The sequence below is a fragment of the Shewanella submarina genome, assembly GCF_042646185.1.
Lineage (GTDB): Bacteria > Pseudomonadota > Gammaproteobacteria > Enterobacterales > Shewanellaceae > Shewanella > Shewanella corallii.
In genome coordinates this window covers 287,328-518,013 of sequence record NZ_JBHRTD010000018.1, presented here as the reverse complement: position 1 = coordinate 518,013, position 230,686 = coordinate 287,328, and the positions used below count along the sequence as shown (strand labels likewise).

178 protein-coding genes, 1 tRNA gene and 3 riboswitches (1 of these 182 running past the window's edge) are annotated in these 230,686 nt (G+C 51.0%); of the genes, 86 read left to right on the top strand and 93 right to left on the bottom strand.

The genetic code is table 11. The features are described from left to right. Positions 1-276 precede the first annotated feature (276 nt). Together rlmC and ACFOE0_RS19235 are read right to left on the bottom strand one after the other, a co-directional pair. On the bottom strand, positions 277-1,425 hold the full coding sequence (gene rlmC / locus ACFOE0_RS19240; RefSeq protein WP_248934216.1) for a 23S rRNA (uracil(747)-C(5))-methyltransferase RlmC: 1,149 nt from the start codon (positions 1,423-1,425) through the stop codon (positions 277-279). Between the two features lie 113 nt (positions 1,426-1,538). After that, positions 1,539-2,714 carry an FAD-dependent oxidoreductase gene (locus ACFOE0_RS19235; RefSeq protein WP_248934215.1) on the bottom strand — a complete coding sequence of 392 codons (1,176 nt, stop codon included), beginning with the start codon at positions 2,712-2,714 and terminating at the stop codon, positions 1,539-1,541. 408 nt (positions 2,715-3,122) lie between these two features. Between ACFOE0_RS19235 and ACFOE0_RS19230 the strand changes: the two genes are divergently transcribed. The 3 genes from ACFOE0_RS19230 to ACFOE0_RS19220 all read left to right on the top strand — a co-directional run bounded on the left by ACFOE0_RS19230 (position 3,123) and on the right by ACFOE0_RS19220 (position 5,363). Then, the gene (locus ACFOE0_RS19230) at positions 3,123-3,536 is read left to right on the top strand and encodes a hypothetical protein (RefSeq protein ID WP_248934214.1); all 414 of its coding nucleotides are present in this window, start codon (positions 3,123-3,125) and stop codon (positions 3,534-3,536) included. Positions 3,537-3,701: 165 nt separating this feature from the next. Further along, the gene (locus ACFOE0_RS19225) at positions 3,702-5,090 is read left to right on the top strand and encodes a cytochrome C biosynthesis protein (RefSeq protein WP_248934213.1); all 1,389 of its coding nucleotides are present in this window, start codon (positions 3,702-3,704) and stop codon (positions 5,088-5,090) included. Positions 5,091-5,168: 78 nt separating this feature from the next. Continuing rightward, complete coding sequence (locus ACFOE0_RS19220) at positions 5,169-5,363, top strand: cytoplasmic protein (RefSeq protein WP_248934212.1); 195 nt, start codon at positions 5,169-5,171, stop codon at positions 5,361-5,363. 57 nt (positions 5,364-5,420) lie between these two features. Here ACFOE0_RS19220 and ACFOE0_RS19215 read toward each other — a convergent pair whose 3' ends face one another. After that, positions 5,421-6,389 (bottom strand): glucosaminidase domain-containing protein, encoded by a 969-nt coding sequence (locus ACFOE0_RS19215; RefSeq protein ID WP_248934211.1) that lies wholly within the window; start codon positions 6,387-6,389, stop codon positions 5,421-5,423. Between the two features lie 152 nt (positions 6,390-6,541). Between ACFOE0_RS19215 and ACFOE0_RS19210 the strand changes: the two genes are divergently transcribed. The 3 genes from ACFOE0_RS19210 (at position 6,542) to ACFOE0_RS19200 (ending at position 8,065) form a co-directional block, all read left to right on the top strand. Beyond that, positions 6,542-7,135 (top strand): MliC family protein, encoded by a 594-nt coding sequence (locus tag ACFOE0_RS19210; protein WP_248934210.1) that lies wholly within the window; start codon positions 6,542-6,544, stop codon positions 7,133-7,135. A gap of 175 nt (positions 7,136-7,310) precedes the next feature. After that, positions 7,311-7,688, top strand: coding sequence for a hypothetical protein (locus ACFOE0_RS19205; RefSeq protein WP_248934209.1), 378 nt, complete (start codon positions 7,311-7,313; stop codon positions 7,686-7,688). A 131-nt stretch (positions 7,689-7,819) separates the two neighbouring features. Next, complete coding sequence (locus ACFOE0_RS19200; protein WP_248934208.1) at positions 7,820-8,065, top strand: hypothetical protein; 246 nt, start codon at positions 7,820-7,822, stop codon at positions 8,063-8,065. A gap of 5 nt (positions 8,066-8,070) precedes the next feature. Here ACFOE0_RS19200 and ACFOE0_RS19195 read toward each other — a convergent pair whose 3' ends face one another. The 4 genes from ACFOE0_RS19195 to ahpC all read right to left on the bottom strand — a co-directional run bounded on the left by ACFOE0_RS19195 (position 8,071) and on the right by ahpC (position 13,296). Then, on the bottom strand, positions 8,071-9,633 hold the full coding sequence (locus ACFOE0_RS19195; RefSeq protein WP_248934207.1) for an amidohydrolase family protein: 1,563 nt from the start codon (positions 9,631-9,633) through the stop codon (positions 8,071-8,073). Positions 9,634-9,699: 66 nt separating this feature from the next. Further along, entirely contained in the window at positions 9,700-10,776 is a 1,077-nt protein-coding gene (locus ACFOE0_RS19190; protein ID WP_248934754.1) for an AraC family transcriptional regulator, read from the bottom strand. 209 nt (positions 10,777-10,985) lie between these two features. Further along, entirely contained in the window at positions 10,986-12,551 is a 1,566-nt protein-coding gene (ahpF, locus tag ACFOE0_RS19185) for an alkyl hydroperoxide reductase subunit F (RefSeq protein WP_248934206.1), read from the bottom strand. 175 nt (positions 12,552-12,726) lie between these two features. Continuing rightward, on the bottom strand, positions 12,727-13,296 hold the full coding sequence (ahpC, locus tag ACFOE0_RS19180; protein WP_248934205.1) for an alkyl hydroperoxide reductase subunit C: 570 nt from the start codon (positions 13,294-13,296) through the stop codon (positions 12,727-12,729). Positions 13,297-13,557: 261 nt separating this feature from the next. Between ahpC and ACFOE0_RS19175 the strand changes: the two genes are divergently transcribed. After that, on the top strand, positions 13,558-13,986 hold the full coding sequence (locus ACFOE0_RS19175) for a DUF6985 domain-containing protein (protein WP_248934204.1): 429 nt from the start codon (positions 13,558-13,560) through the stop codon (positions 13,984-13,986). Between the two features lie 58 nt (positions 13,987-14,044). Here the strand turns inward: ACFOE0_RS19175 and ACFOE0_RS19170 are convergent, their stop codons facing one another. Continuing rightward, positions 14,045-15,562 carry a leucyl aminopeptidase gene (locus ACFOE0_RS19170; protein WP_248934203.1) on the bottom strand — a complete coding sequence of 506 codons (1,518 nt, stop codon included), beginning with the start codon at positions 15,560-15,562 and terminating at the stop codon, positions 14,045-14,047. 285 nt (positions 15,563-15,847) lie between these two features. On the opposite strand from ACFOE0_RS19170, the gene ACFOE0_RS19165 reads away from it, so the two are divergent. Beyond that, positions 15,848-16,978 (top strand): S8 family serine peptidase, encoded by a 1,131-nt coding sequence (locus ACFOE0_RS19165; RefSeq protein WP_248934202.1) that lies wholly within the window; start codon positions 15,848-15,850, stop codon positions 16,976-16,978. Positions 16,979-17,028: 50 nt separating this feature from the next. On the opposite strand, the gene ACFOE0_RS19160 is transcribed toward ACFOE0_RS19165, so the two are convergent. Further along, on the bottom strand, positions 17,029-18,231 hold the full coding sequence (locus ACFOE0_RS19160; protein WP_248934201.1) for an iron-containing alcohol dehydrogenase: 1,203 nt from the start codon (positions 18,229-18,231) through the stop codon (positions 17,029-17,031). A 113-nt stretch (positions 18,232-18,344) separates the two neighbouring features. On the opposite strand from ACFOE0_RS19160, the gene ACFOE0_RS19155 reads away from it, so the two are divergent. Continuing rightward, positions 18,345-19,307: an AraC family transcriptional regulator gene (locus ACFOE0_RS19155; protein ID WP_248934200.1), complete on the top strand. Its 963-nt coding sequence runs from the start codon at positions 18,345-18,347 to the stop codon at positions 19,305-19,307. Positions 19,308-19,332: 25 nt separating this feature from the next. On the opposite strand, the gene ACFOE0_RS19150 is transcribed toward ACFOE0_RS19155, so the two are convergent. From ACFOE0_RS19150 to ACFOE0_RS19135, 4 genes are all read right to left on the bottom strand, one after another. Next, positions 19,333-20,874 (bottom strand): DUF1254 domain-containing protein, encoded by a 1,542-nt coding sequence (locus ACFOE0_RS19150; protein ID WP_248934199.1) that lies wholly within the window; start codon positions 20,872-20,874, stop codon positions 19,333-19,335. Between the two features lie 32 nt (positions 20,875-20,906). Beyond that, the gene (locus ACFOE0_RS19145; protein WP_248934198.1) at positions 20,907-22,928 is read right to left on the bottom strand and encodes an alkyl/aryl-sulfatase; all 2,022 of its coding nucleotides are present in this window, start codon (positions 22,926-22,928) and stop codon (positions 20,907-20,909) included. A gap of 60 nt (positions 22,929-22,988) precedes the next feature. Next, the gene (locus ACFOE0_RS19140; protein WP_248934197.1) at positions 22,989-25,388 is read right to left on the bottom strand and encodes a TonB-dependent receptor; all 2,400 of its coding nucleotides are present in this window, start codon (positions 25,386-25,388) and stop codon (positions 22,989-22,991) included. A 168-nt stretch (positions 25,389-25,556) separates the two neighbouring features. Then, positions 25,557-26,300, bottom strand: a complete 744-nt coding sequence (locus ACFOE0_RS19135) for a spermidine synthase (RefSeq protein WP_248934196.1) — start codon at positions 26,298-26,300, stop codon at positions 25,557-25,559. 294 nt (positions 26,301-26,594) lie between these two features. On the opposite strand from ACFOE0_RS19135, the gene ACFOE0_RS19130 reads away from it, so the two are divergent. Next, entirely contained in the window at positions 26,595-27,116 is a 522-nt protein-coding gene (locus ACFOE0_RS19130) for a DUF3332 domain-containing protein (protein ID WP_115138089.1), read from the top strand. A gap of 64 nt (positions 27,117-27,180) precedes the next feature. Here the strand turns inward: ACFOE0_RS19130 and ACFOE0_RS19125 are convergent, their stop codons facing one another. The 3 genes from ACFOE0_RS19125 to fccA form a co-directional block, all read right to left on the bottom strand. Then, positions 27,181-27,918 (bottom strand): dienelactone hydrolase family protein, encoded by a 738-nt coding sequence (locus ACFOE0_RS19125; protein ID WP_248934195.1) that lies wholly within the window; start codon positions 27,916-27,918, stop codon positions 27,181-27,183. Between the two features lie 83 nt (positions 27,919-28,001). Then, positions 28,002-28,991: a 2-hydroxyacid dehydrogenase gene (locus tag ACFOE0_RS19120; protein ID WP_248934194.1), complete on the bottom strand. Its 990-nt coding sequence runs from the start codon at positions 28,989-28,991 to the stop codon at positions 28,002-28,004. A 195-nt stretch (positions 28,992-29,186) separates the two neighbouring features. After that, entirely contained in the window at positions 29,187-30,971 is a 1,785-nt protein-coding gene (gene fccA / locus ACFOE0_RS19115; protein ID WP_248934193.1) for a fumarate reductase flavoprotein subunit FccA, read from the bottom strand. Positions 30,972-31,317: 346 nt separating this feature from the next. On the opposite strand from fccA, the gene ACFOE0_RS19110 reads away from it, so the two are divergent. The 7 genes from ACFOE0_RS19110 to ACFOE0_RS19080 all read left to right on the top strand — a co-directional run bounded on the left by ACFOE0_RS19110 (position 31,318) and on the right by ACFOE0_RS19080 (position 42,100). Then, a complete protein-coding gene (locus ACFOE0_RS19110) occupies positions 31,318-31,728 on the top strand; it encodes a hypothetical protein (protein ID WP_248934192.1) in 411 nt (136 codons plus the stop codon). Beyond that, complete coding sequence (locus ACFOE0_RS19105) at positions 31,725-32,225, top strand: class I SAM-dependent methyltransferase (protein ID WP_248934191.1); 501 nt, start codon at positions 31,725-31,727, stop codon at positions 32,223-32,225. The genes ACFOE0_RS19110 and ACFOE0_RS19105 overlap by 4 nt, the downstream gene beginning before the upstream one ends. A 24-nt stretch (positions 32,226-32,249) precedes the next feature. Next, positions 32,250-32,537 carry a hypothetical protein gene (locus ACFOE0_RS19100; protein ID WP_248934190.1) on the top strand — a complete coding sequence of 96 codons (288 nt, stop codon included), beginning with the start codon at positions 32,250-32,252 and terminating at the stop codon, positions 32,535-32,537. 114 nt (positions 32,538-32,651) lie between these two features. After that, complete coding sequence (gene rluA / locus ACFOE0_RS19095; RefSeq protein ID WP_248934189.1) at positions 32,652-33,329, top strand: bifunctional tRNA pseudouridine(32) synthase/23S rRNA pseudouridine(746) synthase RluA; 678 nt, start codon at positions 32,652-32,654, stop codon at positions 33,327-33,329. 121 nt (positions 33,330-33,450) lie between these two features. Next, complete coding sequence (gene asnC, locus ACFOE0_RS19090) at positions 33,451-33,912, top strand: transcriptional regulator AsnC (protein WP_115138097.1); 462 nt, start codon at positions 33,451-33,453, stop codon at positions 33,910-33,912. Between the two features lie 382 nt (positions 33,913-34,294). After that, positions 34,295-38,083 (top strand): S8 family serine peptidase, encoded by a 3,789-nt coding sequence (locus ACFOE0_RS19085; protein ID WP_248934188.1) that lies wholly within the window; start codon positions 34,295-34,297, stop codon positions 38,081-38,083. 165 nt (positions 38,084-38,248) lie between these two features. Then, positions 38,249-42,100 (top strand): S8 family serine peptidase, encoded by a 3,852-nt coding sequence (locus ACFOE0_RS19080; protein WP_248934187.1) that lies wholly within the window; start codon positions 38,249-38,251, stop codon positions 42,098-42,100. Between the two features lie 93 nt (positions 42,101-42,193). Here the strand turns inward: ACFOE0_RS19080 and ACFOE0_RS19075 are convergent, their stop codons facing one another. The 3 genes from ACFOE0_RS19075 to ACFOE0_RS19065 all read right to left on the bottom strand — a co-directional run bounded on the left by ACFOE0_RS19075 (position 42,194) and on the right by ACFOE0_RS19065 (position 45,515). Further along, positions 42,194-43,306 carry a succinylglutamate desuccinylase/aspartoacylase family protein gene (locus ACFOE0_RS19075; protein WP_248934186.1) on the bottom strand — a complete coding sequence of 371 codons (1,113 nt, stop codon included), beginning with the start codon at positions 43,304-43,306 and terminating at the stop codon, positions 42,194-42,196. Then, positions 43,303-44,658, bottom strand: a complete 1,356-nt coding sequence (gene lysC, locus ACFOE0_RS19070; RefSeq protein ID WP_248934185.1) for a lysine-sensitive aspartokinase 3 — start codon at positions 44,656-44,658, stop codon at positions 43,303-43,305. The genes ACFOE0_RS19075 and lysC overlap by 4 nt, the downstream gene beginning before the upstream one ends. Positions 44,659-44,790: 132 nt before the next feature. Then, a riboswitch (Lysine riboswitch) is annotated at positions 44,791-44,967 on the bottom strand. Between the two features lie 116 nt (positions 44,968-45,083). Further along, complete coding sequence (locus tag ACFOE0_RS19065; protein WP_248934184.1) at positions 45,084-45,515, bottom strand: DUF3293 domain-containing protein; 432 nt, start codon at positions 45,513-45,515, stop codon at positions 45,084-45,086. A gap of 584 nt (positions 45,516-46,099) precedes the next feature. On the opposite strand from ACFOE0_RS19065, the gene arcA reads away from it, so the two are divergent. Then, a complete protein-coding gene (gene arcA, locus ACFOE0_RS19060) occupies positions 46,100-46,816 on the top strand; it encodes a two-component system response regulator ArcA (RefSeq protein ID WP_115138103.1) in 717 nt (238 codons plus the stop codon). A 335-nt stretch (positions 46,817-47,151) separates the two neighbouring features. Here arcA and ACFOE0_RS19055 read toward each other — a convergent pair whose 3' ends face one another. Continuing rightward, entirely contained in the window at positions 47,152-49,425 is a 2,274-nt protein-coding gene (locus tag ACFOE0_RS19055; protein ID WP_248934183.1) for a S9 family peptidase, read from the bottom strand. A 174-nt stretch (positions 49,426-49,599) separates the two neighbouring features. Between ACFOE0_RS19055 and ACFOE0_RS19050 the strand changes: the two genes are divergently transcribed. Beyond that, positions 49,600-50,592: a class 1 fructose-bisphosphatase gene (locus tag ACFOE0_RS19050; RefSeq protein ID WP_248934182.1), complete on the top strand. Its 993-nt coding sequence runs from the start codon at positions 49,600-49,602 to the stop codon at positions 50,590-50,592. Positions 50,593-50,634: 42 nt separating this feature from the next. Here ACFOE0_RS19050 and ACFOE0_RS19045 read toward each other — a convergent pair whose 3' ends face one another. The 7 genes from ACFOE0_RS19045 to ACFOE0_RS19015 form a co-directional block, all read right to left on the bottom strand. Then, positions 50,635-51,717: a rhomboid family intramembrane serine protease gene (locus ACFOE0_RS19045; RefSeq protein ID WP_248934181.1), complete on the bottom strand. Its 1,083-nt coding sequence runs from the start codon at positions 51,715-51,717 to the stop codon at positions 50,635-50,637. A gap of 18 nt (positions 51,718-51,735) precedes the next feature. Beyond that, positions 51,736-52,323 carry a hypothetical protein gene (locus ACFOE0_RS19040; protein WP_248934180.1) on the bottom strand — a complete coding sequence of 196 codons (588 nt, stop codon included), beginning with the start codon at positions 52,321-52,323 and terminating at the stop codon, positions 51,736-51,738. Positions 52,324-52,538: 215 nt separating this feature from the next. Further along, positions 52,539-53,798, bottom strand: coding sequence for a dicarboxylate/amino acid:cation symporter (locus ACFOE0_RS19035; RefSeq protein WP_248934179.1), 1,260 nt, complete (start codon positions 53,796-53,798; stop codon positions 52,539-52,541). Between the two features lie 493 nt (positions 53,799-54,291). Next, entirely contained in the window at positions 54,292-55,512 is a 1,221-nt protein-coding gene (locus ACFOE0_RS19030) for a phosphoenolpyruvate carboxylase (protein ID WP_248934178.1), read from the bottom strand. Beyond that, positions 55,509-56,162, bottom strand: coding sequence for a condensin complex protein MksE (locus ACFOE0_RS19025; protein ID WP_248934177.1), 654 nt, complete (start codon positions 56,160-56,162; stop codon positions 55,509-55,511). The genes ACFOE0_RS19030 and ACFOE0_RS19025 overlap by 4 nt, the downstream gene beginning before the upstream one ends. Further along, positions 56,163-59,834, bottom strand: a complete 3,672-nt coding sequence (locus tag ACFOE0_RS19020; protein ID WP_248934176.1) for an ATP-binding protein — start codon at positions 59,832-59,834, stop codon at positions 56,163-56,165. It lies immediately after the preceding gene. A gap of 208 nt (positions 59,835-60,042) precedes the next feature. Beyond that, positions 60,043-60,747: a DUF3581 domain-containing protein gene (locus ACFOE0_RS19015; RefSeq protein WP_248934175.1), complete on the bottom strand. Its 705-nt coding sequence runs from the start codon at positions 60,745-60,747 to the stop codon at positions 60,043-60,045. Between the two features lie 373 nt (positions 60,748-61,120). On the opposite strand from ACFOE0_RS19015, the gene ACFOE0_RS19010 reads away from it, so the two are divergent. From ACFOE0_RS19010 to ACFOE0_RS18995, 4 genes are all read left to right on the top strand, one after another. Further along, entirely contained in the window at positions 61,121-63,307 is a 2,187-nt protein-coding gene (locus ACFOE0_RS19010) for a TonB-dependent receptor family protein (protein ID WP_248934174.1), read from the top strand. Between the two features lie 195 nt (positions 63,308-63,502). Next, complete coding sequence (locus tag ACFOE0_RS19005; RefSeq protein ID WP_248934173.1) at positions 63,503-64,909, top strand: EAL domain-containing protein; 1,407 nt, start codon at positions 63,503-63,505, stop codon at positions 64,907-64,909. Between the two features lie 329 nt (positions 64,910-65,238). Next, positions 65,239-66,747, top strand: a complete 1,509-nt coding sequence (locus ACFOE0_RS19000) for an EAL domain-containing protein (protein ID WP_248934172.1) — start codon at positions 65,239-65,241, stop codon at positions 66,745-66,747. Continuing rightward, positions 66,744-67,280 (top strand): DUF6942 family protein, encoded by a 537-nt coding sequence (locus ACFOE0_RS18995; RefSeq protein ID WP_248934171.1) that lies wholly within the window; start codon positions 66,744-66,746, stop codon positions 67,278-67,280. The genes ACFOE0_RS19000 and ACFOE0_RS18995 overlap by 4 nt, the downstream gene beginning before the upstream one ends. A 66-nt stretch (positions 67,281-67,346) precedes the next feature. Here ACFOE0_RS18995 and mrcB read toward each other — a convergent pair whose 3' ends face one another. The 3 genes from mrcB to ACFOE0_RS18980 form a co-directional block, all read right to left on the bottom strand. Next, positions 67,347-69,704 carry a penicillin-binding protein 1B gene (gene mrcB / locus ACFOE0_RS18990; protein ID WP_248934170.1) on the bottom strand — a complete coding sequence of 786 codons (2,358 nt, stop codon included), beginning with the start codon at positions 69,702-69,704 and terminating at the stop codon, positions 67,347-67,349. A 36-nt stretch (positions 69,705-69,740) separates the two neighbouring features. Continuing rightward, positions 69,741-72,254 (bottom strand): ATP-dependent helicase HrpB, encoded by a 2,514-nt coding sequence (hrpB, locus tag ACFOE0_RS18985; RefSeq protein WP_248934169.1) that lies wholly within the window; start codon positions 72,252-72,254, stop codon positions 69,741-69,743. A 75-nt stretch (positions 72,255-72,329) separates the two neighbouring features. Next, the gene (locus ACFOE0_RS18980) at positions 72,330-74,522 is read right to left on the bottom strand and encodes a putative bifunctional diguanylate cyclase/phosphodiesterase (RefSeq protein ID WP_248934168.1); all 2,193 of its coding nucleotides are present in this window, start codon (positions 74,520-74,522) and stop codon (positions 72,330-72,332) included. An 86-nt stretch (positions 74,523-74,608) separates the two neighbouring features. Here ACFOE0_RS18980 and thpR point away from each other — a divergent pair, with 86 nt between their 5' ends. Beyond that, entirely contained in the window at positions 74,609-75,121 is a 513-nt protein-coding gene (gene thpR / locus ACFOE0_RS18975; protein ID WP_248934167.1) for an RNA 2',3'-cyclic phosphodiesterase, read from the top strand. On the opposite strand, the gene ACFOE0_RS18970 is transcribed toward thpR, so the two are convergent. Together ACFOE0_RS18970 and pepB are read right to left on the bottom strand one after the other, a co-directional pair. Further along, complete coding sequence (locus ACFOE0_RS18970; RefSeq protein WP_248934166.1) at positions 75,093-75,587, bottom strand: GNAT family N-acetyltransferase; 495 nt, start codon at positions 75,585-75,587, stop codon at positions 75,093-75,095. The genes thpR and ACFOE0_RS18970 overlap by 29 nt on opposite strands. Positions 75,588-75,661: 74 nt before the next feature. Then, positions 75,662-76,939 (bottom strand): aminopeptidase PepB, encoded by a 1,278-nt coding sequence (gene pepB / locus ACFOE0_RS18965; protein ID WP_248934165.1) that lies wholly within the window; start codon positions 76,937-76,939, stop codon positions 75,662-75,664. 134 nt (positions 76,940-77,073) lie between these two features. Here pepB and sfsA point away from each other — a divergent pair, with 134 nt between their 5' ends. From sfsA to ACFOE0_RS18925, 8 genes are all read left to right on the top strand, one after another. Further along, on the top strand, positions 77,074-77,778 hold the full coding sequence (gene sfsA, locus ACFOE0_RS18960) for a DNA/RNA nuclease SfsA (RefSeq protein ID WP_248934164.1): 705 nt from the start codon (positions 77,074-77,076) through the stop codon (positions 77,776-77,778). Positions 77,779-77,939: 161 nt separating this feature from the next. Continuing rightward, entirely contained in the window at positions 77,940-78,383 is a 444-nt protein-coding gene (gene dksA / locus ACFOE0_RS18955; protein WP_115139041.1) for an RNA polymerase-binding protein DksA, read from the top strand. Positions 78,384-78,437: 54 nt separating this feature from the next. Then, complete coding sequence (gene gluQRS / locus ACFOE0_RS18950; RefSeq protein ID WP_248934753.1) at positions 78,438-79,319, top strand: tRNA glutamyl-Q(34) synthetase GluQRS; 882 nt, start codon at positions 78,438-78,440, stop codon at positions 79,317-79,319. A 68-nt stretch (positions 79,320-79,387) separates the two neighbouring features. Further along, positions 79,388-80,836: a polynucleotide adenylyltransferase PcnB gene (gene pcnB, locus ACFOE0_RS18945; protein ID WP_380712789.1), complete on the top strand. Its 1,449-nt coding sequence runs from the start codon at positions 79,388-79,390 to the stop codon at positions 80,834-80,836. After that, positions 80,836-81,312 (top strand): 2-amino-4-hydroxy-6-hydroxymethyldihydropteridine diphosphokinase, encoded by a 477-nt coding sequence (gene folK / locus ACFOE0_RS18940; RefSeq protein ID WP_248934163.1) that lies wholly within the window; start codon positions 80,836-80,838, stop codon positions 81,310-81,312. Before pcnB ends, folK begins: the two co-directional genes overlap by 1 nt. Before the next feature lie 103 nt (positions 81,313-81,415). Continuing rightward, entirely contained in the window at positions 81,416-82,210 is a 795-nt protein-coding gene (gene panB, locus ACFOE0_RS18935; RefSeq protein WP_248934162.1) for a 3-methyl-2-oxobutanoate hydroxymethyltransferase, read from the top strand. A 9-nt stretch (positions 82,211-82,219) separates the two neighbouring features. Beyond that, positions 82,220-83,065 carry a pantoate--beta-alanine ligase gene (gene panC / locus ACFOE0_RS18930; protein ID WP_248934161.1) on the top strand — a complete coding sequence of 282 codons (846 nt, stop codon included), beginning with the start codon at positions 82,220-82,222 and terminating at the stop codon, positions 83,063-83,065. Between the two features lie 226 nt (positions 83,066-83,291). After that, positions 83,292-83,804, top strand: coding sequence for a DUF4124 domain-containing protein (locus ACFOE0_RS18925; RefSeq protein ID WP_380712552.1), 513 nt, complete (start codon positions 83,292-83,294; stop codon positions 83,802-83,804). A gap of 66 nt (positions 83,805-83,870) precedes the next feature. On the opposite strand, the gene ACFOE0_RS18920 is transcribed toward ACFOE0_RS18925, so the two are convergent. The 6 genes from ACFOE0_RS18920 to ACFOE0_RS18895 form a co-directional block, all read right to left on the bottom strand. Further along, complete coding sequence (locus ACFOE0_RS18920) at positions 83,871-84,641, bottom strand: ABC transporter permease (protein WP_248934751.1); 771 nt, start codon at positions 84,639-84,641, stop codon at positions 83,871-83,873. A 2-nt stretch (positions 84,642-84,643) separates the two neighbouring features. Next, positions 84,644-85,579, bottom strand: coding sequence for an ABC transporter ATP-binding protein (locus ACFOE0_RS18915; RefSeq protein ID WP_248934159.1), 936 nt, complete (start codon positions 85,577-85,579; stop codon positions 84,644-84,646). A 78-nt stretch (positions 85,580-85,657) separates the two neighbouring features. Further along, entirely contained in the window at positions 85,658-86,188 is a 531-nt protein-coding gene (hpt, locus tag ACFOE0_RS18910; protein WP_248934158.1) for a hypoxanthine phosphoribosyltransferase, read from the bottom strand. Positions 86,189-86,195: 7 nt separating this feature from the next. Next, positions 86,196-86,864 (bottom strand): flavin prenyltransferase UbiX, encoded by a 669-nt coding sequence (locus tag ACFOE0_RS18905; protein ID WP_248934157.1) that lies wholly within the window; start codon positions 86,862-86,864, stop codon positions 86,196-86,198. After that, entirely contained in the window at positions 86,864-88,234 is a 1,371-nt protein-coding gene (mpl, locus tag ACFOE0_RS18900; protein ID WP_248934156.1) for a UDP-N-acetylmuramate:L-alanyl-gamma-D-glutamyl-meso-diaminopimelate ligase, read from the bottom strand. Before mpl ends, ACFOE0_RS18905 begins: the two co-directional genes overlap by 1 nt. Before the next feature lie 107 nt (positions 88,235-88,341). Beyond that, a complete protein-coding gene (locus ACFOE0_RS18895) occupies positions 88,342-90,198 on the bottom strand; it encodes a hypothetical protein (protein ID WP_248934155.1) in 1,857 nt (618 codons plus the stop codon). 820 nt (positions 90,199-91,018) lie between these two features. Here ACFOE0_RS18895 and ACFOE0_RS18890 point away from each other — a divergent pair. Beyond that, positions 91,019-91,366, top strand: a complete 348-nt coding sequence (locus ACFOE0_RS18890; RefSeq protein WP_248934154.1) for a hypothetical protein — start codon at positions 91,019-91,021, stop codon at positions 91,364-91,366. Between the two features lie 35 nt (positions 91,367-91,401). On the opposite strand, the gene ACFOE0_RS18885 is transcribed toward ACFOE0_RS18890, so the two are convergent. After that, positions 91,402-92,679: an O-acetylhomoserine aminocarboxypropyltransferase/cysteine synthase family protein gene (locus ACFOE0_RS18885; RefSeq protein ID WP_248934153.1), complete on the bottom strand. Its 1,278-nt coding sequence runs from the start codon at positions 92,677-92,679 to the stop codon at positions 91,402-91,404. A 290-nt stretch (positions 92,680-92,969) separates the two neighbouring features. Here ACFOE0_RS18885 and ACFOE0_RS18880 point away from each other — a divergent pair, with 290 nt between their 5' ends. The 4 genes from ACFOE0_RS18880 (at position 92,970) to ACFOE0_RS18865 (ending at position 96,719) form a co-directional block, all read left to right on the top strand. Continuing rightward, positions 92,970-94,220 carry a serine hydrolase domain-containing protein gene (locus tag ACFOE0_RS18880; protein WP_248934152.1) on the top strand — a complete coding sequence of 417 codons (1,251 nt, stop codon included), beginning with the start codon at positions 92,970-92,972 and terminating at the stop codon, positions 94,218-94,220. 32 nt (positions 94,221-94,252) lie between these two features. Then, positions 94,253-94,945, top strand: a complete 693-nt coding sequence (locus ACFOE0_RS18875; protein WP_248934151.1) for a response regulator transcription factor — start codon at positions 94,253-94,255, stop codon at positions 94,943-94,945. An 8-nt stretch (positions 94,946-94,953) separates the two neighbouring features. Next, on the top strand, positions 94,954-96,186 hold the full coding sequence (locus tag ACFOE0_RS18870) for a sensor histidine kinase (RefSeq protein ID WP_248934150.1): 1,233 nt from the start codon (positions 94,954-94,956) through the stop codon (positions 96,184-96,186). An 89-nt stretch (positions 96,187-96,275) separates the two neighbouring features. Further along, entirely contained in the window at positions 96,276-96,719 is a 444-nt protein-coding gene (locus tag ACFOE0_RS18865) for a hypothetical protein (protein WP_248934149.1), read from the top strand. A gap of 1,766 nt (positions 96,720-98,485) precedes the next feature. On the opposite strand, the gene ACFOE0_RS18860 is transcribed toward ACFOE0_RS18865, so the two are convergent. Beyond that, positions 98,486-99,370: a YjjW family glycine radical enzyme activase gene (locus tag ACFOE0_RS18860; RefSeq protein ID WP_248934148.1), complete on the bottom strand. Its 885-nt coding sequence runs from the start codon at positions 99,368-99,370 to the stop codon at positions 98,486-98,488. 54 nt (positions 99,371-99,424) lie between these two features. Next, positions 99,425-100,969 (bottom strand): YjjI family glycine radical enzyme, encoded by a 1,545-nt coding sequence (locus ACFOE0_RS18855; RefSeq protein ID WP_248934147.1) that lies wholly within the window; start codon positions 100,967-100,969, stop codon positions 99,425-99,427. Positions 100,970-101,206: 237 nt separating this feature from the next. Here ACFOE0_RS18855 and ACFOE0_RS18850 point away from each other — a divergent pair, with 237 nt between their 5' ends. From ACFOE0_RS18850 to ACFOE0_RS18830, 5 genes are all read left to right on the top strand, one after another. Then, the gene (locus tag ACFOE0_RS18850; RefSeq protein WP_248934146.1) at positions 101,207-102,136 is read left to right on the top strand and encodes a LysR family transcriptional regulator; all 930 of its coding nucleotides are present in this window, start codon (positions 101,207-101,209) and stop codon (positions 102,134-102,136) included. Between the two features lie 330 nt (positions 102,137-102,466). Then, entirely contained in the window at positions 102,467-103,804 is a 1,338-nt protein-coding gene (locus ACFOE0_RS18845; RefSeq protein ID WP_248934145.1) for a Na+/H+ antiporter NhaC family protein, read from the top strand. A 46-nt stretch (positions 103,805-103,850) separates the two neighbouring features. Further along, on the top strand, positions 103,851-104,519 hold the full coding sequence (locus ACFOE0_RS18840) for a hypothetical protein (RefSeq protein ID WP_248934144.1): 669 nt from the start codon (positions 103,851-103,853) through the stop codon (positions 104,517-104,519). Positions 104,520-104,615: 96 nt separating this feature from the next. Then, positions 104,616-105,326 carry a hypothetical protein gene (locus ACFOE0_RS18835; protein WP_248934143.1) on the top strand — a complete coding sequence of 237 codons (711 nt, stop codon included), beginning with the start codon at positions 104,616-104,618 and terminating at the stop codon, positions 105,324-105,326. 1 nt (position 105,327) lies between these two features. Further along, positions 105,328-106,041 carry an RNA pseudouridine synthase gene (locus tag ACFOE0_RS18830; RefSeq protein WP_248934142.1) on the top strand — a complete coding sequence of 238 codons (714 nt, stop codon included), beginning with the start codon at positions 105,328-105,330 and terminating at the stop codon, positions 106,039-106,041. Positions 106,042-106,057: 16 nt separating this feature from the next. On the opposite strand, the gene ACFOE0_RS18825 is transcribed toward ACFOE0_RS18830, so the two are convergent. The 3 genes from ACFOE0_RS18825 to ACFOE0_RS18815 form a co-directional block, all read right to left on the bottom strand. Then, positions 106,058-108,214 (bottom strand): S46 family peptidase, encoded by a 2,157-nt coding sequence (locus ACFOE0_RS18825; protein ID WP_248934141.1) that lies wholly within the window; start codon positions 108,212-108,214, stop codon positions 106,058-106,060. Positions 108,215-108,656: 442 nt separating this feature from the next. Next, the gene (locus tag ACFOE0_RS18820) at positions 108,657-109,844 is read right to left on the bottom strand and encodes an aromatic amino acid transport family protein (RefSeq protein WP_248934139.1); all 1,188 of its coding nucleotides are present in this window, start codon (positions 109,842-109,844) and stop codon (positions 108,657-108,659) included. Between the two features lie 398 nt (positions 109,845-110,242). After that, positions 110,243-111,430 (bottom strand): amino acid permease, encoded by a 1,188-nt coding sequence (locus ACFOE0_RS18815; protein ID WP_248934138.1) that lies wholly within the window; start codon positions 111,428-111,430, stop codon positions 110,243-110,245. 714 nt (positions 111,431-112,144) lie between these two features. Between ACFOE0_RS18815 and ACFOE0_RS18810 the strand changes: the two genes are divergently transcribed. Further along, positions 112,145-112,702 (top strand): TMEM165/GDT1 family protein, encoded by a 558-nt coding sequence (locus ACFOE0_RS18810; protein WP_248934137.1) that lies wholly within the window; start codon positions 112,145-112,147, stop codon positions 112,700-112,702. Positions 112,703-112,922: 220 nt separating this feature from the next. Here ACFOE0_RS18810 and ACFOE0_RS18805 read toward each other — a convergent pair whose 3' ends face one another. The 5 genes from ACFOE0_RS18805 to ACFOE0_RS18785 form a co-directional block, all read right to left on the bottom strand. Next, on the bottom strand, positions 112,923-113,369 hold the full coding sequence (locus tag ACFOE0_RS18805; RefSeq protein ID WP_248934136.1) for a PaaI family thioesterase: 447 nt from the start codon (positions 113,367-113,369) through the stop codon (positions 112,923-112,925). A 311-nt stretch (positions 113,370-113,680) separates the two neighbouring features. Then, a complete protein-coding gene (gene deoD, locus ACFOE0_RS18800; protein WP_115137261.1) occupies positions 113,681-114,391 on the bottom strand; it encodes a purine-nucleoside phosphorylase in 711 nt (236 codons plus the stop codon). Positions 114,392-114,395: 4 nt separating this feature from the next. Continuing rightward, positions 114,396-115,622, bottom strand: a complete 1,227-nt coding sequence (locus ACFOE0_RS18795; protein WP_248934135.1) for a NupC/NupG family nucleoside CNT transporter — start codon at positions 115,620-115,622, stop codon at positions 114,396-114,398. Between the two features lie 455 nt (positions 115,623-116,077). After that, positions 116,078-116,518, bottom strand: a complete 441-nt coding sequence (locus ACFOE0_RS18790; RefSeq protein ID WP_248934134.1) for a hypothetical protein — start codon at positions 116,516-116,518, stop codon at positions 116,078-116,080. A gap of 168 nt (positions 116,519-116,686) precedes the next feature. Further along, complete coding sequence (locus ACFOE0_RS18785) at positions 116,687-119,200, bottom strand: S8 family serine peptidase (RefSeq protein ID WP_248934133.1); 2,514 nt, start codon at positions 119,198-119,200, stop codon at positions 116,687-116,689. Positions 119,201-119,646: 446 nt separating this feature from the next. Here ACFOE0_RS18785 and ACFOE0_RS18780 point away from each other — a divergent pair, with 446 nt between their 5' ends. Together ACFOE0_RS18780 and ACFOE0_RS18775 are read left to right on the top strand one after the other, a co-directional pair. Continuing rightward, complete coding sequence (locus tag ACFOE0_RS18780) at positions 119,647-120,078, top strand: curlin (RefSeq protein ID WP_248934132.1); 432 nt, start codon at positions 119,647-119,649, stop codon at positions 120,076-120,078. 29 nt (positions 120,079-120,107) lie between these two features. Beyond that, positions 120,108-121,661: a curlin gene (locus tag ACFOE0_RS18775; RefSeq protein WP_248934131.1), complete on the top strand. Its 1,554-nt coding sequence runs from the start codon at positions 120,108-120,110 to the stop codon at positions 121,659-121,661. Between the two features lie 435 nt (positions 121,662-122,096). Here the strand turns inward: ACFOE0_RS18775 and ACFOE0_RS18770 are convergent, their stop codons facing one another. Then, a complete protein-coding gene (locus tag ACFOE0_RS18770; protein WP_115137267.1) occupies positions 122,097-122,762 on the bottom strand; it encodes a helix-turn-helix transcriptional regulator in 666 nt (221 codons plus the stop codon). 841 nt (positions 122,763-123,603) lie between these two features. Between ACFOE0_RS18770 and serA the strand changes: the two genes are divergently transcribed. Further along, the gene (gene serA / locus ACFOE0_RS18765; protein ID WP_248934130.1) at positions 123,604-124,833 is read left to right on the top strand and encodes a phosphoglycerate dehydrogenase; all 1,230 of its coding nucleotides are present in this window, start codon (positions 123,604-123,606) and stop codon (positions 124,831-124,833) included. 173 nt (positions 124,834-125,006) lie between these two features. Continuing rightward, on the top strand, positions 125,007-125,975 hold the full coding sequence (gene ygfZ / locus ACFOE0_RS18760) for a tRNA-modifying protein YgfZ (protein WP_248934129.1): 969 nt from the start codon (positions 125,007-125,009) through the stop codon (positions 125,973-125,975). Between the two features lie 99 nt (positions 125,976-126,074). Here ygfZ and ACFOE0_RS18755 read toward each other — a convergent pair whose 3' ends face one another. From ACFOE0_RS18755 to ACFOE0_RS18745, 3 genes are all read right to left on the bottom strand, one after another. After that, complete coding sequence (locus tag ACFOE0_RS18755; RefSeq protein ID WP_248934128.1) at positions 126,075-127,091, bottom strand: response regulator; 1,017 nt, start codon at positions 127,089-127,091, stop codon at positions 126,075-126,077. Between the two features lie 18 nt (positions 127,092-127,109). Next, positions 127,110-132,341, bottom strand: a complete 5,232-nt coding sequence (locus tag ACFOE0_RS18750) for a PAS domain S-box protein (protein ID WP_248934127.1) — start codon at positions 132,339-132,341, stop codon at positions 127,110-127,112. Positions 132,342-132,429: 88 nt separating this feature from the next. Then, positions 132,430-133,779: an alanine/glycine:cation symporter family protein gene (locus tag ACFOE0_RS18745; RefSeq protein WP_248934126.1), complete on the bottom strand. Its 1,350-nt coding sequence runs from the start codon at positions 133,777-133,779 to the stop codon at positions 132,430-132,432. Between the two features lie 109 nt (positions 133,780-133,888). Then, a riboswitch (glycine riboswitch) is annotated at positions 133,889-134,003 on the bottom strand. 25 nt (positions 134,004-134,028) lie between these two features. Beyond that, positions 134,029-134,145: riboswitch (glycine riboswitch) on the bottom strand. A 198-nt stretch (positions 134,146-134,343) separates the two neighbouring features. Between ACFOE0_RS18745 and ACFOE0_RS18740 the strand changes: the two genes are divergently transcribed. The 8 genes from ACFOE0_RS18740 to ACFOE0_RS18705 all read left to right on the top strand — a co-directional run bounded on the left by ACFOE0_RS18740 (position 134,344) and on the right by ACFOE0_RS18705 (position 143,680). Continuing rightward, complete coding sequence (locus ACFOE0_RS18740) at positions 134,344-135,036, top strand: ABC transporter ATP-binding protein (RefSeq protein ID WP_248934125.1); 693 nt, start codon at positions 134,344-134,346, stop codon at positions 135,034-135,036. A gap of 1 nt (position 135,037) precedes the next feature. Further along, positions 135,038-137,566, top strand: a complete 2,529-nt coding sequence (locus tag ACFOE0_RS18735; protein ID WP_248934124.1) for an ABC transporter permease — start codon at positions 135,038-135,040, stop codon at positions 137,564-137,566. An 85-nt stretch (positions 137,567-137,651) separates the two neighbouring features. Continuing rightward, positions 137,652-138,800, top strand: coding sequence for a lipocalin-like domain-containing protein (locus tag ACFOE0_RS18730; protein ID WP_248934123.1), 1,149 nt, complete (start codon positions 137,652-137,654; stop codon positions 138,798-138,800). Between the two features lie 80 nt (positions 138,801-138,880). Beyond that, positions 138,881-140,107: a sensor domain-containing diguanylate cyclase gene (locus tag ACFOE0_RS18725; RefSeq protein ID WP_248934122.1), complete on the top strand. Its 1,227-nt coding sequence runs from the start codon at positions 138,881-138,883 to the stop codon at positions 140,105-140,107. A gap of 181 nt (positions 140,108-140,288) precedes the next feature. Then, a complete protein-coding gene (pnuC, locus tag ACFOE0_RS18720) occupies positions 140,289-141,020 on the top strand; it encodes a nicotinamide riboside transporter PnuC (RefSeq protein WP_248934121.1) in 732 nt (243 codons plus the stop codon). Beyond that, a complete protein-coding gene (locus ACFOE0_RS18715; RefSeq protein ID WP_248934120.1) occupies positions 141,017-141,748 on the top strand; it encodes a nucleoside phosphorylase in 732 nt (243 codons plus the stop codon). The genes pnuC and ACFOE0_RS18715 overlap by 4 nt, the downstream gene beginning before the upstream one ends. A 29-nt stretch (positions 141,749-141,777) precedes the next feature. Continuing rightward, positions 141,778-142,455, top strand: coding sequence for a Crp/Fnr family transcriptional regulator (locus ACFOE0_RS18710; protein ID WP_248934119.1), 678 nt, complete (start codon positions 141,778-141,780; stop codon positions 142,453-142,455). Between the two features lie 70 nt (positions 142,456-142,525). Continuing rightward, on the top strand, positions 142,526-143,680 hold the full coding sequence (locus ACFOE0_RS18705) for a S41 family peptidase (RefSeq protein ID WP_248934118.1): 1,155 nt from the start codon (positions 142,526-142,528) through the stop codon (positions 143,678-143,680). A 7-nt stretch (positions 143,681-143,687) separates the two neighbouring features. Here the strand turns inward: ACFOE0_RS18705 and ACFOE0_RS18700 are convergent, their stop codons facing one another. Beyond that, positions 143,688-144,587 carry a LysR substrate-binding domain-containing protein gene (locus ACFOE0_RS18700; RefSeq protein WP_248934117.1) on the bottom strand — a complete coding sequence of 300 codons (900 nt, stop codon included), beginning with the start codon at positions 144,585-144,587 and terminating at the stop codon, positions 143,688-143,690. 335 nt (positions 144,588-144,922) lie between these two features. Between ACFOE0_RS18700 and xapA the strand changes: the two genes are divergently transcribed. Continuing rightward, the gene (xapA, locus tag ACFOE0_RS18695) at positions 144,923-145,747 is read left to right on the top strand and encodes a xanthosine phosphorylase (RefSeq protein WP_248934116.1); all 825 of its coding nucleotides are present in this window, start codon (positions 144,923-144,925) and stop codon (positions 145,745-145,747) included. Positions 145,748-145,756: 9 nt separating this feature from the next. Further along, positions 145,757-147,013 (top strand): NupC/NupG family nucleoside CNT transporter, encoded by a 1,257-nt coding sequence (locus ACFOE0_RS18690; RefSeq protein WP_248934115.1) that lies wholly within the window; start codon positions 145,757-145,759, stop codon positions 147,011-147,013. Between the two features lie 41 nt (positions 147,014-147,054). Here ACFOE0_RS18690 and ACFOE0_RS18685 read toward each other — a convergent pair whose 3' ends face one another. Next, positions 147,055-148,443 (bottom strand): MATE family efflux transporter, encoded by a 1,389-nt coding sequence (locus ACFOE0_RS18685; protein ID WP_248934114.1) that lies wholly within the window; start codon positions 148,441-148,443, stop codon positions 147,055-147,057. Positions 148,444-148,559: 116 nt separating this feature from the next. Here ACFOE0_RS18685 and ACFOE0_RS18680 point away from each other — a divergent pair, with 116 nt between their 5' ends. Both ACFOE0_RS18680 and ACFOE0_RS18675 read left to right on the top strand, forming a co-directional pair. Then, the gene (locus ACFOE0_RS18680; RefSeq protein WP_248934113.1) at positions 148,560-149,435 is read left to right on the top strand and encodes a LysR family transcriptional regulator; all 876 of its coding nucleotides are present in this window, start codon (positions 148,560-148,562) and stop codon (positions 149,433-149,435) included. A gap of 98 nt (positions 149,436-149,533) precedes the next feature. Continuing rightward, positions 149,534-150,046 carry a type II secretion system protein gene (locus ACFOE0_RS18675; protein WP_283106302.1) on the top strand — a complete coding sequence of 171 codons (513 nt, stop codon included), beginning with the start codon at positions 149,534-149,536 and terminating at the stop codon, positions 150,044-150,046. Between the two features lie 32 nt (positions 150,047-150,078). On the opposite strand, the gene ACFOE0_RS18670 is transcribed toward ACFOE0_RS18675, so the two are convergent. From ACFOE0_RS18670 to ACFOE0_RS18620, 11 genes are all read right to left on the bottom strand, one after another. Continuing rightward, positions 150,079-150,819, bottom strand: coding sequence for a hypothetical protein (locus ACFOE0_RS18670; protein ID WP_248934112.1), 741 nt, complete (start codon positions 150,817-150,819; stop codon positions 150,079-150,081). Positions 150,820-150,830: 11 nt separating this feature from the next. Beyond that, on the bottom strand, positions 150,831-152,180 hold the full coding sequence (locus ACFOE0_RS18665) for a MipA/OmpV family protein (protein ID WP_248934111.1): 1,350 nt from the start codon (positions 152,178-152,180) through the stop codon (positions 150,831-150,833). A 109-nt stretch (positions 152,181-152,289) separates the two neighbouring features. Beyond that, the gene (locus ACFOE0_RS18660) at positions 152,290-153,312 is read right to left on the bottom strand and encodes a substrate-binding domain-containing protein (RefSeq protein WP_248934110.1); all 1,023 of its coding nucleotides are present in this window, start codon (positions 153,310-153,312) and stop codon (positions 152,290-152,292) included. A 72-nt stretch (positions 153,313-153,384) separates the two neighbouring features. Further along, the gene (gene rbsK, locus ACFOE0_RS18655; protein WP_248934109.1) at positions 153,385-154,332 is read right to left on the bottom strand and encodes a ribokinase; all 948 of its coding nucleotides are present in this window, start codon (positions 154,330-154,332) and stop codon (positions 153,385-153,387) included. A 102-nt stretch (positions 154,333-154,434) separates the two neighbouring features. After that, on the bottom strand, positions 154,435-155,445 hold the full coding sequence (locus ACFOE0_RS18650) for an aldose 1-epimerase family protein (RefSeq protein WP_248934108.1): 1,011 nt from the start codon (positions 155,443-155,445) through the stop codon (positions 154,435-154,437). Positions 155,446-155,517: 72 nt separating this feature from the next. Next, positions 155,518-156,852, bottom strand: coding sequence for an L-fucose:H+ symporter permease (gene fucP, locus ACFOE0_RS18645; RefSeq protein WP_248934107.1), 1,335 nt, complete (start codon positions 156,850-156,852; stop codon positions 155,518-155,520). Positions 156,853-156,880: 28 nt separating this feature from the next. After that, positions 156,881-157,300 (bottom strand): D-ribose pyranase, encoded by a 420-nt coding sequence (gene rbsD, locus ACFOE0_RS18640; RefSeq protein WP_248934106.1) that lies wholly within the window; start codon positions 157,298-157,300, stop codon positions 156,881-156,883. A gap of 399 nt (positions 157,301-157,699) precedes the next feature. Further along, on the bottom strand, positions 157,700-159,043 hold the full coding sequence (gene brnQ, locus ACFOE0_RS18635; RefSeq protein WP_248934105.1) for a branched-chain amino acid transport system II carrier protein: 1,344 nt from the start codon (positions 159,041-159,043) through the stop codon (positions 157,700-157,702). A gap of 330 nt (positions 159,044-159,373) precedes the next feature. After that, a complete protein-coding gene (locus tag ACFOE0_RS18630; RefSeq protein ID WP_248934104.1) occupies positions 159,374-160,486 on the bottom strand; it encodes a TDT family transporter in 1,113 nt (370 codons plus the stop codon). A 200-nt stretch (positions 160,487-160,686) separates the two neighbouring features. Further along, entirely contained in the window at positions 160,687-161,391 is a 705-nt protein-coding gene (locus ACFOE0_RS18625) for a class I SAM-dependent methyltransferase (protein ID WP_248934103.1), read from the bottom strand. A 247-nt stretch (positions 161,392-161,638) separates the two neighbouring features. Next, a complete protein-coding gene (locus ACFOE0_RS18620; RefSeq protein ID WP_248934102.1) occupies positions 161,639-162,154 on the bottom strand; it encodes a DUF2087 domain-containing protein in 516 nt (171 codons plus the stop codon). 397 nt (positions 162,155-162,551) lie between these two features. Here ACFOE0_RS18620 and ACFOE0_RS18615 point away from each other — a divergent pair, with 397 nt between their 5' ends. The 6 genes from ACFOE0_RS18615 (at position 162,552) to ACFOE0_RS18590 (ending at position 168,625) form a co-directional block, all read left to right on the top strand. Next, a complete protein-coding gene (locus tag ACFOE0_RS18615) occupies positions 162,552-163,520 on the top strand; it encodes an MBL fold metallo-hydrolase (protein WP_248934101.1) in 969 nt (322 codons plus the stop codon). A gap of 277 nt (positions 163,521-163,797) precedes the next feature. Beyond that, positions 163,798-164,049 carry a chaperone NapD gene (locus tag ACFOE0_RS18610; protein ID WP_248934100.1) on the top strand — a complete coding sequence of 84 codons (252 nt, stop codon included), beginning with the start codon at positions 163,798-163,800 and terminating at the stop codon, positions 164,047-164,049. A 7-nt stretch (positions 164,050-164,056) separates the two neighbouring features. Then, entirely contained in the window at positions 164,057-166,540 is a 2,484-nt protein-coding gene (gene napA / locus ACFOE0_RS18605; RefSeq protein WP_248934099.1) for a nitrate reductase catalytic subunit NapA, read from the top strand. A gap of 14 nt (positions 166,541-166,554) precedes the next feature. Next, the gene (napG, locus tag ACFOE0_RS18600) at positions 166,555-167,298 is read left to right on the top strand and encodes a ferredoxin-type protein NapG (protein ID WP_248934098.1); all 744 of its coding nucleotides are present in this window, start codon (positions 166,555-166,557) and stop codon (positions 167,296-167,298) included. Next, entirely contained in the window at positions 167,295-168,173 is an 879-nt protein-coding gene (napH, locus tag ACFOE0_RS18595; protein ID WP_248934097.1) for a quinol dehydrogenase ferredoxin subunit NapH, read from the top strand. Before napG ends, napH begins: the two co-directional genes overlap by 4 nt. Positions 168,174-168,205: 32 nt before the next feature. Further along, positions 168,206-168,625 carry a nitrate reductase cytochrome c-type subunit gene (locus tag ACFOE0_RS18590; protein ID WP_248934750.1) on the top strand — a complete coding sequence of 140 codons (420 nt, stop codon included), beginning with the start codon at positions 168,206-168,208 and terminating at the stop codon, positions 168,623-168,625. An 80-nt stretch (positions 168,626-168,705) separates the two neighbouring features. On the opposite strand, the gene ACFOE0_RS18585 is transcribed toward ACFOE0_RS18590, so the two are convergent. After that, on the bottom strand, positions 168,706-168,954 hold the full coding sequence (locus tag ACFOE0_RS18585; protein ID WP_248934096.1) for a hypothetical protein: 249 nt from the start codon (positions 168,952-168,954) through the stop codon (positions 168,706-168,708). Positions 168,955-169,455: 501 nt separating this feature from the next. Between ACFOE0_RS18585 and ACFOE0_RS18580 the strand changes: the two genes are divergently transcribed. Continuing rightward, positions 169,456-170,349 (top strand): LysR family transcriptional regulator, encoded by an 894-nt coding sequence (locus tag ACFOE0_RS18580; protein ID WP_248934095.1) that lies wholly within the window; start codon positions 169,456-169,458, stop codon positions 170,347-170,349. A 45-nt stretch (positions 170,350-170,394) separates the two neighbouring features. On the opposite strand, the gene ACFOE0_RS18575 is transcribed toward ACFOE0_RS18580, so the two are convergent. The 11 genes from ACFOE0_RS18575 to ACFOE0_RS18525 form a co-directional block, all read right to left on the bottom strand. Beyond that, positions 170,395-172,218 carry a S8 family serine peptidase gene (locus ACFOE0_RS18575; RefSeq protein WP_248934094.1) on the bottom strand — a complete coding sequence of 608 codons (1,824 nt, stop codon included), beginning with the start codon at positions 172,216-172,218 and terminating at the stop codon, positions 170,395-170,397. Positions 172,219-172,311: 93 nt separating this feature from the next. After that, a complete protein-coding gene (locus ACFOE0_RS18570; RefSeq protein ID WP_248934093.1) occupies positions 172,312-174,759 on the bottom strand; it encodes a hypothetical protein in 2,448 nt (815 codons plus the stop codon). Continuing rightward, the gene (locus ACFOE0_RS18565) at positions 174,759-175,379 is read right to left on the bottom strand and encodes a hypothetical protein (RefSeq protein ID WP_248934092.1); all 621 of its coding nucleotides are present in this window, start codon (positions 175,377-175,379) and stop codon (positions 174,759-174,761) included. Before ACFOE0_RS18565 ends, ACFOE0_RS18570 begins: the two co-directional genes overlap by 1 nt. Positions 175,380-175,713: 334 nt before the next feature. Next, positions 175,714-176,361: a response regulator gene (locus tag ACFOE0_RS18560; RefSeq protein WP_248934091.1), complete on the bottom strand. Its 648-nt coding sequence runs from the start codon at positions 176,359-176,361 to the stop codon at positions 175,714-175,716. After that, positions 176,351-179,488: a ligand-binding sensor domain-containing protein gene (locus tag ACFOE0_RS18555; RefSeq protein WP_248934090.1), complete on the bottom strand. Its 3,138-nt coding sequence runs from the start codon at positions 179,486-179,488 to the stop codon at positions 176,351-176,353. The genes ACFOE0_RS18560 and ACFOE0_RS18555 overlap by 11 nt, the downstream gene beginning before the upstream one ends. A gap of 150 nt (positions 179,489-179,638) precedes the next feature. Next, positions 179,639-181,732 carry an elongation factor G gene (gene fusA / locus ACFOE0_RS18550; RefSeq protein ID WP_248934089.1) on the bottom strand — a complete coding sequence of 698 codons (2,094 nt, stop codon included), beginning with the start codon at positions 181,730-181,732 and terminating at the stop codon, positions 179,639-179,641. A 369-nt stretch (positions 181,733-182,101) separates the two neighbouring features. Beyond that, positions 182,102-182,983 (bottom strand): universal stress protein, encoded by an 882-nt coding sequence (locus ACFOE0_RS18545; protein ID WP_248934088.1) that lies wholly within the window; start codon positions 182,981-182,983, stop codon positions 182,102-182,104. Between the two features lie 114 nt (positions 182,984-183,097). Next, a complete protein-coding gene (locus tag ACFOE0_RS18540; protein ID WP_248934087.1) occupies positions 183,098-184,687 on the bottom strand; it encodes a diguanylate cyclase domain-containing protein in 1,590 nt (529 codons plus the stop codon). Next, positions 184,677-185,072 (bottom strand): hypothetical protein, encoded by a 396-nt coding sequence (locus tag ACFOE0_RS18535; RefSeq protein WP_248934086.1) that lies wholly within the window; start codon positions 185,070-185,072, stop codon positions 184,677-184,679. The genes ACFOE0_RS18540 and ACFOE0_RS18535 overlap by 11 nt, the downstream gene beginning before the upstream one ends. A gap of 32 nt (positions 185,073-185,104) precedes the next feature. Further along, complete coding sequence (locus ACFOE0_RS18530; RefSeq protein WP_248934085.1) at positions 185,105-186,355, bottom strand: hypothetical protein; 1,251 nt, start codon at positions 186,353-186,355, stop codon at positions 185,105-185,107. 174 nt (positions 186,356-186,529) lie between these two features. Beyond that, positions 186,530-191,083: an ATP-binding protein gene (locus tag ACFOE0_RS18525; RefSeq protein ID WP_248934084.1), complete on the bottom strand. Its 4,554-nt coding sequence runs from the start codon at positions 191,081-191,083 to the stop codon at positions 186,530-186,532. 120 nt (positions 191,084-191,203) lie between these two features. On the opposite strand from ACFOE0_RS18525, the gene ACFOE0_RS18520 reads away from it, so the two are divergent. Continuing rightward, complete coding sequence (locus ACFOE0_RS18520; RefSeq protein ID WP_115137309.1) at positions 191,204-192,115, top strand: LysR family transcriptional regulator; 912 nt, start codon at positions 191,204-191,206, stop codon at positions 192,113-192,115. Between the two features lie 85 nt (positions 192,116-192,200). Here the strand turns inward: ACFOE0_RS18520 and ACFOE0_RS18515 are convergent, their stop codons facing one another. The 6 genes from ACFOE0_RS18515 to ACFOE0_RS18490 form a co-directional block, all read right to left on the bottom strand. Continuing rightward, on the bottom strand, positions 192,201-193,535 hold the full coding sequence (locus ACFOE0_RS18515) for a transporter (RefSeq protein WP_248934083.1): 1,335 nt from the start codon (positions 193,533-193,535) through the stop codon (positions 192,201-192,203). 111 nt (positions 193,536-193,646) lie between these two features. Continuing rightward, on the bottom strand, positions 193,647-194,327 hold the full coding sequence (locus ACFOE0_RS18510; RefSeq protein ID WP_248934082.1) for a hypothetical protein: 681 nt from the start codon (positions 194,325-194,327) through the stop codon (positions 193,647-193,649). Positions 194,328-194,368: 41 nt separating this feature from the next. Beyond that, positions 194,369-195,073, bottom strand: coding sequence for a C39 family peptidase (locus ACFOE0_RS18505; protein WP_248934081.1), 705 nt, complete (start codon positions 195,071-195,073; stop codon positions 194,369-194,371). Positions 195,074-195,103: 30 nt separating this feature from the next. Next, positions 195,104-196,192, bottom strand: a complete 1,089-nt coding sequence (locus ACFOE0_RS18500; RefSeq protein ID WP_248934080.1) for a hypothetical protein — start codon at positions 196,190-196,192, stop codon at positions 195,104-195,106. A 51-nt stretch (positions 196,193-196,243) separates the two neighbouring features. Continuing rightward, entirely contained in the window at positions 196,244-196,804 is a 561-nt protein-coding gene (locus tag ACFOE0_RS18495; RefSeq protein ID WP_248934079.1) for a hypothetical protein, read from the bottom strand. Positions 196,805-197,152: 348 nt separating this feature from the next. After that, positions 197,153-198,460 carry a sigma-54 dependent transcriptional regulator gene (locus ACFOE0_RS18490; RefSeq protein ID WP_248934078.1) on the bottom strand — a complete coding sequence of 436 codons (1,308 nt, stop codon included), beginning with the start codon at positions 198,458-198,460 and terminating at the stop codon, positions 197,153-197,155. A gap of 377 nt (positions 198,461-198,837) precedes the next feature. On the opposite strand from ACFOE0_RS18490, the gene ACFOE0_RS18485 reads away from it, so the two are divergent. From ACFOE0_RS18485 to ACFOE0_RS18460, 6 genes are all read left to right on the top strand, one after another. Then, entirely contained in the window at positions 198,838-199,980 is a 1,143-nt protein-coding gene (locus ACFOE0_RS18485; protein WP_248934077.1) for a pyroglutamyl-peptidase I family protein, read from the top strand. A 53-nt stretch (positions 199,981-200,033) separates the two neighbouring features. Then, on the top strand, positions 200,034-200,588 hold the full coding sequence (locus tag ACFOE0_RS18480; RefSeq protein WP_248934076.1) for a SprT family zinc-dependent metalloprotease: 555 nt from the start codon (positions 200,034-200,036) through the stop codon (positions 200,586-200,588). A gap of 78 nt (positions 200,589-200,666) precedes the next feature. Continuing rightward, entirely contained in the window at positions 200,667-201,410 is a 744-nt protein-coding gene (locus tag ACFOE0_RS18475) for an endonuclease (protein WP_380712516.1), read from the top strand. 13 nt (positions 201,411-201,423) lie between these two features. Then, positions 201,424-202,155 carry a 16S rRNA (uracil(1498)-N(3))-methyltransferase gene (gene rsmE, locus ACFOE0_RS18470; protein ID WP_115137319.1) on the top strand — a complete coding sequence of 244 codons (732 nt, stop codon included), beginning with the start codon at positions 201,424-201,426 and terminating at the stop codon, positions 202,153-202,155. Between the two features lie 52 nt (positions 202,156-202,207). After that, positions 202,208-203,158 carry a glutathione synthase gene (gene gshB, locus ACFOE0_RS18465; RefSeq protein WP_248934075.1) on the top strand — a complete coding sequence of 317 codons (951 nt, stop codon included), beginning with the start codon at positions 202,208-202,210 and terminating at the stop codon, positions 203,156-203,158. A 23-nt stretch (positions 203,159-203,181) separates the two neighbouring features. After that, the gene (locus tag ACFOE0_RS18460; protein ID WP_248934074.1) at positions 203,182-204,492 is read left to right on the top strand and encodes an alkaline phosphatase; all 1,311 of its coding nucleotides are present in this window, start codon (positions 203,182-203,184) and stop codon (positions 204,490-204,492) included. Positions 204,493-204,566: 74 nt separating this feature from the next. On the opposite strand, the gene ACFOE0_RS18455 is transcribed toward ACFOE0_RS18460, so the two are convergent. From ACFOE0_RS18455 to ACFOE0_RS18445, 3 genes are read right to left on the bottom strand one after another with little or no spacing between them, the layout of a single operon-like run. After that, entirely contained in the window at positions 204,567-207,035 is a 2,469-nt protein-coding gene (locus ACFOE0_RS18455) for a putative bifunctional diguanylate cyclase/phosphodiesterase (RefSeq protein WP_248934073.1), read from the bottom strand. A 4-nt stretch (positions 207,036-207,039) separates the two neighbouring features. Continuing rightward, a complete protein-coding gene (locus tag ACFOE0_RS18450) occupies positions 207,040-208,200 on the bottom strand; it encodes a hypothetical protein (RefSeq protein WP_248934072.1) in 1,161 nt (386 codons plus the stop codon). Further along, positions 208,187-208,570, bottom strand: a complete 384-nt coding sequence (locus tag ACFOE0_RS18445; RefSeq protein WP_248934071.1) for a hypothetical protein — start codon at positions 208,568-208,570, stop codon at positions 208,187-208,189. The genes ACFOE0_RS18450 and ACFOE0_RS18445 overlap by 14 nt, the downstream gene beginning before the upstream one ends. Positions 208,571-208,797: 227 nt before the next feature. On the opposite strand from ACFOE0_RS18445, the gene ACFOE0_RS18440 reads away from it, so the two are divergent. From ACFOE0_RS18440 to ACFOE0_RS18415, 6 genes are all read left to right on the top strand, one after another. After that, entirely contained in the window at positions 208,798-209,823 is a 1,026-nt protein-coding gene (locus ACFOE0_RS18440; protein WP_248934070.1) for a methyltransferase, read from the top strand. 137 nt (positions 209,824-209,960) lie between these two features. Further along, positions 209,961-211,625 carry a FapA family protein gene (locus ACFOE0_RS18435; protein WP_248934069.1) on the top strand — a complete coding sequence of 555 codons (1,665 nt, stop codon included), beginning with the start codon at positions 209,961-209,963 and terminating at the stop codon, positions 211,623-211,625. A gap of 105 nt (positions 211,626-211,730) precedes the next feature. Continuing rightward, complete coding sequence (locus ACFOE0_RS18430; RefSeq protein WP_248934748.1) at positions 211,731-212,774, top strand: site-2 protease family protein; 1,044 nt, start codon at positions 211,731-211,733, stop codon at positions 212,772-212,774. 360 nt (positions 212,775-213,134) lie between these two features. After that, positions 213,135-214,172, top strand: coding sequence for an efflux RND transporter periplasmic adaptor subunit (locus tag ACFOE0_RS18425; protein WP_248934068.1), 1,038 nt, complete (start codon positions 213,135-213,137; stop codon positions 214,170-214,172). Further along, positions 214,169-215,260, top strand: coding sequence for an efflux RND transporter periplasmic adaptor subunit (locus ACFOE0_RS18420; RefSeq protein WP_248934067.1), 1,092 nt, complete (start codon positions 214,169-214,171; stop codon positions 215,258-215,260). Before ACFOE0_RS18425 ends, ACFOE0_RS18420 begins: the two co-directional genes overlap by 4 nt. A 1-nt stretch (position 215,261) precedes the next feature. Beyond that, complete coding sequence (locus ACFOE0_RS18415) at positions 215,262-218,324, top strand: efflux RND transporter permease subunit (RefSeq protein WP_283106301.1); 3,063 nt, start codon at positions 215,262-215,264, stop codon at positions 218,322-218,324. Positions 218,325-218,694: 370 nt separating this feature from the next. On the opposite strand, the gene ACFOE0_RS18410 is transcribed toward ACFOE0_RS18415, so the two are convergent. Then, positions 218,695-218,781: transfer RNA gene (locus ACFOE0_RS18410), tRNA-Leu, on the bottom strand. Between the two features lie 340 nt (positions 218,782-219,121). Between ACFOE0_RS18410 and ACFOE0_RS18405 the strand changes: the two genes are divergently transcribed. After that, a complete protein-coding gene (locus ACFOE0_RS18405; protein WP_248934065.1) occupies positions 219,122-219,256 on the top strand; it encodes a DUF3149 domain-containing protein in 135 nt (44 codons plus the stop codon). A 62-nt stretch (positions 219,257-219,318) separates the two neighbouring features. Here ACFOE0_RS18405 and ACFOE0_RS18400 read toward each other — a convergent pair whose 3' ends face one another. Further along, positions 219,319-219,930, bottom strand: coding sequence for a superinfection exclusion B family protein (locus tag ACFOE0_RS18400; RefSeq protein WP_115137333.1), 612 nt, complete (start codon positions 219,928-219,930; stop codon positions 219,319-219,321). Between the two features lie 156 nt (positions 219,931-220,086). Here ACFOE0_RS18400 and ACFOE0_RS18395 point away from each other — a divergent pair, with 156 nt between their 5' ends. Beyond that, entirely contained in the window at positions 220,087-221,607 is a 1,521-nt protein-coding gene (locus ACFOE0_RS18395; RefSeq protein ID WP_248934064.1) for a sensor histidine kinase, read from the top strand. Positions 221,608-221,710: 103 nt separating this feature from the next. Here the strand turns inward: ACFOE0_RS18395 and tcdA are convergent, their stop codons facing one another. Continuing rightward, positions 221,711-222,517, bottom strand: a complete 807-nt coding sequence (gene tcdA, locus ACFOE0_RS18390) for a tRNA cyclic N6-threonylcarbamoyladenosine(37) synthase TcdA (RefSeq protein WP_248934747.1) — start codon at positions 222,515-222,517, stop codon at positions 221,711-221,713. A 504-nt stretch (positions 222,518-223,021) separates the two neighbouring features. Here tcdA and ACFOE0_RS18385 point away from each other — a divergent pair. Beyond that, complete coding sequence (locus ACFOE0_RS18385; RefSeq protein WP_115137335.1) at positions 223,022-224,050, top strand: porin; 1,029 nt, start codon at positions 223,022-223,024, stop codon at positions 224,048-224,050. A 74-nt stretch (positions 224,051-224,124) separates the two neighbouring features. Here the strand turns inward: ACFOE0_RS18385 and ACFOE0_RS18380 are convergent, their stop codons facing one another. Both ACFOE0_RS18380 and ACFOE0_RS18375 read right to left on the bottom strand, forming a co-directional pair. Beyond that, positions 224,125-224,781, bottom strand: coding sequence for a thiopurine S-methyltransferase (locus ACFOE0_RS18380; RefSeq protein ID WP_248934063.1), 657 nt, complete (start codon positions 224,779-224,781; stop codon positions 224,125-224,127). 70 nt (positions 224,782-224,851) lie between these two features. After that, the gene (locus ACFOE0_RS18375; protein ID WP_115137337.1) at positions 224,852-225,196 is read right to left on the bottom strand and encodes a hypothetical protein; all 345 of its coding nucleotides are present in this window, start codon (positions 225,194-225,196) and stop codon (positions 224,852-224,854) included. A gap of 249 nt (positions 225,197-225,445) precedes the next feature. On the opposite strand from ACFOE0_RS18375, the gene ACFOE0_RS18370 reads away from it, so the two are divergent. Next, positions 225,446-227,248, top strand: coding sequence for a serine/threonine protein kinase (locus tag ACFOE0_RS18370; RefSeq protein ID WP_248934746.1), 1,803 nt, complete (start codon positions 225,446-225,448; stop codon positions 227,246-227,248). Between the two features lie 54 nt (positions 227,249-227,302). Here ACFOE0_RS18370 and ACFOE0_RS18365 read toward each other — a convergent pair whose 3' ends face one another. Beyond that, complete coding sequence (locus ACFOE0_RS18365) at positions 227,303-227,875, bottom strand: FxsA family protein (RefSeq protein WP_248934062.1); 573 nt, start codon at positions 227,873-227,875, stop codon at positions 227,303-227,305. 232 nt (positions 227,876-228,107) lie between these two features. Between ACFOE0_RS18365 and cutA the strand changes: the two genes are divergently transcribed. The 3 genes from cutA to ACFOE0_RS18350 form a co-directional block, all read left to right on the top strand. Next, complete coding sequence (gene cutA, locus ACFOE0_RS18360; RefSeq protein WP_115137340.1) at positions 228,108-228,437, top strand: divalent-cation tolerance protein CutA; 330 nt, start codon at positions 228,108-228,110, stop codon at positions 228,435-228,437. Continuing rightward, on the top strand, positions 228,434-230,269 hold the full coding sequence (locus ACFOE0_RS18355) for a protein-disulfide reductase DsbD (RefSeq protein WP_248934061.1): 1,836 nt from the start codon (positions 228,434-228,436) through the stop codon (positions 230,267-230,269). The genes cutA and ACFOE0_RS18355 overlap by 4 nt, the downstream gene beginning before the upstream one ends. 229 nt (positions 230,270-230,498) lie before the next feature. Next, positions 230,499-230,686 carry the 5' portion of a cation:proton antiporter family protein gene (locus tag ACFOE0_RS18350; protein WP_248934060.1) on the top strand. 1,438 nt of this gene lie beyond the right edge of the window, so only the first 188 of its 1,626 coding nucleotides appear in the window; its start codon is at positions 230,499-230,501; its stop codon lies beyond the right edge, outside the window.

The window sequence follows — 230,686 nt, the reverse complement described above, 5'->3', positions numbered from 1 at the left end:
TAACCAGGCTCACCGCGGCTTAAAAAGAAGCCAGTAGTTATTATCAATGCTCCTGCACCTAAATCACCTCGAAGGGAGTTCTCAACGTTCAATGCAAGACGTGTTTTCGAAGACTCTTTCATTTAAAGCCCTGCCCGGGCGCTACGGCGAAGGGGATTCTTAGCCGCCAATCCCGCCTTTACTAAAACGTTTATGGGCGGAGACTATGGGCGCTTAGAACAAGGAAGCCACTCGACGACAGTAGCAGCGCTACGGCGAGAGTGGCTGACGCCGTTATCAGCGTTCAGAGTCCCGCCTTAACAAAAGAACGAGAACTTCAGCGTGTTCAGTGTGGGGAAACATATCGAAAAGTTGCACTCGCTTAATCTCATACCCCTCAATCTGCTTGAGATCCTTCGCCAGCGTCACCGGATTGCAACTGGAATACACTATCGCCCTGGGCGCAAATGCTGACAGCGACTGACACAACAGCTCGCCAATACCACGGCGGGGTGGATTCACAATAATCACATCCGGTACTTCAGTGGCATCCAGCCCCTGGGCAAAGCCGGTTGAATCCAGCGCACTGAAACTCAGATTATCCAACCCCAAGGCTTCGGCGGAGAGTTTGGCGCAGGCAATGGCCTCGGCTTCAATCTCAATACCTGTGACATCCACCTCTTTGGAAGCACAGTGCAGGCCAAAGCCGCCAACACCACAAAACAGATCCCAGACTCTGGAAGGCTTAAGCTCTGCGACCCAGTCTCTGGCGGTGCGATAAAGCCCAGCCGCTACCACAGGATTGGTCTGGAAAAAGCTCTTGGGGCGGATAAATAAGGGCACGCCATTGAACACCTCTTCAAGGCGGGTCGCCTCTGTCAGGAAAATCTCTTCATCCCCTTCCAGCCGCGCCATATGCACGGGCTGAATATTGACAGATACCACCTTGATTTGTGGCCAGTCTGCCAACAGCTGCGGCAAGGTACGTTCGATACGCTCAATGGCATTGTGGCTGCGCAGTACAAAGCGCAGCAGGTATTCACCTGAGTGCTGTGCCCGGGTCAGCAGAATAAACTTAAGCTCGCCTTTGGACTTATCAATCCGGTAAGGCGGAATACCGGCCTGTTGAACAAACTTCTCCAGCCGATGCAACAGCGCCTGCATATCTTGCGGATACAGAGGGCAATCACACAGAGAGACAGGTGAACCATCCGGACCGACAATTCCCAGTACAGGCTCATGAGCAGCGCCCATCACCACCATCTTGGCTTTATTTCGAAATGCTGATTCATGCCCACTGACCGGGGATAGAAACTGCTCCACATTCAATCCCTCAAGCAAAGTAGCCAGCTGGGATGATTTGTTGGTCAGTTGCTGCTCAACAGGCTGTTCCAGCCAGTTACAGGAGCGGCATTTACCCTGGGAAAAGTAGCTGCATGTCAGCATGAAAAATCTCGTATCCGGAGTTTGATAACGGTTATTGCCCGAAACTTGCCAGGCAAAAGGGGCGCTAGTCTATCCATTTTTCACGGCCGGATCATCTGTTGGGGCTAATCTGTTTAAGTGAGCGCCAGCTCATTGACATCGGCAATGGCTTGTCGCTCTCCCAGTCGACGGCGCACGATCGCCAGCACCTGATCTGATGTCACCCTGTATTCCGTCAGCTTACCGCCATAAACAGTAATAACCCCGGGATGAGAGCCGGGATCATGAATAATGGTTTCCCGACTGCGGCCAAAAGCACTGCCATTGGCTTTGGGCAACACTCTGACACCGCAAAAACGCTGCAAGATACGCTCTGTCAGTTCAGACTCCTGCCAGGCAGGGAAATAGTGTTGGTAGATAGCCAACAGATAGTCCTGTTCCTGCTCCGTCATTTGCGGTTTTTGCGGCTCAGTTCGCAGTAACGTCTCTGTGGTGCCCAGCAGGGTTTTGCCCTCCCAGGGGATCACAAATACCACTCGTTCGTCCAGATGAGACTCAAGGTACAACACCCCCTGGGGAGGCGGTACATCCAACAGCAGGTGACTCCCCTGCACCCAATCTATAGGTAAGCCCACCAGCTTGGGGGAGACACTGTCCAGCAGCGCATTCACCCAGGGACCACAGGCATTAATCACCATACCGACTCTGAGTTCTCTACTCTTCCCTTCACTATCCCGTCCTTCTACCTGACACACCCTCGCACCCTGATAAATGGATTCACAGCGAATGCCTTCGCAAACCTCGGCCCCAAGAGCTTCGGCACTGGCAGCCACAGCTTGAGTCAATCTCTGGTCATGGGTTCTGGCATCCCAATACTGGAATACATGCTTTAGATTGGTCTGCTCCAGGCCTTCAAGAGAGGACCATTGGGATCTGGGCAGTCGTTGAAATCGGCCATGGGGTTCAAGCTCCGCCAACATGGCGTACAAGCCAAGCCCAGCGGCTATGGTCATGGCCCCACGGCGACTGTCCTTGTATACGGGAATATAGAATGGCACGGCCTCCACCAATCCTGGGGCCAGTTTCAGCAATTGTTTGCGTTGTGCAAGGCAGCTTTTGACCAGGGATACCTGACCGGACTCCAGATAGCGCAAACCGCCGTGGATCAGCTTACTGGAATTAGCCGATGTCTCTCCCCCCAGCTCTCCACGCTCCCACAGCACTACACTGTATCCCGCTGCTGCTGCAGCCTGAGCAATGCCCGCTCCAACAATGCCACCACCTACAACCAATACATCGGTTTGCTTCATCAAATGGCCTCCAGCCACAGTTCCTTGTTATTAAAGATGAGGATTAAATATAAAAGTGGCAAGGTGCGCAGATTTTTTAATCCTGTTAACGACCGCAGATTTACAGACCTGATAAACCTCGCTTTCCTCCGGGAATTGGTTGTTACCGTCATTAAGCAATCCAATGAAAAGAAAGAATAAAACCCTAAAAAACACTCGGATTAAATGAGAAAATAAAACCACAAAAAGCGTCAAAACCAGAGGCAGGCGTCAAACTTTCGCCATCTTTAGCAACAGTATTAAACCTTGTTTTTCAACAAATTAGCAACACGGCCATGAAGGTTTGCAAAGGCACTTAAGATGCCTTAAATTGTGGTCAGCAAAAAGCAGATAATCTACTACTAAAGGTTGACACAGGAAGCGTCGTACATGACCAAAATTACTACCCTGTTGCTGCTCAGCCTGCTTGCCGCTCCTGCAGTGGCATCATGCCCCGGAAGCAGTATGCTGGGTGAGGTTGAGTTTGATCGCAACAGCTCCTACTTTAACTCCAATGGCAAAGCCGCACTGGATAAGCTTCTGGATGACAGTGAAAGCTTGACCGATGGTTATCTGTTGCTGGAATTCAGCTTCAATAAACAGATCAGTGACAAGAAGCTGCGTGAGTACAATATGTGGTTGGCTCAGCGCCGTGTCGACAGAGTAAAAACCTATTTGACCAAGAAGCAGCTTACCTATCCCATGGTTACCCGCATTCTTACCGCCGGTGATGAAGACCGAGTGGTCAAACTCTCCTTTTGTGAACATGAGCCTGTGATGTTGGCCGACGGCAAATCAGAATAATCTGCTGCCCGGTCACCCAAAACAGCATTAACCACTTAAATGAATCCAGGGTTTCCCGGTAGATATTGACCGGGTTAACACTTCTCCAACTTATCCCCCGCCTCCAAGAACAAACCCGATACTATGAAATCAAATCAGTAGCTTATTGATTTGGAGAAACAAAGTATGTGGTCCTCACTGAAATGGATTTTTGCGCTTTGGGTGCTTGCCGTCGGCCTGGTGTCTGCCCCAAATTCTTACGGAGCAGATGAACTCTGGTATACCCCCAAGGCCTCGACCAGTGCTCCGGATGTCAAACTCTACTTCTTCTGGTCTAAAACCTGCCCCCATTGTGCCAAAGCACACCCCTTTATCGATCGCCTCGCTGAAAAGTATCCCTGGGTTGACCTTAATGCTCAACTGGTAAGCGAACCCGGTGTCATTGAGCACTGGCAACAGATAGCCAAAGCCACCAACACCCAAACCACCTCAGTACCCTTTGTGGCAATATGTGGCCAGAGTATCGTGGGCTATACCAGTGACGAAGTAACAGGGGTATTTATCGAGCAGAAGCTCAGGGAGTGCTACAGCAAACAGGGCGGGGAACTCGACCCAAACCAGGCACTGGAAGCCCCGGTGACATTGGACTCACCACTGTTTGGTACCTGTGATAAAAATGCCGCTCCCGGCACCTGTGACTCAGGTATTGACTCGGCCCCAACCAGCAAGGTGCAGCCGGTGGAAATTCCTCTGGTAGGCACAGTTGCCCCGGAGCAACTGTCACTGCCCCTGCTTACTCTGGTGTTGGCAGGAGTCGATGCCTTTAACCCTTGCGCCTTCTTTGTACTCCTGTTCCTGCTGTCCATTATGGTCAATGCCAAGAGCCGCAGCCGCATGTTGTTGGTGGGCGGTATCTTTGTATTCTTCTCCGGACTTATCTACTTCGTGTTTATGACAGCCTGGCTCAACCTGTTCCAACTACTGGGTGCAGGTGGTGATGGCGGCACCATTATCCTGATAGCAGGCCTGGTAGCCTTGGTGGCCGGAGCTATCAATATCAAGGAGTTCTTCTTCCACCGGGGCAAGGTAACCCTGTCCATGTCCACCGAGAATCGCACCGGACTGATTAAACGTATGGGCAAGCTATCCAGTGCCAGCTCACTGGGCGCCATGATTGTCGGCTCTACTGTACTGGCGATTCTGGCCAATAGTTATGAGCTGCTGTGTACCGCAGGCTTCCCTATGATCTATACCAGTGTGCTGTCTATGCATGATCTCACTACTGCCGAGCGTTATGCTTATCTGGCGATGTACAACATAGTGTATGTGATCCCACTGGCCACTATAGTCATCATCTTTGCCGCGACGCTTGGCAAACGTAAGCTGACCGAAAAAGAGGGAGAAGGCCTTAAACTGATGTCGGGCACCATGATGACAGGCATGGGTGCACTGCTGGTCATGGACCCAACATCCATGCAGAACCCGGTTTTGGCTATCGGTTTGATCCTGGGGTCAATTCTGGTTACTGCCATTATTATTTACGGCCGACGCATGCTGAGAAAGCGGGCAAAATGAGCAAAGAGTTCTAAACTTTATACTCAGGGTGCCGATAATCAGTTAGCGGCACACCGCCGCAAATGAAAGGAATGCACTATGACGCCAGTCAGCAACACAGGCTTCAACAATGCGATGACTCATATAGGCAAGGTTGCCGAAATGACCAAGAATCAGCAGCAGGTTGAAGGCCAGATCGTGATGGATTTGATCAGTGCCGCCAGTGCACCGGCTAAGCCTCAGGCGCCACAGCCTGTGGGCAATATAGGCCACAATATCAATACCACCGCCTGAGAGGGTATTGACCCGCAAAAACACCGGCAATTGCCGGTGTTTTTTTGTATTGAGGCTTCAGCGAGAAAACGTCAGAGTGGTTGGCGTGTCGTCTGTCAGTGTCGCCCCACCAAACGCATCCAATTGATGATGAGTAATCAGGCTTTGCAGGTTTTCCACGTAGGCATCCCCCCGGGTGGAGTAATGCTCCAAAGAGGGCACCAACTCATATCCGGTTAGCCTGTGCTCCCGCTTCAATGTCTGTCTGAGCTGCCAAAGGCCTTGATATGCCTTTGCCGTGTTCAGATTGAACATATAAGCCGCCGTCCCCTCGAACATTGAATCAAACGCCGCCACTTTGACATGCCCGCCCGGCGTAGTCAGGTAATGGCTGCTGCCTTTGGGGTTGTGCTCGCCATAAAGCGCATTACCGGCAATGGCGAAATGACTGGTGCCCCAGCCGCTTTCATCAATACCCTGGGCCAGTACCATCCCCACCGGAATCACATCCAGCTGCATCAGCAATTGATTCAAATTATCCGGGGTCAATTGGGGGGCGATGCTGTAATGGGTCAACAGCTCCTGCAACCATTCATTTTCAGCGGCAGTGCGCTGAGATACAGGTATCTTCACCAATACCTCAAGCTGCTGACGAACGCGGGTAATTTGTTGGTTTACCGCCAGTACATTGGGCAGCAGCAAGCGAATAAATTCGCTGATTTTCTCCGCCACCGGTTGGTTATTTAAATCTTCCGGCAGATTCAGGCCATAGAGTGGCGGAACGCCCGCCCCCTGTTTTACCGAATCCAACTTGTAACCCTGGGCATCGAACATCTCACCAATCGCTTTGGCACCAGCAAGCGACTTGTGTCTGGCATCTACAAAAGGTCGCTCTTCCTGCTCAGGCAGCTGTGGCAATCCATCGGCGGCGACAAAGCATGATGAAAACAAGATCAGCGAAAAGCTCAGCGACAACCGCTTTAACCATAAACAGATTCTGGACTGAGAAACCCGGCCATTAATAAAATCTTGTGCGCAAACAGGCATGATATTTCCTTAAAGCAACAGCTTAGTTGTCATAACATCCTCCCCACAGAGGCAAATGACAAATCATTTTTAATGAAAATTCCTGCATACTTGATTGCGCCCGCCGCCAATTTTTCTTAGCGTAAAAGTCTCCAACCTTTCGGATATCTCCTATGCGTAGTCAACTTATCTGTGCTCTGCCCCTGGCATTGTTTTTACCATTCTCGGTTAATGCCGCCCCTTCCTACGACTGCAGCAAAGCCAGCGGTGAAGTAGAGCAAACCATATGTCAGGAACCAGAGCTCCAGCGACTGGACAACAAACTGCATGATGCCTATCAGGCAGCGCTAAAACAGGTTTCCGGTGAAGAGAAACGCCTGCTCAGGGCATTTCAGCGTGGCTGGATTAAAGGACGCAATGATTGCTGGAAAAGCGACAAGCTGGGCCAGTGTGTCGAAGACAACTACAAAACCCGCATCACTGAACTTGAGATCCAGGCTGGTAAGGTCAAAGCTCCTGAGCCTGTCACCTTTCAGTGTAAGACCCAAAACCTGATGGTGTACTTCTATAACGACACAGAAGTGCCCGTGGCTGTGATTAACGAATTGAACCAGAGTACACCGGATAAGCAGATTTTTGCCTTTATCAGCCGCAGTGCTTCAGGCGCCAAATATGAGGCTCAAAACCTCACCTTCTGGACCAAGGGCGATGAGGCAACACTGATCCGTTACGGCCAGCCTGACGAAATCTGTACTCAACAGAAATAGCCAGCCAAAATGAAAGCACAGAGGCGACCAGGTTAGGTCGCCTCTGTGCTTTCAGCTTACGTTCATCTCGACAATGGCCTAATTGCCGGCAGATTCGCACACAGCCGTAATTAAAGGCACTGCGGTTTACAGCCATGACTTGTCTGCAAGCATGGTGTTATACACGAGGTGAAAAATGAAATTGGGTATCACATTCAGCATGGCATTGTTGCTGATAACCGGGTTTGGCAGCTTTGATGCCCACGCCAGTCGCTGGGAAGTTCGTCAGGAGATCCGTGAGGGTATACGTGAAGTTAACCGGGAGAAACGCGAAGCCGCCCGGGAAGTGCTCAACTGTAAAACCCGTCACTGTGTTCGACGCGAGATCCGAGAAGGTCACCGTGAAGTGGCCAGAGAAAAGCGCGAAGCTCGTCGCGAGATTAAGCGCGCCATTCGCAACAACCGGCACCATGGCCACCACCATCATAATAGTGACCGCAATGACTTTGTCACTGGCGCATTAATCGGTGGAGCAATAGTCGGAACCGCTGTGGCTATCGCCAATAATGACTAAGTTGGGCTCCGCCCCAATGCAAGGCAGACATCAGTCTGCCTTTTTCATGAATGGGCCGTTGCTGGAACAGACCACTGCAGCAGCCGAAATTATATGCAACAATGGGGCACGCTAATTTACCGTATTGAGATATGAAAGGACTGATACTCTCCCTATTGCCACTCATGCTTCTTAGTGGCTGTGCCCAAATTGCCTGCAACCACAGATCAGACAAAGGTGGTCCCTACGACAACCCCTGGTTGTCTGAGCAGGAGTGCGAACGTCAGGTGAGTCAGGCCCTGGACAAAAACCGAAAAGGCAAGCGCAGTGCCGAAGACATAGCCACTCAGGAAGCGCTGGATGCTTCACTGAAAGAGGCTTTGAAAAAATCACACTGACAGGCTCAAAGATAGTGGCCGATATCCATCTCTCTGCTGCGATTATTGGCCTCTTTAACCGACTGCAACATAGCGTCAAGTTGCTTGCGCTGAAGATAGCGTCCATTGACGATAACCGCCTCAATACTCCTGGTATTACCCATCTGCACCAAAGGGTTTTTGTTGAGTAGCACCAGATCGGCTCGCTTCCCTTCTTCAATATACCCGGCGTTGGAGTTCATCAGATCGGCAGGATGACTGGTGGCACTTTTCAGTACTTCGGGGATACTCATACCGGCCTGATTGAGAGATTGCAGTTCATCGTGGAGTGAAAAACCGGGAACGACCAGATCGGCGTTGGAGTCCGTTGCCGCCAGCAGGACAACCCCATTGGCGATCATGGCCTTCAGCAACAGGTGATGAGCATCTTTACGGGCTTGCCAAAAGTCCATCAAGAGTTCATTTTCCTCAACAGAATCAGCATCATCACGGCGAAAGCGATTACGCTCTGGCAACCAGCCAAAACCGGCATATTGATTACCTTCAACAATCCCCGGATTAGCGTATTCGAGCCGTACCTCGCCAAGCAGGTTCTCAAGGTCGTCAAACTGGCGCTCGATGCTTTCCATAAACCAAAGTACGCTGTGAACAGCAATCTGATTACCGGCAAGATCTTTGGCAATCCTGTCACTTCGCTCAGCAGCGAAATCACGAAATGCATCAGTTCCCTGTTGTCGCACAGAGCCAAAGTCACGCAGCAGGAGTTTGACCAACTCCTCTATATGGGCAATCTCCTGCTGTCCGGTACTGCTCAACTCATCGAGGTCCATATCTACAGGTAAATGCCCCAGTGTTGGTATGCCTGCAATACCCGCCTCAGCGTTGATTGCCCGATAAGTCTCCACATTCAGATCATATAACTTGATGGCGTCATAACCCTTACGATCCAGTTCCCATACTACTTCCCTTGCAGTCTCAGGGTCATATACATTGCGGCTGAAGCGGGTGAAATCCCGATAAAGACCAAGCCAGAATCCGTCAGTGTCCAATTGCGGAGAAGCCACGTACATTCTGGGGCCAAGACGTCCTGCGCCTATCTCATCCCTCAACGCCAGATGTTTTTCGGAGCCGGCCAACTCTCTGATATGGGTAACACCATTGGCCAGATACAGCAGCAGGTCGTTTTCACTGTGCATCACATGAGCATGTGAATCGACCAAACCTGGAATAAGAAACTTGCCCGCTCCGTCAACTTCGAACAGTTTTTTGGGTGCAACTATGTCATCCCCGATAGCAGCAATTTTCCCATCCTCTATCAACACATCAGTTGCTGGCAGCATTTGCTCACCATTCGGCGAAAGTATGCTGACATTGCGGATCAACAAGGGGCCATCTGTTGGCATGAACTGACTGGAGTCGACCAACTGAGTATCTGCACCATAAAGCTTTTTGATGTCACCGTGAGCCGAGTAGATAAACAGGACGACCAGGGTTAGTGACACGGCACCCAGCCAGAGTCCTCCTTTCATGATCCATTGAACCCAGCGTCTTGATTTACCTTTGGTTGTTGATTGTTGCTGTGCACTCATTTAGTTGGTCCTTGCGGTTGTTATTAGGGCCATTAAATGAATCGTGCCGCCTGCTGGCGTCCAGATTTATAAATCAGGACTATTTAAAGCACGTCGATACTGGCTGGGCGTCACCCCTGTCATCTTTTTAAATATCGCGTTGAATGCACTCTTGGAGGAGAAACCCGCATCGAGGGCCAGATTGAGGATATTATCCTCAGGATGAAGCTTCAGGCTGGCGCATACTTTGTCCACCCGATAGCCATTGATAAAGGTATGAAAGTTCTGCCCCTCATGCCTGTTCAAAGCCTCAGAAACAAGATGTGGCGACGCACCAATATGGCTCGCCAGCGCTGCCAGTGTCAGCCCACTGTCCAGATAAAGTTGTTTGGATTGCATCTGTTCCCGAATTTCAGCGATCAAGGCTCGCCCCGTATCCGAATCCATCGCTGAGGGCCCTGTTTTGTCCACTTCATCCGGCGGTGTTCTGCCTGGCTCCTCAGTCGGTTTAGACTCGACTACAGAAAAAAGTGACGGATTCCGCCATTGAGCAAACCCTATAAAATAGATGAGTGCGACAATTATAAGGTCTGCCAGAAGCACCAGGAGCTGACTGCCTGAGCCGTAATTGAGTACAGCTTTTAGGGACCATATTGCAAAGTTGAACCCCATCAGGGTAATCAGCCAATTGAATATGTTGGGATTAAAGGAAGCCAACTGTTCGCTCGCCTGACGGCGGTAACGCAATAGAAACCTTAACGTCAGCGCCGAATAGAAAAACGCCTGAGAAAACACAATTAACTGGCTAAGCCTGTATTTCCAGATGAGTGGCTCAGCAGAGCCTCCCGGACTAACCAAGGCAAGCATCTGATTTCCATCAAATAAGGTGTCAAAGTTAATTAAATAACAGGCCAACAAAGGGAGGAAATGCACGCTGTCAGCCAGAGATAAGGGCATGCTGGAGACAGTCGTACGGATATAGAGGTATGAGAGTGCGCCGTAACAGGCTGGAAGATAGAAAACCGGCCCAATTAGCCAGCCAACCCCAAAGATATGGCGCTCTTGAACAATAAAAGGCAGCAGGAAAGAGATGGCTAATCCCAGGCACAGCCCCCCCAATATTCGACTGCCACGATTCACTCTTGAGTCGAACACCAACAGCACAAACAAGATAAAGCCCTGCAAGCTACCAATTACAAAAATATAGTCCCGCAGTTCCTGCATCCCAATGCCTGCCCGGTTGAAAGTTAATGAAAAGTAAACACACTTCCGTCTTAAGCTCAAGCTGGGTGATGATAAGCATCGCTGTCGGCAGCTTACCTGCAAACAAAAACGCCTGCATTCAGCAGGCGTTTTTTCAATTCAATTCAGGGTTAAGCAGCAACCTCTGTGACTTCCTCTTCGCTGTTGCGGATGAGGTAATCAAAGGCGCCCAGCGATGCGGTAGCGCCGCTGCCCATGGCGATGATGATCTGCTTATAGGCAGAGTTGGTTACATCGCCTGCGGCAAACACGCCTGGCAGAGAAGTTTGACCCTGACCATCGACAATAATTTCACCGCGTGGTGTCAGCTCAATGGTGTCTTTTAACCACTCAGAGTTAGGTACCAGACCAATCTGAACGAAGATACCTGCCAGCTCAACATGGTGGCTATCGCCGGTTGCGCGGTCAGTATAGTTCAGACCGGTCACCTGCTTGCCATTGCCCAGCACTTCAGTGGTCATCGCCTGAGTAATAATGGTGATATTACCCATAGAGTTGGCTTTACGTTGCAGCACTTCGTCGGCGCGCAGCTTGCTGTCAAACTCAAGAACAGTCACATGCTCAACGATATTGGCCAGATCGATAGCCGCTTCAATGCCTGAGTTACCACCACCGATAACTGCCACCTCCTTGCCCTTGAACAGCGGGCCGTCACAGTGAGGGCAGTAAGCTACACCTTTACCACGGTACTCCTGCTCACCCGGTACGTTCATTTCGCGCCAGCGGGCTCCGGTCGCCAGCAGCACAGTTCGACTCTTCAGTACCGCGCCGTTTGCCAACTCGACTTCAAACAAGCCATTCTTACGCAGTGCCACAGCCTTGTTGTTGTCCATCACGTCCACATCATAGTCGCGAACGTGAGCTTCCAGATTGGCGACCAACTTTGGACCTTCAGTAGACTTCACCGAGATAAAGTTCTCGATACCAACAGTTTCACTCACCTGACCACCAAATTTGTCAGCCAGTACGCCGGTTCGCAGACCTTTACGGGCAGCATAAATCGCAGCTGATGCACCTGCTGGCCCACCGCCAACCACCAGCACCTCAAAGGCTTCTTTCTCAGCCAGCGCCTCTGCCTGACGAGCCTCAGCACCTGTATCCAGACGGTTGAGGACCTCTGCCAGTGAGATACGTCCCTGGGAGAACAGCTCACCATTCAGGTAAACAGAAGGTACCGCCATGATGTTGCGTTCAGTCACTTCTTGTTGGAACAGAGCACCATCAATCATCACATTGGTGATATTCGGGTTGATGGCCGCCATCATGTTCAGCGCCTGAACAACATCAGGACAGTTCTGACAGCTCAGAGAAACATAGGTTTCGAACTTATACTCACCGGGCAGATCACGAATCTGCGCGATTTGCTCTTCAGTCAGTTTAATTGGATGACCACCAGTGTGCAGCAATGCCAGCACCAGAGAGGTAAATTCATGGCCCATTGGCAGACCTGCGAAGCTGATGCTGGTGCCGCGTACACCGGTAACCTTCATGGAAGGAGTACGCTCGCCTGACTCACTTTTTACAGATACCAGATCCGACAGAGAAGCGATGTCCTCAGCCAGGTGCACAAGTTCCTGTGCTTTTGGGCTGGCATCTGCAGAAACGATGAGCTCAACCGGGCTCTTGAGGTTTTGCAGATAGGTTTGCAGTTGATTCTTTAAGTTCGCATCCAACATGATGACTCCCGATAATTTCTGGTATTTCTAAAAAATGCTCTGCTAATGCTAAATTGCAGAGACAAAATGGCCCGGGCATTCGGGTGAAAGCCCGGGCCATCCGCTGATGAGGACACAGAGCAGAGATGGAGGAACTTACTCTGTGTCTTACATCATCCTGTCACGTTCAGGCAGATTAGATCTTGCCTACCAGGTCCAGAGATGGAGCCAGAGTTTCTTCACCTGGCTGCCACTTGGCTGGGCAAACTTCACCATCGTGAGTTGCAACATATTGGGCAGCCTGTACTTTGCGAACCAGTTCGCTTGCGCTGCGGCCAATACCCAGGTCGTGGATTTCAGCAACTTTAATCTGACCTTCCGGGTTGATTACGAAGGTACCGCGCAGTGCCAGACCTTCTTCCTCAATCATCACGCCGAAGTTACGGCTGATGGCACCGGTTGGGTCACCGATCATTGGGAAGTTGATTTTGTTAATGGTGTCAGAAGTGTCGTGCCATGCTTTGTGAGTGAAGTGGGTGTCAGTGGATACTGAGTAAACTTCAACGCCCATGGACTGCAGCTTCTCGTAGTGGTCAGCCATGTCACCCAGTTCAGTTGGGCAAACAAAAGTGAAATCAGCAGGGTAGAACATTACTACAGACCACTTACCCAGCAGATTCTGCTCAGATACGGAGATGAATTCACCGTTGTGGAAAGCTGTAGCGTTGAAAGGCTTGATTTCGGTGTTGATGATAGACTGTGCCATATCTTTAAAGCTCCATTAATCGTTGAATCTTTGAGAATTCTTAAGTAGGGGAAGGTGTCATTGCCCCGTCGTTGAGATGCATATTACGGGCACAGTTCGATTAAGGAAAGAAGATAAAACCTATAGGTCTAATCGGTTTTTGCAATGAATCAAAATAGCATCAGTGAAAAATCGATTAGTGGCTGACGACTTTATAAACTGATAGCAGTTTTACTGTCAGGAAAGACCTCCGGATTGACCAGGTCAGCCCCAAGAACAAACATGATTCATATATTTGAACAACTGACATTCAGAGGTTTTGGCTGGCGCACCATGATGTTCAGTGAGCTGATGGCTGCTGAAGTCCATCTGATAGTAGAGGGAAGCGCAGATAAGCCGCCTCAAGACTGGCAAAGGCGAACTCTGGATAAATTCATTTCTCTGCAGCGCCGACTGGAAATCCCCGTTTACCGGGCAATTCACGCATATTATCTGGATACAATAAAAGAGCGTCAGGTTGGTGAGCCAATGGACATAGAGCAACTGAAGCAACAACTTATCCCTACCGGAATCATCATCAATGATCTATCTGAGGATGATGAAGAGATAGGTTTGTTGTTTGAGTGCAGCTGGGATCCAGAGCATGGTCTGGGAGTGCGCTTGGCACGCTGGCAAATAGATGAAGTGGGTGGTCAGGATATATGTTGGTGAAGGGACACCTGACTCTAACAAAAAGCCCCTGAACTCAGGGGCTTTCGAAATCAGACTGTTACTTCTGCTCTTCTGTCAGCCAGTAACTCAGCAGTCGCACACCGTGACCGGTTGCCCCCACAGGCGCCACGCCTGTGCCGGATGAAGTCAGCGCGTCACCGGCGATATCCAGGTGCGCCCAACGGCTATCGCCGACGAATTCCTTCAGGAACATAGCCGCAACAGATGCCCCCGCAGTGCTGCCGGTATTCTTCAAATCGGCAATATCAGACTTAAGCTCGTCCCCATAGGCTTTGGCCAGCGGCAGACGCCACAGTTTTTCGCCCACTCGCTCACCGGCAAAAGTCAGCTCATTCACCATTTGAGCGTCATCACTGAACAGGCCGGTAAACTCACGACCCAGTGCACGTACCTTGGAACCGGTCAGTGTCGCTACATCGACAATCATTTGTGGCTGATAATACTCACGGGCATACCAGAGACCATCAGCCAGGATCAGGCGACCTTCTGCATCTGTGTTGGTCACTTCAACCGTTTTGCCCTCGGCAGTTCTAACCACGTCTCCAGGACGCTGCGCCTTGGAGGAAACCATATTTTCCGCCAATGGCATTACCGCAACCACATTCACAGGGGCTTTTTGCATCGCCATGGCTTTGACCGTGCCCAGCACAGTCGCGGCACCTGCCATATCAGACTTCATACGGACGATAGAGGTACCTGTGGCCTTGATGTTGTAACCCCCTGAGTCGAAGGTAATGCCCTTGCCTACCAATGCGATAGGGGCATCATCACTGCCTTGCCACTGAGCGACGACCAACATAGGTTCGCGCTCGCTGCCCTTACCTACACCAACCAAAGCGCCCATATTCAGGTCTTCCAGATCATCCATATCCAGCACTTTGACTTTAACACCCAGCTTTTTCAGCTTTTTCGCTTCTTCGGCGAAACTGCCCGGGTACAGATCTTCCGGCGTCATATTGGTCATATCACGGGCCAGGAACACACCGGCTTCAACGGCTTGCAACTGCTTGTGCAGAGCTTGGGCACCATTGGCATCATCCGCTACCAGGTGGAAGTGCTTCGGTTCAGCATCGGACGCTTTGTAATGGGTAAAACGATAGCTTTTCAGTTCAATACCGTGGGCGAATTGCGCCGCAAATTCATGGCTGTCAGCGATCCCCTGGGTCAATACACCAACCTGCTGTTTGGGCAAGCTGTTCAGTTTAGTCGCCAGCTTTCCGCCCAGCGTGTTGATTTCTCCCTCAGTCAGGGCATCGTCACCCAGACCAATCACCACCAATCGACCAGCCTCTATCCCATTAGGAGCCAGTACTTCCAGCATTTGTCCCTGAGCCCCCTTGAACTGAGCAGCCTCGGCAGCACGTTTAATCTGGTTTTTGGTATCGGTTGGCAGGCTGGCAGCGCTGTACAGCTCGCCATCCTGCTGTTGGAACAGCACCAACGTCTTGGGTTCCTGATTCAGTTCTGAGCCAAAACTGAAGGTTTCGGCGATGGCTGGGGCAGCGGTCAAACAGGAGGCGGCCAACAGGCTCAGGGTAAAAGGTATCTTGTTCATAGCGGGCACTCTTTTGTTTTTTTAATTTGTGTTCTTATGCTTTTTGGGGCCGCAGGATAACAAAAAGTGTGACATGAATTAAGAAATTAATAGAGTAATTAACAATGAGTTACATTTAACCCCCGAATTTTTGCCTGGCTGAAATCAAACTTAAGCATGAGAAAAATTCAAGTACTCCCTTGCAATCATTTTTCAGACCGCTTAGGGTGTTGATACAACTTGTTACAACCTTGTAACAGCAGTAGTTTGTGATACCCACGTATATAAGATAAGGGACTACAAACAATGAAGAAATTGACTCTTTCCGTTGCCATTTCCATGGCTATTTCCCCTCTTGCTATGGCTGATAAGCCAACTTTTAACGGTGCAGCTCTCGATATGGAAGTTGCCAACACCTGTATCGTTCGTTTCTCCGATGACATGTCAAAATTCGATGTAGAAGGTAAGGCCCGAGGCATGGTTGCCCGCGCCAATGCTCAGGCAAAGCACCTTTACAAGAACACCATCAAAGGGATGGCGGTTAACATGAGCTGTGACAAGGCAAAAGCTGCCTTTGGCGGCGAAGCTGACATCATGCACTTCTCTCCCGATGGTAAGGTATTCGCCTCAAAAGGTAAGCCTGGTGGCGGTGGTGGCTCTGGCCCACAGCAAACGCCATGGAGCGTAACTCGCGTAGGTGGCCCGGTGGATGGCTCTGGTTACACTGCCTGGGTACTGGATACTGGTATCGACCTGGATCATGCTGACCTGAATGTTGACAGCAGCCGTGGTTTCTCTGCATTCACCAAAGGCAGAAACGCCGGTATGGATGACGGTAACGGCCACGGCACTCACGTTGCCGGTACTATTGCCGCACTGAACAACAACAGCGATGTCGTCGGCGTTGCAGCCGGTGCAACCGTTGTACCAGTCAAGGTTCTGGACTCCCGGGGTTCAGGTAGCTGGTCTGGTGTGATTGCCGGTGTTGACCATGTGGCAGCCAACGCCAATCGTGGTGACTGTGCCAACATGAGTCTGGGTGGAGGCTTCAATCAGGATCTGAACGATGCAGTCGCCAATGCCGCTCAGCAGTCTGGCGTATTCTTTGTGGTTGCGGCGGGTAACGAAAGCCAGCATGCAGGCAATGTTTCGCCAGCGAGTACTGAACACCCTAATGTGTTTACCATCTCAGCCACTGATTCCAGCGACCGCTTTGCCAGCTTCTCCAACTATGGCAACCCACCGGTTGATTACGCTGCGCCAGGTGTAAGCATTCTGTCTCTGCGTGCAGGTGGCGGTACCACAACTATGTCCGGCACCTCCATGGCTTCTCCTGCTGCCTGCGCCGTACTCATGATGACCAATGGCAACCCATCCACTGATGGCCGCGCCAGCAATGATCCGGACGGCAATGCCGACCCAATCATTCATCTGTAATTTGTCTGTGAAGACATACTAAAAACGCCCGGCTATTGCCGGGCGTTTTGTTATGCCAACTTCCGCAAGACTGAGTAACAGTCCTCCTCTTGCATATACCTGGGCACTGCATAGAGCATATGAGACTCAGCAAAAGCGCGCTCAGTGATCACTCTGAAATCCCGCTCTGTCAGTTGTTCACACTTACCGGGCAATCCCAAAGACTCCCGCAACTGCTCCAGTTTGTCGATAAATTCACGCGCCAACTCCAAATCACTTTGTCCTGGCTCGCCAAGACCACAATGTCTTGCCAGCTCTGCCAGTCTGGATGCGCAATTGGGCAGGGAAAACCTGAGCACATGAGGCAAGACCATAGCGTTGGCGACACCATGGGGCACATGGTAAAAAGCCCCCAATTGATGGGCAATACCATGGGTATAGCCCAGTCCTGATTTGGTGAAAGCGATTCCGGCATAACAGGAGGCCATCGCCATGGCTTCGCGGGCACCCAAATCACCGGGCGTGCTCATACAAACAGGCAAATTATGCCAAATCAGTCTGGCGGCACTCAGGGCATATCTGTCGGTTGAAGATGTGGCATTGGTTGAGATATAAGCCTCTACCGCGTGGGTCAGCGCATCATAGCCTGAAGCTGCGGTCACAGCAGGCGGCAACCCAGTCATCAATTCAGGGTCAAGCGCTGCCGCTTCCGGTAGCAGTACCGGATCGGCAACAGGCAACTTTTTCCCTGTTCCGGCCACAGTCACCACAGCCGCTATAGTGACCTCAGAGCCAGTCCCCGCCGTAGTCGGCACCAGAAAAAGTGGCGCCCCCTTACGGCGAATCCTCAAAAGCCCTGAGCACTTGTTTACCGGCTTATTCAAAAAGGGCAGCACAGCTATCATCTTGGCCGCATCCATGGGAGAACCGCCGCCAACCCCGAGTACCGCATCACACCCCAGAGATTTAAAGCGCTCTGCTCCCCGGGTTATCTGCTCGTCAGTGGGATCCGGTGTCACCTCATCAAACACGGAAACCCGTACGCCAGCCTGCTCCAGCATCTGCACCATAGGCTGATACAGGCCAATCTCTGTCAGTGCTTTGTCTGTCACCAGCAGTACATGGTTAAAACCGCCACGACCAACAAACGCCGTCAATTGACGGGAGGCACCGGGGCCGGAATAGATGGCGGGCATCTGCATGGGCAGAACATAAGAAGCCAGCTTTATCGCCTTAACTACCAGCCACCAAAACCCTGTTTTCAGCCTGAACATATGTCCTCACTTATGCATTTATGGTATACCCAATGCACTGTCACAAAATTAACAAAAACATGACAACACTCATCCCGAAAACTCCTTCAACCATAGGAACCTGGGCGCTTTTAATGGCCAGGTCGATCGCAAGCTATGGAGTCGATGCAGCCGCTGTCTTCCGGCAGGCTGGACTCAACCTTGAAGACGCTCAACGGGACAGTGAAACCCGATTCCCGGTTCGTCAGATGGCAGAGGTCTGGCAATTGGCGGTTGAGCAAACCGGTGATCCCTGCATCGCTCTGACCCTGACCCGCTATTTTCAGCCCTCCACATACAGCGCTCCCGGGATTGCCATGGTTTCCAGCCGTAATGTGCTGGAGGGACTGCAGCGCTGTATTCGCTATTTCCGCCACACCACGGATGTGGCCGATATAGATATACGTGACAATGGAGACTTGCTGTCACTCGCCATCAGCATTCCGCCGGAGAACCAGCCCTGTGCACCGGAGGCGATTGAGGCCTACAGTGCCACCGCCATCAAACTGTTCAGGCTGATGGTCGACGAGGAGTTCAGCCCTCAATCGGTCAGCTTTTCCCACCCTGCTCCGGCAGATAAAGTCACTGCATTCAGCGAGTTCTTCGGCTGCCCGGTCACCTTTGATGCCACAGAGACGCTATTGACCTTTGAGCGCAGCGCCCTGCTGAAACCCCATATGTTTGCCAACCCTGCGCTGGCGGCCTCTCTGGATGAGTGGATTACCGAGCGTCTGGCCAGTTTTACCGAAAGCCATTTCGCCACCCGGGTCCAGAAGTACCTGCTTGACCATATGCTTTTCGATCAACCCGATGCCGAGATGACCGCCGCTCATCTGAATATGAGTGTGCGAACCATGCAGCGACATTTGAAGAAAGAAGGGGTCAGCTTCAACCAGCTGCTCAACGACTGTCGTCACCATCTGGCTATTAAACTGGTGGCGGAAAAGAAGCTGCCCCTGACCGAAATCGCCCTGATGTTGGGCTTTGCCGATCAAAGCAGTTTCACCCGGGCCTTCCGTCAATGGACAGGTGTGTCCCCCAAGCAATACAGTGCCTGAGCCCCTTACCGGGGCCCATCTGCAATTACTGTTTAACCGGTACTACGCCAGGCAGGAATCCCTCTACCGTATCCCAGCTGCGTACATCTTCTGTAGGCAGATATACACGCATATTAAGACGGAAAATGCCCTGCTCAGGAGTCGGTAGCCAGTTGGACTCGAGCCCTTCAGGCGCAGTGCTTTGCAGGTAGAGAGTCAGCGAGCCATCCTCGTTGTACTTAAGACCTTCAGTGCTCTTGCGAATGGCATATCTGTCGATAGGGTTGTCTACCAGCTGATAGTCATCACCGTAGAGGGTAATGGACCAGAATCCACCATCGAAAGAGGTTGGGATCTGCCCCTTTTCAAAGTGCAACACATACTTGTTTTCCCCTCCTAACAGAGAGGCATTGTTGATATCTGAGTAAGTGTGAAAGTAGACAGCTTCTTCCGGCGAATGCACAAACAACCCCTGCACAGCTCCCTCGGCGCGGGCCAGATAGTCAGTGCCGTAGTCGCCGCCCACAAAATCCACATTCCACTTGTTTTCCGACTGGGTACCGCGGAACTTCACCTTCCACTTAATGATGTCGATACCGGCTTTCATGGCACGGGCAAGCCCCCGCCTGGTGGGTTCATCCAGTTTTGCCGGATCAAATGCCTGAGTGTCACTCAGACCTATGAGTTTGAAGCTGTTGAGGATGGCGCGGTTTTCCCCTACCGGAGGGTTTTCCATCAGCAATTGCGACAGATAGGAATAAAACGCCAGTTCACCCTTTTTCAGACGGGTTTCAGGCAGATTCAGCACAGGCGCAGGTAGCTTTTCGCGCTCGGCCTTGCTCAAACCAAATTGAGACAATGGCATGGCATCAAACTTCTGTTGCAGCTTGCGTACCTGAGCCACCTCACCCGGGTTGTTGGAGTAGGAGGCAATTCGCAGTGCCACAATGGCAGAGTCATTGGGCATGCGCATCTCTACCACACCATCCGGTAATTCACCCTGCCAGTCAGGCCCAACCAGGGCGAAATAACCGCCCTTGCCTTCAGTGGTACGGGTGCCGATATAGTGCTGGTTCACCATATAAGCATCAGCCACCTGAATCGAGAAGTACCTTTCTTCAATATCCGGCACCTTCATAATGTAAGGTTCATCCGCCAGATTGGCGTAAAGGCCTGAGTAAACCGTATCCGGGTTTGGGGTATAGGGCATTTTTGATTTGGCGGTAGCCAAACCTGAGTAATGTCCCCACTCGCCGGGGCCGGCACAGGGACAGGTGTCTTTGATGCGCTCCAGAACCACAGGATTCATACGCAGATCCCGCTGCACATCCATCATCACCATGGGAATGGCAAACATAAATGCCTGAATACCTGTGGCGTAGGCCCACTCCTCTTTGGCCTTGGCATCGGCTTCTTTAATCAGCCCCTGAAACTCATGGTTGTTCACCTTGAACATATTAAGAATCGGATGCCCCTTGGCTGCCATAGCCTGTTGTTGAGGAGCCTTCTGTTCAGCCAGTGCCACAGGGGCTGAGAAGGCCAGGCCGGCGGCCACGGCAGTCGCAAGCAGAGATTTTGTTATTGTCATTGGATTAATCCTTTATCTTCTGTTCCGATCCCTCAGGGAGTGACCAGGTTGAATTTGCCATCCGGCTGTTCGAACAACAATAGAAAGTCAATTAATGTCAGAGGGTTACCTTGTACATCCAGGTTGTCAGAAAAGAGCGTCTGCTGAATACCCAACTGTCCGGTCAACATATCCACCAGCAGGGGTCGGGTCAGTACCACGCCGACATCTGAGCTGGCATCAGCATCCACGGCCTTAAAGTGCATTACCGCGTTCTCAATCCACAGCAGGTAGTGCTGATCCAGATCGCTGAAAGAGATCCTGACTTTAGTAGTGACCTCATCGGCCTCTTCAGCCTTTAGCCTGACCGCCAGCGACTGAAAGAACTTATCTACCGAGGTTTGGGCCAGTACATCACGCATAGTGTTAAGGTCGACCCCTTTATCCGGCATTCCCCCAGCCAGTTCCTGAGCCGCCACCAGATAGGAGTTGCGCCAAGAGCCTGCCTCCGCCTGATAACCCAACTGGGTATAAGCCTTTGCCAGTAAAGCTTTGGCATCTTTGTTATCGGCATCTGCAAATACCAGATGATTCAGCAGCTCTGCCGCCCAACGATACTCGCCCTCATCAATAGCCGCCTTTGCTGCGGTTATTACTCCCTCGGCACCACCCATCAGACGCACATATTTGGACGCCGACTGCTCAGCAGACAAGGGATCAAGGTTGGCCGGGTTGCCGTCATACCAGCCCAGATAGAATTGATACACAGCTTTGGCATTGTGTTTCAGAGAGCCATGGTACCCCCGGGTAGACCAGTTCTGAGCCAGTGACGGTGGCAGCTCAATACGCTCAGCGATCTCCTCGGCATTGAGTCCCATATTGAACCAACGTACCGTTTGGTCATGCACAAACCGATAGATATCCCGCTGCTTGGTCAGGAAGTCCTGGATCTCCCCCTGTCCCCACAAGGGCCAATGATGACTGGCGAAGTAAACATCTGCACCGGCAAACAGTTGGCGCGCCTCTTCGATATAGTGGCTCCAGCGCACAGCATCCCGGGCCTTGGCTCCCCTCAGGGTGTAGATGTTATGCATATTGCGGGATACCAGCTCGGAACCGCAGAAAGCATTAAACTGAGGCAGATAGAAGGTGAACTCAGAGGGAGACTCGGTTTCCGGCGTCATCTGAAACTCTATCTCGATACCATCGACGGTCACTGTTTCACCGGTTTCAGTAATCACCCTGTTTGGTGGCAGAATGCCAAAGCTTCCCATCACTGGACCCTTACCCAATCCGCTGCCTATATACCCATCCGGCGCCACCGGCAAATGGGAGCCATACATGAGTCCGGCTCGGCGTCCCATGGCAATACCGGCGATAATATTTTCACTGGTAGCCTCTTCCATAAACCCTTCCGGGGCTATGACAGCCACTTCACCGGTCAGCACCTGTTCGAGACTGGCCACCGCCAGTGCGCCACCAAAGTGGTCGATATGAGCATGGGTGAAGATGATCGCCTTGATAGGCTTGCGCTCCAGATGAGAGAAAGCGAACTCCAGCGCCTTTTGGGCAGACTCCTTTGATGTCAGAGGATCGACTACTATCCAACCCGACTCCCCTTCAATCAAAGTCATATTGGCCAGATCAAATCCACGCAGTTGATAGATACCCGGTACCACCTCAAACAGACCACGGATATTGTTCAGCTGCGCCTGACGCCAAAGACTTGGGTTGGCCGTTTGGGCAGATTCAGCACCGTTTAGAAAGTCAAAAGACTCTGCCGACCAGATCTTCTGCCCATCCCGATAGATATCTATCTCTTTGGCCTCAGCTATCAGACCTTTTCTGGCCAGCTCAAAGTCCCGGGTGTTATCGAACGGCAGACTTTCCCTGACCTTTTGATGTGCATCCAAAGTTGCCACTGAGGCCTGCAGTGAATCTGCATCCGGTTTTTCCTGAGCCTGACCACACCCCACCAGCAGGGCGACAGCGCAACCCAAAGTCACAGCGCTGCGAAAGGAGTGAAAACTGCCGGCCCTGGGAGGCTTCTTACTGATGTTCAACGATTTATCCATGACTTACCTCTTTGGCTGCTTTCCCTGCAGCACTGCCATCCTGATGATTGAATCTCTTAACTAGTAAAAGTAGTAGCGGGCTTGCACACCTATGCTGCGTCCCGGATCAACCATCTGGCTGTACACACCAGGGGTCAGCGGCGTATCAAACGCGAAACTTGAAGTGATTTCGTCAGTCAGGTTTTTCCCCACCAGCGCCAGCTCCCAACCTGAGTCAGAGATAATGGCCGTGCGGGCATTAACCTTGGCAAAGGCATCCTGTTTGGTAAGAGGATTAAGATCTGTGGCAGTGTAAACTTCAGTTTGATAGTTCACATCCAGTGTTGTGCGCCACTCCCAGTCACCAAAGATATAGGTGACATAGTCCAGCCGCATACTGGTACTGAACTCAGGTACCAGAGCATTGGTTTCGCCGGTCAGGTCACAGGTTTTGCCATTGGCTTCTATGTTGTCCGGCACCAAAGCGGTACTGGTAAAGCACTTGGCCCCCTTGAAAGAGTCCCAGTTGAAGTCTGTCCAACCCACACTGCCCGACAGGGTCAGCTCATCAGTCAGCAACCAACGACCGTCCAGCTCAATTCCCTGAGTGGTTGCCTCACCGGCATTCTCCACGACAAAGCCCAGGCTGCCGTCGAACACAGAGGTTTGCAGATCATCAAACTGCATCACAAATGCGGCAAGGTTTAGTTCAGCAGCGCCACCGGCCAGAGTCATTTTGCTGCCAATTTCGTAGGAGATAACCTCTTCGGCTTCAAACTCGAAGTTGCCTGCCAGATTGGAGCGGGCATCAAAACCCCCGGCTTTAACACCGGTCGCCACACTGGCGTAAACCATGCTGTCGCCCAGGTCATAGCTGACGGTGACAGAAGGGGTGACATGGCTGTCATCGCGTTCGGCAGCGATATCATGTTGTTCTATGGTGCCCACCAGCGGGTTGGCAACATTCTGAGTCGGCGTGCCGAACAGTAAAGGGTCCAGGTATGGCAGGTTGGGGCCCAACATGGCGACATAAGCAGGCCCCGGCAGACCAGGCAGTCCGAATACATCCAGAGTTGATGCCAGCGCAGCAGGCTTCACCAGTGGCATTTGTGCAATGGGCGTACCTGTCACCGGATCAACCAGATCCATGCGCTTACGCCCCTCTTTATGTTCATCTGTATATCTGAGCCCAAGTGTGGCACTCAACTTGTCTGTCAGTTGATAGTCCAGTTGGGCGAACACAGCCCAGAGATCTGAGTCGCTGGCATAGTCTCTGAGCCCTCTTACCGCCAGTGGATATACAGCAGAATTTTCGGTGTAGGTCAGTTCGCTGGACTGATAATAAGCACCGACAATATATTCGAGATCTCCACCGAGATCTGAGGTCAGGCGGACCTCCTGGCTGAACTGGTCATAGGCCTCTTCAAACTCTGGAGAGTACATCAATACCCGGGCGGTGGAGTCCTGATCTTTACTGCCATTCAGTTCATAACTTTGCCAGCCTGTCACCGCATCCAAACTGTGATTGCCCAGGTCCCAGGACATATCCAGGGTAACGTAATCTATGCTGGCGTCTTCCCGCTCCTTTTCACCCAGCGCCGGGTTGGTTCTGGCGGTTTCATGGCCCAAAGTGTAGTAGCCAAGCTGGGCCAGCAAAGGAGAGTTGGCCTCCACCAGTGCAGGTTCTGCAACCACCACCAGCGGACGCCCTTTAATCGTGTCGCTGTCATGCTGGAGCTTCAGATTGGCATTGAAGGAATCAGTAGGATTCCAGTCCAGCGTCAGGCGGGTTGCCAGGCTCTCTCTGGCAGGAATGGTGTCATCAGTGGCGGCATTGTAGATATAGCCCTGATCGTTTTCATAGCGGGTCACCAGGCGGGCATTCAGAGTGTCAGTCAGCGGACCGGAAATAAAGCCCTCAAAATCAACCTTGTCCCCTTCGGTAAAATAGCTTGTGGCCAGCCCTGCTTCGAAAATATCGGTGGGATTTTTGGTGGTCAGATTCAAGGCGCCTGCCGTGGTATTCATGCCAAAGAGTATGCTTTGGGGGCCACGCAGTACTTCTACCATTTCCAGATCCAGAAACGCACTGCGCATCAGCACGCCACGACCACGGTAGATACCATCTACATAGGTTCCGACAGTCTGCTCAAAGCCCTGATTGGCACCGGATCCCAGCCCGCGCATATAGATGTTGTAACCCTGACCGGATTTGGTCACGGTAAAGTTGGGCACATAGGCTGCCATCTCTTCCATCTGGGCGATATTGTTTTCCACCAGCATGTCGCCATTTACCGCTGTGATGGAAACCGGCACATCCTGTAGGCTTTCCACCCGCTTTTGCGCTGTAACTTCGATAACTTCGAGGGTTTTCCCCTGCTGCTCTGCCTCTTCGGCCATGGCCGTCAGTGGTGACAAGCTCAATGAAACCAGACAGGCCAACAAAGTTGGATTAGAGGGAAGTGATTTGAATGTCGACATGCTTATCAGCCTTTTCTTCTACGCGTTATCGCCCATAACTGCATACTGGACGAACAGCGTGTTGAAAAATTGTTATCAGCCGACAGGTTTTTGTCGAAAAGCGACAGTTTACGTCAACCTCAAGGTGACAGTTGACGTAAACTGATGAAAAGTAATGCTAAAGCCGTTTTATTCCCAGGGACCGAAACGGCTCAGACTGCGGGATACCTGATAGTCCAGCTTATCTGACAGGTCATCGGCGGCAGATTTGAGACTATCTTCTCTCAGGGTGCCCGCTGCCCGTGCCGCAAAGATCACCCAATTGCCGCCGGACGTAAGACAGGCATAAACCTGGGCAAAATTAGCTTTCAGCCTGGAGAGCAGAGCGTCATCCCGACTGTGCTCTTTCCAGCAATTAAGTACCAGCATGCCGTCAGCTTTGAGTAATCGCAGCGCACCATCAATAAAGGCCTGGGACAGTTGGCTCTCATCGACGCCATCATTGGTATAGATATCAGCAAAGATAAGGTCTGTACGCTTATGCTCTGCCTGCTGCAGAAAAGTCAGTGCATCAGCTTCGATTAATTGCAGTTTTTTACTGGGCTGTACCCGAAAGTATCGTTTGGCCGCCTCAATCACCGCCGGTCTGAGCTCCACTGCACTGAGTTTAATACCTGCATCATAATGACGCAGGGCATGCAGCATAGAACCACCGCCCAGCCCCAGCACAATGGCTGATTTTGGCTGCATAAACATCAGACTGAGCAACATCCCCTGAATATAAGTGTGCTGGGGAATATGGGGAGCCGCCTTCAACTGCTTGCTCTGCTCATCGCTGTCACCAAAGGACAAGATACGGTACTGGTCATCCTCCAACACCCGGATCTCTCCAAGTGTATCCTCGCCCTGCCACAACAGGGAATAATCAGACATTGAGTCGCCTTATATCAATTTTCGCTAGATTAAAGCGTGGGATTATACGCTCTGTCGCCACCAGGTTGCAGCAGCAACAATCACCACACAAGTGTAAACAGCAGGAAGCCAACACCCGCCTCACCACACCAAAGGAAAACACCTGCAAACACCCACAGACAATCATGACAAACCTGCTACCAATACACTCAATTCACTAACCAAAAGATGTGAGCAAAGGCACAGTCGCAATTTCGCCGATGGTTAGAATCTGCACTCCAAATATTAATGACTATTCACTTCGGGATTGAATTTATGAAACTGAGCAAAGTTGGCGCTGGTGTTGCGCTGCTGATCTGTACTCAACTGGCTGGCTGTATGGGACAAATGGGTCTGAGCGGCCTGGTGACCAAAGGCAACCTGAGCGTAGTTGACAACCGTTATGGCCGTGCCGGTCTGTACATGCTGATGGCCCCTGTATACGGTATTGCAGCCACTGCTGACCTGTTCATTTTCAACAGCATTGAATTCTGGACTGGTAAAAACCCAATTACCGGCAAGTCTCCAGCCCTGGTTGATACTCCAATCAACTCTATCATCAAGGTAAACGACAAGCTGGATAAAGATCTGACTACTGCTCCGGTTAAGCTGACTCAAGCCCGTATGACTGCAGTAGATGCTGACACTCTGGCGATGACCATGACTTTTGAAGATGGCAGCCAGCAGGTAATGACAGGTCGTAAGCAGGGTGAAATGGTTGATTTTTACCTGGACGGTCAATTCATTGCCAGCGTAAGCACTTCTGAGCTGGAAGCTTATGTAGCTGAGCGCGCGTAATCATTTACGCATTCAGTAAAAAGGGCAGCCTCGGCTGCCCTTTTTTGTATTCATGACGGGTGAGCTACAACAATACCCGCTTAAAGAAGGCTACTGCCTTCTGGCACATTAACAAGGATAACTCTGGGTCATACCTGTCGCCCTCATCCCGCATAAAGGCATGCTCGGCGTTTACCTCAGTCCAACTGAAGTTACACTCCTGAGCATTCAGCTCCCGGTAGATAAGCTCACGGCCTTCCACCGGCACATGGGGATCCTGACGACCAAACACCAGTTGCAGTTCCCCCTGAATATCTCCGCATCGCATCAAAGTCTGATTGCCCGCTTCACAAGGTAAGGTATTTGAGTGCAGGTCAGTCGCATAAAGACAAAACGCACCACGAACATCCGGATTTAGCGCGGCCCTGAATGCCAGATGACCACCGATACACACACCTATGGCCCCTATCTGGCTGGAGCAAAACTCCTGAGCCCGGGCAAAGTCCACCAGTGCAACCGTATCTGAATCATGACTCTCCAGCGGCTTGGTGTGCTTATCTTCATTGCCCTTATCTTTACCGGCGTCGTCATAACCAAGCACTGTGCTTATGGGATTAAGCTCGTGAAACACCTCAGGAACCAGCACCACAAAACCATGACCAGCAAGCAGAGTCGCCAATCTTGATATAGGGCCAGTGTGCTGAAAAATCTCTGAATAGAAAATAAGGCTGGGGAAGATACCCTCCCGATCCGGACGGTACAGATAGGTTCGCATGGTGCCTGTAAGGGTCTCGACATCATGGACTTCGCGGGTCACTTTCATCTTTCGCTTCCTTGATCTTCCAGTGAACTGATGGCGTCTTTGCTCATTCCTGAAATGCCGCCGCCATTATGATTATATCTTTTCTAAAACAATTCGTTGCCGCTTCGATTTCCATCCAGCACCGCTCTGGCATTACTGAGTGTAGTATTGGCAATGGAGTCCAGCGCCTCATCGGTCAAAAAGGCCTGATGACCTGTGAATACCACATTATGGCAAGCCGACAAACGGCGGAATACATCATCCTGAATAATTTCGTTGGACTTATCCTCGAAGAACAGATCCTGCTCGTTTTCATAAACATCCAGTCCGAGGGAACCGAGCTGGCCAGTCTTCAAAGCTTCCATGGCATCAAATGCATCCAGCAAGCCACCACGACTGGTATTGATTACCATGACCCCCTGTTTCATTTTGGCAAAGCTCGCGGCATTTAACAGATGATGATTGGTATCCGTCAGGGGGCAGTGCAGGCTGATGATATCGCATTGGGGAAACATCTCATCCAGAGACACATAGGGAACGCCCAGGGCTTTCACCTCTGGATTGGGATAGGGATCGAAAGCCAGCACCTTACAGCCGAAGCCCAGCAAAATACGTATGGTGGCCAGACCGATTTTACCTGTACCAATGACGCCCACGGTTTTGCCAAACATATTGAAACCCACCAAACCGTCCAGGTTGAAATTGGCATCCCGGGTTCTTTGATAGGCTTTGTGAATTTTTCGATTCAAGGTCAGCATGATGGCAATGGTGTGCTCCGCCACAGACTCAGGCGAGTAGGCCGGCACATTCACCACCTGCATGCCAAGGCGTTTGGCAGCTTGCAGATCCACATTGTTGAACCCTGCACAGCGCATGGCGATTACTTTGGTACCATGGGCAGCCAGCTCTTCCAGAATATCACTGCTCAAGTCGTCATTGACAAAAGCACAGATCACCTCAAATCCCCTCGCCAGCAGCACAGTTTTGGCACTCAACCTGAGATCAAAATACTCAATCCCGGCGCCATACTCCTGTTTGATGGCATTGAAGTGTTGCATGTCATAGTGCTTTGCACTGAAGAAACCGATTTTCATTGCTGTCTCCTACCGCAGGACTCATGAAGAGACATTGAGTGTATTGCATCGGGCAGGCTTTGTCCTGCTCTTGTCGGGCGGAAAAACAGCAATAAAAAAGCGACCTCGGAAGGTCGCTGTTTCAGTTCCCTCTGACGAGAGATGGTATCAATGCCCTGGCATTTGTTTGGAATGTGTCAGGCAATTACTCTGGGGTTACTTGCCTGCCTTCTCTGCATATTGGGCAGCATCTTTACCCGCGATGCGACCAAAGGTCACGATGTCAGAGATGGCGTTACCACCCAGGCGGTTGGCACCGTGCACACCACCGGTAATTTCACCGGCTGCATACAAGCCCTTGATGATGTTGCCCTTGGCGTCTTTTACTTCACCCTTGGTATCGATTACCACACCACCCATGGTGTGGTGAACAGCCGGTTTAACTTCGATGGCATAGTAAGGGCCATGGTTCAGTTCACGAGGCATGTTTGGACGACCAAACTGCTCATCTTTACCCGCTTTTACAGACTTATTGTAGGCAGCAACAGAGGTTTCCAGATTCTTGGCAGGCACGCCCATCTCTTTGGCTAGATCGGCCAGCGTCTTGCCTTCCTCAACGATATGCAGGTGAACATAGCCTTCAATCTTGCTCAGAGACTTACGCACTGAGTCATCGAATACCAGATAAGCACTGGCGCCTTTCTGAGCCAGGATAGCCGCAGAAGCTTTGTCACGGGTGGTGATTTCGTTGACGAAACGATTACCTTCGCGGTTAATCAGAATCGCACCGTTACCACGTACAGCCTCAGTCACCATTACACCACCAACAGGAGAATAAGTTGGGTGAGCCTGAATGTACTGCAGATCGCGGGTAGCAGCACCAGCCTGCATGGCTACGTCCAGACCGTCACCGGTTGCACCTGGATGGTTGGTCGCCGCAAAGCCTTTCAGCTTGGCGTCATACTTGGCAACACGCTCATTGTTGCGGGCAAAACCACCGGTAGCCAGTACTACGGCATCACTCTTAATCACGTAGTAACCAGTGTGCTCACCTTTCACCAGTACGCCAGTTACCTTGCCACCGGCTTCCAAAATACGAACCACACGGCTGTTCAGGCGAATATCGGTACCACGTTCAATGGCGGCATCCCACAGCACCTGGGCCACTTCTGCACCCACACCGGCACCACCGGTTGGACGGTGAGAACGGTTAACGCTGGCGCCCCCCATGCGGCCCACGTCGTTCATGTCTGCGCCCATAGCCATCAGCCAGTCGATGGAGTCAGAAGAGTTATTGGCCAGTACTTTAACCAACTCTGGGTCATTCAGATTACGGCCACCTTTCATGGTGTCTTCAATCATGATGGACTTCTTGTCCTGAATGCCTAATTTGGCCTGAGGCTTGGTTTCAGCAGCATTCATGCCACCGGCAGCCAGCTTGGTGTTACCACCCGGGATAGGCTCTTTTTCCAGCAGGATAACGGAGGCACCGTCGTTACGGGCAGCAACTGCTGCGGCCAGACCGGCACCACCGGAACCAATAACCACTACGTCGGTAGATTCAGTTGGACCGGCAGCAATAGCCTGATCCTGGGCTTTCTTATCGGCGTCTACAGGAACAAACTTACGCTCCCACTTGCCCTGGAATGGCATGTCATAACCAAAGCTATGGCAAGCGTCACAGTATGCCACTGACTTCTCGTGGCCTTTGTGACATGAAGTACAGGCGATATCACCAATCAGGTGTGAGGAGTGAGGTGAAACTATGTCTTTTGGATCATTGGCTGCGACTTCTTTCAAGTCACCGTGACAACTGACGCACTGACTGTTTTCATACTTGAGATTGTCATCAGTCGGTCCCTGCTCAGAGGCGTGACAGTTTTCACAGCCGCCCATTTCAGTGTGAAAATCTGCCAGATATTCGGCATCAGCATAAGCCAATCCACTCATACAGGCTGACACCAGAGCCGCCAACGCAGTTTTGCGCAACACAGATTTCATGATTAATTTGCTCCCCATCCATTTGATCTGCAGGTCTAACCCGGGCGACAATCAAAACACTGCAAAACAAGAATTTAAACCGATAAGATGCCGCCTCGCGTTAAAAACATAGCACTATCTAAATGGAGGTATAGATAAGCGGGTCACAAAACTATCTTATTGATACAACAGGAGTAAAAAACTGTAATCCATGTAGAATTCTGACAAAAAACTCTGTGATTTCATCCTCAATAGGGTTTATTCGCGTAGAGGCTGCCACATCCAATACCGCCGCGATGTGATCCCTGCCCGTTCTTTCGAAGCCATTATCTTGTTAATCTTTACGTTTTGCGGTGATAGATCACAGATGAAAAAGTCATCGATATCTGAAAAGCAGTTTTGGGTGCAACGGCTGGGTAAAACCAGTTTGCGGGCACTGCATATTCTCGGTATTGCCGGTAGTGGTGGTGGAATTTTGCTTGGCGTTCCTCAGTCACAGTGGATGAACTACTGGGTTATGGCAATGATCACCGGCAGTGCACTGATGTTGTGGGAAGTGATTAGAGACTGGCGTTGGCTTATCCAACTCAAGGGGGTACTCACCATAATGAAGGTGGTTCTTCTGGCACTGTTTATTCCCCTGCCCGAGTATAAATCCGCACTCTTTATTGTCATTTTGCTGTTGTCAGTAGTGGTTTCTCATGGTCCATCCGGGCTCAGGCACTATTCTATTGTTCATCGTCGCCGACTCGAAAGTAACAAGGAGATCAAAGGATGACAGATCTGCTGCAACACTTTCCCTGGCCTGCATCTCCGGGCCACTTGCTGGATCTCGCCTGTGGTACAGGTTACAGAGGCCTGAAAGCAATGGCGCTTGGGCACAAAGTCACTTTTATCGATAAAGATTTGAGTCGTTTATTACCGGAGGTCAGGCAACATCCACTGGCTGAGTTGATTGAGCTTGATTTGGAAACCGGCATCATAGATTTGGGCCGGGAAGGCTACGACAGCGTATGGGTATTCAACTATCTGCATCGACCGCTGATGCCAGCCATTGCCAACTGTATCAAGCCAAAAGGTATTCTGGTTTATGAGACCTTTACCTGGGAGCAGGCAATCATAGGACGCCCCAGAAATCCGGCATTTTTACTCAATAAAAATGAGTTGCAACAGACATTTGCCAATTGGCAGCCATTACATTACTTTGAAGGATATCAAACGGGTTTGAGCCAGGGGCACTTCAAAGCACAACTGATCGCCCGCAAACCGGAGTAACAGATACCGACATAAGGAGAGGCTGTGTTTCCCTATCCGGATGCTTACCGCCTGATGGCACCACCACTGACAACAGTAGCCATGGTGTTATGGGCCATTATCGCCGCCCTCCTGTTCGCTCCCGGCTCGGCATTTGCCAATTACCCCCTGTTCTTACTCTTTCCTTTGGTGCTGATTCAACACATCTACTTGATTTGGTACGCCCACGGCATGGGACGTCTGGACCAGTTTTTCTATGCCCTGGTGCATGGTCCTCTGGCGTTCGTCGTCTGGACTTTTTCCATCATGCACGTGGGTGGCAAAGGCTTCTGAACACATCCTCACAGAGTTAGCCCAAAGAGTCAGTTCATCGCCTTTTGTCTTTACTTGCGTTAACAAGCGAAGGTGAGTATCTTTGCGGCGCCTTTTAACCTGTCGTGAACCCAAATGCCTGACTTTATCTATCAACCACCCACGGATCCCTGGCTCAATGTCCTCCATGAAGACAAAGACATCATTGTGGTGGATAAACCGTCCGGCCTTTTGTCTGTTCCCGGCCGGGATCCGGCCCACAGAGACAGTATCTATGCCCGCATTCTGGAGCAACATCCCAATGCCCAGATAGTGCACCGCCTGGATATGGCAACTTCCGGGGTTATCGTTGTGGCACTGCGCCGCAATGCTGAGCGCGAACTAAAACGTCAATTCCGCGACAGAGAAACCCATAAGATATACTACGCCAGAGTGGCGGGACATGTTCGCCCCCAGGGTGGCAGTGTTGACCTGCCTTTGATTTGCGACTGGCCCAATCGCCCCAGGCAAAAAGTTGATCACCAGATAGGTAAGCCCTCACTGACCCACTATGAAGTTGTCAGTTATGGCAAACGCTCAACACTGGTCAAACTGACACCGATTACAGGTCGTTCGCACCAGTTGAGAGTACATATGATGGCCCTGGGTCATCCCATTCTGGGTGATGGCTTCTATGCTGATCCTCTGGCCAAAAGCCTGGCGGACCGCTTACTGCTGCACGCAGCTGAGCTGACTATCACTCACCCCTATACGGGAGAGCCAATGACTTTCAGTGCTGCTGTGCCTTTTGAAACACATGTTGGTGATCAGTAATCAGTTTGTCGTTGATTAAGTCGCTGTTGAAGATGCTTCACAATCTCAGATTATTAAGTGGCATATTTTCAGCGAAAACCGTAAATTGCTTATTAAATAAAAACGAAAGTAGCAATTTACAATGGAAGTCTCATATCAACGTGACAAGCTGGACAATCAGATCCTCGAAGCCTTGATGAAAGATGCCAGAACCCCGTTTGCGGAACTGGCAAAGCGCTTCGGCGTCAGCGCCGGTACCATCCATGTGCGGGTGGAAAAAATGAAGCAGGCCAATATCATCACGGGTGCCCAAATCACAGTAAACCCAAAAGCGCTGGGATATGACGTCTGCTGTTTTATAGGAATCAACCTGAAAAGCGCCGGCGATTACCCTTCCGCCCTCGCCAAGTTGAATGCACTGGAAGAGGTAGTAGAGGCTTACTACACCACAGGCAACTACAGCATCTTTGTCAAAGTCATGTGTCAATCAATTGATGGACTGCAGCATGTACTGATCAATCGCATTCAATCTATCGACGAAATCCAATCTACTGAAACGCTAATCAGCCTGCAAAACCCTATCGTCCGGGCCGTTAAGCCCTAATCTCATTGCATTGTCCAATGCATGGAATGCATCACTCCAGATGCATTCCCCCAGTCTTCTCTCAATTCTTCTATTCGAAAGTGAACTGTATCTATACATAAATCGTATTAACACAGTTGTTAACCGAATGTTTATTTTATGGTAAATAGTGTTTCCTTCCTCTCAAATTGATAGAGAGGAGGCATAAAAAAACCAATCGCCATCAACCATTAGTGGTTAATCCGGCTCTAAAGGTGAATAGCCACCCTCATCAGCTAAAGCTACCAATGAGGAAGGTCACTGAGCCTAGGCCCCTCCACCTAAGGTGATAAAGGCGAATCATAAAAATAAAGCAGATACTCCCTCCCTGGGAAGAATCTGATTAGATGCAAGGAAGGTAAAAGTGAAAACCAAAATCGCAATAGCGGTCTCCTCGGCGCTGATTTCATCAGTACTGAGCCATACTGCCTACTCTCAGGAAGTTCGCATTACTGAGCTAAATAAAAGCGATGTAATATCAAAAAAGATCCCAAAATCCACTACCAAGTCCATTCAGCAAAGCGGTCCAATACAGCCGGTATTCATCCCGGAAGCGGGACTGGACAACAAGGCTTATCGCTATATTGTTCGGATGAGTGAAAGTCCCGTCGCCCTTTATGAAGGTGGAGTTGAAGGCTACGCCGCAACCGCCACTGCCAAGTCAGGTCAAAAGCTGGATGTAAGTAGCCACAACGTTAAAACCTACCGCAACTATCTTAAAAGCAGCCAGAATAACGTTCTGAAAACTGCCCAAGAGGTTGTCGGTAACCTTAATGTAAAACAGCAAACGACTCTTGCCTTTAACGGCCTGGTCATTGAGATGACCCAGGAACAAGCCAAAAAACTGGCCAGCGTTCCAGGGATTGCCCATATTTACCGCGAAACACTGCGGCGCCCGACGACAGACTCAGGCCCCGCTATCATTAAAGCTCCCGCTATCTGGAACGGTGATATAGATGGTGTCCAGAGCAGAGGCGAAGGAATGATTGTCGGTATCATTGATACCGGTATTAACACAGATCACCCCTCTTTTGCCGATATCGGCGGCGATGGATATGACCACACCAATCCTTGGGGGCCGGGGGTATATTCCGGCGATTGTGTAGAAGACTTCCCAGAGTTATGTAACGACAAATTGATCGGTGTTCATAGCTGGCCTGAGATTACTGATGAATACGCTGACTATGATCCAGATGTGCCTGCCAATGGTGAAGATCATAACGGCCATGGGTCTCATACAGCTGGCACTTCTGCGGGTAATGTCCTGATAAACCAAAATGTCCCCGACGTAGATAACAAAGATTCAGGTGTCATTTTTGAACATGTTTCAGGCGTTGCGCCACATGCCAATATCGTCTCGTATCAGGTGTGCTATCCAGGCGAAGATGATGCAATTCGATTCGCTGGGTGCTTACCATCTCTGACAGTATTAGCCGTTGAACACGCTATAGAAAGTGGTGTTGACGCCTTGAACTATTCCATCGGTGGAGGCTCAAGTAACCCATGGAATGATGCCGATGCCCTGGCATTTCTGGCGGCCCGTAAAGCAGGTATTCATGTAGCCACTTCCGCTGGTAACGATGGTCCAGAGCCAAGCACAGTAGGCTCACCAGGTGACGCTCCCTGGATTACCTCAGTTGCGGCCTATACCCACGACAGAGACTTCTCCGACAAGACCCTTGATGGATTTACCGGCGGTGATACCACTGCACCGGAATCCTTGACAGGTAAGGCAATGACGGCAGGTGTATCCGGCTCTATCGTTTATGCCGGTGATTTCACCAATGCCAATGATCCTGGTAACGATCCGGCCCAGTGTTTACAGCCCTTCCCGGAAAATACCTTTGAAGAAGGTACAATTGTCGTGTGTGACAGAGGAGAGATTGCCCGCGTAGATAAAGGCCGCCACGTTCAAGCCGGCGGTGCAGCAGGACTGGTGCTGGCCAACATTCAGGGCGAAGCTACCAGTGTAGTTGCTGACGCTCACGTTATTCCAGCAATCCATATTGATGCAGATCAGGGTGATACACTGCGTACCTGGCTGGCATCAGGAGCCGATCACACAGGCACTATTGGTGGTACAGAAGTCATCCACGATGAAGCACTGGCCAAAATTGCCGCTGGCTTTACATCCCGTGGACCAAATGCGTCAGTTCCTGACGTCATTGCTCCATCAGTTGCTGCCCCCGGGGTGCGTATTTTCGCCGCTTATGCCGATGACCAATCTGATGGTTTTAAGGAATTCCCGGATCCAAGTGATTTTGGTTTTCTCAGCGGTACCTCGATGGCCAGCCCCCATGTGGCAGGTGCCCTTACTTTGCTGGCTGCAACCCGCCCTCACTGGACTCCGGCCGAAGCGCAATCAGCTCTGATGTTGACTGCGGACCAAGGCACCTTTAAAGAAGATGGCACGACACCTTCTGATTTCTTCGATATGGGTGCCGGTTATATTGATGTCAAAGCTGCTGCTCAGGCTTCCTTGGTGATGAACGAGACTCAGGTTGGCTACCTCAGCGCCAATCCGGCTCAAGGTGGTAAGCCATCGCAAATGAACCTTGCCTCAATCGCTAATGCAAGCTGTGTTGGTTCATGTAGCTGGACTCGTACCGTCAAGGCGACTCAAGATGGAACCTGGGTAGCCGCAGCTTTGGGTGCTGCAGATGGATTCAAGCTGGATGTCCAACCAACCAGTTTCGAACTGAAAGCTGGCGAAACTCAAGAACTGGAGATCACTGCCGATATCACTCTGGCTGACGCAGGATGGCATTTTGCCAACATAGGGCTGATTGCTGAAAATACGCCAATGTTGAAGATACCTGTCGCAGTCAAAGGTGGTGGCGACAACCTGCCGGACAGCTTTGAAATAGTGGCAACGCGGGATTCAGGTTCTGTCACTTTGCCTGGCTTTATCGTCAAAGATCTGGACGCAATCGCCAGTGTCGGTGCTTATGATAAATCTGCAGAGATAGCAGGACCATATACACTGGCAGTTCCAGATGGCAGCTTTGATTTTGTCGGGTTGGAAATTCCTGCTCTATCGAACGTTGTCTTCAGTCTTTCTTCCGAAGCGGCCCCCGACGTTGATATGCGTGTATTTAACTCAAGTTTCCAGCTGATTGGGCGAAGCGCTGGACCGGACTCCAACGAGCAGGTCGCGTTTACTAACGTTGAGGCGGGGGTCTATTACATAGTCGCGGACGCTTACACCCCATCAGCACCGGGGGCAACCGATGAAGTAACCGTCAGAGTCACTTCCATCGAGCCGGTAGAAGAGAACCTTTCTGACAGCTTGGCTGTCACCGCAACCGAGCAGGAAAGTGGTTTCGACCTGACGTTCAACTGGTCTTCAGCGGTGAATGCTGCAGGTGTTGTGGTCATTGAAGGTGAAAATGGTAACAGCAAAACCGTTGCATATACTCTGAGCAGAGGCGAAAACGACGTCACTCCTATGACTGAAGCTCTGGTTGAAGAGATGGTGCCAGGCGAAGCTGCCACTGTGGGCTTCGATATCAAGCCTAACCTGTCAGTGGAAGATAAGACCTACACTTTGACAGCAACACTGCCAGAGGGACATGAAGTATCTGATATCAGCCATGGTGGCGTAATGTCCGGTAGTATTATTTACTGGTCAATTAACCTGCCAGCGAACACCTCAGCTGAAAATGCAGAAGTGAACTTCAAACTGACGCCTCGTACTCCAGGGGAAGATATGGAACTGACGCTGAGTCACACTACCAATGGCGATGCAGTCGAGTCCAACCACACCTTTGGCGTACTTGAAGCCGCTCCAGAAGTGGTAATAACTGGACCTAAAGGCGCCTATGCCGGCGATGCAGTGACTCTGGATGCGTCTGACTCAAGTGACGCCAACAATGATGAGCTGGAGTTCACATGGACTCAAACTTCAGGAGCTCAGGTTGACTTCACAGCTGATGGCGCTTCACTCAGCTTTACCTCTCCGAACGTGACAAGTGATGCCAGCGTAGTATTCAACCTGTCTGTCACCGACGGAAAGAGCGACCCGGTTGAGTCCTCCTACGAGTTCACTGCAAAACCACAGCCAGTATTGGTAGTGGATAATGGCGGCGGTTCCATGGGCTGGCTGACTGTACTGCTGTTGCCTCTGGCAATGCTGCGCAGAAAGTTTAAGTAACTTTTCAGTGCCAATATAAACAACGTTTGGTGAAAGAGAGGCAAACTTGCCTCTCTTTTTATTTTCTCGCTCCCTCACTCTCCGCTTTTGTTTGTGCTACAACAGTCTTTATACCGTATAAAAATTCAGCGTTCTCTACCGGATTAAAACACAAGGAAAAGCAAAGTGAAGTCTCCCATTGCAACAGCTGTTTCGTTGGGTTTGCTCAGTGCCGCAAGCATGGCTCAGACAATCACCCCAACTTCGCATTCCACAGAAGTCATTGAGTTCAGACAACACTCCAAGCCCGCTTCCTTGAGCAACAAGGCTAAAGTCGGTGAAAGGGTCATTGTCGAACTGGAGTCCAGCTCGCTTGCCAGTGCATTTGGGAAAAGTCTCGGTTTTGATACTCAAGCCACAACCTTTACTGCTGCCCACTTAAGCCACAGGTACAAAATTAATAAAGAGCAAGCGGCATTCAGCAAGCAGATATCCAGTGACTTCCCGCAACTCAGGGTCACCCAAAAATTCGATACGGTACTTAATGGTGTTGTAGTGACAGGTGACCAGGTTGATCTAAAAGCACTGGGATCCTTACCCGGAGTAAAAGCGGTTTATCCCGAACGCTTTTACCATGCGCAATTGGATGCTTCGCTGAATACCATCAAGGCCGAAGCTATGTGGAATGCAGTTAACGGCATTGATAATGCAGGCAAAGGGATAAAAGTTGCCATTATCGATGGCGGTATCCGGCCGGAAAACCCTATGTTCAGTGGTAGCGGCTTCTCCGCACCTGCCAGTCGTCCCAATGATGACTACTGCGCGACTACAGACGCTTCATTCTGTAACAACAAACTGATTGTTGCCCGCTGGTATAACCCCACCTTTACCGTATGTAGCGATGAACATCTGAGTCCACTGGATTGGGGCGGACATGGGACTCATGTCGCAGGCACGGCCGTGGGTAATCCTGTTACCGTCACTCAAAATGGTGAGCAGTTATCTTTATCTGGCGTGGCGCCAGCCGCATATCTCATGGTGTACAAAGCCCTGTTTGCCGATGAAGGCTGTGGAGGAGGCGTAGGAACCAATATTATGCTGACCCAGGCCCTGGAGGACGCGATAGAAGATGGCGCCGATGTTATCAACAACTCCTGGGGAGGTGGCGCGGGTGAGTCACCGGATAACAGCGTCTATAAATCGATATTTGAAGCCGCCGAAGCCGCAGGTGTTGTCGTAGTCTCAGCGGCAGGAAACGATGGCAACAATCCTCAAACCATAGGCTGTCCGGCCTGTATTGAGTCTGGTATCGCCGTTGCAAACAGCACCACTGGACGTATCTATGCCAACAGATTCAGCATTGGCAACCAGGCATTTACCGCTATCAATTCAAACAGCAGCGCTACGTTCAACCAGGACATCAGTGCCTCCGTCATCGCAGCTGTCAATCTTGATTCTGCTAATGAGGAAGGTTGCAGTGCATGGTCAGCAGGCAGTTTCACCAACAATATAGCGTTAATATCGAGAGGCACATGCACCTTTGAAGACAAGGCAATACTGGCCAGTAATGCCGGAGCCATCGCCATGGTGGTTTATAACAACCAAGCGGGTGCCCCCATCACAATGCACATGCCGGACGCTCCTATTCCCGGAGTGATGATCTCAAACCTCGATGGCGCAACCACTCTGGACTTGCTGGGCAACAATACTCAGGGAACTATCTCGGCCGCCGTCACCCGAACCCAATCCGATAGCCTTGCAGATGTGATCAATGCCAGCAGCTCCAGAGGCCCCAATGGCAATCCGGACTTTTTAAAGCCTGATATAGCCGCCCCGGGTACAGCGATCCTTTCTGCCGTCTCTCCGGAAACCGCCAGCGGTTCCTTTGGCTTTAATACGGGCACCAGTATGGCCAGTCCTCATGTCGCGGGTGCTGCAGCTTTGATGAAGCAACTGCATCCTGACTGGTCAGCGGTAGATATTAAAACTGCGCTAATGAGTACCGCCAAAAGCAAGGATATAAAAGACGATGATGGTTCAACCCCGGCAACACCATTTGCCATGGGTGCCGGCAGGCTTGACCTGGAAACAGCTTCTCAGGCGCTAATCACTTTTGATAAGGGCTCCTATTTGGAAGGAGCCTGTGTCTCCAGTTGCACACTTACCGCCAGAGTATTCAGCAAATCATCTCAATCCACCAGCTGGACACTGTCCGCCAACTCAGAGCAATTTGCCATCACGGTATCCCCGAGTAGCTTAACGCTACCTGCTGGGAGTAACGCGGAAATAGAGATAGATGTGGATACAGGCCAGTTGTCGAACAGTGATTGGCTGTTTGGTCAGGTAAGCCTGAGCGGAGAAGGGCAAGCTGTCAGATTACCGGTTGTGGTGCTTCCCGGTGAAAGTGATGACAGCAGCCAATTATCTATCATAGAAACAGGTTCGGATCTGACCTCGTCCGATGACATTGCCATGACAGTGTCAGTTAATAACAAAACGTTTTCTGGCGCAGTCACCCTGGATACCTATGCGCCAGCAGGAACCCAAATCGATTCTGCGGATGATGTAAACCTAAGCGTTACTGCAGCAGAAACCACGCGCTTGGATGTCGATACAAACACAGGACAGATCCGTTGGCAGGGTGATGTAACTCCGGGAGGATTCGGAATTACTCCCGTCAGTGGCAACAGTTTTGCCAGTATCTACGAGAATGGTGCCAGTGCCATCAGCTGCAGCGGCGGCTGTGATGATGTGGGCATAAGTATTACCACACCAGAGTTTCTATACCACGGCAGCCCTTATACCGAGTTAACCATCAGTGATAATGGCCTCTTGGTTGTTGGAGGCGGAGACACCTCCACCACAGCCAACAACCGCCGCTTGCCTGGTACAGAGCGACCCAACAACATTCTGGCACCTTTCTGGACAGACTTTGATCTTGATGGCACTCAGGATAATGATTCAGGCGGAGGTCTGCTGGCAACCGGTGAAGTGCTTGTCGATGGCCAGAACTATTTCGTGGTCGAGTGGTATAAAGCCAGGCCCTACAACGACAATGCTGGCAGAGAATACAGCTTCAGTGTCTGGATAAACACAGGCAGCAACGAAGAGATATTCTTCAATTACATAGATCTGGCCTCCCTGCCACTCAGCTTGACTATCGGCGCCGAAGATATCTCAGGGAATGAAGGCAGTAGTTATCACTTTAATACTGATGGAGAAACCGTCAGCAGTGGCCAACGTCTGAAGGTAAATACCCAGCCGGGAAGCCTGCTATCCCTGACCTTCCCTGTTACCCAAACTGGCTTCAATCCCGGCCAGGCCGACAGTATCAGTCTGCAGGAAGACAGTAGCGTTAACTTCAATGTGCTGGATAACGACGGTCCAATTACCCGTCAGGCCAAAGCAGAGTTGACTGATGGTATGTCGACACTCAAGGCACAACGTCTGATCACTATTTCACCCACAGGTGAATTGGGAAATGTTGAGCTTGTAACTTCTCCTCAGCATGGCTCCCTGACGCTGCAAACCAATGGCGCAGCTAGCTACCAGCCTGACGAGAACTACTTCGGAGAAGACAGTTTCAGTTACCGGGTGACAGATGACAGCGGTCTGCCCAGTGACACGACAAGTGTTTCGCTTACGGTCAATAACGTCAACGATGCGCCGCAGGTCAATGACTTCACCACCAGCGCCAATGCCGGTAGCAGCGTCGAGCTGAATGCCGATGCTTCAGATGCCGATAATGATACGCTCACCTACAACTGGACTCAGACATCCGGCACTCAGGTGTCAGTCACCAATTCGGGCAGCAGTATTAGCTTTACCGCACCGGCCAGCGGAACACTGGTGTTTGAACTGACAGCGTCCGACGGACAGGTCACAAGTAATACCGGCAGATATCAGGTCAATATCGTCAGCGCCCCGACTCCGCCTTCAGGCGGCGGAGACTCTGGTGGTGGAGGTGGAGGTGGTGCTGTGGGGTGGTTAATTGCTCTGTTGTTACCATTGCTCTGGCGAAGACGATTGGCAGAATGAAAGAGGAGAGGCTTCGGCCTCTCTTTTCTTTGCAAGGGAAAGGTGAAACTAACTCCTCGTGGCGCTCTGGCTTGAGAGCACCGTCACCAGGGTCTAACTCAGCCGTGTATATTTGGTCATCACCTTGTACAACTCGGTTCCCTGATAAACAGACGCCGAAGCAAAGTGCAAAACCGGGATGCTATCTTCCGGCAAACAGAGGGTTTGCTGCTGTTCGCTTTCACCAAATCTGTCTGGCCGTAAAATCCTCACCAAAGGTTCTCCTGCTGACAAAGGTGTTCCCGGTGCAGCCAGATACTCCACCAGGCCGCCCATCGGTGAGTGAAATTTACGATAGTCTGCCAGGGCGCAGCTGTACCTTGCCATGGCTTTGGGCTCAATATCTGCTTTGATAACACCGCGGTTTGCCAGAAAAGCCAGAATGCCTTCACAGTCATCTGCAGCATCCTGCATATCAATGCGTTCCTGAGAACCCAACTCCAGAGTATATGCCTCGACTGCAGGGGTCATCGTCATCCCCCTGGACACCACGTAGTCAGTCAATTGCCACCAGGGATAAAAGGCTGCCTCATCCATGGCGCCACCAAACTCATTGGGCATCATTAATACGCAGGGAATAGAGAACAAGCCAGCGGCATCCCGGGTGTATTCAGGGCAGTACAGATGTTTACAGGACTTGGGGCCGGTATGCAGATCCAACACAATATCGGCCTCGTGCGCCATTAACTGCAGACTCAGCGCCAAACGTCGCCCGGTAGTGACACCCCATGGTGAGTCAAGTTGCTGATGGCAGCTGTTCAGCAGGGACTGACGATAGGCTGCAATAAACTGCTCTGTCGGCAAATGTTTGTGCGCCTCAAACCAGTCGCTTAATGAGGGAGTGAGATCCTGATATTCCCGGTTCCAGTTAACACCGGTTATCGGATCAAACCGCCCCAGCGTAAACTCTCCGCTTTTCTGATTAATTCCCAAAGGGTTAGCTAGTGGAACAAGGGTAATATCCCCTTGCAGTTCCAGTTTTTCCAGCTGTTTCATCAGCTGGAAAATCACTGCATTCCCCTGCACTTCAGCGCCATGAACATTAGCCTGAATATAAACCCTGGGCGCATTACTGTCGGTGCCGGCAAAACGATAAACAGGAATCGTCAGTTCATGGCCTGTTGCCAGCTCACCTATCTTTTTAGTGTTTCTGGTCCAATTGCTCATGCCTGAGTCTCAAACAAATTGGTGTGCAGCGCATCAACCACAGCGGCGGCATCCTTTTCATCCACCAAAACACACAGGTTGTGGGGGCTCGCCCCCTGGCAAATCATACGCACATTAAAGGGCTCCAGCACGGTAAACACAGTACAGCAAACCCCTGGTGTGGTGGCAATCCGGTTACCGATAATCGCCACCAATGACAGATTATCTTCTACTGAAACCCGACAGTGCTCCGCAAGCTCCTGCATCAGGGCTTCACTGAGTAAACCTGCGCCAGTGCTGTCTGAGCCGGTTTTATCCAGGGTCAGAGAAACGTTAACCTCTGACGTGGTAATCAAGTCCACAGAGATCCTGTGTTTGGCCAGGGTAGCAAAGATGTGGGCCAGAAAGCCCTGAGCATGGAGCATCTGTAAGCTGTGAAGGTTAAGCAATGTCTGCGCACGACGCACAGCCACCGCCCGGTAGACCGGAGCATTCTCTACCTGATGACGAATCCAGGTGCCCCCCTTTTCCGGTTCACGACTTGAGCCGACGAATACCTGAATCTGCCGGCGCACCGCAGGCAAAATCGTGGCCGGGTGCAACACCTTGGCACCAAAGGTAGCCATTTCCGCGGCCTCGTTAAAACTGATCTCCGTCAGCGCTTTGGCGCCGGAAGCCAGTCTGGGATCTGTGGTGAAAATGCCGGGAACATCGGTCCATATCTCCACAGCATCAGCACGCAATGCCTCGGCCAACAAAGCCGCGGAATAGTCACTGCCACCACGCCCCAGGGTTGTGGTCTCACCATGCTCATCTGCGCCAATAAACCCCTGAGTCACCACCAGAGAATCCTGCAACAGAGGAACCAGGGCGTTGGCAACCAATGTCTCGATCTGCGCGATTTGAGGCTCTGCGCGACCAAAGTGGGAATCGGTACGCATCACTTTGCGTACATCAAAGCTGGTTGCCCGGGCTCCCTGCTCCCTCAATACCGCTGCAAACAGCAGTGAAGAACACATCTCACCGGTAGACAGTAACGCGTCCATCAGGGACTTGGCGCGGTTGAGCACCAAAGACTCACTGATGACAGCCATCTGGCTGAGCAAACGATCCAGCTCTGATGCTACCTCGGACGGTCGTCCAAGCTGATCAAGAATGCCATACTGAATGGCGGCAACTGACTTGATAAGCTCCAACCTGCGCTCATCGGTCAGATTAGCCTGAGTCAACTCAACCAGCAGATTGGTCACGCCACTTGAGGCACTCACCACAACCACCCTGGTTGCCGGGTTATCCAGCACAATCGCCGCACAACGGCACATGGATTGGTAATCAGCGACAGAAGTGCCACCAAACTTTGCTACAACTGTCATTGAGGCCCCTCCATGGCTGGAGGTGCGAAAGGGGAAACTGATTTGAATTTGTAAAACATGACACTATCTCCGAACTCACTTCGTTCGAAGAGCCTGGTGCAGCTATCGCAGCCCACGGGAGGGAAACAATGAGTCACCAGAAGCTCTCCACCAAAATACAGGTGACAGTCGACAGGATTCAGCCTGCCCGACCGATACCCAGCATCACAAAATGATGGATATCTCGGCGTTAATCCCCCTGAGTGAGATTCATAACGGGGTTTGTGCCCCTGTTCTCACCTGCCTGGTTAACGCTCCTCTTCTGTGTTCACTGCAGTTTCATCTACAGCGAGGTTAAAAGTTATCAATCCAGATTAACAAAAGTCAATCAATGTTTAATCTTGGACAAAATAATTCAACTTCACTGCCGTTAATTGACAATAAATTTAAAATTCCAGTTCGGGTAATTCGCTGACCAGCTGCGCTTTGGCAGAAAAATCACCTAATTCAATAGAGTCCTCACTGCACAGGCATGGAAGCAATAACAGGCGTCCGTTATCGACATAGTAAATTGCCAGTTGGTTGAACTCCCGCCCCAATTCGAGCCCGCTTTGGATATCACAAAACAGTGCCCAGCTCTTTTCCATATGTTGGAGATCCGGGCTGGCGCCAATCACACTGCGATAAGGCACTTTCATGGTATCAATCTCTGCTTGTAACCGTCTGTCATACAACAAATTTTGACAACTGGACAAGTTTTCCCCCATGGGGTTAAACGCGGTAACTATGGCAAAGGAAGAATGAGGAGAGAAGGGTTGGGTAAGCAAGAATATGCTTTGTTGATAATACTGCCAGAGTGTCGAAGATAACTGAGTCATGATTAACTTGTGTTTTATCTAAGCCCGCATCAGTTTATCCAGTTCCTCAGCAAACGCCAAGTATTTGTGACGCTAATCACATTGGCATTAAAAACAATTCCAAATAAATTCAGTGAGTAATGAAAATTAGATGATACAGATCACGGCATTGGAAGTATTTTTTAACATTTAATTTGTTAACAAATGCCTAAAACGAGTACAATAGCCGAGTCTGCTAACTAACCTTCTGAGCGCAAGTGAAAATCGCTTTCGTTACATCTAACCGGACGGGTTAATTGGCAGTCGGAGAGTTGTACAAATTGTCATCGGTTGGAAAATACAAAACCAACCATCACAAAGACACAACGACTGCGGAACTATTCGCATTCAAGTGCATCGAAGATTGTACAACTACGCAATGACCTGTACTCACCCTGGTCGATTGCAAATGGGCTAATCATGGAGTGAGTCGCCGTCCAATCCCTTCTGCATAGAAGAACACTCGCGATATCTTTAAGTTTTGTACGCGCTTGTTGAGGAGAGCTTTCTCTCGGACGACTGTTTAATGGTTAGCACAGCACCACATTGTTAATTAGGTAAATAGCATGCAAAACCCGCACATTCTGATCGTTGAAGATGAAGCAGTAACCCGTAATACCTTAAGAAGCATTTTTGAAGCCGAAGGATATGTGGTCACTGAAGCCAATGACGGCGCAGAAATGCATAAAGCTTTGCAGGAAAACAAAGTTAATCTGGTTGTTATGGATATCAACCTGCCAGGTAAGAACGGTCTGCTGTTGGCCCGCGAGTTGCGTGAGATCAATAACATCGGCCTGATCTTCCTGACCGGTCGTGACAACGAAGTGGACAAGATCCTGGGTCTTGAAATTGGCGCGGACGATTATATTACCAAGCCGTTCAACCCACGTGAGCTGACCATTCGTGCCCGCAATCTTCTGACTCGCGTAAATAGCGCAAGCGCTGAGGTAGAAGAAAAGAGCTCTGTAGAATTCTACCGTTTCAACGGTTGGACTCTGGAAATCAACAGCCGCTCTCTGATCAGCCCTCAGGGTGAATCTTTCAAACTGCCACGCAGTGAGTTCCGTGCCATGCTGCACTTTGTAGAGAACCCAGGCAAGATTCTGAGCCGTGCTGACCTGCTGATGAAGATGACCGGCCGTGAGCTGAAGCCACACGACCGTACTGTGGACGTGACTATCCGTCGCATCCGTAAGCACTTCGAAAGCCAGCCTGACACTCCGGAAATCATCGCCACTATCCACGGCGAAGGTTACCGTTTCTGCGGCAACCTGGAAGACTAATTCCAGTTTGACCGTAAGCCAAAAGAGCCAGCTTAATGCTGGCTTTTTTATTGGCTGCGCTCCTTAAAACAAAGGCACCTGATTAGGCAATGCTGTTGGTTTAAGAGAGGCCCCCAAGAACAAACGCTAAAAACTTGAACCACGAAGAACGCGAAGGGCACGAAGAAAAGCTAAGTTCTTTTTTGCTCTTACAACCCCGTCCTTGGACTTGAGCCAGTTCACCGTCCTTGGTTCTCGCTCATAACCATATAACTTCGTCATATTCGCCGTGTTCTCTGTGCAGTGAGCGAAGCGAACGCTTCGTGGTCGCGGCTTTTAAAGCCAAAACCCTACCGTTAGTTATTCGTTTTTAACTGACGGTCCAGAAAATCGGCCATAGAGCGATACAGATGAGTTCTGACCTTTTCGCCCCGCATTGAGTGCTTAGAGCCAGGGTAATCAATCATCTCAAACAACTTACCCTCATCCTGCAGCGCCTTATAAAGACGGGTTGAGTTCTCAAACAGCACGTTATCATCCGCCATACCGTGATAGATCAACAGCCCGCGCTGGTAGTTTCCGACATAAGGGAAAACGCTGGCACTCTGATAACCCGTTTTATTGTCCGCAGGATGCCCCATATAACGTTCTGTGTAATGGGTGTCGTACAATGCCCAATCAGTTACCGGTGCACCGGATATCGCCGCCCTGAAGTAATCAGGGGCTTTAAACTGGCTCATCAGCGCCATATAGCCGCCGTAGCTATGGCCATAAATAGCGATACGGTCATCCATGACATAAGGCAGGGTACGCAAATAATCCACACCCGTCTTTTGATCCTCTACTTCTGCATCACCCATATTGCGGTATATCACCTGCTCAAATTGGGTGCCCCGGTTGGCACTGCCACGGTTATCCAATTGAAACACCAGATAGCCCCGCTGCAACAGGTGCTGGGTAAAGTAATCATGTTCGCTCCAACTGTTGGTGACCAGCTGGGCATGGGGACCACCATACACACGCACGACCACAGGATACTGTTTTCCTGCGTCAAAATCCGCAGGTTTGTGCAGCCGGTAATAGAGATCCTGACCATCTTTGGCCTTGATAGCACCAAACTCAGGCAATTGCCACAGGCCAAAATAGGTATGCAGCGGATGCTCGTCGTCCACGGCATTTTGCTCTACCCATTGACGCATTTCGCCGGTTTTGGCGTGTAAGCTAATTTGTGGTGGCTGTCCCAGGGAGCTGAAGTAGTCCAGATACACTGGGCTCGCCTTGGCAAACACAGGATTATGCATGCCAGCTCTGGTACTCAGGCGACTGATACCTTTCTCCGGTGCGCTTAAGGAAACACGATAGATGTGACGCTCCAGAGGCGTGTCTTTACGACCGGAGAAATAGACTTCGCCACTGTCTTCATCAACATATTCAATATCGTCCACACTCCAGTCACCGTCTGTCAGCTGCTTGAGCAGCTTGCCATTCAGATCGTACAGATACAGGTGCTTAAAGCCGTTGCGCTCAGATGCCCAGATAAAGGCATTTTGTTTTTTCAGAAAAGTCAGATCATCGTTGAGGTTAAGCCAGGCATCACTGCGCTCAGCAATTAACGTCTCAGGCTTATCATTTGAACGGGTATCCACCACTCGCAGGTCCAGCGCTTGCTGGTTTCGGCTCTGCCACTGGAAACTCAAATGACGACTGTCGGGTAACCACTTCACCCGTGGCAGATAGATATCCTGCTCTTTGCCCAGGTTGATCCAACGGGTTTTGCCATCCTTGAGCTGCACTGTGCCCAACTCGATCAACACATTGTTTTCACCAGCATAAGGATATCGCTGCTCGGTCAGCTTAATTCCATCGGCATAGATCTCATTGCGGGTAACCAGCTCAACCGGCGATTCATCAATACGGGTAAAGGCGATAGCCGACTCATCCGGCGCCCACCAGTAACCTGTCATGCGCCCCATCTCCTCCTGAGCAACAAACTCAGCCATGGCGTTCTTGATTGGGCCGCCGCCATCTTTGGTCAGTTGAGTCACCTTGTCAGAGGCCAGCTCCATCACATAGAGGTTTTGATCGGCCACCCAGGAAACAAAATGCCCTTTGGGGGACAGACGTGCATCAGTAGCGAACCCCTCTCCAGTCTCCAGCAACCGGGTTTTACCTGTGGTCATATCATGGTGATATAACTTGCCGGAAGCAGGAATAAGCAAAGCCTGGCTGTCAGCCGCCCAGAAGTACTCCATGATGCCCTGACCATATATGCGCTGGCGCTCACGCCTTGCTTTCTCTTCATCCGAAAGCTCACCGGACGCCAGCTTGTCAGCATTGAGCAAACGGCTGCGTTTACCGCTTGCCACATCTATCTGCCACAGGTCATAGAAGTGTTGATTATCTTCGCGGGCAGCCAGAAAAGTCACCAGCTTGCCATCAGGAGATAACTTGAGACCACGGGGACTGCTACCGGCCAGCGCCGGAGAAGCATGCATACGCTCGATGGCCAGCTTGGTCTTGTCTCCCTGAGGAATAGGTAGAGTATCTGTCAGCAAGGGCACCGCCTTAAGTTGTACCGACATTGAAGCCATCAGCAGGCCAAGCGCCGGAGAGATCCATTTTTGTTTCATTATTATTCCCTGGATACAGAATTGCGCCCCCATTCTGCATGATTTTACGCCAGCGTCCAGTCGGGGAGATTTGCCGTCACTGTGTAAAAGTCAGCCCCCTGCACTGTTATTTTCAACTTGCTGAGGTATGATCTGCGCCAGAAAAATCCAGCTTTTATGCTTTAAGGACTAACCATGCAGACTCTGGCCCAACATCTTCAACAACAAGCTATTCCCGAGTCACTGACCCAGCTGCTGCTGACGTTGGCTGACACCTCCAAATCCATCAGCCAGGCAGTTCGCCACGGTGCGCTGGCGGGTATTCTGGGCGCCACTGAACAGGAAAACGTTCAGGGCGAGACCCAAAAGAAACTGGACGTTATTACCAATGACATGCTCAAAAATGCTCTGCAGGCGTCCGGTCATGTCCGTGGTCTGGCTTCCGAGGAAGAAGATTATGTGGTGCCTGTGAGTGATGCCGGTGAATACCTGGTGTGCTTTGACCCACTGGATGGCTCTTCCAACATTGATATCAACTCTCTGGTGGGTACCATCTTCTCCGTACTGCCGGCGCAGGCAGGTGAATTGACAGAGCAGAGCTTCCTGCAGTCGGGTCGTCAGCAAGTGGCTGCCGGTTATGTACTTTATGGCCCATCTACGATTCTGGCGCTGACCGTTGGCAAAGGCGTCAGCTTCTTCACTCTGAATCCGGACAGTGGCGCCTTCCTGCTGACCCAGGGTGATGTACAGATCACCAAAGACACCGCCGAATTCGCCATCAATATGTCGAACCAGCGCTTCTGGGAAGCACCAATGCAAACCTATATTGCCGATCTGCTGTTGGGTAAAATCGGTCCCCGCGAAAAGTCATTCAACATGCGCTGGATTGCTGCCATGGTGGGTGATGTTCACCGCGTGCTGTGTCGTGGCGGTATTTTCACTTATCCCACTGACAACAAGAACCCGGAAAAACCATACAAACTGCGCTTGATGTATGAAGCCAACCCTATGGCTTTCCTGGTTGAGCAGGCTGGCGGTAAAGCAACTACAGGCTATCAGACCATTTTGGATATCCAGCCTGAAGCAATTCACCAGCGTGTGGCCGTGATTCTCGGCAGCGCCAACGAAGTCGATACCTGCCTTGAGTATCACGCTGAGGATTACAGCGGCGACGAGCCTACCCTGTAACAACTAAAAAGCCCCGCACTGCGGGGCTTTTTAATATCGAGGTTAACGACTGATCTTCACCTCAGGCTGATTCAGCAATGACAGGGTGGGATTTCTTTCCATGATTCCCTGCTTCATCTTCCAGCCAATAGCCAATCCTGCAACAAAGCCGCCTATATGGGCCCAATAAGCCACGCCCGGTCCTCCAAAAAGTAACCCGAGGAAATTGAACAGCAGCCACAGAGCAAAGAACATCTGAGGACTAAGCTTCTTTTGGTATATCAGAAACATAAATGTCAAACTGGCATGCCTGAACCACATCAGATACATACCAAACAAACCCGCAATCGCACCACTGGCACCCACGTTATAAATCATCGAAGCAGGGTCTGCAGCAATTTGCGCAAACGCCGCGACCAAACCACAGGCCAGATAGCTCAGCAAATAATTCCTCCGTCCCATGGCGTCTTCCAGGTTATCCCCCACCACATACAGAAAATACATATTGCCAATGAGATGCATCCAGCCACCATGCAAAAACATATGTGTCAGCAAAGTCCATGGCTCAGACATATCCATTACCTGAGCCGCCTGGATAGACAAGTGTTCATAAACCCACAGAGTGTTCTTATTACTCATGCCATACATGAGAAAAATAAGCACATTAAGCGCGATAAGTGTGTAGGTTACCCAGGGCGTGATTTTCGGCTTAAGGTTAAATTCCACCGGCATCTGCGACAGGAACTGGAATATCCAGGTTTTAAAGCCGACTTTGCCGTTAAGCTCACCCACCAACTGTCTCACCTTGGGGGAACTGACCACCTTCTCCCGCTCATGGCCCTCAATAAACACACCACTGCACTTGTGGCACACCTCAACCTCAAGTTGAAACTCTTCCATCAGGTGATAGCGCTCAAGAGGAATATCGCAGTGGATACAGTGGATTTGAGTTTTACCCAGGTGTTTGCCCAGATTCTCTTCTGCTCTTACCGCATCGTCATCATTGTCAGCGGTCGACAGGGCAGAGTTGAGTTCACCATTTTCAAACCAGAGACCACCACAGTGATGACAACAATCCACCTCTTCGCCATGAAACTCAAAGGCATCCAGGGCTCTGTCAGCACATACGGGACATTTTAATGCCATGATTCAGTCCTCTTTTTGTTACTCGAGCGTCATGCCTGCCTTAGTCAAACTGGTTTCCAGTTTTTCATAGCTGGTCTTGAGTTCGGGCAAGACTGTGTCTGTCATGGACTGGTTCAGCTCCAGCAACTTACCCGCACCGAAGCGTGACCCTATGGTGCGAGTCTCAATTTTCTGCACTATGTCATCGACCTGCAGATAGTAACGGCGTATTTCGGAGAGCACTGGAGTCGGGGTTTCCAGAGTAAAAGGAGAATACTTCATGTTTTCCCATATAAAAGTCCCCATAGCCGGACTGTTGTTCTTTAAATCATATGGGGGGTTGGTCTTGAGCATGTTGGCGTACGCCTCCACCACGGCAACATTATCCTGCACTTCATCGTACAGAGAGCGACGCAGGTAATAATTGCTCTGCTTGTTGGTGAGGTTGTCAAAGGCAATGGCCTGGCTCAGACCTTCCTGGGCTGCCAGAAACACACCCAACACAGTAGCCAGCATCATAAATATCTGTCCCACCCAAAAACTGGTTTTGGTCAGCTCCCGGTTATCCAGTTTAATTTGAGGTTTTGCCTTGGTTTCTACTGTTACCTGCTCTTGTTCTTCTGCCATCACTGATACTCCATATACTCCCAAAGGGGGAACACAAATGACGCAACAGTATATTAACAACTCGAATTGATACAAGCGCACGGGCTAAAGAGGGGAAGAATCTACTAGCAAAGCATCGTAAGTTAATACTAAAGGGTAAGTTCTGTTGACGATTCGCATTGACCTACAAATCAAAAAGGGACCCTAAGGTCCCTTTTGAGTATCAGTCAGTTTTATCAGGCTCTGTCGGCCAGCGCCTCGGGCGCTTCAACATGATGTTCCTTCTCAGTCTGATCTACGATAGTCAGCACCGCGGTATCGCCCACAACGTTACAGGAGGTCAGTATCATATCGATCAGGCGGTCCAGTGCAGCCACCAGAGCAAAAGCTTCAACCGGCAAGCCCATTTGGTGGATCATCACACCAATCATCACCATACCGCCACCCGGCACACCACCTGCGCCCACTGCCAGCAGGAAGATAGAGAACAGCACTGTCGGCAACTGCTCCATAGTGATTGGCGTTCCAAAGGCGTTAGCGATAAAGAAGATAGCCACAGTAATGTAAATTGCCACACCGCCCATGTTCATGGTCGCGCCTAATGGCACGCCGAAACCGGCAACAGCTTTATTCACGCCCAGCTTTTCAGTCAGGGTACGCATGGTCACCGGAATGGTTGCATTGGAGCTGGCGGTGGAGAAAGAGAACAGGATCTGCTCCTGGGTTTTCTCGCGGAAGGTCTTGGCGGATATCGGCGTAAAAAGACCCACAGCCGCCGGATACACAATAAATACCCACAGCACCAGCAGGCCGATAATTAACCCCAGATATTCCAGCACACTGAAGAAGACTTCAGCTTCCAGGGTCGCGCCCAGCTTAAACATCAGTGCAAATACACCGATAGGCGCCAGCTGCATCACCACGGAGATCAGCTTCATCATGATCTTGTTGCCTGTCTGGAAGCCCTTAACGGCACCGGCAACAGTATCTCCCATGGACTTCATCACACCACCCAGCAGCAGTGCCATAAAGATCACCTGCAGCATGTTACCTGAAGTGAATGCCTGAATTGGGTTGCTTGGCACTATACCGACTATCAGCGCCATCAGGTTGGGCAGTTCAGTAGCGTTAATGGTCACGCCGGTGGCACCACTCATATCCACGCCCTCACCCGGACGCAGCAGCAGACACACGGCCAGTGCCGCGGAGATACCGACTATGGTGTTGATAATATAGAAACCAAAAGTCTTGCCACCGAGGCGCCCGAAACTGCGCAGATCCTGCAGTTCACAAACACCACAAACGATGCTGAAAAATACCAGTGGAACCACCAGCATCATGATCATATTGACGAACATGGTGCCAACGCCTGAAGCGATATCCACCAGAGTACCGGAGAAGAAGTGAAGGTCGGAGAGTAGATACTGGACCATAGAGCCCAGGATCACACCGGCGAACAGACCGATAAAGATCCGTGCAGAGAGTGATTTCAGCATAGTGTGTTACCCCTGATTGTGCTTGTTGGCCAATGAATGGCTCTACTTCCTCGGGGTTTAAACCCCTGATTTTTTATAATTTCGGCTGGGATAGTGAATCATGCTGGCAGGAAGATCAATCACACAGGCAAAGAAAAGTGTTGAAACACACAGGTAACCCGGTAAAGCCAAAACCAAATAACCAATAAAAATCAATACATTGAGCGCCAAGAACAAAACCATCACAAAATCAAAACTTTTACCTGACCAACAAATTGATAACCAAGTAAAAACAGAAACTTAATAAGCGACAGCCAAAGCATCTTTTAAAAAAGCCAAAAACAGCACAACTCACCACCAAACATTAGCAATGCAGTTAGGCTGTCCAAGCAAAACAAAATGAAAGGCGAGATCTGTCACGCTTTAACTGACAAACATTCCAGCTAAAACCATAAAAAAGGGCTGCCCCAAGGCAGCCCTGTTGATATCAATGACACACTTACGCCTGTGACGGTTAAGCCATCCACAACTCCACATCGCGGATAATAAAGTTACCTGTATACACAGGATGCTTATCGCCAACAGGCTCCAGCTCGAAGAAGCTGCGATACTCTTCCGACAGGCCGTCATAGCCGCAGATCACCTGATACAACCAGTTCTCACTGTCCCAGGGCAGATCGTTGGCCTGCAGGTATTCCAACGCCGACTGACGCACACCTGAATCAATCACAGCGCAGAAATAATCATCCACTGCCTGCTTGAGCGGGTTGTCCGGTACATCGAACTCACCGGCATCGGTCAGGGCAAACGCAGTGTCTCCGGCCTGTGGCTTGGCAACCTCAGGCAGATGAGTAATGGACTTGATGCGGGACACCAACTCCATCAATTCATGCTCCTGCACCGTGTTGTGCACATCCACTGCCGCCGGAGCCAAAATGCCCTCGGCACGGTTAAACAGCACAGGCACCTGCTTATGGGCCACATGGTCCATAGGACGATAATCAGGGTGCAACTCGGTATGCAACAACCACCCCTTCAGCAGGCGGGTACGGCCACGAATTTGACGGAAACGTCCCAGCAGTTCCAGCAAACGTGCCTGCACCACAGACAGCTCCTGAGCGCAGCTGCTCAGGGTATCCTGCAGCGTCGTCACCAGCAGACGGCGCAGCTCGCGGTTATCACCGGCCAGCTCAGTCAACTCGTTGAAATGGAACATCTCCAGACCGTTGAGCAGTTCGGTCACCTGGCTTTGAGCCAGTTCGTTTTCACGAATCTTGGCATTCAGGGTGCCAACATAACCAAATTCATTGTTGATACGGCCCCACAGCACCCGGATGGCATATCTCAGGCTTTCAGTAAAGGCGTACACATGCTCGTTAAGGTCGGCCAGATAGGCTTCTGCTGCGCTGTAGTCCACCCGCTGCCGGGCTTCTTTATAGTGCTCAGCCAGGGTTTTGATGGTAGCCATGGCTGAGCCAACATTGGCATCGATCTGACGGTTACGCTCATCACTCAAAGCCTCTTCCAGAAAGGCTCTGATGGTGCGCTTAAGACGCAGCGGTTGATCAGCCTCAGGCTGCCACAGAATACCGGCCTTCAGCAGCTTGTCGATAACACCCGGCTCATGCTGGCTCTCGTTGACCTCACCCGACTGATAAACGTCCATAACAACATCAGAATGGCGGGCCAGCTGTTTAAGCAGCTTAACGCCGGCCGAATGCAGATTAGAACTCATATCAGCTCCCGTTGACTGCTGGCTGTCTCAGCCTGAGCCTCCAGCTGCAGACCTTCAGTTTCATCGATAAAGCGGATCACCTCATACAGGTAATCCAGTTTACCGGTAGCAAGATAGATCTGCTTTTCGCTGTTGGGGCGCACCAGGTAACCGAGCTCCACCAGACGACGGAACACCAGCTTAATCTGGTTATCCACCTGAGTACTGGTGGAGCCAAACAGGCGATACTGACTCAACTTGGCCAGCTGCTCACGAAATGCCGGAGTATCTTCAATACGGCCCTGCAGCTCGGTCAAACGAATTGCTGCACCTTCGGTCAGCGGTGCATCCTGGCCCGAGGCCTCCTGCACCAGTACCAACCACTCCACCATGGGAATAAGCGCACTGCAGATATCCTTGAACTGGCTGGAGATCACCTTGCGTTCATTCTCACCCAGTTGCAGATAGCCGCAGAAATAGACTTCACCATCCGCTGCCGATGCCAGGGTACGGTTAATCTGGTTCAGGTAAGCTTCCACCTTCTCGCGCATGGCACCACTTTGCAGCGCGCGCCAGCCATCTTCATCCGTGGTCTTACAGATAAACTGTCCCTTGAGCAGGCGCTCCACCAGAGTGCCCATGCCGACCAATACCACTTGTTCCTGGCTCATTTACACGGCCTCCTGAGACATTCTCTGCTTCAGCTTTTCAGCCAATGGGTTCGCCTTGGGCTTAACCACCTGCAGCTTACGGGTTTGTTTATTGATAATGTAACGGTTGGCGAACAGGGTCAGTACTTCTGACTCAGGGTTCGGGAAGGCACCCAGTACCGAGATATTGTTGTTCTCACAGGCATCGAAAATCTTCTTCACGTTACCATGGTGCAATGTGCCCAACTCATCGATTGGCCAGTGAATGGTCACTTCGGCGCGACCACGCAGCAAACGGGTAAACGCCAGCAGGAACTTACACAAAATCAGGTAAGCCATACCATGACTGGAAGACTCATTCAGCTGACGGTCGGTACGGATAATCAGATCTGAATTGCCCTCTTTCAGGCGAAGTTCAATCTCCAGCAGCTTGGCAATACCGCCGGTCAGTGCGCTGCGACCTATGATGTCCAACGCACGGCGCATGGAGTTGATATAGTCCTCATCCGGCAGGCCATTGAAGCCATCGCTCTTCCAGCGTTTGAACGCCTTCACAAAAGCTTCCAGCTCAGGCCAGAACTCCAACTCACTGATGCGGGAACGAATACGTACCGCAGACTCTGACACCCCATCCAGGAACAACTCTTCACCCACTTCACGGGTAATACGAGCGCTCTGGCTGGCAATACGACGGTCGATATCCGCCAGTACTTCGTAGTAAGCGGTCAAATCCACACCGAAAATACGGCCCTGCTCCCGCAGTGCCATCATGGACTGAGGCACCATCACATTCAAAAGTTGCTCCAGTGCCGGGACCAGTTTACGGTAATCCAGCAGACGAATGCCCTTGTCATTCACAAAGCTGGACTCTTCCCGGGCTCGCTCCCAGGTCTCGGCCAGACTTGAGCCTGACTTGGCAGCAATCACGGTATCGAAGTGCTCCACGTACTGCTTCACTGAGCCCAGTAGATAGTCACGCTTCAGCAGCAGATCTTCACCCTGACGCAGACGCTCACCCAGGCTGCCAACCGCTTCTTCATTTGTGACTGGCAACTTAAGATCAGCCAGCTTACGCATCAGACTGCGCAGCTTGGTCAGGTTCTCAGAAGCTTCTACCTGAGCGGCATCACTGTCGCGACGTTGCTTCTCAAGCTCTGTGCGCCTGGCTTTTACTTCGCTGGCTTTGGATTTGAGTTGAGCTTCCAGCTCAGTGGCGATACGCTTCACTTCCACCAGCTGCTCGGTCAGTTTTGGCTTACGTACACGCCAGGTGTGCTGATACCAGTCGTCGTATCTCAGGACTTCACTACGACGCTGCTCAGCCTTACCGATGCGGCCTTCCAGATCCCGGATTTCGCGTTTAAGGGCAACAATTTTGTCCTCGTCCACGCCACGGGATTTAAGTTCATTCTTGTACCAGGTCTCACAGGCTTTCAGTTCGCTTTGAGTATTCTCGCGACGGCTGTTGATACTGGCTTTAACCTGAGCAATTTGTGCTTCCAGCGCGCCCACCACTTCCTGCCAGTAAGCCTGCTTTTCCATACGGGCTTCCAGGGCGTTGGCTTTGTACTCTTCCAGCCACTCATCATGACGCTGTTTAAGCTGCTTCTGCTCGCTTTCAATCACGGTCAACTGCTTGGCAGACAGGGCTTTACGCTGTGCCAGCATTTCGTTGATTTTGGCCTGGGCAGAGCGCTTCTCATCCAGCAGACGACGCAGATCATCACGACTGTTCTGGTAAGCGGTACGGGCAAAAGTCAGTTCACGGCTGAGCTTATCCAGCTCGGCATTAACCGCCACCAGATTCTCTTCCGCCTGCTCCTGCAGCTCTTTAGCGCTCTTCAGCGCTTCTTCAGCCTGCACAAAGCGGGCACGCAGCTCCTGCTCAGAAGCAGCATATTCAGGTACATCCAGCGCTTTCAGATCCAGCTGGATACCGAACAGGGACTCACTGTCCCCCCCCACAACCGGACGCAGATCTGTGCGGTGCAACAGCTCAGGGGCAATCACCTTACCCAAAGTCTGTTCCCAGCCAGAGGCTTCTTTACGCAGGTATTCCAGCAAGGTATGAGACTGTGGGAACAGCATCTCTTTGAGTTCATCCAGACCGCTCTGGCGCTCGTTTACCCTCAGGCTGGCCTGACGCAGGGCTTCGTTGGCCTGATCGCGACGGGCGCGCAGCTTGCGCTCCTCGGCTGCGACACGGTCAACCTTGGCATTGCTGGCTTCCTGGGCCTCGTCGGCCTGGGAGATACGCTCATCGAAGACAGCCAGCTCCAGCTTCTCATCTTCTGTGTAGGTAACACTGTCGACCTTGAGCTTGAGCTCCGCAGTCTGCAGCTTAAGTTGGTACTCCTGCTCCTGGAACCTGGCCTGACCCGCCTGCAGTGCTTCACGACCTGACTCTGCCAACGTTTCCATATCGGCGCGAGCCAGTTCACGCTGGCGGTCACGCTCTTCGCGGGCCTCTTCCTGCTCCTGATGCAGAGATTCCAGCGCGTTATTCAGTTGCTCACTAATCTTGCTGCGACGGGCGTTATAAGCGGCTTCAATATCCTGGTGCTTATCGGTCAGCAACTTGTGACGCTCAGACAGGTTCTCCAGATCGGCACGCCAGTTCGGCAGGGATTCCAGATCCTGCTTGGCCTGCTCGATATCGGCATCCAGAAAAGCGCTGTGCTGATCGTCGATGGCATTAAGCTCATCTTCAAACTTGGCCATATCCCCTTTGGCAGCTGACAGTTCCAGGTTGAGCTCATCACGCTCCTCCTTCCACTGCTCATCCAGCTGCTTCAGTGCCAGATTGACCTCTTTGGACAACAACTGCTGTGAATCCTGACGCTCCACCTCTGTGGTCTCATCATGGCGATAGCCTTTGCCCAACGTCGCCAGACGCAGTTCGCTGCTCTGAAGCTGGTCAAACTCCTGCTCCAGCTTTTCAAATTCCGGACGTATCTGCTCAAAGCCCTGAATAAGCTGGCTTTCTTTAATCCAGGATTCAACACGCTGTGGATTGATTCGGGAGCTTGGCGGATTAACCCCATCCTCTTCCAGAATGGCGGCGATCATTGACTTGACCGTCTCCATCTTGCCCTCTTTGGAGTGCACCGCCTTGGCCAGCTTTTCGATGTGGCGCAGTGAATGCTCGGCCGCACACAGGGCAAACTGATTGGCGTAACCACGCAGTTCGCTGCGGTTACCACCAGTGCCCAGCAAAGTCCGGTCATTCTGGATAATGGCGCGGAATTCACGGGTATTGAGCAGATTGGTCACACTCACGCCCTTGCGCTTCATCTCACGGCCCAGCTCCGCCATGGTGTGGCACAAAATGGTGTCGCCGTTACGCTGTTTGACATAGTCTTCCAGGTCGAAGCCTTTGGCGATAAAGCGGTAGTTCACCCCTTTACCGTCACCGGCAGAAGCCAGTACAGCCTGATACAGCAGGCCATCTTCTTTACGGTATTCGTAAACTATGTAGCTTGATTCTCTTGGCAGGTACCAGCGCTCAAAGCTGTCACGGGTTGAAGGCACTACGCGACTGGGATATTCACCGTAAAATACCGGCACCAGACGCTGCAATGTGGTCTTCCCCGAAGCATTGGTACCACAAATATTGGTGTGGCCATCAAGTGCCAACTCAACCACCCCGGGCAGGTGGGTGTCTATCAGCACAATTCGAATCAAACTGGACATGGCTTTCCTTAAATGAATGATTTGGCAAACATTGGCAGGCCTTAGCTGCCAGCGCCAAATAGAAGCTCAGGAATATCAAACCCACTAAGGTAATAGAAAGGGAAGATCGGCGCAATCAGAGGGAAAAGAGGCGCTTACAAGATAGGCAGAAAGTTGGAAAACCAGACTGTGTTTACAGTCCGGCTACAGGATAGGCTATCAATACTGCTCAGCTGGCTTTTAGTGCTGCACGCTCATCGTACTGGCGGCACATATCTGCCACTTTATCCTCTTCCAGAGGACGAAGGCCACTGAGTACCAGAGTTTTACGACCTGTCCCCACCTGACGGCCATCACTGGTCAGCTTAAACTCCAGGGTGGCATCACCGCGCTTGCCATCAATCTCCAGAGTTTTGGATACCAGCTCCAGTTCTACCTGACAGAAATCAGTGTCAGTCAGCTCAACACTCATGCTGTCGTATATCACCAGAGGACGAGCCGGATTAATCATCACCTGATGTTCCTGCATCAAAGGCACTACCACATGGGTGAAGTTAAGGCCCGAAAAGGCGACATAGCCGCGTACGAAAGACTCTATCTGTTCAGGGCAATGACTGGCATTACCGGATTGAGTCACCTTCAGATAGGTCTTGTCACGACTGTCAGTGATAGCCAAAGCCTCCCGGGTATCAGGAAACTGCAGGCATACGCCAGAGCCCACCATACCCTCAAAGCTGAAATGCATTTTTTCGTGCAGACCATATTTGCTTACCGCCATTGCAAACAGGAGATCGCCGGGAACACAGAAACGCTTGGCACCTTCATCATGGATAGGATTGAAATCACCGGCAATATCCTTGGCAAACGCACTGGCCTGAGCAGGGGTAATCTCCACACCCGCAGAGGTCTCACTGAAAAACGGCTTTAAAAACATAAACACTGCACCCGAGCAAAAGTTATTTTATCGATAAGCGGCGCACAGTCTAACCGCAAACCTCAAAACAACTCACCCGATGACTTGGCATAGACGGGCAAAACGCCACTGGACGGATGAGTTACTGTGACACAAGAGCCAATCAAGCTTCTCTTTTTTGTTTTTCTCCGCCACAGAAATCACCAAAGCTTGCCCGTTTTGCCAACCAAACAGATACAGATGTAGTGATCAAGAGCACATTTTTTACCCCTTCGAACCAAGCCGGCAACAAAATCAGCGCCACACTGTTTACAACAGGGAAACAATACATATAATGCAAACCATTATCATTTGCGCTTAGTATAATATTCTAAATATAGATCACGGAGAGGTTATGTCTGTCTACAAGAAGTTACCCCTGAGTATGGTTGCCACCGCCCTGATGGGTGCGTTATCCGCACCGGCAATTGCCGATGACAAGGAAGCCAGTGTTATCGACACCATCACTATCTTTGGCAGCAAGAACCCTCTTGATGCAACTCCAGGCAGTGCCTATGAGATCTCACAGGCTGAACTGGATAACTTCAAATACACAGACATAATGCGCACTCTGTCTACCGTGCCTGGCGTTTATATTCAGGAAGAGGATGGCTATGGTCTGCGCCCTAACATAGGTATGCGCGGTACAGGTCAAAACCGTTCAGAGAAAATTACCGTAATGGAAGATGGTGTGATTGCTGCGCCCGCTCCTTACGCTTCACCTGCCGCTTACTACTTCCCAACTCCGGGCCGTATGGAAAGCATTGAAGTTCTGAAAGGTTCCTCCACTATCAAATATGGCCCACGCACCACTGGTGGTGTCGTTAACCTGCTGTCCCGTCAAATTCCTGAAGAGGAGATGGCAGGCAAAGTGGATGTGGCACTGGGCCAGGATGGATTCGGCAAACTGCACGCCTATGGTGGTGGCCAGGGTGAGCAAGTCGGTGCTGTTGCCGAAGTATTCCGCTATCAGGCTGACGGGTTCCGCGATATCAATCATATTGGTGGAGACACCGGCTTTGATAAAACCGATGCTCTGGCTAAAGTTCGATTCTCCTCCGCCAAGGATGCGCGCTTCGACCAGGAGCTTGAAATCAAACTCAAGTATTCTGAAGAGACCTCTAACGAAACCTATATGGGTCTGACTGCTGCAGATTACGCCAGCTCTCCATACAGCCGTTACAGTGCTTCTGCCAAAGACCAAATGAACACTGAGCACAAGCAGATCCAGCTAACCCATGCGATCGATTTGAGCTCTGACGTGACTCTGGGCACTATCGCTTACTACAACGACTTCCACCGCAACTGGTATAAGACCTCCAAGGTAAACGGTCTTAGCCTGAGCAAAGGTGGTATAGATGCCGCAGCCGCATTCGATGCGACCCCAGGCAGCGATCCACTGAATGTGGATATTAAAGCCAATAACCGCAGCTACCTGTCACAGGGTATCCAGACCGAACTGAATGTTTTCCTCGGCGATCACGAGCTGGCATTTGGTGCCCGTCTGCATGAAGACGAGATGGACAGATATCAGTGGGTCGATAAGTTCCAACTGGACTCCAGCTATCAGTGGAGCCTCAACGAAGCCGGTGTTCCTGGCACTGACTCCAACCGTATCGACAGCGCCAATGCTCTTGCTCTGTATGTACAGGACAAGTTCACCCTGGGTGATGTCAGCATTCTGGCTGGCCTGCGCTACGAAGATATCGAAACCCGTCGTGAAGACTGGGGCAAAAATGACCCGGCTCGCCTCGGTACACCCGGCAAAGACGTGAAAAACAGCTTCGACGCCCTGCTGCCTGCGCTGGCAGCCACCTGGCAGCTGAACGATGACCTGTTGCTGCTTGCCGGCGTACAGAAAGGCTTTGCTCCTGCCGCTCCGGGTAATGCTGACAAAGATATTGAAGAAAGCTGGAACTATGAGTTTGGCGGTCGCTACAACGCCGGAGAGTTTAGTCTTGAAGCTGTCGCGTTTTACAGTGATTACAGCAACATGCATGGCAACTGTACTGCAGCTCAGGGATGTGACGATGAAAACCTGGATAACCAGTACAACGCCGGTGAAGTAGATGTAAAAGGTCTGGAGCTAAGTTCCGGTTATGATTTCAATGCAGGTGGTAACATCACCTTCCCGGTGAAACTCTCCTACACCTATACCAAGGCTGAGTTTGCTAATGATTTCAGCTCTGACTTTGATACCTGGGGTGACGTAGAGAAAGGTTATGAACTGCCTTATCTGCCGGAAAACCAGCTGTATCTGGCAGTGGGCGCCAAGGCAGAAGCCTGGGAGCTGACACTCGCTGGCCGCTATACCAGCGATATCCGCACCAAGGCTGGTGAAGGCAGCATCCCGAACGATGAGTTGATTGAATCCAAAACCGTTGTCGACCTGTCTGCCCGCTACTATATCGGTGAAAATCAGGAAATTTACCTCTTAGGTGAAAACCTGTTTGACGAGACCTATATGACTACCCGCGTCCATGGCTCTATCTTCTCAGGTAAGCCACGCAGCTTTGTTGTTGGTTACTCGCTGCAGTTCTAAGCAAGATTACAGTTTAGCCCGGCGGATTCCTCGCCGGGCTAAACTGAAAAATCCCCATATCCAAAACAGGAGGAATCACATAAACTAACGCTTCAACACGTTAGTTTTCCCTTTATTTAGACAAGTCATCAACATATTACCGTGCCATCCTTCCCTCTTACGTTCCGATATATTGTTTTCGTTTTGGCACCTTTCTTGGTTCTACAATTCGCCGCACCCCAGCTTTCTCAATTTAAGTTCAATCAATTACAACAAAGCAAAGCTGATGAAATCATTGAGCGTGTGCAGCATAACAACGAACGTCTGTTGGAAATTATGCAGTGCCTGGAAAATCGACTGCACTTCACCTGTGACCAACATGACAAACAACTGCTGCAAGAAGCGTTTCTAAACAGTCATGTACCCAGAGTCATTGGGGTTAAAACACCAAAGGGTGGGATCTGCACTTCTATGGGCAGGAGTTTTATACCGGAATTCAAAGATCTTGAGAGTTATTACAACTCATCTGGTGATGAGGTTCTGGTAGGCAAGTTTAATAAAGAAACCATTGTGTATACCCCGACGTCAAAGGGCGACATCTTTGTCCTGCTCAACTCCAGGGGCAGCCCATTTGTGGCCAATCGCCCCTGCGACGGATGTTTCCTGTTCGAGATACATCTGGATAACCATGGAGAACTTACCGTCGTTGGGGAGCCTGAGCTAAAGAAGGAACTTCTGGCAACCGAACTGAGATATAACTTCTCCAAGATGCAAATGCACCTGCATATCTGGGCTGGCAATAATCTTCACGCTTACACCACAAGTTGGGCCTACACAGTCACATTGGTCGCAGGAGTGATTCTCAGTTTACTGAGTCTCACATCCATACTACTGTGGCAGCACTACCACAGCTCTCCGGAAACCCTGCTGAAGCAGGCGATTGCCAACCGCGAGTTCAAACCCGCCTTTCAAAAGGTTGTCAACGCAGTTAACGGACAAACTGTAGGCTATGAGGCCCTGCTCAGATGGCACCACAGGGGGAAGGTCATTCCTCCAACGGCATTTATTGAGGTCGCAGAAAAGTCCGGGCTGATTATGCCCATTACAGGGCAACTGTTAGAGAACGTATTAAAAGAGATGGCAAATTTACCCAAGGGGCAATGGGTAACAATCAACATAGTTGCAGCTCACCTGGAAACTGACAGTCTGGTCAACACTCTGGCTGCTATGGGATGGCCAATGCCACGACAACTCATGTTTGAGCTGACCGAACGCCAACAAATCCAGGATGTTCCGGCAGCCAAACTCAACATGGAGTTACTACTCAGCCACGGCTACAGCGTCAAAATTGATGACTTTGGTACCGGGTTTGGCGGTATGGCCAGTCTGCAACAGCTGAATATTGACGCCATAAAAATCGATAAGATGTTCGTTGATACTATTGGGACGGACGATCTTAAGGCTGGAGTCCTGGAGTCTTTAATTAGATTCGGTCACGACTATCATCTTGAAATGATTGCCGAGGGAGTTGAAACCCAGGAGCAAGCCGACTTTCTGATTGCCCATGGTGTATATATGCATCAGGGGTATCTTTACGGTAAGCCGCAGACCACTCCCAACTGACCCCGCCCCTCCAGGTGTAACGCTTCAGGCACTGCCCAACTCGATACTGCGAGCCCCTCTACCGCCACTTGGTGACGCAGCAGCAAGTGAGATTGTCAATGGTGGTCTTTTCTCACTTTTCACTTTTCACTTTTCACTTTTCACTTTTCACTTTTCACTTTTCACTTTTCACTTTTCACTTTTCACTTTTCACTTCCAGGAAAAACTACAGGTCATGGGACTGATATGTAAGTCAAAATATTGATACCCAAGGTGACATTAATCACATAAAATCGTCTGACCGAATGTTATGCTATTTTTTCGCTAACTAATTGATTAACGGGAGCCAAGTGTCCTCTTTACCTCTCACCTTCCGTTACTTTCTGGTATCACTGTTACCTTTTCTGGCGTTTCAACTCTGCGCGCCCTATCTCATCGAATACAAGTTTGAACAATTACTGCACGACAAAGCGATAGAGACTCTGGAACGAATTGACGCCAATTCACGCAAACTGGACAATGCAGTCGCAGAACTCCGCCAACGTATGAACTTTCAGTGCGATGCCTACGATCAAGAGCTATTGCAAAAAGCCTTCCAGGGTAGCCACATCATCCGGGTGATAGGGTTAATTACCAATGACGGTCTTACCTGTTCCTCCCTTGGAGATGGCTTTGTCCCAAAGTTTGAGAAATTGGAAACCATTAATCATGACGATGGTGACAAGGTTCAAGTTGGGCGTTACCTGACAGAAACCACAATCAATTTCACCGGCCCCAGGGGCACGCTGTTTATGTTACTCAGCTCCAAAGGTAGCCCCTTTGTTGTCGATCGCCCCTGTGAGGACTGTTTTTATCTGGAGATTGACCTCAACGGTTTTGGCAACCTGAGTATCGCCGGTCCCTTGGCTATTAAAACTGATCTCCTGGCTAAAGAGGTCAGAATCGCATCCTCAACTACCAAGAGCCATGTGCATGCCTGGGGAGGCAATCAGTTACATGCCCACACCAGTAGCTGGGCCTATCAAAGAACCATGGGCGCTGGTCTTATTCTCAGTCTGTTGACCTATATCAGCCTGCTACTGTGGCAACAGCACACCAGTTCATTGGAGAACCTGCTGAGACAGGCAATATCATTGAATGAGCTAAAGCCTGTCTATCAGGCTATTGTCGATGCGAGGGATGGCAAAGTCCTTGGATATGAAGCCTTACTGCGTTGGATGCATAAGGGCGAGACGATAGCTCCCGGGGTATTTATTGATATCGCAGAAAGCACAGGTTTAATTATGCCAATTACCGAACAGCTGGTCGGTAATGTACTTAAAGATATGGACAATCTGCCGTCGGATCAGTGGATCACCCTGAATATCGTTGCTGCCCACCTGGAATCAGACAGTCTAACCAGCCAACTGGCTGCACTTGGTTGGCCCAAAGGAGAACAGCTGATGTTTGAGTTAACCGAACGACAGCAGATAAAAGACATCCCGGCAGCACGCCGCAACATAGACCTATTGTTGAGTCATGGCTACAGCATCAAAATAGATGACTTTGGTACGGGCTTTGGTGGTATGGCCAGCCTGCAGCAGCTCAATATCAACTGCATTAAAATCGACAAGATGTTTGTGGATACCATAGGCACAGATGACCTGAAGGCAGGCGTACTGGACTCAATGATCAAGTTTGGCCACGACTATAAACTGCAGATGATCGCCGAAGGAGTGGAAACCCGCGAACAGTCGGACTTTTTGCTAGCCAGAGGCGTCTTTCAGCAGCAGGGATATCTTTATGCCATGCCAGATAGCCTGCCTCCAACATCCAATCCTCACTCTGAGGATCTGTTAACGCCTGAGTTATCCGCATGAGTCATCATATTTCAGGGCTTGGGGACGCTGATTTTCAGATTGCAGCCTATATTGAAAATCGTCCTGCCTTTATGAATATGGCTGAGCTTGAACACTGCCAGCCTCTGGTAGACGGTGAGATTTATGCCATTGGCCAGGCCTGTGGCAATGGCTGGCGTAAGGTGTTTAATGTCTATGCCAAGCTGCTGTTTGCCCTGCCCCAGCCGCAATTCAACTACCGCTCTCAAGCGACTGAATGGCAGGGATACAGGGATAAACACCTGTTGCAACAGGGCTGTCAAACCGCCCTGCTGTTCAGCCCTCCGACCCTCAAGCCTGACGACAATCGCCTGCACATCATCATGGGGCGCACCTATGCCAAGCGTTTGGTTAATGAGAGCAAGATAACCGTACCTCTGACCTGGCTTGATAATGAGTTTGCCATCAATGCCGAACACAAGCTGTTCGTCTGCCCCTATTTTGATTACCGCCAACAGTCCAATATCAAGATTGAAAAATTGGTTGAGTTGGTTACAAACGTCTTACGAGACTAAATAAAAAAACAAAGCCAACCATTTCTGGTTGGCTTTTCTGTTTCCAGCTTACTTGATGGGTGGCTCTCAGCCACCCAACAGCTTTTGCCACCACTCCAGTGGTTTGCCACAGTTGCGTGCAGGCTGGTAACTTTCACTCAAGGCTGGCAGTTGCCACACGTTAGCGCAATCTGACTCCATGGCCTGGCCCGTGGTTTTATCAAACCAACCGCGAACCACATTATCCACCGGCGTCATCCTCAGACTGACCGGAGGCCGGTTACCCAGGAAGTTACGATAAACCGCCATGGCGCCACTGGAGCCATACAGGCTGGTCTTGCCGTTATCATCGCGCCCAACCCAGACGGCAGCGACATTACGCTCATCAAACCCGGCGAACCAGGAGTCACGACTGTCATTACTGGTGCCGGTTTTCCCCGCCAGAGTGACGCCCGGGAATGCCTGCCCCAGACGTCTTGCGGTACCCGACTCAACCACCCGGGTCATGGCGTACTGGATCAGATAATCCGGACCTCTGCCCCAGGCCGTGTGACGTGAGCTCTCTGCAGCCTCAATCGGCTGATTATTTTCATCCAGTACAGTGGTCACCGCCTTGAGCTGGCGATAACGGCCGCCGTCTGCCAGGGTCTGATAGACCTGGGCTACCATCATAGGTGAACCGTTGACCGCCCCCAGCAACATAGAAGGGTATTCAGGCACACGGTCCGGCCATCCGGCACGATTAAGGGTATGAGCGACATTATCCAGTCCCAACTTCATGCCAAGGTTAACCGTGGGCACGTTCATGGAGCGGCTGAAAGCCTGGATCATGGGCACTTCACCGCTGAATTTCTTATCCACATTCTGTGGCGACCAGGTTTGGCCATTGCCATTGGTCAGGGTAATAGGCTGGTCTGCCAATGGTGTAGCCAGGGTGTATTTGTCCTGCTCCAGCGCGGTCACATAAACAAAGGGTTTGATCAGGGAGCCTATGGGACGGCGGATCTCACCGGCACGGTTAAAGCCCTCGAAGGCTGGGTTTCTGTCCCCCACCATGGCAGCAATACCGGCACCGTACCTGTCAGTGACCACCATCCCCACCTGCAGATCCTTGTTGTTCTTATCCAGCTGTTTCAGGGTATCCCGGACGGCTTTCTCAGCCGCTTCCTGAGCGATAGGATCCAGGGTGGTGTATACCTTGATACCGGATTGCTTCAGCAAACTGCCACCATAACGCTGAGACAGTTCTTTCCTCACCTCAGCAAAGAAAGCAGGCAGCTTTTGGTGCACAGCTCTGTCTTTACTTCTCAGCCCCAATGGTGAGTCGGCTGCGGCAGCATACTGTTGACCTGAAATTTTGCCATTTTCCATCAGCAGCTTAAGCACCAGGTCACGGCGTTCCCGGGCACGATCCTCATAACGCCAGGGATTGTAATAAGAGGGTCCCTTGATAGCAGCGATCAAGAATGCCTGCTGGGACAGAGTCAGTTCACCGATTGGACGACCGAAATAGAACTGGGAGGCCAGTCCCATACCATGAACGGCACGGGCGCCATCCTGTCCCATATAAACCTCGTTCAGGTAGGCTTCCAGGATCTCCTGCTTGCTGTATCTGGCATCAATAATAATGGCCATCAGGGCTTCACGGATTTTACGTTCCAGAGAGCGCTCACTGGACAGGAAGAAGTTCTTGGCCAGCTGCTGAGTCAGGGTAGAGCCCCCCTGCACAGTCCGCCCGGCACTGATATTGACAATCAGCGCCCTGAGAATGGCCAGCGGGCTGACACCATGGTGTTCAAAAAACTGTCGGTCTTCGGTCAGCAACAATGCATCCACCAGAGTCGAAGGCATCTCAGCGGTAGGGACGAACAGTCTGTCTTCGCCGTCGGTGGCAATAATCCTATCCAGCAGCACAGGCTCCATATGCACCACTGCCAGCTCTCTGTTATCACTTATCCGCCATACTCTGCTGACCCCCTGATGATCAAACTCCACCATCACCCGCTGTTCCGCCTGCTTACCATCAGGATGCAGGAAGGGACGACGCCAGATATCCACCTTGGTACTGGATGCAGAGAACTCTCCAACCTGGCGGGGATTGGCAACCTTGCGATAGCCAAGCAGTTTAAGCTCGGCTATCAGTTGGTGATGGTTAACTGCAGCGCCGGGGTACAGCGCCATAGAGCGGCTGAACACCTGAGCAGGCAAATACCACTTCTGGCCTTCAAATTTGCGGGCAATAATCTGGTCCAGATAGATACAGTAACTCGCCACCAGCACAGTCATGGCCACAACCAACTTCCAACTGATAGACCAGATGGTGCGCCATACCGAAGTTTTGGCCGCGGCTTTGGCAGTCCCTTTACTCTTACGCCCCGCAGCAGATGTTTTACGTCCAGCTGTCGTGCCGGTCTTTTTAGCGGGTTTATCTGTGGTTTTCGTCATAATACCTTGCTGTCAGTGATTGCAGTTGGCCGTGGCTCAGGCCTTATTCTGACTATATTTCTTGGTGTGTTTGGTCGGTATGGTGTTTACCGGGTCATCCGGCCACACATGCTTGGGGTAGCGTCCCCGCATCTCTTTTTTCACATCCACATAGGGGCCGGCCCAGAAACTGGCGAGATCTGAGGTCAGCGCCAACGGCCGACGAGCCGGTGACAATAGCTCCATGGTCACTTTAAGTTTGCCATTCAGCAGTTGCGGACTGTCCTCCATGCCGAAAGCTTCCTGCAACCGAACACTCAGCAAAGCTCTGCCATCCACCTCATAACGGACAGGCGCATGAGTTCCGGTGGCCAAAGGCCAACGGCAAGGCAATATCTGCTTGAGGCGCTGCTGTAACTCCCACGGCAAAGCATTGGTCAGCATCTCTTTGCAATTCAGCTTTCCGAGCTGCGCCAGGGTCGAGACATTATCCAGATAAGGTGCCAGCCAGTCACTCAGATGGGCCACCAAAGCAAGTTCACTGAAGTCCGGCCAATCAAAGCCGGCATCATACTCCCTTGCCAACTGCACCCTGGTACAAAACTGCTGAACATCTTCGTTGAAATCCAGCAATTGTAATCCTTTACGTTCGACCAATCCCAGCATGGCGGACTTAATCATATCCCGGTCGATATTCTGCAAACGGGAGGACTTGAGTGTAATGCTGCCCAACCGGGTGCATCGCTGGGCCGACACCCTGCCACTTTGCTCATCGAAGCTGCACTCATCCATCTCTTGCACCAGAAATGCCAAAGGCCCGTTAAGCCACTCAGGATCAAAAGCAGAAGCGAGGTAAACACGGCCTGAGCTGCGGCCTTCAGACTGTTGAAAGTCAGCCACGACAAGATATTCCTGATGCGCCAGACTGGACTCAGGAGCCAGGTTAACGCCTGTGCCATTGGCCAACTGGAATCCATCGATACCGCGACGTTTGGCGATCCGGTCCGGATAAGCGAGCGCCAACAGCAAACCAATATCTTTTAGATGTGCCTGACCAGCAACTGTTGTGAGTGTTTCCTGCCTGCCAAACTGTTTCAGCCAGCGGTTTGCCTGCGCCGCCAATTGACCTTTACAGGCCAGCTGCAGGTAGTTACTGATATCTTCACCCCGGCGTGGCAGACCCCGTCCTTCCAAAACCGCAGCCAACATACAGGCCAGGGGCAGCAAATATTGATCAGCCAACTCAGTTTCCAGCGTTTTTGCTTTAAGTAGCATATGGGCCAGTCTGGGATGACTGCCCAGCTCATAGGCCTCTCTGCCGTGAGCCGTCAGCTTGTGTTCGATATCCACCAATTGCAGTGACTTCAACAGGTCCCAGGCCTGAGCTTCATTGGCTGCCGGCGGCGGGGTCATCAGGCTGAGTTCATCAATACGGCGTGCCCCCCAATTGGCACAATCCAGCGCCATGGAGAGCAGATCTGTATGCAGTATTTCAGCATCTTCCGCCTTGGGCTGGCGGTCAAACTCATCCTGACTCCAGAGGCGCAAACTATAACCGGGTGCCAGACGTCCGGCACGGCCACTGCGCTGAATCGAAGATGCCTGACTGATACGCTTGAGGGATAGTCGGGACGTGCCGGTTTTAGGGTTAAAACCTGCGTGACGTTTGTAGCCCGAGTCCACCACCATGGAGATGCCATGTATGGTCAAACTGGACTCAGCCACATTGGTCGACAGCACCACTTTAATCCTGCCGTCCTCCAGAGGTGCGACTGCGGCATCCTGTTCCTTGCCCGTCAGCTCGCCATAGAGGGGGAAAATGCCATATTTATCGCTGGCCAAACGCTGCTGGAGAAACGCCTGCAGCTTTAGGATTTCACCTTTCCCCGGCAGGAAAGCCAATACTCCATTGTGTTCGTTGTTGGCGACTGCTTGCGGCAGGGACTGCAGCAAACTCACCAATTCCTGCCCCATATGGGCAATCCAATCCTGCTGGGCTTTGGGGGCGCGGTAACAAACCTCTACCGGGAAACTGCGACCTTCGCTTTCCAGCAAAGGAGCATCCGGCATCAGAGTTTCCAGCGGTAAGCCGGAAAGTGTCGCCGACATCGCCAGAATCCTGAGGTCATCCCTGAGGGAAGCCTGAACCTCAAGCGCCAACGCCAGCGAGAGGTCGGTAGTCAGGTGCCTTTCATGAATTTCATCAAAAATAATCAGGCCAATGCCGTCCAGCTCAGGATCCTGCTGGATCATCCGGGTCAACACGCCTTCGGTCACCACCTCCAGCCGGGTCTGCTTACTGACACGGCTTTCACCACGAACACGATACCCTACTTCCTGGCCAACGTTTTGCCCACGCTGAGCCGCCACAAAATGAGCCACACTGCGGGCTGCAACCCGGCGGGGCTCCAGCATTATGATGCGTCCGTTGATCTCCGGCCAGTCCAGCATAGCCAGAGGTAGAGCCGTGGATTTACCTGCGCCGGTAGGTGCCTGCAGTATGACTTGATTGGCGTGACTGAAGGCATTTCTTAATGGAGTGAAAAGTTGTTGAATTGGCAGTTGATTCAAGGGTGAACATCATAAAGGCGCTGAAAAGTAGCGCCAGTTTACTAAGGAAGACACTGGCAAGTCCAACCTGCGCCCTCAGGCACTGATGTTCCTGTCTCCCTGACCAAGGCTGTTTTCCAGCTCATGCAGAGGACAAGGCTTGGACACTGCGTAGCCCTGCACATAATCCACACCAATCGCGCCGAGCAGTTCACTGATCTCCTGGTTTTCAACAAATTCAGCAATGGTTTGAAAATGCATGTCCCGGGAGAGTTGGCAAATCGCGTTCACAATCGCCTTATCTTTGGCATTGGCACAAACCTGGCGAACAAACTGGCCATCAATTTTGACAAAATCCACATCCAACTCTTTCAGATAGGCAAAACTGGAGAACCCGGAGCCAAAATCATCCAGCGCCAGCTTACAACCAAGAGGTTTGAGCAGGTCAATCAGGGCAGTCGCCAGCTCTATCTGGCTGACGGCGGCGGTTTCGGTTATCTCGAAGCAGAGTCTGTCCACCAATTGCGGCTCACTCATCAATCTGAGTTCAAGCCAGGTCATAAACTCCTGATCCTGAAGCGAGGTAGCCGACAGGTTCACCGAAACCAGCGCCAACTGCTGCCAGATATCCGGGTTGGCCGTAGCCCAGTTCAGCAGGTTGTCGACCACCCAGTGATCAACTTTAGATGCCAGGTTGTACTGCTCCGCAGCCGGTAAAAACAATGCCGGTGACAACATCTCACCGTTCTCTCTTGGCAGGCGCAGTAATATTTCCAGATGCAGTCCGGACTCATCCTGCAACAGCGGAGCAATAGTCTGAAAATAGAGTTCAAACTGGTTTTCGGCCAGGGCGCCGACAATATCTACCGATGCCAGCATTTCACTGAACAGGCGATTCATTCGCTGATCTGATGCGTTGTAAAACTGCCAGCCATTACGGCCTTCATTTTTCGCCAGCCGACAGGCAACGTCGGCCTGGGTCATCACGCTGTAGATATCCTGAGCATCCTGCGCCAACATAGCCAACCCCATACTGGCCGTGATTCTGTGCTGGCGTCCTTCCCATTCAAACTCATGGGACTCGACCTGCTGGCAAATACGTTTTGCTATGGTCTTGGCGGATTCGGGATTGCAGTAATGCATCAAGATGCCAAACTCATCGCCACCCAATCTGGCCACTATATCCCCTTTCCGCACCAGCTGTTTCAGACGCATCGCGATTTGACACAGGAGCTTGTCACCGGCGATATGGTCGCTGATATTGTTGATCACCTGAAACTGGTCAAGATCCAAAAAGGCAATGCATACAGGCACCTGCTCATCACGACTAAGCAGCTTTTCCAGCATGGCTTCAAAATGCAGTCGATTGGGCAAGCCGGTCAAAGTATCGTAATTGGCATGAAACGACAGCTCATCAGCCAGCCTGTGCTGCTCACTGACATCTTCCGCCATAATCACCAGATTATCGCTGTCCTGCATACGGCTGAAGTTGAGTTTCAACCAGTGACGTGTATTTTGCCTCGCCACAATAGGCAGTTCGCACCAGGCCTGAGATAACCTGCCCTCCCGCACAATCTGGATTGTATCCCTCAACACTTCGTGCTTTTCCTCACTGACCAACTCGTAAATGGAGTGTTCCTCAGTCAGCGGCATATTCATTCTGGCCACATGGTTGAGCATGGTAAGCCTGTCACTGGCATCCAGTACACCACAGGCCAGGGGTAATTGATTAAACAGCTCTTGATAACGGCGCTCACTTTGCAGCAGGGCTCTGGCAATACGGGTCAGCTCCATCGCTGCACCAATCAGAGCCTGGGCGTGCTGCAGCTCAGATATAAAGCTGTCATCCCACTGCCTGGGTTGCTCATAGTTGACTGCCCCCACCGCTATTCGGGTTTCACCAAACACCAGTGGGGGAAGCACCAACAGACTTTTTACTCTTTGCTCCCGCAGGAACTGTTTCTCCTGCCTGGCATCTGCTGGTAACTCATTAATGTCAGGAAAATTCAGCAGCTTTGGAGTTCTGATCTGGCGACGAAAGAAAGGCATGCGCGCCAGCGGCCAGTCCTTGTTGGACGCCATCCCGGCGCCAGCCTTCACGTATAGATTGCGGGGGCGGATCCCTTTGCCGGAAAAATCTGAGCTGAGAACAAAGACTCCACCACAATGTAACTGCTGAGTGATGGCAATCAGCGCTCTGTCTACATTCTGCTCCAGAGTCACCAAAGGTGCATCGCTGAAAATATCGACCAGGGCTTGCTGCAGAGGAGTACTGTTTACTGCGGGCATGTAGGCATTTCCTTTGTCCCTCCAGAATAATCATTTATAAGGATAGAATAAGATTTTCAGCAGATAGCCCTGATTTAGCGATTTAAATGAAACGACTTTTTCTTGGATTCGCGCCTTCTGAAGCACAAACGCAGACACTGCAACAGCTACAGCAGAATTGTGCCCCCTGGGGACAACCTGTTCCTCAGGCAAACCTGCATATGACGCTGGCTTTTTTCGGTATGCTCGACCTGCGGCAGGAAGCGATATTGAAAAATGCTGTCGGGGAGATGGACAGACTGCAATTCAACGTGACTCTGGATACCTTAAGTCACTGGCCCGGGCCCAGAATTCTCTGCCTGAGCGGTAAGACCATGGATTCCGGCCTGCAAGCTATGGCCTCCACTACCCAGGATCTGGTCAAAGCGCTGGGGCTGACTGCCAGTGAGCACAGTTACACTCCTCATATCACCCTGAGCCGTAAGGCCAGAGGTTTACCCCCGGAGATCTCAGCCTCCCCCATCATATTGGAGCCAACTGAACTGCACCTTTACCACTCTCACAACCCGGGTAGTGGAGTGCAATACGACATTATTCAGAGCTGGCCGTTGTCGCATTAAGCGATTTACTCATTCTCACGCTGGCCAGGGATACACCTTTGGGAGAGTGATACACGGATGCCTGCTCGCGCTCTGCACCGCCGTAACCGCAAGAGCGATAAAAAGGAGCGGCGTTTAATGTTGCTTCCAATCCAAGCTCTGTAAACCCTTTGCTTATCGCTATCCCTTCCAGGTGCCTGACCATTGCTCGCCCCACACCTTTGCCCATAGCTGCAGGTTTGACAAATATCGCTTCCAGCAAGCTGTTTTCTTCGTCCAGAAAACCTGTGGCGACATACTCATTGTCCAGCCTGATCAGATAGAAGTGCTGCTCGACGACCTCCTTAAACCATTCAGGCATGTCACCCGAAACCCATCTCTCAAGATCCTCCTGCGAATAGTGCCCCCGACATCCATAAAGAATGGCTTCTCTTCTTAGTTCATAACAGCAAAGCGCATCCTCTCTGGACGCTTTGATAATCTCCATATTTCCCTCCGACTTATTTGAAACCATAAAAAAACCGCCGATAAACGGCGGTTTCTGTGTTGGCTTAAGCGCTATCAGTCTTTAATCAGCTCAGCCACAGTCAACACGCCGTGCGCAGTTGCGCCGGCGCTCCACATGGGGCCTGCAGTATCTTCAAAAGAGGAAGCGATATCCATATGCAGCCACTGTGCATCCGGGCTGACAAAGCGAGACAGGAAGGCAGCCGCATTGGAAGCACCACCCGGACCGCCGCCTTTTACCGCACGGCTATTGGCGGTATCAGCATAAGCTGATGGACAAGCTTCCAGATGCCAGGGATCCAGCGGCAATGGCCAAACCCGCTCACCCACAGAAGATGCTTTTGTACGGGCCAGTTCAAGCACTTCAGGCTGAGGAGAGAATACCGCGTTGTACATCTTACCGACAGCCATCAGCGCAGCACCGGTCAGTGTGGCGGCATCAATAATCAAAGGTGCACCGGATTCACTGGCAGCCTGCAAGCCATCAGCCAATACCAGACGGCCTTCAGCATCAGTATTCACCACTTCAACTGTGACACCATTTTTGTAGGTCAGAATGTCACCCAGCTTGTAGGCATGACCACTGATCAGGTTCTCCGCACAACACAGATACAACTTAACCCGCTTGTTCAGGCCCTGATGAATAGCCAGGCCCAATGCAGCGGTCACTGTGGCTGCACCGCCCATGTCGCACTTCATGCCCAGCATGCCTTCTGAAGACTTGATGCTGTAGCCACCGGAATCAAAGGTAATGCCCTTACCTACCAGGGCAGCAGAGACAGGTGCATCTTCACCCAGCGGGTTGTAGTCCAGCTCCAGCAGCACAGGAGGGCGCTCACTGCCGCGTCCTACAGCATGGATACCCACCCATTGTTCTGCCAGCAGGGCTTCACCTTCCACAATACGATAGCTGATATGGTCGTTGGCCAAATCCTGTAACCAGTGCGCCGCCGTCAGCGCCAGCTTCACAGGAGACAAGTTCTCAGGGGTTTCGTTAATCAACTGGCGGGCAAAATTGGCACAGGTCAGTCGCTGAGTCAGGGTTTGCTGAGTTTGCTCATCACCACACCAGTGCAGTTCATAATCCATTTTCGGGTCAACAAACCCCTGGGCAAAGGCCCATTGAGAGTCGAGATCCCACAAATCTCCGCCTAACTGGATACGGTTAACCCCCAGGCTGCGAAGCTTGCGCGCCGCCTTTTGGATTTGCAGTAATGGCAGTGAAGCAGAAATATGAATAAAAGCGGAGCTTCCGGCAAAGGTTACATCAGCTTTTCCCCAGCTGGCCTGGGGTGCTTCTTCGGTCAGGTTGACCAGCATAAGTTCCGTCATCGAGATTCCTTGTTGCTTCTTGGGATACAGTTTTCCTCCAGTGTACATCTCCCCCAGTAACGAACCAAGTCGAAGGATTGACTGAAATCAGTATCTTGTTAGCCTGTAGCCTTTTCATTTCCGGGAACGAATCCATGCAATTTTCACCACCACTGGAACAGGGCAAACTGCTGAAACGCTACAAGCGATTTCTTGCCGATGTGCAATTGGCCGATGGCAGCGAGATCACTATTCACTGCCCCAACACAGGCTCGATGAAAAACTGCCTGTTTCCCGGTGAAACTGTCTGGTTCTCCCGCTCCGACAACCCCAAGCGTAAATACCCCTGTACCTGGGAAATCATGCAAACTCCGGATAATGAGCTTATCGGCATTAATACCGGGCGGGCCAATGCCCTTGCAGAGGAAGCAATACAGGCAGGTGTAATTGCTGAGCTTGCCGGATACGCAAAACTGTCGCGGGAAGTCAGATATGGTGAAGAAAACAGTCGGATAGATATTCTGTTAACTGATAAAGATAAAGCAGATTGTTATATAGAAATAAAAAGCTGCACGTTAAAAGAAGATGATTGCGGCTATTTCCCGGATGCAGTGACCACCAGAGGACAGAAACATCTGCGGGAGTTAATGCAAATGGTCGCTCAGGGCAAACGCGCCGTATTGCTGTTTATTGTGCAACATACCGGCATATATAAGGTGGCACCGGCAGCGCATATCGATCCAGCCTACGCCGAACTTTGTAAGCAGGCGGTGGATGCGGGGGTTGAGGTTCTGGCATACCGTGTTGACCTGACAGAGAGTTGCAGCGAAATACGCTTTCCGTGCGATGTACTGCTATAAATTTGCAGCATAAAATTTGAAATTCCAGTAATTAGCGGACATAGTCAAAGAATTCATTCATGCAAATGAGAAAGATTTGCCTAGGTGGGTTCTTTCTGATATAGATAGCGGCCGTTCTGATTTAGACGCCCTACAACGCAATTGATGACAGGAGATGCGTTATGCCTGAAGGCACTAAAAAACTTGGCGTTCTCGCTATCGCAGGTGTAGATCCGTACCAGGAAAAACCTGGCGAGGAGTACATGAACGAGCTGCAACTGGCTCACTTCAAGAAGATACTGGAAGCCTGGCGTAATCAGCTGCGTGAAGAAGTGGATCGTACCGTTAACCACATGCAGGATGAAGCCGCAAACTTCCCTGATCCAGTTGACCGTGCAGCTCAGGAAGAGGAGTTCAGTCTGGAACTGCGTGCCCGTGACCGCGAGCGTAAGCTGATTAAAAAGATTGAGAAGACACTGCAGAATATTGAAGACGATGATTTCGGCTTCTGTGACTCTTGCGGTATTGAAATCGGCATCCGTCGCCTTGAAGCGCGACCAACCGCCGACCTTTGTATCGACTGCAAAACTCTGGCAGAGATCAAAGAAAAGCAGATGGCGGGCTAATGCCTGCCTCAGGTGCGGGTTTGTGCCCGCCCTGGCTGCGTGGTTGAGCAGCATATTTTGAATAACACGTCCTATGTCGGCCGTTTCGCGCCGTCCCCCTCAGGCTCGCTTCATTTTGGTTCACTGGTTGCCGCTTTAGGCAGCTATCTGCGTGCGCGCTCGCAAAATGGTCAGTGGCTGCTCCGGGTCGAAGATATAGATCCCCCCAGAGAAGTCCCTGGTGCCGCCCATGATATTCTCTATACACTCGAGCGTTTTGGTCTGGAGTGGGATGGCAGTGTACTGTATCAAAGCCAGAGACTGGACGCCTATGAAGCCTATCTACAGCATTTGTTGGCAGACGAGCAGGCCTATTATTGTCAGTGCACCCGTAAACAGATTAAAGCTATGGGTGGCACCTATGATGGTCGCTGTGGCCGACTGATTGAGCCGCTTAACCAAGGGGCTATTCGTATCCGTAATCAAGCCGCTGTTGCCCGCTTCGACGACCAGCTGATGGGTGAAGTGACGACAGACCAGGCCTTTGCCAGTGAAGATTTTATTATCAAGCGCAGTGATGGTTTATACGCGTATCAACTGGCTGTGGTGATGGATGATGCCTTTCAGGGCATAACAGAAGTGGTGCGGGGCGCGGATTTGCTGGAAGCCACGGTCAGACAAATCAGTCTGTATCAACAGTTTGGATTGCAGCAGCCGACCTGGTTACACCTGCCACTGGCCAGTCTGGAACCTGGGTTTAAGCTGTCAAAACAAAACCACGCTACACCTGTTGATCCCAAATCGCCTCAGAAAGCACTGCAGGCAGCATTAGCCTTTTTGGGGCAACAACCGGTAGCAATAGAGTCAGATGTCAGACTTATGCTGGCGCAGGCTGTATCCCAATTCGACCTGAGCAACTTACCAAGGCAGCGTGAAATTCTGCTGAATCCGGACTGACGCGCGCCTGCCAGTGCATATACTCATCCTGCGGCATTTGGTATAGAATAGCCGCCAGATTTTAACCTATTACAGTTATCGTTCCGAGGTGTCCCATTTTTCGCCGTATCAGCCAATTCTGTAAGCAACTGTTTGAAGACGCGCAGAGTAAAAACAATCCTGATCTGGAGACCCTGGACTCAGGCCTGACTCTGGAGATTATTCCACGCAGCGCGCACAACATTTCCCGTCGACAGATTAGCGAGAATGCCCTGAAGGTTCTGTACCGACTGCACAAGTCCGGCTACAAGGCCTACCTGGTGGGTGGCGGCGTGCGGGATCTCCTGCTGGGCCTGGAACCTAAAGACTTCGACGTAGTCACCAATGCGACGCCGGAAGAGATTAAAAAGCTGTTCCGTAACTGTCGTCTGGTAGGCCGCAGATTCCGTCTGGCGCACATTGTGTTTGGTCGTGACGTTATCGAAGTTGCCACCTTCCGTGGTCACCACGAACAGGGCAATGAGAAGACCTCCAAGGCCAATGCCTCGGGTCGCCTGTTGCGTGATAACGTCTATGGTTCGATTGATGAAGATGCTGAACGCCGCGACTTTACCGTTAACGCGCTTTATTACGACATCAGTGATTACAGTATCCGTAGCTATGGCGGTGGTCTGCAGGACCTGAATGCCGGTGTGTTGCGTCTGATTGGCGATCCGGAAAAACGCTACCGTGAAGATCCCGTCCGTATGCTGCGGGCCGTGCGCTTTGCCACCAAGCTGGATATGCAACTGGATGAAGCCACAGCAGCGCCAATCCGTGATCTGGCCCATCTACTGAGCGATATTCCCGCTGCGCGTATGTATGAAGAAGTACTCAAGCTGTTCTTCTCAGGAAAAGGCGAAGCCAACTACCATATGATGCAGGACTTTGGCTTGTTCAGGCCTTTGTTCCCACTGCTGCACAACGGCATCAAAGAAAACCCGAAAGGTTCTCTGGCCCGTATGGTACAGATGGTGATGAGCAACACAGACGCCCGCGTGCAACAGGATAAGCCTGTGACTCCGGCCTTCTTCTACGCCGCTCTGTTGTGGTATCCACTGCGTACCCGCGCCGAAGAGATCGCCCATGAAAGCGGACTGAACCTGTATGATGCCAGCTTTGCGGCCATGGGTGATGTACTGGAAGACCAGTGTCGCACCATCAGCATTCCCCGTCGTTTTACTGCGCCTGCCCGTGATATCTGGCAGATGCAGCTGAGATTCGACCGCAGCCAAAATACCCGTGCATTCAAGTTGCAGGAGAGCCCCAAGTTCCGTGCGGCCTATGACCTCTTGTTATTGCGTGGCGAAGCTGAAGGTGGCAACATCGCCAAGAGTGCCAACTGGTGGCAATCCTTTGTTGGCGCGGATGACGAGCTGAAATCCACTCTGGCCAAGTCCGGTGGTAAGGCGCCACGTCGCCGCAACCGCAATCCCCGCCGTCGCCGCCGTCCTGCCGGCGACAGCAATGGCGAAAACAGCAAGCCTCAGGCAAATTAATGACCAGAGTCTTTATCGCACTGGGCGCTAATCTCGACAGCCCTGAGCAACAGTTAAACAGCGCCTGTGAGGCGCTGTTTGCATTGGCAAAGCCGGATACCTTTGCAGTCTCTTCTTATTACCGCTCTGCACCTATGGGCGAAGTAGACCAGCCTGACTATGTCAACGCTGTGGCCTCACTGGAAACTGACCTTGAACCACTGACACTGCTGGATGAACTGCAGCGCATCGAGCTGGAGCAGGGACGGCAAAGACTGGTTCGCTGGGGCCCAAGAACTCTGGATCTGGATCTCCTGCTGTATGGCGATGCCATCATTGAGGTGCCAAGACTGACTGTGCCCCATTACGGTATGAAGGAGCGCTCCTTTGTGCTGGTGCCGCTGGCTGAACTGGTACCTGATCTCATCCTGCCCTGCGGCACCCCACTGCAACATTTACTCACCCCTGCCCTGCAATCTGAGCTGGTTCAACTCTGACCAATACACAGGCTGTAATCATCAGCCTGTGACGGACAGACGTTGAACTTAATGCCAAGTTCACTTATAACTGCCTCTCCTGACAGATTTATAAGTACCCGTTATGTCAAAAGTAACCAGCTCAACTCTGATTAAGTTCAAACAGGAAGGCCGCAAGTTCACGGCCCTGACCGCCTACGACGCCAGCTTTGCCGGAGCGTTCGACCAGGAAGGCATTGATGTACTGCTGGTCGGTGACTCACTGGGTATGGTACTGCAGGGTCACAGCGACACCTTGCCGGTCACTGTCGAAGATATTGCCTATCACACCCGCTGTGTACACAGAGGTATCGAACGCGCTCTGCTTATCGCGGATATGCCCTTTATGAGCTATGCCACTGCTGAGCAGACCATGATAAATGCCACCAAGCTGATGCAGGCTGGTGCCAATATGGTCAAACTGGAAGGTGGTGAATGGCTGCTGGAAAGCGTAAAAATGCTGACCCAGCGCGGTATTCCTGTATGTGCCCACCTTGGCCTGACTCCTCAGTCTGTGCATGTCTTTGGGGGCTTTAAGGTTCAGGGACGCGATGCCGACAATGCCCAGCGTATTATCAATGATGCCAAGGCGTTGGAAGCCGCAGGTGCCCAGCTACTGGTGGTGGAGTGTATTCCTGCTGCGCTGGCCAGGACCATCTCTGAGACCCTGACTATCCCGGTTATCGGTATTGGTGCCGGTAAAGATACCGATGGCCAGATCCTGGTGATGCATGATGTGCTGGGTATCTCCAGCGGCTACATCCCTCGCTTTTCGAAAAACTATCTTAAGCAAACCGGTGAGATACGCGGGGCCGTTAAAGCCTATATTGAAGAAGTTGTCGAAGGACGCTTCCCTGCAGAAAAACACACTTTTAACTAAGAGTCTTGCATGATTACCAGTGCCAATATCGCTGAAATCCGAGCCCAGATTAAAACCTGGCGTCAACGTGGTGAAACCATCGCCTTTGTCCCCACTATGGGCAATCTGCATCAGGGCCATATCACTCTGGTTAAAGAGGCCGTTCAACGTGCCGACCATGTAGTGGCCTCTATCTTTGTCAATCCGATGCAATTTGGTCAGGGGGAAGATCTGGATGCCTATCCAAGAACCCTGATTGAAGATCAGAAGGCGCTGACTGAAGCCGGTTGTGAGCTGCTGTTCACCCCGACTCCGGACATTATGTACCCCAAGGGCCTGGCTGAGCAGACTTTTGTTGAAGTGCCTGAAATCAGCGACCAGCTGTGTGGCGAAACCCGCCCCGGTCACTTCCGCGGTGTAGCCACAGTCGTGTGTAAGTTGTTCAACCTGGTACAACCGGATATTGCCCTGTTCGGCAAGAAGGATTTTCAGCAACTCCTGGTCATCCGCACCATGGTAGAAGATCTGTCTATGCCAATCGAAATTATCGGTGTGGATACAGTCCGTGAAGCCAGTGGTTTGGCGATGAGCTCGCGCAACGGTTACCTGACCGCAGAAGAGAAAGCCATTGCCCCGGCCCTGAAACGCACTCTGGATAAACTGGCAGCCTATGTGCAGGCTGGCGATACCCCGGAAACAGCGACTGAAAAGGCCCTGCAACAACTACAATTGGCTGGCTTGAAGCCAGATTATATTTCAGTGCGCAACGCCCTTAATCTGGCGCAGCCCCGGAGCCAGGATAAGCATTTGGTGATACTGGCGGCGGCCTATCTGGGTAAGGCCCGCCTGATCGATAACCTGGAGTTCAGTCGCTGATACGGGTAACTCGAATCCATTGATACCAAAAGGCCGCCTGTTTCGCGGTCTTTTTTTATATCCGTCGTTTTTTTGAACTAAAGTCAAAGAACTGGCATTCGTTTGCAGCTCGGGTACAATGTTAAATTGTTGCTAAAATCTTTGGTGATTTTACTCAAGGGTCAAATGGATACGCTTGGCCGTAAATGCAGTTCCACCCAGGGCTCATCGATAAGGATATTGTTTGATGGTACTTCGTATTACTTTATTATCAGTATTACTGCTCCCGTGGGCAGCTTACGGTAATTCCGTATACAAGTGCATGCGCGATGATAAAGTGATCTTCAGCCAGACAGCCTGCCCCTCAGAATACCGCCAGCACAGAATTGAGTACGAACTGGGTATCACCACTGAAATAGATTCAGATAAACGGGTTGCCCCCAAAGATCACCTCCGCGAACTGCTAAGCAATCAGTCTCTCTCCAGTGAAAAGCTGCGGAAATTATTGGATGCTGAAATCTATCGACTACAGCAGGAAAACAGCTACTTTCAGATTCTGCAGGCAAGTGAAATCAAAAAGCTTGAACGCAAACGCTACTGGCAAAAGAAAGGTCAGGATGACCCTGATTATCTGAAAGAGAGGACGATGATCGATGAGCATTTTAAGCAGCTGACCTTGCTTAATAACAGCACCATAGAACTGCTGGAGCAGCACAAGCAGAAGCTCAGTCTGACGTCCGAACAGGCAATGAACGAGTAATCATTAAAAAATTCAATTAAAAAGGAGCGCATGGCGCTCCTTTTTACTGTCTGCTGTTTTGGAAAGTTAGCTTCTCAAGCCAATACCACGGGAAACCAGATAGTAGGCCAGGCTCCACAGAGCTACGCAGAAGGCAATCATAATGCCAATGGATAAAGGTACGCTCATATCGGCAATACCCAGGAAACCATAGCGGAACACGTTAATCATGTAGACCACAGGATTCAGCGCCGACACCCCCTGCCAGAAGCCGGGCAATAGCGACAGGGAGTAAAACACCCCACCCAGGTAAGTCAGCGGCGTCAGCACAAAAGTAGGAATGATGCTGATATCGTCAAAGCTCTTGGCAAATACCGCATTAATCAGGCCGCCCAAAGAGAAGAGAATCGAGGTCAGCAGGACGGTCAGGGCCACCAGCCCAACATGTTGCACGCTGATCTCCACAAAAAACATGGCTACCAGAGTCACAATCAGGCCGACACACAGGCCCCGGGCAACACCACCAAACACATAACCGGCAATCATCACATAGTGAGGCACAGGGGCCACCATCAGCTCTTCCAGGTTACGCTGGAACTTGGCGCTGTAGAAAGATGAAGCCACGTTGGAGTAGGAGTTGGTAATCACCGACATCATAATCAGGCCCGGCGCGATAAACTCCATATAGGACACACCACCCATCTCACCAATACGGCTGCCCACCAGATTACCGAAGATCAGGAAGTAGAGTGTCATGGTGATTGCTGGTGGCACCAGAGTCTGCACCCAGATACGGGTGAAACGGGTGATCTCTTTTATCAAAATCGCTTTAAAGGCCGTGAAATACAGCTTGGTCATATTCATGGCTTTTGCTCCTCCTTGACCTTTTCAACCAGTGACACAAACAGCTCTTCCAGACGGTTGGCTTTGTTACGCATGGACATCACTTCAATGCCCAAACCGGACAACTGAGAAAACACCGAGTTAAGGTTGAAATCCTTGGCAATTTCAATCTCAAGGCAATGGGTGTCGGTCAGGGTACAACGCACATCTTCCAGCGCGGGAGCCTGAGTCAAAGGCTGACGCAGATCCAGAATAAAGGTCTCCACATTCAGCTGACTCAGCAGATGCTTCATAGAGGTGCACTCGATCAGCTGGCCTTTGTCGATAATGCCGATATTGCGGCACAACATCTCGGCCTCTTCCAGATAATGAGTGGTCAGGATAATGGTGACCCCTTCCTTGTTGAGGTTCTTCAAAAACTCCCACATGGAGCGGCGCAGTTCGATATCCACACCTGCCGTAGGCTCATCCAGGATCAACAATTTGGGCTCATGCATCAGGGCACGGGCGATCATCAGACGCCGCTTCATACCGCCCGACAGCTGACGGGACTGGCTGTCACGCTTGTCCCACAGATCCAGCTCTTTGAGGTACTTTTCAGCACGCTGCAGCGCCAGGGGGCGAGGCACACCATAGTAACCAGCCTGGTTCACCACAATCTGCAGCACAGTCTCAAACTGGTTAAAGTTGAACTCCTGAGGTACCAGGCCAATACATAGCTTGGCCAGCTCCAGCTCTTTATCAATACAGTGACCAAATACGGAAACCTGACCACTGCTTTTTTGCACCAGAGAGCTGATGACGCCAATAGTCGTGGACTTGCCAGCACCATTTGGGCCCAGCAAAGCGAAAAAGTCTCCCTGCTCGACGGTCAGGCTGATACCTTTGACGGCCTCAACACCGCCCTTATAGGTCTTCCTCAGGTTATCAATCACCAATGCGCGATTTGTCATTACTCTTCCTGTGGTTTTGCTTCGCTAAAATAAAAACTCCCGCTGTTGCGGGAGTTTATTTATACACTTGCTGCCGGATTAATCCAGTGGAACAACCTTGGCAATATATGGCAGGTTGCGATAGCGCTCAGCATAGTCGATACCATAACCCACGATAAACTCGTCAGGGATGGTAAAACCAACGAAATCTACGTGCACATCCACTTCGCGACGCTCAGGCTTGTCCAGCAGAGTACAGAGCGCCAGGCTCTTTGGTTCGCGCAGCATCAGCATCTCGCGGATTTTGGCCAGAGTGTTACCTGAGTCGATCAGGTCTTCGACGATCAGCACGTCACGGCCGTTGATATCAGATTGAACATCCTTGAGGATCTTCACATCACGTGAGCTGGTCATGGCATTGCCATAACTGGACACGGCCATAAAGTCGATTTCCACATGACCATGGATACGACGGCACAGATCAGCCATGAATACGGCGGAACCTTTCAGCAGGCCAACCATCAGCAGACGCTCGCTGTCTTTGTAGTGGGCGTTGATTCTCTCTGCCAGCTCATCCAGCTTTGCATCGATCTCATTAACGGAGATCATCTCTTCAATGGTGTGTTTCATATCAGTCTCAGTTGTCGTCGCTGGCGGGCTGTCTGGTAGCCCCATATCCCCAACGATCGGTTAATCTGTGTTCAACACCCAAATGGTCAAGAATTCGGGCGACCACGAAGTCTACCAGATCCTGCACCGTTTGGGGATGGTGATAGAAACCCGGTGAAGCGGGCATTACCACGGCTCCCAACTGAGTCAACTTAAGCATATGCTCCAGGTGAATAGCGCTGAATGGCATTTCCCTTGGCACAAGAAGAAGTTGGCCACGTTCTTTGAGTACTACATCAGCTGCCCGCTCCAACAAATTGTTGCTCATACCTGTGGCAACAGCCGCCAATGTACCGGTTGAACAAGGGCAGATCACCATCTGTTTGGGCGCGGCACTGCCGGAAGCCGGCGGCGAAAACCACTCTTCTTTACTGAGTACCACAAGGTCGCCAGTCACGTTCCCGGAGGATTGAGCGATACGGACCAATAGCTGTTCACGAGCTTTTTCCGGCTGACTGGAAAGCTTCAGCCCCTCTTCCGTTGCCAGCACCACCCGGGCGGCACTGGAGATCATCAGATACACCCGGTATCCATCGGCCAGCAGACACTCAAGCAGCTTAAGGCCGTAGGGCGCACCGGATGCCCCTGTCCAGCCCAGGCTGATACTCTTGTCTTTATAAGATGCGCTCTGACTCATTAAGATTCCTTATCTGCCAGTGCCTGCAGCAACTTGCCATGGACGCCGCCAAAACCGCCATTACTCATTACCACAATATGCTCACCAAGCTGGCTGTCATCGACCGCGGCTTTAACCAGAGCCTCCAGGTCGTCAAACACGGTGACCGGCACAGATGCGTTCGCCATGCTGGAAGCCAGATCCCACTCCACCTTGTCGCCCTGAAACAGCAATGCTCTGTCAGCCAGCTTCATTGATGCTGCCAGGGTCTCTTTATGTACGCCGCGCTTCATGGTGTTGGATCTCGGTTCCAGTACCACAGTAATTTTATTGTCGCCCACTTTGGCACGCATCGCCTGCAGTGTGGTGGCAATTGCCGTTGGGTGATGGGCAAAGTCATCGTATACGGTCACGCCTGCTACACAGCCCAGGGTTTCCAGCCTGCGTTTGGGCTGAACGAAACGGGTTAACGCGTCAATGGCAGCAGCCGGTGCGACACCCACATGGCGGGCAGCTGCAATAGCCATTAAGGCGTTCTCCATATTATGGCGGCCAATCAGCTCCCAGTTGAGGATGCCCTGACTTGTACCATCGAGGAAGACTTCAAACTCATGGCCATCTTCGGCTATCGCCTTAATAAACCAGCCTTTGTCTGCCAGATTAGCGTTAAGCGTGTCCTGTTCACTCCAGCAGCCCATCTCAATCACTTCACGCACGGCTTGGGTCTGAGCAGGCCAAATCACCTTACCTTCCCCCGGCACAGTGCGGATCACATGGTTAAACTGGCGCTGAATAGCTTTCAGGTCATCAAAGATATCCGCGTGATCAAACTCCAGGTTATTGATCACAAGAGTACGCGGGTGGTAATGCACAAACTTGGAGCGCTTGTCGAAGAAGGCGCTGTCGTATTCATCAGCTTCTACGACAAAGAAGTCAGTACCGCCCAGACGGGCAGACACACCGAAGTTCTGCGGCACGCCGCCGATCAGAAAACCCGGCTGATAGCCGCAATCTTCCAGAATCCAGGCCAGCATACTCGAGGTTGAAGTCTTGCCATGGGTACCTGCTACCGCCAGCACCCATTTGCCTGGCAGGATATGGTCCGCCAGAAACTGAGGGCCCGAGGTGTACCTCATGCCCTTGTTCAATACCGCCTCCACACAGGGATTGCCACGACTCATGGCATTACCAATCACCACCAGATCCGGGTTGCTGTCGAGCTGCGACGGGGCAAAACCCTGGATCAGCTCGATACCCTGCTCTTCCAGCTGGGTGCTCATAGGCGGATACACATTGGCATCCGAGCCGGTGACCCTGTGTCCCATCTCCCGGGCCAACAAGGCCAGGCCGCCCATAAAAGTGCCACAGATCCCCAGAATATGTACGTGCATGCGCTCGCTCTTTAAGTCAGAAAAATCAGCACCATTGTACCTTTGGGCTATGGCAGTACAAGGCCTGTCTTGACCTGTGATTCCTTCAAACAGCGGGGCTCACGTTTTCACTGGTCACATGTCACAGAAAAATATTCGGGAACCTCGGTCAAAGTCAGTCTGGGATATGCCGTAATTAGCCTTTGGTACAGCTCAGGTTTCAACTGCTGCATCTGATATAGCGCTCGTTTATGGTGAGGTCTTACAGGAATTCCCAATAAATCGACCTCCTTCAGAAGCTTAACTGACGATACCTCAAGGTCTTTCATTAAGTAGCTATACTTTTGATAGTTCTTAATTAAAAAGAACAAAGGATCAACTTCATCTTCTGACCAACTCTGGTTTTGATGGTTATCAGTTAAATATTTGTAGATATTGATTCGCCCACTCTGACTGGCTGAAAGTATTGCATTTTTAACTGCGTTTTGTGTCCAATCCAGTTCTTTCGCCCAAGAAATCCAAGATTTATCGTCCATAACTGTAATAACAAAGTGCATAAACTCCGCATCGGGCTTATATCCCTTTTGAATAATCCAGTTTAGGATATCTTCATCATCAATATTAGAAAGGCCAGAAAGTTTAGTGCTTAGCCCTAGCAATACTAAAGTCCGAGAAGCAGGAGTCTCCAATTCCCCCATAATACTGTGAATAGGAATATCATCCAATTTTTTGGCTTTAGTTAAAGCATAACGATATTTTGAGATTACATGAATACTATCCGTTTTGAAACCTTCTACAATCGCATTTATCTGAGATGCTTCACAATATTTTAACTCCGGTGAATCAAGAATTGAAGCCACAACTAAATCATTATTATCCGCATCAATTTCGAGATAATTATAATCTTTACTTTCAAACCAACCATGTAAATCATCACAACGCTCTTTTATTGATTTTTCGTCAGCCAACAAATTATCAAAAACGAAAGAGTCATTACTGACAGGGAAATCATACTCTCTATAATCAATAACAGGAAAGGTAATATCTAAACGTTTAAGAGCTGCCAGTGAACTATTTACCTCACTAGCACCAGTGTCATCATCAAGTTCAAGAACCAATGGTTCTCCTGATGTTATCAAACCGAGCAATTGAATAAATGCGTGGGAAGATTTACTCTTCGATGTCACGGAAAAACCCAAGGATAAAAGCGTTAACTCTTTTATATTTGAGTCAAAAACATTAGATGAATTTATAAGTTCAGGGAAGTTATTAAAAATGCCATTAGCGACGTCCCATCGCTGAAAAGTCAATGAGTCTTCAATTAAATAGCCGAGGGGACTTAGTTCCTGCGAAGTTAACCAATTAAATGGTCCGGTATAACTTTCTATATCAGAAATGGTATATTCCAACATATAAGGATAAGATTTCACGTCTTTTTTCAATATTGGTATTTCAGACTCCCAAAATGATTCAAGCGCGGACTCAATATTATAAAAGTTTAAGCTTCCGTTACTGATAGCGGTAGTCTCATCCATTATAGTCCGTAATAACTCTCGTCCATGGTACGTTTTCTCTAGATATACTTGATACTCCAATAATTCAGCACTGGCAGTAGCAAAATGATAAAATGATTTTGCAGTTTTGAAATCTACCATCGCAAAGGTATTTGCAATGGTAAGGGGGCTATCTCCTGACTGATAAGACTCCCACATATGTTTAATGAGTTTACGACGATGCTTAGATATCAAGATATCTTCATCCTCATAGAAGTGTATACACTCATCAGGTTCAACACCCAGAACGATAATATTGTCCTCTGAAGAATTATCGTTATTCAGGATGCTTTGAGCATTGACGACATCATGTTTATACATACCGCCACTATGCTCGACCGACTTCCCCCTGTCATGCATCACAATTACAAAAACAGCAATCACCAAACATAATACTGATAACGTAGCGCAATAAAAAAATTTCTTACTCATCTATCATCCTTGATTTAATTAAATCACCCAACCATCAATAACCTGGGCCTCCCTTGATTGGTACAAACATAATAGATTTAGTCGCTAAAATAAAGGCTTTCAAAAAAACACCTGGCTCTGCCGGTTAATCCAATCATCAAGGTTATCATGATTTCACTAAAATAAGCGATAACAACAGAATATTTGACCAATCAGACACAGTCTAGGCAACACTAAATATACATGGAAGCATCGTAATGTAGAATCTGAGATAATATTTAAGGTCATATAGAGCAAAAGACAGGCTGATAATATCTACATTTTATATCTGTATGGGCAGATTCATTAAACACTTTATACATTTATTTACTAGCGATCTGATATCTGACCACTGGCGATATAACTCCTGAAGCCTTAGAATCTCGTGACGAACAACATCATAATTTAATACCATTTCTTTTACATAGAAACTTTTAAACTCTTAAAAATCGATATGAAGGCGAAGATCTATTTTCACATAGGGAATTAGATTATTGATTTATACAGACTCTATTTTTTAAAAGCAATATCTTCGCCATCAGAGCTCAAGTATTCTTAGGTGGAAGGAAGCGTGTCATTCATACATAAGCAATCAAATATAAAAATGACACACTCACAAACAACAACAGTATTCCAATAATTTTATTTTTTCAACTGCCCTTAGTTCCATACTTCAACACCTGTGCTAAAACTTACAAACAAAACGCGCTACTTCAAACTCTCCCCAAAGCCTAAAGCATCAAAAATTTCTATTATCCAATACGTGTATAGCACTGTAGGATGGAAACACGAACATCATGCAATGATCGAGACTATGACCGAGCAGCAACTGGACGCGATACTCAAGGCTCTGAAAAAACACTACCCCAATGGCCAGGGCGTGATCAGCCTGTCGATGGAAACAGGGATAGAGCAGAGCGAGCTGAGAAAATACCTGAAAGCCAATCCCGACTATTTTATCCGCCGCGGCAGCGAAGATAGATATCTTCTCAATCGTTTCGGTCCCTTTCAGGGCGAAACTCAGGCAATCCTGGACCATTACCAACAGATGCAGCAGCGACCGAGTAAATCATCCAACTTCCTGTTTTGGTTATTTGCCAGCGCCCTGTTTATTTTGTTTGTAAATTTAATGAATAAAACGCCCGGCTAAACCGGGCGTTATCGATTCAATAAACTCAAACTGGGTTAAGCAGTCGCCTTTTCAATCGCCTGAGATACATCAGCGATAATGTCGTCGATATGTTCAATCCCTACAGAGATACGAATAAGATCTTCGCTGACTCCGGCACTGGCCAGCTCCTGATTATTCAACTGTCTGTGGGTAGTAGTCGCTGGGTGGCAAGCCAGTGATTTGGCATCTCCGATATTCACCAACCTTAAAATCATCTGCAGAGCATCGATAAACCGACCACCGGCCTCCAGGCCACCTTTGATACCAAAACTGATAATGCCTGAGGCTTTACCGCCGCAGATTTTGTCGCAGTTTGCCTTGTAGGGGCTTCTTTCCAGCGCGCCATAATTCACCCAGTTGACTGCAGGGTGCCCCTCAAGGTATGCCGCCAAGGCTTCGGCATTGCTGCAGTGTCGCTCCATTCTCAGGCTCAGGGTTTCCAACCCCTGCAGCAGCAGGAAAGCGCTTTGCGGAGACAGTGCCGAACCGGTATTCCGAAGTGGTACTACCCGGCAGCGACCAATAAAGGCCGCTGGCCCAAAGGCCTCGGTATACACCACACCATGATAGGAAGGATCCGGCGTATTAAGCACTGGAAATCTGTCTTTATTGGCCACCCAGTCGAACTTACCTGAGTCGATAATTATGCCGCCTATAGTGGTACCGTGACCGCCGATGTATTTAGTCAGAGAGTGAATAACAATATCGGCACCATGCTCAAACGGCTTACACAGCACAGGTGTCGCAACCGTGTTATCGACTATCAGGGGAACACCATGCTTGTGGGCGATCTCGGCCAGCTTCTGGATATCCACAATATTGCCTGCAGGGTTACCGATTGACTCACAAAACAGCGCCTTGGTCTTATCGTCGATATGGGCTTCCAGACCGGCGTAATCATCAAAAGCCGCCATTCGAACTTCCACACCCTGACGCGGCAGGGTGTGGGCAAACAAGTTGTAAGTACCACCGTAAAGTTGACTGGTGCTGACAATATTGTCCCCCACTTCCACCAGAGCCTGAATCGCATAGGTAATCGCCGCCATACCTGATGCTACGGCCAACGCTCCAATGCCACCTTCGATTGCAGCCAAGCGCTGCTCCAGCACATCAGTCGTGGGGTTCATAATGCGGGTGTAGATATTGCCCGGCACCTTGAGATCAAATAGATCCGCACCATGCTGAGTGTCATCAAAGGTATAGGAAGTGGTTTGGTAAATAGGCACGGCAGCAGCCTTGGTGGTCGCTTCCGATTGATAACCATGGTGCAGTGCCAGTGATTCCAGTTTCATGATTCGGCTCCTTGAATGTGGGCAATATTTACGCAGCGGATTCAAGTTAGCAACTAGACGTCTGGAAGTCTAGATGTTTTATTCATTCTGATGCCAAGGAATGCTCTGGTTTACTGGTAGCGGCAATCGCCTTGCCACCAATGTTTGATTTTAGGGGAGGAAGCCCAATTGCCCCCACCGTTATTTAGCCAAGCTTCTTTGCCAAACCTGACAATATATCCCGGCGTTTACATTGAATTTACCTGACATAAGTAAATTGGTGGCAAGCACTCACATCAAAGGACACCAATATGAAACTGCCGGGATTACTGGTTATCACCAGCCTGATAGCATTGCTGATATCACCATTGGGTTTGACGGCCCACGCCAGTGCCATCAATCAATTCAATCACGCGTTCGCAGGCATGCTGGAAAGCCATCAATTGCCAGGGGCTGTGGTTCATGTCAAACACAAAGGCAAGCTCATTGTGCATCAGGCTATCGGCGTCAGAAATCTCGATGCCCCCATGCCCATCCGAACAGATGACATTTTCAGAATTTACTCCATGACCAAACCGGTCACGGCAGTGGCCTTACTGCAGCTTGTAGATCAAGGCAAAGTAGATTTGGATGCTGATATTCGCCGTTACCTGCCTGGTTTTGAGCCATTTGAATTCGATGGCCAGCCCCAGATTGTGACCGTCCACCATTTACTCAGTCATACCGCTGGCTTTGGCTACGGAGGCGGCCTGAAAAGCTGGATAGATATTCGTTATCTGCTGGCCAATCCTCTATCAAGAAATAACTCACTGGATGATCTGGTGGACGACCTGTCCGGCATTGAGCTTAAGTTTGCTCCCGGCAGCCGCTTTGAATACAGCATCGCCAGTGATATCCAGGGCGCCATAATTGAAGCGGTCACCAATCAACCTCTGGATCAATACTTTGAAGAGCACATATTTGGCCCGCTGCAAATGAGTAATACCGGCTTTGCCGTTCCTGCCGCGGCGAAACACAGGTTAGTCGATATGTATGAGTATGATGCCAGCACCTTTGAGCAAGCACTGACCTTCAACAAAGAGGACATTCTATTTGTGGAAACCGGCAGTGAGTCTGAGTATCTGAGCAAACCCACACTTATCTCAGCTGGCGGCGGGCTGGTATCCACCGCACAGGACTACGCCAACTTTGTCGGCATGCTGTTAAACGGCGGCGAATTCAATGGTAAGCGGATACTCTCAAATGAGTTACTTACCAAAATGTTGTCTTCTCACACTCAGGGACTGGATACCCATTTTTTGCCCCGTATCTATGAGAATGTCGGTTTCGGCTATGGATTGGCCGTAGAGCAAGCACAACATGGCCTCCGTCCCCAAGGTAGCTTCTTCTGGGCCGGTATGGGCGGAACCCTGTTTTGGGGCGATCCCCACAACGACCTGCAGGTAGTGGTAATGTTTCAGGTGGAAGACGGCTGGATCGCCTTGGAGAAGTGGCTTCTTCCAGAGATTTACAAGCTGATTCAGGATGATAAGTTAAACGCAGCCATTAATAATGGTCACTGACATCCCGTCCGGCTCATCGATAAGGACAACGCATGGCCAATATCTTAATTGTCGAAGATGACATCGACATCGCCCAGGGCATTGCCGAATATCTGGAGGCAAAAGGCCATCTGCTGGACTTTGCCTATAACGGCAAACAGGCGATGGCCCTGCTATCAGATAACCACTATGAGTTGGTGTTATTGGACTTAAACCTGCCCTTTATCGATGGCCTGGATGTATGTCGCTCGCTGCTAACCGAGCAGCTCACCACAATGCCGGTGATCATTATGTCTGCCCGGACCCAGGAAAAGGACATACTGGCAGGCTTCGACTGCGGTGCCTGGGACTATCTCACCAAACCATTTTCCTTTGCCGAATTATCCGCTCGGGTTGGCGTTTGTCTGGCCAAGTCCGCCAGTACCAGTCAGATCCACAACAATATTGAAGTTGGCGAGGCCTGCCTCAATTGCGACAACCTCTCCTTCGAGTATGCCGGTACCACACTGCAACTGCATCAGCTAGGATTCGATTTACTGAAACTCCTGATGAACAAGTCGCCTGCCACAGTAAAAACCGCTGATATTCACAAAGAACTGTGGCCACAAGAGACACCGGACAGCGATCCACTACGCGCCCATATCTACAAGCTGCGCAAACAACTCAAAACCACATTTGGCCAGGAGTTTATCGCTACCATCCGCGGCGTGGGCTATCGATTCCAGCTTGAGCAACCGCAGGATTAAGGACCCAGATGAACAGCCTGTTCAATTGGCGCGTGAGCCGCCCGACACTCTCCAGACGATTGACACTGAGCCTGTCAGTGCTGACATTCAGCATCATAACCCTGTTTAGCGGTGCAACCTTGCTTATCACCTATTCATTTGAAGATGTCCTGTTTAACGAGAGACTCAAACAAGCGCATATTCAGATACTTAATGGCGAGAGTCTGCCTTATAACATCTCTCTGGTGGATGATCTCGGTGAACGAGCTCCGGATTTGGTACAGCAGATACTGTTTTTGGAGTTGGGCAGAGATAAAGCTCAGGGGGAGTTCAGTTTTGCTGGCAAGCACTATCACTATCTGGTGACGAAGCAAGGCACGATAGTTTACGACACTTCAGATGTGACCATTATTCAGCGGGCTCTGGAGGATATATTGCTGATCCTTGGCGCCTTGCTTATTCCCTCCATACTGCTGACCTTATGGGTAGCCAGGCTCACGGCGCGCCATGCATTGAAACCCTTCAACCAACTCAGTCAGCTATTTTTGACTACTGATCAAGCTAACCAACTCAGTGAAGATAAGCTGCACGCAATCAAGGAAGCAGATGTGAGAGAGATAGCCCAACAGCTTCATGATGCCTTGCAGCAAAAGTCACAACTGCTGGAGCAGCAGATGACCTTTAATCAGGGCATGGCCCACGAGCTGCGAACCCCACTGCAGGTGATGCAGAACTCGTTGGAACTGATGCAGCAAAGCCAACCTGAACTCAAATCGGCCCCGGCCTTGTTACGGCTGCAAAAGGCCATTAACCGAATGCACAGGCTAAGTGTTGGCCTGTTGTGGATCACCTCAGGGCAAACTTTTGAAGGTCGTATCAATACGCAAACCAGCATCCAAGCCATACTGACCGAACTCCAGCCATTGGCGGATGCCCATAGCATCGCCATCCAGCTCCACCCAGAGGAGGAGCTCTGGCTGCAAATGCCTGAGGAGGTACTGGAGCTGATTGTGGTCAATCTGTTTAATAATGTCATCAGTCATGGCAGCCACAGTGACGCCCTAAGCCTGTGGGATATCAACATCCGCAGCAACGGTCTGGTGTTCAGCAATCCCTATGGCGATAGCGCAGCCGCAGCTCAGACTCAGGGCCACTTTGGTTTAGGACTGCCCCTGGTCGGTAAACTGTCAGAGCGCTTTGGATACCGCGTATCGACACAAAGCAAACAGGGCCAGTATGTCACCCAAATCACGCTATGCTGATCCGGATTTACATTGAGTTTACCTCCCCCAGACTAATCTGGTGTTAACCCATTCAAGTCGTTAACCAGATAACAAACCAGGGGAATTACATGAAAAAATTCGGCATAACCGGCATAGGTATACTCTTCTTTGTCTATGGACTGTTTCGTCTCGGCATCAGCAGCCTGTTGCTGCTACAAGCCTTTGAGCTGATTAACTATACAGGCCTTGAAGCAGCCCTGAGTGATGTCCATAGGTTTCTGACAGCCGAACAGGACAAAGCGTTATTCCCACTCACCTCAAACCAATACCTTTTTTATCTATGGCTGATGGGCGCACTCCTTATCACAGGTGGCATTGGCTGCTTACTCAGAAAGCATGTTGGCGTCTATTCGCTGTACACCTTTCTGGGGCTTTATGTTGCCCTGTTTGTTAACTTTCAAACCATCAACCCCAAGATCATGCATCTCATTGTGTGCGCCCTGCTGCTGGCTATCTATCATTGGCTCAGGCACGGAGAAGAAGAGGTAAAGCTCGTCTCCCCCAACAATTGATACGTAGCGTTAATTGACCAAGCTGAACTTCGTTCACTCTGATACCACAGAATCATCTGGCCTGTTTAATGTAGGGGATGGATGTGGCATTCAGTTACCACTGTCCTGTTTTGATAGGCAAGCTTTGCTTACCGGAAGATTGTGGGTTTCCGTTCCCACAGTTGCCGTGAGCTGTTTTTAGCCAAGCTTTGCTTGGCCGAAGTCGTGGAGCAAATACATCCTTGTACAACAGCCTGTTCGCCTTCCATGGCTCTCGCTCGTAAGCACATTTGCCGTAGGCAAATACTCGCCAACCCACACCCGACCAAGAGGGGAACAACAGCTTCAAACAACATCCCTGTTTAACGGCCAGCTCACCATCCTTGGTTCGCGCTCATAAGCCCGCTTGCTACAGGCAAGCATTCGCCCTTTGGATCTCCCTTGCCGCCCCAACCGAAGTTGTTATCCATCGTAAAATGACTTCAATTACGCAAACGCCGCCGATTCGCCGAAGGACATCCATGCCCTTCACTCCCAGCTCGGCTATCCTGCCTCGCGCTCGTGAGCTTATCGCTTCGCGATACTCGCCCATGGCTCAGCGGCGTCTGCTCTGTCATCCATGACAGAGCTTGCTATTGAAGCCATTTCCCTCCGGCAACTCAGGACGGGGATTGGTGTATCCCTCATACTCTAAGTTGCCCTAAGTCACTTCCACGAGCCGGTTACCCCGTTAAATCAGAGAGAATAGAAGTGCCTCCTGTTACCAATAAACCATCGATTATTCAGGTTGTTAGTGGTAACGTTTGTCCAATAGGCGTGACTGATAGCGCGAGATAACGAGACGTCTCGATTTCCCGGTAAAGTTATCGATCCATAGAGATTTTTAGTAGCAGATTTTTGTGAATAAAACGGATCGATAGCGTAGTCGCGCAAAAATGGATAAACAGGCGTTCTCGTTATTAAAATGTTAGGTACAAATGGAAATTTCGGCATTAGAGGCATCTACTTCAACTTATTTCATAGTTGCAATTGTCTATGAGCTAACTCTTCGTAAAGAACTTCAATCAAAGCCCGACATTGTTTCGAGTCTTACATACTTTACATTTGGCTTCATTTTTAAACCGATGATTAAAATTATGGGATTTAGGTTTTGGGGTTACAGCAAAAGATTAAATGCTGTCGGCACAATATTTTCTTCAGTACATTATATTTTACTAATACAGATTTATTTAAACGCATTAAATTCAGGCGGTTAAGTTACAACTTGCACCTAGCAAGCCAATCAATCGGGAAGGCTAAAGCATGGCTCGGTTTCGCTTCGCGACACAGTATAGCCATGCATTTATCAGCCCCTTATTTGGGGCGTTATATCCCCACAAGTCCTAAGTAACTAGATGTCCCCAAATTGATTGCACATTGGCTGAGGATTACACCCTGTCCCCGTCTGAAGTTGCCGGAGGGAAATGGCTTCAATAGCAAGTCCCGTCATGGATGACGGGTCAGACACCGTTGAGACAGGGATGTGGAATCGGTGTCGATTGCGTACATTGAAGTCATTTTACGATGGGTGACAACTTCGGTTGGGGCGGCAAGGGAGATGCAAGAGGGAATTGCTGTTGATCCCCTCTTGCCCGGGTGTGGGCTGGAAGCCCGCGACTTTGCTATCGCCTGTAAGGCGATTTCCTTGCCAATCAACAGGCACATGTGGTGTTGGAAACCCACGACGTTCTACCAAGCGAAGCTTGGTCAATCCCTGCCAAAGGCAGATTGGTGCACCGCACCAAGAGCTAGGTATAAACCCCTGGCAACGACATTGGCCGCCGGACATACTGATAAAGCAGGCTGTGGAAGTACTCGATATCTGACTTTGAACATTTGGACCACTCCAGCGCCTCCCCCACAACACCATGGTGCTGAAAGGCATTCAGTCTGATATTCACAGACTCAGGTAAACCGGCAAGAAACTCTCCTACCGCTGCAACTTCGATATCCAAATCACTCTTGCCCGGAATATGCAGTAGCCGGACTTCGTGGAGTTTCCCCAAATCCGCAAGGTACTTGATGCTGGCAAGTACCCTGTGATTCCCCCGGCCCACCAGCCACTGATGAGTCTCAGATTGCCAGGATTTCAAATCAATCATGGCACCATCGAGCCAGGGCGCGACTTTATCCCAGCCGGTCACTGGCAGCTCGCCGTTACTGTCGATAAAACAGGTCAGGTGACTGAGTTCAGCATCCGCTTTGATGGCACTGAATAGCGCTATGATGAAAGGCAATTGCAGGGTGGCCTCACCGCCGGAGACAGTGATCCCACTTAAAAAGAAGTGGTGTTTGCGGATCAGTGCCAGCAGATCGCTGACACTGATCTCGCTGATCTTTGGGTTGGATTGATGCGGGCAAACATCAAGGCAAAGATCACACTGGGTACAGAGACTACTCACCCACGTCACCTTGTTTTCATTGGTGTCTTTGGTCATCTGCAAGGCACCTGTGGGACAGTGAGAAACACAGTCGCCACAGTGGTTGCAGTGATTAATGGTGTGTGGGTTATGGCAGCTGATGCAATTGAAATTACAGCCCTGCAGGAAGATCACCATACGGTTGCCCGGACCATCCACACAGGAGAAGTTCAGAATACGACTGACTTTTGCTGTTCTTTCAAGTGGTTTCACTGCCGATGTCACTGTTCTTTAATACTCTTTAAATTGCTGTGGTTATCAATAAACTTACCTGGCCAACGCCGGAGTCATCTCCAGGCTGGCGACCCGAGGCATACGCTCAAGCACACCTGTATTCTTGGCCGCTTCAGCGCCCAGAAAAGTGGTGTTGGTGCGTGAGCCTTCATCATCATAACGAGCGATATCAGACAGCTTCACCATATAGCCGGTGATACGAACCAGATCATTGGAAGCCACGTTGGCAGTAAACTCACGGTAACCCGCCATCAAGGCGCCTTTGGCCAGGTTGTACATAGCCTCAGGGTTGGCTTTAACGGTTTCATCTATGGTCAGAATGTCACTGATACCAGAAGTGTAATACTGGTGATGACCGGCGGTAGCCTGCACATAGCTGACAGGATCCGGTTCTGTGCCATAAGGAATACGCACGCCCGGTGTTACCGCATCATCAATGCTGATACCGCCCTGAGCGTGCAGTACTGCCTTACCATTCAGGCCATAGGTGACTGTCATCTCATCCACCAGCTGTGCCAGTCTGGCAGAGATACGGTGACCCAGTTCATTGGCTTCCACATCATGACCGTAACGACCGGCCTTACCCGCTTTGTCCATCAGCTGGTTAACGGCTTCAGCCATACCGTAAATGCCGAACATAGGAGCAAAACGCTGCTCGTCGATCAGACCTTCTTTCGTCAGGAAGCTTTCGAAGAAGTTGGAGTCCTGGTGCAGGAAGCTGCTACGGGCATTCATCAACTCGCGCATCAGTTCGCTGTGATATGGCAATACCGACTCAAGGAAATCGGCTTCGTCTTTAGCCTTGGCTGCCACCAGCTTGAGGTTCATACGTACCAAGGTGTTGGAGCCGCCGCACAATGGCAGAGAGTTGTAGCAGCTCACAATGCCAAAACGCTTGTCGCCATAGGCTGCGGCATGCATTGGGTAATTGGCAATGTGAGGCTTGCTACACTCACAAATATTGCTCGCGGCCTGACGCAGCAGATCATCAGGCGTCACCGCCGGGTCATACATAAAGGTCAGATTGGGGGCTATCTGCTTAAGCTCAGCATCAACCTTGAGGATGGTGCGGCATACAGGGCTATCAGCTGGGCCAATGTTGACGTGCATAAAGGCGTCAGGCAGGGTTCTGTCGAGCATAATCCAGAAGCGCTTCAGCTTGGCGTACAGCTGCTCATCAGTCAGTTCACCCACATAAGGCATCAGCAGATCATCCAGCTGCCCCAGATACACAGGAATGGAGGTCACTGACGGCACATGGTGATAGATTATGCTCAGCATATTCAGCGCATCATCAAAGTCCTGCGCCGGAGCCAGCTCCAGATACTCAGAGCCATTTTTCAGAAATACCGCATAATCAGGCAGCACATATCTTGGCTTGAATGGCGCGTGACCTTCAAACATGTCACACACACTGCCATCGGCCATCACTTCACGTACCGCATCTGATACAGCCACATAAGGCAAAGACGCTTCCGCTTCCAGCGACAACCAATGGGTCTTTTGCTTCGGCGACAGATTTGGGTTGGTGATGATGTTGTGGAACTTTTGCTGCAGCTCAGAAAGGGCTTGAGTCATAGGGATACTTCCGAAACGGGTCTGGACCTTTTGCCTGACATATAGAGTCAGATTTTGATAGCCGCACTTTACCCACAGCAGTGGCAATTCCCCAGTGAATTATCGGGATTATGGCTTTTCCAAAAAGGAAATCCGCTGCACAGATCACAGTCGCAAATTCAGCAACTGCTGATAGAGTGACGCGCGATCTGCTGGTAGGCTTTCCGAGATCCCGAATAAAGCTCAAAGATCCCGGCTATGAACTATCTTGCTCTCTCCCGCGTCAGTATGAAGCACCTGGCGGTTTTCCAACTGATGCTACGCACCCAGAGTGTCACTCTGGCCGCAGAGCGCCTGTGTGTGACGCCATCCAGCATCAGTAAAACCCTGTCGCAGTTAAGGGAGCTGCTGGATGATGAACTTTTCTATCGGGAAGGCAATCAGCTGACTCCCACCCCCTATGCCATCAGTCTGGCGCCATCAGTGCAGGACATTCTCGCCAGGGTGAATGGCCTGATTGCCGAAGGAGAGTTCAATCCACAAACCTGGGTGGGACAATTTTCCCTGTCCATGCGCGCCAGCACGCTGGAGTTGTTCAGTGGGGCTATCGCCAGACTGAGCCAATCACTGGCCAGTTCGGTCAGCCTGAATATCTTTGCCAAGGAGCAATTGGGGTTTGATGCCCTGCTTAGGGGTGAGGTGCATTTTTTGCTGCTGCCCCACGATATTACCCAGCCACCAGTATTGCACAGAGATCTGGTGTGGAAGACAGTTATCAAAGATGAACTGGTGTGCCTGATGAATCCAGCTCATCCGCTCGCCAGCAAGCCGCTGACACTGGAGCGGTATCTGCAATACCGGCATATCGGCATCCATGACCGCGAACTGGCCGAGCCCTACTTCATTCAGCACCTCACTCAGGCCTTTCACGCCCGGGATGTGGCCCTGACCGTGGCCGACTTTGGTGGTGCTGCCAGCCTGTGCAGCCAAACAGATTACCTGCTGACCTGCTCCAAACTCTGGGCAGACAATGCCCCCCAGGCCAACAGACTGCTGCAAACCACCCTGCCCTTTGACTATGGCAAGGTGGGTTACAGTCTGGTGTGGAATCGCAATAGCCTGAAGGACCCAGCACTGTCCTGGCTACATCAACAGCTGCTGAAACTACTACCGAACACCTCAAACTAACCTATAAATATCAATTGCTTAGTTATAATCATGAAAATCTAATACTTTTGGGTGTCTTCTATCGCGCCCGGCAGTTTGCTTTGATGGTGGAAACTTTGGGACCGGGATCCGGGATCACACTTTTAAAGCGGAAGTAAAAACATCTAGACGTCTAAATTGACAGACATCTATCTATTCAATATATTTGCGCTAACTTAGCCGACAAACCTCATTAAATCAGTCGGCTCTATAACAAACGTTTGGCCGGAATTGATGCCGCCAGGATATAGCCAAGATTTGTACCTCACAGGGAAAGGGTACAAATAGATAAGAAAATAAGAGAGAAAAACTTTGACTCATCCAGTGACACCAGAAACGGCAAACAACCAGGGCTCCATTATCGCCCTACTGCCCCTGTTCCTTTTCCTCGCGCTGTTTATTGGCGCCGGTTTGTACTTCCAGAGCCTGGGAACCGACTTTGCGTTCTACCAACTGCCTGCTCCAGTGGCGATTCTGCCCGCTATCGTGCTGGCGTTGGTTATCTCCAAACAGAAGCTGAACTCAGCCATTGAGACCTTTATCGCCGGGATAGGCCACAGCAATATTATTGCCATGTGTCTTATCTATCTGTTGGCAGGTGCCTTCGCCTCTGTCGCCAAGGCCACTGGTGGTGTTGATGCTACAGTTGCCCTGGGTCTGTCGCTGATCCCTTCTGAGCTGCTGCTGCCAGGTTTCTTTGTAATTGCCGCTTTTATTGCCACCGCCATGGGTACCTCCATGGGCACAATCGCTGCCGTAGCGCCAATTGCACTGGGCGTAGCCGATCAGGCCGATATCAGCCTGCCATTGATGGCTGGTGCAGTAATGTCCGGTGCCCTGTTCGGTGACAACCTGTCCATCATCTCTGATACCACAATTGCAGCCACCCGTACTCAGGGCTGTGAGATGAAAGACAAGTTCCGCGAGAACCTGATCTTTGCGCTGCCTGCAGCATTGATCACCCTGATACTGTTCACCTTTGCCGGTCAGGGACAGGCCGAGCTGGCCGCTCAGGAGATCGACCTGATTAAAGTGATCCCATACCTGACCATTCTGGTGTTGGCGGTTGCCGGATTGAACGTGTTCGTCGTACTGGCCATAGGTATTGTGCTGGCAGGCGCTACCGGCCTGCTGGGCGGCGAATATGGCTGGGTCACTTTTGGTAAGGATATCTACACTGGCTTCACCAATATGCAGGAGATCTTCATTCTGTCCATGCTGGTAGGCGGCCTGGCAGCGCTGATGCAACAACAGGGTGGCCTGACTTTTGTGAGCCGTCAGATTGAGCGCGTGATCGCCCGCTTCTCCAAGGCAAAAGGTGAAGCTTCCTGTCGCGCTGCTGAGCTGGGTATGGCTGGTATTGCTGCCGCCACTAACCTGTGTGTGGCCAACAATACAGTGGCGATTGTGGTCAGCGGTGATATCGCCAAAGACCTGGCGACCAAACACGGCGTCACACCAAAGCGCTCCGCCAGTATCCTGGATATCTTCGCCTGTATCATTCAGGGCCTTATCCCTTACGGTGCCCAGGCGCTGTTGATCGCCTCAACTTTCGCAATAAGCCCTGTAGAAGCAGTAAGCTACACTTGGTATGGTATGGTACTGGCAGTCGTTGCAGTCGCCATTGTGATAGTTCGTCCACGTAGCTGACAGGCCAATGGCGCTCTGAACGGGCGCCTTAAATACAGGGAACCTCATGTCGAAAGATGAGGATATTCAACACGGAAAGTACGATCCCCACAGACTGATTTTTCATATGTGTCTGGTGGGGGTCAGCATTTGTGCCCTGGGCATGGTTGCGACCCTGTACGCCTTCTTTCAAGAGCTGGGTTGGGGCATCTTCAGTCTGCATGTCGATGCTCTGGGTGATTACCTGCGTTCCCCCCTCGCCTTTGTTTATAATGTTTGCCTGCTGCTTGCCGGCGCCTGTTTTGTTCTTGCCATGTATGGGCTGCATCTGGTCCGGTATGACAGGTTTACCTCTCTGTTGGCTCTGTCGGGCATGCTTTGCGGGGTCACCATCATGCTGCTGGGCGTTTACCCCTTTAACGATCAGCCTGCCCATCACCTGGTGGTCATCGCATTTATCTCCAGTTCCATGTTGATGTTCGGCGTGCTGTTTCTGTACCGTTTCGCCCGCCCTCAAATCTGTCCCTCATTGCTGGGGATCATCAGCCTGGTCGGCTTTGTCAGTTGCCTGATGGTGCTGTGGGAGCTGGAGCCCAACAGGCAAACCTCACTGTGTGAAGATGGCAAGCCTTGTTATCTTGCCATGCTGATGTGGACCCATACATTTGCCACCATGCTGACAGGGATTGGGCTTGCCATGATGGCCAGACGCCTGATCGCCGCCACCCTGGACTGATTTACTCCATATTGGCCAAATTTGTGAGCTGCGCACTGGACTCGGAGCACGGCTTAATGAATATTAGCGCCCCCGAAATTCAGTCAATTTTTCACCATGTACGCCAGACCTGCCCCCTCACTGGGACAGTACGATCTTCATCATCTGATCATTTTCCTTATGCTGACCGGCGCCTTTGTTGCCACGGCAGGCCTGGTGCTGACTGTAGGTTATGAATATCTGTGCATGGGACTGAAAGTCTTTGCCCTGAGAGCCAATCAACTGGGTGACTATCGGCTGTCGCAAATGGCTTATGTGATAAATGGCAGCACCCTGTCTTACGGCATGTGTACCCTGATGGGGATGTTTGGCCTGTACCAGTTGAAACTGGATAATCTGAGCAAGCTGATGGCAATGACCGGTGGCTGGATGGGGCTGTCAATTCTGCTTATTGGGATATACCCACTTAACTATTTGGAGCAACACAGGTTCTGGTCAACCAGTGTGCTGTTCAGCTGCATCATCCTGTGCATTATCACCATAGTGGGCTGGCTGTCCCACAAGCGCTACTGCACCCGTGGAATGACTATTGTCAGCATTCTGCTGTTTCTTGGTACCTTCGCGATTTTGTTGCAGGTTGACCTCAAAACACTGCAACTGCAGCCCTGCCCCAAGGTTCTTGAGCCTCATTTCTGCTCTATCGCCCTTAACTCCTGGGCCATGTGCATATTGTCGATAATCTGGGATGTACTGCTGGCGTTGAATATGCGTAAACTTGTGATCCAGGATTATCAGGCGCTATCGCTCAGGCATTTAAGGGGAGAGTAAATTGAGATTGGCACACTACCTTGCTCAGTGCGGTGTAGGCTCCCGCAGGCAGTGCCAACGTCTTATTACTGAGGGACGGGTCAGTTTTCAGGGACGGATAGCCAATCACACCGATCGATATACTCAGTCCTGCCCGCAGGAGCTTTTGGTAGACAACCAGCCTATTCCCTGCCCTGAACCTAAAACCTGCTGGCTTTTCCACAAACCCGTTGGAGTTGACTGCCGTTTGCAGGCACATGATCCCTCCAGCCTGTTTCACCGATTGCCAGACTCCCCCCGGCTTTACCCCGTAGGCAGACTGGATAAGGACTCCCGGGGGCTGTTGCTGCTCACCAATCATGGTGATCTGACACAGCGCCTGATGCATCCGGACTTTGGCCACACCAAGACCTATCACGTCACTGTCGATCGCCCTTTTGACCAGACTTTTACTCAGATGATGTCTGCCGGTGTCAGCTATGGCGAAGTCACTACCCTGCCCTGTGAGTGCCGGGCACTTGACCAAAACAGGTTTGAAATCATCCTCACCCAGGGGCTTAACCGCCAGATTCGCCGCATGTGCAAAGCACTGGGCTACCGGGTAATTGACCTGAAACGAATTGAAATTATGGGACAGCGTCTGATGGATGCTCAGGGGATTGAGCTTGAGGAAGGAAAAATGCGGCCGCTCACTGACAGTGAACTGACCGCATTGATTTTGGCTGTTGGTCTATAAAAACCAAGCAGCAGGATTACTTAACGATAACCATCTCTTCCAACAGGTTGTCAGCGTTATCCAGATACTCCATCACCCACAACATATAACGGCTATCCACCTGAATAGAGCGATTGGTTTGGGCATCATAGTTCCAGTCGCCAATGATTGACTCATAAACACCGTCAAACAGCAGTCCCACCAGCTCGGCACGACCATTCATAGCCGGTGAACCTGAGTTACCGCCAGTGGTATCCAGGGTCGACAGGAAGTTTACCGGTACTGAGTCGATGGCAGACATATAGTAATCGCCATACTGTTTCTGCTCGATCAGCTCCAATTGCTTCTTGGGCGCATCGAATGGGTCAACACCTGTGTCCTTGGCCAGAATGCCTTCCAGACGGGTGAATGGAATAGCATACATTCCATCCTGCGGCGCATAACCTTTAACATGGCCAACAGTGACACGCAGGCTGGAGTTGGCATCAGCATAAACCGGCTTACCCTGGCTTTCATTGAAGGCAATAATGGCCTCCATATAGACAGGACGAACCTTCATCAGGTCGCCTGCCAGCTGTTTACGCTCTGCTTCCAGTGTCTGACGGGCATCATAGCGGGCAACAGCCAGCTTGATAAAGGGGTCATCAGACTGCTTAAACTCCTCAACAGACTTGTCCATCCAGGCCAGTCGGGTCGCTTTGTCGTCCAACTTTGTGGCGGCATAAGCTTTATTGAGCATCTTCTCAAGCCTTGCCTGATCAAACTTGCCCTTAATACCGAATGCCTTATCAAATCCGGGCACACGCTGATCGGCAGGCAACTGGGCATAGCGACTCAGCATCTCCAGGAAAATCGCCTTATCCACACTCTCGGCATAACGGCGGTCGATGCGCTCCATACCTGATTTAAAGCGAGTCATATCCCGCTCCTGGTAACCAGGTTCACGCTCCATATCCGGCTTTTGCTTCTCATTGGCCAAACGATACAGACTGTCTGCCGTCTTAAGCATCTGGGAGTAACCCATATAGCCGAGGATCAGATCTCTTTCCTGAGTTTGCTTGTCTTTGGCAATCAACTGGTTCAACTCGGCCAACGCTTTACCGTACTGCTTTTTACGGTCGCTGTTGGCATTGATCCACTCTGCCAGTTCCTTCTCCATGGCTACCTTGTCCGCCAGCATGGAAGACTTGCCATAGAACTCAACCATTGAGGTGTAGTTTTTGGCGTAATTGGCCAGCCCAGCCAACGCGCTCTCATACTTAATGCGATCGTCAGAACCTTCCGGCGCGGCTTCATAGATGATGTCCATAATGGTTTCCCGCAGCCCTTTGGCATTGGGGTATACCCATTCAAACTGGTTCTCCACCTCTTCAGCAGTACGGTACCTGTTGGTGCGACCGGGATAACCGGCAACCATCACAAAATCCCCTTCCTGCACACCTTTGGCTGACACCTTCAGGAAGCTATCCGGCTCAAACGGCACATTGTCTTCGCTGTAATCGGCAGGCTTACCATCTGGTCCGACATAGGCACGATAGAAGGAAAAATCACCGGTATGACGTGGCCACATCCAGTTGTCGATGTCACCACCATATTTACCCACGCTGCCCGCCGGGTTGTACACCAGACGTACATCGCGGATCTCTAACTGTTTCACCAGATAATATTCAAGGCCACGGTGGAAGCTGTATACCTTACAGCGATAACCACCTTCCTTTTCACATTCAGCAACCAAGGTCTTTTCGCGAGCTTCTACCGCTTTGTAGAAATCATTGCCCTGCTTTGATGACAGCCCGGCTGTCACCTTGTCGGTCACATTGGTGATCTCTTCAGTAACATACATGCGGGAGCCGGGAGTCGCCTGCAGTTCATCTGACATCTTGCGCGCCAGAAAGCCATCTTTCAGCAGGTTATTTTCAGCAGTGGAGTTATATTGAATAGCGCCGTAGGCACAGTGATGATTGGTCACCACCAGGCCTTTTGGCGATACGAAAGAAGCGGTACAGCCACCCAGGCTAATCACCGCATTCATAGGAAACTCAGTCAGCTCAGAGATAGACTTTACATCAATCTCAAGGCCCTTTGCCTTCAGCTCAGCAGCCATATCAGGCAGCTGGTGCGGCTGCCACATCCCCTCATCGGCGTGTGCGGTAAAGGCCGTGGCCACCGCAGCCGTTAATAACCATTTTTTCATGATCTTATGTCCATATATGTATTTGCTTTTGTGGGTGGCCATCCCGCCCTTTAATCATTTTTGTGCCGGGCAGAAACAAAAAAGTCGGGCCAACTGGAACCCGACTTTATCATATGTCACTTTTTTGCCAACTCTACCGACATGATGCGTTACAAAAGCACCACTGAAAGGCTAGGATCTGTTGACCTTTCATGGTTGAGTTTTGCTCGAGATAGACGCGCTTTAATCGCGACGCAAGGTGTGCCGCCTAGTGGGCCTAAGCAAATACCTTGCAACAAAGAGTAAAGCGCGTATAGCCGAGCCCTTCGGGCAGCGTTTGTCGTCGCTTTCTACTGCATTAACGCTCATTTATGTAGAACAACTACACCACAATCGCGTTGCTTTGTATAAAACAACGACAAAGAGCTGCAAAAACCATCTTCAAAGGTCAACAGACCCTAGATCACAGCGCTACCCAAAGTTGGGCAAACACTATCATTATGCCGGCAATGGCTGACACTGCCAGTGCCGCTTTTCCACCTGACACCTGATATCCCTGAGGCTGTATTTGCCGCTGACGCAATACCATGGCAATAGGCAGAAAGATGATCATCACCACCAGTGGCACTGCTGCAAAACCGAGTACAGCCACAAAACCATCAGGGTAGAAAAGTGCACACAACAGAGGTGGAATAAAGGTAATCAACCAGGTTTGAATACGGCCGGCCACAGTCTGGGCTGCGCGGGTCAGCTCAGCGACGAAGTCATACAGGCTCAGGGTCACACCCAGGAAGGAAGTGATCAGCGCCAGGTCAGCAAACAGAGATACCGCCTTACTGATGAAGTCACTTTCCACAATCGCCTTCAATGCAGTAACCAACTCGGCCAAAGAACCATTGAAAGAGTTGATTTCAGGACCGCCTACTGTGCCCAGGGTCACCATCAACCAAAGGATATAACAGGCCAGCGGGATAGTAGAACCTATCAAGAGTACTTTACGCAGGACCTTGGTATCACCATCCAGATAGCGCACCAGAGTCGCGATACAGACATGGAAACCAAATGAGGTGAACACCACAGGGATGGCTGCCATCCATATACCAGCAGGCTCCTCAGAGGCAGCCTGCAGCATCATCTGAGTCGGGCTCACTTCAGGCACCAGAAACACGACAACAATCACCAAAGCGACAACCATCAGAGAGAACAGCAAACGGGACACCTTGTCGACCCAGGCTACTCCCAGAGCCGCGAATCCTCCCAGGATAAGCGTAAACAGCAATACAGCAGTGGTATGGCTCAGCTCCATATCCAACATAGACTGGGCTTTTAACGTGAGCAGTGAAGAGCCGCCAGTCAGATAAGCCGCAGTCAAAGCAAACAGCAGGCTGAGAAAAGAGGCCCCCTGGATAAACTGTCCTTTTTTCCCCAACAATTTACCGGTAATGACGTGGACATTCTCACCGACACCTGACTTGAGATTAATCTCCAACATCAGCAAGGCGGTATATGCCGACAGTCCCCATATAATCAGCATTAGCACCAGGGCTTGCCAGAACCCCAGTGCAGCAGTGGCCAAAGGCAAAGCCAACATACCGGCACCAATGGCCGTCCCTGCCACAATGGCGATAGAACCCAGAGTCTTTAAAATCACAAATATGTCCTGTTATCTCATTATTCTTGTTTTACATAGCCACAGATTTACCGGGCAGCAGAGAGTCAGATTCAGAACAACGGTAAGCGGTGAGAGCGCAAAAGGAAATCATCAGCTTCCTGAAGCGGATTAAACGCGGGAGCAAGGTTCAGGCGTTATCTGTTCAAACGTCGCCATAAACTAACCGGGCCAGGGGGTCTGTCGAAGTCACAATGCCCCAGGCACGAGAACTATCTCTGCTTACTCTAAAAATTTGACCTCAGCGGACATTATCAGAGCCTACTGAAGCGCACAAGGGAACGCCGCCGAGCCGGGCAAACAGAGATACGATACAAATCAGGGAGGCGTCATCGCCAAAGCCTTTAATTCAGCCAGGTCTGACGCTCCCTTAGGTGTTCTTACAACGCCACCCACAACTGAGCGAACACAATAGCCAGACCGCTGGATGCAGCCAGCATAAACCCGACTTTCCCACCTGCTACCTGATAACCAGAAGAATGGGAGTAACGCTGACGCAGTGCCATGGCGATTGGCAAAAACACTATGATGAAAACCAAAGGCACAGCGGCAAAACCCAATACCGCAATGAAACCATCCGGGTAGAAAAGCGCACACAACAAAGGCGGAATAAAGGTAATCAGCCAGGTTTGCAGACGCCCAATAAAGGTATTGGCAGTTCTTGTCAGCTCAGCCAGAAAATCGTACAGGCTCAGGGTCACCCCCAGGAAGGAGGTGATTAATGCCAGATCTGCGAATAATGAAACCGCTTTGCTGATGATATCGCTCGCCACTATCGCCTGCAGCGCGGTAACCAGTTTGGGAAGAGATCCTTCAAGCCCATGAATTGCCGGGCCACCGAGCGTTCCCAACGTCACCAGTAACCACAAAATATAACAGGCCAGGGGAATGGTAGAGCCTATCAGCAAAACCTTGCGCAACGCTTTGGCATCACCATCCAGATAACGAACCAGAGTGGCAATACACACATGAAAGCCGAACGACGTAAAGACGACGGGAATCGCAGCCAACCAAGCATTTCCCGGATTATCTGTCACTGCTTGAGTCATCACCTGTGCAGGACTGACTTCCGGTAGCAGGAACAGAAGCACAAGCGCCAGCGCCACAACCATCAAAGAGAACAGCAGTCTCGACACCTTGTCTACCCAGGCCACGCCCATAGCCGCAAATCCACCCAGGATACCGGTAAACAACAACACGGCCGCGGTATGGCTCAATTCGATATTCAGCAGAGTTTGCGCTTTAAGAGACAACAGCGAAGACCCACCGGTTAAGTAGGCCGCAGTCAGGGCAAACAACAAACAGGTGAAGGAGGCGCTTTGGATAAACTGGCCTTTTTTGCCCAGTAACTTTCCGGTAATAACAAAGAGGTTATCCCCAACACCGGATTTCAGGTTGATCTCAAGCATCAGCAAAGAGGTGTATGTGGCCAATGCCCAGATAACCAGCATCAGTACAGTAGCCTGCCAGAAACCCAAAGCTGCAGTCGCCAGAGGCAAGGCCAACATACCCGCACCGATAGCAGTACCTGCCACTATGGCAATAGAACCCAGTATTTTTAAACTCACGAATTTGTCCTGTTATTGTTTATTTTTGTATTTAATCGCGCCGAAAAACCGGACGCAGGAGGTCAGATTCAGAACTGGGTACAGGAGAGTATTTGAGGGGGAAAACCTGGGTTTTCAGAAGTGTGATAGTTCGAATGAAGACAATCCGGAATCACTTGCTCAGCCTACTACACCATTCCAACTCTGACGGTCGAACGGTAAGGCCCCAATGGCTGTGCTTGATTCCTTTTGGAATTAGGCCGGCCACCGGGGCTGGCTAAATCGCAACTTGATCATCGTAAGGTACATCACTCTATAGATTAGATATTTTTACTTCAGAGGACATTATCAGAGCCTTTTACCCTGCACAATAGCGCGGGACAGCGTATTTCGAAGAAACAGAAAAATATGAAGTAAGTCCGCCTTGAATGGTTGAAAAGCCAACAGAGATCATTAAAATGTCGCCGTCCTCGGGGGAGTAGCCGCCTGACGTTGAGAACAGAATGAATATCTGGGTCAACATAGGGGTGAGTATCAACAAACTTGGCAAGGTGTACTGCACCAACAATTACGCCATGGTGCTCACAGTTAACAGCATGCTTAAGCCTGCTTAGCTAACCTGGCAAGACCTGAGTACCGTAATCCATATCATTAAATGGAGCGGTGCTCGTGCGTCTGAATTCCCTGTACTCCTCAGGTTTCACTCCACCCGCACTGCTCTTCGGGAGATTTCAATTGGAAGCTTTTCTGGCCTCAACCCTTGCCGTTGCCATTGCGGAAATCGGTGATAAAACCCAACTGCTGGCGCTACTACTGGCTGCCCGCTTAAAAAACAAAACCGCTATTGTCTCCGGTATTCTGGTAGCCACAGTCCTGAACCACTTTGCGGCAGCCTGGCTGGGCCAATGGGCAATGGAATGGGTATCGCCACAACTTGGCAGTTGGTTAATTGCCGCTTCTTTCTTTGCCATTGCCCTATGGGTATTGGTGCCAGACAAAGCGGACGAGGAGGAAAGTCGCTTCTATCGGTTCGGTCCCTTTATCGCCACCTGCATTCTGTTCTTTATCGCCGAAATTGGTGACAAAACCCAAATCGCGACCGTAGTGCTGTCAGCCCGTTATGATGATCTGCTGATGGTAGTGACCGGTACCACAGTAGGCATGTTGCTGGCCAATGTACCAGTGATCTGGTTGGGTGACTTCAGCGCAGAAAAACTGCCGCTGAATTGGATACGCCGTGGCTGTGCCCTGCTTTTTGCCGTACTGGGGGCAGCGACTCTGGTATATGCCTGAGTCTTTGATATTCAAGCCATTATCTGGCGTTGCACCCAGTCTTCAATCAAGTCGTAAACAGATGCCATAGCGCCTCTCCTGTATAGTGGGAAAAGCTTAAGCATAGAGTCTTTCGGGACAAACTAAATCGATTAATTAAGATTGTCCTTATCTATAAATTAAAAGATTCAGAAACAGCAAAGCCCGCATACAGCGGGCTTTGTGTTTCTATCATTCTGACTCAGCTCTTGGCTCTGGCCACCACAGCCGCCGTCATACGGGAGATACAGGTCATCTCTCCGGCACTGTTATAGATCTTCACTTCCCACACTGAGCTGCGTTTGCCCAAATGAACAGGAGTGGTTATCGCCTTTAATACTCCATTACGGGACGCCTTAAGGTGATTGGCGTTGATCTCCTGACCAACGCAGTAAAAGTTCTCAAAGTCCACTGCAAAATTGGCAGCGTAACTGGCAATGGTCTCAGCCAGCACTACGTTGGCACCACCGTGCACTATACCCAGAGGATTATGCAGGTGCGGTCCAGCAGTCATGGTCGCTACCATATAATCATCACCGATTTCGGTGACCTCTATCCCCAGAGTTTTCATCAAAGTCCCTTTGCCACTGATGCCGTTATCCAGCCGGGCGCAGTCTTCAAGCGTGACAGGCCTGAACCAAATACTCATACATAGAATCCTTAATCTTGATCAGTTGCAGGCAGTCTACTGACTAAATGCTGACTTGCAAAGGGTGATGAAGTTAGGAAAGGCGGCAATAGTAGGTGGCGTATCACAGTTTCGTGAAAGTGAATATTTGCACTCTCTCAAGTACTTATGATTTGCAGAAAGCTAAGAGGATATCGTTGGTGACAGATACAAAGTGGCCCCCGCTATCCGTTCGTTTTTTATAGTTGGATATCCGGGGGCCGTAGGGTAATCAGGTAGTCCTGACCTTATTTTTATTTTTCCATGACTTTGCCCCTAAGGGCGGCCTGGTATTAATCCAGGTCTTTAACGGCTTCCAGAGTCAGCTTGATCATATCGTTCAGAGTCTGCTGACGTTCTTCAGCGGTCAGGTGTTGACCCAGACGCAGATGGTCGGTCACTGTCATCATGGCCAATGCACGGGCGCCAAACTCAGTGGCAACACCATACAGACCAGCAGCTTCCATTTCCACACCCAGCATGCCGTACTTTTCCATAAAGTCGTAACGGCTCTCATCCGGGCTATAGAAGAGATCAGAAGAGTACAAGTTACCCACATGGTAGCTGGCGCCCAGCTTCTCAGCAGCATCAGCAGCACGACGCAGCAGACCGAAGTCAGCGATCATAGCGAAGTCAGTCTGTGGGAAACGGGTACGGTTAACGGCAGAGTCAGTGCTCGCGCCCATCGCCATAACCACGTCCATCAGCTTGATCTTCTCGCTTACCGCGCCGCATGAACCAATACGAATGATGTTTTCAACACCGAAATCGGTGATCAGCTCTTTGGCATAGATAGAGATGGATGGAACACCCATACCAGACCCCATCACAGAGATGCGCTTGCCCTGGTATTCACCGGTATAACCAAACATATTACGCACGTCAGTCACCAGACGGGCATTTTCCAGAAAGTTTTCAGCGATGTACTTGGCGCGCAGTGGGTCGCCAGGCATCAGAACTGTTTTTGCAAAGTCGCCACTCTGGGCATTGATATGTGGTGTCATGGAATTAACCCCCAATAGAGAACAACAGACCGGCAATAGTGCCGCTCATCAAGTTGGCCAAAGCAGCTGCAATCAGTGCTTTACCGCCAATTTTACCCAAATCGTGACGACGCTCAGGGCACAAAGCCGACAGACCGCCAATCACCATGGCCAATGAACCAATGTTGGCAAAGCCACACAGGGCGAAGCTGATAATTACCTGGGTCTTTTCAGACAGCTGATCTGCCACCTTAAGGAAGTCAACGTAAGCCACAAACTCGTTGATCACCATCTTCTGACCAATGAAAGAGGCAGCAGTGGTTGCTTCGCTCCAGGGCACACCCATTACCCATGCCAGAGGAGCCAGGATATAGCCCAGAATCATCTGCAGAGACAGGCTTTCGATACCGAACCATCCGCCGATACCACCAATAATACCGTTCACCAGTGCAATCAGGGCGACGAACGCCAGCAGCAAGGCCGCGACTGCCATCACCTGCTGCATACCCATGGAGGCACCATTGGCGGCAGCATCCAGTACGTTAGCAGGCTTGTCTTCCAGATCGTCCATCACCTTCTTGATGTCGTTTTCCGGGGTTTCGGTCTCTGGCCACATCAGTTTGGCAAACAGCAGACCGGCTGGAGCCGTCATAAATACCGCCGTCAGCACGTACTTAACATCGACACCCATCTGGATGTAACCAATCATGGTACCGCCGGCCACAGACGCCAGACCACCAGTCATTACGGCAAACAGCTCAGAGCGGGTCATGGTTTTAACGAAAGGACGCACCATGGAAGGCGCTTCTATTGGACCAACAAAGATGTTGGCGGTCGCAGACAGAGATTCCGCACGGCTGGTACCCAGAATTCTGGCCAGAGCACCACCGATAACACCGATGATCATCTGCATAATACCCAGATGGTACAGCACAGCGATCAGCGAGCTGACGAATACCACCACACACAGTACGTTGATAACAAAGATAAAGCCCATACCGAAGTTGGCCAGGTCACCGAACAGGAACTTCAGACCTTCGTTACCATATCCGATAACGCTCATCACACCATCGGAAGCAACCTGCAGTACGCTCTGACCAGCAGGCACGTACATTACAAATGCACCGAAAGCCACCTGGAAAGCCAATGCGCCCAGCACAGTACGCACGTTAATCGCCTTGCGATTTTCTGACAGCAACACAGCCAGTCCCATCAGACTGAGCATACCTAAAATACTGATGAAAATTTCCATAAATTTTTAGTCCGGATAACCTGGAGATGGCGGCAGTGTATCCAGCGCAATTTCAGGAGCAAGAGATAAAGATCACTTTGTGAGGCGGGAAAATAATTTTTTTCTAAAGTTAATAATTAAACCGACAAATGGCAGTAGAGTTGCAACGCAGACAAAATAAAACACACTAAATTAGCCAAACAAAAACAAACAACCTCTCACGCTCAACCAAAAATCTCAACAAAGGATCTGCGCATGTATCCAGAAAATATGCTTCCAATTTGGCAATTTAGCCTCAGAAAACGAGAAATATTTAGATCTGTTTCGTAATTTAATTACACAAAATGGGGCAATTTATCGCCTATTAAGGATTCCCAGGCTTTCATTCTCATCTGTTCGCCTCCCTCCTGATTGAGTTTCGGGCACAAAAAAGCCCGCATTGCTGCGGGCCACTAACAATGGTGAGGAGGCTTTGATTAATAGAACCAACCTTTGGCGACACCCCGGCGGCTGATCAATACCAGCACGATTGCCCACAGAGTCACTATGGCCGGCATGATAAGCGCACTGGCCCCCAATACCGCATAGGCATCCAACACGATTAATGACGCTGCCATCTGTGCCACCACTGCAATTAAACTAATCAGCAATACAGGAGCAGCTTTGGCCATCTTAAACATCAGCATGCCACTGCCAGCCAGACCGGTAACTACCGCAATACCAAACAGGGCTGTCAGCCAACCCGGCGTGGCTTCGTACATCTGACGCTGAGCTTCAGTCATCTGCGCCAGCGCCTGGGCATCCACAGTCAGTTGGAAAAAGAAGTTCATTACGCCCAGCAAATTCCACATCAGACTGACCCAGATAAAGATCATCACTGCCATGGGAATTTTAATTTTATCGGTTTGTTCGCTCATTACGCTTTGTCCATCAAGACTTATTCTGATGCTTGAAAGTCTACCGCTGCTCCGTAGAAAAGCCTATAGAGGTTATTGATTGAGTATCAATCTATCAGGCCAATATTAAATGTATCCCAAAGAAAAAGGCGCCCGCAGGCGCCTTTAAAGTTCAACAATCAAACCTGTTTAGAATGTCGCTGTAACAGGTGCAGAACAGTTGTTGCCATCTGCATCGCAGATCTGATATTCAACACTGTCAGCAGAGGTGCTGAAACGGTCACGGTAACGACCATCATTCTCTGTCTCCGCTACCATCTCACCATCACGGTAAATGGCAACCATGTCACCATTTGCACCGCTCCAGGTCAGATCCACCAGCGCACTGCCACGACGGGACTTCATCGCACGCTTAACAGCAGCGTCGATGGTGCTAGGCTCAGACAGGTTAATCTCCATGGTTTCAGTGTCTGAATTCCCTTCGGAATCGGTCACAGTCATTGAAACATTGAAGGTACCAGCCATGCCGTAGTCATGGGTTGGGCTCATTTCAGTGGACGTATTGCCATCACCGAAGTCCCACTCATAGCCTGTGATATCACCATCAGCATCAGTACTGGTGTTAGTGAAGCTAACACTGAAGTCAGTCACCTCATAGGTGAATCCGGCTTCCGGTGCAGAAGAACCTGGGTCATCGCCCAGACCTGTGATCACCAAGCCCCAGGAGTTCAGTGTACCCAGGTCAGCACCTGCGTTATCACTCACTTTCAGCGTCCAGGTTCCGCCAGCCATTTCACCGTTGAAATCATTCAGCTCATAGGTTTCTACCAGATCATCTGCACTGCCACCACTGCGGTTATGCATAACAGATTCTGTGCCGTCCGGAGATACCAAAGACACGATAAGGTCACCAATCCAGGTATGAGTGATATCCACATTAGCGGTGACACCAAATATGGTGACATCGTCAGTCACATCAATGGTGCTTTCGATACCGTTAGGATCATTGTCAGGCAGATCGACCGGAGTTGTGTTCTCGTAAGGGTAATCCTGCAAGCCCTGCGGCAGAATGCTCAGAGATACATTCTTACTCTTGCTGAAATCACCATCTACACCGGTCACCGACATGGTGTAATTGCCCCATTGAGTGTCAGCCATAGTGGCTACATCCAAAGTGAAGGAATCGCCGGCTCCAGCGGTATCTGCTGACAGGGAAACGCCAGACAGTGCTGGTGAAACGGTATAGCTGAGGTTTGCCGTACCATCCCAGCCACCCACACTGGTTACATCGAAAGAGTAACTGGTAGAATCACCCGCAGTGATCTCACGTGCAGATGGCGTAACAGACAAACGGAAACCGGGAGCTGGATCAGCTTCTTCCAAAGCTGACAGCAGATTCAGTCGCTTGCCTGACGCTGTTTTGCCTTCAAGTGCAGGTAAGGAATCACCCGTTTCCATCAGCAGAGCTTTCATCTCAGCGACACTCAATGAAGGATCAAGAGACCAAACCAGAGCTGCGGCACCAGCCACATGAGGAGATGCCATTGAAGTTCCGCTGAATACAGAATAGGCATTACCTGGGGTACTGGACAGAATTGCACTGCCTGGAGCACCCAAATCAACACTCACCAAACCGTAGTCGGAGAAGCTGCTCATTGCATCATTGCGATCTGTACTGGCTACTGCCACGATCGCTGCAGAGTCATAAGAACCTGGATACCCTGGGTTCTGGTCACGGTCAGATGCACCATTACCTGCTGCAGCAACAAACATGATTCCCGCGTCACCACCAGCCTCAATAGAGTCCTTCAATGTCTGACTGAAGCCACCACCACCCCAGGAGTTGTTGGTCGCGCGCACATCAATACCACGGTTTACTTTAAGATCAGTAATATAATCAATACATTCAACCGCATCGGCCAGTGAACCAGAACCACTTGAGTTCAGGAACTGACAACCAATAATGCTGACATCCCAGTTAACACCAACGACACCAATGCCATTATTACCATCAGCACCTATGGTTCCCGCTACGTGAGTACCGTGGCCATTGCCATCCATTGGATCGCCATTATCGTTAAGCGCACTGAAACCATGAACGTCATCAACAACACCGTTTCCGTCATCGTCAATGCCGTTACCGGCAATTTCGCCAGGGTTTACCCACATGTTGGCGCTCAGATCTTCATGGTTGTAGTCAACACCGGTATCAATTACCGCAATGACTACATCTGAATCACCAGTTGTGATGTCCCACGCTTCGGGAGCGTCAACGTCAGCATCTGCAGTACCACCATCCTGTCCCGTATTATTCAGGCCCCACATTTCTGGATAGCGTGGATCATCCGGGGTACCAATCGCTCTGTAGATATAGTTAGGTTCAGCATATTTTACGGCAGGATGACGGCTCAGAATTTTCACAGCCTTCTCAATATCGACGCCCTTTCTCAGGGTCAACTTGGCCAGTTTACCGTCAAACAGAGTCTTAAATTTATCGTCAATACCATCGCCATTCTTGTCAGTCATGACACCGCGAACCAGCTGACGAGCCTGAGCGCGTTCAGCGGCAGTGGCATTGTCTTTATACATCACCATCAATGAGTCTTTCGCATACTCTGGTGACTTAGCCATCGCTGGTGCGGCACTTAGCATCAAAGCGCCACTGACTGCTACTGCCAGCGAAGAAAGGTTAATTTTAGACATAGTGATTTCCTATCATTTATGAATCAATCCGAAGCAGCCTGCACCAGTACCCCAGTCATTAAATTCAGCTCCGACATGCTGGAATCAGCTAATTTTGTGCAGCTCCAGCCTTTGCAGTCCTATCTTCGGAATCGGTTAAAACCAGCACATAGATGACACAGGTGGGAGGGGGTGAAAAGAGTTGCTCCCCTCCGACACAAACAAATCAGAAGAACCTACTAGTCCTTAATAACTGCCCCCTTATTGTTCAAATATTAAGCAACCCACTGAAGTTGGTGATTAGCCCAAGAAAAGTCGTATATCGACGCAGTTCAGCAAGCTTCTTACCCCAAAAAAGACTAGCCCTTCTTCCGATTGTGCCCTCTGTGTCTGGATCAGTAACTTCGGGTGTCGTGAATCATGGCGAGACCCGATTCCCATTGTTCACGGGAACACAGGAGGATGCAGTGGAGATTCAACTGAATCGGAAAGACTGGACGCAAAGACTACTGGCAAAAACTGGCGGTATCGCTCTGCTGGTGCTTGCTGGTGGAGCTTATGCAGAGCCTGTCCCCGTCACGTTACAAACACTGCTGGAAGCCAATGGCCGAGCAAACATTTTGTCCGCTTTGCAACAGGGAAATCATAACCAGCTAGAAGTATTGCAGGTTGGAGGTAACGAATTCCTGGCCATTCAGTCCGGAAACGCCAATCAGGCAACCGTCCAGCAACTCGGAGCAGGCAACGAGCTTTTGCTCAAACAAGAAGGCAATAACAACTCCGCCTTAATTACCCAGTATGGAGAAGACAGCAGTATTCAGCTTTTCCAGTACGGTGAGGCGAACTTTGCCATTCAACAACTCGCGTCAGGTGAACATCTCACCGTGACCCAATACTAAATACTAATAGCAGACAAGGAGCGTTTTTTATGAACCTCTATAGCAAGCAAACTTTACTGGCTCTGACCGTCGCAGCGGCTTTGGGTGTGTCAGCCGCACACGGTGCAGAAACCCATCAGCTGGAAGTAACTCAAGCCGGTGAAGGCAATACTGCAGAAGTCACGCAGACTGACCGTGACCATGTAAGTGAAATTAGCCAGACAGGCGTTGATAACACTGCGACAGTGTCTCAAGACGGCGTATTTGCTGAGAACTATGAAACCACCACAGGTAACAACAACACAACTACCGTGACTCAGGTGGACACCTGGCATATTAACCGTATGACCATCTCAGGTAATGAAAACACAGTAGAAGTATTCCAGGATGATTTCCTCAACCTGAACGATATTGAAATTACCGGTGACGGTAACTCAGTTGACGTCGAGCAGGATGGTAGCATCAACGATGCAGATACCTTTATGACAGGCAACGATAACAGCCTGAATCTGTATCAGTTGGGTAATAACGACAGCATTGTTGAAATGAATGGCAATAACAATACTGCAGATGTTGACCAGCAGGGCAGCAATAACCTGGCGGTATTCCGCGTAGCAGGTGATGACAATGACGCCACCATCGTTCAGGAAGGTGATAACAACCAGGCAGGTGAAATCGCATTGGATTTAGGCGCCAACGCAGGTAACAACAACGACATCGTTGTCAGCCAGTTTGGTAATGACAACTTCGCAGCAGTTCGTGGTGCCGCAGGTGATGGTAACTACTTCGAAGCCTTCCAGACCGGCAATAACAATACCGCCTTTGTTTATGACCTTACCGGTAGCGACAATGAGTTTGTCATTGAGCAGGAAGGTAATGACAACACTGCAGATATCCGTGCCGCCAATGGCGATGATAACGAAGTAGAAGTTTTCCAGGAAGGTCTGAATAACGCAGTTGGTGAGCCACGAGTCGCGATTATTGACGGCAACAACAATGAAGTTGAAATCGAGCAGACTGGTAACAATAACGTTGTAGACTTCGCTGTAGTGGGGGATGACAACGATGTGTTCCTGGAGCAGGATGGCAATGACAACCAGGCTCAATTTATCACTGCAGGCACCGACAACCTGATGCTGCTGGAAAGTACTGGTAACAATAACGAGCTATACAGCTTCGCTACCGGCGATGACAACAATGTTGAAGTCGAGCAGGATGGCAATACCAACTTCGCCTATGTAGACATTGTAGGCAGTGATAACGAAGTCGACGTTGAGCAGGAAGGCAATGACAATGAAACTATTGTCACTATCGCTGGCAGCGACAATGACGATGTCGAAGTCACCCAGCGCGGTGAACTGAACCTGGTTGACCTGCTGATCAACGGTGATGAAAACACTGCTGACATTATGCAAACAGGTAATGGTAACTGGGTTGGCGGCACTGATGGCGGTGCATTTGCTGTCGATGGCAGCGGTAACAGCCTGACCATAGTACAAACCGGCAATGACAACCTGGTCACAGGCTCTCAAACCGGTACTGGCCACAGCATCAATGTTAACCAAAACGGTAACTTCAACTCGGTCAATGTAGTTCAGAACTAATCATGATTGGGTAAACAAAGGGAGCCATGAAGGCTCCCTTTTTCATTTTACGCGCCTTTATTAAACTGAAGCACCCAGCCTTTCAATCAGGTAACGATTCCCTCAATGCACCTAATGCCCATAGCCGTATGGATTCGATTCAGTGGAAAAACTCTCGACTGCAACTCAGTTGCTTGATGAGGAGGACGAAGTGAACTATCACCCGGTTCAGTTCAATTTAAAAGGGGCGACTGTCTTCCAGCTTTGACCGCTGAGACAGCTTAAAGGGCAAGGCAAGTTCAGGGGCTCCAAATAGCCCCTCTACTGATTCCCAGATAGACACCTAAAGGGTCGAACAGGGCTTTGGTATATCCAAGCCACAATATGCAAAAGGGAGCCATTATGGCTCCCTCTTTATTTGCCCCAGCGGCCTTCATTCAGGCCCTAGCTTCAGACTCAACTCACTAAGTCGAAGTGAGTTTGATGAGACTGAGCCCAACGCAATAACTCGACTCTGTTTCTGGACTGAGTTTTGCGGAATATCGACGACAGATGCGCCTTGACCGTATGCTCGCTGATACACAATCTGTGTGCGATTTCTTTATTGCGGGCACCACTGCCAACCATCTGAATAATCGTTCGCTCGCGCTTGGTTAACGCCTGTAACATCGCCAGATTGTCTGCACTGACATGGGCATCGCCCTCAAGCTTTTGCACCAACTGTCTGAGCATTTTGCTCATCATTGGACGGTCAAACCACAACTCGTCCGATAGCATCTTTCTCAAACCAGTCAGTAATAGATCCATACGTTGGTCTGCATACAAAACCCCGCGAACGCCCATAAGCAGCAGAGCATCCAAAGCGATTGATCCCGCTTCGACCTGATAGATAGCAACAGGTACATGAGGTACCAGTCTGGTAACTATCAGTGGAATGCCTTGATTGTCCAATGCTGCGCCATGTTGGCTTATCAGATAGAAGCTGTTTTCTGAATTCCCCAGATCCAGCTCATTGACATGATTTACTACCCGGGTTTTTACTCCCATTGACTCGGCTAACATTGCCAAGTGACATGGGGCGGCTATTTGATGTAGGAAGACCAATTCCTTTGCTGTATCCATGCACCTTCCTCCTGGGTGATCTACTTTTGGCCACAGTTAAAACAACAACTAGGTTGTCGCGCTTTTCCATCCCTGGCACTCAAGTGCTCTTATAATAAGTTGCAAGATTGTGAAGACAAGCACCGACTGGATCATCATGCATTAGTATTAATTCGCGGTCAAAAAAACCACTAACAGCACATGGATTAGCATATTCTCCTAACAAGAACAGTCACTTAACCCTAATTTGGAAGGATTACCTATTAAGTAAGAAAAATCGAATGGTTATATATCATGTTGAAATAAAATATAAAAAACTGTATGAAAAACTCTTTTACCATTTAGTAATAAACGAAACAATTGCTATAACCTCCTTAATATTCAGCATTTCCCACTATCAGGACGCCAGAACAAGTCATCGCCGTAATTGACTAAGCAATCACAAAGCGCCATCAAAGAAGCAGACTAAACGCCCTCAAAAAAATTCACATGCCATTTACAATGACCAGTAAGATCGGCAATCCCCCCTTTACGGTTAACTTAAAAAATCCTCAACATCCAAATCTGTGGTTATAGCCTTCCTTATAAAGAGGTAGTCAATTGACACCAGAGTCCTCTACAGCCACCGTCATCCCCCAGCGTTAAGGCTTTTGGCCCGTCATCGCGCCAGACTATCTGACTGTCCCGAACTTGCTCTGCCAAATTGTTCGGGTGAGGGAATAAACACTTTCGCAGTAACCTCCTCCACAGGATTGTCATTTAATGCTAATTTGGTTTGCCCTAAGCGCGCCCGGCAGTAATGTCACCATAAGAAGGCCGCAAGGTTCGGCATTCGACATAAGAAATAAAAGGTACTCCTACAATGGCGAAATACTCGCTCCCAAAAGACAAAATAAAGATCCTGCTGCTGGAGGGGGTTCACTCTTCAGCGGTAGATGTGTTCCAGCGCGCCGGCTACACAAATATTGAATATCATCAGGCCTCCCTGACAGGCGAAGATCTGATGAATGCCATCAGCGATGCCCACTTTGTTGGTATCCGCTCCCGTACTCAACTGACAGCAGAGGTACTGCGCCATGCCGAGAAACTGGTAGCAGTAGGTTGCTTCTGTATCGGTACCAATCAGGTGGACCTCAAAGCGGCAGAGACTCTGGGGGTCCCTGTCTTTAACGCCCCCTTCTCCAACACTCGTAGTGTGGCTGAACTGGTACTGGGCGAGATCATTATGTTGCTGCGCGGCATTCCTCAGCGCAACGCTCTCGCCCACAGAGGTGGCTGGATGAAGAGTGCCAGTGGCAGTTTCGAAGCCCGTGGTAAAACGCTGGGCATTATTGGCTACGGCCATATTGGTACCCAGCTGGGCACATTGGCAGAAGTATTGGGAATGCGTGTGGTGTTCTTCGATATCGAAGATAAGCTGCCACTTGGTAACGCCCAACAACTGCACTCGCTGGAGCAACTCTTGTCTATCGCGGATGTCGTCAGCCTGCACGTACCTGAAACCCCGCAGACCAAGAATATGATGGGCACCAGTGAGCTGGCTGCAATGAAAAAGGGCAGTATTCTGATCAACGCTTCCCGTGGCACAGTGGTGGATATCGACGCCCTGACCTCGGCCCTGACTGAAAAGCAGATAGCCGGTGCAGCCATCGACGTGTTCCCGGCTGAACCCAAGTCCAATGATGATGAATTTGTCAGCCCACTGCGTGGCCTGGACAATGTGTTGTTGACTCCACATATCGGTGGCTCAACTCAGGAAGCTCAGGAAAATATAGGTATTGAGGTCGCGGGTAAGCTGGCCAAGTACTCAGACAACGGCTCCTCAGTGTCGGCAGTAAACTTCCCTGAAGTATCACTGCCACAACATCAGGGCACCTCGCGTTTGCTGCATATCCACCGCAACCGTCCTGGCGTACTTATTCAGATTAACCAGGCGTTTTCTGAAAAAGGCATCAACATCGCTGCCCAGTATCTGCAGACCACCGCAGAGATTGGTTATGTAGTAATGGAGGTGGAATCCCATCACGCAGAGGAAGCGCTGACTCAGCTCAATGCGATTGATGGCACCATCAGAACCCGTTTGCTGTTCTAAACAATCAAACCTGTATTGTTCTAAAAAGCGACCAATGGTCGCTTTTTTGTTTTCTACAGCGAATTTTCCAGAGACTGTGACAGGGACACTTGTTATTGGTTAGACTGCCCCCAATATTAATTGCATAGAGGATGCCCAAGGTGACGGGCAGACCCGGCATATCAGGAACCAATATGACTGCAGCAATTCAAACTCCCGATTGGGCGCCCGGCACAGGATTCCCTTCCCTGACCATCTCTCCACTGACCCATTTGGGTCTGATCCGCATCAGTGGCGAGCAAAGCAAACAGTTTATTCAGGGACAGGTGACATCTGATGTTTATAACCAGCAGACCAATGAATGGCTCTGGGGGGCTCACTGTGATCCAAAAGGTAAGATGCTGGCCAGCTTCCGCACTCTGTTTATGGAGCAAGACCTGCTGATGTTGATGCCGCGCAGCGCCCTGGGTGTCGACCTGCCTCAGCTGCAGAAATATGCAGTATTCAATAAAGTTGAACTGACAGACGCCAGTGAATCTTTGGCCATTGTGGGTATTGCCGGTGAACAGGCGACGGCTTTTATTGCTCAGCACCTGGGGGAAGCCACTGACCCAGTCACTCAACTGGGTGACAAGCTGATCATCAAAGATGGTGAGCGTTTTATGATTATCCTGCCTGCTGCGCAGATGGGTGAGCTGTTGGCACTGAGCCCGGAAGCGGTTTATGACCAGAGCGCCTGGCAGCAACTGGAGATTCTGGCCGGTTACCCAAATCTGCCAGCACAGCACGCCAACCAGTACGTGCCTCAGATGTGTAATCTGCAGGGAGTAAATGGTATCAGCTTCAACAAGGGCTGCTATATGGGCCAGGAAACCGTGGCTCGTATGAAGTACCGTGGCGGCAATAAGCGTGCACTGTACATCGTTTGTGGAGAAGTGAATGAGTTGGTGACAGTTGAAAGCCAGTTGGAGATTCAACTGGAAGATGGCAGTTTTCGCCGCGGTGGCAACGTGATTGAAGCGGTCCAGACTGGCAATCAGGTATTGCTGAGCGCTGTGTTACCCAATGATACCCAGCTGAATACCAAGCTGCGTTTAAGCGGAGATGACGCCAGCGAACTGAGCTTGCTGCCACTGCCCTACTCGCTGGAAGATGAGGCCTGATGCACTGCAGCGGCAGAACTGAGTCAATCAGTTACCGACTATGAAAAAGAGCGGCATCAGCCGCTCTTTTTACTTTCCAGGTTCAGCAATCGCATGAGATCATGCTTCCAGATAGCTGGCACGAATGCGCTCTGCTTCCGGCAATGCCGCCTCGAAGTGCTCCACCAGCTCAGGATCAAAGTGGGTACCGCTTTGCTCTTTAAGCATCTCCATAGCCTGCTGTGGCGTCCAGGCTGTTTTGTAAGGGCGAACGGACGTCAATGCATCAAATACGTCGGCAATCGCCACCAGACGCCCCTCCAGCGGAATAGCTTCCCCGGCCAACCCGTTGGGATAGCCGCTGCCATCCCATTTCTCATGGTGGGTCAGGGCAATGGTTCTGGCCATGGTCAGCAAAGGATCGCCATGCTCACCGATAATCTCGGCGCCAATCACCGCGTGCTCACGCATGATCAGCCACTCCTCATCATCCAGCTTGCCCGGCTTTTTCAGCACAGCATCCGGCGTGCCGATTTTACCAATATCATGCATAGGTGCAGCATTGTAGAGAAGTTCACAAAAAGCCTCTGGCAGGCCCGCCTGTTTGGCCAGCAACCTGGCGTAATGGCTCATGCGTACCACATGCAAGCCGGTTTCATTATCCTTGTATTCGGCTGCACGTCCCAGTCGGCGAATAATCTCAAAACGGGTCCTTTCCAGCTCAGCGGTACGCTCTTTCACCTGCTGCTCCAGCAAACGTTTTTGGTCATACAGCGCCAGCTGGGTTTTCACCCTCGCCTGCACCAGAGGGGCACTGACAGGCTTGGTGATATAGTCCACCGCCCCCAGTTCAAAGCCCTTGGTTTCGTCAGTGACTTCCGACAGTGCGGTCACAAATATCACGGGAATGTGTGACGTCATGGGATCTTGCTTTAACTGCTCACACACCTCATAACCACTCATACCCGGCATCATCACATCCAACAGTATGATGTCCGGCGGTGATTTGCGGGCAATAGCCAGTGCGCGGGGACCGTCGATAGCCACCTTGAGGGCGTAACTGTCCCCCAGAATTCCCACAAGAATATCTATATTGGCAGGAGTATCGTCCACTACCAGGACGCTTGCCTTGTTCATGCATAGCCTCAGCATTAATTATCTGGAGGTCGGCGCTCCACACTGCGTCGACAAAATATCATCCAGCAGGCTTATCGCTTCGTCGAAACGATAAGCCTCCACCATAGAGAACAGGGGCTGGAGCTGTTGCCAGCGTCCCCCTTCCAGTCTGGGTTTCAGGCCTGTCAGCTGTGCAACTGCTGCGGCGTCTCCCTCTTCGAGTTGTGTACGAATCTCCGTCAGCGCTTGTTCCAGCTCTGCGGAAGAGATCTTATTTAACGTCTGTGTGTCATTATTGGCTGGAGACCAGATATCGATCGCCACGCAAAGGCTCTCAACCAAAGCCGCGCACTCTTCCAACAAGGAGGCTTCACACACTTGCTGACTGAGTTGCTCTTCAAGCACTTTAGCCACCTCAATCAAGGCCTGGCTTTCCAGATTGCCAGCGACCCCTTTGAGGGTGTGAGCCAAACGGGTTGCTGTGACCCAATCGGCCCTGGACACGGCATCACTGATCTCGCGGGCAACCTGGCGTTGCCCGGCGACAAATCGCTGCAAAATACGGCTGTACAAACGACTGGATTGCTGCACCAAAGCCAGGCCGGTATCAACATCCAGTGAAGGATGCTCAGGCCAGGCAGAAGCAGAAACCTTAGGCGCTTCATCCAAAGTCAGATGGCGCAACATTGTCTGGTACAGCAGGGAAACCTGAATAGGCTTGGCGATATGATCATCCATACCGGCAGCCAAACACTCCTCTCGGTCGCCAGCCATGGCATTGGCAGTCATGGCGATAATCGGCAGATTACGATACTTCTCCTGCTTACGAATGGCAGCGGTTGCCTGATAACCATCCATTACCGGCATCTGGCAGTCCATCAGCACCAGATCGAAACTGTTCTGCGCAAGTTTATCCAATGCGATACGGCCATTGCCTGCCAGCGAGACTATCATCCCTGCCTGTTCCAGAAATTCACAGGCCACTTCCTGATTCATCTCATTGTCTTCAACCACCAACACCCGCTTACCGGACAGCTCGGCGATCATACCGATATCCATTGGCTGGGCCATACGTCTTACCGGCAAGGTGCCGCCCTCACCCACGACAGAGACAATGGCATCAAGCAGGCGTGAAGGACTCACAGGTTTACTGATAAAGCCAGCCAGTCCCAACTTCTCCAATTTGGCAACAAACACCTCATTGGCATGGGCCGTCACCATCAGGATTTCGGGCGCGTTTGCGATCTGCTGCAGCGAGGCTGCGGTCTCCAGACCATCCATCTCCGGCATTTTCCAATCCAGCAGCGCCAGTCGGTAATCGTGCTCCTGAGCAAGGCGCAAAGCATCACGACCACTGCGGGCCGTGGTCACTTCAAAGCCCATACTCTGCAACGAGGTGCGCATGATATCCCGGGCAGTATCGTTATCATCCACTACAAGTACAGACATGCCTTCCAACTCAGTTTGCGGCATCACAGGCTGAGGCTGGGTCAATATCAATGGAATACTGAAGAAGAATGTGGAACCGTGCCCCAACTGGCTTTGCACATCTATGTTGCCGCCCATCAACTCCACCAGCTGCTTACAGATTGCCAATCCCAGCCCTGTACCACCGTACTTGCGGGTGGTGGAGCTGTCGGCCTGACTGAATGACTGGAACAATCGACTCCGCTGCTCTTCGCTCAGGCCAATACCTGAATCCCGTACGCTGAAGTTCAGCCATACCTGCTCTTCGTCCTTTTGCTGCACAGAGATAGACAGCAATACCTCGCCCCGCTCAGTAAACTTAAGCGCATTGTTCATCAGGTTAACCAGTACCTGCCTCAGGCGCATGGCATCGCCATCCAGGTATCTGGGCACATCCTGCGCCACGGCGAAAAGCAGCTCCAACTGCTTGCGGGCCGCGGGTTCAGCAAACATATCGCAGAGATCTTCCAACATGGTGTCCAGCTGGAATGGCAACACCTCGATATCCAGCTTACCGGCTTCAATTTTGGAGAAGTCCAGAATGTCATTGATGATGCCAAGCAGTGATTCTGAGCTGCGCTGAATCTTCTCTACATAGTTGCGCTGCCTGTCATCCAGTTGCGTCGCCAGTGCCAGCTGCGCCATGCCAATAACGGCGTTCATGGGCGTACGGATCTCATGGGACATATTGGCCAGAAAATCACTCTTGGCGCGATTGGCGGCATCCGCCTCATCCTTCGCCAGTTGGAGCTGGCTGGACAGGGCCTTCTCTCGGGTGATGTCGGTCATGCTGATCACATTGGATATCAGACTGCCATCGGGATTTCTCAGGGTTGTCACAGACATATCCATCCAGTACAACTGACCATCGGGATTCACAAAACGGCGCTCCACTCTATGGTTCTTGCAGCCCGTGGTCTGGAACATATGGAACATCTTGCGGGACTCTTCCCTGTCCTCTGGGTGCACCAGATCCCGGTAGAAACTGCCAATCAGCGCACTGCGACTCATGGCCATGTAACTGCTGAACTGCTCGTTGCAGTCAATCACTGTGCCTTTGGGGTCCACGTTGACGATACCAATACCAGCTGCATCAAAAAGCGCCTGGAAATGCACCTTACTACGCGCCAGCGAGTCGGCAATCCGCTTACGTTCGGTAATATCTGTCAGATAGCCATGCCATAGCAGGCTGCCATCATCGCGACGCTGTCCCTTGGCCCCCATTTCCAGCCAGCGCATACCGCCGGCAGGATGCCGGTACTCCAGTTGACGCTGCCACTGCAAGCCACCTTCCGCTCTGCCTTCCAGTGCACGCTTCAATCGAATCTGTTCACGTTCACTCAATCTGGGGATCAGTGTCTGTGGTTTTTTCAGCACCTCTTCCCTGTGGATGCCCAGAGTAGTAATGGCAGCCTCAGAAACAAAGGTGAAGCCAAAGTCCTCTAAGCCCCGCCATTCCAGCTGATAAACAGTACTGGGGACAGATTCAGTGATCACTTCCAATTGATGACGTGAATGTTGTAGTTCTTCGAGCCAGCGTTGCCTGTCAGTAATATCGTTCAAACTGCCGTTGCACCAGACCGGCTCGCCGGACTCGTTGTAAACCGCCTGCCCCCGGTCCTGTACCCAGCGCACAGAGCCATCTCTGTGACGAATGCGGTACTCAAGTTCAAAATCATCCTGATGCTCCAGTGCATCTTTGAGCTGCAGCTCCAGAGCCTCAAGATCTTCAGCCAGCACCAGTGAAGACAAGGTGCGTCCACCTGTCATAAAGTCTGCGGCGTTATAGCCTGTCAGCTCCTGAATATGTTCACTGACATACTCCATGGTCCAGAGAGTATCGCTGCGGGTGCGATAAACTGCGCCGGGAATATTGGCCACCAACATCTGGAAACGCTCAGCACTGGCTTTAATTTCCTCCTGCGCCTTCTGACTTGCAGACATATCCCGAATAGACACAGCAACCTGATGCTCACAGCCTTCACCCAGGGGCAGGAGTGACAAGCACACCTCACTGCTGAACTCATCGCCATTGGCGCGGATACAGTCGAAGGTCAACACTGGATCAGTCTTACCACTCTCCTGCCACAGAGATTGAAATACTTGCTGATATTCGCAGCGGATCTTACGGGGCAGCAGCTGCAGCACACTCAGGTTAAGCATGGTTTCCTGAGTGTAACCAAACAGCTTCTGACAGCGACTGTTGCTGAATACGATTTCCAGTTGGGCATCCATCACCAGCATGGCTTCAGGAGCGACTTCCAGAATAGAGGATGCGCGGCGGGCCAGAGAAAACTGCTCGGTGACATCGTGGAACAACACCTCCACCGACAGCAGCATGCCGTGCTCATCCAGCAAAGGCTGCATAAAACAATCAAGGCGGCGCAAATGACCCGCCTCATGGATAAGTTCAACCTGATGAGGCGGCACGGACTCACCCGCCAACGCCTGCATTGTGTAATGCCAGTTTTGCTCGTTAATAGGGTTGGCTGAGAACAGACGCTGGAATTTACGCCGGAAAATCTCAGCGCTATAGCCCATCACCTTATTGACGCCATCACTGACCTGCACCATTTGGCCTTCACTGTTGAGCGAACAGTAAAAGGAGCTGGCACTCATGCCCTCAATCAGGCTGGCAAATCTATGACCGCGAGAATCCAGCAGTGCAGCTTCTCTATCATCCAGCTGTGCCGCCAGCTGGTTAAAACTCTGCCGCACTGTGATAATTTCCCGGATCCTGTCCTCCCCTTCAGGCAGTCGGTTTTGCTGTCCCAAAGTGAAACTTTCAATCCCGGATGCCAATCCCCTCAGGGGTTTGGTAATGCTGCGGGTCACCCATAAAGCCGCAGCCAACAGCAAGCCCAATACCAGCACCAGACTGGCTGCCAGTTCAGCCCACTTCTCAGCCAACAGCTGATCCAGAGTGGCGGCCGGGGTCATCAACACCAGTTTCCATCCCAGTTCAGGCACCCGGGCTACGGATGCCAGATACGCTTTGCCATCTTCGGTAATTTCTGCCGAGCCTGAACCCGCTGCCAGCCTTTGCTGCAGCTCAGCCGCAGTCTCCGAATCCGCCAGCCAGTGAGTAGAGGTATGACTGAGCAGCAGAGACTCATTGGGGTGGTAAACCAGACGACCATCATGATTGACCAACACCAATTCATCCGGTGTGAGACCCAATTGCCCGGGCAGTTTCTGCAGCGCCAGATCCACTGTCACTACGCCACTGGGATAGCCTTTCCGGCCAAAGGGATGGGAGTAAGTGATCATCAGCGCATCACCTGCCCCCTTGTCGAAATAGATAGGAGACCAACTCCCCCTGCCACTGCGGGTCGGGTCTTCCCACCAGGCCCAGCTGCCATCGGCATAGTTGTAGCCGGATTCCATCAAATCCAGCGACTTGAACCCTTCGGCAGTGCGGTAAACATAGGGGGCCAGCGAGTGGTCCCCCTGCAGGGAGCCAGGTTCAAAAGCGATAGCCGCGCCATAGAAGTCTTTATTGCGGCTCAGCCTGTCGGTGAGTAGCTGCTTAAGAGTCTGCTCTTGGTACAGCCGCTTATCGTCATCCAGAGAGTCCAGCAGATCTGCCATCCCTATACTGGATCCCTGAGCCCGTGACAGCAGGAAATCCAGGCGGGTTGCCGCACGGTTCGCTTCCTGCTCCAGCTGAGCAAACATCTGCTGTGACTGTTGCTGATACTGATACCAGGCCACAAGTCCGTAAAACACTGTAATCAATAGAATAAGGGGCGCGGCGAATATCAGAATGCGGCTCTGGAAAGAGAATGACGGGCCTTGGTTCATGGAAAGAGTTCTCTTGGAAAAGTGAAGCCTACAAACAGCAAAAAGCCGGGTAAAACCGGCTTTTAAAGAATAGAGTCGACAGTCGGGATCAGGCGGTGGCAGGCGCCCACTGCAAACGGGAGAAGTAATCCCGGGTTTCTGCCACGATAACATGTCTCAGTCCGACAATGGCGATCAGGTTGGGGATAGCCATTAATCCGTTGACTGTGTCGGCAAGCAACCAGATGAGATCCAGCTTAATGAAGGCTCCACAGGCAATCAAGCCAAGAAACACCAACTGATACACTTTGCGACCACGGTCACCGGTCAGATAGGACCAGCAACGTTCGCCATAATAATGCCAGCCCAGAATCGTAGTAAAGGCAAAGCACACTAGGGCAACTGTCACCATATACTGACCAATCAATGCATTACCGCCAGTAGCAAAGGCGGCACTGGTCATGGCGGCACCAGCCGCATCACCATTCCATACCCCTGTCATAATCAACACCAGGCCTGTCATGGTGCAGATAATAATGGTGTCGAAAAAGGTCCCGGTCATACTGACCAGCCCCTGCTCGGCAGGTTCATTGGTCCTGGCTGCTGCAGCGGCAATCGGCGCACTGCCCAGGCCGGATTCGTTGGAGAACACACCGCGGGCAATACCAATCTGCAACGCCATAGCCACGGTCGCCCCCAGGAAACCACCGGTTGCGGCAGTTGGATTAAAAGCGGAGTGAATTACCAGCTGCAGCGCAGGCATCACCTGTTCGGCGTGACTGCCAAGGATCCATAAACAGGCAAGCAAATAACCAATGGCCATGGTTGGCACCAGCTTTTGTGCCACAGAGGCAATACGGGTTACCCCGCCCAATACCACGGCCGCCACCAGCACAGTCAGCACAGTAGCGGTCACCCAGCCTGGAACATGAAATGCGATGGTCATGGCATCACTGATGGCATTGACCTGAGCAAAGGTGCCTATACCGAAGAAAGCCACACCCACACCAAACAAAGCAAACAGTTTAGCCATCCAGCCCAGTCCCAGACCACGCTCGATGTAATACATAGGGCCACCGGCGATATTGCCGTGCTTATCCGTGGTGCGGTACTTCACCGCCAGCAGACATTCGGCGTACTTGGTCGCCATGCCGAAAAAGGCGGCCAGCCACATCCAGAACAGCGCACCCGGGCCACCTACTTTAATCGCGGTGGCGACCCCCACAATATTACCTGTACCAATAGTGGCGGACAGGGCAGTACACAAGGCGGCAAACGGAGACAGATCGCCTTTACCTTCGCCCGGCTTAAACAGCAGACCCAGCGCCATAGGCAAGCGAAACAGCTGAATCAATTTCAGCCGAAAAGTAAGGTAGGCACCGGTTCCCACAAGCAAAATGAGTGTGGCAGGTCCCCAGACTATGCTGTTGATATCAGCAACTAACTGATGAAAATCCATGGTAATCCTCAAAATTAAACTGCAAATTTAGAGGAGGAAAAGAAATGGCTGAAAGCGCCTAATAGCGAAAAGACGGAATAAAACCGGCAGGCAACAGGGCAAAGCAGTCATCCTCTCCTCTGTCCTTTTGCCTGAGCGTTTCACCGGATGATTCATCTCATCCAGGCTTGCGCCTTCGGCGCCGACTGACCACAGGGGCTGTCGGTCTCTCCAGAGGCTCGTCCAGTAACAGTCCACGCAAGTCTGACTCCAAGGAGTTCAGCCTGGCACCTGAAAGAGTGCTTTCCCGGCAAACCAAATTGCACATTTAGGGGAAAGTTGCCTCGTCGGTGTGGGGGCGATTCCCCACTCTCCTGCTACCTTCATCCGAACGGATTGCCCCGACTTAAATCGGGGCAGGTCGGCAATTCTGAAATAAATCGGAACCACAGACAGTGACACAAGTCACACTCTTGTGTTGGGGAATCAATATTTTTTAGTCAGTTAGGCTGATCTCCAACGTGAGGAATTGGGGTATTCTGATAGGGTTGAGAATATCATCAGCCTGCCACAGGGAGTCTGTAAATGGCGTCAGCAGCCCGTTTTTATCAGGTTAGTAAAGGCTTTAACGATGGTTCGGAATATCACTCTGTGCTTGATGGCGTGGACCTTACCCTTGAGCAGGGTGACACCATAGCCCTGACCGGCCCCAGCGGCAGTGGTAAAAGTACCCTGCTGAATTTAATGGCAGGCTTTGAAATCGCTGACAGTGGCGAAATCGAGCTGGGCACAGAATCGACTAAACACTGGAAAGACAACAAATGGAGTGAGTTTCGCCGCAGCCAACTTGGCGTTATTTTCCAGCAGTTCAACCTGCTCACCCCATTAAACGTCAAAGACAATATCGCCTTCCCACTGCATTTAATCGGACAGGACTGGTCTCCCTGGTGTCAGCATCTTATCGATAAACTGGGCCTGAGCGGACTGGAGCATCGCAGTGTCGAGCAGCTTTCCGGTGGTCAACAGCAAAGGGTCGCGGTAGCCCGAGCGCTGGCCCATAAACCCATGCTGCTACTGGCAGATGAGCCCACAGGTAACCTGGATCAAAGCTCAGGTCTGCAGGTAATGTCACTGCTGAGCGAGCTGGCGTCTGAAGCTGGCAGCACAGTGCTCATGGTGACCCATTCCAGTGAGTGCGCCGCTTTTATGCAACGTCACTGGCAGTTGAAACAGGGCAAAATCCTGGAGGTAAGCTCAGTCCAGTCGAAGGAGGCCTGATATGTCCTCTGCACTGAACAGCACAATGGCAAGCTTACGGGTTTTTGCCGCCCATTACCGTCACAAGCCCCTTCAGGCTGGCGCGATTCTATTGGGCATAGTACTGGCCGTCACCCTGCTGACCGGCGTCAAATCCACCAACGAAAATGCAGTACGCAGCTACAGTCAGGCCACTGAGTTGCTCAGTCGTCAGGCCACAGCTTACATTCTTCCACCGGGAACAACCGGCACCTTAAATCAAACACAATACTTTAAGCTGCGTCAGGCTGGTCTGCCTGTACTGGCTGTAATTGATGGCCATGTAATGGATGACAAAGGTCGCCGCTGGCATATCACGGGCAGCGATATTATTGCTGCCACCGCACTGGCTTCCGGCCATCAAACAGAATCAAATTCAGAAGAGTACCCTATGGTTCCCATGGGTCGCCTGCTCAGTGCAGCCCCCGTGGCCATGCTGAGCCAGAATCTGGTAGACAGAATTAAGGTGGTTGATGGCAGCGCCAGCCTGAACCTTGCCAACACTCAGGTAACACTGATTCCCCTGCCCGACAGTGCCGCCCTGGGTAATAACGTATTGATGGATATCAGCTTTGCCCAGAAACTACTTGGCAGGCAGGGCCGTCTGTCCTACATAGCTTTAATGACAGAAGATGAGTCGCAGCTGGCACTGGCAAGATCCCTGTTAATCGACAACAACACCCTCAGGTTAGGCGATCAGGGCGAGGCCCTCACAGAGCTGACCGCCAGTTTTCACCTTAACCTGCAGGCCATGGCGATGCTGGCCTTTGTGGTGGGTCTGTTTATCGCCTACAACGGTATTCGTTACAGTCTGATGAAGCGCCAACGTTTGATGCTGAAACTGCTGCAAGCTGGCATCACCCGAAAGGCTCTAATGTCGGCACTGCTGCTGGAGCTGATTATTCTGGTGCATCTGGGTTCCGCCATTGGCTTTGTACTTGGACTGCAACTCAGCCAGTGGTTGCAACCTATGGTCGCCATGACGCTTGAACAGCTTTATGGTGCCCAGATTCTGCCCGGACACTGGCAGTTGGCCTGGCTAATGGAAGCTATCGCCCTGACATTGGCAGCAGCCCTGCTGGCCTGTGTACCACTTTATAAGGCGCTGACTAACCAGAGCCTGGCCAGAGCCGGAATGCAGTACAGTCAAAATTTAATCCACTACCGCAGCCATCGTCTGCAGTTCCTGTTGGCCTGTGGGCTGATCGCCCTGGCTGCCGCTCTTATTCCCGTCAGCAGCGAGTACCAATACAGCCTGGCACTGCTTGGACTGCTGACCCTGGCCTTTCCATTACTGCTGCCACAACTCATGTTATGGCTCACTTCAGCTCTGGAAAAAATAGCGCCCAAAGGCAGCTGGCACTATCTGGTGGCCGAAACCCGGGAACTGACTGCGCCGCTGGCACTGGCCATGATGGCACTGCTGCTGGCACTCAGCGCCAATGTATCCATGAACACTTTGGTCGGGAGCTTTGAGCAAACCCTCAAGACCTGGATGGATAATCGACTGCATACCGATCTTTATATCCGCCCCAACCCGACCGATGCCGATCGCATTGAAACCTGGCTGCGCGGGACTGAAGGGGTGGACCCGGTCGCCATTCAATGGGAGGCCTACTCTTATATCAGGCCTGATATCACGGACGAGGCCGACCGCCACAGAGTAATGCTTTTATCCCGTGATGATGCCGCCATGCTGGAAACCGTCTCATTGAAAGACTCAGCATCGAATACAGAGCAGGCAGACTTCTGGCCCGACTTTTTTGCCGGTGAAAGCCTGATGCTGAGTGAACCTCTGGCGCTGCGCCACAACATAAAGGTGGGAGACAGATTACTGCTGGAAGCTACGGAAACCCCATATCCTCAGGGATTGCCAGTGGGTGCCATCTATTACGACTATGGCAAACCCATAGGTGAAGTGATGATCAGCGAGAAGCTCTGGCACCAGTCAGGCATGCCCGGCAGCAATCGTAACTTTGCTGTGGGCTGGCAAGGCGATACCGATGAGCTGCAAACCATGCTGAAAGATCAGGGTGTGTCCCCCGCCATGATGTACAGCCAGAGTAAAATCAAGAAAGAAGCAATCAAGATGTTCAAACGCACCTTCTCTATCACTGTGGTGCTCAACAGCCTGACCCTGCTGGTCGCCGCCATCGGTCTGTTCAGCGCCAGTATGATGCTGATGCAGAGTCGTCAGGCGCCACTGGCCCGGCTCTATGCTCTTGGGGTCTCCCGCCCCCGTCTGTTTGCCATGGTCAGTATTCAAATGCTGTTGATGGTGTTTATTACCGCTCTGCTGTCTCTGCCCACCGGCGTTGTACTGGGTTGGTTGCTTATCCACAAAGTCACCTTACAGGCATTTGGCTGGAGCATTGCCATGGTGTGGGATTGGTGGGCTTATCTGCAGGTGGTGCTGCTGGCGCTTGTCGCCTGTGCCCTGGCGGTGTTTATTCCACTGATTCAACAGACCCGTCGTCCTCTGATAAGCAGCCTGCAACAGGAGGTGCTCTGATGCAGACAGTGTTTATTCCTCTCGATCCAAATACGCAACAAACCCGTCGCCCCCTGATAAGCAGCCTGCAACAGGAGGTGCTCTGATGTTTAAGCCGTTTTGCCAACTAATAGGTGTTGCTTTGGCAACCCTGATACTAAGTGCCTGTGAGCCCGTCCCATCAATGGAAAAGTCTCAGGGCATGGGTAAGTTAATGGGCTCAGATCAGGCCGATATTGAACGTTATGCCAGGGTGCTGCCCCAAACTCGCCTGACGTTCCCCGAAGATCACAAAGCCCATGAAGACTTCCGTCAGGAGTGGTGGTATCTGACGGCCAATCTGGAAACTCTGGAAGGAGAGCCCATGGGGCTGCAATGGACACAGTTCCGCATTGCCCTTAACCCAGAGTCAGCACTCTCCGAACAAGTGAAGGATAACAGCTGGGCCACAGGTCAGCTGTATATGGCCCACAGTGCAGTAACCACAGCAACCGAACACCTGGCTGCCGAACGTTGGTCCCGCGGTAACCCTGAACTTGCAGGTGTTGATACTTCGCCCCTGCGTATCTATCTGGATAACTGGCAGTGGCAGAGTCGCAGCAAAGACCTGTTCCCTGCGATATTGGAGGGCGGTGATGCCGACTTCAGCTACCGCCTTAAACTTGGCAGCCGTGCACCGTATCAATTGCAGGGCAAGCAAGGATTCAGTCTCAAAAGCGCCGATGGTGCCGTGGCATCCCACTACTACACCCAACCTTTTATCCATATCAAAGGTGAAGTCACTGTGCATGGAGAAGTACATCAGGTCCGTGGCGATGGTTGGCTGGACAGAGAATGGAGCTCTCAGTTCCTTACCGGTAATCAGCAGGGGTGGGATTGGTTTGCCCTGCGTATTGGTGAACACAAGGGCCAGGAAACTGCACTTATGCTGTTTCAACTCAGGGGGGGCGGAGACCTGTCCTCAAATTCCGGCGCCAACCATTTCTTTTCCGGCCGTCTGATGTATGAAGACGGCAGTGGCCGCAGTCTCAGTTCGGATGAAATTCAGATTCATGCATTGGAAACCCACAATACCAAGGGAAAGAACATCCCGGTGAAGTGGCGTTTACAGGTTCCCGTTGAGCAGATAGACCTGACAGTTTCCGCCCTGAACCCGGACGCCCTGATGCCCCTGACCATTCAATACTGGGAAGGACCAATCAGCATAAAAGGTTCCCATCAGGGACAGGGCTATATGGAATTAACCGGTTATTAAACGCCAAACCTTTCAGATTTTGTGTTCTAAACTTAGGATGGAATTTACCCCTGTACCTTAAGTTTCGGAGCAAACACTGAATGCCAGAGTTAAAAATCAACTCCACCTATGGCGTGATTGTGATCAAAAACCTGAAACCCGTCTATGTTGACGACAGTTATGCGCAAATTTTTGGGTATGCCTCAGCACAGGAGTTGCTGGACGGTATAGATACCTTCTTTGATCTTATCCCTGAGGAATATCATCAGGATGTCAGGGATAACTATTACCAACAGTCCAGTGGCCGAATGGTGCCCCGGGGGCGAACATTCAAAAACATCGACCGTTATGGTCGCATCTTTACCGTGTTGTCAGTTGATCACGTCATTGAGTGGGAGGGGGAACCGGCACTGCAGGTCACTATTCTGGATCTCTCCTTTCTTGAGGATGCCCATATCCAATTAACCGAGAACAAAGAAAAGTATAAGCAGCTGGTGACCACGTCCGGCCAGGGCATCATCATTCATAAAGACTTTAAACCCCTGATGGTCAACCAGGCCTGGGTCGACCTGATGGAAGCTCCCTCTATCAGCTATGTACTTGAGCAGGCCAACCTGATGGACTTTATTCCGGAGAAAGAACGACAGCAGGTCAGGCAAAGATATCAGGATGTGATTAGCGAGAAGGTTCAGGGTTCCCACAACATAGTGGAGAATGTCAGCTTTGACGGTACAAAACGCTACTTCAATATCTACGACAATCGAATTGAGTGGGATGGTGAGCCTGCCATCCAGGCGGTCATTGAGGATGTGACCGAGAAGGTTGAGCTGGAGCAGGAGCTTAAACGTCTGTCTGTCACAGATGCCTTAACTCAGGTAGCCAACCGCCACCGACTGGACCAATTGCTGAAAGAGGAAGCCGACCGTTTCCAAAGATATCACCAGCCCTTTTCCGTCATTCTTATCGACCTCGACCACTTCAAATCGATCAATGACAACTGGGGACACCATGTGGGGGATAAAACCCTGATTCAGGTGGCCAAAGCGATGACGGATACCATCAGAAAACCGGATAATCTGGGGCGCTGGGGGGGCGAAGAGTTTTTGATCATCTGCCCCAACACTGAACTGGAAGGCGCAATGCAACTGGCAGAGAAAATCAGACTGGCCATTGCCTCACAGGAGATCGACAAACAGTTTCAGGTGACCGCCAGTCTGGGCGTGGCAACCATAGGCGGGGAGAGTATCAGCCAGCTGCTAATGCGCGCAGATAAGGCTCTCTATGAAGCCAAGTCATCCGGACGCAACAAGGTTGCCGCCAGCCAATAACCCCAGCGCGTCTGCCACGATAAATCAGGATTACCCGCTTTTGCCTGCTCAGTTTCAGTAGATTCTGCGCCGCCCCTGTGCGAATGTTGAACAGCAGGCGGACAAATGTCCTTATTCCCCTCCATAAGCCTGCGTAAACTGGCGATGCTCGTCTGAAACAAGCCCTTACAGAGACCCTATTATGGACATAGCAACCTGGTTTGATATCAACAACACTTTGGTGAATATTCCCATCGGCGGCGGTTATGCCCTGTCTTGGGTTGAAGCCTTCGGCACCCTGGCAGGCCTTTTATGCATCTGGTTCGCCAGTCAGGAAAAAACCATTAACTACCTGTTTGGTCTGATTAATGTGACTCTGTTTGCCATCATCTTCTATCAGATCCAGCTCTATGGCCTGCTGATGTTGCAGCTATTCTTCTTTGCCGCCAATGTGTACGGCTGGTACGCCTGGACCCGGCCACAGCAGGAAACCGGGGAATTACTCAAGGTTCGCTGGCTGTCCACAACTAAACTCGGAGTGACTGCGGTTATCGCCGTCGCCGCTATTCTCTGGCTGACTCCGAATATCTACCCTGTATTTAAGGCGCTGGCTCAGGCTGCTGTCGACGGCATCAATATGTTGGGGGGGAATCTCAGTATGCCGCAGATAGAACCCAATGCCTTCCCCTTCCTGGACTCTGTCGTCACAGTGCTTTCTGTCGTTGCCCAGATCCTGATGACCCGCAAGTACGTCGAGAACTGGTTCCTGTGGGTGCTGATAAACATTATCAGCGTGGGAATTTATGCAGCGCAGGGCGTCTACGCCATGTCGATTCAATACTGCATCCTGCTGTTTATCGCCGCCAATGGTGCACGCCAGTGGATGAATACAGCTAAATCCAACGACTCACACCCTGCCGGAGCCAAAGCATGACAGCTCAACCCCATATTTGCCTGACTCCGGAACAGGTATCCGAGCGCGTGGTGCTTTGCGGTGAACCAGCCCGGGTAGACCGTATTGCAGCCCTGCTGGATAACCCCAGATTACTGGCAGACAACCGCGAATTTCGCTCCATGTCCGGCACTTTTCAGGGCGTGCCTGTTACTGTGTGCTCCACAGGTATTGGCGCTCCTTCAGCTATTATCGCACTGGAGGAGCTGCGCCTGTGTGGTGCCACTCATTTTGTGCGGGTAGGCAGTGCCGGCGCATTGCAGCCAGATATTGAGCTGGGTGAGCTGATTCTGGTTGAAGGCGCCGTCAGAGATGACGGTGGCAGTGCCGCCCATGCGCCACAGGCCTACCCGGCACTGGCCAACCGACAGTTAAGCAACGCAATGGAGAGTTTCCTCAGCAGTCAGCCTGTCAAATATCACTCAGGTCTGGTGCGTTCCCATGACAGCTTCTATCGCGATGATGAGATGCAGATCTGCGAGTACTGGCATAAGCTCGGCGTGCTGGGGGCGGATATGGAAACCGCTGCACTGATGACAGTGGGACGTATCAGGGGATTGCGTATTGGCGCGGTTCTGAATAACGTAGTGCGCTATGGAAATGACGTACAGGCCGGGATCAGTGACTATGTGAACGCCGATGACGCCCTGATGCAGGGTGAGCAACTGGCCATTCGCTGCGCCCTGTACGCCCTGTCAGACTGCCAATAGCCCACAGCCGAACTCAGTTACTCCAAATAATGCAACTAGCCCCCTATGCCAAAGGCCGCTTCGCCGGCCATCTGGATCAGCAACAGAATGCCTTTCGAGAGGCTCTGCTCAACTGTGATCATCAACTGCTGAATATGGAGCAGGGGCAACATCTGCTCACCCAGGGCGAGGCGCAGGATGCACTCTACCTTGTACCGGAAGGCAAGGTATCCATGCATATCAGCGCCATCAATGGCCGCCGTTTCCAACTGGGAGAAGTCAACTGTCACTGGCACCTCTACGGTGAAATGGAATTTTTTACCGGTACCGTCTGCCAATGGAGCGTCGTGGCTGAAGCCAGGATGCAGATCAGGCAAATCTGCCTCAAATCAGTGCAGCAACTACTGCTGAAACAGCCTGAGTTCTCCCTGTTTTTCGCCAGTGCATTGGCGTGGGACTATCAAGACTCCCTCGATATCTACACCAACCGCCTGTTGCATACCATCAGTTACAACATCGCCTGGGATCTGCTGCACCGGCCTCAAACCCAGGCCAATCTTCACGGCTTTGGCAAGATGGATCAGGAAGCTGAGCGCTTCGGCACCACCAGCCGGGTATTTCGCCGCGCCGTAAGGGAATTAATAGACAAAGGCCTGGTGGAAAAACAGGGAGCATCGCTGAAGATCCTGGACTTCGACAGGCTAAAACAGTTTGTTGATCAGGGATAACCCCCTGGGCTTGCCATTTTAAAGGCTTAGCGGTTAATTTGAGGGCAGCTTTGTACTCAAAGGAATGATGATGAAACGCCCAGCCCTGACTTTTCTCAGTAGCGCACTCCTGCTGCTGACAGCATGCAACTCCACTCCACCGTCCCCAGATCTCTCATCGGCAGCCGTCCAGTGTCAGCAGGATCTGGCGTTTCTTCCCGGTTTTTTGCTGACTAATGATACAGGCGCGACGGAGCATCTTGCCCAAAAGGGTCAGCTTCACTTTGATACCGCCATGTCGACAGCACTCACTCAGGCCGAAACTATCGGGCAGTTGCAGGAATGCCACCCTATCATCAAGACCTATTTGAAAGCCTGGCGTAAGGGGCATCTGGGACTGAGTATCTTGATTGAGCCGTTGCCAACACCGGAGCCGGAGCCCGAAAATAAGCCTGAAGGCAAAGACGCCGCTGCCACAGAGTTCAGCTATTCGCCGCAACTTGAGCCCCTGTCAAAGGAAACCCTGCTGCTCACAGTTCCCACTTTCAACTGGCAATACGCAGACGAACTCAAGCAACTGCTTGTCACTGAAAGTGAAACCTTGAAGGCAACCCCGAATTGGATACTGGACGTCAGAAGGAACGGCGGCGGCAGCGACTCAACATATCGCCCCCTGCTGGATCTGATTCTCACCGACCAATATATAGTGACCGGCGCTGAGTTTCTGGCCACACCGGACAATGCCAAAGCTCAACAGGCGATCTGCGCCAAAATGGGAAATGACCCGGACTGTGTTGCCTTTGTGACGCCTCTGGTCGAGGCGATGGCCGGGGTTGAGCCGGGAAGCTATGTATTACCTCAGGGCGCAACAGCGACCAGCTACCGGACACCGGAAAACCCGGGATACAGCCCGGATAGAGTGGTGGTGCTGATTGATGAAGAGTGCGGCAGCTCCTGTGAACAGTTCCTGCTCGCCGTTCGCCAGGGCATGAATGTGAAACTGGCGGGACGCAGCAGTTATGGCGCGCTGGATTACTCCAACATGAGAGCCAAGTTGCTGCCATCCGGTGCCTTTGAACTCTACTATGCCACCAGCCGCAGTATGCGACTCCCCCACCAGCCGGTAGATATCACAGGCATTATTCCGGATATCTATCTGGCCCCCGCAGAGGGTGAAGACGCTGCCCGTAACGAAGTGCTCATGATGCAGCGCTGGCTGGAAACAGGCTCATTCGAGAGGGAGTGAGCCGACACTATCTCAACTTCATCATATCCACAAAGGCTTCCACCAAAGGCGAAGCATCTATGGGTTGGTAGATAAGACAGAGGTTGGCCTCCAACCTCTCTTCCAGCCGGATAAAGTGAATGTTCTCCCATTGATGACGGGCGAAACTGGAGGGCACGATAGTGATAGTCTGACAGCTGGAGACATAGGCCATCAGGGTATTGGGCTCAATAAACTCATTGGCAATGTCCGGCACAAAGCCCTGCTTGCGACACTGACTTAAAAACAGCTCTGTAGAGGCCGAATTGCGGCGGCTCATAAAGCTAAACCTGTCGCGCTTAAGCTCAGACAAAGACACCTGTTTGCGGTCGCTGAAGGGGTGCTCCCCCGAGACAGCTACCATAAACTCCTCCGCCGTCACCATATCTGCCGCAAAAGGGTAAAGGTTACGGGTATCAGGCTGACGACACAGGCCGACATCGATCTTGCCATCCTTCAGTGCCAGCTTCTGCTCTTCCGGTGACAGCTCCACCAGCTCCACCTCGTATTGGGGGTAACGCTTATGGAACTGACTCAACATGCCACCAAACCCCGCCCAGAACGCCGAACTCACCAGCCCGATACGCAATACTTCTTTGTGGATCCGCCCCAGCTTTTGTACCTCACTCAGGGAGCGCTCCAGGGTGTTGAAGATCAGCTCACACTCAAGCTTCAACAGTTTACCTGCGGCAGTCAGGCGCACATTGCGGGAGTCCCGGTCAAACAGCTGTACCGTTAACAATGATTCCAGCTCGCGGATCTGACTGCTCAGTGGCGATACTGTGATGTTCAGATTGGCCGCGGCCTTACCAAAATGCTCGGTACAGGCCAGCTGATAGAAGTAGCGCAGCATCTTTAATGAGATGCGTTCACTCAGTAAGGGTTCCATGGAAGGCTGGTGTTGTGATCTTGTCTGCAAACTTGCGCAATAGTAAGGAGTTATGAAACAACAATAAATAGCGTCACTTCTCAAAATTCCGTTATTCAACCACAGCAAATTGCCAAAACGCGGCCCTTGTCAGACAAACTCTGTGACACCCGTAATTAAGCAACCACTTTCGCCCAATTAATCACCGCACCATGCTGAAAAACAGCATGAACTGCAGGAATTTCAAAACACAAAAACCAGCCCCATCCGCTACCCTTGCGCCCAATTTCCGGCCCTCATCCTGGCCTGACCATAACCGCTTCCCTACAGCGCTTCCTCGATAAAGGAAAAGTAAGATGCACGATCCAGTAATCAATGCACTGCAAACCATCCATCAATACAAACCCGGCTTTGCCCCGAAAGCAGGCTTTATCCTGGGTTCAGGCCTGGGCGTTATCGCCGACGAACTGGAAGACAAGGTTGTCATTCCTTACGAAGAGCTGGATGGCTTCCCGGTATCAACCGTTCAGGGCCACAGCGGTGAGCTGGTACTGGGTACCATGAAGGGTGTGGAAGTGGTGTGCATGAAAGGCCGTGGTCACTACTACGAACACCAGAGCATGAAGGTAATGACCAACCCTGTGCGTACCTTCAAGAAGCTGGGTTGTGAATTTATGCTGGTGACCAACGCAGCTGGCTCTCTGCGTCCTGAGCGCATTGATGTGGGCTCTCTGGTGGTATTCAACGATCATATCAACACCATGCCTGAGTCACCTATGACAGGCGCCAACGATGAAGAGTACGGCCCACGTTTCTTCAGCCTGGCCAACGCCTATGACAAAGAGCTGCGTGAACAAGCCCATGAAGCGGCCAAAGCCGCAGGTATCCACCTGAACGAAGGTGTATTTGTCTCCTATACAGGTCCTAACTTCGAGACCCCTGCCGAGATCCGCATGATGCAGATTATCGGTGGTGACGTTGTAGGCATGTCTGTTGTGCCTGAAGTGATCTCAGCGGCCCATTGTGGTCTGAAAGTGCTGGCGATTTGTGCAATCACCAATATGGCGGAAGGCCTGGGTGATGTGGAGTTGTCCCACGACCAGACACTCAAGTGCGCCAAGCTGGCTGAAGCCGACTTTATCAAACTGATCAAGGCCTTTATGGCCAAGCACTTCGCCTAAGGAGCCGTTATGTTTGCTATGGGTTTTTTGGGCATTGCAGCCCTGATGCTGATTGGCGTGCTGGCCTCCACCAACCGCGGCGCCATTAACTATAAAACTGTGGGTCTGGCATTCGGCCTGCAGGTCGCCATCGGTGCTCTGGTGCTGTACGTACCTTTCGGTATGCAGGCGCTGGAGTCCATGTCTCACGGCGTGCACGCAGTGCTGGACAGTGGTAAAGCCGGTATCCGCTTCCTGTTTGGTAACCTGGTGAACTTCTCTGTTGAAGGCATCGGCTTCGTATTCGCGCTGAACGTGCTGCCACTGGTGGTGTTCTTCTCTGCGCTGATCGCCGTACTTTATTACCTGGGTGTGATGCAGTTTGTTATCCGCACAATCGGTGGCGCCATGGCCAAGCTGCTGGGCACCTCTCAGGCAGAATCCATGTCTGCGGTGGCCAACGTATTTGTGGGCCAGAGTGAAGCACCTTTGGTGGTTAAGCCCTATATGCCGAAGATGAGCGACTCTGAGTTCTTCGCCATCATGTGTGGTGGTATGGCGTCGGTATCCGGTACTGTACTGGCGGGTTACGCCATGATGGGCGTGGATATGAAGTTCCTGCTGGCCGCTTCCTTTATGGCGGCACCGGGTGGCCTGCTGTTTGCCAAGCTGATCCTGCCGGAAACCAAGGAAGCCACTTACACCATCGACAAGAACACCAGCTTTGCCGAGAAGCGTCCTGAGAACCTGCTGGCAGCAGCCGGTGAAGGCGCCATGAGCGGTCTGAAGCTGGCCGGTGCTATCGGTGCTATGCTGATCGCCATGATTGGTTTGGTGACTCTGGTGAACCTGATCCTGGGCAATGCCGGTGATATCTTTGGTATCAAGCTGTCGCTGGAGATCATCCTGGGTTACATCTTCGCCCCACTGGCCTTCCTGCTGGGCGTACCTATGGCTGATGTAATGATTGCCGGTTCGCTGATCGGTAAGAAGATCGTGGTTAACGAGTTTGTGGCCTACTCAGATCTGGCGCCATACCTGAAAGACGCTGATGCAGTTACCGCTGCCGGTCTGCAGGCGCTGCAGGAGAAGTCCAAGGTGATTATCAGCTTCGCCCTGTGTGGTTTTGCCAACATCGCTTCCATGGGGATTCTGATTGGTGGTCTGGGCACCCTGTGTCCTTCCCGTACTGACTTTATCGCCAAGTATGGTGTGCGTACCCTGATCGCCGCCAGCTGCTCTAACCTGATGAGCGCAGCTATCGCAGGTATCTTTGTGTCTCTGTAACAGAAACACAAACAGTAAGGGCGCCTCGGCGCCCTTTTTATTTAAGCCTGTGCAGAGGCTGCAACCAATACTTTCTGCTTTGCCGGTTTACGCAGCTCGCGCCACACCAATACCGCCACTATGCTGCTCAGCAGCAAGTTAGAGATTGGCATCGCCAGCCACACCCCGTTGACTCCCATCACATCCGGCAGCCACAACAGAAAAGGGATCTGCACCAACATGTTGCCCATAGATGTCATCATGGCTTTGCCCGGCTGGTTCACCGACATAAAGAACACAGATGCCATGGCAATAAAACCATCCAGCGCCATGGCAAACAGGTGCAGTTTAAAGCCTGTGGCCGCCTGTGCTGCAATAGCAGGCTCTCCCTGACTGAACAGGCCGATAAAGAAGTCCGGGAACAGGTTCAGCAGCGCAGTCCAGGTCAGGCCCGACAATATGATCACACTGGCGGCTATCTTCACCACCTTGGCGATATAGGCCTGCTGCCCGGCACCATGGTAGAAACTGGCCTGTGGCTGCATCCCTTCGGCAACACCCTGCGCCAGCAGGTAATACAGGGACATCAGATAACCGACAATGGCAAACGCGCCAATAGTGACCGAATCCCCATGCTGCATAAACAGGTAGTTATGGATAGCCACTACAAAGCTGGAGTAAAGGAACATCACCAGACAGGAGCTTCCCAGTACCACACTGCGCCCGGCAATACGCATATCCAGATGTATCTGTCTCAGGCTGAGTTTAAGACCTGTGTGACAACTGAAGAAGTACCCCAGCCCCAGCAGGGTAATCATTCCCTGGGCGATCACTGTGGCAATAGCTGCCCCTTCCAACCCCATGGCCAACACGCCCACAAACAGGTAATCCAGCACTATATTGCCTATGGCGCCCACCAGCAGCAGGCCGGTAGCCAGATTGGGGCTGTCATCGTTACGTATGAGCATAGGCAGTGCATTGGCTGCCACGGTAATCACGCCGGCAACAGCAAACACATCTATATATCTGGCGCCCTGCTCATAGGTCGCACCTACGGCATCCTGCCAGTCCAGTGTCGTATGCCCCAGCAGTGCCAGAATAAGACAGCCCAATCCCCCAAGAATCAGCATCAGGAAAAAACTGCTGCTCAGCGCCACTCTGGCCCGGCCTGTATCCCCTTCACCGCGGAACATGGAGATCATACTGCCGGCTCCCATGCCGATCAGCACCCCCAGCGCACTGAGCACATACACCACAGGCCAGGCCATATTGATACCCGCCAAACCGCTGGGGCCGACATACTGCCCCACGAAAATGCCGTCGATAATGATGTAAAGGCCGCTGACCAACATGGCCACCACAGATGGCAGGGTATAACGCCAGAAAGTACGGCGGATCTGGCTGTCGGTTTGAGGCTGATTGGAAATGGTTTGGTCTGGACTCAGGTGCATAATTCAGGACAAATGGATTCAAAACGCCGCCATTATCCTGTTAAACCAGATTGGTTAAAGTTAATATCTATCCGCAAATCGGATACATCGCTCAAATATCAATATGAGAAGGGGTTATGCACTGGAATCTGGATCAACTGGATGCCTTCGTCCATGCGGTGGAGCAAGGGTCATTTTCTGCGGCAGCACGCAAACTGGGCAAGGCACAATCCCGGGTCAGTACCGCCATAGCCAATCTGGAACTGGATCTCGGCATAGAGTTATTTGACCGCACTCAGAGATTACCTGTACTGACCCCGGCAGGACAGGAACTTTACAAGGATGCCAAATCGGTACTGGCGCAGTGTCAGAGGTTGTCTGCCAAGGCAGGGATTCTGGCCAATGAACAGCTGGTGGCACTGACTGTCGCCATTGATGAAGCCGTCCCCATCGAAGCCTTTGAAACCTTCTTTATTGATGTTGCCAGCGCCTTTCCCGAACTCACTCTGACCATACTCAACGGTACTCAGCAGGATATCGCCCACTGGGTGGAAAATCGTCAGGCAGATATCGGTGTCATGTTTCTTGGCCCACTGTCAGACACGCTGGAGTTTAACTCCATTGCCCGCTTTAAACAGTCACTGATCGTCAGCCCGGAACATCCTCTGGCGGCATTTCCCGAACCTTCAGCCAACCAGCTGAACCATTATCGCCAACTGGTGATCTGCAACTCCATCAGCGGCCGTCAGGGCATCACCCTGTCGCCCATCCACTGGTTTATCGACAGCTACTATTACATCACGTCCATGGTGGGTCGGGGTGTAGGCTGGGCACTGGTGCCGGAGCATATCGCCCAAAGTGACTGGTACACAGATACCATTAAAGAGCTGTCCACCCGTAATATACCCGGCGGCCTGACCATGGAGATGGGGATAGTCAAACGTCGTGACCAGGGCATGCAACAGGCTCTGGCCTGGATGCACAGCTATCTGGGAACCATGTTCGATAATTGATCCCCTGATTGTTTCATTAACAAAAGATCACTTTCCACTGGTTATTTTTTAGCTAAAATCCCGCGCCTTTCCACTTCAGATTGAACAAAAGAGACGAAATGAAACAGCGCGGTTTTACCTTGATTGAACTTGTGGTCGTCATCATCATTCTTGGCATATTGGCGGTCGTTGCTGCCCCCAAATTTATCAACCTGAAGCATGATGCTCTGGTTTCAACCATTGAGAATATGGAAGGTCAGCTTAAGTCAGCCAACAATCTGGTGTTTGCCAAGGCGGCGGTGGAACACAAAGAAGCGCTTGAGTTCAACGATTACAATAATCCGACTGACGCTTATCTGGACATTAATGGAAAACAGATCAGCCTCCACCTTGGACACATTCAGGCATCCAAGTGGAATGTCGATCAAATCATGCACATTGACGATGCCGACTGGAACGTAAAAGGTTCATCGGGTTTGTTCGGTAAAGTGTATATGACACCCCGTGGTGCTCCTGCTTTCAATGCAAAATCTATGAGTGAAATAGATCAGTCAAAGTGCTACTTAAAGTATTACTTTGATAATAAGCACTATGACAACCCGGGTTACGATGTAGAAACCTCAGGCTGTTGATAATCTACTCCGAGCCGCTATGTCGGCTCGAATTACTCCATCTGAGGCCAGTGCGCCTTGATGAGGCTCGAATGAGTTGACCTCAAATGCTCCACCGCTGGTGCAGAGATAGCGATAATTTGTACCAGCTTATTCCCTTGAGTATCTAACTGCGCTGGCTTGCCGACAAATTCGATGCTTAACCCCAGCCTGGCAAGCGTATCCTGGTCATAACTGAACAAAGGAGCGTCCCGGCTAACGCCACTATCCGGCATCATCCCCAGAATAGTAATCACAGGGTCAACACCAACTTTGGCAAAAAACGCCAATTCGGCAGCTTGCCAACGCCGTAGTGACTCATGGTGTTCAGAGTTACCTTGAACGCCACCAAAGGGCACATAGAGATCCTGGTACGCCCCGCCATGCCAGCCCAGAAGGCTGTCTTTTTCTACAACAACGGACTTCCCCGCGGGCACAATGTAATTGGCACAGGACGAAGCACAGATGTTGCGTACTATCACGCTCAGACCATGGTCAAATACCAGGGTGCCCATCTCAATAGCCGCCATCGCATCGCCTCCTCCACTGGTGATCACCAGCTCAGAGATAGCATCCCTCTGCTTGTTGAAAAGAGATTCAAAGGCGGACACGCCAGCTTCATTAAGTGGACCTGAGTAGAATATCTGGTTGGAAGCTGTCATCCCAACGATAGGCTGATCATCAGATGTTCCCTGACAACCGGTCACAGCAAAGCTCATCAAGGTGATGCTCATCGGAGCTCTAAGCACCTTCATCAAAGCACTCCTCAGAAATTCCACTGCAGAGTCACTGCCTGATAGTTACTGCCACCTTTGATTCTGCCGAAGGTGGAGCTGGTTTCAAAAATGCCTGAGCGATGATGGATGCTGTACCCCAGCCAGAGTCCTCTGATTGCATGGCTGTTAAACAGATCGCCAAGATTGACCTCCAGAGAGAAGTCCAGATAGTTGAGCAGCTTTGATGGTTTGTACCCCTTCTCGTCCAACTCAGACTTTTCGATATAGGTGAGGTTGGTGACGTAAGACAGTCCTTCTGCCACCCCAAAGCGCCAGCGGGGACCCAGCTCAAAGGTATAAAAGGCTTTAATGGCTACTGCACCCTCGACAATCTCCCCCTGAACTTCAGAGTCATAATGCCAGGCAACGCCAGGGGTAAAGTAAAGTTCAATGGGTAGACCGAATAGTGTCTCACTCAAGCGGGTTCCATAGAACAGAGAGGTCATCTGATTGTTATAGGGATCTTTTTCCGCATCCCCGGTCAGAATGTAGCTGAGATTGGATGGCGTAGCCCAGCCATGAGACAGGCGCAAAAACTCACTGTCATCCCGGCTTGAATCAGCCCTGCTTAAAGACTTTTCCTGTTTATTGTCAGGAAAGAAACCAAAGCCAAGAAATGTCTCATACTGGTATTGGTTTTCTATCGTCGGTAGCTGACTGATTTTATCCTCCAGTCGCCCTACCCCAAATCTGCCCAGCAGATACAGATTACTCGCGACATGGTATCTGGCAGTCACCCCGGCATTAAACTGCAAACCGCTGCCAACCTCGTATCTGTCCAGCCCATAGTAATAGTCGTTAAATTGATCCGACTTCCACTGAAACTCTGCATAAGGGATCAGATCCCAATCACCGGAATGCCAGTGGTACTTGGTTCTGGAGTACATGTAGGCACGTTTGTAAGAGTCCGACAGCAGAGCAATATCCGCCTCCCAGGGGCCATGAGTAAACTTGTACTGAAGCCCTAAATCGAAGGATTCCGCCTGAGCTTCATTTTGCAGCTCTTTGGGAATATCAACAAAACGAAAGCGAGTATAGGCATTGACCTGATGCTGGTCGTTTTGCCACAGATGGACCCCAGCTTCCATGCCGTTGATATAGCCATATTCACCCTGATATTTAAGCAGGGGAAGCACATCAAAGACTTCATCATCCTCGACGGCGTAAGGAATATCACTGCGCCTGACTCCTATGGCGATACCCCAGGGAGTATCACCTGATTCGCTTTGGTGAGCAGAAGTCTGGAGAACATCAGCTTGCTCCGAAACCGCTTCACAGGAGACAGCTGACAACAGAAAAGAGAATAGAAGGGTTAAACGGGAAATGGAGCAAGTGGTCACAGTATTCACGTCCGGTATGTCTGCTTGCGGGAAACAGACACCAGAATACTTCAATAACCACCTGATAACATAATGATTTTAATTGATAACCGAGAATTGACCAGGAAAGCTATTTCAATACCTGCACACTGTCTCTTTCAACCACGCTTGGCTCAATATCCATAAACTGGGGTGCCAGTGTCGGATCCTGCAAACGGGCCAGCAGGGCATTGACCGCTTCCGCTCCCAACTTACCCTTGGACTGATGAATCGTGGTCAGCGCCGGGTTCATATAACGAGCCAAATGAATATCGTCATAGCCGATAATCGACAGCTCCTGAGGTACCTTAATGCCCGCATTCTGAGCGGCATGCAGTACACCTATGGCCATCATATCATTGCAAACAAATAGCGCACTGGGCAGCCTGGTTTTGTCATGTTCAACATTGGCAAACAAGCTGGCAAATGCCGCTTTACCGCCGTCTGACTCAAAATTGCTTTCAATCACCCAGTCCGGATTTACCCTGAGCCCTGCGTCCGTCATGGCATCAGCAAAGCCCTGATAACGCAGATCTGCCTGCTGGCGATTGCGGGGGCCGGTAATACAGCCTATATGCCTATGGCCTTTATCCAGCAGATATTGAGTGGCCAACTGGCCGCCTTTGCGGGAATGCCCCTGAATGCGGTCACAGGGAAAATCGGCCTCGCCCCAGTCCATTACCACCACGGGTAACTTCTTCAGGCGCTCATACACAGCGGCATCTTCACCTTCCAGCATGGCGCACATCATAATCAACCCATCGACCCGACGCTCTACCAGGGTGCTCAGCGAGCGCTTAAGCCGCTGCACATCCCCTTCGGTATTACACAAGATCAGGTTGTAACCCTGCTGATAACAAGCCTGCTCTACCCCGCGTACTACCTCGGCATAGAAGGGATTGGCCGAGGTGGTGACCAACATGCCTATGGTGTTGGTACGGCAGGTTTTCAGGCTGCGGGCGACGGCGGAAGGACCACTGTAATTCAACTCCCGGGCAGCGTCCTGAACCCGTTTGGCAATATCTTCACTGACAAATCGGGTTTGGTTCATCACATGGCTGACCGTCGAGGTTGAAACCCCGGCAAGCTTAGCGACATCTTTCATGGTGGCCATGTGGTGAACTCCAGTATGCTTTTTATTGGTTTAGGTAAAATCAGTTAGCGCTCAAAGACACTCCAAGGACACTCAGGCCTGTTGTGCCAGGAAACTGTCCACCTCTTCCCTGCCTGGAATAGAGGTTTGTGCGCCGAAACGGGTGACCGAAATCGCAGCGGCAGCATGAGCAAATACCAGCGCCTGCTCAAGCGGCTTTTGCTCCAATAAAGCCGTTACCAATGCACCGTTAAAGGTATCGCCAGCGGCTGTGGTATCGGTCGCCTCCACACGGAAACCAGCAATAATGCAGCCTTCAGCGGCACCTTCATTGGCAGCGCCTTCATTAGCACGGCTGAGATACACACCTTTGGCTCCCAGAGTGATCAGCACAGTGGCAATGCCTTTACCATGCAACACATCTGCAGCCTGGGCGGCAGAAGCTTCATCAGTCACTTCAATACCCGTCAGCAAATGGGCCTCTGTCTCGTTGGGAGAGATCATATCTACCAGCGTAAGCAGTGAGTCAGGCAGTTCACGCGCCGGCGCCGGATTCAGGATCACCTGAGTATTACTCTCTTTGGCGATGCGGGCAGCTTGCTCGATACCACACAGTGGGGTTTCCAGCTGCATCAACAGGTAATCCGCAGCGGCAATTTGTGCCTCATGCTGATTAACCAGCTCCACAGTCAACAGGGCATTGGCGGCAGCATCCAAACAGATACTGTTTTCGCCATTGTCTGCCACCTGAATCATAGCGATGCCTGTCATGGCATTTTCCATGCAGTGCACAGCGTCGACATTCATGCCGTCATTGGCGAACGCTTTAACGATATTCTGGCCAAAGGCATCATCACCCACACAGGCGATAAAACCGATATCGGCACCAAGACGGGCAGCCGCAACCGCCTGGTTGGCACCTTTGCCGCCTGGGATCACCTGATAATTGCGGCCATGCAGGGTCTCACCCGGACGGGGGAAAGAAGGCACCTGAAGAACATGGTCAGCATTAACACTACCTAACACCACTAGCTTATTCATATGGTTATCCGCAACTCAGAATGAACCCCAGGGTTCATACTTAAAAGAAAAAGGGTACAAAGCCGAATCACGTCAATTCGGCAGATTAATATTCTGGCTCTATTACGCCTGTCTGATACCGGTGCGCACACTGAAATGACGCGTCTCACCCGGCTCAAGATACAACAAATTGCCACTCTCTCTGGCCGCCAGAAAACCTTCAGGGCGGCAGGTGGCCGGCAAGGCGTAGGCTGCTACCTGCTGGTCGCCATTGTACAGAACCCAACGGGTCAAGTTGTTGAATTCTTTGGTATCAAATTCAGTGATGAGACACTTGTCACCGATTGCCATAGATAGCTCAGCGCGCTCGGTAAAGCGAGAGATGTCATCGGCAAAGTAAACAATCTCAGGGTCGTGCATCTGCGGCTCATCCAGCACTGCAAAGGGTGCTGACGTTTTCAATGTTTCGTTATAGGCCAGCCACTGCTCGGTTGGACGAACATGGTCAGGCACACTCTGACGCAGCACAAAGGCCTCATCAGGCAGATTCTGGCTCATCACCGCCCCTTCCAGGTAGGCCGCATTGATGTGACACATATACTGCAAAGGCATAGGAACAGATGCCAGGTTCTTCACCGTCATCTGAATATCAAACTCACCCGAGTCCTGCCCCAGAGTGACAGATGGCGTAGCCAGATAATGGTCGCCAAAGCCCATCACATATTCGTAGCTTCCCTTGATGGTGACGCTGGTGTCACTGATCTCAAGCCAGGCGCTGTCCATAGTGGCACAGGGCATTTCACCGTGCAGCACATGGTCATCCTGCGGAGTTGGACAACCCATGCGGATCATCCCGGCATGGAAGGCAAAACAGCCGTAGGTCTCGACTATGGTTTTGGCGAGTTTGGGCTCACTGAACATGTTTTTCATGCATAGGTCGGTACCCAGAAACTCAGCATCCCACACCATCTGCCCCATAAATGGCAGCACCACCAAATGACCTTTGCTATTTCTGATCTCGACCGCTTCCACTCCTGAGTTGTACACAAAGGTGTAAATCTCAAAGGCATCAGATCTGGCAATCAGGCTTCTGTTACGGGAGAAGCTGTGTTTGTACAGAGGCAGAGTAAACATATTCAATCTCCTGCAAAAAGGCGCTCACCCGGATATTCCTGAGGTGGCCGCCTAATCATCTTAAACAGGCGCTTAAGCAGTTGCTTCGACTGTCGCTTCAGACAAGGTCTGTGAGCGTTTGAACTTCTTTTCACTCATAAAGTAAGCAAACACCACAGCGAAACAGATAGCGCTGACAATAAAGGAGGACTGCATACCAATGCTGTCAGCCAGCAGGCCCTGCACCGCAGGAACAATAGCGCCACCGATAATGGCCATCACCACAAAACCACCTGTGGTTTCTGTGTAACGGGTATCAACCGACTGCAGGGTCGATGCGAAAATGGTGGCCCAGCAAGGCGCAAACAGTGCAGAGGTGCCCACGGCAACCCAAACCGCGCTGAAGTTTGGAACCAGAGCCACATACATAAGGCAGGCGAAACCAATCGCTGAGTAGCCCATCAACACGTTTTCCTGAGAGGTCTTGGTAAACAGGTAATTGGCCAGCAATTTACCCAGGAAATACATGATGAAGGAGTACAGCAGGTAGTTGGCAGCATCGTGCTCAACCATGTTGGCATCCAGTTCCAGCGCCAGACGAATGGTGAAAGACCAGACAGCTACCTGCATACCCACGTAGGCAAACTGAGCACCAATACCTTTGAAGAAACGGGCATTACCGGCCAGATAAGACAGAGTCTCACCAAAGCTTGGTTGGTCTGCCTTGCGAGCCGTCGCTACTTTACAGCTTGGGTATTCAGTCACGGCGATCAGGGCTGCCACAGTAGCAATCACACCCACCAGCCACTTATAGGGCTCCAGTGTTTGCTGCAATACCTGGGCTTTAAAGGCTTCCAGCTCGGCACCGGTAAGGGTCGCCATCTGATGTTCGATATCGATACCTTCCTGGAAAATCAGATACTTGCCCAGCAGCAAGCCGACGATATAACCCATAGCGTTGATAGTATGGGAAATATTCAGACGCAATGTGGCGCGCTGCGGCTCACCTATCATGGCGGAGTAGGTATTACAGGAGGTTTCCAGGAAAGACAGGCCGATGGCAATACAGAAAATGGCCGCCAGGAACATGGTGTAGGTTCCGGCCACAGAAGCCGGGAAGAACATCAGGCAACCAAAGATATAGAGTGCCAGCCCCAGTAAAATCGCCAGCTTGTAGGAGCTCTTTTTCACCACCATGGCAGCGGGAATCGCCACCAGGAAGTAGGCACCGTAAAACGCCGATTGCACCAGCGCAGATGCAAAATTGGAAAGGTGGAAAATCGCCTTGAACTGAGTGATCAACACATCATTCAGGGCTGCGGCGGCTGACCAGAGGGCAAACACAGAGGACAACAGCAAAAACTGGAACAGCGGGGTTTTGTTCAGGTAACCATCCGCCTGCTGAGTTGCAGAGTTTTTTATAAACATAACTTATCTTCCAGGGACGTGAGCCGATTTAGAAAACAACACCAGAGCGAAAAATCACGTTCGCATAGGGAGTACATTCACCGGTTCTGATAACTGCCCGGCTGATGCCGGTACGCTTTTTAAATGCTTCATGGGAAAGATAAGTCACAGGAATAGCACGGCCGCAGCGCTCAGCTTCATTATCCAACTCAGCCATCAATGCCTGATACACCTCAGGGCTTGCATCGGCAAATTCCTGTGCCATCACCACACCTTCAATCTGAGAACTCGCCAGCCATACCTTTACCGTCTCGATAAAACCCGGTACGCCGTGGGTCAACGCCAAATCAATACGCTGCATACTGGCCGGAATGGGTAAGCCAGCGTCACAAATGGTGACCTCATCGGTATGCCCCAGAGTGGCAGCCAGCATATTCATGTCGGCGTTCAGTAGTGGGTGTTTAATCATCTTTCAGCCTTTCACTCAGTGATTCATCAGCAAGCGGAGTTGTTTACCCGGGCTCAAAGCCAACTGCACTGGGGTACAGAGGTCAGTGTGGCATTTGGGAAATAGGTGAGCCCGGGCGTATACAACACGCCAGCAAGTTTCCTGCCTACCAGTTACATATGGAACAACCGGAACGACACGAAACCATCGAAACGTTTCGATTATGCAGAGAATCATAATCGAAACGTTTCGATGACTCCTAGCTGAGAAAGGCAGTCCTGTGACTAGGATCGCTAAATAAGATAATCGATAGATAAGTAAATAGCGGTAAACAACCATGGAGAAACAACACATCCCTGTGTTGCCAAGCGAATGAGATTAGCTACTTATTGACATAGTATTAAATTGAGATAAGCCCACTTACTGCTGCAGTTCTGCAATACTGTTGCGCTTACTGGTGTTCAACAGGCGAACCAGTTTCAACAGCATTAACGTGATAACAGCAGGCACCAACCAAGACAGGTTCTCATTGAACAGCGGCAGCATCGACTGACCCAATTCGATGGCATCTTCTGGCAGTTTGCCTAGAATCATCAACGCATCCAGAGTACCAAACAGAGCCGCAACAGATACCACAAGTGTCTGCCCTTTGGAGATAGCAGGTGCACCCTGAACTCCACTTTTTGCAGGGATAACAATCACCGCCATCACCAGAGAGATAGCGACAGGACACAGCACCAGAATCACAGGTAAACTCAACTGGATAAGTGCTTCCAGACCTATGTTGGAGATGGTGGCAGTCAATCCGCAGATAATCCCTGTGCTCAGCGCAAACTTCACGCCATAGGTGTTTTCATAGTAATGAGCATTGGCAGTGGTAATACCTACCGTTGTGGTCAAACAGGCAATCAGGGTAATCAGCGCCAGAATCACCTGCCCCATCATCCCAAACTGACCGGCGGCGTACGCAGCCAAAATTTCACCACCATTGCCAGCGTTCGGCGCAATGTTTGAAGAGGTTGCTCCCAGATATCCCATAGCGAGGTAGCAAGCTGACATCAGGATGGCGTAAATGCCCACAATCACAAGGGTCGAGCGAGTCAACGTATTGCGTCGGCCGTTAGTCGATTTCTTATCGGTACGGCGAATGGCGTTGATAATCACCCAGCCAAATACCACAGCAGCCAGGGCATCCAGCGTCATATAGCCTTGAGTCAAACCACTTACCACAGGTGCTGACTGATAAGGCCCGGTTGCCTCTGATGCACTGCCCAGAGGATTAAACAGGGCAAACAAGGTCAGCGCACAGAGCATAATAATCAGCGCTGGCGTCATCACCTTGCCGATGTAATCAACCAGTTTGCCAGGCCTTAAAGCCAGAACCAGCGTCAACACACAGAAGAATACGGAGAACAACAACAGACCGTCGCCAGAGTAGAAAGGTTTAACGCCCATTTCATAGGCTACAGTGACAGCTCTTGGCAACGCAAATGCCGGACCAATGGTGGTAAAAATTAGCAACCAGAAACTGCGGTCCATCCACTTAGGCAAACCCAAAGTCAGATGCTCAACACTAGGTAAACGAGCCAAAATCAGCAGGGTAATTGCAGGCAAACCAACAGCCGTCACCAGAAATCCGGCCACGGCCAATAGCCAGTTGTCACCGGCCTGCTGCGCCATCAAAGGTGGAAATATCAGGTTACCAGCCCCTAAAAACAGGGCGAATGTCATAAAGCCGATGGCGGCAAGTTCTCTTCTGTTCAAACTCAATACTCCTGGTAGAGTCTTTGGTCAGTTTGCTGGAAGAGTCGAGTAGGGAGAGGTTCGGTATCCGCCAGCTTTGCTGACGAATAAAAGCACCGTCAGCGTCAGATAATGACGATGACGACAGAGACAAGTGCGGCCGCGCCCATGGAGGGAACAGCATCAGAATGGATCTGATTGAAGTGAGAATTTAACAGCATCACTCATACACTTGTGTAATAAAGGAAGCTCAATCTAGAACGAAAGAATAGGCTTGTAAAGGGAAATTTCATACTGACCAATATTGCAGCAAGTCCCTGTATAAACCTACAAAGCAATAGGTTGTCAGCACTAGCCCTTTTTGGATTTCACTGGGGGCGCTTTCGTTGGCACATGAAGAATATTGCCTTTTCTAAGCCCTTTGGCAGTCCCCACTGCTGCAGTTAACCAGGCCAGCAACAAACCGAAAAACAACACCACTGCCATCCAGGAGACCAGTGTCAGCCCTGTATAGTGCGCCAATTGAGTGGTACCTGTCACACAGGTACCAACAGGAAAGGTAAAAGCCCACCAGGTCAGGGCAAAAGGCATATTACGGCGTATGGCTCTGATGGTCAGCAAGCCGGCAATCATGGACCAGTAAAAGGCAAATCCCCAAACCGGAATGCCATATAACAGCGCCATCGTATGAAAACTACTGCCGATATCCTGGGGTAATATGCTTTGCGCAACCACGCCCAAACTGCCAATAGCAGTAATAGACTGCCCCAGCGGGCCCAGCACTATCCAAAGCGTGGGAACCCGGGCGCCACCGGATGTACCGGAATGAGATAATCTGCGCCAAATCAGAGTAATGATAATAATCGAGGCCATCAGACTCAGACCAAACATGGCATAGCAGGCATAAAGCATAGTTTGCTGCAATTCAGCGCTCGACGCATGGGGAATAAGCATTGCCCCGATAGTGGCGGATACCATGGGTGGCACAACCGGCATTAGCCAACCGCCAAAGGCAGCATCATCTTCAGTCTCATAACGAGTGAAATGCAGATAGGGAATAATGACAGCGGTCAGTAAACCGGTCAGAGTACCGGCAATCCAAAGCACCCATCCGATAGTAAAAGCCAGTTCAGCAGGCATCAGATGATGCCCCAGAAGCACTGAGCCTCCCCCGACCGTCAGCATGGCCATAGGGGGGGCACCAAAAAACTGAGCCATCACCCCATCGTTAAGTTGACGTTTGAGAATATGTGGCTTGAAGATGGCCTGAGCCGTTTTAATCACCAGCAGTAACACCAGCATGATGGCGGCGATCACCCAAACAGTGATGGCAAACCCAGTCAGCTGCTCAGCAATTAAAGGCAACCCGGCAGCAGCGTTGGCGATAATGCCAGTCCCCATCACCGAAGCAAACCAGTTGGGGCCAATCTCACGGTTATATTGCGGTGTCTCTGTGGAACTCATTGCCACTCTCCAACGTGTTACCCAAACTCGTCAACTCAAGATCTAGCATGTGAGCATCGAAGTAAAGCCATGTTCATCAACAACCAGCTTTGCTAAGTGTCCCCCCTTCAGCAGGTTAAGTTACACCTACACTGGCTAGCATTTGGACTATCACTCAAGTCAGGTGATGATATCGATGAAAATGCGCTATATGGTGCTATTCATCGCCCAAATTTATAGATAAACCTGTCTGTTTTGCCACGAATCTCCTCATCGAATACCAGGGCATCGAGATCATCTTTCGGATTACGTAAATAAAACGCCTCCTCAAGCAAAGTAAACCCCACCTTATCCAATTGGTACTTCACTATATTGGGATCGATCCTGTGAAGATCGTTAGCCGCCTGATAGCCGGAACCGGGTCTCGCAGCGTGATCTATCACTATCAGGACACCATCAGGTTTAAGCAGATCCCGTATATGCAAAAAAGCCTGTATAGGGTCAACTATACCTTCCCGCATCACCTCATACTTACCATTACGACTTCTGTGGGTGAAAAACAGATCGTGGTAGTTGATAGCCATGAAGGCGATATCCAGCGATGCGGGAGAAAGGGGAATGTCCTTTATCTCAACCTGATCAAAACGAATAAGATTTGGCAGCCTGTTATCCAAGGTTCGTTCAACCATCTCTTTGCGGCCAAAGCGCCAGGTAAGACTGTCATTGTGGGCATAAACCCGGCCTGACTCACCTACTGACCGGGAGAGTAACTCGCTGTACCAACCACCACCCGCATAGATATCCAAAACCCGCTGCCCCTCTGCTACACCAGTAAATTTAAGAACCTGTAACGGTTTGCGGTCAGAGTCTCTGAGTCGGTCAGTATCAGGGCGTGCAGGGTGCTGCAATATGGATTTCAGCTCCATATTTGATAGGTCCGCCGCACCACACTGACTGTGAGTAATCATACAAAGCATCGAAAGCAGCAAATAATGAGTCACTTTTGTCACCATTCAATTTAAAAGGACATAGGTGAGCTCATGCTATCTGGCTCAGGTTTGAAATCACTGGATTGAATCCATGACTCAGAGTTGCAAATCTGCACCAACAGAAAGCAACTGCCGCGATCCGGGACTGAGAGAGCTCCGGATAACGAACAGTAAAAAGTAAGGATTATTCAGGCCAGAAGTCAGCGAGCGACTTCAACTCATCAGGAGGAGTTGCATTGGTGCGCCAATAGTCCCGGCCATCTATGGTGCGTCCCAGCAGCTTTTGATTGCACAGCTCACGGCGGATGCGAGCGAAATCCCCAAAATCTTCATATCGGCTGATAATCTCATTCACCTCCCGCTCGCTGTACCTTCGCTGGTACTGAAAACGGCAGGCAAAGAACCACAGGCTCAGCTTCTGCAAGCTGTACTTCACCGGCCAGGAGTGCAGCACATAGTCAGATGACATAAAGGGCTGCAACTTGCGGGGTACTTCGACGCTCAGCCCTGAACCGGCGCTATTGACCGGTTCTACATCCTGTTTCAAGTGCTGATAATTGCTGTACCCATTGGCCCTGGCCAGGATATTAAGCATCTCTACATGGGACGGGAACGACTCACAGCTCATCAGCTGTTTGCGCAGGGATTTGGCCAATGCAGAAAGGTCTGCACTGGCAAAGGGAATGGTTTCTCTGGACATAATCTTACCCATAATTCGGGTGCCGCCACTGCTATTTTAATAAAAAACACAGCGTCAGTGATCGCCCTTATGACATTGGCACTCATTACACGTAAGAGTTTTCAAGTCAGATTGATTTAGCTGGCAGGTTTAACGTCCGAGGCCTCATCAGAGGTATCAGTGGCGATGCCTGGGTGAACTGCAGACCCAGGAAGCATGTTACCTCAGGGCGAAAAAACCGCAAATAAATTTAACATTCATCCAAAGTCAGAGTGTGGTGGCCAACCAGCTCCGCACTGGAATAATCGCAACAAACCAACAAATCATCCAATTTTTCAGAATTTACCAATCGTTAACACCACCTTAGACTAATTGGCGAGTGAGATATCAAAACAATACTCTTAAGTGGAGACAATCGATGAAAGTAAAAGGAATGTTGGCAGTCGCCATCACACTGTTCGCCAGTGGCTATAGCCAGGCTCAGGAACCTGTATGGGATGGCAATAAGGTGGTACTGGTTTCAGAAAAACTGAGCGATGGTGTTTTTGCTTACTATCCATCAGATGCCAAAGCACTTGAATCAAAAGGCGCTCCAGTTGCCACCAGCGGCGGTTTTATTGTGGGTGACAAAGGTGTCCTCGTGATTGATACCATGCTGAATAAGCGGCTCAATGCTCAGGTTCAAAAATTGATTTCACAGGCAACAGACAAGCCGCTGCTCTATGCAGTAAACACCAGCTTTCATGGCGATCATTCCTACGGAAATATGTATCTGCCTCCTGAAACCAAAATTATTCAGCACCAAAAAACTCAGGATTACATCACAAGCCACTTTAAAGCTGACACCGAATTTATGATAAGCAATTTTGGTCAGGGAAGAGGCATTGAAGAGATAGTCCCGGTCGCTGCAGATATTCTGGTGGGTAACGGCGGCAACATCATGCTGGAACTGGGTGGCCGGACTGTAGAGATCATCGATTTTGGCTTTGCTCAAACCGGGGGAGATCTCTTTATCTGGGAACCTGAAGCAAAAGTGATGTGGACGGGTAATCCTATCATTACCGTTAAACCCTCACTGCCCTGGTTGCTCGATGGACACCTGCTGGAAACTCTGGAAACACTCGAGGCGGTTTATGCATTCCTGCCTGAAGACGCCAGGATAGTTCCGGGTCATGGTTCAGTGATGGGCCGGGAAGATATCAAGTGGCATATCGACTACCTGGACGCCATTAAAACTCAGGTACAGGCCGCCATCGATGACGGCCTGACACTGGAAGAAACGGTCAAACGGGTCACACTACCGGAATTCAGCGGTTACGCTCTCTACGGATGGGTACATCCGGCGTTGAACGTACCTGCTGCATACAAAGACTTAAAGAAAGACTAATGGTTCTGCGCCAGCCAGCCCAAATCTGGGCTGGCAAACTCTTCCCTGAAAAATTTGATGTAACTCACACCGGCAACTTATTCAACATTTGCTAATAAATTGTTGAATTTCAATTCCTTGATTGAGATCACACTGAAAAACATGATCCCAATCAAACAACAAATCCATTACCCCTCAAGAGGTATACAAAGCCCTTACAAACTTACTGAAACTGAGGTTATATCAGACAGTGACAAGTGATAAAGATCACAACTGTCAATCAGTTAGGGAGCTTTGTATGCCCTCGGAATACCATGTATCCAGTTTAGTTTTGCATGCCCATCAGGACGCTATTGAGTCTGTACGGGCTAGCATTTTGGCTCTTGCAGGAGCCGACATCCATGCCATCAGCCCTGAAGGCAAATTCATTGTCACCCTGGAAGGTGACAGTCAAAAGAGCATCCTCGCCGGAGTGGAATCCATGCAGGCCCTGGAAGGCGTTTTGTCCAACAGCCTCATCTACCACCATGTCGATTCAATAGAAGAGTGAGAAAACCATGAGTATCAGTCGTCGCGAGTTTATCAAAGCCAATGCCGCGGTGGCCGCAGCAACAGCTGTGGGTATGACCCTGCCGGTAAAGGTGGTGGAAGCAGCTGAGAACGCCTTCCCTATCAAATGGGATAAGGCGCCCTGCCGTTTCTGTGGTGTAGGTTGCAGTGTTTTGGTGGGAACCGAAAACGGAAAAGTCGTGGCCACCAAAGGTGACCCGGAAAGTCCGGTTAACCGAGGCCTGAACTGTATCAAGGGCTATTTTCTGTCCAAGATCATGTACGGTAAAGACCGCCTGGAAACCCCACTGCTGCGCATGAAGAACGGCAAGTATGACAAGGAAGGTGAATTTACTCCTGTCAGCTGGGATGTCGCCTTCGATGTGATGGCCGACAAGTGGAAGAACACATTGAACACCAAGGGCCCGACCGCCATCGGTATGTTCGGTTCAGGTCAGTGGACTATCTGGGAAGGTTACGCTGCAGCCAAGCTACACAAGGCAGGTTTCCGTACCAACAATATCGATCCCAACGCCCGTCACTGTATGGCTTCTGCCGTAGTGGGCTTTATGCGTACCTTTGGTATGGATGAGCCAATGGGCTGTTATGACGATTTGGAAGCCGCCGACCACTTTGTGCTGTGGGGCGCCAATATGGCCGAAATGCACCCGGTACTGTGGGCACGCCTGACCGACCGTCGCCTGAGCCACAAAGACTGCAAAGTACACGTACTCTCGACCTTTGAGAACCGCAGTTTCGAGCTGGCCGACCATCCTATGGTGTTCCGCCCTCAGTCTGATCTGGTGATCCTCAACGCCATTGCCAACTACATCATAGTGAATGGCGCGGTTAACAAAGAGTTCGTTAACAAGCATACCAAGTTTGCGCTGGGTGTGGATGATATTGGCTATGGCCTGCGTCCCGACCATCCACTGGAGAAAAAAGCGAAGAACCCTGGCAACGGCAAGTTCAGCGATATCAGCTTTGCCGAGTATGCTGAGTTCCTTAAGCCTTACACCCTGGACTATGCCTCCCAGATGAGTGGCGTCCCCATTGACCAGCTGGAAACTCTGGCCAGGGCCTATGCTGACCCCAAAATCAAAGTGATGAGCCTGTGGACCATGGGTATCAACCAGCACGTACGTGGCGTATGGGCCAACAACATGTTGTACAACCTGCATCTGTTGACCGGTAAAATTGCCACGCCTGGCAACAGTCCGTTTTCTCTGACAGGTCAGCCTTCTGCCTGCGGCACCGCCCGTGAAGTGGGTACCTTTGCCCATCGTCTGCCTGCTGACATGGTGGTGATGAATCCAAAACACAGAGAAAAAGCCGAAAAAACCTGGCAGCTGCCTGCTGGCACTATTCCTCCCAAGCCTGGCTACCACGCCGTACTGCAAAGTCGCATGCTGAAAGATGGCAAGCTGAACTGCTACTGGACCATGTGTACCAACAATATGCAGGCTGGCCCCAACATCAACGACGAAATTTATCCGGGCTTCCGTAACCCTGAAAACTTCATCGTGGTATCCGATCCGTACCCGACTGTTACCGCCGTTTCTGCCGATCTGATACTGCCCACTGCCATGTGGGTAGAGAAAGAAGGTGCCTATGGTAATGCCGAGCGTCGTACCCATATGTGGCATCAACAGGTGAAGGCTCCGGCAGGCGCCAAGTCCGATCTGTGGCAGCTGATGGAGTTCTCCAAGCGCTTTAAAGTATCTGAAGTATGGCCGGCTGAACTGATTGCCCAGAAACCTGAATACGCAGACAGGACTCTCTATGAAGTGCTGTTCGCAAACGGTGTTATCGATAAATTCCCAGCCTCTGAATGCAAGGGTGAGATGAACGATGAAGCCGACCACTTCGGTTACTACGTTCAGAAGGGCATCTTTGAAGAGTACGCCACCTTTGGTCGCGGTAAAGCCCACGATCTTGCCGAGTTCGACAGATACCATGAAACCCGTGGTCTGCGCTGGCCGGTTGTTGACGGCAAAGAAACCCTGCGTCGTTACGTTGAAGGTTCAGATCCTTATGTTAAGGCAGGCGAAGGCTTCAATTTCTACGGGAAACCAGATGGTAAAGCGGTGATTTTCGCCCTGCCATATGAACCTGCAGCTGAAGAACCTAACGAAGAATATGATCTTTGGATGAGTACAGGTCGGGTGCTGGAGCATTGGCATACAGGTACCATGACTGGCCGCGTACCTGAGCTGCACCGCGCCTATCCGGATGCCCAGATCTTTATGCATCCTGACGATGCCAAAGCCCGTGGTCTGAAGCGTGGTGATGAAGTGATCGTGGCCTCTCCACGTGGTGAAGTGCGTACCCGGGTAGAGACCAAGGGCCGTAACAAGCCGCCTCGCGGCGTGGTATTCATGCCATTCTTCGACGCCCGTCAGCTGGTCAATAAGCTGATCCTGGATGCAACGGATCCTATCTCCAAAGAGACGGATTTCAAGAAGTGTCCGGTTAAGGTGATGAAGGCCTGAGGTCAGATAAGCGTATGAGCAGTAAACCCGCTTCCGCTAACACAGGCCACAAGGCCAAAGTGGTTAATCGTCGCCAGTTTTTGGCGACCACGGCCCGTGCTACCTGTGTGATGGGGCTGGCTGGCACAGGGCTGACAGCCCTGGCCCGCCAAACGGTACCCGCAGCGCCTCAGGCGCTCCGGCCGCCGGGTGCCCTGCCGGAAGCTGAGTTTTTATCTGCCTGTGTACGTTGCGGTCTGTGCGTCAATGCCTGTCCCTGGGACACCCTCAAGCTGGCTCGCTGGTTTGATGGAGCCGCCACAGGAACACCCTACTTTGACGCCAGAGCCGTGCCCTGCGAACTGTGTGAAGATATCCCCTGTGCAGCCCAATGCCCATCCGGTGCGCTGGACAGTCAACTGGAGGATATCAACCAGTCCCGTATGGGTCTGGCGGTCCTTATCGATCAGCAAAATTGCCTGAACTTCAGGGGTCTGCGCTGTGATGTTTGCTACCGCGTATGTCCATTGATTGACGATGCCATTAGCCTGGAGCGTCAGCACAATAGCCGCAGTGGTCACCATGCCGAGTTTATCCCCAAAGTGAACCCGGACAGTTGCACCGGCTGCGGTAAATGTGAACACGCCTGTGTGCTGGAACAACCCGCGATTAAGGTGCTTCCCATTGCACTGGCGATGGGTAAGACAGCGTCTCATGACACCTACGTCGATACTGAGTCCACCACTCTGGATATGCTCAATGGAGGATTCAAACCATGACCAGACAGCCAAGTGCTCACAGCCGCAATCTGTGGCAGCGCAACCGCTTTTTGCTGCTCAGGCGACTGAGCCAAATGCTTGTGCTGATGTGCTTTCTGCTGGGTCCATTAGCCGGCATCTGGATATTCAAGGGCAACCTGTCTTCCAGTCTGGTGTTTGACGCCGTGCCTCTGGCTGATCCACTGGTGACGCTGCAAAGCCTCACCAGTGGGCACTTGCCACAGGCTACCCTGATACTCGGCGGGATACTGGTGTTGCTGCTTTATGCGCTGCTTGGCGGTCGCAGTTTTTGCAGCTGGGTTTGTCCGGTGAATCCCATTACAGACCTCGCAGCCTGGCTTCGTCAAAAACTGCATCTGCCGCGCACTCCCGAGCTGCCAAAGTCGCTGCGCTGGTATCTACTTGCACTGGTTCTGCTGTTACCCGCTATTACCGGCTTATTGGTGTGGGAATGGGTAAATCCTGTGCCCGTTATTTACCGGGCAGTGCTGTTTGGCGGTCTTGGCGGACTCTGGTTACTGGCGGGAGTCTTCCTGCTGGATCTCTTTATCAGTGAGCGGGCCTGGTGTGGTCACCTGTGTCCAAGCGGTGCTTTGTACAGCCTGGCCGGAAAAGTCAGTCCGTTAAGAATGGCTGCCTGTCAGCCTCAGGCCTGCGATATGTGCATGAAGTGTTTTGATGTCTGCCCTGAGCGGCAGATTTTAAAACCGGCATTAAAGGGATACACGCCAAAAATGCTCGGCGCCAGTTGCACCCTTTGTGGCCGCTGTATCGATGTGTGCGACCAAAAAGTTTTCAGCTTTACCAATCGTTGTCGTTTAACCCCTTGTCGGGAAGCAACGACTGACATTAAACCCAATTCAGATATTCAATAACTTTAGATTGCCTCCGGGGCGGAGATAAAATGATGAAAAAACTAATCTGCGTAGCCATGTTAGCCCTCGGCCTGAGTGCGTGTTCCGGTCAGGCTCCCCTGTCCGATGCCCAGCCGGTTAATGTGAAGTCACTGGCCGGTGACAGTAAAATCAGTGAGGTTCGTCCGGCAGATATCATGCCTGAGTACCCAAACCGCGGTAAGTCACTGGAGCGTACCTTTGCCGACCAGCCACCTTTGGTGCCGCATAAGGATTACGCCATTAGCATCAAAAAGAACACCTGCATCAACTGTCACAGCCCGGCCAAAGCCAAGCGTATGCGCACTACTTCGGTACCGGCTTCCCACCTGGAAGCTGACGGCCAGACGCTGAAGGGCGAGAACTACTTCTGCACCCAATGTCACGTACCTCAGGCCAGCAATAAGCAGGCAATTGTGGACAATAGCTTCTGATACTGAGGCTCTATCGCAAAAATCACAAAAGCCACCCAAGGGTGGCTTTTGTTTAGCGTAACTTTGTATCCAGTCTGGTGCTACTCAGGCTTAATGCCCATCAGCTTCAAAGTCTGAATCGCGTCCTCATCGCCAGCTGCTGCACGTGACATAAGCTCCCGAATCGGTCCCTCCCAAACAGGGTCTCCCTCAATCGCGGTTGGGCTAACCTGGTCGCCATCCTGTTTAGCTGACTTGGCTTCCCATGCAGCATCCCCCTCCAGTGCGGCAACTGCCGAAGTAGACACCAACATACCGGCCAACATAATCGTGGTCACTTTCCATGACATAGCTCTTTTCCTCCTTGAAATATCAGCCTCTCCATTGTTACTTCCAACACGTAAGGATGAAAGCGGCTGATAAGATTTCCACCGTTCGATGCATCTGCATTAAACGTTAGATTGATAGCTTAGCTGACTAAGATGAAAAGAGATGGAGAAATTGAGGAGAAAGTCACTGCTAGAAAGTGCGCGCTGACAAACAGATAAAAAAAACCCCGGTCAACGAGTCCGGGGTTGAATGCATAAAGCTTCACAATGTAACCAAATTGAGTGATTGGATCCGCTGAGAATCAGATCCGGCAGAATTCATCACTTCTGCCAACTGCCACCGGTCTCTTTACCGACAACTGTCACGAAATCAATCTTGCTGCGGAGCGGGCCTGAGAAACCCGACATTAATCAGAAAAGAGTCCGACTAAATTCACCTCCGTTTTTCGACGGAGAGAAGATTAAATCTTCTGCCTTTATTGGTAAAATGAATTAATTCCATCAACTGGATTCCAGATCGGCATGAACATTCCAATCAAGACATTACGCTGTTTTATCACCCTGGTCGAAACAGGTAACTATACCCGCGCAGCGGAAAAGCTTTATCTGACCCAACCTACGCTGAGCAAAATGATCCAGCGTCTGGAAGAGCAACTGGGGCAGACACTGCTTATTCGCAATAACCAGAAAGTCACCCCAACCCAGGCGGGGATTTTGTTTGAAGCCAGCGCCAGACAGATGATTGGCCAATGGCATCGCCTCGAGCAGGAGATGACTAACCTTGCAGGCGTTAAATCCGGGGTGTTGCGACTGGGTGTTTGCCCTATGATGAGCAGCCTGTTTATCGGCCTGCTGGTTGAGTTCCGTAAACGTTATCCTGGCATCACTCTGGAGATGGCAGAATACGGCGGATTTGGCTGTGAGCAGGCGTTGATGGAAGACAAGCTGGATATCGCCTTCGCCATTCTGCCTATCACCTTTACCGACGAGCTCGCCAGCTCGACACTGAGGTGCTACCCACTGATGGCCTGTCTGCCCAAGGGCCATCCACTGACCGCCAAGCAAGAGTTGTCCTGGGCGGATTTGGGAGACTATCCCTTTATTCTTTATAACGAAGATTTCTCTTTATCAAAGATTATCACCCGCCTGAGTCGTGCAGCCGGTGTTGAACTGAATATCGCCTTTCGCAGTGGTCAGTGGGATTTTCTGGCGGCCATGGTGGAAGCAGATATGGGACTGGCGCTACTGCCTGAGCCAATTTGTCAGCGTCTGGATAACAGTGAACTGGAGTTTCGGCCTATGTCGCCGGGAATGAACTGGGACCTTGGGATTGCCTGGCGCAAGAATCTGCCCTTAACGCCCGCGGCCAATGCTTTGCTGGAAATGAGCCAGCAGCCAGACTTCAATGATGATTAAAAAGAGCGCCACAGGGCGCTCTTTCTTTACAGCCAGAATGTTGATTTAGTTAAACGACACACTGGAGAGGTCAGAGCAAGTGGCGCTGCCCTGTTCACAAACCTGATAGGTGTACATTCCATAAGGGTTGCTCAGAGTATCGGTATAGCTGCCATCATTACCTGTTGCGCTAATCACCACACCATTACGATACACGTCGACTTTACGGCTGGTCGCACCGGACCAGTTCAACTCAACTTTCTCACCACGCTTGCCCGAAGACACAGAGGTAGAAAGTTGAATATCCACGATTGGTGCAGCCTCACAGCCCTTATTCAGCAAGTACTCATGAGCATCGGCAATCTTAACGATACCATAGCCAAAGTAGTCATCCCTGCCCGATGCACCGGCATCAAATGCTGATTGCTTTAACGCGTCACGGATATCAGCACCTGTACAATCGGTATGATTGGACCACAACAAAGCCGCCAAACCTGCGACAGCAGGCGTTGCCATAGATGTACCACTCATAAAGCCATAATCAGATGGTGTGATTTCCACATTCATTGTTGCTGCAGCATGCAGTGCATCTCTGTCAGCTAATGCAGTACCAATGGCGGGAATAGTGGAAGTGGTTTCCTCACCCAGGGTGCCATACACCATGCCATCGACATTATTGGTAATCACTGCCGCGATACCACCGGATGCTTCGCAATTCATCACCTTATCGTTGAAGGAGATCACGCCGCGATCGATCAGACAAATCTTACCATCGGCATTGGTATCAACACTGTCACCCAATCCCATAAAGTAAGTCTCTCCGGCAGCACTGCCAAGACTGGAGAAGCCCATACCGCTGGATCCGATAACCTGGCCATCAGCACTTAATACAGAAACCACTGTCATATCGGCCGGATAAGTCGACAAGGTACTCACGCCACCTGCCGTGACCTCGACACAAGTGGTATCGATAATCTGTTCGCTGTTCTTCTTGCCCTTACCCGTGTAGATAGTGGTACAGGCTGGAAACTGAGAGAAAGCCGCAATATCGTTATTGGCATCATTGGCACCAACCATCATCACAGACTCATAACCGGCAGGATATGTTCTGACGTTATTGCCATCATTACCTGCTGCCGCAACAACCAGTCCGCCATTTTTGATGAACTCTTTAAAGGCATTCTCTTCAGTGCTGTTTGGACGTCCGCCCCCCAGGCTCATATTGATGATATTGGCTCCGGCAGTGGCACACTTCTCGGTGGCTACAGCCAGATCTGAAGAGTAACCCCAGCCATCGGCGTTAAACACCTTAATGATGTGCATATCCACACCCGGTGCCATCCCCACCACACCAAAACCGTTATCAGCAGCGCCAACAGTACCTGCCACATGCGTACCGTGAGGACCACCATGCTCATCCCAGTTGCCGGTGCCAGAATCATTGTCGCCGGTAATGTTTTGCCACAAGAAGTCCTGGTTGGAACGGTCAAGGCCAGAGTCAATCACACAGACCTTCATGCCGGTGTTGGCCTGTAGTGTTAATTGGTTAGCCTGTGACTGATAAACCGCATAAGGCGTAACCTGAGTTTGGCGCGGGTCACCTATATCATCGCTGTAACTCAGCAACTGACGTTTGGCATCTTCCTCAATCAGCTTAATGTGCGGATTGTTGAGCAGACCTTTAACCTGCTCCAGATCTTTACCGCTAAAAGTCGCTGCTAAAAAGCCGTTACCTTCGGTCTTAATGTCGCCACCCAGCTTTTTAGCCAGCGCCTTCACTACGCCTTTATGGCCATCTTCCACCTGAATGATGTAACGATCATCTGCAGCCGTGGCGGTAAATGCCATACCTACACCCAGCGCAATCAAGGTCTTATTAATTGTTTTCATAGCTCACCTTAATATTGAATTTTGTCATTTGTCAGGAAAGTGAAGCGTCGGGAAGAGCCGCGCTCACGGCTCTTCCATCGACTCACATTGCAATTAATTTATGTGTTCGCAGCGGCCGAATTCGGCGCCGGATTTGATCTTGCTGATAAGACCGTTAGGGAAACCGGTTTTCACCGAAGTGCCGTTCTCACATACATACACCTGGTCCATATCCACGTGATAGGAGATCATGGCGCCGGCTATGCCGCCAACCATTTCAGAGCCAGAGGCGCTCAATGAAATCGGATTATCCATATAGGCATTAGCGGCTTCCTGAACACCTTGCTTGCTGAAGAACTTATCCAGTGTCATCCAACCCAGTTCACGGATATAGATAGCGCCAACGAAGCCAGCCCAGAAATCACCGCCACGGCCGATGATCACGTCACCGTTATCACTCATATCGAAAGGCACCAGGCCCGCATACTCACCGGCAATGCTATGTACCCAATCGACACCCATCTCTTCACAACCATTTTGGCCCCAGAGCATAAACGGCACATCCTCACACCACTTCAGCCCCCCCATATCGGTAAATGCAGCATCCCCGGATCTGGAGTGATCCCACATCACGACGTTACCCTGCATGGTGCCAAGCGCAACCTGCTTACCGTCTTGAGATGAAGCGTGGGCTTCAATGGCGCCTACCTCCTGGTACAGGTTGATCATTGGTCCCTCTTTTACCCAGGCGACCGCTTCCCAGCCATCCAGGGAGCCCAATGCCACCTCTCCGTTACCGGAAACCGCATGAGCGCGCACCCAGGAGTTGATGTTCCAATTAACGTCACGGGTATCCAGCTCGCGCATACCTTTCTTCGGTGTCCAGATGAAAGGCACCATCTCACCTTTGTCGTACTCGTAACACATGCCGTTGTTGTCGACATCCTTATAGGCCAGACCGACCACAGTGTTACCGGCATCATCTATATCCCAACCGCTGGCAGCAGCCGTACCGGATTGTGAACCACCACCACAGCTGTTGCCTGTAAAGTCACCCAGTACAGTCAAACCTTTACCTTCACTCCAAATCGCCGGCGCACTGATACCATTACGATCATGGTCTGAGTTAACCAGCATTTTTGATCCATTACGGTTCATGCGTCCGCTGTCGACTGTCATAAAGTCAGGCAGCATCTCGATACCCTTGTTCTCATCCCAGGTAAAGCCATAACCCATGATGGTACCCATTGAGGAGCGGCCATTTTTCGCCAGGTCCGTGAGGTGCGCGTTAACAATGGGGCGGAAGTTAATACCATCCTCATAACCATTGAAGATGAGGTCAGCCTGTTTGGTTTGGCCTGCCTGAGCCACAATCGGCGTGAAGTCACACTGGTTATCAGAGACAGGGTTGCTGCCCTCATTCTCATTCCAGTATTCAGCCACAGACACAATTGGCGTCTGTCGGGTTGGGTATCCGCCAACATGGATCTCTTCGGTGTAAAGCACATAGCTTTGCCCTGGCGTCAGACCGTTGATCTTGAAGTAACCATCAGGGCCTACTTTGCCCTGAGTCAGGAGGCCGGATTGTGCCGACACTGCGTCCATCAAAGGGTCATTAAGGTTACGGGCGATAATGTTCACACCACTGTACTCAGTGCTGCCATCTTTAAGACGCAGTGTTCCTTCGATTGAACCAAAGCTGCTTTTATAGGCATCAGTCGGATACAGGTTGGAAATAGAAACCCTGTCGTCCAGCACATTAATGGTGCTCTGTGCGGTTCCCGCTGCGCCGTTATGGGCAATGAAGGGGAACATGGTTTCAATAATTTCGGGATCGGCATTATTGGTAGGGCCATACCATTGGGGCCAGTCATGGGCGTGTACGGGTTCAACACCACATCCCTCTACACCTGGATACAGTGGCGCAAAGGTGTTGCTCAGGTAGCCCAGTTGTCCATTGGTTTGGGAGTGAGACAGGTTAATAGCATGGCCAAACTCGTGGGTGAATACTCCGGCTACCTGATTACCCTCAGTATCATTGACATAGACATTCCAGCCATTCATCACAGCAGTGGCTTCGACAATGACGTTGTTCTCATCTGCGATTTCCGGGAAGGCAATCCCCAACACAGCTTCTTTAGGCACACCGAAGAAGTTTTCCAATATGCTGCCATCGGTATCGTAAAGCACCCAGAAACCATAACCATTTTGTTTGGTGTAGATCTCAGCAGCATTGGCACCGGTGACATCAGCAATACCAGTCATCTCTTCAATCGTGCCTGCCACATCGGCCTGGAAAGTGGAGGTGTCAACCTTATTCCACTCATCAAAAGCGAATTGGGTCAGCTCATTGGCACGCTCAACAGACAGAAATACGCTGCCATCATAGTCATAGGTAAAAGCTTCACCACCATCAACATAAACAGGAATGGAGCCTTTTGAGGTGTCCCAGACATAAGGCTTGGGCTGGCCATCATCTGTGGTCAACAAAGGGCCGGCAGCCAGGGCTGAGCCGGAAGTCAGAATGCTCGCAATTGCGACGGTAAATTTATTGAATTTCATTATTTCATCTTCCCATTGCTGATCCATTGCTCAGATACGGCTTTACCCACCAGGCTCATAAAGTCCGCTGCGTTATAGGCTCCAGCCACACTCAACATGCGGTTTTCTGACTCAGACAATGCCCCATCGGCAAACTCAAGGTTGTCAAAAATGCCGTAATTACCGAATTCATTGGAGACCTTGCCGCCCTGCACGGTGAACTTGCCATGGGCCATGCCCGCAGTGGTGCGCAGACCCGTCAGTGACGCCGCCTCATGCATAAACACAATGACAGTTTCGTTGGCATGCCAGCGGGGGAAACCCTCCGGAGATACCGCCAACATCTTGTTGCCGTTTTCCAGCATGCGAGGTTCAGTCAGTCCAAACTGGCGGAAGGTGTAAGTAGAGTCTTTGGCGTGCTTACCCTTGGCAGCACTGTTGACCTTGATGGTCACTTCAGTAAAAGGCAGTCCCTGTGGCGAGATACCATCAGTGACACTTTGCACCTGCCCGGAGAGGATGCTTTCAGATGCGGAGATAAGTTGTTTCAAATTCTGTGGCTTTAACTTGGCAGCATATGCCCCCGGTACAAGCAACATCAGCACTGACAACAATGCCAGTATGTAAGGCTTGATATTCATCGTATGTCCTTCCCTTTGATTGTTCTGGTTATTAAGAAAGAACCAATCAGTCGCTGTAACGCTTGATGCGCTAAGCTCGCAGGCTCTCTCCAGCGGCAGAGTTGCACCGCCGTCTTCTCAAGCTAGCGACTTGAACGGGGAAGGGATATCAGGGAATCCCTGATTTTTATCCTTTAAAAACAACTGGATACAAATTGTCACACCAGATAAAAATATCGACACACAACGAGCACACAGAGAAAAATGCTAAAAACGAATTAAACGGAGAAAACAAAGAGAGGATACTGACTGGAGGGGGAAACACACTCCCCCCATGAAGTGTTTTGCTTATAGCTCAATGTATCAGTTGCTCCTGAATAGCAAACCTGACTAAACCAGCGACATCATAGATGTTTAACCTCGACATAATATGAGCGCGGTGGGTCTCCACTGTTTTGATGCTTACATTTACGGCCTCTGCAATTTGCCGGGTTGAATACCCCTCTGCAATCAGCTGAAGTATTTGACGCTGCCTTCCGGTCAACAGCTCCAACAGAGAATCACAATCCCGGGGTTCCAGTAACAATCTGTCCAACAGCTCAGCATCTATCTCGTTGCTGACATATGACCCACCGTCCAGCACTGCCATAACAGCAGGCTCCAGCTCCTCCACAGCAGCATCTTTTAACAGATAGCCATTGGCACCGCTTTTCAGGCACCTGGCGACATACTCCACATTATTGTGCATAGACAGCATAAGAATTTTGACCGGCAACTTGCGACGCTGAACAGCTTTAACCACCTCGATGCCATTTAGCCCCTTGAGGGAAATATCCAGCACCAGAATGTCGGGACACTCATTCTCCAATATGGAGATTGCTTCGTTACCATCGCCACACTCTCCAATAACGTTGAGGGAGGGCATCGAATTCAACAGAGTCCGGATACCCGCACGCACCAACTCATGGTCATCCACCAAAATCACCGAATGTTTATTCTTCATAAGGAAACTCTACAGAGACAGTGACACCGCGTCCGGGTAAGGCAGATATTCGTAAGCTGCCGTCATATGACAGCACCCGTTCTTCCATACCCAATAGCCCTAAATGACCACCTTTGGCGGCCTTCTCTTTAACTGCCTCCCTGTCAAAACCAATACCATTGTCTGTAATATCCGCAGTCACAATTCCCTCACTAAAACCGAGTAACACCTTGATTTGAGTTGCACTGGAGTGCTTTATGGCATTGGTCACCGACTCCTGAATCACCCGAAACAGGGTTGTAGTCAGACCTGGACTGACTTCAGGGAACTTATCGTCGACAACAAAGGTAATGGGAGATGGCAATGATGCAGACATCTTCCGCAGCTGATCATTGATACCCGCGACCAATCCCACATCATCAAGCAGACTGGGGCGCAGGTCGAAAGAGATTGCCCTTACCTGCTTAATCATCAATTGGATAGAGTTGATACACTCATCAATTCGCGCAGTATCGTGGTGATATTGACGGCGGTAAAGTTGCAAACTTATCTGGGCTGCAGTGAGAGACTGTCCAAACTGATCATGGAGTTCTCTGGAGATAGACCTTCTCTCCTCCTCCTTGGCATTTTGAATTTTAGTGGCTAATTGGCGCATCCCCTCAAAGGCGGCCCTTAACTTCTCTTCATTTTGCTCAAGCTTACTGATCGCCAGTAATTTCTCTTCCTTCAGCAAATTCAATCGTTCGGTATAGCGCTGCCATTTGGCCATACGATATTTGTGATAGCCCACCGCCAAGGTCGCGATAAACAGCAGCAAAATGGCTTGATACCAGGAGTTTCTCCACCATGGGGGAATGACAGACACTGTCAACTGAGCTGGCTCACTCCACTTGCCACCACTCACCATTCCTCTAACCTCGATATGATGGACACCCGGCTCCAGCCCGTAGAAGTTCAGGTGATGCTGGTTGTTAAGAGCGGTCCAGCTCTCAGCCGGAGAAATTCGATATTCATAAACCCGACTGGCCGGTTGAAAATCAAGTAAAGCAAACTCAAGACTCAACATCCCTCCCCAGGGCACCTCCAGTTGGAATGGGTCTGAAATCGCTGCAGCATGAATTGCATGTGACTGTTGGTCATGGGTAATGCGGGTAAACCTTAAAGAACCTGGAATCACTGGCTGCTGGGGCTGTTGATTGCCAATAAAGTAAGCCCCTTTGTGAGTCCCCAGGATGGTATAGCCGTTAGCAATAGCCTTGGCTCTTTGAATAAAACTGCCGGAATCCTCCAACATGGCATCCCGGACTTTATAGAATTCAGCTCCTCCGTCAGAGCGACTGAACAGGCCGTTTGCAGTGGCAAACCACACACTGCCATCTGGCTGCAAAATAATGGATTTAATCGACATGGCATGTAACCCGGATTCTACAACCAGGTTGGGGCGGGTCTGACCATGGTCGCTGAATACGACTCTGTGCAGTCCCCCACCATCTGTACCGACCCAGATCGTTCCCTGAGCATCTTTGACTATGTCTGAAATGTAGTAGTGACTTAAGCCCGTGTTATTGACCAGCAAACGCTCACACTCCCAGTTAGCCATACGGCACAGGTTAAGACCGTTGGAGCGTGTCCCAACCCATAAATACCCGTTATCGACCAGTACCGAAGTGACATAGTTGCCGCTGAGAGATAATGGATTTTCAGGGTTATGCTTGAAGGCAGTAAATGTATCACTGGCAGGGTTATACAAGTACAGGCCGTCTCCGCCTGTACCAATCCAGATATCGCCGCTGTTGTCCGGCTCTAGCACCCTGATAAAGCCCTTGCCGATGGAGTTGGCCGCCGATGCCTGATATTGGATAAAGGCAAGCACCTCGCCATCCGGAGACAGCCGCCATAAGCCGGAGGAGGTCCCGACCAGTAGCTGGTTATCAGTGGTGGCAGAAATGCTGACAATACCGTTTATTTGCCTGGATGAAGACAGGTTCTCCACCTTGTGCAGGTCCGGAGATTGCATCTCCATTTGGTACAGGCCCTGACTGAAAGATCCAATCCAGACCTTGTCTCCTTCAGGATCAGCATACACAGCTGTCACGTCCGGCAGTGCTTGCCAGAAGCTATTCAAAGCTTCTTTTCGAGTATCACCATGGAAGTCTGACAACAGGTGAATGCCACTTCCCCAGGTAGAATAGAAGAGCTGCCCCTGCTCATTGGACTGGATACTGGTAATTGTCTCTCCGGCAGCTTCGGGCGGGGAGTGCAAATGAACAGGTTTGCCGTGTTTCAGCTCGTAAAAATGAATACCTTTGCTGTGGGTGCCGACAACCAGCGTGTCACCATAAAGCTTAAGGGCAATGATAATTGGCTTTGCGCCATCAACATTGGTCAACTCAACCTCATGAGCAAGCATACTGCCAAGATCAATTTTAACCAGCCCTTGCCGCGTCCCCACCCAGAGAAACTCTGACCTTTGCTCTATGATGGAGAAAACATCTTTAACGCCTTCCGGCAGTGCCACCCGGATAAAGTTCTGACTCTGCTCATCCCAATAGACCAGGCCCCCGCCCAGAGTTCCTACCCACAACCTTTGGCGACTATCAACAAACAACTTGTATATGTAATTCGCTGGCAAGGATGCTAAATCAGCTTCGCTGCTGAAAAAACGCGTCACCTCCCCCGTCTCACGATTCAAACGGTTCAGCCCAATCTGAGTTGCAATCCAGAGGTGACCATCGGGGCCATCTACCACGTCATAGACACTGTCATTACTGAGCGAGTTGGCATTGTGAGACTTATGCCGATAAGTAGAAAACGATGCATCATCAGGGTTAAAACGACTCAGACCACCACTGTTGGTCGATACCCAGATATTATTGTCTGAGCTTTGATAGAGATTACGGATGTCCAACGCCGCAATACTGCCGGGTTGATTGATATCCGGCCCGAATTTGTACAGTTGATTACCATCATAGAAAAATAAACCATGCTGAGATGCCAGCCACAGAAAGCCTCTGTGATCGAACATCATCGCCGAAATGTTCTCTGCATCCAGGCCAATTCGCTGTGCCAACGGCTGTTCAGCAGCATAAATAGCTGCACTGATAAACAGCATCACTACTAACAATAACAGATTGAATATATTGAACATTACAGACCCTTGGCTAGCTTTGGGTCACGCTATCATCGCCAAGCAATCAATTCAACATATCCATAACATCGTGACAGTCAATTGACTTTTCCAGGCATAAAAAAACCCGCCATCAGGCGGGTTTTTATTAAAGCTTAGTCAGCGCAAGAATTACTTCTTAGCAGCGTCTTTAGCTTTAGCGTCAGCAATTACTTGCTCAGCTACGTTGTTTGGACATGGAGCGTAGTGTGAGAACTCCATAGAGAACTGACCACGACCAGAAGTCATAGTACGCAGGTGACCAATGTAGCCGAACATTTCAGCCAGAGGTACATCACCCTTGATACGTACGCCAGTCAGACCAGCTTCCTGGTCTTTGATCATGCCGCGACGACGGTTCAGGTCACCGATTACGTCACCAACGTGATCTTCTGGAGTGAACACGTCAACCTTCATGATAGGCTCCAGCAGCTGTGGCTTAGCCTTAGGCATGGACTGACGGAATGCACCCTTAGCAGCGATTTCGAACGCGATTGCTGAGGAGTCAACTGCGTGGTAAGAACCATCGAACAGTTCAACTTCAACGTCCAGTACTGGGAAGCCAGCCAGAGGACCAGTTTCCATCATAGATGCGAAACCTTTCTCAACCGCAGGCCAGAATTCCTTAGGAACGTTACCACCAACTACAGTAGATTCGAACTTGAAGCCGCTTCCTGGCTCACCAGGACGGATGCGGTAGTCGATCTTACCGAACTGACCAGAACCACCAGACTGCTTCTTGTGGGTGTACTGATCTTCGATTGGCATGGTGATGGTTTCACGGTATGCAACCTGTGGAGCACCAACAGTCAGTTCAACACCGAAGGTACGCTTCAGGATGTCTACTTTGATGTCCAGGTGCAGTTCACCCATACCTTTCAGGATGGTGTCACCGGTTTCCTGGTCGGTTTCAACCTGGAATGATGGATCTTCAGCAACCATCTTACCCAGTGCGATACCCAGCTTCTCAGAAGCGCCTTTATCCTTAGGAGTAACAGCGATAGAGATTACTGGCTCAGGGAAGATCATTGGTTCCAGAGTACATTCATGCTTAGGATCACACAGGGTGTGACCAGTCTGAACGTTCTTCATACCAACTACAGCGATGATGTCACCAGCTTGTGCGTAGTCGATCTCGTTACGGTCGTTAGCGTGCATCTCAACCATACGGCCGATACGCTCAGTCTTACCGGTAGCAGAGTTCAGAACGGTGTCACCCTTCTTCAGCTTACCAGAGTAAACACGGATAAAGGTCAGGGCGCCGAAACGGTCATCCATGATCTTGAACGCCAGAGCGCGCAGTGGCTCATCGATAGATACAGTAGCAACTTCACCAGTCTCTTCACCAGTTTCTGGATCAGTCAGAGGCTGTGGGTCAACTTCTGTTGGAGATGGCAGGTAATCTACTACCGCATCCAGAATCAGCTGCATACCTTTGTTCTTGAACGCACTACCACAGAAGGTAGGGAAGAACATCAGGTCACGGGTACCCTTACGGATACATGCTTTCAGCTGTTCGATAGATGGCTCAGTACCTTCTTCCAGGTATTCCATCAGCAGATCTTCGTCAGCTTCCAGAGCAGTTTCGATCAGAGCTTCACGGTATTCAGCAACCTGATCAACCATGTCAGCTGGGATTTCTTTGATTTCAAAGTTTTCTGGCAGACCGGAATCATCCCAAACGAAAGCTTGGTTGTTCAGAACGTCAACAACGCCCACGAACTCGTCTTCACGACCGATAGGCAGGGTCATAACCAGTGGGTTTGCACCCAGAACGCGCTTAACCTGACCAACTACGCGGAAGAAGTCTGCACCCATACGGTCCAGCTTGTTCACGAAGATCAGACGAGCAACTTCAGATTCGTTAGCATAGCGCCAGTTGGTTTCTGACTGTGGTTCAACACCGCCGCTACCACAGAATACACCGATACCACCGTCCAGAACTTTCAGAGAACGGTAAACTTCTACGGTGAAGTCAACGTGTCCAGGGGTGTCAATTACGTTGAAGCGGTGATCTTTCCAGAAACAGGTAGTCGCCGCAGACTGAATGGTAATACCACGCTCAGCTTCCTGATCCATGAAGTCCATGGTAGAGGCGCCGTCGTGTACTTCACCCAGACGGTGAATTTTACCGGTGAGCTTAAGGATACGCTCGGTGGTCGTGGTTTTACCCGCGTCAACGTGAGCGAAAATACCAATATTTCTGTATTTTGATAAGTCGGTCATGATTCAACTTTTTTGCTTAGTTTAGAAAGTAGACGGAGTATGCCACAAATCGCAGCAAACCACACATCAGATTTTAAGGCGCATATTGTAAATGCGAAACGCTCAAGAGCGCAAACTGAGCTTGCACTTTTTCACAACAAGATTGGGAGTTATTCCTGCTTTTTGGCAAAAAAACTCCACGGTTTAACTCCTTAGAAGAAGTTATCGATTATTTTTGTGTTAACAGCAGCTCAACCCCAGATAGATAGTAGGGTTAACGCCACGGAAAATAAGAGAAAGCCATCCCTGAATCAGCGTTTTACCCGCTCAGGCATGGCTTATTTGATATTTTCAACGACTTAGCTTTGCCTCATGGGCAAAATTACCGCTTTATGAATTTTCTTGCGCCAGCAGTTCATCAAAAGCAGGGATAACCAGCACATGGCTGCGCATCTTGCTCAGAATGGCTTCTGCAGTATTGCCAATCACATGACCGAGTATCCCTTTACGCTGACGTGCCCCAATCACAAAGTACTGGGCTTTCAGGCGGCAGGATAACTCATACAGGCAAAGCTCAGGGTCACCTGCGATCACATGAATCTGCTCTTCCGGCAGTTCAAGGGCAGCCAACTCATGGGCAAAGCGTTCACGGGCATTGGCCGCAACTGTGGCATTGTCCACCAGATCCAGATCGTTGATCACCACATGCATACGACTTACATAGGCAACATGCAGCTTACCGCCGGTTGCTTTGGCCAGCGCCTTACCCCGTGCGACAACAGCCTTGTTCAATTGCTGCTTCACAGGGCTGTTACTGCCCAGATCCACGGCGACCAACACATCGTCTCCAGTCAACTGAGGGTTATCAGTCAGGAACAAGAGTGGCGTTTTGGTATGGCGAATAAGGTGCCAGTCGGTGGGCATAAAGCGATCGCTGTCGTGGATCGCTTTTACCATCAGAGAGTAACCGCCGTTATAGGCAGCTTCAGTAGCATGTTCATACAGGTGCTTGTGCCACAGGCTCTGGACAGGTACATCTTCTGCGCCCAACTGTGCCAGTTTGGCTGCAGCGGCCTGTTTGGCCTTTTTAACGATGGCGGCCTGAGTCACGGGCGTGACAGCAGGAATGTAGTGCTCGAAATCGGGGAGGTGCTCATAGCTATATGCAAATACTTCCGGAGCCATATCCAGCTGCCTGGAAAGCTTAACTCCATGACCGACGGCGTCTGATTGGGCATCGGTTTTTTGGGCGATAATATAGACCTTGTCCATTACATTCCTCCTGAATTTTAATCCCACGGAGAAACTAGTTGAACAAAATTAATCCACACTTAATTTGAGGGTTAGACAGACCAAAACGAGATGTGCGTCACACTATTTTTCACTTCAGGCTACGCCTGTTGAAAGCCGCCCAAATCTGAAGTTGCCGCGGCCATGTTGTTTAACCTCGTACATGGCCATATCCGCAGACTCAAGCATCTGCTCCAGCGTACTGCCGTGATGGGGATAGACAGCAATACCTATGCTGGCACCTATTTCACATTCAAGCTCGTCGTTAACGGCGATGGGCAGGTAAAGACTGCTCAACGCCGTTTTCGCCAGACTTCTGAGGCGGGTATAGTCCTTGTCGACGCTGGGTACGCCAATAACAAACTCATCGCCCCCCCAGCGCGCGACCATCACATCATCACCCAGGGCTCCAAGGCGCTCGGCCACCACTTTAAGCACGGCGTCGCCAGCTTCATGTCCGTGGATATCATTGACGGGTTTAAACCTGTCGAGATCGATAAGCAGCAAGCCCATCATGGCATTATTCTGATCCGCCCGGCGCATCAACTCTCTCAGCACCTGTTCACCGGCACGGCGGTTTTTCAGATGGGTCAACATGTCATGCTCAGCCTCAAACCGGATCATCCTCTCCCGATAGGTGCGTTCAGTCACGTCGTACATCATCACTTCCAAAATGGTTTCTTCACCCTCCTGCTGTCCCTGTACTTTGGAGAACAGGCAGTGCACCCACTTGAGAATATCCGAATCCACAGTTCTGAGTTGCAACTCCATCTCCACGTGGTTGGCGAAAGGATCGCTGCGGAAATTGTGCAGGAACTCTTCCAGCTCAGCCTGCTCCTCAAACCATTCCACCAGAGTGCTACGGCTACTGCGGGTTTGACTGCCACTCAGCAAGCAAAAGGCCTCATTCACTTCCAGTAAGGCGTTATTACTGTCGACAAGGCAGATACCGGCACTGGCTTTTTCGAAGATCAACCTGAACTTGCGCTCCAGCTGTTCAGTCCTTTCCCTCAGGCCCCGTTCCTGCTCCAGAGACTCGTTCAGATTGTTGATAAGGGTATTAATACCACGCACCAGGCTACCGATTTCATCCTTCTCATGGCGTCGTGGCACCGTGAGCATGGCGTTGGCTCCGGGGACAATCTGCTCCACTTTTTGAGTGAGAAAATTAAGCGGAGCCGTCAGGGTTTTATGCACCAACAATGACACCAATGCAGCAATGGCCAACGCCTGAATTGCCAATACCCAGGCCTGGCTGACCGCCCCCTGAGTCGCCCTCTCATCGATATATGCCTGGTTGGGCATCAGCAAGAGCTTGCCCAGGGTTTGGTCACTGAAAAACGGGTGATGAATCTCGAACCGAATCACCTCGGCGGCCTGCAGATCAAAACCCCGGCTGCCTATCCATGCCTTATCCCCTTCAGTCAACATGGCTCCGGCGACCAGATCATTGATCTCCAACCCCTGCACTATCTCTTTCGCGAGCTCAGCGTCCTGCACATAGAGTGCAACAGAGGCGGTACTTTCCACCGTAAGCGCCAACTGGCTTATCTGATTAGTGGCAAGCTGCTCAGCTCTGAACTTGGTATCCAGATAAAAGAACACGCTGGCCACTACGGCTGCGATAAAAGCACCGATACCAATGACCAGGGCAACTTTGATATACAGCTTGCGATTAAAGATCAAAGCGATGCACCACCTTCATCTTATCCGTCACATCCGAACTGCGAACAAAGCTAATGGCCGAAGGTGTACTGCCAATCCGCTCACTCAGTGATTCAAGATTACGTATCTCCTCCGGCTGACGTACCCGTCCGGAAAACTGCAGTCGTGCCCAATAGGCATTAACCTGCGCCAGATTGCGATTCACCAGCGAACGATAGAATGCCTCCCTCACCTGCTGATCGCTGGCATTTTCATAGACGGTGACGGACCTGCCATCGGGAAAGGTCCGATATCGTCCCATAAAGATGTCCACCAGCTCATTGTGAGTCAGCGACTCTATGCCGCTGTCCGCGTTAACCACCACCCACAGTGCATCTTCCGACTTGGCCGGAAGTGTGAAAATCAAGAGCAATATCAGTGTTGACAGTCTCTTCATGGCTAAAAAATAAAACTCAGGTTGATGGAAAACAGTTGCACTCTTTCGTCCTGCGCTTCAGGCTCTTTCCGAACCCATAGGCCACTGCCCTGATGCCCGATATTGACGTGGTCCCACTGTAATTTAAGGGCGAAATCTTCTGCGAAGTCCCAGCGAATTCCCACGCTGATTGTATGTTGTTGCTGCCGACTGGAGCGATATGCAAGCTCTGCCCCCTGATGCAGGGCTGAAAGTTGCATCTGCTGCTCAGGAGGGAGAAAGGGCAATATCAGAGGTGGCTCAACTTCAGGGATCTTTTCCGTATGCCTGACCCCAGCGTACACACCATAAAAGGTGAAATCTTCGACTCGGCGACCAACACTGATATACCCGGAGATATAGGGTTGTAACGGCTGCCAGTTGGTATCTGTGTAGCCCAGTTCGGACTGAATAAGCCAGTTGCCACTATCGTATCTGGCTCCCGCGGCATAATACTCAGAGATGCGATTTTGGTAGCGAATGTCAGCCGCTATGCTTCTGCTCGCTGGCCAAAGAGTGACCGGTACGGACTCAATCACACTCAATAACGCATCCGCTTCGGGGTTGTTACCGGAAATATCTGAACGGGCAAAAGCCAACCGCCATAACCAGTCATGGGAAGACAGGCTCAGGGTAAGAGAGGTAATAGCATCCAGCTCAATATTGACAGTTTGATCTGCGCCGGCCAGCTCTTCGTTATTGTTGCCATAGGCTAATCTGGCTTCCAACATGTAGTCTTTGAGGTGACGACTATAGGTGATATCCAGGCCGTTATATCTGGTGGTTGAAGAGATAACACTGTAAAACTCAGGCACGGGGCGAGCCCATAGGTAAGCGTAAGATACATCCTTGTATTCAGACAGCATGTATAGATCCAGCCCCAACCTTCCGGCTCGGAATGACCATTGCTCATTGGGCTGGTAACGTACAAATGCCCATTCCAGAGCATCCTCCAGGTCATCACTGACTCTGTCCTTCAGCAATACCTGAACCATGGCGTCGAAATGCTCGTTAAATCGGGCGTTGAGCTGCAATCCCATCATGCTGTCGACATTGGCGCTCCATCCATGGCCAGAGGCTTCCATGGTGTAGTCCCGGTGAAACCCAAGCACCCTGCTGTCGTTATGAATAACTCCAATATTGCCAAAGCCACTGAACTGTACATCAGGCTCCGCCAAAGCGACCTCACTCCATGGTAACAACAGACTCAGGCATAAAAGCATGTACCTGCTCAATTCTATCTCCCGAAACATTCAGCGCGTAAACCTTCTTAAGCTTAGAAGCTTTCAGCAGATAGTGGTAAGTCTGCCCCCTTTTATCCCTGAATATCAGACTCAAACAGGATAAATTACAGACAAAAAAATACCCGCCAATTGGCGGGTATTCGATGTTAACGCTTTAAGGCGTTGTTACTCTTCAACAGGAGAGACTACAAACAGCAGGTCACCCTGAGACACCTGTTGGCCATTGGAGTTCAGAATACGCTCGATGCGATATTTCTTATCCTCTGGGTACAGTACAGCGTTTTTGCGGTTGAAGCCTGCCAGAGTCACCTGAGAGAACATCTTCATTGCTTCGGTCAGTGCCAGTGTCTGGTCAACAGTCACTATGTCACCTTCCTTAACGAAGTCTGCCTCACCCGGAGCCGGAGAGGTATAGAAGATACCTGCGCCCTGGGCCAGTACTTTCAGCTCATCACTCTCGCCTACACGTAGAGAGGCAGTATCCACCGCCTGAGTCTCGGCGGCCGCTTCCATCTCAGCGATCAGCTCAGGGATATCCAGCTCTGCCATCAGACGTGGCAGGTAGTTGGTATCGTACACACCTTCATTGAAGGTAGAGTCCTTGAGGATGCGCTTCAGCAGTGGGATGTTGGTAGAGATACCCTTAATCACCACGCTTTCCAGGTATGCCAGCAGCTTGGCCACAGTATCTTCACGGTTTTCACCAGTCATGATGATCTGGGCAATCAGACTGTCGTAGTAAGGCGATACTTCTTTGTCTTCACCAGCAATGGAGATGATCTCAACATCCGGATGCTCTGGCATCACGTACTCAGTGATCAGGCCTGGGTTAGGCAGCAGCTGCAACACGTTATTGCTGTCCAGCGCCGCCTTCTCGGCAGTCACACGTACTTCGATGGCATAACCCTTGTCCTGAGCTTCCAGTTTCTCAATAGAGCGACCGGCTGCGATGTCGAACTGGGCACTGACGATGTCGATGCAAGAGGTAGCTTCTGTTACCGGGTGCTCTACCTGCAGACGGGTGTTCATCTCCATAAAGTAGACTTCGTTGGCATCCAGGTTGTAGATGAACTCCACAGTACCTGCGCCCATGTAATCTACTGCGTTACCCAGTGCACGGGTATATTCCAGCACCTGCTGCTTCAGCTCTTCAGGCAGCATGGTTGAACCAGATTCTTCCACTACCTTCTGGTTGTTACGCTGCACTGAACAGTCACGCAGACCCAGCACCTTGGTGTTACCAAACTTGTCACGCAGCAACTGAACTTCAATGTGACGCAGAGAGGTCACATATTTTTCCAGATACAGGTCACCATTACCGAATGCCGCTGCCGCTTCGGTGGAGGTCTTCATAAACAGTGGGATCATATCCTCAGGGCGCTGCACCACTTGGATGCCTTTACCGCCACCGCCCTGTACCGCTTTCAGCAGAACCGGGTAACCAATTTCATTGGCCACGTTCACCGCCTGCTCGGCGTTGCTCAGGATACCGTGAGAACCCGGTACCACAGGCACATTGTTGGCCTGAGAGGTCTTAATGGCGTTGGACTTGTTACCCATGGTGGTCATGGAGTGTACGCTTGGACCAACAAAATTAACGCCGTTGTTCACGCACAAAGCAGCAAACTGCGGGCTCTCGGACAGGAAGCCGATACCAGGGTGCAGTGCATCAACCTGCTCATACTCAGCCACTTTCAGCACTGAGTAGGCGTTCAGATAAGATTCGTCAGAGGTATTACCACCCAGACACACCAGCTTGTCGTTGTCCTTCAGCATATCTGCAGGCACGGCTGTCATATCTGGATCTGAAGCCACCAGCACAACATTGATGTCGTTGTCGTGGGCTTTGCGGATCAGTTTCACCGCAGTACAACCACGGGCATGTACCAGCACCTTGTCGATAGGCTTCATCAGGGCACGAGGGTCATCCTGAACCAGCTCTTCATCTTCCAGCTGCATCTCTGGTACCAGAGTAGACAGGGCGCTGCCAATCACATCGTCAATGTTCTGAGTTGGCATTGGCATCAGTGGGTCAATGCTGGCCAGCTGAGAATCCAGAGTCTCGCTGAATGGGTTGTGTACCATGCCATTCATCGCACCCGGTACCTTGGACAGATAGTTGGACAAGGTAGAGGTGGATGGCAGGTAAGCAGGTACCACCATTTGACCGGCAAACGGCATATTGGTACCGGACAGATAGTAGGTCTGCACCAGAGGGTGAGTCACAAATGACGCCTGAGCACCACCGGTACAGTCACCGAAACCGAACATCAATACAGGCAGTTCGTTGTCACGGATAAAGCGGGTAATACGGTCGTTAACCACGGCCATGGAGAAGAGTGCCGCCGCGCCTTCTTTGGTCTGCATACCACCTGAGCTGATAAAGCAGATAACCGGCAGCTTACGCTTGGCACACTCAATCAGCAGGGCTGAGAACTTCTCGGCACTCGCCATATCGAAGGCACCGGCCTGGAAGGCCGTGTTGGATACAGCAACACCCACTTTGATCTTCTTGCCGTCACGGTTGAAGTCAGCGATACCGGTAATCAAACCACATGGACGAATGCCCTTGTCCAGCGCGTCTTCGATAGAAAGACGGAAACCAGGGAAGTTCAGCAAGTTGGCTGACATCTTATCCGCTTCAACTTCATCGAACTGAGTGAAGAACTTGCCGATAATGTTTTCCCAGGTCATGGTGCCGGTCTGCTTAACATCGCGCAGCACCTTTTGGATCAGCAGATCCTGATAACCCATGGTCAGACGGTTCCAGAAGTCTTTACGACGACCGATACGCACTGGGTTGATGGCACCTGTGTACTGAGTAGAGTCTTCTTCACTGTCGAAGTACTCAGGCAGCAGACGCTCAAAAAAGTAGGTCAGAATAACGAACAGCGAGTTGTTCAGCTGCGGGAAGCCCACGCTCTTCCACTGCTCTACGCGCACCAGCAACTCGGCACGGTTGGACTGACCCATAAAGTACTTCAGCCACTTATAGAACTTGCTCTTGTCGTTAGCTACATCCTGAGTCGACAGGGCCTTGTCGATAGAGGTGTGCAGCAGGCTGTCCACAGACGCACGGGACAGACTCTTGGTCATCATGGCTTCCTTGGCGATAGAGGCCAGGTTCACCACAACGTTGTCGTACAGGGCGTTGAAGATCAGAATGTTGTAGCACTGCCAGATAAAATCTTCGCGCAGTTCTTCGTTAACCACCACATCCAGCACTGTCATTTCGTTCAGTTCAGGCCATGGCTTTTGAGTTACTTCGGCAGGCAGATTTTCCAGATACTGGATCAGGCCTTTGAAGTTGTTGGCAGCATTGCTCTTCCAGCGGTGGTACAGGGACCAACCAATATTGAACATCAGCGCTTTACGCGCCTTCTTATAGTTCTCTTTTGGTTCACCCAGGATCAGACGGGTCAGCATGTTACGTTCAGTGCTGATCTCATCACGCTTGGCAATAAAGTTGCCCCACAGCTTGTTCAGCTCATCGTCGTAAACCAGCTTGTCCGGACTTGCCAGCCAGGTCTGGAACACTCTGTCCTGCTCTTGCTGAATACGGGCTTTCAGGTCACCTTCAGGCACGCTCACGCGGGACAGACGACCATACTGCTCAGTAGAGATGGAGTGGATGCGGCTGCGCAGCGTTAGATAACGCAGGTAGCGATAGGCACTGCCAAACAGGTTCAGGTGCATGGTTGGGCTGCTGGCAACCGCCAGTTCAGCGTGGTGCTCAAGCGACTTCAAACCTGAAGATGGGTTCAGGAAGCGGTCCAGAGAGCGGTCATAGTGTTCGCGCAGATCTTTGGACTCTTTAACGAACTTAACCGCAGCGCGTTCAACTGCCTCAATAGAGGAGATGATGGCACGACGCAGGTTGTGCTGACGCTCGTCACGGTCGGAAGGCGAGAAGTCAATGATGCCGTCGATACAACCAGCGGTGTACAGCTCTTCGGGAGATACCCCTACAGACTTGGCACACTCCTGCCAGGACAGGTTGTATTTACGGGCAATGCTCTGCAGGCCCTGAGGCTGAATGGTGTTAAAGATACCGTCACGCAAAGACAGCAAAATGTTGGCCGCAGCCAGAGGAATCGCACCACCAGAGTAACCGGCACCGATAACAATACCGACAGTAGGTACGTCAACGTTGGCACTCTCGGCAATGGCCTTGGAAATAGAGTGCGCCTGGTTGTGGCTGTTGGCCACTTCGCCTGCATCTGCTCCGGGTGTGTCAATCAGGAAGATAATAGGCATGGACAGCTCGGCGAACAGGCGAATGGCCTGGCAGCAAGCCATATGATGTTCTGGCATCCAGGCACCGTTGGCGGTGCTGCGTTCCTGGGCGATAAAGCCCACGCGACGGGTGCGGGAGCCGAAGTTCAGTTCAACTTCAGCACTGTAAAATGGACCATTGTGGGTCTCGCGGATCACCTTGCCTTTCAGGTCGGCAATAATGCGCTTGGCGCCGGGACGGTTTTTATCCTGAGTCGGTTGAATCACCTTGGCGACATAACCATCTACATCCAGGCTCGCCAGGTCTTTGAGGTTGGTCTGGATAGCGTCGTCATCCAGCAGCCCATGGATCTCGTCTGATAAGCTCTGCTTGCTGTGTTCCGGAAACAGAGAAAAATCTTTTGCCAGGTGCTCAGCTTGTAAAAAAAGCGGATCGGCAGTCACTGCTTGAGTCGTGTTAGCGGGCTGATTATTGCTGGTCATCTAAAGATCCTCTGCTTAGCCTCTGAAATTTTTAGCCAATAAATATAACTTTGTTATTAAGTCAAATACCATTAAACTGCCTTGGATGCTTTGTTCCATATTTGAGACAGTGAGTAAAACATGCCAGATTTGAACGGTATGATGCTGTTCGCAGCCGTGGTCAGGGCCAAGGGCTTCTCTCAGGCAGCACGGGAAACCGGCATGCCTAAATCCACCATAAGTCGCAAAGTCGCCCAACTGGAAGAGCAGCTTGGGGTCCGATTATTACAACGAAACACCCGCCACCTGAGCCTGACTCAAGTGGGCGCGCTGTTTTTCCAACATTGCGAAACCATCTGCCACGAAGTGGAGGCCGCCAAGGCAACCATAGAAAACACTCACAATGACGTATCAGGTTCATTGCGGGTGGCGGTACCTGTCTCTTTCAGTCAGGAAACCATTGCCAGCCTGTGCAGCGGATTTATGCGACTTTACCCAAATATTCAACTGGATGTTCAATTTACCGACAATGACGTCGGTTTGGTGGGGGAAGGATACGACATTGCAATCAAATATGGACCCCTTCAGTCATCCGACCTCGTTGCAAGGCTGCTGTTTGAGCGTCAGCCAATTCTGGTTGCAAGCCCGGGATACCTGAAGAATAAGGGCACTCCAGCCACTCCCAAGGAACTGGCCGGACATCATGGAATATTGCTGGGAACCTCCCGCAGCGCACCAATTTGGCCGCTGGGTAAGGGCAGTCGCAAGACTATGGTGAACTTTCAGCGCAAGGTCAGGGTCAACAGTGCTGTGATGGTTAAACAACTGGCCATGGACGATTTTGGTATCGCCATGTTGTCTTCATCCAGCTGCAAAAATGAGATAGCCAGAGGCAGTTTGGTGCCCATTCTGCAGGAATGGCCCATCGAACCGTTCAAGGTTTACGGTGTTTACTCGAGCCGCCGACAACTCGCGACCAATATCAGCGTATTTCTGGATTTCTTTACCAAGCGCTTTAACAGTCAGGAAGCCGCTCAAGCCTTGATGTTCTGATTGTAAAAAAGAAAAAAGGCGGCCCGGGCGGACCGCCACTCGCTTCCGGGAAGGTGTAGAAGCGACAAACTGACTATTCTGTATGTCAGAAGCGATAAGGGAATCTCAGGCTGATCTGATAGTCGGGAGTATCCTCGGTCAGACCGGCGCCAATACTGGTTACCATGGACAGCGAATCGGTCAGCGCCAATGTCGCCCCCAATCCCAGCGTCGCGGTATTGGTGTCAGATCTCGGAATACTCTCCCAGGGTCCTCCCTCTACTCTTTGTTTGGTTTTGCTGAAGAATCTTTGGTTGAAGCTCATCCCCAGACTCATACGCTCAGATACCGCAAACGCCAATCCAACGCTGTAATCTATATAATCACCCAGGTCGATTTCACCGGGGACAATACCTGCCTGGCCGGTAATATCATCAAACTCCTGAGGCAGATTCACCCCATAGTTAAGGTTGAAAAAGACAATGGCCGGATCATAGGTTTTTGCCAGACTGAAGCCGGTTGATACCCCCCAGACACCGTTACCGGATGCCATCTCACTGGGATAGGTCAGGTTGCCTGACTCGGATGTCAGCAACTCGATGCCGTAGGGATCTTTACCTGTTGGCGCTTTCACCCTCAGGTTCCATACCCAGTCCGGCGCATCCTGAGTCTCCGCCATAATCCGGTAATAGATACCCGCACTGACATCCCCCAGCAACGCATCATCCACTCTGGCGACTTCATATCTTTGGCTTGAATTACCCTCACCCACTGAGTCAAATTGGTTTTCTCTGTAGATGTAGGGAACACTTAAATCTATCTGCCAATTCTCGTTAAAACTGTAGCGAGTGGTCAGGTCCAACTGCACATTGGAGGTGCGTATCCTGTCCAGATTCAGGTTCCCCAGGAAAATCGCATCCAACGCCAGGAAGCCACGCAAAATCAGGTCCTTACGACTGAAATAGCTGTAACTCAATGACGGTTCAATACTGAACTTGCGACTGAATACAGTATGGGTTTCCTGCAATACATCCTCGGTACTCCGGCTTCTGTCAGGTGCCTTCTTGGTATCCGCCACCTGAGTCCCTGCCCCTGTCTTATCGACGGCGGTTTGAGTGGTCACCTTGGCCGGTGCCTGTTGCACTGGCTGTCTGGCAATCTGCTGCTCGGCCTGCTTGTTGGTCCTCTGTTGCGGTCGCCCTTTATTCAACACCTGCTCGCTGTTCAATACCCTTTGCGCCATGTTGTTGAGCGCTTTTTGCTGTTGCTGCATTTGCTGATTCATCATCAACAGCTGCCGCTTAAGCCGGGTGATCTCCTGTCGTAACGCCTCCTCTTCCTGGGGCGTTGCCGCTCTTGCCACCGGTGCATCATTAGCCCACGCAGCAGATGTACTTCCCAATGACAAAAGCAATATGGTTGGTAAGACGCCTTTTTTCATGGCATACCTCGCATTTCAATGTGTCACCCGGATACTTGTGAATGCCCGGCTCCGGATGAACAAGGATGAAAGCGGGAGACACAAGCTCCCGCAAAGGTAAAGCAGGGGGTATTAGTGATTTAGTCCCAGCAGCTGTTGAGCCAGCACGCCTGTGGGTATGGTTCCGATATCTATCCCTGCATATCTGAGGTCAGAAAGGTTACTTATCGCCTGAGCACCACCATGGATGTCTATGCTTTGCAGTAACTGACCGTTGCCGCTTTGATTCAGGATCCCCTGGACGGCCGCACCGGATGGCAGATTAATCTGCATGCCCAGTTGACCGGTTTGAGTGGAGAACAGCACATCTCCCTGACTACTGACCCATTGCTGGCCAATCGCCACAACCACGCCATTTTCCAGCGGTGTCAGGGTTCCTTCAGCCAAAGACATATCATTGAATGCCCGGTTACTGCTGCCCGCTATCTGGATCCTTTGCTGCAAACCGGATTGCTGGCCAAGCAGCTCAAACTGAGCCGATTCTGATGTGGCAGTTACCGCGTCAGAGACTGTCACCTGCATGCCGGAAGCCGCAGAGATCTCCACCTGCATATCCGCCTGTCGAACCTGACCATCCGGCTGGATATAGCGGGTTTGCATCAACAACCCAAAGTAGTAGTCCTGACCACTGACCGTATACTTGCCGCGAATTGCACCCAGCTCGTGTTCTGACAGCTCCTGAGGTTGAGCCATCACCGCACCTGCCAGGGTAAGGGCCGGCAGACCCAGCAGTTTCAGTATTTTCGCTCGCATAATCCCTCCTGGAGACGCTGTTGAATCCGGTAAAAACTCCTTCAGAGCATGTCTGAGTAAGAGAAGCCAAACTCCATCAACTCGGCATCAGACAAAGGTGACACAGGCTCAAGCGCCCTGTAGCTCAACCTTTCTCTCGGATTCAACAGTATTGTGTCCTTCTCATATGCCCGGCCGATCACGACGAATACCACCTGGTTCCACTTATCCAGAAAGTCCTGCTGGGGAATAATGCGATTTCCCAGCGCCGGATCTCCCAGATAAACCATGCCTCTGTCGATGCGTCTGAGCACCACAAAGTGGTTGTAGCCATTGTCGTTAATCAGCACTATGGCCGGTATTTTCAGCTTCATCAGCTCCTCTATACCAACCCGATACCCCCTGCCTCTCAGGGACTTTTCCTTGAGAAAATGTTTCATATCCAACAAGGAAAAACCTTTCTGAGCCACCACTTCCATGTCCGCTTGCTCCAACATGCCGTTCATCACATCAAACTCTTTGATATCCGGCATGCCGTAGGCGAATTTGAGAATAGTCGCCAGGCTTGCAGCCCCGCAGGAGAAGTCAGTTTGCTGTGGCACCAGGTGCTCGAATTTGCGTTCACGTATGCTCTGAATGGATTTCTGATAGTGCCCCATATTGGGGACCAGGCCGTTAAGCACAACTTCAGCACTTTGTACTGGATGCCAGCACAGCAAAAGCATGGTTAGAGACAGAAATTGCCGACTGTTCAAGGTCATGGGCATATGGGGGGAGACCAGCTCCCCCTTCCCTTTTTAGTTTTCGCCAATCGGTGTACCTGACGCGCCAATCGCGGTCAGAGACAGGTTGTTGGCCTGCAGGTTGCCGGTGCCGGAGGCAACGTTCACACCGATATTGCCACTGGCGCCATTGAAGGCGTTGCCGTTAACACGGGCGACATTGGTGCTTCTCTGCTTAACCTGCTGGATGATCATTGGCAGGTTACCGGTTACAGTACCGGCCAGTGCCAGTTCACCCTCTTCATGGAAGGTCATGGTTTCATCAGCATCGTCATTACCACCGGACGGAGTACTCTGGTCGAAGTCAATGTGACCCCAAAGCGTCTCATTACCTGAATCATGTTCACCGTCAGGATCCAGCCAGATTTCAGGGTAGTATTGCGAGGTCATTTCAGAGTCGCCACTGTAGGTGCCGGTCGCATCCAGAGCCAGAGAGACCTGAACCTGAGCATAGGTATCCTCAACAACACCCTGGTTCATAACCATGTTGCCACCGGTAGCCTGGTTGTTGGATACAGAGGCTTCGCCCAGACGACCGTTGTATACAGATGCCGCCATATTATTGGCCTGCACATTGTTGTTACCGGACGTCACGTTCACCCCGATGTTACCGCTGGCACCGGCAAAGGCGTCACCACCTACGCCTGCGGTATTGGTGCTGGCATAGTTGCTGGTGTAATTGGTCATGCTGGTTTGGTTACTAAAGATTTCGGCATCACCGGAACCAAATGCAAATTCAGCGTCGATTGCAGCCAGAGCAGCAGAATTAGCCTGGGCGTTGTTGTCACCGGCGGCAACGTTCACGCCGATGTTACCGGCAGCATTCTGGAATGCAGCATCCGAGATGCTGGCATTATTGTTGTGGTAATAATTTGAGCCTGAGTTATATACAGAGCCCTGATTATTCTCCACAACTGCCATACCCAGGCCATTGGCCGTGATATTGCCGCGAATAGCTACACTTCCTCTGTACTTAAGATCCTTCTCAACGCTTACCTTCTTCTTCAGGGTGACGCTTGAATAATCCTGATCACCATCATCAGTTGCCATTGCAGGCACGCTGATCACGGCCGCGATAATCATAGCTAAAGGTAGTTTGTTCATCTTCCATTCCTCCATTTGGACTAAGGGAAAGCACACCTGGCTGTCCCAAGATTAATTCCCGCCTGATAGCTGCAACGAGAATTGGTTTACGGCTACATTGCTGTCGCCGGAAATCTGATTGAGCTGAATAACCCCCTGAGCCTGATTAAGGCTATCCGGGGCAATATGGGTTTGATTATTGGAAAGCACACCACTGTCAATGCCTGGAGACAGGGCGCTGACCAGAGTCAAATCACCATCCTCGAGTGATGCGGGCATAGCTGAAATAGCACCAGCGTTAAGCTGGATGTTCTGGTCACCACTGACCTGATTCACGCTGAGCAATCCCACAAAACCGGCAAATGCCATGGATTCAATGGCTGTCATGGCGTCTCCATCACCACCAAGTAAGTCATTACCTGCGAGCTGATTAAGCTGCGCTGTGTGGGCCATCTGACCTATGGCATGACTATTGTCCTGTTGGTTGAAGTTGCCTGACGCCATATTGACCGAGGCCTTTCCATTCGCTCCCTGAAATGCCTGGTTGCCAATTACGCTGACATCCTGAGCATGCAAAGAGGTCGAAGTGATAATCAGCAAAGCCAGTAACCCACCCTTGTCTGTTCCTTTCACATCCCCTCCCATGTCATCCGTACAATCCACAGAGTTCATCGCAAGTGGGATGCCAAACTTGGTAATCAAATAGAATCAATAGGTTAGCCTTGAGTTGAGATTTTCAATTCTCAATAATGAGATAGACTGCGCGCTAACTGATTGATTTGGTAATCAATCAGCAAATAGGTGTCAGTCTTAAAAGTGAGACAAAGTCAGTGAGGGGGGGGTGTAGATTTTTAAGGGCCACAAAGCCCTGACAGCACAATGGGACAAACAGGCAGATAAACAGGCAGATAAACAACAAAGCCACCCGAAGGCGGCTTTGATAATTATACCTTAAAGCAGGTTAGCAGCTTGTTGACTTCGCTATACGGCGATTCCGTGTTTCTCCAATAGCCTGTAAATAGTGGCCCGGGAGATCTGCAGCTGGCTGGCCGCAGGCTCAACCTGACCCCGGCAGCTTCGCAAAGCAGACTCCAGAGCATTGCGCTCAGCAGCATCTTTATGGGCTTTGAGCGAGCTTACGACCTCTGACTCCCGTTCCCAGCTCAGCTCCAGATCTGTGGGTGCTATCTCCTGCCCATCACTGAGTACAACCGCACGCCGGATCCGATTCAACAATTCCCGAACATTACCGGGCCAGGAGTGGCCCAACAAAGCTGACTCTGCATCCGCTGAGAGTATCTTGCGTGCCAATCCAAACTCATCTGAAAACTGATCAATAAAGGTTTGCGCCAACGGCAGAATATCTCCCTCCCTTTGTCGCAATGGCGGGACACATAGAGTCACCCCATCCAGACGATAGAAAAGGTCCAATCTGAACTCGCCGGTATCCAGCGCTTTTTCCAGATCCACATGGGTAGCAGCAACAATACGAACATCGGCAGTGCGGCTGCCCTGTCCACCAACGGCATCAAACTTTCCTTCCTGCAGGAATCGCAGCAAGTTGACCTGCTGCTCAAGAGGCAGATCACCAATCTCATCCAGAAACAGAGTGCCGCCATCCGCCTGCTGGATTTTGCCCACCCTTTGACTGACCGCACCGGTAAAGGCACCTTTTTCATGTCCAAACAGCTCGGACTGCACCAGTCCTGAGGCAATGGCACCACAATTTACTGCAATAAAAGGTCCGGTGCTTCTGTCTGACAATTGATGTATTTTGCGGGCGACCAGCTCTTTACCCACACCACTCTCGCCCCTGATAAGCACAGGAATACTGGTTGGTGCTATCCTGGCCAGCTGCGCCTGCATTTGTCCCATCACACAAAGATGGGCCGGAGCGTTACCTTGCTTTTGCCCCTGTGAAAGCACACTGCGGAGCCGGCACATGCCCATCAGATGGCCAAGCACCACAGTTAAACGATCAAAATCCACTGGAGCTGTATGGTAATCCGCGGCATACAAGGAGATCAGTCGGGCAATGGATGGCTTTTCCAGAGCCTCCTCATCGGCCAACACCAGCAACAGCATTTTCTTGTCCAGCCTTTTGGCCAGAGGAATAGTCCAGGACTCATCAAAGCACTGGCGAACGTCCATCACGCAAATCTCTGCGTTCAGTTCCGGAAGGTTTACTGCATTGGTATCACTGATTTCAAGGCTGTATCCCCGCTGTCGAAGCTCACAAATCAGCCGTTGATCAGCATACTGACCAATATAGAGTAGTGAAGAATTCATGGCTGCTAATCCTGCTATCTGTCGTCCCTGAGTTCCTGCCAACATAGAGTTGATTCAGGAGCTCTGTCATTGCTGTAACTGCATTCTGTTACAGGCAATCCCTTGACACTTTTAGTGCGATGTTCGCACCAAGCTTTTGTTGATAGTTTTATTAGCCACAATAGAAAGGACATTCAGAATAGAGCTTCACAAATCTAAAGACCAGCCATATAACAAATCAGTTTTTGACACATAAAGCTTATATCTTCAGGTTATTTAATGTTATCAGCCTCTGCTTTGTTATCCCCAAAGCCTGTTGCATACTGTTAAATTGAAACAGGTTTTATACTGCCGCAGGGTGTCCGCACCCTGAGCCAATAAAGATTCGAGGGACGCTTATGTTTAACAGGTTATGGATGACTGGCGCTTTAATGCTGGCGATGACCGCCAACGCCAATGAAGTTGAAGAAGCGAGGCTGGAATCCGCCCGGGCACAACTGCCTGATGTGGTGGATCGCTATCAGGGCTTTAACGATAAACTGAGTCAAACCATGACGGCGGCCACAGATGATCTCGAGCTAACCAGACTGGTTGCAGATCAGGGCAAGCGCCTGTGGCAACAGGCGGTAACAGATGTGCGTTCCGGTAACCCGGATGACAGACCTCTGTACTGGAGTCGCCTGAACATGAGAGACACACTGGCCAGCCAGGATGCGGGTATCAAGCTGGTTGACTGGCAACGTCTGGTGCTGTTGAACGCTGTAGAAAAAGCCTCCCGCGGCATGAGTGATATTCAGTTTGATGATGACGTCCAACTTCGCATTCTGTTGACCGGCTTTGACCCATTCTTCCTCGACAGAGATATTTCCCAGAGCAATCCCTCCGGACTGGTTGCTCTGAGCCTGGATGGCTATAGATTTACCGTCAACGGCAAAACGGCACAGATAGAAACCGCGATGATCCCGGTAAGGTTTACCGATTTTGATCAGGGCCTGATCGAGTCTCTGCTGACACCGGTATACAGAGACAAACAGGCAGACATGATAGTCACTGTCAGTATGGGCAGAGATCAATTTGATTTGGAGCGATTCGTGGCCCGCAACCGCAGTGCCAGGGCGCCGGATAATCGCAACCTTTATACAGGGGCAGACAAGAGCCACCCTCTGGCGCCTCTGTTTCAGGGAAAGACGCTGAATGGACCTGAGTTTATTGAGTTCTCTTTACCTGCTGGCGCCATGACAGGTGTGGCAGGTAAATGGCCCGTTAGAGACAACCATAACGTCAACTCACTCGAGCGGGGCGAATTTGCGGCCCAGTCAATTGGCGAGCTGACCAACCTCACCTCTGTAGAAGGTGGCGGTGGCGGCTATCTGTCCAATGAGATCTCCTACCGCGCGTTGAGACTGCAGGTATTGATGGACAGTGACATTCCCACCGGCCACATCCACACCCCCAGGGTGAAGAGTTATGACAGGGAAACCGAAATGGCCATTGTTGAGCAGACCCGTGATCTGGTTGCTGCCGCTGCCGCCACTTTGTGACCTACTGCCAGATGGGGTTATCATAGCCCCATCCACTCCTTACCCTTGTACCCATGTTGCAACGCTTTCTTTCCGCTCTGACCACACCCAAAGAGCAACCTTCTGCACCCAAAGCGGCCACTCAGCTCCAGCAACAGTTGCTGGAGAGGTGTGAAGCCTGCTTTCATCAGGCAGAGCAGCGCCTGAAGCGCAAGTTCCCCCGCCCGGCTATCAGCTTTGCTCTCAGGGGCAAGAGCGCGGGTACGGCCCACCTGCAGCAAAATCGCCTGAGGTTTAACCCGGTACTGCTGAAAGAGAATCCCGAAGCCTTTATGCAAGAGGTGGTTCCCCATGAAATTGCTCACCTGCTCTGCTTTCAGCTCTACGGCACAGGCAAAGCGATTAAGCCCCATGGCAAAGAGTGGCAAGCGATTATGCTGCAGGCATTTGATCTGACGCCCCGCGCCAGCCACAGCTTTGATATCAGCTCTGTGAGGGGAAAAACCTATGCCTACCAATGTCAGTGTGGCCCGGTTGAATTAAGCGTTCGTCGTCATAACAAGGTTCAACGGGGTGAAAGCCGCTATCTTTGCCGCCGTTGTAAGCAGGTACTGACCCCCGCAAAGTGACCTTGCAAGGCTGCCGGGCAATCCTTAAACTGCTGCGCGAGCCCCGTCAGAGGGCATCACAGCTTTTAAGGGAACAGTTTGAATTTATCTATCTCAAGGCCGGTAATACTGCTTTCCGGTCTGTTGTTGAGTTTTGCACTGCAGGCGTCACCGGCCCATCCCACCAGCTTCAGCCAGGCTAAGCGACTGGCCACCGGGATTTATGGTCAATCCGCTGACGTAAAAACCTTTTACTGTGGTTGCCGGGTCAATACCGGCAGCAAAAAGTGGTTACCTGAACTCGAGACCTGTGGCTATCAGGTTCGTAAGCAGGAAAATCGCGCCAATCGCATTGAGTGGGAACATGTGGTTCCCGCCTGGGAGTTCGGTCACCAACGTCAGTGCTGGCAGCAGGGTGGACGCAAAAACTGCGGTAGAACTGATAGCACATTTCGCAAAATGGAAGCAGACCTCCACAATCTGGTGCCTGCCATCGGCGAGGTTAACGGCGATCGAAGCAACTACAGATTCAGTCAATGGAATGCGCTGGCAGGACAGTATGGTGAATGCGAAATGACGGTGGACTTCAAAGACCGCAGAGTCGAGCCACCAGCAAGAGCCCGCGGCGCCATTGCCCGCACATACTTCTATATGCAGCAAACCTATGGTCTGCAAATCGCGTCCAGCCAACAAAAATTATTCAACGCCTGGGATAAAACTTATCCCGTAGATGCCGTAGAATGTCAGCGGGATGCAGAGATAGCCAAGGTACAGGGCAATCACAATCCTTTTGTTAAATCCCAGTGTGACGCCCGCTTCCGGGACAGTCGCCTGGCTGAATGAGGTAGTCAAACCAATGAGAGTTCCACGCATTTATCAGCCTTCGCCCCTATCTGTCGAGGCGACTTTGCCTCTGGATGAAGACGGTGCGGCCCATGTTGGCCGGGTGCTGAGAATGGGACCGGGTGAGCAAGTCTGCCTGTTTAATGGCGACGGCAACAACTACCTTGCTGAGATAGTTTCCGCGGGAAAGAAAAATGTCGATGTGAAGGTCCTATCCTGCGAAGCCAACAACAGTGAGTCACCATTGAACCTCCACCTTGGTCAGGTGATCAGCCGGGGCGACCGAATGGACTTCACCATTCAAAAGTCGGTGGAGCTTGGGGTCAACACCATCACGCCACTGTTTTCAGAACGCTGCGGCGTCAAACTCAATGGTGAGCGACTGGAGAAGAAAATCCAGCAGTGGCAGAAAATCGCTGTCAGCGCCTGCGAGCAAAGTGGCCGCAGTGTCGTTCCTGTAATTCGCCCTGCTATGGACTTACAGGCCTGGTGCGCAGAAGAGAGTGACGCACTCAAGCTCAACCTGCATCCAAGAGCCGCTTTCGGTATCAATGGCCTGCCACAGGATAACAAACGCATTCGTCTCTTGATCGGCCCTGAAGGCGGCCTGTCCGCAGACGAGATCGCCATGACCGAAGAGTACAGATTTACTGATGTACTGCTGGGCCCGCGGGTACTGAGGACAGAAACCGCTTCTCTGACCGCTATCACAGCACTGCAACTGCATTTGGGAGATCTGGGCTAAGCCCGGAACTCTGTAAGCCGCATTGTCGGCTGACAATAAAGGACAACCATTAATGATCAAACTCGGCATAGTGATGGACCCTATCAGCGCCATCAATATCAAAAAAGACTCCAGTTTTGCCATGCTGCTGGCCGCTCAGGCCCGTGGTTACCAGCTGTTTTACATGGAGATGCAGGACCTGGCACTGCTCGACGGTGAAGCCGTGGCCAATATGCGCAGCCTGTCAGTGCAGCAGGATGCCGATAACTGGTATCAGCTGGGTGAGGTGGAAAACAAGCCTCTGGCAGAGCTGGACGTAATTTTAATGCGTAAAGATCCGCCATTTGATACTGAGTACATCTATGCGACCTATATGCTGGAGCGCGCAGAAGAGCAAGGCACGCTGATTGTCAACAAGCCGCAAAGTCTGCGTGATGCCAACGAAAAGCTGTTTACCGCCTGGTTTGCTCAGTTCACTCCCAAGACTCTGGTTACTCGTGACGCCAAGCGTATTCGTGAATTCCACGCCGCCGAGAAAGATATCATTCTCAAGCCGCTGGATGGCATGGGTGGCAGCTCTATCTTCCGCGTTAAAGAGCAGGACCCAAACCTGGGTGTGATTATCGAAACCCTGACAGGCCACGGCAGCCAATATGCCATGGTTCAGAAGTTTATTCCTGAAATCACCGAAGGCGATAAGCGCATTCTGGTCGTGGATGGTGAGCCGGTTCCATACTGTCTGGCCCGTATTCCTCAAAAAGGCGAAACCCGGGGTAACCTGGCCGCCGGTGGCAGTGGGGTTGCACGTCCTTTGTCAGAATCTGATCTGGCCATCGCCAAAGCGATAGGGCCTGAATTGAAAAAACGAGGCCTGATTTTTGTTGGTCTTGATGTCATTGGCGACAAGCTGACAGAGATCAACGTCACCAGTCCTACCTGCATCAAGGAAATTGAAGCCGCATTTGATGTGGATATTACCGGTATGCTGATGGACGCCATCGAACAGCGCATTAACGCCAAATAGTACTTTTTACAGGGATTGTTTTTATGAGTTACTCCGCCCGTCTGAAACGCCTCAGCTGTGCTGTTGCGCTGACTTTGGTCGCACTGCAATCACAGGCACAGGGACTGACGCCTGTGCCAACAACCCCCAAAAACATCATAGTGATGGTGGGGGATGGTATGGGGCCAGCCTATACCTCGGCTTACCGCCTTTATATGGATGACCCGGATACAGAGGAAATTGAAGAGACCGTCTTCAACCGTTTGTTGGTTGGCAGTGCCAGTACCTTCCCAGCCAGGGAAAGTGGTTATGTCACCGATTCAGCCGCGGCGGCAACTGCGCTCTCCTGCGGTATTAAAACCTACAACGGAGCCATTGGTGTCGACTCCCAAAAGCAGCCGGTTCCAACCTTGCTGGAAAGAGCCAAACAGCTGGGAATGGGCACAGGTGTTGCTGTAACCTCACAGGTCAATCACGCTACACCGGCAGCCTTTCTGACTCATAACGAAAGCCGTCAGAACTATGAGGAGATAGCTGAGAGCTATCTGGCGACAGATGCTGAAGTTATCCTGGGTGGCGGCCAACGTTACTTCCCGTCATCTCTGACCGACAAGTTCAAGGCCAAAGGCTATCAGGTTGTCACAAAGATGGCTGAGCTGGAGCAAGTGAATAAGCCGGATGTACTGGGTTTGTTCGCTGACATCAACCTGCCCTGGGTGAAAGACGCCACTTCCGCTGATCAACTTGCAGAGCTGACTGACAAATCGCTCAAGCTGCTGTCTCAATCCGACAAGGGCTTTGTGCTGCTGGTTGAAGGCAGCATGATTGACTGGGCCGGACACGCCAATGACATAGGTGCAGCCATGGGCGAGATGCAAGGCTTTGCCAATGCGGTGGAAGTTGCAGAGCAGTTTGTCAGACAGCACCCGGATACTCTGCTGGTTGTCACTGCCGACCACTCAACCGGAGGCCTGACAATTGGTGCCAACAGCGAGTATCGCTGGAGCCCTGAGGTGCTGCGTACCATGACGGCCACCACAGCCACCATTGCAGCCAGGGCTATCGCCGAAGATAACTGGCGTGCAGAAGTGGAAACAGGTCTGGGCTTTAAACCGGACGACAAAGAGTGGCAGCAATTGGATATGGCCAGAATGCAGGGACAGGATGCGATGACATCAGCCCTGCGTAAACTGGTGAATGTTCGCACCAATACCGGCTGGACGACAGGTGGACACACAGGTGTAGACGTTGAAGTATTTGCGGTGGGCGCCGGTTCAGGCCTGTTCCATGGTCATCAGGACAATACGGATATCGCCAACAAGCTATCCAGTCTGCTGCCTGCCAAGGCTCAGTAAAGCGAAGCTGCAGAAAACGAAAAATAGCGCCCAGAGGCGCTGTTTTGTTTTGCATCAATTCCCGGGGGCATCCCCTAGCCCAACTTTCCCATCTGTAAATAGTTCTCCGCCTTTGGCCAGGGGTGCTCATAACTGCCATTGGCAAGAATACGCTGCACCTGCTCTTCGCTCACAGGACGTGAATAGAGATAGCCCTGGGCCAGCTCGCATCCGCTGTCCCGCATAAACTCCTCCTGAGCATCGGTTTCAATCCCCTCAGCCACCACATCTCTGCCCAGATTATGGGCCAGTTCGATTACTGTGGTCACAATGTGAGCATCGGCGTTATTTTCCAGAACTCCTTTGGTAAAGCAGCGGTCAATCTTGAGCACATCAAAGGGCAACTGCTTAAGATAACTCAGCGAGGAGTAACCGGTTCCAAAGTCATCAATGGCAATCCTTATCCCAAGTTCCTTCAGCTGGTGCATCACGTCCATCGCGAGATCCACCTGCTCGATGACACTCTCCTCTGTCACTTCCAGTAACAGGGTTTCCGGCTTGACCGGATAGAGCGCCAGCAGCTCACTGACAGTCTCTTTCAAGCCAGCAGCCAGATAATGGCGCGCCGATAAGTTCACAGCCAGATAGAGATCATCGCCATAGGCATGCTGCAATCGGGTCAACATACGAACCCCTTCCCTGAGCACATAGTTACCCACATGGATAATGGCGTCTGAGTGCTCGATATCCGGGATAAAATCACCGGGCATAATCAAACCACGCTCGGGGTGGAACCAGCGAATGAGGGCTTCAAAGCCTTTAAGCTTGCCATCATCCAGGGCCACGATAGGTTGTAAATAAAGGGTCAGTTGGTTGTCGGCAATGGCATCGCCGATATCCTGCTCTACCATCATGCGGTTATTGGCATGGTGCAGCATGTCATAGCTGAATACCCTGTAGTTACTTCTGCCGGCGTGCTTGGCCTGATACATGGCCAGCTCGGCATATTTGATCAGATCTTCTGCCGACATCGCCGGATCTTTGCAGAAGGCAATACCTATACTGGTGGTGATAATCAGCTTGTGGCTTTTCAACACGACAGGCTGTTGCAGCGCAGAGAAGATCTTATGGATGACTTTAGGGATCTCCTGCTCCTGCTCAATCCCCCGCACCAGAATAAGAAACTCATCTCCCCCCTGACGGAATACGGTATCCATGGCTCGGACACTTTCGCCAAGACGACCAGCCACTATCTTGAGCAAACGGTCACCCTCGTTATGTCCCAAGGTGTCATTGATGCGCTTGAACTCATCGAGATCCAGAAACAGCAGCGCGACCTGCTCATGCAAACGGCCAACACAGGCGATAGATTTATTCAGTTCATGAAGCAACATGGGGCGATTGGGCAGGCCGGTCAGCATATCCAGCATCGCCAGCTTTTCCAGCTCCTGAGTCCTGGAAACCACTACCTGCTGCAGGTATTCCAGTTTGTCGGTCAGGTCCAGTGTCGCTCGTTCAACATTATCGACCTCATCCATCACCCCATGAGACACAGGGGGAATGGCATGCCGCACCCCCTCATAATCTGATTTGGCAAGCAACGGCAAGGTTTTGGAGTGACGCTGTAATCGGCTGATGGGAGACCAGGCTAACACAGCCAACAACAGAGTGACCAAAACCAGTGCGCTGAGCATAATGCCCAGCATATTGCGCTGGAATTGTGACAGTGTCTGATGCCATTGAGACAGGTCACACAAGACGACCAGCGCAGGCCCGGTATCAGCCGCATCCAGAGGGAAAGCCCAGATTGCCAGGGACTGTTGCTCGCTGTTGAAGATCTGATGCCCCTGCAGCAGTTGGTTCCAATTCCAGCGACTGGCGACCCGCTGCAGTACTGGCAAAGTCGCTTTGCGGTCGCTGATGCTGAATAGCTCCCTGCCCCAGAATCCAGCTTTGGGCAGACGTGGCTGGAACCGACCCAATACAGCAAACTCCAACTCCTCACTGCCATGAAGCCCGGTAAGAATATCTGTCAGTTCGGTTTCCACCAGCATCAGATAAACCTTCCCCTCCAACACCCAGGGAACAGCCACCTGCAAACGGCAGAATTGAGCGCAATGCACCTGCCAACCTGGGCCAGACATCACAGAGTCCGCAGACACAGGGGCGGTCGCTGGCAAGGGTTGTTCGCCCAACATCAATAAATTTTGACCACTGGTGTCATATAAACCCAAGGCGGTCAGATCCCAGTGCATCTGCACTTCAGACCAACGTTTTTGCAAGAGTGTGGGGAGATGCGAGACACCTTCGGGATCGCCGGCGGTCAACAAATTGACCTGTTGCGATACACGCACAGCCCGGTCAACAGCCCGGCGAAGAGAGTTTTGAAGGTTATTGGCAAGGGTTTGGCGCTGCAGCTGTAGCTGTTGTCGCTGTTGCTCTTCCAGTTGACGATAGGCAAAGGTGCCGAGCACAGCACCGATAACAAGCATCATCATCAGAACGCTGAGCAGCAGTTTCCATTTCAAACTCAGGAACCAGTATGTTTGTCCCTTTTCACTCATAGGGTCACCATTGGATCCGATAAGACAGCTGCAGCATCAACATGCTCCAGTCTTTAGCCTGCTGGTTCGGATCCCGAGTCAGGAGCGGCGAAACCCAGGCAGCTCCCTCTATCCAGTGGTATTCGGCGGCCAATAACCAGTCTTTATTCAGCAACCAGCGGCCTCCCAAGGTCCAATCTTTACTGTACGCAAAATAGGCGGGATTACCAGACTGAGCGGCGTAGCGGTTGCCAGCGTCATCATCTGTGTTGTCTACATAGTCGTCATACCTGAGGAAAAGCTCAACATTCTCAGGCAAAAGCGCCCGGCCTTCGAGATAATAGCCACGGTTGTGATCTTTTATCTCACCCGCAGCAGGTGGGATATATACCCCCTGGGTATGGCGATCTCCCAACAATAACTCCCCGGTCAACTCAAACCAGCGCCAGCTGTACTCCGCCGACAATACCCAGGCATGCAGATCCAGCTCTCCGGCAAAGAAAACACCGCCGGGATGGTACTCCACGCCGGCTTTGTAGTAGGTCGCACCGACTCGCCACTCATCGGCCTGATACTCAAGGTCGACACTGAAGAAACTATTGGAGTCCAGCTCACCGAAATCACCTTCACCAAATATATTACGGGTAAGATCTTCACTGCTGGCACTGCGGCCTGCCATCACGTGCCAATCCAGAATACCTCCCCCCAGATTGACCCTTCCGAAAAAGTCACCTCCATCTACGTGTAACTGAGCATCCCGGAAATAGTCTGAATAAATGGATTGAGGCAGCATAATACCGGGGCGGGTAAAGCTCATATCCCGGGTACTTGAATAGAAGCCCACTTCGTTCTTCATCCGACCACCGCGCACCCCCAAATGCCCTTTAGATAGCTGCCAGCGGCTTTCTGCAAACAGGTAATCGATACGAACATCGGACTCAGCCAGGGTACCCCACTGCCGGTACGTCAGCGCACCGGCAAAACGTACGGCAGACCAGGGTTGCCATGATGCCGTTGCCATCACCTCGGTTAAATCAAAACTACTGCTGTCATCACCAACAATAAACTGACTGTCATCCACGTCGGCATAGGCTTGATTGAGATAGCCATTAAACTGCCAGTCCTGTCCGGTAGCCCACAAAGGCCCACTGAATAACAAGAGACAAACGAAACTATAGGTCTTCATGGTCACCTCCCTGTGACGCATCCGCAGATCCCAGATAACCGATTGCACCAGGCGTACTCGCCACCAGCTGTTTCATCACCTGTTCATTGGGCACTATGGTGGGACGATCCCCCGTGCCAGAGTAGACAAGCCTGTCCCACCTGCGTTGCAGTACGTACGGCAATAGACTCAATTGCTGGATACAAAACTGCCTGTGCTCTTCTGAGTCTGGCTCCAGAATAAACACAGTGATGGGTTCACCATTTGGCCAGAACAGTTTCTGTCTGGAAAAGATAAGTCTGAGTTCTGCCTGTGATGGGGAATAGCCAGCAACCGACTCATGGGTAATAGTCTCAGCCGCCAGACATGGCCCCCAAAAGAGGCAAAACAACAACGTCCATATCGCCTTTAAGGGCATCTATTTGCTCCGTAGTCCTTTACAGCAAAAGCAGGAATCACAAAGAATATGCTGCAGACCTCTCCCGTCCTCGCAGCCCCTGCAATCCTCAGGGAATTCTTCCCTTTGTAAGCTTAGGTCAAATCCATGGAATTGCCGCTGAAATATCGGATTGGCTTGAGATATAATGTGCCCTTGTCTTACAGAATCCAGGCCAGCAAGTGCTCAGCAATCCTTCCCAACTCATAATCAGAAACAATCACTTAGTTAATGGACACAGTGTTCTTTTGCTGAATCATGAGGATGATTTGCTGGCAAAAGAACTGTTACAAAATGCCGACAGAGTCAGCGCTCTTGCACTGGACTTCCATCACTTCCTGGCACTGAAGCACCAGAGTAACGACAAGCTGAAGTGCTTTTTCGGTCACCAACTGCCAACAGATGACAGCTTTGATTCTGTGGTGGTTTACTTTCCCAAAGCCAAATCACTGGCCCCCTATCTGTTCAATCTGGCCGCCAGCTATCTTAAGCCCGGAGGTCAACTCCTGGTGGTGGGAGACAACAAAGGCGGCGTGAAGTCCCTGCCCAGGATACTGCCTAACTATTTCAGCCCGGCAATGAAACTGGACAATGCCCGTCATTGCCTGCTGTTTGCCGCTGAGCTGATTGAGCAGGCTCCAGCCATCAAGCTGACTGACTGGGTAAACCGCTATCAACTGCCAACCCCGCAGGGAGAACTCACTATCTGCAATCTGGTGGGCGTATTCAGCGAGAAGAAGCTGGATATGGGTACCGAGTTGTTGCTGGAAAATCTGCCCAAGCTGTCAGGCCGGGTGCTGGATTTTGGCTGTGGTGCCGGTGTGATTGCCGCCTGTCTGCTCAAAGATAACCCTGAGCTCAGCCTGGATTGCGTGGATATTAATGCCATGGCACTGGCTTCCTGTGAACTGACTTTGGCAGCCAATGGCCTGTCAGCCAGAGTGTACCCATCTGACGGACTGGCTCAAACCGAAGGCAGCTTCGATGCTGTTATCTCAAACCCACCATTCCATGACGGCTTGAATGCTACCACTGATATTGCGCTCAAGTTTGTACGCGACAGTCATGCCGCACTGAGCTCCGGCGGTTGCTGGCAGATAGTGGCCAACCGCCACCTGCCCTATTCAGAGACTATTGCAGCCACATTTGGCCAGGTCTGCTGCATAGCAAATAACAACAAGTTTAAAGTGTATCGACAGATTAAATAACTGAAATAACATCAAATACACTGCTGAAAATCTACAGCAGTGTATTATCTCAGGTAGCTGCCTCAAATTTCCCCTACTGTCGTTTTATTCAACAAATCCCTTGATATACTTAGCAAAAAAATTTGCAAGGGAAGCAAATGAGTCACCCTGAATTAATCAGTCTGAGTCGGGATAAGCATCAGGTTATTTTCACCGGTACTGCTGCCGAATATAAAGACCTCAGCATCAATGATATTGAGCTTGCCATAGACAAAGCTGGTTACGGAAACTTCTACCCTCTTGCCAGAGAGATAGAGTTTGTCATTCAGGAGCTCTCCCGCAGACATAAGTCCGGCACAACAAGTCCATTACAGCATGCCGTTGCAGAGCGAAGGGATGCTGAACTCAAACTGGATATCACCACAGACCTGATGCAGGCTCAACTGGTTTTGACCAGCCCCTGGGGCGGCAAATCCGCGAGCCTTGTCGATGTACTCACCCTGCTGCGCCAACATAAGGTCGTCAAAGGGATCCTCAAAACCAACATTGATGCCTTACTCAAACAGTGCCGCAATGCCCCACCCGGAAGCGTTATTCAAGGGCTTATCGCCAGGGGCGTGCCGCCGGTTCATGGCCGCAATGCCAAAAATATTCGTAAAGTCCCCCTGGCCAGAGAGCGCCTGATACGCCCCAAAGAAAGGGAAGATGGCACTGTAGATCTGAGGGACCTGGGCAAAATAGCCTCGGTCGCGCCCGGTGACATATTAATGGTGAAACGTCCCCCGTCGCAGGGATTCCCCGGCTACAACCTTATCGGCGACGAGCTGCCAGCAATTCCGGGGAAAGACATTGATCTGCTGCCGGGTCATGGCACCTGTCTCGACCATGAGGATGACAGTGTGCTCAGGGCCGATATGGCTGGTCTGCCTTTGGAAACGCCCAATGGAATGCAGGTTGATGACGTATTGCAACTGCATGATGTCGACCCTGCCAATGGACATGTGGACTTTCAGGGCAGTGTGATGATCCGCGGCGATATCAAAGAGGGAATGAAAGTTACCGCCAGTGGTGATATCTGTGTTCAAGGGTTGGTGCAGTCTGCGCAGCTACAGGCCGGTGGAGATATCATTCTCAATCAGGGCCTGATGGGAAGGCAACACCATGAAAACCACAGCTTACCTGCCAGTCTCATCGCCCGGGGCCAGATCTGCTCCCCCTTTGTGCAATATGCCAACCTCAATGCCGGGGGGGATATCAATATTACCCGCCAGCTCCTGCACAGTCAGGTTATCGCCATGGGGGAAGTCATGGTATGCGACCGCATTGGCAAACGGGGCGATATCATCGGTGGTTCAGTGCGCGCAAGCGCCATTAAGGCGGTCACACTTGGAGCCGATGCCAGCACTCATACCCGTATCGAATGTAATGACCAGAGAGAGGAACTCAAGCAGGAGATAAAGGAGCTTGAGCAGGAAAAACAAAACCTGGTGGTACGTAAAGTCCGTCAGGAAAATCAGCTGAACCAGCCAGGGGCCAAAAACGACCTTGCCAGATATCAGCAACTGCACAAGGATCATCTGTTCACCGCCACCGAGTTAAACCAACTGATTAAACGCCTGGAAGAGCTGCAACACTTGCTGGATAACTACTTTGATATTCACAACATTCAGGTCAGAACCTGTATCTACCCCAATGTTGAACTGGCTATCAGTAAAGCCACCCACAAAACCAACAGGATACACGGCAACTGCGCCGTTAAGGTGCTGCATAAAGAGCTGATATTCGATTACCAGTGCAAACCCAGGTTCGCCGCCACAAGCTAATACCATGGTATCATCCGCTTCATTTCTGACATTATTGAACGGATTACAAGATTGGAACTGCTGAATATTGAATGTCTTGGTCGCCCCTTACGACTGGAAGGCTCCATGGCAGGCTGGCAACAGTTATTCTGGGATAATACTCTGGTATCACAGCAAAGTGCCGGTAGCCAGGAGGAGGGCAACAGTCGCCATCAATTCGCTTTGACACAGCAAACCCAGGACGGCGAAAGCACGCAAATAGAAGTCGTGCTGGATGTTCAGCTGCAGTGGCAACCTTTTGTCTTGGATTACACTGTCACCGCCAATGGCAGCCCCCTGGCCGAAGGACAGCGCACCACCAAAGATATTGAACAGCAAACCCCTTACACCCCGCCTCCGAAGCCACAAAAGTTCAGTCTGGTAGGTCTTGCATCTCTCGGTTTTAAGCTGCTGAAAAGTGCCAAAGTAATTAAAGTCGCACTGGCGGGAGCCAGTGTTGCCGCATATTCCTGGCTGTTTTCATTCGAATTTGCGCTGGCGTTGATCGCCTGTCTGATGTTCCACGAGTATGGCCATATCCGGGCAATGAAATACTTCGGCATGAAGACCAAGGGGATCTACCTGATCCCCTTTATGGGCGGCCTGGCTTTGTCAGATGAGAAGATCAATACCCGCTGGCAGGATGTAGTAATCTCCATTATGGGGCCCACATTCGGCCTGTTTATGTCACTCCTGTGTATGGCATTGTACTGGCTGACAGGCGAGATCTTCTTTGCCGGTCTGGCAACCTTTAACGCCCTGCTTAACCTATTCAATCTGCTGCCTATTTTGCCCCTTGATGGGGGCCATATTCTGAAGAGCATCAGCTTCTCCATGAACAGTGTTGCCGGTTTGCTGGCATGTGTTGCCGGTGCGGCCATAGGAGTATTTGTCAGCTATACCTTTGGTCTGGCACTGCTTGGGTTCTTACTGTTGATCGGCAGCCTGGAAATCGTATTTGAATGGCGTACCCGCCACTATTCCCACCTGTTGCCGCTTGACAGATACGGACAGATTTTCAGCACTGTCTGGTACCTGTTGACTGTTGCCGCACTGGTCGGGGTAATCTGGTATTTCGCCGGCACGGGCGATGACCTTCTGGGTCTGCCTCTTAAGATTCTCCAGAGCTAACTCACACTCTAATTCCGGGGGGCTCCGGCCCCTTTTCCTTACCAGCCGTATCAGCTATTGCTCCAATCCCCCCTTATATTTGTTTACCCACTTTTCCACCCGCACTGAAATGAAGGGTAAAAAATCCCCTGAAACACTCACGCAGTTCAAAAAACACGCAAAAGAACAATGCTCTGTGGATATGGTTTAAACATTCATTTATGTTGAATCAAAGTGTCAGATGAGCGATGACTCTCTGCCAAACTTAAAATAATCAGTGCCTGCAGTACCGACCGGCTCCCACCCCGGCGGTTAGGTAACAGATTGGGACAACGAATAGCCCCGGATATTCGTCTAATCCAACCGTTATCGGAGATTGCCATGCAACGACTGCTCCTGATATGCATCCCTGCCCTTGTTACCGGCTGTGGTGACAAACAGGTCGACATTCCCCCACCCGATTCCCGCCCGGCTAAATTGATGACAGTGACTGTCAGCGGTGAAGCTCAAACAAGAACATTTCCTGCGGTTGTCGCCGCAGATGACAGTGCCGTGCTGACTTTCAGAGTCCCAGGTCAACTGCAGCAACTGGCAGTCAGAGCTGGCGCTGCAGTAGAAACCGGACAGGTATTGGCTGCACTGGACCCTCAGGAACTCAAACTTGAACTGGCTCAGGCCCAGGCAAACTATGAGCTGGCCAAGGTCCAATACGAACGAATGTCGGGACTGAGAAAGGATTTTGTGGTCTCTGAGCAGGACTTTGAAGAAGCCGAGTCAGCACTTAACGAAGCCATTGCCAACCGGGATTTGGCCAAAGCCAATCTTGGCTATGCCACTCTGCATGCTCCTTATCGGGGCACCATCTCTTTACGCCACAAAGAGAACTACGAATATGTGCAGGCCAACGAGCCGGTCATGAATATCCAAACCAACGATATTGTGAATGTGACTTTTCAGTTTCCGGAGCGCCTGCTCAGCCAGTTGGATCAGGAAGAAGAAAAGGAAGAGAACGTGGCCATGGTAGTGTTCGATACCTATCCGGACCAGCAGTTTCAGGCCTCCCTGAAGCAAAAAGATACCGAGGCTGACCCCAAAACAGGCAGCTATAAAATCACCCTGACACTGAAACGCCCCGAAAATATCAATGTGCTCCCCGGTATGTCCACCACAGTCATAGTGCCTATCAATCAATCCGTCAGTTCCAGTATTCCTGACTCAGCCCTGCTCAGCGAACAGGATGGCAGTCATTATGTCTGGAAACTGGATGCCGACAACAGAGTACAAAAAACCAAAGTTGCTGTTGAGCAGGGGCAGCTGCTTGAGGGCCTGAGCGACGGTGACATTATCGTGATGACAGGCGTAGACAGCCTGAAACCGGGTGACAAGGTCACCCCCTGGGTTAAGGAGCGTGGATTATGATGAACCCGGTAACCAAGCCAGCAGGCCTGCTGCTCACCGCCCTCGCTCTCACCGCCTGTAACCCACAGACTCAGGATAAGGAGCGTCAGCCGCCATTGGTAAAAGTAGAGCCAGTGCAGCAGATAACCGCATCACCCAGAATGCAGTTTCCGGCCGTGGCCGCAGCCGCAGACAGATCTGAGCTCTCGTTTCGAGTAGCAGGTGAGGTGGTGGAAGTCAGCGTCAAGCCAGGCCAACAGGTGGTCAAAGGTCAGCAACTGGCCAGACTGGATGCCACCGATTATCAACTGGCCGTCGATGATGCCAAAGCCAGATATGAATTGGCTCAAAGTCAGTTTTCCAGAGCAGCCAAACTGGTTAAAACCGGTTCACTGGCCCAGTCGCAACTGGATGAGCTCAAAGCCCAGAGAGATATTGCCAAAGCCATTCTGGATCTCGCCCGACTGAGATTGAAGTTCACCATACTGAATGCCCCTTTTGACGGCATCATCTCCAAAGTGCCAATAGAAAAGTTCGAGATTACCGGCACTGGTCAGACGGTTATGAATATTCACAAGCTTTCCGACGTGGATATCCGTATCCAGGCGGCGGATATCCTGTATGTGAAACACAGTGATCGTCAGGCGGTTGAGACCACGCAATCCATAGACCCCAGAGTAAGACTCACTACCGGCGAAGAGTATCCCCTGACACTGAAGGAGTTTACCGCCGAGCCGGATCCCTCCTCCGGCGCTTTTATGGTGACACTGACCATGCCTATGCCCGAAGACAGACTGATACTGGACGGCATGAGCGTGAACGTGAATGTCAGTGGTGAAGGGCTGGCGGCGTACAGCGCTGGTGCCGTTGAAATACCGGTAGAGGCGGTATTTAACCAGGATGGCGACTCACTGGATGCTTCTGAGAAGTATGTGTGGGTGGTAGGAGATGATAAGCGGGTGAGTAAACGCCGCATCGTCACCGAGAAATTCATGCCTCAGTCCATAAGAGTACTGGACGGCCTGTCAGCCGGTGAGCTGTTGGTCACAACGGGAGTCAACAAGCTGGTTGACGGTCAATTGGTAAGAGTTAATGGCGGGGACCAATAATATGCAACAGAACATCGCCGGTTATTTTATCAATAACAAAGTGATCAGCTGGATGCTGACGCTCATTTTTTTGGTCGGTGGCATTATCTCTTTTCTTGGCTTGGGCAGGCTGGAAGACCCAACCTTTACCATCAAAGACGTAATGATAGTGACATCCTACCCAGGGGCCACTCCTCAACAAGTAGAAGAGGAAGTGACTTACCCACTGGAAAAAGCGGTCCAACAACTGGTCTATGTAGACAAGGTCACCTCAATTTCCAGCCGGGGTTTGTCTCAGATTACCGTGTCGATGAAGAACAACTATGGCCCGGACGATCTGCCCCAAATCAAGGATGAAATGCGCCGCAAGGTGAATGATATCCAGGGCAACCTGCCGCCGGGTGTACAAACCCCGCTGGTGATCGATGACTTCGGTGATGTCTATGGTGTTCTGCTGGCGGTGACCGGCAAAGGTTACGCCTACTCAGAGCTGAAAGATTATGTGGATTACCTGCGCAGGGAGCTGGAACTGGTTGAAGGCGTCGGCAAGGTGCAGGTTTCCGGCATCCAGCAGGAACAGGTGTTTGTTGAAGTGTCCATGCAGCGACTCAGCAGCCTGGGGATCTCTTTGCAAACATTGTTTCAGTTAATCCAGACCCAGAACACAGTTAACAGCGCCGGAGCGATCCGGATTGGCGATGAGTATATTCGTATCCAAACCACAGGGGAGTTCCAATCCGCCCAGGAACTGGGGGACTTGATCATCAATGACACAGGAGCAGAAGGACTTATCTATCTGCGCGATGTCGCCGACATACGCACCGACTACCAGGAAGTCCCCACCAATCTGCTTTCCTACAACAATCAACTGGCACTGAATCTGGGGGTCTCCTTCACCAACGGCGTCAATGTGGTCGAGGTGGGCGAAAGAGTTGACCGCCGCCTGGAGGAGCTGAGGGAATATCAGCCCATAGGCATAGATATAGGCCGGGTGTACAACCAACCGGCCGAGGTTGACGGTTCAGTACAGGGCTTTGTGGTCAGTCTGGCTCAGGCCGTAGGCATTGTGATTGTGGTGCTGCTGCTGTTTATGGGGCTGAGATCCGGCTTGCTGATTGGTCTGATACTGCTGCTCACTGTGCTGGGTACCTTTATCTTTATGAAGTATCTGGCGATTGATCTTCAGCGTATATCCCTGGGCGCCCTGGTTATTGCGCTGGGGATGTTGGTGGATAACGCCATCGTGGTGGTTGAGGGGATTCTGGTGGGTCTCAAGAAGGGTAAGACCCGGGTGCAGGCGGCGTCGGAGATTGTCACCCAAACCAAGTGGCCACTGCTTGGTGCAACGGTTATTGCTGTCTCTGCATTCGCCCCCATCGGCTTGTCTGACGATGCCACAGGTGAGTATTGCGGCACCTTGTTCAGTGTCTTGCTGATCTCCCTGATGCTCAGCTGGTTTACCGCTATCACTCTGACACCATTTTTTGCCAATCTGTTTTTCAAAGAGGAAGACAACCCGGAAGAAGCGGGCAATGCCGATCCTTACAATGGCGTTCTGTTTACTCTGTACCGTGGTTTTCTTGAATTCTGCATGCGAAAAACCCTGCTCACCTGTGTGGTATTGATTGCCGCGCTGGGCGCATCTGTATGGGGCTTCGGTATGGTTAAACAAGCCTTTTTCCCCTCCTCAACTACGCCTATGTTTATGGTTGATATCTGGATGCCGGAAGGAACCGATATTCATGCAACGGCAGATAAACTGGCGCAGCTTGAGGCCTGGGCACTGGAGCAGGACGGCATTGAATATGCCACCACGAGTACAGGTAAAGGTAATCAGCGATTTATGCTGACCTACTCTCCCGAAAAAAGCTATGGCGCCTACGGAGAGTTGATTGTACGGACAGACAGTTATGAGTCTGTGTTGCCGGCGATTGAAAAAATCCGCGATGAAATTGAGTCCAATCACCCGGGTGTGCAGTACAAGCTTAAACGTGTCGAGCTGGGCCCCTCTTCAGGGTCGAAAATTGAAGCCAGAATTATTGGTTCAGAGCCACAGGTACTGCGCTCAATTGCCGCCCAGATATCAGACATACTCAAAGCCGATGCTGATGCCGTCAATATTCGCCACGACTGGCGGGAGCGCACCAAGGTTATCGCGCCACAATTTAATGAGAGCCAGGCGCGCCGCTACGGCATCACCAAGCAGGATGTGGACAATCTGCTGGAGATGGCGTTTTCCGGCAGAACAGTTGGTCTGTACCGTGATGGTACCCTGCTGATGCCCATTGTCGCGGCGCTGCCGGATGATGAAAGGGTCGATGTGAATACCATAGAAGGCATTAAGATCTGGAGTCCCTCCATGCAGCAATATATCCCTTTGCAGCAGGTCACCATGGGATACACGACAGAGTGGGAAGACCCGATTATCGTCCGTCAAAACCGCAAACGGGTGCTGACAGTATCGGCAGATCCGGACCCGCTTGGTGAAGAGACAGCAGCAGGGTTGCAGGCCAGAGTACAACCCCTGATTGAGCAAATTAACTTGCCCAAAGGCTATGAGCTGGAATGGGGTGGCGAATATGAGTCATCCGGCGATGCACAGGCTTCACTGTTTGCCTCCCTGCCCCTGGGCTATCTGTTTATGTTCCTGATCACTGTGCTGCTGTTTAATTCACTGAAAGACTCTATCGTCGTCTGGCTGACTGTGCCTATGGCCATCATAGGGGTCACCGCTGGTCTGCTAGCACTGGATACCCCATTCGGCTTTATGGCATTGCTGGGCTTCCTCAGCCTGACAGGGATGCTGATTAAAAACGGCATAGTACTGGTGGATCAAATCAATCTGGAGTTGGAGCTTGGTAAGGGTACTTATCAGGCGATTGTCGATGCTGCTGTCAGCAGGGTAAGGCCGGTATGTATGGCGGCGGTAACCACAATTCTTGGGCTTATCCCCCTGCTGCCGGATGTGTTCTTCCGCCCCATGGCAGTAACCATTATGTTTGGTCTGGGTTTTGCCACTGTGCTGACACTGATTGTGGTTCCTGTGTTCTACAAGATCTTCTATCGGGTCAAAGTACCGGGATAATTGACCTGTGTTACGGAGATGCCAGTAGGTACTTTCAGTGAAAGTACCTATCCAAAACAACCTGAGAACTGAGTAACCAAAGCGATCCATGTCGTTCGGGGATCAAGGTATCTGACTCCAGGGATGGAGGAAATGTGGGGAAATTAAGGGGTAATTTCCGACCATATACAAAAAAACCGACTCTAGGTCGGTTTATGTTCTCCTTAAAAGGAAATAGTACCAGAGGTCGGAACGGTGGGACTGGCCTCCCAGCCGACACGCTTTTAAGAGCGGGCTGATAGTGTGAATAGTGAATCCCTGGATTCAAAATCCAATGATAAAAAACAAAAAAACCGACTCAAGGTCGGTTTATGTTCTCCTTAGAAGGAGATGGTACCAGAGGTCGGACTCGAACCGACACGCTTTTAAGGGCGGGGGATTTTGAATCCCCTGTGTCTACCAATTTCACCACTCTGGCATCAGATTGTCTGCAGTGTTTGGACTCACTTTGAATCCCCGTTCGAGCTTCGCTCTCACCTACCAATTTCACCACACTGGCATCAAATTTTACTATCTCGTGAGGAGCTTTCCTCAGAAGATGCTGGGCATTATACCTTTGGTTTCTTCTTTGACAAGCCTTTACCTTAGGTTTTGGTGGTCGCAGTTATTCAATCGCGCATTTTTCAACCCGAACATAATACGCCACTGAAACACACCCATAAGAACAACAAAACAAACCAGGCATTGATCAAGATCATTAACATAAATTAACAATCGTAATAGTCTGACACCAAAGGAATTGATTAGTGGAGTCTATTATGGCGTTTTGGCTGGATTTGATGTTTGGTAACCCCATTGGGCTGATGTCCATGATGGTAATCTTCAGCACCATAGGCATTGTTTCTTACATTACATGGATGTTTATCCAAAAGTCCGCACCACCAAAATCCTGATTTCTGCTGAAGGCCGCCAAAAGGCGGCCTTTATGATCCCTAGCGCCGACTCCTCAGGTACATCAGGCGGCATGTTTTCGGGGTTGAGCAATATGATTGATAAAGGTGGGCCTGGTCTTTATCAGGGCCTGCATCTCTTCTTGAGTCGGTTGCCCCGATGGTAATCGTAAAATCTGTCGATTCAGATAGCTGCGGGCCTTCATGGATATCTTGTACTCAGCAGTGGGACCATGAATGGCGTAGTGCTTTTCATTCCCCAGGCACTCCAGAATACCTGCATTAAGCAGACTTTTTACCGGCGTTTCATTCTGGGGCAGCGTCAGAATTGTGGCTCCCTGCAAAAAGAACTCTCTGAGCAAGGCCCTTTCTGACAGGTCCAACAGGCTGACCTTGTGTTCAATGTTCTCAATCAACCGCTTGTCGCTTAAATAGCGGATCCCCTCATCCAGAAAGACCCCCATCAGGCGGGCAATAAAATAGGCGATGCCGATTATCATGCCCAGACCGATAAAGTGGTTGTTGGCCGAAACCAAAGCATACAAACCCAGCCCCTGCAGCACAGACTCAGGCAGGAACAGCAAGGTGGCACAACAAATTACCAGCCAAAGCATGGAGTTAAACATCAGTTTGCGGCCACTGAATACAGGCAGCTCTGAGAAATTTGTCTTCAACATAGCAGTATCCAACTGTCAGAAAATTGAACAAAACACTTCCGGACAAAAACTCTGCAATATCCGCACCAAAGTGCACAAAGATTTATCAAGGATATCGCCGCTATCTACCTGTATGGCGACTATGCTTTATATACACAGATTAACGTGCTGGGATCTATGATCACCCTTTTCAAACAAATGCTTGAAAATCCAGATGCTCGCAGGCTGACTCAGTCAGTTTTATTGATCGTGATATTACTGACACTGCTGGTCACCCTGCTGCAAACAGGGCAAAAACACAGTGACCTGATATCGGCTCAGAATGCCAGAGTCGAGAGAGCCGTGACCCAAAGGCTGCCGACACTGTTCGATAACCTGTCCACAGGAGATGTGACTGCACTGCCAAGCCTTATCAAGAGCTGGCTGAGTGAACTGTCTGAGAGTGAAGAGCTTGAGTATGCCTCCCTGACGATGGGCAATAATCTCAGTTGGCAACATGGTGACCTGAACGGCACCCCCTCTGTGTCACTTAGCCTTGGCGACTCCAAGACCCTGCCCGCCGCCAAACTTCTGCTTCAACCCAATGGTAAGCTCCTGAGGCAAGAGCTGTGGCAGGCATTTTGGCAACAGTTGCTCTTCAATGGTCTGCTGTTATTACTGGCAGCCAGTGCTGGGCTTATCTGGTTATGGCGTAAAGTTTCTCCTCCGGCCAAGACCACAAAGGAGCCTGAAAAGGAACTCCCCAATCCTCTGGAGCTGCAACTTTCAGAACTGCAGAGCAAGCTTAAGCAAGTTGAAACTGAGCGGGATACCCTGCAAGCCAGAGAACAGAAGTATCAGGATAACCTGTCACTCAAAGACAAAGAGCACTCAAAAGAGCTGGAGCAATCCATGATGTTGCTTAATCGTGCTCAACAACTCATGGTTGAGCAGGAAAAGATGGCAGCATTGGGGGGACTGGTGTCAGGTCTCGCCCATGAGCTCAATACCCCTATTGGCGTCTGCCTCACCGCCTCCACTATGGTGAAGAACGAACTGGAGGAGTTGCACCTGCTGATAAACGGCGATGAACCCACCCTGGATGAGATCAACAGCATTATTGCTGACACCCAGCAAAGCTGCGAACTGGCAACCGGTAATATCATCAAGGCCAGCCAACTGGTGCAGAAATTTAAAACTGTGGCTGTGGCTCAACCTCAGGATAAGCAGCAGGATCTGAACTTGCTGCAGGCCGTAGAAGATCTCTACGACTCAACCCGGCTCATGTACAAGCCGAAAGAGGCCAATATCGAGATTAATATTGCCCCCAATCTTGAGATTGTCTGTAACCACAGCCTGCTCAGTCAGATAGTTGGCAACCTGCTCACCAATGCTTTCAGTCATGGCTTTACCAAAGATAAAGGCAACCGACTGCTGGTAAGCGCCACAATCGAAGATGAACAACTGAAGATTTCAGTGGAGGATAACGGCCCGGGTATCAGCAGTGACGTGGCCGAGCATATGTTCGAACCCTTCTACACCACCAGCCGGAGTAATGGTGCTACCGGGCTTGGATTGGCAGCGGCATACAACGCCACTACCCAGCTTCAGGGCACCATCTGGTTTAATCACCATACCAGTCTGGGCGGCGCAGGCTTTGTAGTGCAGTTCCCAGTGCAGTACCGCCTGGCAGGGGATATCGAACTCTATCAGTGCTAACAGAAAGCACTGAACCAACAAAAATCAGTCTTTGCGGGCTGACCAAGCAAAAAGGGCGATATTCCCGTGGAGTATCGCCCTTCATTTATCTGTTTGAGTTCTATTACTCAGCTTTAGCCAAATCGGCCAGTTTTTTCAGTACCCGGCTGACAGCCACAAAACCAAAACTGCCGGTGACCACAGTCACGGCACCAAAGCCCGATGAACAATCCATACGCATGGTGCCGCCCGCCTCAGGCTTGGCAGCACAAACCTGACCGTCTGCTGCGGGATAGGTTAACTGCTCGGTGGAAAACACGGCATCAATACCAAATCGACGGTCGACATTTTTGGAGAAGTTATACTCGCGGCGCAACAAGTTACGCACCTTAGCCAACAGAGGGTCCTGATAGGTTTTGGCCAGATCTGCTACCTGGATCTGAGTAGGATCCAGCTGACCACCGGCGCCACCAACTGTCACGATTCGCATCTTGTTGCGCTTACACCAGGCAATTAGAGCTGCCTTGGGTTTAACCGCGTCAATGCAGTCCACCACATAATCAATATCACCGCCCTGTTTGGCAGGCACAAAGTACTCGCCCAGGTTATCTGTGGTAATGAAGTCTTCAATCAGCTCAACCTGACATTCAGGGTTGATAGCCTTAATCCGCCCGGCCATCACCTCTACCTTGGACTGGCCAATGGTGTCAGCCAAAGCATGACTCTGGCGATTGGTATTGGTCACGCAGATATCATCCAGGTCAATCAGAGTAATCCGGCCGATACCGCTGCGTGCCAGCGCCTCGGCAACCCAGGTTCCCACGCCGCCAATACCGACAACCACTACATGGGAGCCATGGAATTTAGTGAGCCCTTGGGCACCATATAATCTGGCAATTCCGCCAAATCGATTCAAATAAGCTTCAGACAACATATTAAGGACAACCGTTCACAGGGGCTCAGGACTACAAAGGGCGTATTTTACCCAAATTCCATCATCCGCCAAACACGCCCATCGCGCGACACAGATCACACCAGCCAAAATGAAAATGCGACTCAGACAACCAAAGCCATCCGATCGAGTACAAAAAAACAGCAGTCAGAACAGCTAATTCTATGAAAACAATGAGCAATCGGATGAACCACAGTCCATCACCACCCTATAGATATTAACAATCACATATATAAGCCATTGTTTTTACTTAATCTACGAGAAATCCCGCAGCGCCAGCAAGCAACATTGAGTTAACACCCAGCTTGTTTTGCAAGTCCTTATATACACAGGTAAAAATCACCAGAAGTATGACCCAAGGCACAATTTTATAGGGCCAAAGCTGCAAAAATTGCCCCCGAAGTTGTAACAGACCGGAAGTCTGCACTACGACACTACCTGAATCAAAAACAACCCAAACGGAAGTTTTAGGGAGCAATACGAATGAAGAAGAGTTTTATTTCTGCGTCCATCGCCTCAGTACTGGCTATGGCTTCTGCCTCTGCACTGGCCGCAGGCCCAGATTTCTACGGTCGCCTGGATCTGGCTGTAACCAACGCTGACAACGGCACCACTACCATGAATGGTAAAGAAGGTACTGTTTTCGAAAACAACTTTTCCCACATCGGTGTAAAAGGCAGCGAAAAAATCGCTGACGGTTTCGACATCATTTACCAAATGGAATTCGGCGTAGATAACACCACTACTTCTGGCAAAACTTTCTCTGCCCGTAACACTTTCCTGGGTCTGAAAACCAATGCCGGTACCGTTCTGGTAGGTCGTAACGACCACGTATTCAAGCAAACTGAAGGCGGTGTTGACCTGTTCGGTAACACCAACGCCGACATCGATCGTCTGATCGTTGGTCAAGAGCGTGTTGCTGACGGTATCTGGTACTACTCTCCAAAGATCGCTGATCTGGTTACTCTGAACGCAACCTACCTGCTGAAAGACAACCAAACTGACACTGAAGAGCAGCAGTATGCACTGAGCGCGACTCTGGGTGACAAGAAGCTGAAAGCTCATAACTACTATGTAGCAGCTGCTTACATGGATGGTATTGCCAATGTTGAAGCTTACCGCGTTGTAGGTCAGGTTAAACTGGCTGATTTCAAACTGGGCGGTCTGTTCCAGAACACTGAAAGCAAAGAGTTCTCCAACATGGAAGGTAACAGCTACTTCGTTAACGCTGCTTACAACCTGAACGGTGTAAACCTGAAGGCTGAATACGGCAAAGACGAAGCTGGTCTGGGCAAATACTTCCAAAACTCTATCGGTAATGCAGCTGATCAAGCCACATTCTCTGACGTAAACGTACAGAGCATCACTGTTGGTGCTGATTACCGTCTGGCCAAGTCCACCCTGATCTATGGCCACTACGCCATGTACGAAGGCGACTACAAAATGGCTGGCGCTAAAGTAGATCTGAGCGACGACAACGTATTCACCGTTGGTGTTCGTTACGACTTCTAATCTGGCTTAAACCGGATACAACAAAGGCGCCTGATGGCGCCTTTGCTATTTCTGCCCTAAGTGTTAACCACCAACTATTTACGCACCAGTCGATAGACAGCCTCGTTTAACCAGGGCACCTCTTTCTTGATAAACCTTGGGTTATCCGCCAGCACATCGCGGCAGCACAACTGCTCAATTTCAAAATGCTCAGCCAGATGTTGCTCCACCCAGGCATCACTGACCGCAAATGGCGGGCCCTGTAGTGTCTCCTGCGGGTAATCCAGCGTCACCAACAAACCAGCTGTGCCGGGCTTAATCAACTCAGCCAGTTTTCTGGCATAACCATCACGCATCTCTTCCGGCCAGGCAATCAAGGCAGCCCTGTCGTAGAAGCCAGTACAATTGGCGGTTTGCTCTGCACGGAGGGCATAAATATCCCCCTGATAGATGCTGATCTCATCAAACTGATACAGCTTATGTACCCCGGCATCGGACACATTAACCGACAATTGCTGCTCATCAAAAAACTGAGACACTGCCAGTTCGCTCAGCTCGCAGCCAAGCACCTTATGGCCCTGCTCGGCCAAAAAAGTCATATCCAGAGATTTACCGCAGAGGGGAACAAAAATTTCAGAGCCGGGAGTCAAGGCCAGGGATGACCAATACTCAATCAGGAGGGGATTGACCGAATCCAGGTGAAAACCGATTTGCTGGGAGTCCCATTTACTGTGCCAGAATGCTGCGTCCATCAGAAGTTCCGAAAATTCTTAATGGACGCTACTCTACCCAATTCCGGGCAGGAAAAACACAGAAGCAGAGTTATTCACCCCGCAGTACTTCCTGAGCCTTACGCAGCCATAGGCAGTTTTCGCACTGACACTTACGTCGGCTCAAATGATAAGGCGTCAAGCTTGAGCGAATAAAGTCTTCGGCAATCAAAACCTGTTGTCTGAGCTCTTCTACCGACTTTTCTTCCACTGACACCAGCTCATCATTGTGGTTCATCCACACACATTCCATCCCCTGATGACAAAACAAACACTGATCATCGGTTGGGTTGTAAAAACCGGCATGGGGGCAATGACGCAACTCCATCGACTGAATAATGCGTTTGCGGGCGAATTCGTATAACTCTAATAATTGTGATTTTACCGGGGCTGTCATGTGCCCTCCTGTCTGCGTCTCTAACTCAATCAGGTTACAAAATCAACATAACCCACTGAGCATGCTGACTTACTTGATTTACATCAAAGGGCTTGTCGAATCTTTAGACAGATAACAATTGAACAATCAGGAAGCTTACTGCTTAAATGAAGCTTCCCGTACAAAACGTTATTTTAGTGATTTCTCAGTTACCAGTCTGTGATGAATACGGCGACTCCCACACAGGATGCCGATGCCAAGGAGAGCAACTTGCCCACACCTCTGCTACAACAGTTCTATATTGCTGAAGAGCAATCCGTTTATCTGCTGAAAGCTGACGATGCCCGTAAACACAGGGCCTGGATCCGTCTGTGTAAACAGCAACTCAGCAAGCTGGGGTACTCGGACATTGAACTGGCGGGTAAAGGGGCATATGGCTTTGTGTTTGCCGGAGTCAATCAGCAGGGAGAATCCCATGTATTCAAATTCTCCCGCATCACCCTGCCCCGACATATTCAGGACAGACTGGAGGATGAAGCCCATATTATCTCCCTGCTGAATCACCCCCATGTGCCCCCTTTGGTTAAGTTCGAGATGGTCGGGCGTCAGGGCATCCTGGTGATGCAAAGAGCCAAGGGAGAAGATCTGGAGCAGCTCTGCTTACGCAGGGGAGCTCTCACTCCCGGAGAGGTCATGGAGATCGCCCGTCAGCTGGCTGATATTCTGATCTACCTGAGAGTCGGTACGCCTCTGGTACATGGTGATATCAAACCCTCCAATCTGATGTGGGATGAGGCCAGTCAAACCCTCTCGTTAATTGACTGGGGGTCGGCTGTCTTTGCTCAGAGAGATGAAAACAATGAGCCGGTCGCCAGCAATGTGATGAACCTGCTCAGCGGCGACCAGCAGCATACCAACGCCCGCATGGGAGACGTTTACTTTATCGGCGAAGAGCAACTTAATGCAGGTCTCTCCAGTCCCAGATTTGATGAACAGGGCGTGGCAGGTACTTTGTTTGCACTGGCCTCAGGCCTGCCCAGTCGATTTGGCAGCAAAGTTATCCCGCCCACCAGTCTTGGGCTGCCGGTAGAGCTGGCAAGAATCCTTGAAGGAATGCTGAGTCATGATGCCAACACCCGTTATCGTGCTGGCGACTATTTTCTCAAGGCGATGAGCCGCCCCCAACGTCTGTTGTTACCCAAACTGTCCAACGAGGAGTACCACGCGCCAATCCCGGTGTGGACCCAGGCCACCAATAAAGAGGTGGACACAGTGAGCTACTCATCCCGTAAGTCCTTCCTGCGGGAACATCAGGTCGATGAGCCCATCGCCCGGGTCGATGATTTTCAGCTGGATAAGTACTACCGCAATTTTATGGCTGGCATGGGAGATACAGAGAAAGGCTTTCTGGCGGCACTCGGCAGACTGGGGCATTACCCCATTATGGGAGGGCTGGCACTGCACTGGCAGGACAACTCTTTGTATGTGGACTCAAACCTCGCCTTGTACGACGACAGCCTGAAACATGCATTTTCTCAGGTGGTGGGCAATATGATTACCCTGGCGCGGGGGATACATAAACAGGGCACATTCAAAGCCTGCTTCTTTAATGCCAGGGACACACTGCATATCACCCGTGAAGATGAATCACAGCAGTTTGTCGCCGGGGAGAATCAGCAGCTGCCCTTTGAAGTTAACGATGTGCCCCTGCAGGAAGATAAGTCGCGGTTACACTCCTACTTTGAGGATGGTCGCGACCCGGATGAAAGCCTGGAGTTGCCTGCTGAGATCATGACAGAGCTGGGCACCCTCAACCAGATCCATCATACCGGCTGTATCATTTTTGAAGTGTTGCCCACCCATATGAAGATCCACAGCTATTTCAAACTGCTGAACCCCAGACGTCAGGCAGCATTTCGAGCCTGTCTGGATCGCATTCTCAATCATGTGGGGAAAATTCAGGGCTATGGAGTATCCGGTTTTATGAAGTTGCCCTACAAAAACACCCGGGAGTTTGAACATATTCAGGCTCTGCCGGAGAAATTCTACCCCAGAGATCCCAGGGCCGGATAACAAGTAAAAGAAAACCTGCGGCATTGCGCAGGTTTCTATTGGTTCGGGGCGGGGTTACTCTTTTCGTCCCCAGTCATCATCTTTTCTTTGATGATCCGGCTTGTCGCCTCTCAGGCCTCTGTCTTCATCCTGCTTGCGCTCAAAATCACCTTCAAAGGTATTACCGTCGTGATTGTCGAACGGGTCACGACCGAATGGATTCTGTTGATTGAAAGGCCCCTGCTGACCAAAGCCACCGTTCATTCCACCGAATTGGCCCGGCGTCACCATACGCAGTTGCGCACGTTTCAAAATAAAACGGGCCAATGGCGCGCGGGTAAATGGCGTTAACAGCAACAGACCCATAAAGTCAGTCACAAAGCCTGGAATAACCAGCATAATACCGGCCATCGCCAGCATCATACCTTCAATCACTTCCTGACCGGGAGATTCGCCCCGGGCCAGCTTCTGCTGGGCCTGCATCAGAGTACTCAAGCCCTGACTGCGCACCAGTGATGCACCCACTACTGCGGTGAATAAACACAGGCCTATGGTAGTCCAGGTACCCAGTACTTCGCCCACACGGATCAGCACGGACAGTTCCACCACGGGAACCAGAACAAAAATCAAAAACAAAAATAAGAACATGCTGACCTCAAAAATGCATTTTCATTGAAAACTAAATGGGGATTAACCTGTCTATTTTCAAGTTGCCGCCATTTGTCACTCCCCAAAAGCGACAAACAGCCATTGAACTGACTCACTGTTTTCGCCCACTGCAGATGCAAGCAGCTGACAAAACACGTAGAGTTGTGGCAACTATTTTAAGCTCACTTGCTTAAAGCAGGTTTAATCTTAAGCGAGACTTAAGGACTTACTGATGCAATACGACAGTGAATATCTGTTGGTACTGACAACTTGCCCATCCAAAGAGGAAGCCTCTGCGCTTGCCCGAACTTTGGTGGAGCAAAAGCTGGCAGCCTGTGTGCAGATTTCCGCTCCCATCACCTCCTGCTATTCATGGGATGGCAAGGTATGTGAAGAGCAGGAGTTCAGTTTGCAGATCAAATGTCTGGCAGCATGCTACGACGCATTGCAACAGGCAGTGATCGCTTCGCACCCTTATGAAGTACCTGAGTTAATTGCAGTACCGGTGTCACAGGGACTGCCCGCTTATTTAGAATGGATAAAAGAAAACAGCCAATCATGAAACGACTATTCGCAGTATTCCTTGCCGCACTGACATTGCTGTCGCCTCTGGCTCACAGCGAAGGGATTTTTGACAGCAAGAAATTTGATTTCCTGGGTAGCAGTGAGCCCGAACTCATGCCGGTTGACGAAGCTTTCGTGTTCGACCTCAAGCAGGATGGCAGCCAGCTCAAGGTGAACTTTGTTATCGCCGACGGCTACTACATCTACAAAGACAAACTTAAGTTTGCCGTCAACAATGCCGAACTGGGCGAAGTCCAGTTGCCTGCAGGCAAGACGCATCATGATGAATACTTTGGTGAGCAGGAGGTGTACTACACCTATGTGGACATTCCTGCAGCCCTGAAGCAAGCGGGCAAAGACGCCAGCTTCTCTGTCACCTTTATGGGTTGCGCAGAAGGTAAACTCTGCTTCCCACCTACCACCCGCACTCAACCTGTACTGCCGGTAGAAGCCAACTCAGGCGAAGTGACGGTCCCGGCCAATGATATTCGTGCCACGGCTGAAGCGGTTAACGCAGTCAACGCCCAGAAGAGCAACCAAGTGGTCAGCGAGCAGGACTCACTGAGCCAAATGCTGGGTGGCGATAATCTGGCGCTGACCCTGCTGATCTTCTTCGGTCTGGGTATTGGTCTGGCACTGACTCCATGTGTGTTCCCCATGTACCCGATTCTGTCAGGCATCATTGTCGGTCAGCAACAGAAGCTCTCCACCGGTAAGGCATTTACCCTGTCCATGGCTTATGTTCAGGGTATGGCGATTACCTATTCTATTGTGGGTCTGGTGGTTGCCTCTGCAGGTATGAAGTACCAGGCTGCGCTGCAGCATCCGGCGGTATTGATTGTACTGGCAGTGATGTTTGCCCTGCTCAGTTTGTCCATGTTTGGCATGTATGACATTCGCCTGCCCTCCAAATGGCAGGAGAAACTGAACAACGCCTCCAACAGTCAAAAAGGTGGCAACCTCACCGGTGTATTTATGATGGGGGTTATCTCTGGTCTGGTGGCTTCACCCTGTACCACAGCGCCTCTGTCAGGCGTACTTATCTATATTGCCCAGAGTGGCGACCTGATGCTGGGCTTCCTGGCCCTGTATGTACTGTCAATGGGTATGGGCGTGCCTTTGCTGATGCTGGGTACCTCAGGCGGTAAACTCCTGCCTCGTGCCGGTCAGTGGATGGAAGTGATCAAGACAGTATTCGGCTTCCTGCTGCTGGCAGTATCCATCGTAATGATCAGTCGTATCTGGCCCGGCGTAACCACTGATGTGCTTTGGTCTGTTTGGGGTATCAGCTTAATTGGCTACCTGATGCACCAGAACAAGATGACAGAGTTCAACTGGAAACAGACTGCACGCTCTGTGGTACTTATCCTGATGCTGATGGGCAGTTTCTCCTATGGCTTCCAGGCGGTGATGGGCGCGCTGGGCTTCCAGACTGTTGGTGCCACGGCTCAAAGCGGTGCAGAAACCAAAAAGTTCATCCTGATCAAATCCATTGATGACCTGAACGCTGAGCTGGCCAAGGCCAAAGCTGCCGGTAAGCCAGCAATGCTGGATCTTTACGCGGACTGGTGTGTGGCCTGTAAAGAGTTTGAAAACATCACCTTCAAGTCTGAGCAGGTACAGCAGCGTTTCAGCGATATGGTGCTGCTCAAGGCCGATGTGACCAAGACAGATGCCACTGATGTGGCCCTGCTGGAGCACTTCAATGTGTTGGGGCTGCCTACTCTGTTGATGTTTGATGCGCAGGGTGAACAGGTACCTCAACTGACGGTTACCGGCTTTATGGGACCCGATGACTTTGCCGCTCACCTGGACAATCTGGTGAAATAAGCAACATCAACAAGGGAGCGCATGCCGCTCCCTTTTTATTTTCAATAGCTTACTCAGCAGCTGCTTGCCTCTCACATTTTCCAAACAAATTCTACCCAACACCTCTCAAACCTTTATTTTTCTTATACAATATCTGCTGTTGACCCCAAACTGCCGGCAGGAGACTATGCTGCTAGACGACTGGGTCATGCCGTCATTCAATTAAAGAAGTTCAGCAAGAAGGACTGCTATGGAACCTGCGATCCTCGTTATTACCCTCGCCTGTGGTCTGCTGGTCAGCCGGGTCGGACTCCCGCCACTGATCGGCTATCTGGTCGCCGGCTTTGTGCTTTTCATGTTTGGTATCGAAGAGTCCAGCCTGCCGCTGCTGGAACAACTCGCCAATCTCGGGGTGACCTTACTGCTGTTTGCCATTGG

Coding starts and splice junctions, on each gene's coding strand:
- ACFOE0_RS18725 (WP_248934122.1), top strand. CDS start 138,881: ATGCCAGAGTTAAAAATCAACTCCACCTATGGCGTGATTGTGATCAAA.
- rsmE (WP_115137319.1), top strand. CDS start 201,424: ATGAGAGTTCCACGCATTTATCAGCCTTCGCCCCTATCTGTCGAGGCG.
- ACFOE0_RS19110 (WP_248934192.1), top strand. CDS start 31,318: ATGAAAAAGTCATCGATATCTGAAAAGCAGTTTTGGGTGCAACGGCTG.
- ACFOE0_RS18980 (WP_248934168.1), bottom strand. CDS start 74,522: ATGCCCGCAGTAAACAGTACTCCTCTGCAGCAAGCCCTGGTCGATATT.
- ACFOE0_RS18670 (WP_248934112.1), bottom strand. CDS start 150,819: ATGAAGGTGCTTAGAGCTCCGATGAGCATCACCTTGATGAGCTTTGCT.
- ahpF (WP_248934206.1), bottom strand. CDS start 12,551: ATGTTGGATGCGAACTTAAAGAATCAACTGCAAACCTATCTGCAAAAC.
- ACFOE0_RS18970 (WP_248934166.1), bottom strand. CDS start 75,587: ATGGAGATTATCAAAGCGTCCAGAGAGGATGCGCTTTGCTGTTATGAA.
- ACFOE0_RS19155 (WP_248934200.1), top strand. CDS start 18,345: ATGGCCAGGTCGATCGCAAGCTATGGAGTCGATGCAGCCGCTGTCTTC.
- ACFOE0_RS18650 (WP_248934108.1), bottom strand. CDS start 155,445: ATGTTTACTCTGCCTCTGTACAAACACAGCTTCTCCCGTAACAGAAGC.
- ACFOE0_RS18620 (WP_248934102.1), bottom strand. CDS start 162,154: ATGTCCAGAGAAACCATTCCCTTTGCCAGTGCAGACCTTTCTGCATTG.
- ACFOE0_RS18690 (WP_248934115.1), top strand. CDS start 145,757: ATGTTTGCTATGGGTTTTTTGGGCATTGCAGCCCTGATGCTGATTGGC.
- napH (WP_248934097.1), top strand. CDS start 167,295: ATGACCAGACAGCCAAGTGCTCACAGCCGCAATCTGTGGCAGCGCAAC.
- fccA (WP_248934193.1), bottom strand. CDS start 30,971: ATGAAATCTGTGTTGCGCAAAACTGCGTTGGCGGCTCTGGTGTCAGCC.
- ACFOE0_RS18685 (WP_248934114.1), bottom strand. CDS start 148,443: ATGCACCTGAGTCCAGACCAAACCATTTCCAATCAGCCTCAAACCGAC.
- ACFOE0_RS18585 (WP_248934096.1), bottom strand. CDS start 168,954: ATGTCATGGAAAGTGACCACGATTATGTTGGCCGGTATGTTGGTGTCT.
- ACFOE0_RS18875 (WP_248934151.1), top strand. CDS start 94,253: ATGGCCAATATCTTAATTGTCGAAGATGACATCGACATCGCCCAGGGC.
- gshB (WP_248934075.1), top strand. CDS start 202,208: ATGATCAAACTCGGCATAGTGATGGACCCTATCAGCGCCATCAATATC.
- ACFOE0_RS19140 (WP_248934197.1), bottom strand. CDS start 25,388: ATGTCGACATTCAAATCACTTCCCTCTAATCCAACTTTGTTGGCCTGT.
- ACFOE0_RS18385 (WP_115137335.1), top strand. CDS start 223,022: ATGAAGAAGAGTTTTATTTCTGCGTCCATCGCCTCAGTACTGGCTATG.
- napG (WP_248934098.1), top strand. CDS start 166,555: ATGAGCAGTAAACCCGCTTCCGCTAACACAGGCCACAAGGCCAAAGTG.
- ACFOE0_RS18545 (WP_248934088.1), bottom strand. CDS start 182,983: ATGGACAAGGTCTATATTATCGCCCAAAAAACCGATGCCCAATCAGAC.
- ACFOE0_RS18630 (WP_248934104.1), bottom strand. CDS start 160,486: ATGAGTTCCACAGAGACACCGCAATATAACCGTGAGATTGGCCCCAAC.
- ACFOE0_RS19120 (WP_248934194.1), bottom strand. CDS start 28,991: ATGAAAATCGGTTTCTTCAGTGCAAAGCACTATGACATGCAACACTTC.
- ACFOE0_RS18775 (WP_248934131.1), top strand. CDS start 120,108: ATGAACCTCTATAGCAAGCAAACTTTACTGGCTCTGACCGTCGCAGCG.
- ACFOE0_RS18840 (WP_248934144.1), top strand. CDS start 103,851: ATGTCGAAAGATGAGGATATTCAACACGGAAAGTACGATCCCCACAGA.
- ACFOE0_RS18405 (WP_248934065.1), top strand. CDS start 219,122: ATGGCGTTTTGGCTGGATTTGATGTTTGGTAACCCCATTGGGCTGATG.
- dksA (WP_115139041.1), top strand. CDS start 77,940: ATGCCTGAAGGCACTAAAAAACTTGGCGTTCTCGCTATCGCAGGTGTA.
- ACFOE0_RS18885 (WP_248934153.1), bottom strand. CDS start 92,679: ATGAAACTGGAATCACTGGCACTGCACCATGGTTATCAATCGGAAGCG.
- ACFOE0_RS19165 (WP_248934202.1), top strand. CDS start 15,848: ATGAAGAAATTGACTCTTTCCGTTGCCATTTCCATGGCTATTTCCCCT.
- ACFOE0_RS19200 (WP_248934208.1), top strand. CDS start 7,820: ATGAAAGGACTGATACTCTCCCTATTGCCACTCATGCTTCTTAGTGGC.
- ACFOE0_RS18850 (WP_248934146.1), top strand. CDS start 101,207: ATGAACTATCTTGCTCTCTCCCGCGTCAGTATGAAGCACCTGGCGGTT.
- ACFOE0_RS18730 (WP_248934123.1), top strand. CDS start 137,652: ATGTTTAAGCCGTTTTGCCAACTAATAGGTGTTGCTTTGGCAACCCTG.
- ACFOE0_RS18420 (WP_248934067.1), top strand. CDS start 214,169: ATGATGAACCCGGTAACCAAGCCAGCAGGCCTGCTGCTCACCGCCCTC.
- ACFOE0_RS19135 (WP_248934196.1), bottom strand. CDS start 26,300: ATGTCTGATTATTCCCTGTTGTGGCAGGGCGAGGATACACTTGGAGAG.
- ACFOE0_RS19065 (WP_248934184.1), bottom strand. CDS start 45,515: ATGACTCAGTTATCTTCGACACTCTGGCAGTATTATCAACAAAGCATA.
- ACFOE0_RS18925 (WP_380712552.1), top strand. CDS start 83,292: ATGGTACTTCGTATTACTTTATTATCAGTATTACTGCTCCCGTGGGCA.
- ACFOE0_RS18450 (WP_248934072.1), bottom strand. CDS start 208,200: ATGAAGACCTATAGTTTCGTTTGTCTCTTGTTATTCAGTGGGCCTTTG.
- ACFOE0_RS19105 (WP_248934191.1), top strand. CDS start 31,725: ATGACAGATCTGCTGCAACACTTTCCCTGGCCTGCATCTCCGGGCCAC.
- ACFOE0_RS18880 (WP_248934152.1), top strand. CDS start 92,970: ATGAAACTGCCGGGATTACTGGTTATCACCAGCCTGATAGCATTGCTG.
- ACFOE0_RS19215 (WP_248934211.1), bottom strand. CDS start 6,389: ATGCCTGTTTGCGCACAAGATTTTATTAATGGCCGGGTTTCTCAGTCC.
- ACFOE0_RS19040 (WP_248934180.1), bottom strand. CDS start 52,323: ATGGCAGAAGAACAAGAGCAGGTAACAGTAGAAACCAAGGCAAAACCT.
- ACFOE0_RS18395 (WP_248934064.1), top strand. CDS start 220,087: ATGATCACCCTTTTCAAACAAATGCTTGAAAATCCAGATGCTCGCAGG.
- asnC (WP_115138097.1), top strand. CDS start 33,451: ATGGAAGTCTCATATCAACGTGACAAGCTGGACAATCAGATCCTCGAA.
- ACFOE0_RS18905 (WP_248934157.1), bottom strand. CDS start 86,864: ATGAGTCAGAGCGCATCTTATAAAGACAAGAGTATCAGCCTGGGCTGG.
- ACFOE0_RS18890 (WP_248934154.1), top strand. CDS start 91,019: ATGATCGAGACTATGACCGAGCAGCAACTGGACGCGATACTCAAGGCT.
- ACFOE0_RS18915 (WP_248934159.1), bottom strand. CDS start 85,579: ATGACAAATCGCGCATTGGTGATTGATAACCTGAGGAAGACCTATAAG.
- pnuC (WP_248934121.1), top strand. CDS start 140,289: ATGGACATAGCAACCTGGTTTGATATCAACAACACTTTGGTGAATATT.
- serA (WP_248934130.1), top strand. CDS start 123,604: ATGGCGAAATACTCGCTCCCAAAAGACAAAATAAAGATCCTGCTGCTG.
- ACFOE0_RS18560 (WP_248934091.1), bottom strand. CDS start 176,361: ATGAAGAATAAACATTCGGTGATTTTGGTGGATGACCATGAGTTGGTG.
- mpl (WP_248934156.1), bottom strand. CDS start 88,234: ATGCACGTACATATTCTGGGGATCTGTGGCACTTTTATGGGCGGCCTG.
- ACFOE0_RS18500 (WP_248934080.1), bottom strand. CDS start 196,192: ATGAACAAACTACCTTTAGCTATGATTATCGCGGCCGTGATCAGCGTG.
- ACFOE0_RS18455 (WP_248934073.1), bottom strand. CDS start 207,035: ATGAGTGAAAAGGGACAAACATACTGGTTCCTGAGTTTGAAATGGAAA.
- sfsA (WP_248934164.1), top strand. CDS start 77,074: ATGCAATTTTCACCACCACTGGAACAGGGCAAACTGCTGAAACGCTAC.
- panC (WP_248934161.1), top strand. CDS start 82,220: ATGATTACCAGTGCCAATATCGCTGAAATCCGAGCCCAGATTAAAACC.
- ACFOE0_RS18415 (WP_283106301.1), top strand. CDS start 215,262: ATGCAACAGAACATCGCCGGTTATTTTATCAATAACAAAGTGATCAGC.
- ACFOE0_RS18490 (WP_248934078.1), bottom strand. CDS start 198,460: ATGAATTCTTCACTACTCTATATTGGTCAGTATGCTGATCAACGGCTG.
- ACFOE0_RS19030 (WP_248934178.1), bottom strand. CDS start 55,512: ATGAGTTCTAATCTGCATTCGGCCGGCGTTAAGCTGCTTAAACAGCTG.
- thpR (WP_248934167.1), top strand. CDS start 74,609: ATGAAACGACTTTTTCTTGGATTCGCGCCTTCTGAAGCACAAACGCAG.
- fucP (WP_248934107.1), bottom strand. CDS start 156,852: ATGTTTATAAAAAACTCTGCAACTCAGCAGGCGGATGGTTACCTGAAC.
- ACFOE0_RS18705 (WP_248934118.1), top strand. CDS start 142,526: ATGAAACGCCCAGCCCTGACTTTTCTCAGTAGCGCACTCCTGCTGCTG.
- ACFOE0_RS18770 (WP_115137267.1), bottom strand. CDS start 122,762: ATGGATACAGCAAAGGAATTGGTCTTCCTACATCAAATAGCCGCCCCA.
- ACFOE0_RS18710 (WP_248934119.1), top strand. CDS start 141,778: ATGCAACTAGCCCCCTATGCCAAAGGCCGCTTCGCCGGCCATCTGGAT.
- ahpC (WP_248934205.1), bottom strand. CDS start 13,296: ATGGCACAGTCTATCATCAACACCGAAATCAAGCCTTTCAACGCTACA.
- ACFOE0_RS19170 (WP_248934203.1), bottom strand. CDS start 15,562: ATGAACAAGATACCTTTTACCCTGAGCCTGTTGGCCGCCTCCTGTTTG.
- fusA (WP_248934089.1), bottom strand. CDS start 181,732: ATGACCGACTTATCAAAATACAGAAATATTGGTATTTTCGCTCACGTT.
- ACFOE0_RS18515 (WP_248934083.1), bottom strand. CDS start 193,535: ATGAAAAAAGGCGTCTTACCAACCATATTGCTTTTGTCATTGGGAAGT.
- ACFOE0_RS18435 (WP_248934069.1), top strand. CDS start 209,961: ATGAGTCACCCTGAATTAATCAGTCTGAGTCGGGATAAGCATCAGGTT.
- ACFOE0_RS18750 (WP_248934127.1), bottom strand. CDS start 132,341: ATGAACCAAGGCCCGTCATTCTCTTTCCAGAGCCGCATTCTGATATTC.
- ACFOE0_RS18715 (WP_248934120.1), top strand. CDS start 141,017: ATGACAGCTCAACCCCATATTTGCCTGACTCCGGAACAGGTATCCGAG.
- ACFOE0_RS19225 (WP_248934213.1), top strand. CDS start 3,702: ATGTGGTCCTCACTGAAATGGATTTTTGCGCTTTGGGTGCTTGCCGTC.
- ACFOE0_RS18855 (WP_248934147.1), bottom strand. CDS start 100,969: ATGACTCAAGCCCTTTCTGAGCTGCAGCAAAAGTTCCACAACATCATC.
- ACFOE0_RS18510 (WP_248934082.1), bottom strand. CDS start 194,327: ATGCGAGCGAAAATACTGAAACTGCTGGGTCTGCCGGCCCTTACCCTG.
- ACFOE0_RS18870 (WP_248934150.1), top strand. CDS start 94,954: ATGAACAGCCTGTTCAATTGGCGCGTGAGCCGCCCGACACTCTCCAGA.
- ACFOE0_RS18485 (WP_248934077.1), top strand. CDS start 198,838: ATGTTTAACAGGTTATGGATGACTGGCGCTTTAATGCTGGCGATGACC.
- ACFOE0_RS18570 (WP_248934093.1), bottom strand. CDS start 174,759: ATGAAATTCAATAAATTTACCGTCGCAATTGCGAGCATTCTGACTTCC.
- ACFOE0_RS18995 (WP_248934171.1), top strand. CDS start 66,744: ATGAGTCATCATATTTCAGGGCTTGGGGACGCTGATTTTCAGATTGCA.
- ACFOE0_RS19195 (WP_248934207.1), bottom strand. CDS start 9,633: ATGAGTGCACAGCAACAATCAACAACCAAAGGTAAATCAAGACGCTGG.
- ACFOE0_RS18745 (WP_248934126.1), bottom strand. CDS start 133,779: ATGGATTTTCATCAGTTAGTTGCTGATATCAACAGCATAGTCTGGGGA.
- ACFOE0_RS19020 (WP_248934176.1), bottom strand. CDS start 59,834: ATGTCCAGTTTGATTCGAATTGTGCTGATAGACACCCACCTGCCCGGG.
- ACFOE0_RS19230 (WP_248934214.1), top strand. CDS start 3,123: ATGACCAAAATTACTACCCTGTTGCTGCTCAGCCTGCTTGCCGCTCCT.
- panB (WP_248934162.1), top strand. CDS start 81,416: ATGTCAAAAGTAACCAGCTCAACTCTGATTAAGTTCAAACAGGAAGGC.
- ACFOE0_RS18700 (WP_248934117.1), bottom strand. CDS start 144,587: ATGGAACCCTTACTGAGTGAACGCATCTCATTAAAGATGCTGCGCTAC.
- ACFOE0_RS19035 (WP_248934179.1), bottom strand. CDS start 53,798: ATGCTGAAATCACTCTCTGCACGGATCTTTATCGGTCTGTTCGCCGGT.
- ACFOE0_RS18895 (WP_248934155.1), bottom strand. CDS start 90,198: ATGAGTAAGAAATTTTTTTATTGCGCTACGTTATCAGTATTATGTTTG.
- ACFOE0_RS18680 (WP_248934113.1), top strand. CDS start 148,560: ATGCACTGGAATCTGGATCAACTGGATGCCTTCGTCCATGCGGTGGAG.
- rbsK (WP_248934109.1), bottom strand. CDS start 154,332: ATGAATAAGCTAGTGGTGTTAGGTAGTGTTAATGCTGACCATGTTCTT.
- ACFOE0_RS18430 (WP_248934748.1), top strand. CDS start 211,731: ATGGCAGGCTGGCAACAGTTATTCTGGGATAATACTCTGGTATCACAG.
- ACFOE0_RS19125 (WP_248934195.1), bottom strand. CDS start 27,918: ATGAAAGTGACCCGCGAAGTCCATGATGTCGAGACCCTTACAGGCACC.
- arcA (WP_115138103.1), top strand. CDS start 46,100: ATGCAAAACCCGCACATTCTGATCGTTGAAGATGAAGCAGTAACCCGT.
- ACFOE0_RS18735 (WP_248934124.1), top strand. CDS start 135,038: ATGTCCTCTGCACTGAACAGCACAATGGCAAGCTTACGGGTTTTTGCC.
- ACFOE0_RS18425 (WP_248934068.1), top strand. CDS start 213,135: ATGCAACGACTGCTCCTGATATGCATCCCTGCCCTTGTTACCGGCTGT.
- ACFOE0_RS19055 (WP_248934183.1), bottom strand. CDS start 49,425: ATGAAACAAAAATGGATCTCTCCGGCGCTTGGCCTGCTGATGGCTTCA.
- ACFOE0_RS18575 (WP_248934094.1), bottom strand. CDS start 172,218: ATGAAAACAATTAATAAGACCTTGATTGCGCTGGGTGTAGGTATGGCA.
- ACFOE0_RS18505 (WP_248934081.1), bottom strand. CDS start 195,073: ATGCCCATGACCTTGAACAGTCGGCAATTTCTGTCTCTAACCATGCTT.
- ACFOE0_RS19075 (WP_248934186.1), bottom strand. CDS start 43,306: ATGAGCAATTGGACCAGAAACACTAAAAAGATAGGTGAGCTGGCAACA.
- ACFOE0_RS18865 (WP_248934149.1), top strand. CDS start 96,276: ATGAAAAAATTCGGCATAACCGGCATAGGTATACTCTTCTTTGTCTAT.
- rbsD (WP_248934106.1), bottom strand. CDS start 157,300: ATGATTAAACACCCACTACTGAACGCCGACATGAATATGCTGGCTGCC.
- ACFOE0_RS18375 (WP_115137337.1), bottom strand. CDS start 225,196: ATGACAGCCCCGGTAAAATCACAATTATTAGAGTTATACGAATTCGCC.
- ACFOE0_RS18365 (WP_248934062.1), bottom strand. CDS start 227,875: ATGTTCTTATTTTTGTTTTTGATTTTTGTTCTGGTTCCCGTGGTGGAA.
- ACFOE0_RS19045 (WP_248934181.1), bottom strand. CDS start 51,717: ATGGCATTAAAATGTCCCGTATGTGCTGACAGAGCCCTGGATGCCTTT.
- ACFOE0_RS18755 (WP_248934128.1), bottom strand. CDS start 127,091: ATGAACAAGGCAAGCGTCCTGGTAGTGGACGATACTCCTGCCAATATA.
- ACFOE0_RS18835 (WP_248934143.1), top strand. CDS start 104,616: ATGTACGCCAGACCTGCCCCCTCACTGGGACAGTACGATCTTCATCAT.
- ACFOE0_RS19175 (WP_248934204.1), top strand. CDS start 13,558: ATGATTCATATATTTGAACAACTGACATTCAGAGGTTTTGGCTGGCGC.
- ACFOE0_RS18590 (WP_248934750.1), top strand. CDS start 168,206: ATGAAAAAACTAATCTGCGTAGCCATGTTAGCCCTCGGCCTGAGTGCG.
- ACFOE0_RS18795 (WP_248934135.1), bottom strand. CDS start 115,622: ATGGAAATTTTCATCAGTATTTTAGGTATGCTCAGTCTGATGGGACTG.
- ACFOE0_RS18525 (WP_248934084.1), bottom strand. CDS start 191,083: ATGACCAGCAATAATCAGCCCGCTAACACGACTCAAGCAGTGACTGCC.
- napA (WP_248934099.1), top strand. CDS start 164,057: ATGAGTATCAGTCGTCGCGAGTTTATCAAAGCCAATGCCGCGGTGGCC.
- rlmC (WP_248934216.1), bottom strand. CDS start 1,425: ATGCTGACATGCAGCTACTTTTCCCAGGGTAAATGCCGCTCCTGTAAC.
- ACFOE0_RS18460 (WP_248934074.1), top strand. CDS start 203,182: ATGAGTTACTCCGCCCGTCTGAAACGCCTCAGCTGTGCTGTTGCGCTG.
- ygfZ (WP_248934129.1), top strand. CDS start 125,007: ATGACTGCAGCAATTCAAACTCCCGATTGGGCGCCCGGCACAGGATTC.
- ACFOE0_RS18625 (WP_248934103.1), bottom strand. CDS start 161,391: ATGGAGCTGAAATCCATATTGCAGCACCCTGCACGCCCTGATACTGAC.
- ACFOE0_RS19150 (WP_248934199.1), bottom strand. CDS start 20,874: ATGACAATAACAAAATCTCTGCTTGCGACTGCCGTGGCCGCCGGCCTG.
- ACFOE0_RS19160 (WP_248934201.1), bottom strand. CDS start 18,231: ATGTTCAGGCTGAAAACAGGGTTTTGGTGGCTGGTAGTTAAGGCGATA.
- ACFOE0_RS18580 (WP_248934095.1), top strand. CDS start 169,456: ATGAACATTCCAATCAAGACATTACGCTGTTTTATCACCCTGGTCGAA.
- pepB (WP_248934165.1), bottom strand. CDS start 76,939: ATGACGGAACTTATGCTGGTCAACCTGACCGAAGAAGCACCCCAGGCC.
- mrcB (WP_248934170.1), bottom strand. CDS start 69,704: ATGACGAAAACCACAGATAAACCCGCTAAAAAGACCGGCACGACAGCT.
- ACFOE0_RS18355 (WP_248934061.1), top strand. CDS start 228,434: ATGAAACGACTATTCGCAGTATTCCTTGCCGCACTGACATTGCTGTCG.
- hpt (WP_248934158.1), bottom strand. CDS start 86,188: ATGAAACACACCATTGAAGAGATGATCTCCGTTAATGAGATCGATGCA.
- ACFOE0_RS18565 (WP_248934092.1), bottom strand. CDS start 175,379: ATGAATATCAAGCCTTACATACTGGCATTGTTGTCAGTGCTGATGTTG.
- ACFOE0_RS18790 (WP_248934134.1), bottom strand. CDS start 116,518: ATGAGCGAACAAACCGATAAAATTAAAATTCCCATGGCAGTGATGATC.
- ACFOE0_RS18920 (WP_248934751.1), bottom strand. CDS start 84,641: ATGACCAAGCTGTATTTCACGGCCTTTAAAGCGATTTTGATAAAAGAG.
- ACFOE0_RS18480 (WP_248934076.1), top strand. CDS start 200,034: ATGTTGCAACGCTTTCTTTCCGCTCTGACCACACCCAAAGAGCAACCT.
- lysC (WP_248934185.1), bottom strand. CDS start 44,658: ATGACAGTTGTAGCAAAGTTTGGTGGCACTTCTGTCGCTGATTACCAA.
- ACFOE0_RS19220 (WP_248934212.1), top strand. CDS start 5,169: ATGACGCCAGTCAGCAACACAGGCTTCAACAATGCGATGACTCATATA.
- ACFOE0_RS18785 (WP_248934133.1), bottom strand. CDS start 119,200: ATGTCTAAAATTAACCTTTCTTCGCTGGCAGTAGCAGTCAGTGGCGCT.
- ACFOE0_RS18740 (WP_248934125.1), top strand. CDS start 134,344: ATGGCGTCAGCAGCCCGTTTTTATCAGGTTAGTAAAGGCTTTAACGAT.
- ACFOE0_RS18380 (WP_248934063.1), bottom strand. CDS start 224,781: ATGGACGCAGCATTCTGGCACAGTAAATGGGACTCCCAGCAAATCGGT.
- ACFOE0_RS19210 (WP_248934210.1), top strand. CDS start 6,542: ATGCGTAGTCAACTTATCTGTGCTCTGCCCCTGGCATTGTTTTTACCA.
- ACFOE0_RS18660 (WP_248934110.1), bottom strand. CDS start 153,312: ATGGCCACCATGAAAGATGTCGCTAAGCTTGCCGGGGTTTCAACCTCG.
- cutA (WP_115137340.1), top strand. CDS start 228,108: ATGCAATACGACAGTGAATATCTGTTGGTACTGACAACTTGCCCATCC.
- ACFOE0_RS19145 (WP_248934198.1), bottom strand. CDS start 22,928: ATGGATAAATCGTTGAACATCAGTAAGAAGCCTCCCAGGGCCGGCAGT.
- ACFOE0_RS19050 (WP_248934182.1), top strand. CDS start 49,600: ATGCAGACTCTGGCCCAACATCTTCAACAACAAGCTATTCCCGAGTCA.
- ACFOE0_RS18610 (WP_248934100.1), top strand. CDS start 163,798: ATGCCCTCGGAATACCATGTATCCAGTTTAGTTTTGCATGCCCATCAG.
- ACFOE0_RS19235 (WP_248934215.1), bottom strand. CDS start 2,714: ATGAAGCAAACCGATGTATTGGTTGTAGGTGGTGGCATTGTTGGAGCG.
- ACFOE0_RS18675 (WP_283106302.1), top strand. CDS start 149,534: ATGAAACAGCGCGGTTTTACCTTGATTGAACTTGTGGTCGTCATCATC.
- ACFOE0_RS18825 (WP_248934141.1), bottom strand. CDS start 108,214: ATGAAAAAATGGTTATTAACGGCTGCGGTGGCCACGGCCTTTACCGCA.
- ACFOE0_RS19015 (WP_248934175.1), bottom strand. CDS start 60,747: ATGTTTTTAAAGCCGTTTTTCAGTGAGACCTCTGCGGGTGTGGAGATT.
- ACFOE0_RS18555 (WP_248934090.1), bottom strand. CDS start 179,488: ATGTTCAATATATTCAATCTGTTATTGTTAGTAGTGATGCTGTTTATC.
- ACFOE0_RS18520 (WP_115137309.1), top strand. CDS start 191,204: ATGCCAGATTTGAACGGTATGATGCTGTTCGCAGCCGTGGTCAGGGCC.
- xapA (WP_248934116.1), top strand. CDS start 144,923: ATGCACGATCCAGTAATCAATGCACTGCAAACCATCCATCAATACAAA.
- ACFOE0_RS19130 (WP_115138089.1), top strand. CDS start 26,595: ATGAAACTGAGCAAAGTTGGCGCTGGTGTTGCGCTGCTGATCTGTACT.
- ACFOE0_RS19025 (WP_248934177.1), bottom strand. CDS start 56,162: ATGAGCCAGGAACAAGTGGTATTGGTCGGCATGGGCACTCTGGTGGAG.
- ACFOE0_RS19010 (WP_248934174.1), top strand. CDS start 61,121: ATGTCTGTCTACAAGAAGTTACCCCTGAGTATGGTTGCCACCGCCCTG.
- rluA (WP_248934189.1), top strand. CDS start 32,652: ATGCCTGACTTTATCTATCAACCACCCACGGATCCCTGGCTCAATGTC.
- ACFOE0_RS19205 (WP_248934209.1), top strand. CDS start 7,311: ATGAAATTGGGTATCACATTCAGCATGGCATTGTTGCTGATAACCGGG.
- deoD (WP_115137261.1), bottom strand. CDS start 114,391: ATGACACCACATATCAATGCCCAGAGTGGCGACTTTGCAAAAACAGTT.
- ACFOE0_RS18615 (WP_248934101.1), top strand. CDS start 162,552: ATGAAAGTAAAAGGAATGTTGGCAGTCGCCATCACACTGTTCGCCAGT.
- ACFOE0_RS18400 (WP_115137333.1), bottom strand. CDS start 219,930: ATGTTGAAGACAAATTTCTCAGAGCTGCCTGTATTCAGTGGCCGCAAA.
- ACFOE0_RS18805 (WP_248934136.1), bottom strand. CDS start 113,369: ATGAGTATTTGGTTCAGGCCTGTCACGCTTGAAGACTGCGCCCGGCTG.
- folK (WP_248934163.1), top strand. CDS start 80,836: ATGACCAGAGTCTTTATCGCACTGGGCGCTAATCTCGACAGCCCTGAG.